The organism is Granulicella sp. dw_53, from assembly GCF_018449545.1.
Lineage (GTDB): Bacteria > Acidobacteriota > Terriglobia > Terriglobales > Acidobacteriaceae > Edaphobacter.
The window spans coordinates 288,358-519,043 of sequence record NZ_JAAVUR010000003.1; the positions used below are offsets into that span (position 1 = coordinate 288,358).

The 230,686-nt window shown below is 58.8% G+C and carries 195 protein-coding genes (2 of these 195 running past the window's edge); 98 read left to right on the plus strand and 97 right to left on the minus strand.

Annotation, left to right across the window (positions count from 1 at the left end; translation table 11 throughout):
• From zwf to HB393_RS06450, 7 genes are all read right to left on the minus strand, one after another.
• Window positions 1-473, minus strand: the start of a protein-coding gene (zwf, locus tag HB393_RS06420) for a glucose-6-phosphate dehydrogenase (protein WP_213804329.1). It extends 1,078 nt beyond the left edge of the window; 473 of the gene's 1,551 nt are visible here — the first part of the coding sequence; its start codon is at window positions 471-473; its stop codon lies off the left edge, out of view.
• Window positions 474-563: 90 nt separating this feature from the next.
• Window positions 564-1,469, minus strand: coding sequence for a phosphogluconate dehydrogenase (NAD(+)-dependent, decarboxylating) (gene gnd, locus HB393_RS06425; RefSeq protein ID WP_213804330.1), 906 nt, complete (start codon window positions 1,467-1,469; stop codon window positions 564-566).
• Between the two features lie 51 nt (window positions 1,470-1,520).
• A complete protein-coding gene (locus tag HB393_RS06430; protein WP_213804331.1) occupies window positions 1,521-2,159 on the minus strand; it encodes an HAD-IA family hydrolase in 639 nt (212 codons plus the stop codon).
• A complete protein-coding gene (locus tag HB393_RS06435) occupies window positions 2,156-3,031 on the minus strand; it encodes an oxidoreductase (protein ID WP_213804332.1) in 876 nt (291 codons plus the stop codon). Before HB393_RS06435 ends, HB393_RS06430 begins: the two co-directional genes overlap by 4 nt.
• A 79-nt stretch (window positions 3,032-3,110) precedes the next feature.
• Window positions 3,111-3,788: a ribose-5-phosphate isomerase RpiA gene (gene rpiA, locus HB393_RS06440; RefSeq protein ID WP_213804333.1), complete on the minus strand. Its 678-nt coding sequence runs from the start codon at window positions 3,786-3,788 to the stop codon at window positions 3,111-3,113.
• A gap of 30 nt (window positions 3,789-3,818) precedes the next feature.
• The gene (tkt, locus tag HB393_RS06445; protein WP_213804334.1) at window positions 3,819-5,822 is read right to left on the minus strand and encodes a transketolase; all 2,004 of its coding nucleotides are present in this window, start codon (window positions 5,820-5,822) and stop codon (window positions 3,819-3,821) included.
• A gap of 135 nt (window positions 5,823-5,957) precedes the next feature.
• Complete coding sequence (locus HB393_RS06450; RefSeq protein ID WP_213804335.1) at window positions 5,958-8,381, minus strand: glycoside hydrolase family 15 protein; 2,424 nt, start codon at window positions 8,379-8,381, stop codon at window positions 5,958-5,960.
• Window positions 8,382-8,600: 219 nt separating this feature from the next.
• Here HB393_RS06450 and HB393_RS06455 point away from each other — a divergent pair, with 219 nt between their 5' ends.
• The gene (locus tag HB393_RS06455; RefSeq protein ID WP_213804336.1) at window positions 8,601-9,215 is read left to right on the plus strand and encodes a superoxide dismutase; all 615 of its coding nucleotides are present in this window, start codon (window positions 8,601-8,603) and stop codon (window positions 9,213-9,215) included.
• Window positions 9,216-9,430: 215 nt separating this feature from the next.
• Here the strand turns inward: HB393_RS06455 and HB393_RS06460 are convergent, their stop codons facing one another.
• The 6 genes from HB393_RS06460 to rpmI form a co-directional block, all read right to left on the minus strand.
• The gene (locus HB393_RS06460; RefSeq protein WP_213804337.1) at window positions 9,431-9,874 is read right to left on the minus strand and encodes a VOC family protein; all 444 of its coding nucleotides are present in this window, start codon (window positions 9,872-9,874) and stop codon (window positions 9,431-9,433) included.
• Between the two features lie 223 nt (window positions 9,875-10,097).
• Window positions 10,098-13,448, minus strand: coding sequence for a carboxypeptidase regulatory-like domain-containing protein (locus tag HB393_RS06465; protein ID WP_213804338.1), 3,351 nt, complete (start codon window positions 13,446-13,448; stop codon window positions 10,098-10,100).
• A 260-nt stretch (window positions 13,449-13,708) separates the two neighbouring features.
• A complete protein-coding gene (locus HB393_RS06470) occupies window positions 13,709-14,482 on the minus strand; it encodes an SDR family oxidoreductase (RefSeq protein ID WP_213804339.1) in 774 nt (257 codons plus the stop codon).
• Entirely contained in the window at window positions 14,479-15,843 is a 1,365-nt protein-coding gene (locus HB393_RS06475; RefSeq protein WP_213804340.1) for an FAD-binding oxidoreductase, read from the minus strand. The genes HB393_RS06470 and HB393_RS06475 overlap by 4 nt, the downstream gene beginning before the upstream one ends.
• A 96-nt stretch (window positions 15,844-15,939) precedes the next feature.
• Window positions 15,940-16,329, minus strand: a complete 390-nt coding sequence (rplT, locus tag HB393_RS06480; RefSeq protein ID WP_213804341.1) for a 50S ribosomal protein L20 — start codon at window positions 16,327-16,329, stop codon at window positions 15,940-15,942.
• A gap of 205 nt (window positions 16,330-16,534) precedes the next feature.
• Complete coding sequence (gene rpmI / locus HB393_RS06485) at window positions 16,535-16,732, minus strand: 50S ribosomal protein L35 (protein ID WP_213804342.1); 198 nt, start codon at window positions 16,730-16,732, stop codon at window positions 16,535-16,537.
• A 303-nt stretch (window positions 16,733-17,035) separates the two neighbouring features.
• On the opposite strand from rpmI, the gene gyrB reads away from it, so the two are divergent.
• Entirely contained in the window at window positions 17,036-19,678 is a 2,643-nt protein-coding gene (gene gyrB, locus HB393_RS06490) for a DNA topoisomerase (ATP-hydrolyzing) subunit B (RefSeq protein WP_213804343.1), read from the plus strand.
• Window positions 19,679-19,915: 237 nt separating this feature from the next.
• Here the strand turns inward: gyrB and HB393_RS06495 are convergent, their stop codons facing one another.
• Window positions 19,916-20,296 (minus strand): helix-turn-helix domain-containing protein, encoded by a 381-nt coding sequence (locus tag HB393_RS06495; RefSeq protein WP_213804344.1) that lies wholly within the window; start codon window positions 20,294-20,296, stop codon window positions 19,916-19,918.
• Between the two features lie 155 nt (window positions 20,297-20,451).
• Here HB393_RS06495 and HB393_RS25130 point away from each other — a divergent pair, with 155 nt between their 5' ends.
• The 5 genes from HB393_RS25130 to HB393_RS06515 all read left to right on the plus strand — a co-directional run bounded on the left by HB393_RS25130 (window position 20,452) and on the right by HB393_RS06515 (window position 25,771).
• Window positions 20,452-20,808: a hypothetical protein gene (locus HB393_RS25130; RefSeq protein WP_255550889.1), complete on the plus strand. Its 357-nt coding sequence runs from the start codon at window positions 20,452-20,454 to the stop codon at window positions 20,806-20,808.
• Between the two features lie 5 nt (window positions 20,809-20,813).
• Window positions 20,814-21,542, plus strand: coding sequence for an alkene reductase (locus HB393_RS25135; RefSeq protein WP_255550858.1), 729 nt, complete (start codon window positions 20,814-20,816; stop codon window positions 21,540-21,542).
• Between the two features lie 184 nt (window positions 21,543-21,726).
• Complete coding sequence (locus HB393_RS06505; protein WP_213804345.1) at window positions 21,727-24,207, plus strand: glycogen/starch/alpha-glucan phosphorylase; 2,481 nt, start codon at window positions 21,727-21,729, stop codon at window positions 24,205-24,207.
• A 6-nt stretch (window positions 24,208-24,213) separates the two neighbouring features.
• Entirely contained in the window at window positions 24,214-25,416 is a 1,203-nt protein-coding gene (locus HB393_RS25635; protein ID WP_213804346.1) for a SpoIIE family protein phosphatase, read from the plus strand.
• A 19-nt stretch (window positions 25,417-25,435) separates the two neighbouring features.
• Window positions 25,436-25,771 (plus strand): STAS domain-containing protein, encoded by a 336-nt coding sequence (locus HB393_RS06515; RefSeq protein WP_213804347.1) that lies wholly within the window; start codon window positions 25,436-25,438, stop codon window positions 25,769-25,771.
• A 40-nt stretch (window positions 25,772-25,811) separates the two neighbouring features.
• On the opposite strand, the gene HB393_RS06520 is transcribed toward HB393_RS06515, so the two are convergent.
• Complete coding sequence (locus HB393_RS06520; protein ID WP_213804348.1) at window positions 25,812-26,552, minus strand: SDR family oxidoreductase; 741 nt, start codon at window positions 26,550-26,552, stop codon at window positions 25,812-25,814.
• A gap of 70 nt (window positions 26,553-26,622) precedes the next feature.
• Here HB393_RS06520 and HB393_RS06525 point away from each other — a divergent pair, with 70 nt between their 5' ends.
• The 4 genes from HB393_RS06525 to HB393_RS06540 are packed head-to-tail and all read left to right on the plus strand — an operon-like array spanning window position 26,623 to window position 29,519.
• Complete coding sequence (locus HB393_RS06525; RefSeq protein ID WP_213804523.1) at window positions 26,623-27,396, plus strand: ATP-binding cassette domain-containing protein; 774 nt, start codon at window positions 26,623-26,625, stop codon at window positions 27,394-27,396.
• A 38-nt stretch (window positions 27,397-27,434) separates the two neighbouring features.
• Window positions 27,435-28,214 (plus strand): sulfite exporter TauE/SafE family protein, encoded by a 780-nt coding sequence (locus tag HB393_RS06530; RefSeq protein ID WP_213804349.1) that lies wholly within the window; start codon window positions 27,435-27,437, stop codon window positions 28,212-28,214.
• A gap of 43 nt (window positions 28,215-28,257) precedes the next feature.
• Window positions 28,258-28,701, plus strand: coding sequence for a DUF971 domain-containing protein (locus tag HB393_RS06535; RefSeq protein WP_213804350.1), 444 nt, complete (start codon window positions 28,258-28,260; stop codon window positions 28,699-28,701).
• The gene (locus HB393_RS06540) at window positions 28,698-29,519 is read left to right on the plus strand and encodes a DUF3050 domain-containing protein (protein ID WP_255550859.1); all 822 of its coding nucleotides are present in this window, start codon (window positions 28,698-28,700) and stop codon (window positions 29,517-29,519) included. The genes HB393_RS06535 and HB393_RS06540 overlap by 4 nt, the downstream gene beginning before the upstream one ends.
• A 591-nt stretch (window positions 29,520-30,110) precedes the next feature.
• On the opposite strand, the gene HB393_RS06545 is transcribed toward HB393_RS06540, so the two are convergent.
• A complete protein-coding gene (locus tag HB393_RS06545; protein WP_213804351.1) occupies window positions 30,111-30,680 on the minus strand; it encodes a TIGR00730 family Rossman fold protein in 570 nt (189 codons plus the stop codon).
• A 191-nt stretch (window positions 30,681-30,871) separates the two neighbouring features.
• Between HB393_RS06545 and HB393_RS06550 the strand changes: the two genes are divergently transcribed.
• A complete protein-coding gene (locus HB393_RS06550) occupies window positions 30,872-31,978 on the plus strand; it encodes a Fic family protein (RefSeq protein ID WP_213804352.1) in 1,107 nt (368 codons plus the stop codon).
• A 104-nt stretch (window positions 31,979-32,082) separates the two neighbouring features.
• Here HB393_RS06550 and HB393_RS06555 read toward each other — a convergent pair whose 3' ends face one another.
• Window positions 32,083-32,427: a hypothetical protein gene (locus tag HB393_RS06555; RefSeq protein ID WP_213804353.1), complete on the minus strand. Its 345-nt coding sequence runs from the start codon at window positions 32,425-32,427 to the stop codon at window positions 32,083-32,085.
• Window positions 32,428-32,634: 207 nt separating this feature from the next.
• On the opposite strand from HB393_RS06555, the gene HB393_RS06560 reads away from it, so the two are divergent.
• The 7 genes from HB393_RS06560 to HB393_RS06590 all read left to right on the plus strand — a co-directional run bounded on the left by HB393_RS06560 (window position 32,635) and on the right by HB393_RS06590 (window position 42,115).
• The gene (locus tag HB393_RS06560; RefSeq protein WP_255550860.1) at window positions 32,635-35,433 is read left to right on the plus strand and encodes a UvrD-helicase domain-containing protein; all 2,799 of its coding nucleotides are present in this window, start codon (window positions 32,635-32,637) and stop codon (window positions 35,431-35,433) included.
• A 45-nt stretch (window positions 35,434-35,478) separates the two neighbouring features.
• Complete coding sequence (locus tag HB393_RS06565; RefSeq protein WP_213804354.1) at window positions 35,479-35,634, plus strand: hypothetical protein; 156 nt, start codon at window positions 35,479-35,481, stop codon at window positions 35,632-35,634.
• A gap of 187 nt (window positions 35,635-35,821) precedes the next feature.
• Window positions 35,822-37,351: an amino acid permease gene (locus HB393_RS06570; RefSeq protein WP_255550891.1), complete on the plus strand. Its 1,530-nt coding sequence runs from the start codon at window positions 35,822-35,824 to the stop codon at window positions 37,349-37,351.
• Between the two features lie 9 nt (window positions 37,352-37,360).
• A complete protein-coding gene (gene add, locus HB393_RS06575; RefSeq protein ID WP_213804355.1) occupies window positions 37,361-38,398 on the plus strand; it encodes an adenosine deaminase in 1,038 nt (345 codons plus the stop codon).
• 216 nt (window positions 38,399-38,614) lie between these two features.
• Window positions 38,615-39,379 (plus strand): ABC transporter ATP-binding protein, encoded by a 765-nt coding sequence (locus tag HB393_RS06580; RefSeq protein WP_213804356.1) that lies wholly within the window; start codon window positions 38,615-38,617, stop codon window positions 39,377-39,379.
• A complete protein-coding gene (locus tag HB393_RS06585) occupies window positions 39,372-41,048 on the plus strand; it encodes a hypothetical protein (protein WP_213804357.1) in 1,677 nt (558 codons plus the stop codon). Before HB393_RS06580 ends, HB393_RS06585 begins: the two co-directional genes overlap by 8 nt.
• 281 nt (window positions 41,049-41,329) lie before the next feature.
• The gene (locus HB393_RS06590; protein WP_213804358.1) at window positions 41,330-42,115 is read left to right on the plus strand and encodes a peptidoglycan-binding protein; all 786 of its coding nucleotides are present in this window, start codon (window positions 41,330-41,332) and stop codon (window positions 42,113-42,115) included.
• 39 nt (window positions 42,116-42,154) lie between these two features.
• Here HB393_RS06590 and HB393_RS06595 read toward each other — a convergent pair whose 3' ends face one another.
• Window positions 42,155-44,431, minus strand: coding sequence for a GH92 family glycosyl hydrolase (locus HB393_RS06595; RefSeq protein WP_213804359.1), 2,277 nt, complete (start codon window positions 44,429-44,431; stop codon window positions 42,155-42,157).
• A gap of 132 nt (window positions 44,432-44,563) precedes the next feature.
• Entirely contained in the window at window positions 44,564-45,940 is a 1,377-nt protein-coding gene (locus tag HB393_RS06600; RefSeq protein WP_255550861.1) for an alkaline phosphatase family protein, read from the minus strand.
• Between the two features lie 372 nt (window positions 45,941-46,312).
• Between HB393_RS06600 and HB393_RS06605 the strand changes: the two genes are divergently transcribed.
• Window positions 46,313-47,713, plus strand: a complete 1,401-nt coding sequence (locus HB393_RS06605) for a hypothetical protein (protein WP_213804361.1) — start codon at window positions 46,313-46,315, stop codon at window positions 47,711-47,713.
• Between the two features lie 154 nt (window positions 47,714-47,867).
• Here HB393_RS06605 and HB393_RS06610 read toward each other — a convergent pair whose 3' ends face one another.
• Window positions 47,868-48,059 (minus strand): hypothetical protein, encoded by a 192-nt coding sequence (locus HB393_RS06610; protein ID WP_213804362.1) that lies wholly within the window; start codon window positions 48,057-48,059, stop codon window positions 47,868-47,870.
• A 234-nt stretch (window positions 48,060-48,293) separates the two neighbouring features.
• Here HB393_RS06610 and HB393_RS06615 point away from each other — a divergent pair, with 234 nt between their 5' ends.
• Both HB393_RS06615 and HB393_RS06620 read left to right on the plus strand, forming a co-directional pair.
• On the plus strand, window positions 48,294-48,434 hold the full coding sequence (locus HB393_RS06615) for a hypothetical protein (RefSeq protein ID WP_213804363.1): 141 nt from the start codon (window positions 48,294-48,296) through the stop codon (window positions 48,432-48,434).
• A gap of 339 nt (window positions 48,435-48,773) precedes the next feature.
• On the plus strand, window positions 48,774-49,109 hold the full coding sequence (locus HB393_RS06620) for a VirK family protein (protein ID WP_255550892.1): 336 nt from the start codon (window positions 48,774-48,776) through the stop codon (window positions 49,107-49,109).
• Window positions 49,110-49,123: 14 nt separating this feature from the next.
• On the opposite strand, the gene HB393_RS06625 is transcribed toward HB393_RS06620, so the two are convergent.
• Together HB393_RS06625 and HB393_RS06630 are read right to left on the minus strand one after the other, a co-directional pair.
• The gene (locus HB393_RS06625; protein ID WP_213804364.1) at window positions 49,124-50,035 is read right to left on the minus strand and encodes a hypothetical protein; all 912 of its coding nucleotides are present in this window, start codon (window positions 50,033-50,035) and stop codon (window positions 49,124-49,126) included.
• A 55-nt stretch (window positions 50,036-50,090) separates the two neighbouring features.
• Window positions 50,091-51,128, minus strand: a complete 1,038-nt coding sequence (locus tag HB393_RS06630; protein WP_213804365.1) for a CsgG/HfaB family protein — start codon at window positions 51,126-51,128, stop codon at window positions 50,091-50,093.
• Window positions 51,129-51,569: 441 nt separating this feature from the next.
• On the opposite strand from HB393_RS06630, the gene HB393_RS06635 reads away from it, so the two are divergent.
• Together HB393_RS06635 and HB393_RS06640 are read left to right on the plus strand one after the other, a co-directional pair.
• Window positions 51,570-52,826, plus strand: a complete 1,257-nt coding sequence (locus HB393_RS06635) for a nucleotide disphospho-sugar-binding domain-containing protein (protein ID WP_213804366.1) — start codon at window positions 51,570-51,572, stop codon at window positions 52,824-52,826.
• Between the two features lie 488 nt (window positions 52,827-53,314).
• The gene (locus HB393_RS06640; RefSeq protein WP_213804367.1) at window positions 53,315-54,577 is read left to right on the plus strand and encodes an AAA family ATPase; all 1,263 of its coding nucleotides are present in this window, start codon (window positions 53,315-53,317) and stop codon (window positions 54,575-54,577) included.
• 662 nt (window positions 54,578-55,239) lie between these two features.
• Here HB393_RS06640 and HB393_RS06650 read toward each other — a convergent pair.
• Both HB393_RS06650 and HB393_RS06655 read right to left on the minus strand, forming a co-directional pair.
• Window positions 55,240-58,560 (minus strand): vitamin B12-dependent ribonucleotide reductase, encoded by a 3,321-nt coding sequence (locus HB393_RS06650; protein WP_213804369.1) that lies wholly within the window; start codon window positions 58,558-58,560, stop codon window positions 55,240-55,242.
• Window positions 58,561-59,611: 1,051 nt separating this feature from the next.
• On the minus strand, window positions 59,612-62,392 hold the full coding sequence (locus tag HB393_RS06655) for a hypothetical protein (protein ID WP_213804370.1): 2,781 nt from the start codon (window positions 62,390-62,392) through the stop codon (window positions 59,612-59,614).
• A 255-nt stretch (window positions 62,393-62,647) separates the two neighbouring features.
• Here HB393_RS06655 and HB393_RS06660 point away from each other — a divergent pair, with 255 nt between their 5' ends.
• Window positions 62,648-63,301 (plus strand): Crp/Fnr family transcriptional regulator, encoded by a 654-nt coding sequence (locus tag HB393_RS06660; protein ID WP_213804371.1) that lies wholly within the window; start codon window positions 62,648-62,650, stop codon window positions 63,299-63,301.
• 850 nt (window positions 63,302-64,151) lie between these two features.
• Here HB393_RS06660 and HB393_RS06665 read toward each other — a convergent pair.
• The 4 genes from HB393_RS06665 to HB393_RS06680 all read right to left on the minus strand — a co-directional run bounded on the left by HB393_RS06665 (window position 64,152) and on the right by HB393_RS06680 (window position 69,675).
• On the minus strand, window positions 64,152-65,819 hold the full coding sequence (locus HB393_RS06665) for a cbb3-type cytochrome c oxidase subunit I (RefSeq protein WP_213804372.1): 1,668 nt from the start codon (window positions 65,817-65,819) through the stop codon (window positions 64,152-64,154).
• Window positions 65,816-65,989, minus strand: coding sequence for a hypothetical protein (locus tag HB393_RS06670; protein WP_213804373.1), 174 nt, complete (start codon window positions 65,987-65,989; stop codon window positions 65,816-65,818). The genes HB393_RS06665 and HB393_RS06670 overlap by 4 nt, the downstream gene beginning before the upstream one ends.
• 75 nt (window positions 65,990-66,064) lie before the next feature.
• Complete coding sequence (locus HB393_RS06675; RefSeq protein WP_213804374.1) at window positions 66,065-68,332, minus strand: penicillin acylase family protein; 2,268 nt, start codon at window positions 68,330-68,332, stop codon at window positions 66,065-66,067.
• Between the two features lie 62 nt (window positions 68,333-68,394).
• Entirely contained in the window at window positions 68,395-69,675 is a 1,281-nt protein-coding gene (locus HB393_RS06680; protein WP_213804375.1) for an arsenic transporter, read from the minus strand.
• 316 nt (window positions 69,676-69,991) lie between these two features.
• On the opposite strand from HB393_RS06680, the gene HB393_RS06685 reads away from it, so the two are divergent.
• Entirely contained in the window at window positions 69,992-71,872 is a 1,881-nt protein-coding gene (locus HB393_RS06685) for a S8 family serine peptidase (protein WP_213804376.1), read from the plus strand.
• Window positions 71,873-71,935: 63 nt separating this feature from the next.
• Window positions 71,936-72,568: a PEP-CTERM sorting domain-containing protein gene (locus HB393_RS06690; protein WP_213804377.1), complete on the plus strand. Its 633-nt coding sequence runs from the start codon at window positions 71,936-71,938 to the stop codon at window positions 72,566-72,568.
• Between the two features lie 114 nt (window positions 72,569-72,682).
• Here the strand turns inward: HB393_RS06690 and HB393_RS06695 are convergent, their stop codons facing one another.
• Together HB393_RS06695 and HB393_RS06700 are read right to left on the minus strand one after the other, a co-directional pair.
• Complete coding sequence (locus HB393_RS06695) at window positions 72,683-73,189, minus strand: HNH endonuclease signature motif containing protein (protein ID WP_213804378.1); 507 nt, start codon at window positions 73,187-73,189, stop codon at window positions 72,683-72,685.
• A gap of 73 nt (window positions 73,190-73,262) precedes the next feature.
• Window positions 73,263-73,550, minus strand: a complete 288-nt coding sequence (locus HB393_RS06700; RefSeq protein WP_213804379.1) for a Dabb family protein — start codon at window positions 73,548-73,550, stop codon at window positions 73,263-73,265.
• Between the two features lie 75 nt (window positions 73,551-73,625).
• Here HB393_RS06700 and HB393_RS06705 point away from each other — a divergent pair, with 75 nt between their 5' ends.
• The 3 genes from HB393_RS06705 (at window position 73,626) to HB393_RS06715 (ending at window position 75,912) form a co-directional block, all read left to right on the plus strand.
• Window positions 73,626-74,267 (plus strand): thioredoxin family protein, encoded by a 642-nt coding sequence (locus HB393_RS06705; protein WP_213804380.1) that lies wholly within the window; start codon window positions 73,626-73,628, stop codon window positions 74,265-74,267.
• Between the two features lie 68 nt (window positions 74,268-74,335).
• Window positions 74,336-74,986, plus strand: a complete 651-nt coding sequence (locus tag HB393_RS06710; RefSeq protein ID WP_213804381.1) for a carbonic anhydrase — start codon at window positions 74,336-74,338, stop codon at window positions 74,984-74,986.
• Complete coding sequence (locus HB393_RS06715) at window positions 74,983-75,912, plus strand: bestrophin family ion channel (RefSeq protein WP_213804382.1); 930 nt, start codon at window positions 74,983-74,985, stop codon at window positions 75,910-75,912. Before HB393_RS06710 ends, HB393_RS06715 begins: the two co-directional genes overlap by 4 nt.
• A gap of 63 nt (window positions 75,913-75,975) precedes the next feature.
• Here the strand turns inward: HB393_RS06715 and HB393_RS06720 are convergent, their stop codons facing one another.
• The gene (locus HB393_RS06720; protein WP_213804383.1) at window positions 75,976-76,260 is read right to left on the minus strand and encodes a hypothetical protein; all 285 of its coding nucleotides are present in this window, start codon (window positions 76,258-76,260) and stop codon (window positions 75,976-75,978) included.
• 201 nt (window positions 76,261-76,461) lie between these two features.
• Here HB393_RS06720 and HB393_RS06725 point away from each other — a divergent pair, with 201 nt between their 5' ends.
• From HB393_RS06725 to HB393_RS06740, 4 genes are all read left to right on the plus strand, one after another.
• On the plus strand, window positions 76,462-78,438 hold the full coding sequence (locus HB393_RS06725) for a M1 family metallopeptidase (protein WP_213804384.1): 1,977 nt from the start codon (window positions 76,462-76,464) through the stop codon (window positions 78,436-78,438).
• Window positions 78,439-78,987: 549 nt separating this feature from the next.
• A complete protein-coding gene (locus HB393_RS06730; RefSeq protein WP_213804385.1) occupies window positions 78,988-79,419 on the plus strand; it encodes an energy transducer TonB in 432 nt (143 codons plus the stop codon).
• 266 nt (window positions 79,420-79,685) lie between these two features.
• On the plus strand, window positions 79,686-80,108 hold the full coding sequence (locus tag HB393_RS06735) for an energy transducer TonB (RefSeq protein ID WP_213804386.1): 423 nt from the start codon (window positions 79,686-79,688) through the stop codon (window positions 80,106-80,108).
• Window positions 80,109-80,150: 42 nt separating this feature from the next.
• Window positions 80,151-81,308, plus strand: coding sequence for an AAA family ATPase (locus HB393_RS06740; protein ID WP_255550862.1), 1,158 nt, complete (start codon window positions 80,151-80,153; stop codon window positions 81,306-81,308).
• Between the two features lie 4 nt (window positions 81,309-81,312).
• Here the strand turns inward: HB393_RS06740 and HB393_RS06745 are convergent, their stop codons facing one another.
• Window positions 81,313-82,017, minus strand: a complete 705-nt coding sequence (locus HB393_RS06745) for an ABC transporter ATP-binding protein (protein WP_213804388.1) — start codon at window positions 82,015-82,017, stop codon at window positions 81,313-81,315.
• Window positions 82,018-82,054: 37 nt separating this feature from the next.
• On the opposite strand from HB393_RS06745, the gene HB393_RS06750 reads away from it, so the two are divergent.
• Entirely contained in the window at window positions 82,055-82,663 is a 609-nt protein-coding gene (locus HB393_RS06750; RefSeq protein ID WP_213804389.1) for a hypothetical protein, read from the plus strand.
• Between the two features lie 6 nt (window positions 82,664-82,669).
• On the opposite strand, the gene HB393_RS06755 is transcribed toward HB393_RS06750, so the two are convergent.
• Window positions 82,670-83,035 carry a hypothetical protein gene (locus tag HB393_RS06755; protein WP_213804528.1) on the minus strand — a complete coding sequence of 122 codons (366 nt, stop codon included), beginning with the start codon at window positions 83,033-83,035 and terminating at the stop codon, window positions 82,670-82,672.
• Window positions 83,036-83,183: 148 nt separating this feature from the next.
• On the opposite strand from HB393_RS06755, the gene HB393_RS06760 reads away from it, so the two are divergent.
• From HB393_RS06760 to HB393_RS06785, 6 genes are all read left to right on the plus strand, one after another.
• Complete coding sequence (locus tag HB393_RS06760) at window positions 83,184-83,561, plus strand: holo-ACP synthase (protein ID WP_213804390.1); 378 nt, start codon at window positions 83,184-83,186, stop codon at window positions 83,559-83,561.
• Window positions 83,562-83,791: 230 nt separating this feature from the next.
• On the plus strand, window positions 83,792-84,877 hold the full coding sequence (locus HB393_RS06765) for an MlaD family protein (RefSeq protein WP_213804391.1): 1,086 nt from the start codon (window positions 83,792-83,794) through the stop codon (window positions 84,875-84,877).
• Window positions 84,878-84,913: 36 nt separating this feature from the next.
• Window positions 84,914-87,088 (plus strand): M13 family metallopeptidase, encoded by a 2,175-nt coding sequence (locus tag HB393_RS06770; protein WP_345945061.1) that lies wholly within the window; start codon window positions 84,914-84,916, stop codon window positions 87,086-87,088.
• Between the two features lie 248 nt (window positions 87,089-87,336).
• Window positions 87,337-88,545, plus strand: a complete 1,209-nt coding sequence (locus tag HB393_RS06775; protein WP_213804392.1) for a beta-propeller fold lactonase family protein — start codon at window positions 87,337-87,339, stop codon at window positions 88,543-88,545.
• A gap of 127 nt (window positions 88,546-88,672) precedes the next feature.
• Window positions 88,673-89,869, plus strand: a complete 1,197-nt coding sequence (locus HB393_RS06780; RefSeq protein WP_213804393.1) for a beta-propeller fold lactonase family protein — start codon at window positions 88,673-88,675, stop codon at window positions 89,867-89,869.
• A gap of 73 nt (window positions 89,870-89,942) precedes the next feature.
• Entirely contained in the window at window positions 89,943-91,145 is a 1,203-nt protein-coding gene (locus HB393_RS06785) for a beta-propeller fold lactonase family protein (protein WP_213804394.1), read from the plus strand.
• Between the two features lie 190 nt (window positions 91,146-91,335).
• Here HB393_RS06785 and HB393_RS06790 read toward each other — a convergent pair whose 3' ends face one another.
• From HB393_RS06790 to HB393_RS06805, 4 genes are all read right to left on the minus strand, one after another.
• The gene (locus HB393_RS06790) at window positions 91,336-92,538 is read right to left on the minus strand and encodes an acyltransferase (protein ID WP_213804395.1); all 1,203 of its coding nucleotides are present in this window, start codon (window positions 92,536-92,538) and stop codon (window positions 91,336-91,338) included.
• Window positions 92,539-92,741: 203 nt separating this feature from the next.
• Window positions 92,742-93,446, minus strand: a complete 705-nt coding sequence (gene pyrH, locus HB393_RS06795) for a UMP kinase (protein ID WP_213804396.1) — start codon at window positions 93,444-93,446, stop codon at window positions 92,742-92,744.
• 142 nt (window positions 93,447-93,588) lie between these two features.
• A complete protein-coding gene (locus tag HB393_RS06800) occupies window positions 93,589-95,058 on the minus strand; it encodes a GH1 family beta-glucosidase (protein WP_213804397.1) in 1,470 nt (489 codons plus the stop codon).
• Between the two features lie 267 nt (window positions 95,059-95,325).
• Complete coding sequence (locus HB393_RS06805) at window positions 95,326-98,778, minus strand: TonB-dependent receptor (RefSeq protein ID WP_213804398.1); 3,453 nt, start codon at window positions 98,776-98,778, stop codon at window positions 95,326-95,328.
• A 235-nt stretch (window positions 98,779-99,013) separates the two neighbouring features.
• On the opposite strand from HB393_RS06805, the gene HB393_RS06810 reads away from it, so the two are divergent.
• Complete coding sequence (locus HB393_RS06810; protein WP_255550863.1) at window positions 99,014-100,375, plus strand: hypothetical protein; 1,362 nt, start codon at window positions 99,014-99,016, stop codon at window positions 100,373-100,375.
• A gap of 37 nt (window positions 100,376-100,412) precedes the next feature.
• Here the strand turns inward: HB393_RS06810 and HB393_RS06815 are convergent, their stop codons facing one another.
• Window positions 100,413-101,939 (minus strand): hypothetical protein, encoded by a 1,527-nt coding sequence (locus HB393_RS06815; protein ID WP_213804399.1) that lies wholly within the window; start codon window positions 101,937-101,939, stop codon window positions 100,413-100,415.
• Window positions 101,936-102,241 carry a helix-turn-helix transcriptional regulator gene (locus HB393_RS06820; protein ID WP_255550864.1) on the minus strand — a complete coding sequence of 102 codons (306 nt, stop codon included), beginning with the start codon at window positions 102,239-102,241 and terminating at the stop codon, window positions 101,936-101,938. The genes HB393_RS06815 and HB393_RS06820 overlap by 4 nt, the downstream gene beginning before the upstream one ends.
• Before the next feature lie 90 nt (window positions 102,242-102,331).
• Between HB393_RS06820 and HB393_RS06825 the strand changes: the two genes are divergently transcribed.
• Both HB393_RS06825 and HB393_RS06830 read left to right on the plus strand, forming a co-directional pair.
• On the plus strand, window positions 102,332-103,105 hold the full coding sequence (locus tag HB393_RS06825; protein WP_213804400.1) for an ABC transporter ATP-binding protein: 774 nt from the start codon (window positions 102,332-102,334) through the stop codon (window positions 103,103-103,105).
• Entirely contained in the window at window positions 103,098-104,888 is a 1,791-nt protein-coding gene (locus tag HB393_RS06830) for a hypothetical protein (RefSeq protein WP_213804401.1), read from the plus strand. The genes HB393_RS06825 and HB393_RS06830 overlap by 8 nt, the downstream gene beginning before the upstream one ends.
• A 52-nt stretch (window positions 104,889-104,940) precedes the next feature.
• Here the strand turns inward: HB393_RS06830 and HB393_RS06835 are convergent, their stop codons facing one another.
• From HB393_RS06835 to HB393_RS06860, 6 genes are all read right to left on the minus strand, one after another.
• Complete coding sequence (locus HB393_RS06835) at window positions 104,941-107,055, minus strand: VWA domain-containing protein (RefSeq protein WP_255550865.1); 2,115 nt, start codon at window positions 107,053-107,055, stop codon at window positions 104,941-104,943.
• Window positions 107,056-110,172, minus strand: coding sequence for a TonB-dependent receptor (locus tag HB393_RS06840; RefSeq protein WP_213804402.1), 3,117 nt, complete (start codon window positions 110,170-110,172; stop codon window positions 107,056-107,058). It abuts the gene before it with no gap.
• 18 nt (window positions 110,173-110,190) lie between these two features.
• Window positions 110,191-112,281, minus strand: a complete 2,091-nt coding sequence (locus tag HB393_RS06845; protein ID WP_213804403.1) for a M56 family metallopeptidase — start codon at window positions 112,279-112,281, stop codon at window positions 110,191-110,193.
• On the minus strand, window positions 112,278-112,661 hold the full coding sequence (locus HB393_RS06850; protein ID WP_213804404.1) for a BlaI/MecI/CopY family transcriptional regulator: 384 nt from the start codon (window positions 112,659-112,661) through the stop codon (window positions 112,278-112,280). The genes HB393_RS06845 and HB393_RS06850 overlap by 4 nt, the downstream gene beginning before the upstream one ends.
• A gap of 435 nt (window positions 112,662-113,096) precedes the next feature.
• A complete protein-coding gene (locus HB393_RS06855; RefSeq protein ID WP_345945063.1) occupies window positions 113,097-114,551 on the minus strand; it encodes a sulfatase-like hydrolase/transferase in 1,455 nt (484 codons plus the stop codon).
• A 30-nt stretch (window positions 114,552-114,581) separates the two neighbouring features.
• Complete coding sequence (locus HB393_RS06860) at window positions 114,582-118,175, minus strand: carboxypeptidase-like regulatory domain-containing protein (RefSeq protein ID WP_255550866.1); 3,594 nt, start codon at window positions 118,173-118,175, stop codon at window positions 114,582-114,584.
• Window positions 118,176-118,198: 23 nt separating this feature from the next.
• Here HB393_RS06860 and HB393_RS06865 point away from each other — a divergent pair, with 23 nt between their 5' ends.
• Together HB393_RS06865 and HB393_RS06870 are read left to right on the plus strand one after the other, a co-directional pair.
• Complete coding sequence (locus tag HB393_RS06865) at window positions 118,199-118,447, plus strand: hypothetical protein (protein WP_213804544.1); 249 nt, start codon at window positions 118,199-118,201, stop codon at window positions 118,445-118,447.
• Window positions 118,448-118,613: 166 nt separating this feature from the next.
• Window positions 118,614-120,374, plus strand: a complete 1,761-nt coding sequence (locus HB393_RS06870) for a uroporphyrinogen-III synthase (protein ID WP_255550867.1) — start codon at window positions 118,614-118,616, stop codon at window positions 120,372-120,374.
• Window positions 120,375-120,459: 85 nt separating this feature from the next.
• Here HB393_RS06870 and HB393_RS06875 read toward each other — a convergent pair whose 3' ends face one another.
• Entirely contained in the window at window positions 120,460-121,737 is a 1,278-nt protein-coding gene (locus HB393_RS06875; RefSeq protein ID WP_213804406.1) for an ROK family protein, read from the minus strand.
• A 483-nt stretch (window positions 121,738-122,220) separates the two neighbouring features.
• On the opposite strand from HB393_RS06875, the gene HB393_RS06880 reads away from it, so the two are divergent.
• From HB393_RS06880 to HB393_RS06905, 6 genes are all read left to right on the plus strand, one after another.
• The gene (locus HB393_RS06880) at window positions 122,221-123,480 is read left to right on the plus strand and encodes a hypothetical protein (protein ID WP_213804407.1); all 1,260 of its coding nucleotides are present in this window, start codon (window positions 122,221-122,223) and stop codon (window positions 123,478-123,480) included.
• Window positions 123,481-123,604: 124 nt separating this feature from the next.
• Window positions 123,605-123,826, plus strand: a complete 222-nt coding sequence (gene yacG, locus HB393_RS06885) for a DNA gyrase inhibitor YacG (RefSeq protein WP_213804408.1) — start codon at window positions 123,605-123,607, stop codon at window positions 123,824-123,826.
• A gap of 195 nt (window positions 123,827-124,021) precedes the next feature.
• Complete coding sequence (locus tag HB393_RS06890; RefSeq protein WP_213804409.1) at window positions 124,022-124,531, plus strand: phosphatidylglycerophosphatase A; 510 nt, start codon at window positions 124,022-124,024, stop codon at window positions 124,529-124,531.
• Window positions 124,532-124,582: 51 nt separating this feature from the next.
• Entirely contained in the window at window positions 124,583-125,764 is a 1,182-nt protein-coding gene (locus HB393_RS06895) for a gluconolaconase (RefSeq protein WP_213804410.1), read from the plus strand.
• A 97-nt stretch (window positions 125,765-125,861) separates the two neighbouring features.
• The gene (locus HB393_RS06900; protein ID WP_213804411.1) at window positions 125,862-127,202 is read left to right on the plus strand and encodes a Gfo/Idh/MocA family oxidoreductase; all 1,341 of its coding nucleotides are present in this window, start codon (window positions 125,862-125,864) and stop codon (window positions 127,200-127,202) included.
• Between the two features lie 83 nt (window positions 127,203-127,285).
• A complete protein-coding gene (locus HB393_RS06905; protein WP_213804412.1) occupies window positions 127,286-127,864 on the plus strand; it encodes a DNA-3-methyladenine glycosylase I in 579 nt (192 codons plus the stop codon).
• A 602-nt stretch (window positions 127,865-128,466) separates the two neighbouring features.
• Here HB393_RS06905 and HB393_RS06910 read toward each other — a convergent pair.
• Entirely contained in the window at window positions 128,467-129,084 is a 618-nt protein-coding gene (locus HB393_RS06910) for a TetR/AcrR family transcriptional regulator (RefSeq protein ID WP_213804413.1), read from the minus strand.
• 127 nt (window positions 129,085-129,211) lie between these two features.
• Between HB393_RS06910 and HB393_RS06915 the strand changes: the two genes are divergently transcribed.
• From HB393_RS06915 to HB393_RS06930, 4 genes are all read left to right on the plus strand, one after another.
• Complete coding sequence (locus HB393_RS06915; protein WP_213804414.1) at window positions 129,212-129,832, plus strand: NAD(P)H-dependent oxidoreductase; 621 nt, start codon at window positions 129,212-129,214, stop codon at window positions 129,830-129,832.
• 56 nt (window positions 129,833-129,888) lie between these two features.
• On the plus strand, window positions 129,889-130,278 hold the full coding sequence (locus tag HB393_RS06920) for a DoxX family membrane protein (protein WP_213804415.1): 390 nt from the start codon (window positions 129,889-129,891) through the stop codon (window positions 130,276-130,278).
• A gap of 175 nt (window positions 130,279-130,453) precedes the next feature.
• Window positions 130,454-130,879: a cupin domain-containing protein gene (locus HB393_RS06925; protein ID WP_213804416.1), complete on the plus strand. Its 426-nt coding sequence runs from the start codon at window positions 130,454-130,456 to the stop codon at window positions 130,877-130,879.
• A 195-nt stretch (window positions 130,880-131,074) separates the two neighbouring features.
• Window positions 131,075-132,346 carry a competence/damage-inducible protein A gene (locus tag HB393_RS06930; RefSeq protein WP_213804417.1) on the plus strand — a complete coding sequence of 424 codons (1,272 nt, stop codon included), beginning with the start codon at window positions 131,075-131,077 and terminating at the stop codon, window positions 132,344-132,346.
• A gap of 15 nt (window positions 132,347-132,361) precedes the next feature.
• Here HB393_RS06930 and coaA read toward each other — a convergent pair whose 3' ends face one another.
• The 4 genes from coaA to HB393_RS06950 all read right to left on the minus strand — a co-directional run bounded on the left by coaA (window position 132,362) and on the right by HB393_RS06950 (window position 134,659).
• Window positions 132,362-133,294 carry a type I pantothenate kinase gene (coaA, locus tag HB393_RS06935; RefSeq protein ID WP_213804418.1) on the minus strand — a complete coding sequence of 311 codons (933 nt, stop codon included), beginning with the start codon at window positions 133,292-133,294 and terminating at the stop codon, window positions 132,362-132,364.
• 72 nt (window positions 133,295-133,366) lie between these two features.
• Entirely contained in the window at window positions 133,367-133,777 is a 411-nt protein-coding gene (locus tag HB393_RS06940) for a VOC family protein (protein WP_213804419.1), read from the minus strand.
• Between the two features lie 61 nt (window positions 133,778-133,838).
• Window positions 133,839-134,285, minus strand: a complete 447-nt coding sequence (locus tag HB393_RS06945) for a YciI family protein (protein ID WP_255550870.1) — start codon at window positions 134,283-134,285, stop codon at window positions 133,839-133,841.
• An 11-nt stretch (window positions 134,286-134,296) separates the two neighbouring features.
• Window positions 134,297-134,659, minus strand: coding sequence for a YciI family protein (locus HB393_RS06950; protein ID WP_213804420.1), 363 nt, complete (start codon window positions 134,657-134,659; stop codon window positions 134,297-134,299).
• 76 nt (window positions 134,660-134,735) lie between these two features.
• Here HB393_RS06950 and HB393_RS06955 point away from each other — a divergent pair, with 76 nt between their 5' ends.
• The 3 genes from HB393_RS06955 to HB393_RS06965 all read left to right on the plus strand — a co-directional run bounded on the left by HB393_RS06955 (window position 134,736) and on the right by HB393_RS06965 (window position 137,974).
• Entirely contained in the window at window positions 134,736-136,007 is a 1,272-nt protein-coding gene (locus tag HB393_RS06955) for a sigma-70 family RNA polymerase sigma factor (protein ID WP_213804421.1), read from the plus strand.
• A 366-nt stretch (window positions 136,008-136,373) separates the two neighbouring features.
• On the plus strand, window positions 136,374-136,985 hold the full coding sequence (gene plsY, locus HB393_RS06960; protein WP_213804422.1) for a glycerol-3-phosphate 1-O-acyltransferase PlsY: 612 nt from the start codon (window positions 136,374-136,376) through the stop codon (window positions 136,983-136,985).
• Window positions 136,982-137,974, plus strand: a complete 993-nt coding sequence (locus HB393_RS06965) for an NAD(P)H-dependent glycerol-3-phosphate dehydrogenase (RefSeq protein ID WP_213804423.1) — start codon at window positions 136,982-136,984, stop codon at window positions 137,972-137,974. The genes plsY and HB393_RS06965 overlap by 4 nt, the downstream gene beginning before the upstream one ends.
• Window positions 137,975-137,988: 14 nt before the next feature.
• Here HB393_RS06965 and HB393_RS06970 read toward each other — a convergent pair whose 3' ends face one another.
• Window positions 137,989-138,537 (minus strand): Uma2 family endonuclease, encoded by a 549-nt coding sequence (locus tag HB393_RS06970; RefSeq protein ID WP_213804424.1) that lies wholly within the window; start codon window positions 138,535-138,537, stop codon window positions 137,989-137,991.
• A 58-nt stretch (window positions 138,538-138,595) separates the two neighbouring features.
• On the opposite strand from HB393_RS06970, the gene ftsY reads away from it, so the two are divergent.
• Window positions 138,596-139,588, plus strand: a complete 993-nt coding sequence (gene ftsY / locus HB393_RS06975) for a signal recognition particle-docking protein FtsY (protein WP_213804425.1) — start codon at window positions 138,596-138,598, stop codon at window positions 139,586-139,588.
• Between the two features lie 21 nt (window positions 139,589-139,609).
• On the opposite strand, the gene HB393_RS06980 is transcribed toward ftsY, so the two are convergent.
• The 6 genes from HB393_RS06980 to HB393_RS07005 all read right to left on the minus strand — a co-directional run bounded on the left by HB393_RS06980 (window position 139,610) and on the right by HB393_RS07005 (window position 145,580).
• Entirely contained in the window at window positions 139,610-140,935 is a 1,326-nt protein-coding gene (locus tag HB393_RS06980) for an enolase C-terminal domain-like protein (RefSeq protein WP_255550871.1), read from the minus strand.
• 164 nt (window positions 140,936-141,099) lie between these two features.
• The gene (locus tag HB393_RS06985) at window positions 141,100-142,308 is read right to left on the minus strand and encodes an acetamidase/formamidase family protein (protein ID WP_213804426.1); all 1,209 of its coding nucleotides are present in this window, start codon (window positions 142,306-142,308) and stop codon (window positions 141,100-141,102) included.
• A complete protein-coding gene (gene bla / locus HB393_RS06990) occupies window positions 142,305-143,216 on the minus strand; it encodes a subclass B3 metallo-beta-lactamase (RefSeq protein WP_213804427.1) in 912 nt (303 codons plus the stop codon). Before bla ends, HB393_RS06985 begins: the two co-directional genes overlap by 4 nt.
• A 103-nt stretch (window positions 143,217-143,319) precedes the next feature.
• Complete coding sequence (locus HB393_RS06995) at window positions 143,320-143,907, minus strand: TetR/AcrR family transcriptional regulator (protein WP_213804428.1); 588 nt, start codon at window positions 143,905-143,907, stop codon at window positions 143,320-143,322.
• Between the two features lie 27 nt (window positions 143,908-143,934).
• On the minus strand, window positions 143,935-144,765 hold the full coding sequence (locus HB393_RS07000) for an SDR family oxidoreductase (protein ID WP_213804429.1): 831 nt from the start codon (window positions 144,763-144,765) through the stop codon (window positions 143,935-143,937).
• A gap of 74 nt (window positions 144,766-144,839) precedes the next feature.
• On the minus strand, window positions 144,840-145,580 hold the full coding sequence (locus HB393_RS07005) for a DUF4386 domain-containing protein (protein WP_213804430.1): 741 nt from the start codon (window positions 145,578-145,580) through the stop codon (window positions 144,840-144,842).
• A gap of 323 nt (window positions 145,581-145,903) precedes the next feature.
• On the opposite strand from HB393_RS07005, the gene HB393_RS07010 reads away from it, so the two are divergent.
• Complete coding sequence (locus HB393_RS07010) at window positions 145,904-146,482, plus strand: VOC family protein (RefSeq protein WP_213804431.1); 579 nt, start codon at window positions 145,904-145,906, stop codon at window positions 146,480-146,482.
• Window positions 146,483-146,911: 429 nt separating this feature from the next.
• Window positions 146,912-148,063, plus strand: coding sequence for a bifunctional diaminohydroxyphosphoribosylaminopyrimidine deaminase/5-amino-6-(5-phosphoribosylamino)uracil reductase RibD (gene ribD, locus HB393_RS07015; RefSeq protein WP_213804432.1), 1,152 nt, complete (start codon window positions 146,912-146,914; stop codon window positions 148,061-148,063).
• A gap of 8 nt (window positions 148,064-148,071) precedes the next feature.
• Here ribD and HB393_RS07020 read toward each other — a convergent pair whose 3' ends face one another.
• From HB393_RS07020 to HB393_RS07035, 4 genes are all read right to left on the minus strand, one after another.
• Window positions 148,072-148,734: a riboflavin synthase gene (locus tag HB393_RS07020; RefSeq protein ID WP_213804433.1), complete on the minus strand. Its 663-nt coding sequence runs from the start codon at window positions 148,732-148,734 to the stop codon at window positions 148,072-148,074.
• Between the two features lie 73 nt (window positions 148,735-148,807).
• Window positions 148,808-150,058, minus strand: coding sequence for a transcription termination factor Rho (gene rho / locus HB393_RS07025; protein WP_020712094.1), 1,251 nt, complete (start codon window positions 150,056-150,058; stop codon window positions 148,808-148,810).
• A gap of 163 nt (window positions 150,059-150,221) precedes the next feature.
• Entirely contained in the window at window positions 150,222-150,443 is a 222-nt protein-coding gene (locus tag HB393_RS07030; RefSeq protein ID WP_213804434.1) for a DNA-directed RNA polymerase subunit omega, read from the minus strand.
• A 483-nt stretch (window positions 150,444-150,926) separates the two neighbouring features.
• The gene (locus HB393_RS07035; RefSeq protein WP_213804435.1) at window positions 150,927-152,519 is read right to left on the minus strand and encodes a YifB family Mg chelatase-like AAA ATPase; all 1,593 of its coding nucleotides are present in this window, start codon (window positions 152,517-152,519) and stop codon (window positions 150,927-150,929) included.
• A 104-nt stretch (window positions 152,520-152,623) separates the two neighbouring features.
• On the opposite strand from HB393_RS07035, the gene HB393_RS07040 reads away from it, so the two are divergent.
• Entirely contained in the window at window positions 152,624-153,667 is a 1,044-nt protein-coding gene (locus tag HB393_RS07040) for a HEAT repeat domain-containing protein (RefSeq protein WP_213804436.1), read from the plus strand.
• Between the two features lie 36 nt (window positions 153,668-153,703).
• Here HB393_RS07040 and HB393_RS07045 read toward each other — a convergent pair whose 3' ends face one another.
• Genes HB393_RS07045 through HB393_RS07055 form a run of 3 tightly spaced genes read right to left on the minus strand, consistent with a single transcriptional unit; the run spans window position 153,704 to window position 155,393 of the window.
• A complete protein-coding gene (locus HB393_RS07045; protein ID WP_213804437.1) occupies window positions 153,704-154,294 on the minus strand; it encodes a periplasmic heavy metal sensor in 591 nt (196 codons plus the stop codon).
• Window positions 154,291-154,824 carry a hypothetical protein gene (locus HB393_RS07050; protein ID WP_213804438.1) on the minus strand — a complete coding sequence of 178 codons (534 nt, stop codon included), beginning with the start codon at window positions 154,822-154,824 and terminating at the stop codon, window positions 154,291-154,293. Before HB393_RS07050 ends, HB393_RS07045 begins: the two co-directional genes overlap by 4 nt.
• Window positions 154,821-155,393 carry an RNA polymerase sigma factor gene (locus HB393_RS07055; protein ID WP_255550872.1) on the minus strand — a complete coding sequence of 191 codons (573 nt, stop codon included), beginning with the start codon at window positions 155,391-155,393 and terminating at the stop codon, window positions 154,821-154,823. Before HB393_RS07055 ends, HB393_RS07050 begins: the two co-directional genes overlap by 4 nt.
• Window positions 155,394-155,573: 180 nt before the next feature.
• Here HB393_RS07055 and HB393_RS07060 point away from each other — a divergent pair, with 180 nt between their 5' ends.
• Window positions 155,574-156,875: a VCBS repeat-containing protein gene (locus HB393_RS07060; protein ID WP_213804440.1), complete on the plus strand. Its 1,302-nt coding sequence runs from the start codon at window positions 155,574-155,576 to the stop codon at window positions 156,873-156,875.
• A 13-nt stretch (window positions 156,876-156,888) separates the two neighbouring features.
• Here the strand turns inward: HB393_RS07060 and HB393_RS07065 are convergent, their stop codons facing one another.
• From HB393_RS07065 to HB393_RS07110, 10 genes are all read right to left on the minus strand, one after another.
• Window positions 156,889-157,545, minus strand: a complete 657-nt coding sequence (locus HB393_RS07065; RefSeq protein WP_213804441.1) for a response regulator — start codon at window positions 157,543-157,545, stop codon at window positions 156,889-156,891.
• A 132-nt stretch (window positions 157,546-157,677) separates the two neighbouring features.
• Window positions 157,678-158,385, minus strand: coding sequence for a Crp/Fnr family transcriptional regulator (locus tag HB393_RS07070; RefSeq protein WP_213804442.1), 708 nt, complete (start codon window positions 158,383-158,385; stop codon window positions 157,678-157,680).
• 230 nt (window positions 158,386-158,615) lie between these two features.
• Complete coding sequence (locus tag HB393_RS07075; protein WP_255550873.1) at window positions 158,616-159,920, minus strand: putative glycoside hydrolase; 1,305 nt, start codon at window positions 159,918-159,920, stop codon at window positions 158,616-158,618.
• Window positions 159,921-160,185: 265 nt separating this feature from the next.
• Window positions 160,186-160,851, minus strand: a complete 666-nt coding sequence (locus HB393_RS07080) for a translation elongation factor Ts (protein WP_213804444.1) — start codon at window positions 160,849-160,851, stop codon at window positions 160,186-160,188.
• Window positions 160,852-160,985: 134 nt separating this feature from the next.
• On the minus strand, window positions 160,986-161,933 hold the full coding sequence (rpsB, locus tag HB393_RS07085; RefSeq protein ID WP_213804445.1) for a 30S ribosomal protein S2: 948 nt from the start codon (window positions 161,931-161,933) through the stop codon (window positions 160,986-160,988).
• 194 nt (window positions 161,934-162,127) lie between these two features.
• Window positions 162,128-162,523 (minus strand): 30S ribosomal protein S9, encoded by a 396-nt coding sequence (gene rpsI / locus HB393_RS07090; RefSeq protein WP_213804446.1) that lies wholly within the window; start codon window positions 162,521-162,523, stop codon window positions 162,128-162,130.
• 139 nt (window positions 162,524-162,662) lie between these two features.
• Window positions 162,663-163,127 carry a 50S ribosomal protein L13 gene (rplM, locus tag HB393_RS07095; protein WP_213804447.1) on the minus strand — a complete coding sequence of 155 codons (465 nt, stop codon included), beginning with the start codon at window positions 163,125-163,127 and terminating at the stop codon, window positions 162,663-162,665.
• Window positions 163,128-163,682: 555 nt separating this feature from the next.
• A complete protein-coding gene (locus tag HB393_RS07100; RefSeq protein ID WP_213804448.1) occupies window positions 163,683-163,889 on the minus strand; it encodes a hypothetical protein in 207 nt (68 codons plus the stop codon).
• 86 nt (window positions 163,890-163,975) lie between these two features.
• Window positions 163,976-165,688 carry a hypothetical protein gene (locus HB393_RS07105; protein ID WP_255550875.1) on the minus strand — a complete coding sequence of 571 codons (1,713 nt, stop codon included), beginning with the start codon at window positions 165,686-165,688 and terminating at the stop codon, window positions 163,976-163,978.
• 104 nt (window positions 165,689-165,792) lie between these two features.
• Complete coding sequence (locus tag HB393_RS07110; RefSeq protein ID WP_213804449.1) at window positions 165,793-166,884, minus strand: ABC transporter permease; 1,092 nt, start codon at window positions 166,882-166,884, stop codon at window positions 165,793-165,795.
• Window positions 166,885-167,090: 206 nt separating this feature from the next.
• Between HB393_RS07110 and HB393_RS07115 the strand changes: the two genes are divergently transcribed.
• The 8 genes from HB393_RS07115 to ahcY all read left to right on the plus strand — a co-directional run bounded on the left by HB393_RS07115 (window position 167,091) and on the right by ahcY (window position 178,459).
• Window positions 167,091-167,600 (plus strand): helix-turn-helix domain-containing protein, encoded by a 510-nt coding sequence (locus HB393_RS07115; RefSeq protein ID WP_213804450.1) that lies wholly within the window; start codon window positions 167,091-167,093, stop codon window positions 167,598-167,600.
• A gap of 267 nt (window positions 167,601-167,867) precedes the next feature.
• On the plus strand, window positions 167,868-171,503 hold the full coding sequence (locus tag HB393_RS07120; protein ID WP_213804451.1) for a carboxypeptidase-like regulatory domain-containing protein: 3,636 nt from the start codon (window positions 167,868-167,870) through the stop codon (window positions 171,501-171,503).
• 161 nt (window positions 171,504-171,664) lie between these two features.
• Window positions 171,665-172,837, plus strand: coding sequence for a methionine adenosyltransferase (gene metK, locus HB393_RS07125; RefSeq protein ID WP_213804452.1), 1,173 nt, complete (start codon window positions 171,665-171,667; stop codon window positions 172,835-172,837).
• Window positions 172,838-173,060: 223 nt separating this feature from the next.
• Window positions 173,061-173,960, plus strand: coding sequence for a transglutaminase family protein (locus tag HB393_RS07130; protein ID WP_213804453.1), 900 nt, complete (start codon window positions 173,061-173,063; stop codon window positions 173,958-173,960).
• Window positions 173,961-174,029: 69 nt separating this feature from the next.
• Complete coding sequence (locus HB393_RS07135; RefSeq protein ID WP_275951536.1) at window positions 174,030-175,235, plus strand: methylated-DNA--[protein]-cysteine S-methyltransferase; 1,206 nt, start codon at window positions 174,030-174,032, stop codon at window positions 175,233-175,235.
• Window positions 175,236-175,237: 2 nt separating this feature from the next.
• Window positions 175,238-175,552, plus strand: coding sequence for a hypothetical protein (locus HB393_RS07140; RefSeq protein ID WP_213804454.1), 315 nt, complete (start codon window positions 175,238-175,240; stop codon window positions 175,550-175,552).
• 25 nt (window positions 175,553-175,577) lie between these two features.
• A complete protein-coding gene (locus tag HB393_RS07145; protein WP_213804455.1) occupies window positions 175,578-176,888 on the plus strand; it encodes an MFS transporter in 1,311 nt (436 codons plus the stop codon).
• A gap of 107 nt (window positions 176,889-176,995) precedes the next feature.
• Entirely contained in the window at window positions 176,996-178,459 is a 1,464-nt protein-coding gene (ahcY, locus tag HB393_RS07150; protein ID WP_213804456.1) for an adenosylhomocysteinase, read from the plus strand.
• A gap of 564 nt (window positions 178,460-179,023) precedes the next feature.
• Here ahcY and HB393_RS07155 read toward each other — a convergent pair.
• Window positions 179,024-179,800: a DUF4397 domain-containing protein gene (locus HB393_RS07155; RefSeq protein WP_213804457.1), complete on the minus strand. Its 777-nt coding sequence runs from the start codon at window positions 179,798-179,800 to the stop codon at window positions 179,024-179,026.
• A 90-nt stretch (window positions 179,801-179,890) separates the two neighbouring features.
• On the opposite strand from HB393_RS07155, the gene HB393_RS07160 reads away from it, so the two are divergent.
• Window positions 179,891-181,060, plus strand: a complete 1,170-nt coding sequence (locus HB393_RS07160) for an LssY C-terminal domain-containing protein (RefSeq protein ID WP_213804458.1) — start codon at window positions 179,891-179,893, stop codon at window positions 181,058-181,060.
• Between the two features lie 19 nt (window positions 181,061-181,079).
• On the opposite strand, the gene HB393_RS07165 is transcribed toward HB393_RS07160, so the two are convergent.
• Window positions 181,080-182,663, minus strand: a complete 1,584-nt coding sequence (locus HB393_RS07165; RefSeq protein ID WP_213804459.1) for an alpha-L-fucosidase — start codon at window positions 182,661-182,663, stop codon at window positions 181,080-181,082.
• Between the two features lie 73 nt (window positions 182,664-182,736).
• Complete coding sequence (locus tag HB393_RS07170) at window positions 182,737-183,057, minus strand: helix-hairpin-helix domain-containing protein (RefSeq protein WP_255550876.1); 321 nt, start codon at window positions 183,055-183,057, stop codon at window positions 182,737-182,739.
• A 285-nt stretch (window positions 183,058-183,342) separates the two neighbouring features.
• Here HB393_RS07170 and hisI point away from each other — a divergent pair, with 285 nt between their 5' ends.
• The 7 genes from hisI to hisF are packed head-to-tail and all read left to right on the plus strand — an operon-like array spanning window position 183,343 to window position 188,980.
• Window positions 183,343-183,696: a phosphoribosyl-AMP cyclohydrolase gene (hisI, locus tag HB393_RS07175; protein WP_213804460.1), complete on the plus strand. Its 354-nt coding sequence runs from the start codon at window positions 183,343-183,345 to the stop codon at window positions 183,694-183,696.
• Window positions 183,696-184,577 (plus strand): ATP phosphoribosyltransferase, encoded by an 882-nt coding sequence (gene hisG / locus HB393_RS07180; protein ID WP_213804461.1) that lies wholly within the window; start codon window positions 183,696-183,698, stop codon window positions 184,575-184,577. Before hisI ends, hisG begins: the two co-directional genes overlap by 1 nt.
• 21 nt (window positions 184,578-184,598) lie before the next feature.
• Window positions 184,599-185,867 carry a histidinol dehydrogenase gene (hisD, locus tag HB393_RS07185; RefSeq protein WP_213804462.1) on the plus strand — a complete coding sequence of 423 codons (1,269 nt, stop codon included), beginning with the start codon at window positions 184,599-184,601 and terminating at the stop codon, window positions 185,865-185,867.
• Window positions 185,864-186,964: a histidinol-phosphate transaminase gene (gene hisC / locus HB393_RS07190; RefSeq protein ID WP_213804463.1), complete on the plus strand. Its 1,101-nt coding sequence runs from the start codon at window positions 185,864-185,866 to the stop codon at window positions 186,962-186,964. The genes hisD and hisC overlap by 4 nt, the downstream gene beginning before the upstream one ends.
• The gene (gene hisB / locus HB393_RS07195; RefSeq protein WP_255550877.1) at window positions 186,964-187,566 is read left to right on the plus strand and encodes an imidazoleglycerol-phosphate dehydratase HisB; all 603 of its coding nucleotides are present in this window, start codon (window positions 186,964-186,966) and stop codon (window positions 187,564-187,566) included. The genes hisC and hisB overlap by 1 nt, the downstream gene beginning before the upstream one ends.
• 24 nt (window positions 187,567-187,590) lie before the next feature.
• Window positions 187,591-188,199 carry an imidazole glycerol phosphate synthase subunit HisH gene (gene hisH, locus HB393_RS07200; protein ID WP_213804465.1) on the plus strand — a complete coding sequence of 203 codons (609 nt, stop codon included), beginning with the start codon at window positions 187,591-187,593 and terminating at the stop codon, window positions 188,197-188,199.
• Between the two features lies 1 nt (window position 188,200).
• A complete protein-coding gene (hisF, locus tag HB393_RS07205; protein ID WP_213804466.1) occupies window positions 188,201-188,980 on the plus strand; it encodes an imidazole glycerol phosphate synthase subunit HisF in 780 nt (259 codons plus the stop codon).
• A gap of 12 nt (window positions 188,981-188,992) precedes the next feature.
• On the opposite strand, the gene HB393_RS07210 is transcribed toward hisF, so the two are convergent.
• The 3 genes from HB393_RS07210 to HB393_RS07220 all read right to left on the minus strand — a co-directional run bounded on the left by HB393_RS07210 (window position 188,993) and on the right by HB393_RS07220 (window position 191,925).
• On the minus strand, window positions 188,993-190,204 hold the full coding sequence (locus tag HB393_RS07210) for a trypsin-like peptidase domain-containing protein (protein ID WP_213804540.1): 1,212 nt from the start codon (window positions 190,202-190,204) through the stop codon (window positions 188,993-188,995).
• Between the two features lie 108 nt (window positions 190,205-190,312).
• A complete protein-coding gene (gene coaE, locus HB393_RS07215; RefSeq protein WP_213804467.1) occupies window positions 190,313-190,972 on the minus strand; it encodes a dephospho-CoA kinase in 660 nt (219 codons plus the stop codon).
• Window positions 190,973-190,974: 2 nt separating this feature from the next.
• Window positions 190,975-191,925: a bifunctional 5,10-methylenetetrahydrofolate dehydrogenase/5,10-methenyltetrahydrofolate cyclohydrolase gene (locus tag HB393_RS07220; RefSeq protein WP_213804468.1), complete on the minus strand. Its 951-nt coding sequence runs from the start codon at window positions 191,923-191,925 to the stop codon at window positions 190,975-190,977.
• A 62-nt stretch (window positions 191,926-191,987) separates the two neighbouring features.
• Between HB393_RS07220 and HB393_RS07225 the strand changes: the two genes are divergently transcribed.
• The 4 genes from HB393_RS07225 to HB393_RS07240 all read left to right on the plus strand — a co-directional run bounded on the left by HB393_RS07225 (window position 191,988) and on the right by HB393_RS07240 (window position 195,733).
• On the plus strand, window positions 191,988-192,170 hold the full coding sequence (locus HB393_RS07225) for a Trm112 family protein (RefSeq protein ID WP_213804469.1): 183 nt from the start codon (window positions 191,988-191,990) through the stop codon (window positions 192,168-192,170).
• A gap of 221 nt (window positions 192,171-192,391) precedes the next feature.
• Entirely contained in the window at window positions 192,392-192,634 is a 243-nt protein-coding gene (locus tag HB393_RS07230; RefSeq protein ID WP_213804470.1) for a hypothetical protein, read from the plus strand.
• Window positions 192,635-192,725: 91 nt separating this feature from the next.
• Window positions 192,726-195,221 carry a patatin-like phospholipase family protein gene (locus tag HB393_RS07235; protein ID WP_213804471.1) on the plus strand — a complete coding sequence of 832 codons (2,496 nt, stop codon included), beginning with the start codon at window positions 192,726-192,728 and terminating at the stop codon, window positions 195,219-195,221.
• 29 nt (window positions 195,222-195,250) lie between these two features.
• Window positions 195,251-195,733, plus strand: a complete 483-nt coding sequence (locus HB393_RS07240) for a nuclear transport factor 2 family protein (protein WP_213804472.1) — start codon at window positions 195,251-195,253, stop codon at window positions 195,731-195,733.
• 195 nt (window positions 195,734-195,928) lie between these two features.
• On the opposite strand, the gene HB393_RS07245 is transcribed toward HB393_RS07240, so the two are convergent.
• Window positions 195,929-196,267, minus strand: a complete 339-nt coding sequence (locus tag HB393_RS07245; protein ID WP_213804473.1) for a hypothetical protein — start codon at window positions 196,265-196,267, stop codon at window positions 195,929-195,931.
• A 675-nt stretch (window positions 196,268-196,942) separates the two neighbouring features.
• Between HB393_RS07245 and HB393_RS07250 the strand changes: the two genes are divergently transcribed.
• From HB393_RS07250 to HB393_RS07270, 5 genes are all read left to right on the plus strand, one after another.
• Complete coding sequence (locus HB393_RS07250) at window positions 196,943-199,825, plus strand: phosphoenolpyruvate carboxylase (RefSeq protein WP_213804474.1); 2,883 nt, start codon at window positions 196,943-196,945, stop codon at window positions 199,823-199,825.
• Between the two features lie 126 nt (window positions 199,826-199,951).
• A complete protein-coding gene (locus HB393_RS07255; RefSeq protein ID WP_213804475.1) occupies window positions 199,952-200,365 on the plus strand; it encodes a hypothetical protein in 414 nt (137 codons plus the stop codon).
• Window positions 200,366-200,562: 197 nt separating this feature from the next.
• On the plus strand, window positions 200,563-201,240 hold the full coding sequence (locus HB393_RS07260; protein ID WP_213804476.1) for a carbonic anhydrase: 678 nt from the start codon (window positions 200,563-200,565) through the stop codon (window positions 201,238-201,240).
• A 12-nt stretch (window positions 201,241-201,252) separates the two neighbouring features.
• Window positions 201,253-202,782, plus strand: a complete 1,530-nt coding sequence (locus HB393_RS07265) for a SulP family inorganic anion transporter (RefSeq protein ID WP_213804477.1) — start codon at window positions 201,253-201,255, stop codon at window positions 202,780-202,782.
• A gap of 471 nt (window positions 202,783-203,253) precedes the next feature.
• Entirely contained in the window at window positions 203,254-203,958 is a 705-nt protein-coding gene (locus HB393_RS07270; RefSeq protein WP_213804478.1) for a Crp/Fnr family transcriptional regulator, read from the plus strand.
• 35 nt (window positions 203,959-203,993) lie between these two features.
• Here the strand turns inward: HB393_RS07270 and HB393_RS07275 are convergent, their stop codons facing one another.
• The 5 genes from HB393_RS07275 to HB393_RS07295 form a co-directional block, all read right to left on the minus strand.
• Window positions 203,994-204,734 (minus strand): hypothetical protein, encoded by a 741-nt coding sequence (locus HB393_RS07275; protein WP_213804479.1) that lies wholly within the window; start codon window positions 204,732-204,734, stop codon window positions 203,994-203,996.
• Window positions 204,735-204,775: 41 nt separating this feature from the next.
• Window positions 204,776-206,125, minus strand: a complete 1,350-nt coding sequence (locus HB393_RS07280) for an MFS transporter (RefSeq protein WP_213804480.1) — start codon at window positions 206,123-206,125, stop codon at window positions 204,776-204,778.
• A gap of 170 nt (window positions 206,126-206,295) precedes the next feature.
• Window positions 206,296-207,375 (minus strand): glycosyltransferase family 1 protein, encoded by a 1,080-nt coding sequence (locus HB393_RS07285; protein ID WP_213804481.1) that lies wholly within the window; start codon window positions 207,373-207,375, stop codon window positions 206,296-206,298.
• Window positions 207,376-207,502: 127 nt separating this feature from the next.
• On the minus strand, window positions 207,503-208,459 hold the full coding sequence (locus HB393_RS07290) for a GDP-mannose 4,6-dehydratase (protein WP_213804482.1): 957 nt from the start codon (window positions 208,457-208,459) through the stop codon (window positions 207,503-207,505).
• A 158-nt stretch (window positions 208,460-208,617) separates the two neighbouring features.
• Entirely contained in the window at window positions 208,618-210,024 is a 1,407-nt protein-coding gene (locus HB393_RS07295) for a TolC family protein (RefSeq protein WP_255550878.1), read from the minus strand.
• Window positions 210,025-210,249: 225 nt separating this feature from the next.
• On the opposite strand from HB393_RS07295, the gene HB393_RS07300 reads away from it, so the two are divergent.
• Complete coding sequence (locus HB393_RS07300; protein ID WP_255550879.1) at window positions 210,250-210,942, plus strand: thioredoxin domain-containing protein; 693 nt, start codon at window positions 210,250-210,252, stop codon at window positions 210,940-210,942.
• 101 nt (window positions 210,943-211,043) lie between these two features.
• Here HB393_RS07300 and HB393_RS07305 read toward each other — a convergent pair whose 3' ends face one another.
• The 4 genes from HB393_RS07305 to HB393_RS07320 all read right to left on the minus strand — a co-directional run bounded on the left by HB393_RS07305 (window position 211,044) and on the right by HB393_RS07320 (window position 215,183).
• Window positions 211,044-212,117: a radical SAM protein gene (locus HB393_RS07305; protein ID WP_213804484.1), complete on the minus strand. Its 1,074-nt coding sequence runs from the start codon at window positions 212,115-212,117 to the stop codon at window positions 211,044-211,046.
• Window positions 212,118-212,178: 61 nt separating this feature from the next.
• The gene (locus HB393_RS07310; protein ID WP_213804485.1) at window positions 212,179-213,201 is read right to left on the minus strand and encodes a PDZ domain-containing protein; all 1,023 of its coding nucleotides are present in this window, start codon (window positions 213,199-213,201) and stop codon (window positions 212,179-212,181) included.
• Between the two features lie 61 nt (window positions 213,202-213,262).
• Complete coding sequence (locus HB393_RS07315; RefSeq protein ID WP_213804486.1) at window positions 213,263-214,225, minus strand: HEAT repeat domain-containing protein; 963 nt, start codon at window positions 214,223-214,225, stop codon at window positions 213,263-213,265.
• 127 nt (window positions 214,226-214,352) lie between these two features.
• Complete coding sequence (locus HB393_RS07320) at window positions 214,353-215,183, minus strand: sigma-70 family RNA polymerase sigma factor (protein WP_255550880.1); 831 nt, start codon at window positions 215,181-215,183, stop codon at window positions 214,353-214,355.
• Between the two features lie 84 nt (window positions 215,184-215,267).
• Between HB393_RS07320 and HB393_RS07325 the strand changes: the two genes are divergently transcribed.
• Window positions 215,268-215,999, plus strand: a complete 732-nt coding sequence (locus HB393_RS07325; RefSeq protein WP_213804487.1) for a ribonuclease HI family protein — start codon at window positions 215,268-215,270, stop codon at window positions 215,997-215,999.
• A 96-nt stretch (window positions 216,000-216,095) separates the two neighbouring features.
• Here HB393_RS07325 and HB393_RS07330 read toward each other — a convergent pair whose 3' ends face one another.
• A complete protein-coding gene (locus tag HB393_RS07330; RefSeq protein WP_255550881.1) occupies window positions 216,096-217,703 on the minus strand; it encodes an AsmA-like C-terminal region-containing protein in 1,608 nt (535 codons plus the stop codon).
• Window positions 217,704-217,925: 222 nt separating this feature from the next.
• Between HB393_RS07330 and HB393_RS07335 the strand changes: the two genes are divergently transcribed.
• Together HB393_RS07335 and ligD are read left to right on the plus strand one after the other, a co-directional pair.
• Window positions 217,926-218,858: a Ku protein gene (locus HB393_RS07335; RefSeq protein WP_213804489.1), complete on the plus strand. Its 933-nt coding sequence runs from the start codon at window positions 217,926-217,928 to the stop codon at window positions 218,856-218,858.
• Between the two features lie 6 nt (window positions 218,859-218,864).
• A complete protein-coding gene (gene ligD, locus HB393_RS07340; protein ID WP_213804490.1) occupies window positions 218,865-221,696 on the plus strand; it encodes a DNA ligase D in 2,832 nt (943 codons plus the stop codon).
• A 15-nt stretch (window positions 221,697-221,711) separates the two neighbouring features.
• On the opposite strand, the gene HB393_RS07345 is transcribed toward ligD, so the two are convergent.
• A complete protein-coding gene (locus tag HB393_RS07345; RefSeq protein WP_213804491.1) occupies window positions 221,712-222,188 on the minus strand; it encodes a GatB/YqeY domain-containing protein in 477 nt (158 codons plus the stop codon).
• A 177-nt stretch (window positions 222,189-222,365) separates the two neighbouring features.
• Between HB393_RS07345 and HB393_RS07350 the strand changes: the two genes are divergently transcribed.
• Together HB393_RS07350 and HB393_RS07355 are read left to right on the plus strand one after the other, a co-directional pair.
• A complete protein-coding gene (locus tag HB393_RS07350; protein ID WP_213804492.1) occupies window positions 222,366-223,547 on the plus strand; it encodes an alanine--glyoxylate aminotransferase family protein in 1,182 nt (393 codons plus the stop codon).
• 198 nt (window positions 223,548-223,745) lie between these two features.
• Window positions 223,746-224,519: a glutaminyl-peptide cyclotransferase gene (locus HB393_RS07355; RefSeq protein ID WP_213804493.1), complete on the plus strand. Its 774-nt coding sequence runs from the start codon at window positions 223,746-223,748 to the stop codon at window positions 224,517-224,519.
• A gap of 38 nt (window positions 224,520-224,557) precedes the next feature.
• On the opposite strand, the gene ligA is transcribed toward HB393_RS07355, so the two are convergent.
• Both ligA and HB393_RS07365 read right to left on the minus strand, forming a co-directional pair.
• Entirely contained in the window at window positions 224,558-226,735 is a 2,178-nt protein-coding gene (ligA, locus tag HB393_RS07360) for an NAD-dependent DNA ligase LigA (RefSeq protein WP_213804494.1), read from the minus strand.
• Between the two features lie 30 nt (window positions 226,736-226,765).
• On the minus strand, window positions 226,766-227,275 hold the full coding sequence (locus tag HB393_RS07365) for a hypothetical protein (protein WP_213804495.1): 510 nt from the start codon (window positions 227,273-227,275) through the stop codon (window positions 226,766-226,768).
• A gap of 57 nt (window positions 227,276-227,332) precedes the next feature.
• On the opposite strand from HB393_RS07365, the gene HB393_RS07370 reads away from it, so the two are divergent.
• Entirely contained in the window at window positions 227,333-228,403 is a 1,071-nt protein-coding gene (locus tag HB393_RS07370; protein WP_213804496.1) for a metal-dependent hydrolase, read from the plus strand.
• A gap of 124 nt (window positions 228,404-228,527) precedes the next feature.
• Entirely contained in the window at window positions 228,528-229,106 is a 579-nt protein-coding gene (locus tag HB393_RS07375) for a DUF6580 family putative transport protein (RefSeq protein ID WP_213804497.1), read from the plus strand.
• A 54-nt stretch (window positions 229,107-229,160) separates the two neighbouring features.
• On the opposite strand, the gene HB393_RS07380 is transcribed toward HB393_RS07375, so the two are convergent.
• On the minus strand, window positions 229,161-229,823 hold the full coding sequence (locus tag HB393_RS07380) for a VTT domain-containing protein (protein ID WP_213804498.1): 663 nt from the start codon (window positions 229,821-229,823) through the stop codon (window positions 229,161-229,163).
• A 4-nt stretch (window positions 229,824-229,827) separates the two neighbouring features.
• Window positions 229,828-230,391, minus strand: coding sequence for a molybdenum cofactor synthesis domain-containing protein (locus tag HB393_RS07385; RefSeq protein ID WP_213804499.1), 564 nt, complete (start codon window positions 230,389-230,391; stop codon window positions 229,828-229,830).
• A gap of 156 nt (window positions 230,392-230,547) precedes the next feature.
• Here HB393_RS07385 and HB393_RS07390 point away from each other — a divergent pair, with 156 nt between their 5' ends.
• Window positions 230,548-230,686, plus strand: partial view of a TonB C-terminal domain-containing protein gene (locus HB393_RS07390; RefSeq protein WP_213804500.1) — the beginning only. The gene runs 920 nt beyond the window's last position; the window shows 139 of its 1,059 coding nt (coding positions 1-139); the start codon lies at window positions 230,548-230,550; its stop codon lies beyond the right edge, outside the window.

A 230,686-nucleotide genomic window follows, 5' to 3' on the forward strand; every position in this document is an offset into this window, starting at 1 on the left:
TTGGCGGGCTTGGCCATGCCGTGCTCGCCGAGATACTTGATGATGTCGGAGAAGTATTCGGGGGCGGTGGCGAGGTAGAAGAGACGGTTGCCGCAGGTGCCGTTATCTTTGTCGATCTGGGCGAGCTTAGTCTTGAGTGCCTCGTAGCCGGAGGCGTCGTCGAAGTTCATGGCGTGGTACTGGATCTTGGCGACGAAGGGGTCCAGCTTGGGGTCGGACTCTTCGACTCCGCCGCCGGCGATGATGCCTTCCTTCATGTCGGGAGCGAATGTCTTCTCGAGCGGACGGCGGGCGACGCCGACGACGGAGATCTTCTCTGGCAAGAGACCGGCCTGCTCAAGATGGTAGAGCGCTGGGAGAAGCTTGCGCTTGGTGAGGTCGCCGGAGGCGCCGAAGATGACGACGACGCAGGGGTCGGGAGTGCGCTCGGCCTGGGTTGCTGCTGCGGCGGATTTGGTTTGGATGCTTGGCATATCGAATTTCCTCGGACTGTGGTTAGGGTAGCTGATGGCTGGGGCCGGGGGGCCGGATTCTTTTTTTGAGGGCGGGTTGCCGCGAGGCGACTAGCTCTTTTTGACGTCGTGACCGCCGAAGGCTCCGCGCATAATGGAGATCATACGATCGGTGAAGTTGTTCTCTTCGCGGGAGCGGAGGCGGCGGATGAGGGACTCGGTGATGACGGGAGCCGAGATGTTGAGGTCGATGGCTTCGGTGACGGTCCAGCGGCCTTCGCCGGAGTCGGGTACGAAGGCCTCGAGGCCGTCGAGGGTGGGGTTCTTGTCCAGGGCGTCGGCGGTGAGATCGAGCAGCCAGGAGCGAACGACGGAGCCCTTCTGCCAGATGTGGGAGATCTGGGTGAGGTCGAGGTTGAGTGGGACTTTGGCCTTCATGATGGAGAAGCCCTCGGCGTAGGCCTGCATGAGGCCGTACTCGATGCCGTTGTGGACCATCTTGACGAAGTGGCCGGCGCCGGAGGGTCCGACGTGTCCCCAGCCTTCGGTGGGCGAGGGCGCGAGGGCCTGGAAGATGGGGTTGAGGCGGGTGACAGGCTCCTTATCGCCGCCGATCATGAGGGAGTAGCCCTCTTTGAGGCCCCAGACGCCGCCGGAGGTTCCGCAGTCGACGAAGTGGAAGCCCTTGGCGGCGGCTTCGGCGTGGCGGCGCTGCGTGTCCTTGTAGTTGGAGTTGCCGCCGTCGATGAAGGTGTCACCCTTCTGCATGAGAGGCTCGAGTTTGGCGACGGTCTGATCGACGGGATCGCCGGCGGGCACCATGATCCAGATGGCGCGGGGGGCGGAGAGATTCTTGACGAGGTCTTCCAACGAGTTGACGCCGAGCGAGCCGGTAGTGGTGAGGCGGGCGGTGGCATCCTTGTTGAAGTCGAATCCTACGACTTTATGACCGGCGAGACGGAGACGCTCTGCCATGTTGAAGCCCATCTTGCCGAGACCAATGATTCCAAGTTCCATGTCGTACTCCTTAGTGGTTAGTGAGGCTGAAATTTACAATTTGCTGATTTTCTAAATCCCGAGTTGGGCAAATTCGTGGATGAGCTGCTCCGGGGATTGAAAGTGAATGGCGTTCATGCCAAGCGCGGTGGCGGCGCGGCAGTTATCGAGCTTGTCATCGATAAAGAGTGCGGTCTGGGGCGGGAGACCGGAGATTTCGATGGCGGCGCGATAGATGTCGGGGTGGGGCTTCATCTCGTGGACGTAGCCGCTGCAGATGAAGTAGTCGAAGTGGCGACGAAGATCGAAGGTGTCCAGACGGTACTGGTTGAGTTCCCTGCTCTCGTTGTTGAGGGTAGCGATCTTGTACTTGCCGGCGGCGCTCAAGGAGGCGAGGATCTCAAATGCACCGGAGTGGAGCACCTTGCTCTCAGCACAGACGAGGGGCCAGATGTCTTCGAAGCTGAAGTCTCGGCTGGGCTGGTCGGCGTTGAAGAGCGTCTTGTTGAAGAACTCGAGGGCGGTGGAGAGGCCGCGCTCCCAAAAGAAGTTGGCGGCCTCGTAGCGGGATTCAAAGTCGGGCAGGTCGACGCCGAGAGGAGTGAGGGTGTGGGCGCGCTGATTGCGGTCCCAACCGTTGGTAAGCAGAACGCCGCCGATATCCCAGAAGATGGTTCTGATTTCGGAGCGGGTCGCAAGGACTGAACTCACTCGCCCTCCGCGAAGTCTGCGCCTACGGTGATGGGCTCCCAGGTGGCGATTTCCTTTTGCCAGGAGTCGAGCTTGTTGCGAAGACGCTGGAGGGCCACTGAGCCGAGCAGGAGGCGGAGAGGTGGGTTGGGCGAATCGACGACGGACATGATGGCGTGGACGGCGAGAAGGGGGTTCCCCTTTTGCTTGCCGTTTTGGGTGTCGTAGTAGCGACGCTGTGCGCCGCCGGTTGCGTCGTAGTCGGGAAGGATGAGAGCGGCGCGTTTGCCGGAGCGTCCGAGGAAGTCGGTGCGGAAGGGTGCGGGCTCGATGATGGTGACGTGAATCCCGAGGGGAGCGAGCTCTCCGGCGAGGGCTTCGGAGAGACCTTCGACCGCAAACTTCGTGGCGTTGTACATGCCTCCACCCGGGGTGGCTACCACGCCGCCGATGGAGGAGAGGTTGAGGATATGGCCGCTGCGGCGGGCACGAAAGTGGGGCAGGAGTGCCTGGGTGACGCGGATCAAGCCGAAGACGTTGGTCTCGAAGATGGGCCTGAACTCGTCTTCGGCGGTCTCTTCGATGGCTCCTGCCATACCGTAGCCGGCGTTGTTGACGAGGACGTCAATGGGGCCGTAGGAGGCGGTGGACTGAGCGACGACCGAGGCGATCTGCGGGTAGTCGGTGACGTCCAAGGCGAAGGTCTTTGCCTGATCGGGGTACTTCTGCTCGAGGTCGATGATCTGATCCTGGTTGCGGGCGGTGGCTATGACCTTGCCACCAGCCTTAAGAACCTCTTCAGCGAGAAGCCGACCGAAGCCGGTGGAGGTCCCGGTGATGAACCAGGTGCGATCCGTGCGGGCGGGTGTGGCAATGGACGAGGTTGTTGTCATGGTTATAGGACGCGTGCGAGAGAGCCAACGATGCAGGGCCCACAGTCAGAGCAGGTTAAAAGCTCACGACTGGAACGCATTAAGGACGCACCTCACGGACGCCGCCTTCGCCGCCAATGAGCGCGAGGGACGCCATGTTCAGAAATAGGCCATGCTCTACGACGCCGACGATGGCGCGGATCTCTGCCGCGGTCTTCGCGGGGTCGGAGATGGAGCCGGAGGCGCAGTCGAGGATGACGTTGTTCTCGTCCGTGATGTAGAGGGAGCCGTCCGGATGATGGCGGAGGTGGGGGTTCAAGCCGAGGGCTTCGAGCCTTCGCGTGACGATGGGCAGCGCCATCTGGACGACTTCGACGGGGAGCGGGAAGCGGCCGAGTGTCTCGACGAGCTTGGTGGAGTCTGCCACGACGATGAAGCGGCGAGCGGCGCTCTCGACGATCTTCTCGCGCAGAAGTGCGCCGCCTCCGCCCTTAATGAGGGCCAGACCCGGACCGATTTCATCAGCACCGTCGATGGCGAGATCCAGTACGGGGCAGTCTTCAAAGTTGGTGATTGGAATGTTGAGGGACTCGGCGAGCTTCTGGCTGAAGATGGAGGTCGCGATGCCGCGCACCCGCAGCCCTTGCTTTACTCGCTCGCCGAGTTCCTCGATGAAGATCGCGGAGGTGGTGCCGGAGCCGAGGCCGAGAGACATGCCATCCTCAACAAACTCCAGGGCGCGCCGGGCCGCCATCCGCTTTGCTTCATTTTGCGTCATTGTTTTGTCCTGTTGACGTTCAATAACTGCTTACTTCTTTACCAGTTTCTTTGCGTGTTCGACGACGTTCGCGACGCTGATTCCCAGCTTCTCGAGCGCAATAGGACCGGGGGCCGAGGCACCGAAGCGATCGATACCGATGACCACGCCGTTGTGGCCGACGTACTTGTACCAGCCCATGGTCGCACCAGCTTCGATGGCGATCTTGGGAGTGGCTTCGGGAAGCAGGCTCGCCTTGTACTCATCGGACTGCTCGTCGTAGATCTTGAAGCTGGGCATGGAGACGACGGAGGCGTTGATGCCCGCAGCCTTCAACTCTTCAGCAGCTTTCAGGATCAGCGATACCTCGGAGCCGGTGGCGATGAGAATGATGTCCTTGCCAGAGGCGTCGAGGGCGTAAGCACCGTGGTTGCAGCCGTCCTGAACTTTGAACTTCTCGTTGTCGATGACAGGAAGATCCTGACGGGAGAGGGCCATGAAGCTGGCCGACTTGCGCTCCAGGGCGAGGCGCCAGCAAGCGGCGGTCTCGTTGGCGTCCGCAGGACGGAAGTCGGTGAGCTGCGGGATCGCGCGCAAGGCCATGAGGTGCTCGATGGGCTGGTGGGTAGGACCATCCTCGCCGAGGCCGACAGAGTCGTGGGTGAAGATGTAGAGCGAGTGGCTGGACTGCAGCGCGCCCATGCGAAGCGCGGAGCGGCAGTAGTCGGAGAAGGTGAAGAAGGTAGAGCCGAAGGGGATGAGCCCACCGTGCGCCGCGATGCCGTTGACGGCTGCCATCATGCCGAACTCACGAACTCCGAAGAAGACGTTGCGGCCCTTGGGGTCGACGTGGAAGCTGGGCGAGTCCTTGAAGATGGTCTTGGTGGAGCTGGTGAGGTCGGCTGCGCCGCCGAAGAGCTCGGGAATGACGCCAGCTACGGCGTTCATAACGACCTGACCGGCGTTGCGGGTGGCAACAGGCTTGTCGGCCGGGAAGACAGGGAGCTTCGACTCCCAACCCTTCGCAAGCTTCATTGCCGTGGTGCGGTCGTACTGCTCTCCCAGCTCGGGATAGGCCTTCTTGTAGTCTTCGAACTTCGTCTGCCACTCGGCGTGGGCCTTCTTGCCACGCTCCTTGATGAGATTCCAGTTCTTACGGGCTTCGTCGGGAACGTAGAAGCTCTTGTCTTCGGGCCAGCCGAGGTTCTTCTTGGTGGCCTTGGTGGCTTCTGCGCCGAGCGCCTCGCCGTGGACGGCCTTGGTACCGGCCTTGGGGCTGCCGTAGCCGATGACGGTACGAACGCGGATGAGCGAAGGACGGGTCGTCTCCGCCTGGGCGGCGCGGATGGCGGCCTCGATTGCGACGAGATCGTTGCCGTCGGCGACCGACTGGACGTGCCAGTGATACGCCTCGAAGCGGCGGGTCACATCCTCCGTGAAGGAGAGCTCCGTCGGTCCGTCGAGGGAGATGAGGTTGTCGTCGTAGAGGACGATGAGTTTGCCCAGGCCCAGAGTGCCGGCGAGGGAGGCGGACTCGTGAGAGATGCCTTCCATCAGGTCGCCGTCGCCACAGAGCACGTAGGTATGGTGGTCGACCGGGGTGTGGTTCTCGTGGTTGTAGATCGCGGCGAGGTGCTTTTCGGCGATGGAGAGACCGACCGCCATTGCGAAGCCCTGACCGAGGGGTCCGGTGGTGACTTCGACGCCTGGGGTCTCGCCGTACTCCGGATGGCCGGGGGTATGCGAACCCCACTGGCGGAACTGCTCGAGCTGCTCCATGGGCAGATCGTAGCCGGAGAGGTGCAGCGCGCCGTAGAGGAGAGCAGAGGCATGGCCGTTGGAGAGAATGAAGCGATCGCGATCGGACCACTTGGGATCGGAGGGATCGTGCTTCATAAGCTTGTGATAGAGCAGGTAGGCGATCGGTGCACAGCCTAGCGGAGCGCCGGGGTGGCCGGATTTGGCCTTTTCAACGGCATCGACGGCTAGGAAGCGGAGGGCGTTGATGGAGAGCTGATCTAGCTCGTTTTGAGAGTCCTGCTGCTGAGCGCTCATTCTTTTCCTTTTTGGTGAAGCGGGGCGCGCTGGGCGGCTGCTTCCGATGTAAATGATGTTTAGCGTATCCCTCACAGTGTACTAGCGTGGACGGGGGAACGCATCTTCAGCTGTTCGTTATGTCAATTGCTTGTTTTACCCAACCTCAATTGCTATGTTTTTACCCAACCAGCGGTCCTCTGCCTGCCAATACAAGGTGAAGACGATTGAGCCGGTCTGATCGGGGGTCGTTGCAATGTCGGCATAGGAGCCCGGGTAGCCGACGACGTGGGAATCAGTGTGAATGGTGGACGCCCAATCGTCCATGGTCCAGACGACACGGAAGGGTTTGGGATCCAGAATGCGCAAGGTTAAACCGCCGGGAATGTTCGTAATGGGACGTCCGGTCTGGAAGAACTCGATCCGGCTGGAGAAGGTACGCTCCGACGCGGAGACTGCGTAGCGCTCTGCGACGGCGGAGATGCGGTCGAAGACCTGGCCGTCGACGGTAGAACGGAGCAGCTTGATGTACTCCGAGTGAGCCCAGACGAGGGGTTGGGCCGAGCCGGCGGAGCGGCCGAGGTACATGCCCTCGGAGGGTAGGTCGGCGTAGTCCCAGATCTGCTCGGGCATCATGCCACCAATTGAGCTGAAGCGCTCCAACGCGGTGATGTAGCTGCTGATGTCGTTGCCTGCGGCGAGCTCGTAGTGGGCCCGCTCGCCGGTGAGGATGGGCCAGGCGCGGCCTTGTCCCCAACCCTCGTAGGGGCCTCCGTCCTTGCGCTGGCCATAGCCGTCATGGTTGTATCGGCGCCAGCAGACACCGTAGGGCGTCTCGATCTTGAGGCAGTGGTCGACGACCTTGAGGGAGTCGATGATGAGCGGATCGTCGGCGCGGCGGATTCCGTAGCGGACGAGCTCGAGGAAGCCAGCGTCGATGACCTCGCGGGCCTCGAAGTCGTACTTCTCGTCGGGAGCCCGGTTCGCGATGTGGATGTAGCCGGGGGCGATGGAGTCGTTGTGGAAGGGCTCGCCGACGGCTGGCGGACGGATACGCATGTAGTGGTACTTGATATCCGGATGGAGGACTCCTTCGCGGGTGGTGGTCCACTCGTCGAGGTGAGATTCGATCCAGTCGGCGTAGCTCTCCAGGAAGCTGGCGAGTTCGAAGGCCTGATGGCCGCGAGCCATGTCGGCGGCGCAGATGAGGCCGGCGATCACTGCGGCCAGGGTCGAGGGAGAGTAGCCGGAGTTCTCCTCCCAGCGCTCCTGCTGGGTGACCGGAGCGTAGCGGACGAGAAAGGCGGCGGCGCGCTCCACGAAGGGGAAGACGTCGAAGCTGCCGAGACCGCCGACCTTCCAGAGACGCCAGGAGAGGATGATGGGGAAGGCGACCTCGTCGAGCTGGATGCCGGTCCAGTAGGGCGTTCCGTCGATCCAAAAGTTCTGGGCGAAGCTGCCGTCCGGGCGCTGCGTACAGGCCAGGTAGACGAGGGCGCGGAGAGCGGTGTCGGTGCGTCCGCAGGCGAGGATCGCGGTGGCGGACTGAACCATGTCGCGGGTCCAGACGAGATGGTATCCGCCGAGGTCGTCGTCGCCTTTGGAGGCTCCCCAGGGGATGGAGGCGGAGGCGATGAAGGCTCCGGAGTAGGTCTTGTCCTCGTGGGTGAGGATGACGTTGTGGCTGATGCGCATGAGCCGGCCGCCATCGGTGGAGGCGGGAGCGAGGGACTCGGGCGAGTTGGCGCGGAGCCATTGGGCTACGAAGCGCTTGGAGTGCAGATCGTAGGGCGTGGCGAGCGTCTGCATCATGCCGGCGAGCGCGGCGTGATGACCGTCGCCGAGAGCGAGGGCGATGGTGAACTCGCGGTGCATGGAGACGTCGATCTCGCCCATGACGGCGATGTTGCCGTTGAGGGCCTGGCCGAACTGCCAGTCCATCTTCATATCGGAGGCGAGGTCCTGGAAGCCGTCGCTGGCACCGACGTAGCCGCAGGAGGTGCGGGTGAAGCCGCAGTCGACCCCCATGGCGAGCGAGGTGTTGTTCTTCCAGGCGAGGATGGCGCGTTGCCCTGCGATCTCGATGGAGCGGGCTGAGTTCCCTGCTCCGCCGCCGTCGAGGTGAGGCGCGAGGAGCGCGTAGCACTTCAGACGGGATAAGACGGCCTCTTCGCCGGAGATCTTGACGTTCATCAGGACGACTGGATGATGCGGGTCGCTGATGAACTCCTTCGCTACCGTGTAGCGGCCTTGTAGGTCATTAGCGACGACGCGGACCGCAAGGGCCTTGGGATCGACGTAGTGGAAGTCGTACTCGAAGTCGCGCTTCTCTTCGTGGAAGAAAGTCTCGCCATCCGTGAAGAGCAGCTCCATGTCGCGGATCTGTGGGCGGTCGATGGTTGGGTAGTAGATTTCGTTGAGAGTGCCGTGGGAGATGGTGAACCATACGCGGCTGGATGCGGCGTAAGCAGTAGAGACGGCATCTTTGCGACTGGATGTCCAGCGCGGTTCCAGGCCCGGAGCACCAAATGCGGGGCCATTGTCGTCGAGCCAGCGGTATGCAGCAGCGAGAACATTCATTGGGCTTTATTAGAACCTAAATGAGCGAGAAACGGGAGACCCCTCGATGAAGGGGCGGTGAATGGGAGGATGAGTTATGATTCGGGAGTTGCGCGGATCATGCAGTGTGCATCGCGGCGTATCTGGACGGCATCGAAGGATACTGGACCGCCAAACTGACGCTTCGAGACGACAAGCTTCCGTCCCGACCTCAACCCAACCGAATACAGGAGACTGAACGTGGCCTACGAACTTCCCCCATTGCCCTACGATTATGCGGCGCTTGAACCACACATCGACGAAGCGACGATGAAATTGCACCACGACAAGCATCACCAGACCTACGTGACAAACCTGAACGGCGCGGTGGAGAAGCATGCCGAACTCGGCGCGAAGTCTCCCGAAGAGCTGATCAAAGACCTGGCGAGCATCCCTGAAGATGTGCGCAAGGTCGTCCAGAACAACGGCGGCGGACACGTAAACCACACCATGTTCTGGCAGATCATGAAGCCCCATGGCGGCGGCGAGCCTTCGGGCAACATCGGAGACCAGATCAAGACGGATTTCGGGTCGTTCGAGGAGTTCAAGAAACTGTTCAACGAGACGACCGCCAAGCAGTTCGGCGCGGGCTGGGGTTGGCTGATCTTCGAGGGCGGCAAGCTGAAGATCGTGACCACCGCGAATCAGGATAATCCGCTTTCGCAGGGTCATTACCCGATTCTGGGCAACGATGTCTGGGAGCATGCCTACTACTTGAAGTATCAGAACAAGCGTCCTGACTACCTCGCTGCCTGGTGGAACGTGGTGAATTGGGACGAGGTGAACAAGCGGTTCGAGACGGCGAAGAAGAAGTAGTTGCTTACTTCTGAGGACGCCAGGTATCGGCGCTAAGTGGCGCTGGATCACCGTTTACTGGCTTCAATCCCATCTAAGCCGTGATTTAGAGGGTTGTGGCCAGATTATTTAGCCAGCTTGGTTTACTTGCTGGTGCTCTTAAATTGAAAAGCCCCATGCCTTTTGGCTGGGGCTTTTCTTAGCTGGAGTTTGGGAGAACAGAACCAGATCCGTTGTTATTTGGCATTCTCCAGTTGGAGTATCTCAATGACATTGCCCCACGGGTCTGCGATGAAAGAGCCTCTTTCGACGCCGCTGCCAGCTACGCCGGTCATGCCGTCGACAAGGACGTTGACGCCACGGCTCTTGAGATGGGCTGTGACCTGATCGACGTCGTCGACTTGAAAGCAAAGGTGGTGTAGCCCAGATTGACCAACGCTACCTAAGACGACCTCCCGCGGAGGCTCGGATTCCAGTCTCTTATCGCCGATTAACTCGATGACAGGAACTTTGCTTTCAGCGGTACAAAGAAAAGCAAACTCCATGCCGTTGAACGGAAATTCGCGTTCGACGCGGAGGTCGAGCATGTCTACGTACCAATTTTTGCCGGCTGTGAAGTCCGCAACACGTAAAGCGATGTGGTGGATCTTCATACCGACGAATGGGGCACTCTGCGTCATAAATTACTCCTGATGTGTGTGGGGGGAGGGTGGAGCGCCAAGGTCGAGCATGAGACGATCCCGGGGCAAGAGGGAGACTGGCGGTCCGATAAAGCAGTCCGATAAGAAACTGTCCGATGAAGAAGGAAGGTTGTGGGACTTCCCGCCAGTATCGTTAAATGATACAGAGCCATGGCAAAGGGCATCCCGCTGGGATACCTTTTGGCGGAGAGCATGTTGAGTTTTAGAAGACGAACTTTGCCCAGAGTCGGATGTGACGATAGTAGTAGGCGTCGCGTGCATTGCTGGTGTTGAGGAAGGTGGACTGTCCTACCTGTCCGATGTTCATGGCGCTGCTGGAAACGCTGAAGGCGGTCACGTTGTCGTGATTTGCAATGTCCTGTGCTTCAGCACGAAAGATCAACCGGCTCCCTTCCAGATGGGCAAAGTCCGTGGGAACTGCCTTCTCCAAGGCGACGTCCCAGGTTGCGAGGCCGGGGTTTTCGAAGGAGTTGCGGCCGATCTCCCGAGGAAGGAGAGCAGGTCCGTTCGTAGAGTTCGGAATGATGAAGTGGGCGGCGCCGCTGTTGATGGGAGTGCGAACGGGGGCGGATGCAGGGGATGCGTTGTAGGCAGCCTGATCGTAGTATGTGCCGGTGACGCCACCGATGTAGCTTCCATCGACGGCGACGGAGGTCAGCGGCGCATTGGGGTTGGACAGGACGGGGCGATCGTTGGTCGTGCTGCCATCTCCGTTAGTGTCTTTTCCGCTCAGGTTGAAGCTGGAGTATGGACCGGACTGCAGGGTCGTCTGGCCCGAGACAGTGATATGACGGGTGAAGGCGCTATAGATCAGGTTGAGCGCGAGATTGTCGGAGTGAAAGCCCGCCGGAGTGTAGGAGTAGGCGAAGGACGCTAGGTGGCGGCGATCGTATGCGGAGGGGCCGTAGTCCTGGTAGAGCCCGTTGCCGGCCAGGTTTGCGGAGTAGGAGGTGGGAGCGGTGAAGAGAGTCGATACCTCCGAGGAGTTGTCGAGGTTCTTCGAGTAGGTATAAGCGACGCGGAAGTAGAGGCCGTGCCGGAATGATCTGTCGAGCTGGAGCTGGCCAGCGTTGTAGTTGGAGCTGGCGCGGTTGTCGCGGATGTTGATTGCGCCGCGTGTTGGATTGATGCGCGCGCCGTTGATGAAGTAGTTGAGCTGACGGTTGGAGAAGAGCTTGAGCCCGCGAGAGCCGACGTAGTTGACGGTTAGTTTAAGCGCGGCGGGAAGCTCCCGCTCCACGCCGAGGTTGTACTGATACGTCTGCGGATTGACCAGGTTGCTAGCGCTGCTCTGCACGGAAGAGTTCGCGGTGAAGGCTGGGGTAATGGTGGCGAGAAGACCGCTTGCGTTGGTAAGGCCGCCGACTGCAACGGAAGTGAGCGTGCCGGTCGGCGCAACGGGAGAAGACGCCGCTGCATCGGCGAGGATGCTGGTAAAGAAGGGGTCGTAGAAGATACCGAAGCCAGCGTGTATGACGGTCTTTCCGTCGGAGAAGATCCCGCTATGAGGCGCGTAGGCCAAGCCGATGCGAGGAGCGATGTTGTTCTTATCTGCCTTAACCGGGACGTAGGTGTTGATCGCCTGGAAGGGATTGTTGACGTCTACCCCTGGAAAGGAGAGTGAGTTGAGCGGCTGAGTGAGGTAGTCATAACGAATACCGACGTTGACGGTGATGTCCGAGGACAGCTTGATGTCATCCTGGATGAAGCCGGCGATCTTCCAGATGTGTGGATCGACCCGGGTGGGTCCGAAGGTCTTGGTTGCAGATCCTGAGGTGCCGAGCCGGTTGTTGAGGAAGTTGTCCAGGGAAGAGAGACCTCCACCGGCGGCAAAACTCAGCGCGCCAAGGGCTCTCTGGGGAACGAGATCGGTCTCCAACAGACGCCCAACGTCCGCACCGGTGCGAATGGATTGCCTGCGGTAGGTGTAGCCAACGGTGTCCTGGAACTGATAGAGCTCTTCGGACCGGCCTTGCGGGATGCTCTGAGAGACGCCAAGGGTTGGAATGCCGGTTCCTAAGAAGGTGATGTTGTTTAGCTTGGCGATGGGGTTAGCATTGGTCTCGGCAGTGGCGAAGAACTGGGAGTTGATGCGGGTCTCCGAGGCGCGAAACTCGTTGAGCAGGTTGGGAGTGAAGATGTGGATCCAGCTTCCGGTTCCAAGCTCGGAGGGACCGCCGACCTGTGTATCAAATCCTGGCAGAGTGGTTGGATTCAGACCAAAGTATGGAGTGTAGGTGTTTCGATCGTGAAGGTAGCGAACGTAGAAGGTGTCCGAAGTCCGGGGGATGAAGTCGATACGATACATCCACTGGGTGTCAGGAGACTGAAGCGGAGTGGCGTTGCGCTGAAAGCTAGCGGTGGTGATACTGCAGCCGCCGACGCATCCAGGCCGGGAGCTAACGGCGATCGACTCAAGGGGGGTGTTGACGCCGCGAGCGACATTGGGGATAGCGCGGAAGTTTGCGGGGTCGAGATAGGAGCCGTTGTTGAGGTATCCCTGCAACAGAGTAGCCTGGGGGCCTCCGATGGCGGTGAGGCGGGCGTATCCGTTTGCATCGGGAAGCTCGACGGGAGCGATCCCAGGGGAATTGCCGTAAAGGCGGACGAACGTCGCTCCGCCAAAGGCGAAGAGCTTGTTCTTCCAGAGGGGGCCACCAGCGGTGAAGCCGTACTGATGCTGGTCGTAGCGGGCCTTTGGATTTGGAGTGCCGGGAGCGAGCGGCTTGAGCCGGCGCGTCTGTCCGTCGAGCGCATCGAGGCCTGATCCGGAGTAGATCTCGTGCACGGTACCGTGGAATTTGTTGGTGCCGCTCTGGGTGACCTGGTTAATGACGGCGCCGCCCGAACGGCCAAATTCAGCCGAAGAGGAGTTGAGAAGGCCGGTGACGCTGGAGTACATGTCGGGCAGAATCGGCTGGAAGGCTTCGCCACCGATGGAGACGTCGTTAACGTCCTGGCTGTCCACCATGAAGTAGTTGGTACGTGGCCGGGCGCCGTTCACCGCGAGTTGTACGGTTCCGTTTCCGCCGGTCGCACCGAAGCCCAAAGAGACTGTGAGCTGCTGCACGCCGGGGAGAGTGGTAAGGAGGGATGCGGGGTTGAGGGGAAAGTTGGGCAGGGTATCGAGCTCCTGCCTGCCGATGGTCCCGGAGAGCTGGCCGTTTTCGGTGTTGATGTTGTTGCCGGCAGATTGCACGTCGACGACGTTGGAGGTGGCGCCTACGTGGAGGACGGCGTCGTAGGTGGTGGTTACAGAGGGATTGACCCTGATTCCCTTCACGTTGACGGAGGAGAATCCGGCGCTTTCGATATGGATGCTGTAGACGCCCTCACCGATGGAGTCGGCACGGTAGACGCCTTCGGAGGAGGTGGTGAGGGTACGGGTCTCGCCGGTGCCCTGGTTGAGAACTTCGACCTGGGCGTGCTCGATGGTGGCACCAGTTACATCACGTACTACTCCACTGAGAATTCCTTTGCTGGTCTGCGCGAAGCCTGGGAGAAGGCCACCACAAAAAAGCATTGTCGCCAATAACAATCCTGGAAATTTCATGTGCTTTCCTCGCTGATTTATATGGACTTATTTCACGTTGAGGACCAACTGCAGAATATGCTGGGTATTCAGTCTTTGCCGGTTCATTTTTCTGCCTAACGATGAATTCTTACCGTGCCAGAGATTATTTGTCACTTGAATTCGAGGTTAGGAGAAGTTTTTCCTGGAGAAGATCTTGCGTGAAGCAGCGTCTGCGATGCCTGGGAGAAGGTGTTTCATAGAGACAATAAGGCGTTAATTGGCCGGGTCGATCCGTTGAGTTAGAGGTTGAGTTTTTTGAAGATGCGTTCGGGAATGTTGCGGATGATGAACATGATGGGCTGCCAGATGAAGGGGACGTAGATCTGGTCCTTCTCGGCGGCGATGGCTGCGGCGATAGATTTGGCGACCTTATCGGGGTCGGCGTACTTGGCGCTCTTGGGATTGGCGGCGGTCATGGCGGTGCGGGTGGGGCCGGGCTTGATGGTGAGGACAGTGACGCCCTCGCGGTCGATGCGGTTGCGGAGGCCGCTTACGAAGGCGGAGAGGCCAGCCTTGGAGGAGCCGTAGACGTAGTTGGATTTGCGGCCTCGGTCTCCGGCGACGGAGGAGAGGATGGCGAGGGTGCCGGTGTGGCGTGGGACACAGTAGTTGCTGAGCCAGGTGAGAAGCGAGACCGGGGCAGTGAGGTTGGTGTGGAGGATCTGGGCGGCGGTGTTGAAGTCCTGCTCGGCGGCGGGTTGGTCGCCGAGGATGCCGTGGGCAAGGTAGGCGACATCCATGCCGGCGAGAGAGTTGACGGCGTGGGTGAGGAGGGCGTGGTGGCTGTCCGTGTCGTCGAGGTCGGCGACGGCGGTGTCGACGAAGGCTGCGCCGCGGGTGCGGAGGTCTGAGGCTACGGCGGCGAGCTTCTCCGCATTGCGGGCGACGAGGAAGAGGTGTGCGCCTTCCGCGGCCCAGATGCGGCAGGTGGCTTCGGCGATGCCGGAGGTGGCTCCGAGGACGAGGATCTTGCGTGGGTTTGAGGTGCGGGGTGGGACGGCTGTCGTGCTCATAGGGGTAGTCTGTCTCCGGTGACGCGCTCCCAGAAGCTGGAGGTGAGGAGTGGGTCGCGGTAGCGGGCGAACTGCTCCCACTGGGGGTAGAAGGCCTGGAACTGGGAGGCGGTCATGGCAGCGTCTTTGGCGGGGTAGAGGCGGCCGCCAAACTCGCGGGTCATGTCGGCCAGACGCTCGAAGAGGGGGAAGCTCTTGTCGGGCTTGATGGGGAAGTCGAGGGCGAGAGTGATGCCCGGCAGCGGGAAGCTCATCATGCCGGGGGATGGGACGTCGCCGAAGGCCTTGAGGACGGCGAGGAAGCTGGCGAGGCCGGATTTGGCGACCTCTTTCATGACGGCGACGGTGGCTTCGCGGGCGTGCTCCCAGGGGATGGCGTACTGGAACTGGAGCAGGCCGCCCTTGCCGTACATGCGGTTCCAGTGGAGAACCTTGTCGAGGGGATAGAAGAAGGGCTCGTAGTCCTGGAGGGCGACGACGCGCTTGTGAATCTGCTTGTGGAAGAAGGCGGTGTTGAAAAGGCTGACGGTGGCGTGGTTAAGGGCGAAGCCGGGGGCTTCGAAGGGGAAGACGAGTTTGGGCTCCGGTGAGGGTTTGAGCTCGGCGGGCAAGGGGGAGTGGTCGCCTTGCATGAAGATACCGCGGAGGAAGTTCTTACCAGTGGAGGTGACGTCGACCCAGCTCACGGTGTACTCGAGGTTGCGGGCCTGCTCGGTGAGCGAGAGGAACTCGTCGATGCCGTGGAACTGGATGCCCTCGTAATCGATCATGCGGGAGACGATGGGCTTCATGCGCAGGGTGGCCCAGGAGATGAAGCCGGTGAGGCCGAGACCTCCGATGGTGGCGGTGAACCAGTCGGGGTTCTGGTCGGGGGTACAAAGGCGGCGGGTGCCATCGGAGCGAAGGAGTTCGAACTGGACGATGTGGCAGCCGAAGGTGCCGGCGGAGTGGTGGTTCTTGCCGTGGATGTCGTTGGCGATGGCGCCGCCGAGAGTCACGTACTTGGTGCCGGGGGAGACGGGCAGGAAGAAGCCGCGGGGGACGCAGAAGTCGAGGATCTGGGCGAGGGTGATGCCAGCCTCGGCGGTGAGCAGGCCGGTGGCGGGATCGAAGGAGATGAGGCGGTTCATGCCGGTGGTGACGAAGAGATTGCCGTCCTTGAGGAGGCAGGAGTCTCCGTAGCTGCGGCCCATGCCCACGGCGAGGGCTCCTCCGTTGTGGAGGCCGGCGGAGGCGGAGGCGAAGTCACTTTGCCAATGGAGGGGGACGGTATGGGCGGGGTAAGTCGGGTAGCGGCCCCAGGATTCGAAGGGAGCCGAGGGGATTTGGGAGGCATCCTTCAAGCGATAAGGGTCGGACATGGACATAGGATACTTGGTTGGACGGTAGTTGCATGCACAAAACAAACGGGCACAGCGAAGAGCCGTGCCCGTTGCGATGCGGAGTAGAGATGCTGCTTAGGCTGCTGCCTTCTCGCGGGTGGCCTTCGCTTCGGCCAGGGCAGACTTTGCCTGGATGGCGAGGGTGGCGAAGCCAGCGGCGTCGTTGACGGCGATGTCGGCGAGGATCTTGCGATCGAGGCCGTTGCCAGCGAGCTTGAGGCCGTTGATGAAGGTGGAGTAGCTCATGCCGTTAATGCGGCAGGCAGCGTTGATACGCACGATCCAGAGGGCGCGGTACTGGCGCTTCTTCTGCTTACGGCCGGTGTAGGCGAACATGAGTCCGCGCTCGACGGCCTCCTGGGCTGCCTGATAGAGCTTGGATTTCGTGAGGAAGTAACCACTCGCGCGCTTGAGGATCTTCTTGCGGCGGTCGTTACGTTTTGTACTCCGTTTTACACGGGGCATCGTACTTCTCCTTTTGCGAACTGCGGTTAAGCGGCTGGAGGAAAGGTGTCCTCTTCACGCGCTATGCAACTTCAAGTCTCGGTGGATGGCTGACGCTCATCCAGGGGCCGTGAACGCTTTGACTGACCCTTTGCTTTGTTAAGCGGCTCGACTTGAAGACTTGTCCCTACCTGAAGGCTAAAAGACTTTGCAGTCCTTCGTTACTTCACGCGTACGGGATCATGCGGGCGACAACCTTGTGATCCGCATCCGAGATGAGCGCCGAACCGCCAAGCTTACGCTTGGTTTTGGTCGCCTTCGAGGTGAGGATATGGCGCATCTTGGACTGGCCACGCTTGAACTTGCCGGTGCCGGTCTTATGAAAGCGCTTGGCTGCGCCGCTGTGGGTCTTCAACTTTGGCATTGGTGATCCTGACGGTGCGTGTTTCTGACAACTTATCGATTATATACGAGGATTTGAGAGGGGGCAGGATTTTTGGGTGACGGGGCCGAAAGACAGAGGAGAAGGCTTCTTAAGGCCCTTGCGGGATTGGGTTCCCTGCCGGTCCTAAAGGGTGCAAGCGGGCTGCGGAGATGGTATACTTAGAACACTGAGACTGGTATCCGAAACGCGCGAAATTGCTTGATTGACGCGGCTTTTGCGCTTTCGGACGGACCCACCCAGATCCCGAATCCAAGCAATTCAGCTACGGCTGCATGGAGATACATGGCATCGTCTGCAATCCCCGCCGAGACCGACCTTTTGAACCCGGAGACAGCAACCGCAAGCGCCACCCCGAAGAAAGAGGGCGGCGGGTACTCCGCTGAAAACATTACGGTACTGGAGGGTCTAGCGGCCGTACGGCTGCGGCCGGCGATGTATATCGGTTCCACCGGCGAGCAGGGGCTGCACCACCTGGTGTACGAGGTCGTCGATAACTCGGTGGATGAGGCGCTGGGCGGGCACGCTTCGAAGATCGAAGTGACGATCCATGTCGACAACTCGATCACCGTGGTCGACGACGGACGTGGCATTCCGGTCGACGACAAGGTCATCAATGGCGAGAAGATGCCGGCTGTCCAGGTCGTCCTGACGATGCTGCACGCGGGCGGTAAGTTCGACGCCTCGAACTATAAGGTGTCGGGCGGACTGCACGGCGTCGGTGTGAGCTGCGTGAACGCGCTAAGCGAAGAGTTCGATGTAGAGATCTGGCGCGACGACTTTGCCTGGGAGCAGGACTATAGCAAGGGTGCGCCGATCTCGAAGCTGCGGAAGATGGGACCGTCGAAGCGCAAGGGGACGAAGGTTCACTTCCTCCCGGACAAGAGCATCTTTACCGTCACGGAGTTCAACTACGACACGCTGGCCCAGCGCTTGCGCGAGCTGGCCTTCCTGAACAAGGGCCTCGAGATTCATCTGACCGACGAGCGCACCACAGACGCCAAGACGGGCGACAGCAAGCACCAGGAGTTCAAGTACGCAGGCGGTATTGCGGAGTTCATCAAGCACATCAACAAGGGCAAGGCTGTGCTGCACGAGAAGCCGATCTACATGGAGGCCGAGCGCGACAACGTGGCCATGGAGATTGCGCTGCAATATAACGACGCCTACTCCGAGACGGTGTTTACGTTTGCGAACAACATCAATACGGTGGACGGCGGAACGCATCTTTCGGGCTTCAAGACGGCTCTGACACGGACGATCAATGCGGCTGGACAGTCGCTGGGTCTCTTCAAAGATGTGAAGGAGAACCTGAGCGGCGACGACGTGCGCGAAGGCTTGGTGGTCGTGATCTCAGTGAAGCTCTCGCAGCCGCAGTTTGAAGGGCAGACGAAGGGTAAGCTGAACTCGGATATCGCCGGGACGGTGCAGGCGTTCGTGAACGAGCGGCTGGGCGGCTTCCTGGAGCAGAATCCGCAGGTGGCGAAGAAGATCATCAACAAGGCGATCGACGCGGCGCGGGCGCGTGAAGCAGCGCGTAAAGCGCGAGACCTGACACGGCGCAAGGGCGCTCTGGATGGCGGCGGCTTGCCGGGCAAGCTCGCCGACTGCTCTGAGCGGCAGCCAGACCGCTGCGAGCTTTACCTCGTCGAGGGTGAGTCGGCCGGTGGAACGGCCAAGCAGGGCCGCGACCGTCGGTTCCAGGCGATTCTGCCGCTGAAGGGCAAGATCCTCAACGTAGAGAAGGCTCGCTACGACAAGATGCTGGGCCACGAAGAAATTCGCGCCATGATTACGGCGCTGGGCTGCGGAATCGGCAAGGACGACTTCGATGCGACCAAGCTGCGATACGGCAAGCTGATCTTGATGACCGATGCCGACGTCGACGGATCGCACATCCGTACGCTACTGCTGACCTTCTTCTTCCGGCATATGACCGAGCTGATCAAACGTGGCCATGTGTATATCGCGCAGCCGCCGCTGTACCGGATCAAGAAGGGCAAGTTCGAGCAGTACATCAAGGACGACCGCGAGTATGTGTCGGTGATGGTGAAGCGCGCCTCGGACGGGATGATTCTGACCTACGGCGAGGCGAAGACGCAGGTCGAGGGCGCAGAGCTGACGAAGTTCATGGGCCAGTTGAACGAGTACCTGGGCTTCTTCGAGAAGGTGGACAAACGGCTGCGGAACGAGCATGTGACGCGGGACTTCATCGAGCTGTTCGCGCATGAAGGAGCGGCTCCGGCCAAGAAAGAGGACTTCCAGACGCCGGCCAAGCTGAAGGAGATGCAGTCGCGGTTGAAGGCGATCCTGAAGGAGTACCAGTTCCGTGCGGTTGGCGATCCGGTGCTGGATGAAGAGCACCAGACATGGTCGGTGAGCTTTACGGATTCGCAGGGCGCGGAGCGAAAGATCGACTGGGCGCTGGCGAATGCCGCCGAGAGCCGCCAACTCCTGGGCAAGTACGCGCAGATCCAGGACAAGCTGCAGGGACCGTTCACGATCGAGTATGCGGCAAAGACTCCGAAGCAGGTCGCTGCGGAAGAGGCTGAAGAGGTCGCCACGGAAGAAGGAGTCGCCGATATCGCGGCTGCACCGGGCACTGCGGAAGAGGCGAAGCCTGGCAAGAGGGTTCGTGCGGTACAGGATCCGGTCGAGAAAAAGACAGCGCGAGAGGTGTTCGAGTATGTGATCGAACAAGGCCGCAAAGAGTACCAGGTACAGCGGTATAAGGGTCTGGGCGAGATGACGGCTCCGCAGCTTTGGGATACGACGATGGACCCGGAACGGCGAACACTACTGCAGGTGAAGCTCGAAGACATCGCGGCGTGCGAAGAGATCTTTACGACGCTGATGGGCGAGGATGTCGAGAGCCGCAGGAAGTTCATCGAAGAGAATGCACTCGATGTGAAGAACCTGGATATCTAGGCTTTGTAGCATCGCCTTGGATTTCGAGTATTGATATGCAACTGAATCTCCCGGTAGCCCCATTCAATTGGGGTTGCCGGGAGATTTTTAGTTTGGTTTGAGCCGATATCTTTAGACTACTTAGAATTCTTTCTATAACAGGTCGATTTAATAAGTAGTTACCTCTTAGTCCGCGAAGAAGAGTAGTTATATCTCAGATCGGGTCGATGTCAGGACTTGCTCACAGAGCTAATTGGGTTACTTTTTAGTTGTACTGCGAACAACTGCTTCACACGGAAGGATCTTCTCTGCCTCTTGAAGCTCCTCGGCGTGATGCTGTCCCCATTCATAGAGAAGCGATAAGAGCGGATTCAGGCTCATCCCTAGTGGGCTTAGGCTATAGTCGACGCGTTGCGGCTCCTCGGGAAAACTCTGTCGAGTGACCAGACCGTGCTCTTCAAGCACCCTAAGTTGCTCGATCAGGACTTTCTGCGATATGCCGGCTATCTGGTTTTCTAGTTCGCAGATTCGCTTAGGGCCACTTAGCAAGACATAGATAATGATGGCCTTCCAGCGACCTGAGATAACACCCAACGCCCGCTCGATAGGCAGGCCCGATAGTTCTTTTGTGATCTTCATCTTACAAACCAATTCGTGTGTAGATTAATCAATCTACAGGGCCTAGTCTACCGCTTATCGGGGAGTACTTACTTCCTGGATAAGGAGTATCAATGCCCGCATTATTCGAAACCCATGCACTTGGAGATGGATTCGTCCTCAAAAATCGCGTCGTAATGGCGCCTATGACTAGAACGCGGACCTCTGCCTGCGACGTTCCAAATGCTTTGATGGCAACTTACTATGGCCAACGAGCCAGCGCAGGACTGATCGTGACCGAATCGACCGATGTATCGGTGCATAGCAAAGGATATGGGGGAACGCCCGGTATCTATACGAGTGCGCAGGTCGATGGATGGCGATTGGTAACAGACGAGGTCCATCGAAACGGAGGCAGAATCTTTCTGCAGATATGGCACGTCGGGAGGATGGCGCATACTTCCCTGATGCCGAACGGAGAGGCGCCGTGGGGAGTTACTACGAACAAGCGAGTACGTCCGATGTATTCACGCACAACTCCGATGGCAGGTTGAGATACATGCGCGCGAGCCGTCCTCGACAGATCAGAACGGAGGAGATCTCCGGTCTGGTAGATGAATTTGCACTGGCTTTCCGAAACGCTAAGCTGGCGGGCTTCGACGGCGTGGAGATCCATGCCGCCAATGGCTATCTGTTCGACCAGTTCATGAATTCAACATTGAACACGCGCGGCGATAGCTACGGTGGACAGACACCACAGACTCGAACACGCTTGCTTCTTGATGTGGTTGACGCGGCGATACTGGAGTGGGGCGCCGACAGGATTGGCGTGCGGCTCTCCCCGTTTGGAAGATACAACAGTATGCCGAGCGATCCGCATGCCGAAGAGACCTTGCTGTATTTGTGCACTCAGTTGAGCCACCGCAAGCTTGGCTATGTGCATATGCTGTATCAACTGATGCCTTCAGGGAATATGGAGGACAGCGAGTTCAACGAGATACACCTCAGCGATGCTCTTGTGCGAAAGGTGCGCGAGGCCTTTCGCGGGACAGTGATCTGGTGCGGCGGATTTACCAAGAACACTGCTCAGGCGGCACTGGATACAGGCTGGGTGGATCTGATCGCTTTCGCGAGGCCCTTCGTCGCGAATCCGGATCTCGTGGCACGCTTCAAGAACGATTGGCCGGTGGCCGATGCCGAGCGGTCCGCCTTCTACACCAGGGATGGCGAGAAGGGATATACCGACTTCTCGAACTTCGTCGCTCCTCTGCTATCACCTGGTAGATGAGCTGATGGGCCAGTTGCTATCGGAAGGCGCGGCCCTTCGGTGGTGATGCTTTGCAGCCCTGGAACAAAGTTTAAAAGCGCTGAACCGCGTGAGCTAAAGTTCACTGCGAGGAGTATACTCGCACCACTTTGGACAACAGAATCAGTCTGCTGCGATCTGTGATTCACCGGCGAGGCTATTTCAGATGAACGTTCCCAGCGCAGGTCTAGTTCCCTCTCCAACTGCCAGTTCAACTCAATGGGCCGCTTCCATTGAGCAGATGCTTCGATACCAGTTCGCTAAGGGCATAAGCAACGTTACGCCCGACGAGCTCTTTCGAGCGACCGCTGGAACACTTCGTCCGCTTATCATCGACCGAATGCTGGAGACCGCGGCTCGATTCCGCTCCGTAAACGCGAAGTCGGTCTACTACCTTTCCATGGAGTTCTTGCTGGGGCGTTCGCTGCGTAATAACCTGCAGAACCTCGGCCTCTATAGCGTGATGGAAGACGCTTTAGATGAGCTTGGCCTACGTCTCTCCGATGTGCTGGAAGTAGAGCAAGACGCTGCGCTTGGCAATGGAGGCTTAGGGCGATTGGCCGCGTGCTTTCTGGATTCACTTGCCTCGTTGCATATGCCGGGCTTCGGATACGGCATCAACTATGAGTTTGGGCTCTTTCGCCAGGAGTTCGAAGACGGACGGCAGAGGGAGAGGCCCGACTTTTGGGCCAGTGAGCAATCGCCGTGGCTCATAGAGCATCAAGATCAGGCTCTCACTATTCCTATCTACGGACGCATTGAATATGTCCAGGATCGGCTGGGGAGCTTTATTCCAGTGTGGATGGACTGGAAGATACTCATCGGCGTCCCCCATGACTTCCCCATCGTAGGTCATGGAGGACGCACCGTGAATACTCTCAGGCTATTCTCCGCAAGAGCGTCTGATGAGTTTGATATTCGCATCTTCAACGAAGGCGACTACCTGAGAGCGGTTGAGCAAAAGATACAGTCTGAGACGGTGAGTAAGGTTTTGTACCCGTCCGATGCTGTGGCATCCGGTAGAGATCTGCGGTTTACCCAGGAGTATTTTCTTGTCGCGTGTTCGATGCGGGATATCTTCCGCCGCTTCTTATCGAGATACTCCCACCCTCGTGAGTTCGCGGGCCAGGTCGCTATCCAGATGAACGATACTCATCCAGCGCTCACCGTGACAGAGTTGATGCGAACGCTTCTCGACGAGTACGAAATGGGCTGGGAAGAGGCCTGGGAGATTACCCAGGCGACCTGTGGCTATACCAACCACACCCTGATGCCGGAGGCCCTGGAACGATGGCCAGTGGAGATGTTCGAACGCATCCTTCCACGCCATCTGCAGATTCTTTATGAGATCAATCACCGCTTTCTTGGACAGGTGGCTGAGCGATGGCCGGGAGATCGGGGACGTCTGCAACGAATGTCGATTATCGAAGAAGGAGACACGAAGTTGGTGCGGATGGCCAACCTCGCGATCATCGGCAGCCACGCCGTTAACGGAGTGGCGGAGTTGCACTCTGAGTTACTTCGCTCGGAGTTAGTTCCGGACTTCAACGAATTCTATCCGGGCCGCTTCGGCAACAAGACGAATGGCGTTACTCCCCGCCGCTGGCTGATGCATGCGAACCCGGCGCTGTGTATGTGGATTGATGAACGGATTGGTGATGGATGGCGTGAGGATCTGAACCGTCTGCGCGAGTTGGAACGGTTCAACCACGATCCGATCTCGCAGCGCGGATTTCTTGCAGTCAAATACGCCAACAAAGAGAAGCTCGCCCGCACCATTCAAGACTGCACCGGTGTGCGTGTGGATTCGCGAGCCATGTTCGACGTGCAGGTAAAGCGGATTCATGAGTACAAGAGGCAACTACTACACGCTCTCTGCATCATCGACGAGTACTTTCGCATTGTGGAGGACGGCATCTCTCCTGTCGTTCCACGGGTTCACATATTTGGCGGTAAAGCTGCGCCCGGATACTTCAAAGCCAAACTGATTATTAACCTGATTAATAATATTGCGGCTGTAGTGAATCGCGATCCAAGGGTGGGTGATGCCCTGAAGGTCGTCTTCTTACCGGACTACAAGGTCTCACTCGCAGAAATTATCATCCCAGCCGCTGATTTGAGCGAGCAGATTTCGACTGCGGGAATGGAAGCTTCCGGCACCAGCAATATGAAGTTCGCTCTGAACGGTGCGCTTACGATCGGAACGCTCGATGGAGCGAACGTCGAGATGCTGCAAGAGGTTGAAGCAGACAACATCTTTATCTTTGGCTTACATGCCGATGAGGTACGGCACTCCCTGTCGAACGGCTACGACCCATGGCGCCACTACCATGCAGATCCGCGAGTAAAGCGCATCTTAGATAGTCTTACCTCCGATATCTTTTGTCCTGGGGAGCCAGGAATCTTTGAACCGATCCGGAGAGCTCTGCTCGACGAGGGCGATCGCTATCTGCATCTAGCCGACTTCGGTTCGTACCTTGCCGCACAGGAAGCGGTATCGAACACTTTTTTGGATCCTGCAGACTGGAGCTCCAAGGCCATTCTGAACGTAGCACGGATGAGTAAGTTCTCAAGCGACAGAACGATACGCGAGTATGCGCGCGATATCTGGAAGATTCAACCCGTCCTTCCTAGTGGAAGGCTGTAACACAAGGTGAAGATCCTTCTCGTGGATGACGACCCGTCGGTCCGTAGCGTCCTCTGCTTACTCTTGCAGCAACAGGGCCACGAGGTTCTGGAGGCAGATGACGGCGAGTTGGCGTGGCAGATGGTGAAAGAGAAGCACATCAGCCTTGTGATCAGTGATTGGATGATGCCGAATCTAGCGGGCGTCGATCTCTGTCGTCGAATTCGCGGCGCGAACTTCGAGCGCTATGTCTACGTCATCATCTGTACCGCGAAGGGTGCAAAGTCCGATTTAATTGAGGGGATGGATGCCGGAGCCGACGACTTCCTCGTCAAGCCGATTGGCTTTGAGGAGCTACGAGTCAAAGTTCGGGCAGGGGAACGGGTCCTGAGTCTTCAGCAAGGACTCTCCGACAAGAATCACGAGCTTGCAGGGATCAATCACCGCCTCCAGTCTGCCCACAAGCTCATCGAAGATGATCTAAAAGCCGCAGCATGGATGCAAGAGAGGTTGTTGCCTTCACCAGCCCTACAGGCCCACGGGATCCGATGCGAGTGGCGTCTGGAGCCCTGCGGATATGTGGCGGGAGACATCTTCAACTTCTTTGCAATGGATGAACGGCAGGTCGGCTTTTATCTGCTGGATGTCGCCGGGCATGGTGTTCCTGCGGCGATGCTTTCCGTATCGCTCAGCATGATGCTGACTCCGGATGCGACGCATGGAAGTCCATTGAAAAGTTATGACCGGGAGACCGATGCATTTCAAGTCTCGTCTCCGGGCGAGACCTTTCGCGAACTCAACCGGCGGTTTCAGTTGAGAGATGACCGGTACTTCACGATGATCTACGGATTGTTCGATATCGAGTCCTCGATCTTGCGTGTGGCGCAGGCCGGTCATCCTGGGCCTATCCTGATCAGGAAAGACGGAGATCTACAGATTCTAGGGACGGGCGGCATGCCGTTGGGACTGTGGCCGGATATCGAGTTCGATTGTTTCGATACGCCTATCGATCATGGGGATCGGCTCCTGCTCTACTCCGATGGTGTAACTGAATGTAAGAGCGCCCATGGAGAGCTCTTCGGAGAGGATCGGCTGATCGCATACCTGAAACAGGGCGCGTCGCAATCTTTAGATGGACTACTCGGAGGGTTGCTGGCCGAGATCAAGACATGGTGTGGAGACACGGAGTTTGAAGATGATCTATCGCTGCTGGCAATCGAGATGACCTGAGATACGAATGGAGGAGTCAATGAGATTCGAAGAGAGCAAGGTTGGAGATGTACTCATCGTGAAGGTGCTTGAGAGCCGCATCGCTGCGGATGTTTCCTCTCGTCTCAAACAGGATCTTATCGAGTATGGAACAAAAGGCTATCGAACGGTCGTTCTCGATCTGAGCGACGTCACCTTCATCGATTCGAGCGGTCTCGGAGCCCTGATCGGCAGCCTGAAGGCGATGGGAGACGATGGAGAACTGGCGCTCTGTGGGGCTCGCGATGCGGTCGTCGGCATTTTAAAATTGACGCGAATGAACAAGATATTTCGCATGTTTTCAAGCCGGGAAGAAGCCCTGTCGGCGCTCGCCTAGTCCGGAATGCTTCTCCCGGTTCGATAAAACCGCGTTCCAACTAGCCCATGTGACGGACGGTCATTTGGGAGATGCGGGTGTTAGGGGGCTGGAGGCAGGCGAAGACGATGGCTTCGGCTACATCATCTGGGTTCATCATGTGGGACTTCTGGATCAAGTCTTCGGTGCGCCCTTTGCCGAGGGCGAACTCTGTCTTGGTGCCACCGGGACAGATGGCTCCGACGTTGATACCGTGCTTACGCAGTTCGGCGTCGAGGGCCTGGGCGAAGCCGACCTGGGCAAACTTGCTGGCGCAGTAGACGGACTCACCCGCAGCTCCCTGCAGACCTGCGATCGAGGAGATGAAGAGGATGAGGCCGCTCTTCTGCTCGATCAGCGAAGGGGTCGCGTAACGACTGAAGAGGAAGCTGGACTTCATATTGGCGTTCATGAGTTGGTCGTACTCCTCAACGGAGGTGTCGATGAGGTTCTTGTAGTTGCCGGCTCCAGCGTTGTTGATCAGGATGTCGAGGTGTCCGAAAGTGGAGAGGGCAAGAGCGACCGCTTGCTGCGCGGTGGACTCCTGCGAGGCATCTCCAGCGAAGAAGACGGCTTTGCCGCCGAGAGATTCGATTTTGGCGCAAAGGGCTTCTAGGCGGTCCTTGCGGCGGGCGGTGACAAGAACCGAAGCGCCGCAGCGGACGAGCGCCAGAGCAGTGGCGCGGCCGATTCCGGCGCTGGCTCCGGTGACGATCGCTACTTTGCCGGCGAGCGGGCCTGTGGGGACGAGGGGAGTGCTCATGAGTATCTGATCCTGGTTGGGTGAGGTTGCGGTGGTGTGGCTGCCTGACTTTGGATGCTACCATCCGGCTATGTTGAAGGATGCGGGAGTGTTGCTGGAAGCGAGAGGGTTGGTGAAGGAGTACACCGGCGCTGGCGGGCAGGTGCGCGTGGTGGACGATGTGTCGTTCTCAATACGGCGGGGCGAGACGCTGGGGCTGGTGGGCGAGTCAGGCAGCGGTAAGAGCACGGTTGCGCGGATGCTGCTGCGGCTGGTGGAGCCGACAGCCGGCGAGGTGACGTATGACGGGATCAATCTGCTCGCAGCTAGTGCGGGAGAGATGCGGGCTATGCGAAGGCGGATTCAGGTCGTCTTCCAGGATCCTTATGCGGCTTTGAATCCCAAAATGCGCGTGCGGGAGATACTGGCTGAGCCGTTCGCAATTCATGGGGTTTCGGGCAGGCCGATGGGAGAGATGCTGCGCGAGGTCGGGTTGGACGAGAGTGCACTTGGGCGATTTCCGCACGAGTTCAGCGGAGGACAAAGGCAGAGGATCAATATTGCCCGAGCCTTGGCGCTGCGGCCCGAGTTTGTGGTGCTGGATGAACCGGTGAGCGCGCTGGACGTGAGCGTCGGAGCGCAGGTGGTGAATCTGCTGCGCGAGTTACAGCGGACGCATGGGCTAACCTACCTGTTTATCTCGCATTCGATGCCGCTGGTGCGTTATTTATGCGACCGAGTGGCGGTCATGCAGCGGGGCAGGCTGGTGGAACTGGGAGACGCTCTGTCAGTGTGCGAGAGCCCACAGGAGGAGTATACGAAGGCTCTGATTGCGGCTACGCCGGAGATGCCTGGGCTGGCTTAGCTGCGGTTCGCCGCTGGCGTAGCTACAATGAAGAGAGAATGCTCTTAAGCTTAAGTTCGCACTGGCACTTTATCTGGTTGGTTGTAGCGTCATTTATAGCCGGTGTAATGAATGCAATGGCGGGTGGGGGCTCGTTTATCTCGTTTCCGGCGATGTTGTCGATTGGGGTGCCTCCGATCCAGGCGAATGCGACGAATACGGTGGCTCTGTGGCCCGGACAGTTGACCAGCGTTGCGGCGCTGCGAAAGGATCTGCGGCTGGATCTACTGCCGGTGGTGCTGGGCGCGTCGGTCGTGGGCGGCGTAAGCGGAGCTATCGTGCTGCTGCGCACGAAGCAGGTGACGTTCCTGCACATGGTTCCTTGGCTCCTGCTGGTCGCTTCCCTGCTCTTCGGGATCAGCGGACCGGTTTCGCGCTGGTTGAAGCAGCGGTCGAGCGACGCACACGAAGATAAGCCTCTGCCGCTGATTCCATTGGCGCTGACGTTGCTCCCGGTGTGCTTCTACATCGGGTACTTTGGAGCAGGCGCTGGATTCCTGATCATGACCGCTCTGGCGCTCTTTGGCCTGGAGAAGATGCATGAGCTGAATGCGTTGAAGGTGACTGCGGCTTGTGTCTCCAACCTTTCCGCGGTGTTTACCTTCATCTTCAGCGGAGCCATCATCTGGCACTATTGCTTGATCTCTATGGTGTTTGCCGGGGTCGGAGGCTACGTTGGAGCCCAGTATGCGCGGAAGATGAGTGCCGAAGTCCTGCGGACGATTGTGGTGGTAACAGGATGCTTGATGGCCGCGTACTTCTTCTGGAGGAATGGATGATTCCATTGAGCTGTGACCGCCGCGGGATGAGGGAGATACAACGATGAGCCACGAAGGGATCAGGATCGTAAGCGCTGAAGAGGCGCAGAGAGAAGCAGGCCAGGAGCAGGAGAGGCTGCCCGTGGAGGCGGTGACTCCGGCGAAGATTCGCGTGATGAAGACGGAAGGCACGGGAGTCGAGATCGACTGGAAGGACGGGCATCGGAGCGTGTGGAACTTCGCGTGGCTGAGGAACGCCTGTCCTTGTGCGACCTGCCATGAGGAGCGCGAGAAGACAGGCAGACGAGTAGGAGAGGCCAGGCCGAAGCCACAGTCGTTGTTGACGATGTACGAGGCGCCTCCGCGTCCCGTAGAGGTGACTCCGGTGGGCAAGTATGCGTTGAAGTTCAAATGGAACGACGGGCACGAGGCGGGCATCTATAGCTGGGATTATCTGCGGCGAGTGTGCCATTGCGACGAGTGCCTGGCGAAGGGGAGAGTGCTTTGAGTGGGACGATGATGCAGGTTGGGCTATCTGAGGAGCTGGTCGAGTTGGCGGAGCGGCTGCGGCCGCTGTATGCGCGATTAGCGGAGCACCGGTTGTACGCCACATTTGAGACGGTGGACGATCTGCGGTTGTTTATGGAGTCGCACGTCTTTGCGGTGTGGGACTTCATGTCGCTGCTGAAGGTCCTGCAACGCGGGCTGACCTGCGTCGAGGTGCCCTGGGTGCCGAGCCGGTTTCCGGAGAGCCGGAGGCTGGTGAACGAGATCGTGCTCGGGGAAGAGAGCGATATCTATAAGGGAATGGCGATGAGCCACTTCGAGCTGTACCGGCGGGCGATGCAGCAGTGCGGAGCAGACCTGTTTGCCATCGACAATCTTCTGCGGGAGCTCGAAGGTGGAGCGGATTGGGCTGCGGCTTTGGCGAGGAGCGGGGCTTCGCGGGCGGCGCAGAGCTTTGTACGGAGCACCTTCGAGTGCATCGGGATGGGCAAGCTGCATGTGACCGCGGCGGCGTTTACTTTTGGGCGCGAAGATCTGATTCCGGATATGTTTCGCGGGTTTATACGGGACCAGGACGAGCGTCTGTCGGGGCGGCTGTCGACCTTCCGCTGGTATCTGGACCGGCATATCGAGGTGGATGGCGAGGAGCATGGGCCGATGGCGCTGCGGATGATCGCCGAGTTGTGCGGGCACGATGCGGCGAAGTGGCAGGAGGCCGGAGTGGCGGCAGAGCAGGCGCTGCAGGCCCGGTTGGCGCTCTGGGATGGGATCGCGGATGCGATCGAGGCCAGCCGTGGGGTGCAGGCTCTTCAGCACTAGACGGCGTTGCTGGGCTTGGTCCGGGCGCGGTGGTGTGGACCGCGCCCTCGCATTTGGCATCATCAATCCCAATACCACTTACAGATCCCATCCACTAAATCCCCAGCAAAACACCTTGTCAAGCCCCTAAATACCCTAACCTATACCGAATCAGAGAGATGCGAGTGGCACTTAAGTTATGTTCCACTCAGTAAAATAGAAGGTAGAGATAAAAAAGCTTCAAACCTAACCGCAGTACGGAAAGGGAGCATTCGTTCTTTAACAAAAGAACCTCGCGGAGAACAAGAACTCCCTCTAACCGACATTCAAAGGGAACAAGCGAGGTCTAGGCATAACCCTCCTCACAGGAAGACTTTGTCCAATTAACCCGGGGGAGGGGGGTCCACCCGGACGGTCAGGGCGGGGTGAGAGAACAAACCTTGACGGTGTTGGTAAGGGGGAAGGAAAGCGGTCGTGCTGCGCACGATACCCCACCCTATTCGACGATGAGACTGTCGAAAAGGGTGGGGCACCCGTTTTTGGGGCCAAATGATCGTTTGGGTGGGGTAAGGAGAACGATTGCGGTTTGGTGAGGTGTTGGTTTCTACCGGTCTATAGAACGGTAGAGAGGGCTTCGAGGGCGCTCTCTACAGAGGTGGCAACGAGAAGGTTAGCGCGGTTTTTCTGCTTGAGGATGCCTTGGGTCACGGCGTGATCGAGGAAGGCGAGGAGAAGGTCGTAGAAGCCGTCGATATTGAGCAGGACGGTGGGTTTGGAGTGCAGTTTGAGGGTCTGCCAGGCGAGGACCTCGAACATCTCTTCGAGGGTGCCGAAGCCGCCCGGGAGGATGAGGAAGGCGTCGGCCTTCTGACCCATGAGAGCCTTGCGGGTGTGCATGGTATCGACGACGTGAAGCTCCGAGATGCCACGGTGGGCGACCTCAAGATCGACGAGAACATGCGGAATGACGCCGGTGACGTGACCGCCGGCGGCGAGGCAGGCCTCCGCGACGGCTCGCATGAGACCGACCTTGGCGCCGCCGTAGATCAGGCCGATCTCGCGGTTGGCCAAGGTTGTCCCTAACTCTTCGGCGATCTGACGGTAGAGGGGCTGCGCTCCGTCTACGGAGGCACAAAAGACGGCAATATTTCGGGTGGGGGGAGAGGTGAGGGATAAGCGCATAACGAAGTTTGATTATCTCTCATTTCGACAAGGAGTGAGGGGCCTAGGTCGCGCCGTGTGGGATCTCTATCTGGATACTCTATGGAGGATGTAAAGGAAGTTTACGAGGAGGCGTGGCACCTGGTTATCAGCCGTTTATCGGTATAATAAAGACATAATAACGGCTGTTTATCCGCACTGGAGAAGGCAATATGGCGACGAAAAAGAGTGGATTTCGGCCAGCCTTCAGGATTACTCCAACGATTGCCCGCGACCTGATGCGGATTGAGGCGATGAAGCATGCCATCGAGGCGTTGCCCATTACGCCAAGGATGCTTGCAAATCTGCGGGAGACGGCGAGGCTGTTTTCGACTCACTACTCGACGATGATCGAGGGCAATCTGCTGACTCAGGAGGAGGTGACTCAGGTCATCGCCGAAGACCATCACTTTCCGGGCCGCGAGCGGGATGAGCGGGAGGTGCGGGGATACTACGCGGCCCTGGATGAGGTGGAACGTCTTGCGCAGAGACCGTCGGAGTTTACGGAGAAGAGCGCCCAAAGCCTGCATGCATTGGTGATGGGTGGAGGAAAGACTCGAAGTAGGCCGACACCCTATCGCGATGGCCAGAACGTGATCAAAGACAGCAAGACGAGGAGCATCGTCTACATGCCGCCGGAGGCAAAAGATGTTCCGGCGTTGATGGCGGAGTTGATCGCGTGGATCAACGTGGAGGATGATTTGCCTGTCCCTTTGAAGGCGGCCATCGCACATTACCAGTACGCTACCGTTCATCCATACTATGACGGAAACGGGCGCACGGCGCGGCTGTTGACCACTCTTATTCTCCACATGGGGGGGTATGGCCTCAAGGGACTCTATGCTTTGGAGGAGTACTACGCACGCGATCTGAAGGCCTATTATGGCGCGCTGACTGTGGGGCCTTCGCACAACTACTATATGGGTCGAGCGATAGCCGATATCACTGGTTGGATTGCGTATTTTATCGAGGGCATGGCGACTTCGTTTGAGCACGTCCAGACACAGGCGAGCCGTGAGGCGCAGGCGGGCGCGGGTGACAGATCTCAACTGTTACGGAGATTAGACGCAAGGCAGCGAAGAGTGCTCGTCCTTTTTCAGCGATCGCGTGAGGTGACGGCCAAAGAGATTGCTGAGCTGTTTGGATTTCATCCACGGACGGCGGCGGCGCTGTGCCAACGTTGGGTTGCGGAACGATTCCTGATTGTGAGCGACGCTTCAAGGAAGGCGCGACGATATCGCCCGGTGGATGAGATTGAGGCTCATATTGGGGATTTATAATATTTGTGACATTTTATGGAGCATATTTTTCAATGTGTTTTGAGGCGTCGAGTGCTTTAAAAAAGGCCGGACGGAAAGGTCCCCGTCCGGTTTTCGAGAGAGAGCTAGCTGATTGCGATGGTGGCACCGCTAAGGGTGGGCGTTACCTCGACGAGCAGATCTCCAGCCGCATGGGTCTTGGTGGCTGTGTTGGTCGAGATGCGGGTTCCGGCCGGAAGGGAGACGTTCAAGGTCTTGCCGGCTTCGAGTTGCATTACAGAGTCTCCGGCACGAAGCTCAAGAGTGGTGCCGCTGTCGTTGCGCAGGCTGAGCTTTACGGTCTTATCCTTGCCGAAGAATGCGTTGACCGGATGGAAGACGTTCACGGTGGAGGCGTGGGCAACCGAAGAAGAAAGGGTGCAGACGGCGACTATGGACGCGACGGCGAGCGAGCGACGGATCATGTTCATTTGGAGTGCTCCTATTGTTGCTTCCGCAGGCGGGGAACTCTGCCATGGTTCAGAGCGCCTTACCTTGCACAGATGATTACGCTGGCCGTTCAAAGAAGTTCAATGGAATTTGTGAATTTATTTTTACCTGCCTAATTGTTGGAGATTCATGCAGATTAGGGGCTAGGGGCGGGAGAGCTTAAAATGATCTCTGGAGCGCGTTAAATTTTGAGTCAATTGATACAGAACATGAATCCGCAGCAGCAGGAGGGTGTGCTGGCGGTGGATGGGCCGGTATTGTTGCTGGCGGGAGCGGGCAGCGGTAAGACGCGAGTGATTACGCATCGCATCGCCTATCTGATCCAGGAGCGGGGTGTGCCCGCGGACCAGATCCTTGCGGTGACGTTTACGAACAAAGCCGCGAAGGAGATGGCGGAGCGGGTTGACAAGATCCTTGGCCATAGCTCTTTGGCGAAGCCTACGCTAGCGACGTTCCATAGTTTTTGCGTGCGGGTGTTGCGGCGGGATATCGAGGCGATGCGGGTGAACGGCGTTGGGTTGACGCGGACGTTCGCGATCTATGACGAGACGGATCAGCAGGCGGTGGTGAAGTCCGCACTGAAGCGGCTGGGCATCGACGACAAACAGCTAAAGCCGCGTGTGGCGCTGGGGCGGATCAGTTGGGCGAAGAACCACATGATCGATCCGCAGGAGTATTTTCTGGCGAGCACGAATCCACTGGAGGAGAAGATCGCGCATATCTTCGAGATCTATCGCAAGGAGCTGATGAAGGCGAACGCGATGGACTTCGACGATCTGCTGCTGGAGACGGTGCGTCTGCTGAAGGGATATGGCGACGTCAAAGAAAGATACAACCGTCGTTACAGATACGTGATGATCGACGAGTACCAGGACACGAACCGTCCGCAGTACGAGCTGATGAAGCTGCTGGCAGGGCCGCAGGCGAATATCTGCGTGGTGGGCGATGAGGATCAGTCGATCTATAGCTGGCGCGGCGCGGATATCAAGAACATTCTCGACTTCGAGAAGGACTTTCCGGAGACGCGGACGATTCGGCTGGAGCAGAACTACCGGTCGACGCAGATCATTCTGGAGGGCGCCAGCGCGGTGGTGGCGCAGAATACGCAGCGCAAGGGCAAGAACCTGTTTACGACTCGCGAGGGCGGGAGTCTGATCGGGTTCTATGAGGCTCCGGATGGGGAGAACGAGGCGCTGTTTATCGCGGACCGGATTCAACGCTATCTGCGCGAGGCGGGCGGGCAGGAGGATGCTCCGCGATGCGCGGTGCTGTACCGGACGAACTCACAGTCACGGCTGGTGGAAGAGGCGCTGCGACGGTATCAGATTCAGTACCACATGGTGGGCGGCTTCAGCTTTTATGACCGGGCTGAGGTGAAGGACATTTTGAGTTACATGAAGCTGGTGTCCAATCCGCATGACTCGATTGCGTTGTCGAGGAGTGTCAACTCGCCGCCACGAGGGATTGGCAAGACGACGATGGAGACGCTGGAGCGGATGGCGCTCTCGTCGGGGATGAGTACGTGGGATGCGATTGGCAAGGCGATTGAAGACAAGCTGCTCCCTGCGCGGGCGCTGGCGGCACTGGATGGGTTTCGGCGGCTGATCGAAGATGCACGGGCGATGCTGGGGCCTGACTTTGCAGAGAAGCTGGCCGGGGATGTGGGTTTGAGCGATGCGGCTGAGGATGCTTCGTTCGATACGGGTGAGTTTGGTTTGGCCGCTTCAGGTGACGAGGATACGAGCTTCGATGTGGGGGTTGAGACGGGCGCGGATGTGGTGGCGGGTACTTCGTTCGATACGAGCTTCAACTTTGGGTTCGATTTTGGGCCGAGCGAGGAGACCTCTACCATTGCCGCGGAGAACTCCAACGATTCGGATGCCGCGCATGGGATCGATGCGGCTAGCTTCAATCCGTTCGCCCCGGTGGTGTTGAAGAGCGGGGCCAGGATGACGATGGAGCGGGCTGCCGAGATCAAGATGGCGGATGAGAAGCCCGCGTTTCGAAAGCCGGGCGATCCGGCTACTTTGCCGGAGCTGATCAAGTTTCTGAACGACCGCAGTGGGTATATACGGGTTCTGGAGGAGGAGGCTACGCCGGAGGCCTTCTCGCGCATCGAGAACTTGAAGGAACTAGCGAACGCTGCGCAGGACGCGCAGGAGCGGGGCGAGACGCTGCACGAGTTTCTGGACCATGCGGCGCTGGTGAGCGATGCGGATAGCTACTCGGAGGAGGCTCGGGTGACTCTGATGACGCTACATGCGGCGAAGGGGCTGGAGTTTCCGCTGGTGTTTCTGACGGGCATGGAAGAAGGGCTGTTTCCGCACTCGCGGACGTTTACCGATCCTACGGGGCTGGAGGAGGAGCGGCGGCTCTGCTACGTCGGCATGACGCGGGCGATGGATACACTGGTCCTGACCAGGGCGCGGTATCGCCGGCGCTATGGGAGCGACATGCCGGAGGCTTCGATTCCGTCGCGATTTCTGGAGGAGGTTCCTTCGCGGCTGGTGGAGGATCTGGGGAGCCCCCCGGCCCGGCCGCAGTTTGGGGGGTCGGAGTATGGCTCGGGAAGAGGGCTTTATGCGACGGCTTATCCTCGTGCGGGGCAACGTGGAGGTCCGGCTGAGGGCGTGGAGCGGCATTACAGCTATGAGGATGAGGATCAGAGCGCCTCGGGTGGAGGGGGAGCGGCTCCGCGTGGTGCTGGCGGTTCGGGGTCCGGATCGATGGACAATATTGCCAACTTTTTTGCCGCTCGGGGGCAAAAGGGGCCTGCGCAGAAGTTTTCCAGGCCAAAACTGGCGGTTCCGGAGCCTACGGGAAAGACGGGTTTACGGCAGGGATCGCGGGTTCGGCACCCAAAGTATGGAGAAGGAACTGTGTTTCGTCGCGAAGGAGATGGGGACGACGCGAAGATTACAGTACAATTTCAACAGCACGGCGTGAAGAAGCTGGTGGAGAAGTTTGCCCAGTTGGAACGCCTGTAAAAGTTCCGCAAAATCAGCATTTAAAGAAAGATTGGCAAACGAATCATGGCAAATACCAAGAGCATCACGGACGTTCAGGAGCGCAAGAAGGTAAAGCGCGCAGCACGCAAAGCCGCACCGGCGAAGGGTCCTCGCGCAGGCGCCCGTGGCGAGAACAAGGCAAAGATCAAGAAGGCAAGCCGCGGTAAGAGCAAGCGGTAGGCCGACGACTCGGCGGGGCCGATGCGAGATGTATCGGCCCCCGGAGATCGAAAGTCCCAGCAATTTATGTTGTGGACATCCGGTCTGTAGGCGATAGTACGCAGTAGGACTTCCCCGAACCAATCGAACTGTTTGAGGAGTAAGCGCGCTGGCCAGGCAGATCTTTCGCACAAAATCCATCGATAAGCTGATCCACGAATCGGAGCGGCCGGAGCACGCGTTGCAGAAGACGCTGGGTCCGGTGAGCCTGACTGCGTTGGGCGTCGGCGCGGTCATCGGGTCGGGCATCTTTACGGTGATCGGCACGGCGATTGGCGGCAACGCCACGACTGTGGCCGGCTGGTCGGACTCGCCGGTGGTCGATCTGCTGCTGGGGGCTCTGCGGCATTCGGGGCACACGGTGACTGGACGGCCCGGCGCTGGGCCTGCGCTGGCGATCTCGCTGGTGCTGGTGGCGATTGTGTGCGCGCTGACAGGGCTCTGCTATGCGGAGCTGGCAAGCATGATCCCGATTGCGGGGTCGGCCTATACGTATACCTATGCGACGCTGGGCGAGCTGGTGGCCTGGATCATCGGCTGGGATTTGATCCTGGAGTATGCGTTCAGCAACATGAGCGTCAGCGTGGGCTTTGCGGCGCATGTGGTCGATCTGCTGGATTGGATGGGGCTGCATCTGTCACCCAAGTGGCTTAGTCCGGCTTATCTTCCGCTGGGGCTGCAGGATCTGCAAGGGCATGACATCTATGGGACGGGCTGGCATGCCGGGTTCAATATTCCGGCGTTCCTGATCGTGCTGCTATTGACTGTAGTTCTAGTGCGCGGGATTCGCGAGTCGGCACGGACTAACAACATCATGGTGCTGGTGAAGATTGCGGCGATCCTGGTCTTCATCTTCTTCGGGATCAGCTTTATTCATCCGGGCAACTATGTTCCCTTCTCTCCCAATGGATGGTCGGGAGTGTTGGCGGGTGGATCGATCATCTTCTTTACGTATATTGGGTTCGATTCGGTCTCGACTGCGAGTGAGGAGTGCCGGAATCCGCAGCGGGATGTGCCGATCGGGATTCTGGCTACGCTGGTGGTTTGTACGATTTTGTACATCGGCGTTGCGATGGTACTTACCGGCATGGTGCCTTGGAATACGGTGGCCGGTGATGGCGCTCCTGTCGTAAATGCGCTGAAGCGGGTGAGTCTGATGCCGGGAGGGCATAGCCTGCATTGGGTTCGGTTGGCGGTGCTGTTGGGAGCCATTATTGGGATGGTGTCTTCGATCCTGGTGTTCCAGCTTGGTCAGGCTCGGGTGTGGTTCGCGATGAGCCGAGACCGATTGTTGCCTACGGCGTTCAGCAGGGTGCATCCGAAGTTCCGGACTCCGGCGTTTGCTACATGGGTTGCTGGAGTGTTGGTAGCGATTCCGGCGGGATTGTTTGACGTTGGCACATTTGCGGAGATGTCGAACATTGGGACGTTGTTTGCATTTGTGCTGGTATCGATTGGGGTGATCGTGCTGCGGATGCGGCAGCCGGAGCGTGGGCGCGGGTTTCGGGTTCCCTTTGGGTTCGTGGTTCCGGTGCTTTCGGTGGTGTTTTGTTTGCTGCTGATGGCTGGTCTGCCGGCGAAGACCTGGATTCGGTTCTTCGTGTGGCTGGCGATTGGGCTGGTCGTGTACTTCTGCTATTCACGCAAGCGGAGTGAGTTTTACGAGCCACAGGCCTAAGATAGGTAGATGGCTAGAAGGGCTTTGAAGAAGGACGAAGTTGATGTGGTGCAGTGGCTCCGAGAGTTGCCGAAGGTCGAGTTGCATCTGCACCTGGAGGGCACCATTCTGCCCGATACGCTGCTGGAGTTAAGCCAGCGGCATGATGCTGAACCGCTAACGGCAGAGGCGGCTCGCGAGCTCTATGTGTACGAAAACTTTCTTGGGTTCATGGACTCTTTCAAGGCGGTGTCTTCGCGTCTGAAGGGACCCGAGGACTATGAGCTGATTACTTACAACATGGTGCGGGAGCTCGCGGCGCAAGGGATCGTGCATGCCGAGGTATATATCTCTTTCGGCATCATCTACTACTGGAAGCGTTCCGAGGTGGAGCCGTATGTCGAGGCCATCGAACGCGGACGAGTCCGTGCAGAGAAGGAGTTCGGGACTACGATCTTCTGGCTGATCGATGCGGTGCGGCACTTCGGCGCGGAGGAAGGATCGAAGGTCTTTCGCAAGGCGGCGGAGCTGCGTAAGAAGTATCCGAGCATTGTTGGCATCGGGATCGGCGGAGATGAGGCGCGCGGTAGTGCCGACCTGTTCCGTGATGCATATGCAGAGGCCAAGGAGGCTGGGCTGCGGCTTACAGCGCACGCTGGTGAGACGCTGGGGCCCGACAGCATATGGGCAGCGATCAACATCGGTGCGGAGCGGCTGGGCCATGCGCTCTCGGCGCAGCACGATGGAGAGCTGATCGATGTGCTCGCCAAGAAGCAGATCCCGCTGGAGCTAAATGTAACCAGCAACATTCGTACAGGATGTTGTAAGAGCTTCGAGGAGCATCCCGTGAAGCAATACTTCGACTCGGGGTTGATGGTGACGATCAACTCGGACGATCCGCCGATGTTTGGGAGCAACCTGCTGGAGGAGTACGTGCTGGTGCAGAAGCAGTACGGCTTCACGCTGGACCAGATGCGAGAGCTGGCTGCGAATGCTGTAGAGGCCAGCTTCCTGCAGCCTGAACGAAAGGTTGCTCTGCTGCAGCGGGTGGAGCAGTACGGCTGGTAGTCTTCCAAAATATTGATCCAGTTCGAATTGTGACTTCCTTTTCAGATTTAAATATGAAAGCCCGGCTTTTTTGAGCTGGGCTTTTCTCTTCTAGTCCTCTTTTACGAGATCGACCAAACCTAACATCCACTTTCGAAAATCTTTGTGGATCGGCGGGCGGGATCAAATTCATTTGACAAGATATAGATAGATTGCTACATAGGGGTGAGGGCTTTCATGCTCGAACTTCGTAATGTGCACAAGCGCTACTCCAGCATTCCCGCCGTAGAGGCTGTGAGCTTTGTCGCGCGAGCGGGAGAGATCACTGGTTATCTGGGCGCAAACGGCTCCGGCAAGTCGACGACGATGAAGATGGTGACGGGCTTGATCGAACCGAGTTCGGGTCAGGTGCTGTTCGATGGGCGACCCATCACGGACGACCTGATGGCCTTTCGGCAGCGGATGGGATATGTGCCGGAGGAGCCGCATCTTTACACGCATCTGAGCGGGCTGGAGTATCTGGTGATGGTCGCGCAACTGCGAGATATGGACCGTCGATGCTACGAGGAGCGTATTCACGGTCTGCTGCGTCTCTTCGGGCTTCACGGCGACCGCGATGTTTCGCTCTCCTCCTACTCGAAGGGGATACGCCAGAAGATACTGTTATCGGCGGCGCTGATGCATAACCCGGATCTGATTCTGCTGGATGAGCCGTTCTCGGGGCTCGATGTAGGTTCTTCGCTAATCCTGCGCAGCTTGATCGAGGAGTTGGCACGGCGTGGAAAGGTGGTGCTGTTCAGCTCGCATGAGCTGGAGACGGTGGAGCGGATCTGTTCTCACATCGTGGTCCTGCACCGCGGCAAAGTGGTTGCTGACGATTCCATCGAACATTTGAGAGTCTTGATGGCGTTGCCGACGCTGGAAGGAATCTTTTCGCAACTGGCTGTCGAACAGGATTCTGTTGCAATTTCACGAGAGATCGCGGACCTCATCCATGCCTAATGACTGGGTTGTAAGGAAGCTACAGTTTCGTGTGCTTTACCGGGTGTTTTTTATGCGGGTGATCGATCTGGAACTGCTGTCTATGGACGCCGATCCAACCAAGTTGATTGGACAGTTTGCAACCATCTTCGCAAGCATTAGCTTCTTCCTTACTCTGCCAGCGCTGCTAACTGGCTTCCGTCGCCTGTCGATCCCAGGTTCCTGGATGTTTGAACACTTCCTGATTGAGACGACGATGACGATAGCGGGCCTGATTGCGGTGCTTAGCTGGGACTCCGCGTTTCCGGATCAGCGCGACGTGCTTGTGTTGGCTCCGCTGCCGGTGCGAACGAGTACGTTGTTTGTGTCAAAGATCTCCGCCCTGTTCGCCGCTCCGGCCTTAGGGACGATCGCTTTCAATTTCTTTTCGGGTGTTGCGTGGCCTTTGAGCTTCATCTCCAGTAGCTATGGATTTTTAGGGGCGTTGAGATCGTGGCCGACCTATTGGATGACGATCTTTCTGGGAGGAGCGTTCTTCGTCTTCACCGTTCTCGCCATCCAGGGACTGGCGGCTAACTTGTTACCGCGACAGATCTTTTTGCGTCTGTCTGCATTTTTGCAAGCTGGCGCCATGTGCCTTCTGCTGAGTGTGTACTTCTTAGAGCCGTCGCTAAGATCGCCTGCGGATTTTACTGCTCTAGAGAATCAGCGCATGCTGGCGTGGCTTCCGTCCTATTGGTTCTTAGGACTCTTTCAACAGCTCAACGGGTCGATGCATCCGGCACTCGCTCCGCTTGCGAGGCGCGCATGGATCGGGCTGGCGATCTCTTTCCTTGGTACGGTGGCCGCCCTGCTGCTCTCGTACTTCCGCATGATGCCGAAGGTTGTCGAACAACCGGATATCCTTCCAAGGGCGCGTACCGTGTTGTGGTCGCCGCGCTTCGGCAGCTCCCTCAAGAGTGCAGTTACTTTATTTAGTCTTCGTACTTTGCTCAGAAGCCGCCAGCATCGCATGATCGTCAGTTTTTATCTGGGGATTGGGCTTGCTATCGTTGTGGGTTATATCAAGGGACCGTTCGGTGGGCTGGCATCTACAGCGGCGGGAATCAGCTTGCCGTTCCTGCTGGTGAGCATCCTGATGATGATCCTCATTCTTATGTCTATACGCGTTGTTGCTTCTATCCCAATTTCGCTGCGTGCAAATTGGATTATCCGCGTGACCCAAGTGCGCCCAGCCCACCAATACCAGAGGGCGGTTCGGTTTTCGTGGATGGTGTTAGGCGTCGCGCCTGTACTGCTTGTCCTTGCGGGATCGTTCGCTGGTTCCTATCCCTGGCAACAGGTGCTTGGGCATCTGGTTACTATGCTTTTCCTGGGGATAGTGCTTGTAGAGCTCTGCCTGTATACCTTCCAGAAGATTCCTTTCACCTGCTCCTATCTTCCGGGGAAGGCAAATATTCACTTTGTATTCTGGGCCTGCTTGATGCTCTTCCTGCGTCTGCTGAAGGAAGGAGCGATCTTTGAAGGCCGCATGTTGCATTCATTTCTAGGGTGGATTCTTATGGTTGTCTTGCTGGCCGCTGCAGCGTTGGCTGCGCGATGGCTTACCGAGGCTCGTGCAGGGCCTGTCGATGAGGTTTTGTTTGAAGAGGAATATCCTGTCGAGATTATCTCCCTGAAGTTGAATTGAAGGAGCGCAATCGCCGCGCTTCGGCTCCTCCACCGTGGCTCATCTGGTGATGTGCCACAAGATAGATGCGATGGTGCGTTCTTCCGGGCTTCTTATTTAGAAGCGGCACTCAGACGGAACTTACTTTCCCAATCTTTGTGTAGGTTTTGCGTATATTATGCAGCTACTATTTTTGGGTTCCTAGCTCCTGCTCCGGAGATGCGGGCAGAGGTGAATACGATTACGACATGTTTTTCGGGCTCGCGTCTTGATAGTGATGTTTGGACGGAAAGGACGAAGCTATGTTGAAGTTAGGAAGCAATGGACCAGATGTAGTGGCTTTGCAGCAGGCGCTGCTGGCGGCGGGATTCAACCCGGGTGCGGCGGATGGGGATTTTGGCGCGGGGACACAGGCGGCGGTGCTGGCGTTTCAGCGGAGCGAGCATCTGGTCGCCGATGGCGTGGTGGGACCAGCGACTGGTACGGCGCTCGGTCTGGCTGAGGTACCTGAGATCCCGTCCGCGATTCCAGAGGTTACGCCACAGATTGTGTCTAAGATATTTCCGTTTACACCTTTGGGAAATATCAAGGCCAACCTGCCTGTGGTGCTAGGCGCTATGGATGCCGCGGAACTCGCCGATAAGGAGATGGTGCTGATGGCGCTGGCTACGATCCGGGCTGAGACGGAGTCCTTCGAGCCTATTAGCGAAGGTGTCTCGCGCTTCAATACTTCGCCGCAGGGCACGCCTTTCGATCTCTACAACAATCGTAAGGATCTCGGAAACGTTGGGCCGCCGGATGGCGCGAACTTCTGCGGGCGAGGCTTTGTCCAACTCACAGGGCGATTCAACTACACGAAGTTTGGCAAGGAGATTGGACGGGACCTGGTGGGCGATCCAGCACTGGCGAACGATCCGAAGGTCGCCGCGGAGTTGCTGGCGCGTTTTCTGAGCGACAAGGAGAGCGCTATCCGGCAGGCGCTGGCGGATAAGGATCTGCGAACGGCTCGGAAGCTGGTAAACGGCGGAAGCAATGGGTTGGATCGATTTGAAAATGCCTTCGCGATTGGGAGTGCTGTCATTGCCTGATTGTCTATGTAACTTTTTTAGCTACAAGTATGTTTAGTTTCAATTGCCTGAAGGTTGCGCTGCAGAGCAGAGAGGCGAGACGGCATCGCTCATCGAGGGTGGGGGGACCTTTGTTCCCCAGACGGACGGGGCAGAGCCCATGGTGAGAACGAGGGTCGCGCCGTCTTTAATTTGAGCGTGGCGGAACCAGGATGTCGTGAGTTCGACGCCATTCAGCGTGGCGGATTGGACGTAGCGGTTCAGCCCGTCATGATCCAGATTCTTGGCTATGATGCGCAGCTTTTTCCCATTGCCCAAAGCAAGGGATGCGTCGGGGATGCGGGGTGTGCTGATGAGATAGACGTCCTGCCCAGCCACCGGAAAGAGGCCGAGGGTGGAGAAGATGAGCCAGCTCGACATTGCTCCCGAGTCGTCGTTGCCGGGGATGCCGGCGCGATTGTCGGTGAAGGCCTTCTCGAGGATCATGTGGACGATGTCGGCTGTCTTGTCGGGACGGCCAGCGTAGTTATAGAGGACGGGGATCAGAAAGCCGGGTTCGTTGGTGACGTCGAAGTGGCGGCGAAGGAAGATCCAATCGAGGCGGCGGATGAACATCTCGTTGCCGCCGGCCATCTCGATAAGGCGTCGCATGTCCTGTGGGGCATAGATGGAGTAGGTCCAGATGTCACCTTCGTAGAAGAAGTCGGGCCAGGTGCCGCGAACGACGAGATAGGGAGGCGCCCAGGTGCCGTCGGGGTTGCGTGGCCGCAGGAAGCCCTTGAAGCCTTCGGCGGTCATGTCCTTGTCCCAGAGGTGCTCGAAGTTGTGAGTACGGCTTGCGTAGAGCGCGGCCTCCTTCGGTTTGCCGAGGCCGCATGCGACCTCGGAGATGGCGAAGTCGTCGTAGCTGTACTCGGCGATGCGTGAGCCGGAGCGCTCGTCGGCGAGGGTGATGTAGCCTTTTTCGTTGTAGTCCTTCAGGCCTCCGCGACCTTCTTTCTGTGGATCGGCCGGGGGGACTTCGGCGTCGTGGACCATGGCAGCGAAGGCGGTCTCGTAGTCGATGCCCTTGAGACCTTTGACGAAGGCGTCGGCTACGACGACGTTCGCGTTCGAGCCGCCCTGAGTGCGGCCGTTGTCGTTGCCACTGCGCGCGTCGGGCATGTAGCCTGCGTGACGATAGATATCGATGAGCGAGCGGATGATGTCGCGCTGACGGTCAGGGGAGATCAAGGTAAGCAGCGGGCTGGAGCTGCGATACGTGTCCCATATGGCGTAGTAGTCGTCGTAGTACGGCTCGGAGGACTTCCAGTTGGGGTTCTCGCCGGTGCGGTCGGTCGGCATCAGCATGATGTGGTACATCGCGGTGTAGAGTTGGCGGCGCTGCGAATCGCTTGCGCCAACAAGGTTCAACTTCGACAACTCAGCGTTCCATAAGGCAGTGGCGGCGGCGTGGATGGCGGCGAAGTTCCATGCGGGGATCTCCTGCGCTACGTTTTGCTTTGCCTGGTCTGCGCTGAGGAACGAGATGCCGACCTTCGCCTGGATGACTTGATTGGCTTTGGTGGTGAAATCGAATGAGGCGCCGATGGGGGTATTTGCTTCGACTGTCGCATCTTTAGCCGCGGTCAGGGTCTTCCCTGTCCAGGTCTGCACCGCATCGGCGGGCGTGTCGAGCGTCATGTAGTAGTAGACCTTGTACTCGCCGCCTCTGTTCCAGCCGCCGGTGAAGCGTGCTACTCCTTGAGCCTCGTGGTTTGAGGTGAGGTGGATCTCTGCTCCGAGGAACTTCTGGGCCTGCCAGTCGGTTCCCAGACCAAACGCCGATGCCAGGTTAATGGTGATGTGCGACTGACGGGAGGCAGGAAAGGTATAGCGATGGAAGCCGACGCGACGGCTGCTGGTGAGTTCAGCTTTGACTTGGTAGCGGGTGAGGTTCGCGGCGTAGTAGCCGACCTTATTGACCTCATCGGTACGCGGAGTCTTGATGTCGTTCAGATCGAGCGGGCCAGTGACAGGGGCGACGAGGATGTTGCCGTACTTGCCCTGCGCTCCGCTGAGGTGCAGATGCGAGAAGCCGAGGATCGTCCCGCTGCTCGAGTAACCGAAGCCGGAGCGGCGTCCGTCGAAGGTCTCCATGTCGGGTCCGAGCTTGACCATGCCGTAGGGAATAGCCGAACCGACAAAGACATTTCCGCCCCAATCTACTCCCAGGAACGGATAGACCTCATGGGTATAGTCCTTCTGGGATGGCGTGTCGGCAGCGGACGATCCAGTTACAAGGCAAAGCCAGGAAAGGCAAGCGATAGCAAGCTTTCGTGCGAAGGGTGCGGACATAGAATCTTCTCCATTGCTAACGTACTTGATCTTCGGGTGGATCTTTTTGAGAGCGGTACTTATTCCCTGCCTAGTCTAGGCTAGACGGAGTAGCCGAGACTCGGCCTTGCTCTTGAGGCGGTATTGCGTCTTCTAAACTCGCTTGCGGCTGCCTTTTTCCTGTTTTGGCTGCTGCTGATCCGCACCTGGGAACGTCGGGCTGGGTAGATTGTTGAGCTCGTACTTCGACAAGTGGAGGTGACCGGTGGTGTCGGGCAGGACAGGCGGCTTTGCGGGCGCATGATCGAAACGGAATGCGGACGATAGATCGCCGAAGGTCTGCCTTCGCCAGTCGGTGATGTTTGGTTCTCGAACGCCGGTGAACTTCTCCAGGAACTGAAGTACGGACGTGTGGTCGAAGGGCTGGCTGCACACCCAGCCGCCGGCGGTCCATGGCGAGATGAGGATGCAAGGGACACGAAAGCCTCCGCCGATGGGAAGGCCGTTGATGAACTCTTTGGGAGTTCCGGGTGGAGGGACCGGCGGAGGAACATGGTCGAAGAGGCCGTCGTTCTCGTCGTAGTTAAGGATAAAGACGGTCTTCGCCCACACGTCTGGGTTGGCCGCGATAGCATCGAGTTTGCTGGCGATAAAGGCTGCTCCGTCGGCGGGTGTGTAGTCGGGATGTTCCGATTGCAGTGCGGTTGGAAGTATCCATGAGACGGCGGGAAGCTGATCGTGGATCGCGTCGTATTCGAATTGGCCTTCGGAGGCGATCAGCATCCCTTTGGTGTGCAGCGGCGATCCAATGGGCGCCTGCATGAAGTTCCTGAAGGCGAGCAGCCTGTTATAGACGTGGCCCGGCTGATGCTGGTACGCCTTCCACGATATGCCAGCCTCTTCGAGTCGCTCTGCATATGTGGTCCAGGTATATCCGTCTTTGGGCCAGTCGTTGTGGGTCATCGGACCGCCGTGGAGTCCTTCGGGGTCGATGGTGCCGGTCATCCAATACATTCGGTTTGGGCCCGTCGGACCCATCACGGAGCAGTGGTATGCGTCGCAGATCGTGAAGGCATCCGCTAAGGCAAAGTGGAATGGGATGTCTTCTCGCTTGTAGTAGCCCATGACGTAGGGGCCATGCTCTCCGTCGGCTTTACGATGCGCGGGAAGCCACTGATCCATCTTTCCGCCGTTCCATGCTTCGTGTTGGACCGACCACGCGTGACTGGTGGAGGGAATCTTCTGGGCGCTGCTAGCACGAGTGTCCAGGTGAAACGGCAGAAGGTATCCGTTCGGATGTTCGAGGTCGGGTTGATGGAAGACAGATCGACCTCCGCTCAACGTCATCGCGCTTGGATCGCTGAATCCACGAACACCGGACAGCGTTCCGAAGTAGTGATCGAAGGAGCGGTTCTCCTGCATCAGCATTACGACGTGCTTGATGTCACGCAGCGAACTATTTCTCGGTTTGCCTTGTGCGAGAACGCGCTGTACGTTCGGAGGCATAAGCGTCTCGGCCGCGGTTGCCATCGCAAGACCCACTGCGTTTTTCAGCAGTCGGCGACGCGTGAAGCTTGCCGCAGACTGAGACGATCCAGAGAAAATATTCGTTTTCATAGAAAGACGTTTTTTTTGAGATTACGGAATCAGTGAATTCATGAGATGTTGTGTTGCTGGGATTCTGATCCCGAGTATGCTCAGCAAAATGACTGTAGCGGTAGGGGTTATTGCTGTGTAAAGGTGTTCGCGCTACGTGGATACTTTATCTCGCGTGAAATCAGCAGACTGAAGTATGTGACTTCGCTTGCGAACACGGGTGTACGGTCGGACGCTCCGGCGGAATTCACAGAGCATTCATCCAAGCAACCTAGACTTTGCTCAAGAAGTAAAGCTAAAGACATCATGCAAATCCTGGAACCATCGCCGAAGACAGTGGGAGGATTCGCTTCAGAGTTGCGGAGTGGAGAGGTAATCGCCCAACGCGACCATGGCGAGGATCCTCGGTGGAAGCTTGCCCAGCGGATTGCGGCCAGCGGTATTCTTGGACGCTCGCGTTTGCTGGCAGACTTCCTGCTCTATATTGTCGATCGCTCTATCTGCGATCGAACCGACGAGATTACGGAGCAGCAGATTGGGGTTTTAGTCTTCGGTCGAACTGAAGGCTATGACTCCAATGATGACAATATCGTCCGAAGTTATGCGCGGAATCTGCGCAAGCGAATCGATGAGTACTTCGCAACAGAGGGCAAAGAGGAGACGCTCTGCCTGGAGATTCCTCGCGGAGGATATGCGCCGATCTTCACCCCCAGAGTGCTAGAGGTTGAAACTTCTATCGGTGAAGCGGCTGATCCAGATGCTGAGTCTTCGCCAGTCAGTCTCGGTTCCGAGGATTCGAGCGTGGAAGTTGAGGCTGACAATCTGTGGTCTCGGCAGAACTCTAAAAGAGTTCTGGGGCGATATGGGGTGGGCCTGGCTCTTTGTCTCGGGATTGTTTTGGGAGTGGGTGGTTCGCTCTTGAGATCTGCGAGGGGGCCGGCGTTTTCTTCGGAGGAGGGTTCGGAGGCACTCTGGCGGCAGATATTCAATGGAGAGCGGGATACGTTCATCGTCCCTTCGGACGATGGGTTGGTCATCATGCAGGAGATCTCGGAGCGCCCTGTCCCGCTCGCCTCCTATGTGAGTGGAAGTTATCGCACGAACGTGAAGACCGATGACGTGCCTGCGAGTCGTGAGATTTTGAAGTTGGGTGGCCGGCGCTACACCAGTGTGGCTGATCTGGACTTCGTCGCGCACCTGGCGCGGCTGAAGGAGGTCGTTCCTGGGCGCATGATGATCCGGTATGCGCGGGACCTGCGCATGGACGACCTGCATACCGGGAATGCGGTGCTGATCGGCTCGGATGAGGCCAACCCCTGGATCGAGCTCTTCGAGCCGCAGTTGAACTTCCGGTTCCGCTTCAATCCTGGGGTCGACAAACAGCCGGTGATCGCCAACCTGCATCCGCGCCCCGGGGAGAGTGCTGTGTACTCCCACATTGGCGAGGAGAATACATACGGGCTCATCGCTTACCGGCCAAATCTGGATTCGACCGGGCATGTGCTGCTGATCGGCGGGTTGAACATGGCTGGAACTCAGGCGGCGGGCGCGCTGGTGCTGAATCCTGCCTTGATGGCTCCGGTGCTCGAACGGGCGAGGGGGGCGAATGGGAGTCTTCAGCCGTTCGAGCTGCTGATTGGGGCCAGCAATGTTGCCGCGAATGCTTCAACTCCGCACATCGTGCTGGAGCGGATTGGGCTACCCTAGGGTTGTCTCCTAGGTGTTTTGGGGATAACCGTTTGAGTTTCTTCGAGTTAGTTCCCTTCCTTGTTAAATGCGAAAGCCCGGCCATTTTCGGCTGGGCTTTCTCTTCTATTGGATTGTCGAAAGTGCCACTTTTATAAGTTGATCCGTTGATAGATCAATGGTTGCCGGAGTTTGGGGAGGATTCGCGGCTGGACAGCCTATGTTCCTTGTTGCGAGGGAGCCAGTCTTCTTCCGCTTCAAGGAGGAAGACTGCGCGGGCTACGACCTCAGCCGCATCGCTGTAGGAGCCGAGGTCGATGAGGCGCTGAATGCGCTTTTCGGTGGCGGGATCGAGGGCGAGGTTCATAGGGATAGTATAGCGGCGATGGTGGGCTGGTTGGGTGTTCCGGGGTGGGTCGTGTGGTCCTGGCGAAAGGTCCTATCCTGGGGGCTTTTGGGGTTGAGGGCGATGAAAGATGAGAGGCTGGCCTTTCGGCTTGGATGGTGGTGTGGTTTTCTGTTTTGTCCTGCGGACAGGATGGGGTGGGGAGGAGTATCGTGTTTTGCCACGGGGGTATGACCCCTTAATGGAGGTATCACCATGGATAAGAAGATGCAGGATGCAGCGAAGCAGAAGAAGACCAAATCGTCGTCCAAGCCCGCTGCTGGAATGCAGACGAAGTCGCACGAGTCGTCAACGGCCTCACAGAGCAAGCCGTCCATGATGAAAGGGATGAAGTAAGGTCGATTCCGATAATCAGATGAAGGACCCGATGTGAGGGCTGCGGCTGTGTGCCGTGGCCCTTTTCTATTTTAGTAAAGGTCTATCTAGTAGACAGCTATACGGAGGGCGAGGTTTGCGCAGGTGTAGGGCTAGGCGATAGAAGGTCTGTGGAGTGGTGGAGATTGTATCCCTCTGGAGTGGGATATCGTGTTAATGCTGGAGAGTTTATGAAGAGAAACGCTGTATTGTCGATCGAATCCATTTTCTATCTTTTTTGTTGGGCTTGTTCTTGCTCTTAACGCTCGCTCCTATGGCCGAACCTCTGAACCCGCTCGGAAGCCGGATAGCTATCAGAAGCTGCAAGATGCTGTCCTTAGCGGAAAGACGATTTCTGTAAAGACGGATCTGGCGGCTTGCAAGGTTCATGGCACGGATCAGCCGGGACCGTCGGTGGTTGGAATTCAACACTTCGAAAACTTTATGGTTAGGCCGGGCGAGAGTATTGCATTCGCGACGACACATTTCACGGTAAAACCCGATGACACTGCGGTGAACGAGTTTCTCTCGCTTAAGGTCTCTGCTGATGGGAAGGTCGAGATCCGCAATCGATTCTTAGACGCTTCGACGAATAAGGTCTATCGCAAGGCGGAATTCGACTGTGATCTGTCGAAGGGCGTGGTGATTCATTGGTGATGAAGAGGCTCCAGCTAATGCTGGATTCTCAGTTGTGCCAAGTGATCGTTTAGAGCATCTACGCAGGGCGTAAGGGAGGCGGCGTCGAATGCTTGCTTCGCCCTCTCGCAGCGCTGGGCCGCCGACTCCGCTGCGAAGAGTTGGGAGCTGATCTCTGGCCGTAGGGAGGTGCCTGCGGGCATGTGCTGCTTTACGCCCTCCCAGTAGCCCTTCTCGCCGGTGAGCCGCCCTTCAGCCTCTTCAAGCCGGCCGACGAGCTCTGCCTCCAAGGGGGCGTGGGCGGGTGGTGCTGGTGGAGCCGTGATGTTTTCGTGCGGAGCGGGCAACGATACCTGCTTGTTCACGCGTGACGGGAGTTGAGGATAGTTCGGCGTTTGAGCTGTGGAGTCGCCCTTGGTGACGTTCACTTCGGTCTGCACCGTGGCGTCGTTGTAAGTGGCGATGATCGAGACCGGAGAAGAGTACGTTGGCACATCGACGGCTTCGGAGTATCCGGTGCCCATGGTCCTTCCGGCGGGAACGGTGGCGACACCATCCACGGTTAGAATCGCCGGATCGCTCGAGGTTAGAACGACGGAGACGCCTCCGTGTGGTGCCGGGCCGTCCAGCTGAACGGTCAATGTGACCCTGCCTCCCTTTTTCACGAAGTTGGGCTTGGCGATGACGCTTTGCAGGATAGGCGGACTCGCCTTGGCGGCGGATTCGGTGTCGTGCGAACTCCACCTCCAGAAGAGGAAGATTGCTACGCCGATCAGGACGGATGTTGCCCGTATGGAGTAGACCTTCCTGGCTGCTGGCTTTTCGTCGGCGGCCTGGTTGGTGAGCGTCCACTGTCCCAGGAGGTTAAGAATCAGGGAAGAGAATCCCGAGATGACGACTTGCTTGACGATGTCGGTTACAAATGATTCTGTTGCTACTGCATTCAAGATCGATCATCCCCTCTCTCACGAAAGTTCCACACCATCTTCAGTTGCAGTGAAGCTACTTTGGCTCGATGATGATTTCGTCTCCGGGATGGGGCACGCCGTCCTGTCCGTGTGCGGTTGGCTCGGGAACACACTTGCCGGCGGCGGAGCCTTCTTCGACGACGGAGACCAACAAGGTGCAGACGGCCTTGTGGCGCAGGATGGCCTCTCCTCCGCTATTTTTCAGGCCTGTGTTGACGCTGCGCCGGACTGCGATCTTCTGTCCCACCTTCACGCCTGCCGCCGATCCCTTATCGATGTAGGCGAGACCATCACTTATGCCGACGAAGTCGGCTCGGGCTCCGGCGAGGGAAGGGTGCGACTCTGGCTTCGGCGCGGGGGGTGGAGGGGGCGTGGTGATGACCTGGACGGTTGCGGCTGCTTGTGCGACCTGCGTGGCTAACTGCTTGGTGACTTCGTCTGCGGCTTCGTCTACAAGTTTGCGGAGAGCCTGGTCGGTGTTGTTCGTCGCATGTTGCTGGTTGATGTCTAAGCCGTCCTTACTGCCTGGTAGATGTTTGGTGATCAAGGGAGCGACCGTGTCGGCCTTTGCGAGGACGCCCTTTTGCTCGGCGTTGGCGGAGGGCGCCATGATGATCGAGCCTCGCTCCACGCTGATGAGCCGCGCAGTCACCTTTAGGACGACTGCTCCATCCGTCTCTACTCGCTTGGTCACGAATTTGCCTGATACTACTTGAGTGGCATTCGCGTTGAAGGCGTCGATCTGCCCGGAGACGACCATGTCCACGGTTCCCATGAGGCCGCTCTTCGCTGCTACCGCGGAGTCGTAGTTCGGATCGTACTTGCGGTCTTTTTCGGCGAGAAGGCGGTCTACGTACTGCCGGTCGTAGACGGCGAACGCTCCATTGGTGGTGAGTTTCGCGATCAGAAGGTCGGCGACCTTCGTGCCGATGTTCATATCTTTGTTGGAGGTCGTTCTGTCGTCGAAGGGGAAGACTGCGATCCGCGGCTTTGCCTGGGCGAGGCCCGTGCAAGTAAGAAAGAATAAAGCGACGATGTAACAGATATGGGTAGCGAAAGATGTAGATCTCATACTCACCTCTTTCCAGGCCCGGTGCTCTTCAGCGCCCACAAGAGTACCACGCGTCTCTCGTCATAAGGCTTGAAACATCAAGTTTGGCGCGGCAGCGAGAGCATATCGGTCTTGTATTCTCTGCTTGTCTTCTAGTTCCTTTCTTGTGTGTGCAACTTAGTGCAACTAAATGTAACCGCAGTTAGAAAAATATAAGATGGGACTTACTTTATAAGTCGGCTTGTATCTCGACTTAGTTCTGGTTTTCTCTTTGGGTGAAGAAGTAGTATCACCATGCAAGCGAATGCGCGTGTCGATTCCCATTTCAGGAATCGTCATCGTTGTACTTTTTCGAGGCCTTGTCGGGGTGCACGACTTCCTCCGGCGGGAATAAAAATGTGTCAGGCGTGTCTGTATCTGGAGTAAATCGCGTCAAGGCCAGGTTTTGAACAAGTACAAACTATGAAAATTGCATTCACCTGTCTCCCAGCCCCAGGGCATGTCAATCCCATGACGACGTTGGCACGAGGACTTCAGTCCCGTGGCCACGATGTCACTTTTATCGCTTTTCCTTTTGCGGTGGCGGCTATTCGAGCTGCGGGTCTTCCCTGCATCCCCTATTGCGAAAAGGAACTGCCAATTGAACGGGTTGCGGCCCTCCATAAGGGGCTTAGCCAACTTGAGGGGGAGGAGGCTGTTGAGTTCAGCTTCATTGCGCTTGCAGAGCTGCTTCGAGCAGCGCTGGATCAGTTGCCAGCGGCAATCGCGGCGGCTGGCATCGATGCGCTGGTCATGGATGTGACGCATTACTTTCTCGGACTGGTGCCGATGCATCTGGGGATTCCTTATGTCCATGTGGCTCCGGGCCTTCCGTTGGATCTCTCGGGAGCGACGCCGCCTCGGTTCTTTGGCTGGCCGTTTGAGACGACTCCCGCGGCGCTGGAGAGAAATCGTGCGGGAGTAAGACGCATCCGAGAGTTGATGAAGCCCTGCACCGATGCTGCCAAGAAGTTCTCAAAGAAGATGGGGATGAGTGTCGATTGGAGCGAGCCCGATCCTACGATCTCCAAGCTGGCCTGGATCACGCAGATGCCGCAGGAGTTCGACTTTCCGAGCGATCATTGGCCGCCTCAGTTTCGCTATACGGGGCCTATTCATGGTGAGGTCGGACGCGCCGAAGCGCCCTTTCCGTGGGAGAGACTTACGGGCGAGCCTCTGATCTATGCGTCCATGGGTACCTTGCAGAATGGGCAGACTGAGGTCTTTCAAACCATCGTCGAGGCTGCCGAGAGGTTATCCGGATTTCAACTGGCGCTTGCGATTGGAAACAATCTCGGCGTAGACCAGATCAAGACTTCGCTCTCCAAGACCATCGTGGTCAATCATGCTCCGCAGCTTAAACTTCTGAAGCGGGCCGCGCTTTGCGTCACTCATGCCGGAATGAATACCGCGCTTGAGGCTCTCACCCAGGGAGTGCCCATGGTCGCTATCCCTGTCACCAACGATCAGCCAGCGGTCGCGGCGAGGATCGTTCACCATCATGTGGGAGAGTCGCTTCCGATCAAGGAATTAACTCCTACCTTGCTCCATGCGGCTATGAGCGAGGTGGTCGGAGATGCGTCGTATCAGCGGCAGTCGCAGTATTTCAAAGAGGCGATCGCGCGAGTAAATGGGCTCGATGAGGCGGCGAAGGTGATTGAGAGAGCGTTTGGTCTTTGATCTCTGTATTGGATCTAGTAGCAAGTAGCGTCGCGTAAGACCTTGAAGATGCGGCGGCAGTTTTAGCAGATGGTGGTGAAGAAATGCTTACGTGGCGTTTCTTTGCGAGATAGCCGCCCCAGCAGTTTATGGATGTGGTTGACGCCATTGAAAGAGAGAGGCGAGCCATCGGCAGAGCAGTACCACTTTCTGCGAGGCTGTTTCCGGCATGCATGAAGCGTGCTCTTCCAGGATGGATATCTGTCGAGTAGTGGAGTCGGCGGTAGCGGTTCGCTTCGCAAATGCCCACTCGTGCGGCGAGAACGCATGAATGGAGCGCCCCCAAATATGTATTTCCTCATGTTTGTCCACCCGCACCCAAACATGAGTGTATGGTTATGCATGGGAATCCGGCATCGATACCAAGACTCACACAAGTCTCTAACGTGGCCCGCGGTCCCAGATGGAATACACGGGATCGATATTGCTGCGATTGAAAATGGAGTTATATGGCTCAGACACGCTTGGCAAAATTAGTGCTACAGAATTTCAAGAGCGTCCCTTTTGCTTCTATCGACTTCTCGGAGATGAACTTTTGGGTAGGTCGCAACGGTTCCGGCAAGAGCAATATTGCAGACGCATTTGCATTTCTCTCAGAGGCGATGGAACAACCGTTGCAGTCGGTTATTAATCGGCGCGGAGGAGCCCATAATGTGGCCCATCGACGTCCCATCCACGCTCCTAACGCAGGGCCGAATCGTATAGATAAAGAGGTAATTCCTCTGGGTTTCGCCGTGGAATTCTCCAGTCTTCCCTTCTATCAGCGAGACTCCGATCGTGTTGTCAGAGCAAGGTACGCAGTCGAAATCTCAACCAGTCGACGAGGTTTTTCTGTATCCAAAGAACAGTGCTTTGTACAAACTCAGGACGGTAAAATTGCGTGGTTTGAACGTAATAGTTTTGGAATTCGAACAAATATCGAATATCTAAAAGGCATGCCCGCCAATTTCATCTCTGAAGATTCTTTGATGATGCAAATCTTCGGAGGCATTATAGATTTTGCCTTCCTAAAACAAGCCATTATTTCAATGGCCGTTTACTCCATCGAGCCTTCTACCCTGCGTGAATTTCAAGATCACGATCCGGGAACCCGATTGCTTCCTGATGGAAGTAACTCAGCTAGCGTGCTAGATAGATTGTCTAAAGCAAGTCCAGCACAGTTCAAACGATTATTAGAAATAATGGCCAGCATTATTCCAGACTTGGAAGAGGTAAGGTCCGTTGCGGTTGGACGTAAGCAGTCACTACGTTTTTATCAGGGCTGGTATTCAAAGGAATTCGGTAGGGAACGGCTATTTTTCGATGCTTTTAATATGTCTGATGGAACTTTACGCAGTTTTGGTATATTGCTTGCTATTTTCCAAAATCCTAGACCGTCACTAATTTTAATCGAAGAGCCTGAGACATCAATTCATCCTGGCGCAACAAGCGCATTATTAGAGTTATTAAGAAGCGTGAGTGCTGATAGCCAAGTTGTAGTAACCACCCATAGCCCAGAAGTATTGGATCACGCCATATCAGAAGATGTTATACGTGTAGTAAGTTGGCATCGCGGGAGCACACGTGTAGATGGCATCTATGGTGCGGCTAAAGAGGCATTGCGAAAAGACTTATGCGGCGCAGGTGAGCTTTTCAGAATGCGAATTTTGGACGCACCTTCAATCTTTGACACTGAAGTAATTCGCGCGCCTCTTTTCGAGGTTCTGGAATGATCATTCAACCGATCGTAGAGGGGCCGGGGGACGAGAAGGCGGTACCTGTCTTAATTCGAAGAATTTTCTCCGAATTGATAGGCTGTGAAAGCCCCAAAATTTTGAGACCTTACAAACTAAATCGCGGTCAGATGGTTCAAGAACACCGATGCAGAAAGCACCTGGGTATCTCACAGCTCGACACATCGGTAGATCACGTCATTCTTTTTTTGGATGCGGACGATGAGTGCTGCAGAGATCTGCATAAACTAATTACGTCTTGGAGCGCGACAGCCATATACCGAACCTCCTTTGACGTCATCTGCATTGAAAAGGAATTTGAGTGTTGGCTATTAGCGGGAATAGAATCCTTGCGAGGAATAGGAGGTATTGCAGCAAATGCAAGAACACCATCGAACGTTAATTTGATTAGAGGCGCTAAAGCTCGAATCAATGAATTACTGCCAAATGGAATTTCGTACTCTGAAACTACGGATCAAGCGGCCTTCACCGCAAGAGTTAACTTGGACCAAATAATAGAGAAATGCCCGTCATTTAATCGGCTATTGGTCAAACTAAATGCGGCTCATGATAGCCGATGCGAATGCAAATTGTATTCGGCATGAGTCTGCTGTTTTGATAGCTAGTCAAAACAGCAGACTTAGTCACCAAATTAATTAGCTTTAGCTGCAACCACTCGTGCTTCCACACGACATGCAGCGGTAGCAGCTACCGCTTCTTGTCATGATGGCTCCGCAGGTGGCGCAGGAGGGGGCGTCGCCCATGTCGTACATGGACTTCATGGCGTCGGAGGCGTGGTAGATGCCTCGATCCTCGAGCGACGAGGGGTCAGGCCCCAGGGTCCAGGGCTCGGTTGGGGTCAGGCCGTTGCTGGCGGCGAGGTCCGGGGCGATTCCCTGCTTGGGTGGGGTGCGGTCGAAGTGGCTCTCGTGCTCTCCGGTTAAGGGGTGGGCAGAGCTGGAAGCAGATCCCTCCGCTTCAGTTCGGGAGGACAAAAGGGCTTCGTTGTGGAAGGACGACGAGCCGTTATCCATATTGCCCGCGTTGTCGACCACGGTGTTGCCGGGGCCGCTGACGGTACCGGTGACCGGGACGCTGGCGGCTGCCTGCAGGCCGGCGAAGAGGTCGAGCTGGTGTCCGGAGAGGAAGCGAATCTGGATCCAGCGGAAGATGTAATCCATGATGGACTTGGCGTAGCCGATGTCGGGGTTGCCGGTCCAGCCGGAGGGCTCGAAGCGGGTGTGGGCGAACTTCTCGCAGAGGACGCGGAGCGGAACGCCGTGCTGCAGCGCGAGGGAGATCGCCGTGGCGAAGGAGTCCATCAGCCCGGAGACGGTGGAGCCTTCCTTGGCCATGCGGATGAAGATCTCTCCCGGCTGGCCGTTGGGGTAGAGGCCGACGGTGATGTAGCCTTCGTGTCCGGAGAGGCCGAACTTGTGGGTGACGCTGGCTCGCTCGGCGGGCAGGCGATGCCGGACGGCGCGGGGCGGGGCCTGGGCGTCGGCGGAGTCGCTGTTCTGGAGAGCGGCAGCGGTGATGGCCTGGAGCTGGGTCTCGAGGGCGGTGATGCGGGCCGCGGCGGCGGCCTTGGCGGCGATCACAGCCTCCTCGATCTCGATGGAGCCCGCGGCTACGGCGGAGATGTCCTTCTTGCCTTCCTTCTGCGCCTTGCCGTCGCTGCCGGAGACGTTGAGCGGCTGAGAGCCCTTGGAGTTATCGCGGTAGATGGCTACGGCCTTGAGGCCCTGACGCCAGGCTTCGAGGTAAGCTTCGGCGATGTCGTCGACGGAGCAGTCCTGCGGAAGATTGACGGTCTTGGAGATGGCGCCGGAGAGGAAGGGCTGGGCGGCGGCCATCATCTTGATGTGGCCCATGTAGTGGATGGAGCGGGTGCCCTTGGAGGGCTTGAAGGAGCAGTCGAATACGGCGAGGTGCTCGGGCCGGATGGCGGGCGCGCCTTCGATGGTGCCAGTGGCGTCGATGTAGCTGACGATGGCGTTGACCTCATCGTTGCTGTAGCCAAGCTTGAAGAGCGCCGAGGGGACAGTGTTGTTGACGATCTTGATCATGCCGCCGCCGACGAGCTTCTTGTACTTGACCAGGGCGAGATCGGGCTCGATGCCGGTGGTGTCGCAGTCCATCATGAAGCCGATGGTGCCGGTGGGGGCGAGGACGGTGACCTGGGAGTTGCGGAAGCCGTGGCGCTCGCCGTGGGCGAGAGCTCCGTCCCAGGCGTTGGTGGCGGCGCCGATGAGCTCGTCGAGCTGCGGCGCGACGAAGGGCTCGGCCGAGTTACGCGAGGAGCCGATGTTGTTGACCTCGGCGCGGTGCATGCGAATGACGTCGAGGAAGGGCTCGCGGTTGACGTAGAAGCCAGGGCAGGCTCCGCCGGAGACGCCGTTCTGCTGGGTGAGCGGGGTGGCGGCTCCGAGGGCGGGAGAGCGCTCGGCGATGCGGGCGGACTGCCAGTAGGCATCGCCGCAGAGGATCGCAGTGAGGGTAGCGGCGAAGTCACGGCCGGCATCGGAGTCGTAGGGGAGACCGAAGGCCATCAGGAGAGCACCGAGGTTCGCGTAACCGAGCCCGAGGGGGCGGTAGTCGTGCGAGTTCTTGGCGATCATCTCGGTGGGGTAGCCGGCGGCGTCGACGATGATCTCCATGGCGGTGGTGACGATGGCAATGGCGTGACGGTAGCCGGCGGTGTCAAAGGCTCCGCCGGGGGTGAGGAACTTGAGCAGATTGAAGGAGGCAAGGTTGCAGGCGGAGTCGTCCAGGAACATGTACTCCGAGCAAGGGTTGGAGGCGTTGATGCGGGCCGTGTTCTTGGAGGTGTGCCAGCGGTTGATGGTGGTGTCGTACTGCATGCCGGGATCGCCACACTGCCAGGTGGCTTCGGCGATGCGGTGCATGATGTCGCGGGCACGGAATTCTTTAACCGGCTTGCGGTCCTTGACGGTGCGGGTGAAGAAGGAGCTGTCGGAGTCGACGGCGGCCATGAACTCGTCGGTGACGCGGACGGAGTTGTTGGCGTTCTGGAAGAAGATGGAGCTGTAGGCCTCGGAGTCAGGACCCGAGCCGTCGTAGCCAGCCTGGACGAGGGTGTAGGCCTTGGCCTCTTCCTTTACCTTGCACTCGATGAAGTCGATGATGTCGGGGTGCTCGACGTTCAGGATGACCATCTTGGCGGCGCGGCGGGTCTTGCCGCCGGACTTGATGACACCTGCAAAAGCGTCGAAGCCACGCATGAAGGAGAGCGGGCCGGAGGCGGTGCCGCCGCCGGAGAGGGTCTCCATGGAGCCACGGATGCTGCTGAGGTTCGAACCGGCTCCCGAGCCCCACTTGAAGAGCATGCCCTCGGTCTTGGCGAGGGTGAGGATGGAGTCGAGCGAGTCCTGCACGGAGTTGATGAAGCAGGCGGAGCACTGCGGCTTGGTGTAACCGGTAACGGAGAACTCGACCTTGCCGGAGGTGGCGTTCCAGTGCCAGTTCTGGGCGTCGGAGTTGGGCTCGAGGCGGTCGCAGCCGACGTTGAACCAGACAGGGGAGTTGAAGGCGACCTTCTGGTTGAGGAGAAGGTGGGCGAGCTCGGCGTAGAAGGTGTCGGCGTCGGCCTGGGTGGCGAAGTAGCCGTCGCGCATGCCCCAGTCGCGGATGGACTCGGCGACGCGGGTGATGAGGGCGCGGACGCCGGACTCACGCTCCTGGGTGCCGTTGAGGCCGTGGAGGTACTTGGAGGCGACGATGTTGGTCGCGGTCATCGACCAGTCAGCGGGAACTTCGACGTTCTTCTGCTCGAAGATGGTCTTGCCCTTGAAGTCCTGGATGATGGCGTCGCGGAGCTCCCAGATGACCTCGTCGTAGGGGGAGACACCAGCGCGGGTAAAGTGGCGCGAAAAGGAGAGCCCGGGAGCGTTGGAGGTCTGCTGGGAGGAGGAAGACTGGGCGCCGGTGTTGATGCCGGTCTGATTGGGAATCGTGGCCATGGGAAAATTACTCCTTCAAAAACTCTAAAAAGTGTGATGTTGAAACTGATTCTGGGGCCTCAGGCGTTCGGGATCTGAGGTCTAAAACGGCATCAAGCGCTGGTAAGGGAGCCAGGCGAGCACTCCGGGGGTCTTGCAAGCCGAAATTTAGTTTGATAAACCGAACGTCCTCGGGGTGTTGCAGTCGTGAAAGTACCGCCCCCTATAGGGTCTGTCAAGTATAAAGCACAACATGTTGTGTTGTCTCTACGAATACCCCTGTTAACAGGAGGTTAATGCGAGAAGGCGCGAAAAGTCTAGAGATTCGCTGTGGAAGTCTCATTTTCGACGCAATTCGGGCGGGGATATGAGGGGGTCTACAGACGCAGTTTTGAGGCTATGCGCGGAGGGGGTGAGGCGCAAGGTGCAGGAGTGGTGCAAGTGCGGTGGAGGGAGGTGGAAAAGTAGGAAAAGAGGACGTCCGGGAGGCGGACGTCCTTGGGTTGCTTGGGAGGGGTCTAATTTATGGTGTCGGCGTGTTTGGCTCCAGCTGAATCAACTTCTGGGCTTCGTAAGGAAGGCGTATCTCCGGAATGACGACTTCATACCGGATTCGATCGACGAGAGAGTATTCGGTGAAGCTGATTGGGGTACCGGGGCATAGAAATTGGTGGCCGGAATAATTCTGCGTGAAAGGAAACCGGTTGCTAAAGCTCAGCGGGGAGGACGTGACAGAGGCGATTCCAGGCGTTCTGGGAGAGTCATCGAGGTTCCCGATCCATCCTGAAGCTGAAGCCCTTGTGTTTTCAGGCGATTGCAGCCGCGAACAAGGCAGATGGGACCAAGTGGAGGAGAAGAAGGCGAAACGGGGCAGGTGCACGGCAAATCTACAGAAGACAGAAGAGGAGAGTTCGTTATTTTGAAGCGAGCACAATCCGCCATTGGGAAGAGCGAATGCATCATTCTCGACGGTGACCTGCCGGGTGACTCCGGCGCGTAGGCGGGAGCTAGCCCAGGAGAGCCGAACGCGCACTGGAAGGTCTTTGAACTTTTGCAGGAACTCAGCCGGACGTTAGCGTTTCGTCTCGAACTGTTGAGGATGGACCCGGACGTAGGCGATGTGGCAGGCTTCGCTGTCGTCGGAGGGGACGGCAGGACGAGGCTGGCCGGGGGGTGCGCGGTTGAGGATGGTGCGGACCCAGTCACGGGCTTGGTCGATGGCGGCGGTGGTCTCGGGACTGACAGCCTGCTCGTGGATGTCCTGGCGCTGGCCGGCGGTGAGGTGCCAGTTGAGCGGCTGAATGACGTCGCGGGTGTTCTTCTGGTCGGGGCGGCTGGAGGCGGGATCGAAATTGAAGATGATGTGGTGGATGACCATGTTGCCAACGTTGGCGCTCTCCAGGAGACAGAGTCCCAGACGGTTGCGGCGGGTGACGCTGACATGTCCCGCCTGCCAGAGGGCGTTGGCGGGTGCAGTGAGCTGGGAGATGGCGTTCCAGTTGTGCTTGTCTTTGGGGTGGGTCTGGAAGTCGTAGTCGTCCTCGTTGTTCATGGGATCGAGGTCATCGCCGTTGCGGATTTCGATGAGCAGAATGGCGAGGGGCGGACGAGGGGAGGCTGGCTGGGCTGTCTGCAGGGCGGAGGAGTTGGATGGGGATGGAGCGGCGGTCGGAGCGGCGACGTTGAGGCAGGGATCCTGTCCGATGGGAGTCTGAGGCGCTTTGGCCGAGGCGAGGGCGGCGTTGACGAACTCAATGACTGAGGCGGTGCCGTCGTTGTCGTAGTATCCGCCGTCGACGAAGTGGTAGGCGTGGTCGGCGTAGAGAGCCGGGACGCGGGAGGCGGAGGAGACGAGGGGAAAGGTCGCGGAGAGACGCGCCGCGGTGGCGATGGGCAGATCGGCGTAGGGACGATGGTGATCGCTCTCGCAGGGCTCTCCGTAGGCGTGAAGGAAGGATTCGGCGGGGAGAAGATCGTTGCCAGGGATGAAGTTCTTGGGAATCTGGTAGTTGGAGAGGAGGAAGCGGCCTCCGGTCTCGACGGCGGTGGTGTTGAGGACGAAGGCGGGAAGCTTGTTGGCTTCAAGCAGATCCGCGGCTTTGCCAAGAGTGAGTTGATTGGCGTTGGAGGTGAGCGGTTGGAGGCCGGGAAGATCCTTTGCAGAGGTATGGCAGAGAGGATGGTTGAGGTTGCGGTTGAAGGCCTCGGTGAGAGCCCAGTTGCGGTCGGGCGGCTGGATTCCGGGGCGGGAGAGCCAGAAGTTGGTCAGGAGGCGGACGAGGTCGTAGTACTCCAGACCCCAGGCGACGTCCTCGATGCTGGAGCATGCGGCGGCGTTGTTCATGCGCGCCGTGGGCGGATGCTGTGGATCAAAGGGCTGCTGCGCAGTGAACTCCAGCAGATAGGACATGAGACCGACGCTGCCGCCGGAGACTCCGCTGGCGAGCAGGACGTGGTCGTGGAAGTTATAGGGCTTCGCGGTAGGAGAGGGCGCGTGGAGCGAGGGATCGTTGGAGAAGCTCTCTTCCAGGCGGCCAAGAATCTCTGTCGTCCAGACAGCGGCGTGGATGCCTCCTCCGGTCGCGGAGACGATGATAAGAGGGTCGTTGGGATCCTGGGTGCGGAGGGCGAGGGCCTGCGCGGGCGAGGGCGGAGGAGCGCTGGAGCGGGTGACGGCGGAGTAGTAGTGCTCGCCCTGCGTCCAGTGGAAGACCTTGGGGATGAAGATGAGGAAGAGCAGGGTGGTGAGGACGGGGATGCGGTAGCGGTCGAGGAGGAACGCAACTCCGCTGACGGCCCAGAGGATGAAGGAACAGATGACGAGGATGGTCGCGAGGACGGGCAATGCACGTTCCGCGGGAGAGCCGTGAATAAACTGGTGAGCGCTGAAGATGAAGATGGCGACGACGGATATGGCCAGAGCGATGAAGAAGTACTTGATGGGCCCGACCCATTTACTGAATTGCGTGGGGGTGCGGACGATTCCGGCGATGAAGAGCGCCGCGAGGATGCAGGCGACGGAGGCTCCAAGGTGGAGATCCGCACCACGCGGGACCGGAGCGGTGAGCGGATAGAGAAAGATGTAAAGCAGGAAGAAGCCGATGAGCGAGACGAAGGAGAGGAAGTGGAGCTCCCAGAGCGGACCTTTGCGGCTGGGCGCGAAGCCCGCGTGGGTGAAGAAGAGGAGCTTCATGAGCGGCCACTCCAGCCAACGAGCCAAGATGGGACGCGGAGCCAAGTGAAGATCGCCGAAGAGGGGCTCGGGGAAGATGAGGGGCTTGGCCGCGGGCGGGCTTCCTGACGGATCGGTGTAAGTCCAGTAGTAGAAGAGCGAGACGACGTACCAGAAGATGCCACCGAGGAGGACGCCCGCTGCGAGGTAGAGCCAGACGAGCTGGCGAGCGTGGAAGTGGAACAGGGGCAGGGGGAAGTTGTGCTCCCGCTCACTCATCGCGGTGCAGCCCAGGTAGATGAGGGTGATCAGGGTTGGAATGTGCGCCAGGAAGAGGGCCCACCAGACGGGCTTCGGTGCTGGGCTGCAGAAGAGCCAGCGGAGGAGGTATGGAGGCTGGGTTCCGAAGCGGTCGAGGCCGTTCATGCAGAAGTTGCGGGTGGTGATCAGGACGATCATGCCCAGCGCGACGACGAAGAAGGCGTCCTGAGTGGCTTGCCAGGGGCTATTGGGCGCCATGAAGGCGCGGGTGATGGACGTGGTGTAGCCCAGATAGTCCAGCAGAATCATCATCGGCAGGAAGAACCAGAAGATGATGCTGAAGCGGAGGAAATACAGATACTGGGACCAAGCCGAGATCTTCTGGCGGGCCGACTGTGCGGTTTCTTCTTTCGCAGACATCCACTGACACCAATCCGGGGAACGGACCTTTTCTAAAGAATAAATACAGTGTGGGGGCCGTTGGAAGGTTTTGCCGTAGCGCCGACATTAGCGAGAATCCCTGCCGATTGCAAGATTTTTCTTGTGGCGGCAGACTGGACGCAGGCCATTGCGGAGTAGCCGGATCTCGCGGCGGGGGTAGGATGGGGTATGGCATTGCGGCGGAGTTGCGTGGAGTGCACGGTGCGAGGAGCACACTGTTTCTGCAGCTTGAACATGGACGCCTTGCGGGAGCTCGACCGGCTGGGTGAGCAGGTGACCTATGTGGAGGGCGACCGGGTGGTGGAGGAAGGGGCCGCGGCGGAGCGGGTGTGCGTGGTCTGCAAGGGGACTCTGAAGCTGACGACCTCTTCGCGGGATGGGCGGCTGTTGCTGCTGCGGATCGCGGGACCGGGGGATGTGTTGGGTTTGGCTTCGGCGCTTAAGGGGACGATCTACGAGTCGACGGCGGAGGCCCTGGAGGAGTGCGAGGTTCGGGTGATGGACCGGGAGGACTTTCTGCGGTTTATGGAGGAGTTTCGCGGGGTGGGGCTGAACTCGGCGGAGACCGTGGCGCGGGAGTATGGAACGGCGGTGACGAGCGCGCGGCGGTTGGCGCTGTCGGGGTCGGCGGCGGGACGGCTGGCGAGTGTCCTGCTGGACTGGGGACGGACGCGGGCCGGACGAGCTGCAGCCGAGGCGGGCGATGTCGAAGGGCCGCTGCGATTTCGGATGCCTTTGACGCACGAAGAGCTTGGGCATATGGCGGGAATCTCACGGGAGACGGCGACTCGGGCGCTCACGAAGATGAAGGCCGAGGGCTTAATCGAGATCGAAGGAGAGCGGATCGTGCTGCCTTCGCCGGAGAAGCTGGAGCGGTTGTACTGTTAGCACTTCCCTAAGCGCTTTGGATATCCGCCCTCTCCGGGTGAAGTTGGTCGTGATGTACGGCGACAAGAGGCTTAGCAGACGTCTTCAATCCTGGCTCGACAGGCTGAAGGCAGAGCGTTCGTAGTGTCGCCCGCCCTACTGTGCCGTAGCGTGGTCTGTCAGACCCCCTCCCCCCGCTTTTTGGGACAAAGTCTTCGTTTAAGACGGTTTATCCCTGGACTTTTTCCTCTACCCCGGCGGGGTGCTTCGCACAAACTTCTCCAAGATTTCAAGGACCTGACAACACTGTCCGCACTGAGCGGTCTTGATGCATTTCGTGCTGTCTCTTGCTTCTAACTTTTGTTTCTATTCCTACTTCTATTTTATCGAGCCAACCATAACTCCAGTGCCACTTGGATCTTCATGATTCGACATACGTTCGTTGAGTTTGGGGCTTGACAACGTGTTTTGCTGGCGATTTTACAGATTCAATACGTAAGGATCTGTGGGGGTTGAATTTAGCGTGAGTCATCCACGCGCGTCGGAGATGGATATCTCATGGCGCACTGCGTCGTATGCTCATGGACCGCATGGAATAGAAGCCGCAGTTTATGAGCATACGAATGCAGACAGGTTAGAAGCTGGAGACTGATGGCATCGAACGGTCTTCCAACTGGTAACAGTTCGGGCTGGGGGGAAAGAGGTGGTTTGAGGGTTTGACCTTCAAACTAGTTTTGGTGCTTGCTACAGGTTTTCTTCCAGGATTGACGGTGTTGGAGGTTGACGCATTCTTCAGGCCCGGTTGAACGGACGACGGGGGAGTAGTTGCATGTTTTCTGTCTGGCATGGGGAGGACCTCGCACGGACCCAACTAGGGTGCCACAGTGGATGCAGGATTGTCGATAGAGGCGTAGTCATAAGCCTCGTGAGTGACGATTGGAGTTTCAAAAAAGTTCTCGGTGGGTGGAGGTGAGGTGGTCTGCCACTCGAGACCGTAGGCGCGCCAGGGGTTCGAGGAGGCAATGGGTCCGGCGTACAAGGACCAGATGAGATAGATGGAGACCATCATGTATCCGAGTCCCATGACGGTGGCTCCCGCGGTGGAGAAGACGTTGAGGACCTGCCACTCCGCGGGATAGGAGGCGTAGCGGCGGGGCATGCCGAGGTAGCCGAGGATGAACTGCGGACCGAAGGTAAAGAAGAAGCCCACAAAGATGACTACGGCGGCGACCTTGGCGGGGCCTTCGGGGTACATGCGGCCGGTGATCTTGGGCCACCAGAAGTGGAGTCCGCCGAGATAGGCCATGATGACGGCTCCGACCATGACGAAGTGGAAGTGGGCGACGATGAAGTAGGTCTCGGTGAGGTGGACATCCATGCCGAGAGAGCCGAGGAAGACGCCGGTGCATCCACCGATGAGGAAGAGGCCCATGAAGCACAAGGCGTAGACCATCGGGGCTTGAAAGGTGATGGAGCCTTGAGAGAGCGTGAGGGTCCAGTTGAAGACCTTGATGGCGGAGGGTACGGCGACCAGCATGGTGAGCAGCGAGAAGACCAGCGCGGAGTACTGGCTGACACCCATGATGAACATGTGGTGCTCCCAGACGAAGAAGCCGAAGACGGCGATGGCGACTGAAGAGAAGGCTACGGCGGTGTAGCCAAAGATGCGCTTGCGGGAGAAGCAGGCGATGATCTCGGAGATGACGGCCATGCCGGGCAGCAGCATCACGTAGACGGCGGGGTGCGAGTAGAACCAGAAGAGATGTTGGAAGAGGAGCGGGTCGCCGCCCTTGGTGGGGTCGAAGAAGCCGAATCCGAAGAGGCGTTCGACCGCGACCAGAACGATAGTGACGGCGACGACGGGCGTTCCGAGGATCATGATGACCGACGCGGCGTAGTGCGACCAGACGAAGAGCGGGAGGCGGAACCAGGTGAGGCCGGGCGCGCGCATGCGGTGGATGGTGACGATGAAGTTGAGGCCAGTAAGGATGGAGGAGAAGCCTGCGACGAAGGCCGCGAGTCCGGCGGAGATGACGTTGGTGTTGACGAAGTGCGTGCTGAGGGGAGTGGTGAAGGTCCAGCCGGTGTCGACGCCGCCGTTGATGACGGTGTAGAGCAACAGAAGCGATGCGATGACGTAGCAGTACCAACTGAGGAGGTTGATGCGCGGGAAGGCGAGGTCGCGGGCGCCGAGCATCAAGGGCAGGACGAAGTTGCCCAGGATGGCGGGAATGGCAGGGATGAGGACGAAGAAGACCATGACGATGCCGTGCATGGTGAAGACCTTGTTGTAGCTGTCCGAGGACATGAGGTCCGACGCGGGCGTGAGAAGCTCCATGCGGATGGCCATGGCGAGGAGGCCGCCGACCAGGAAGAAGAAGCTCACGCTGATGAAGTAGAGGATCGCGATGCGCTTGTGGTCGCTGGTGAGGAGCCAGCTCTTGAGGCCGTACTCGTTGTTTAGGTAGTTGCGCGGCCTCGCGGGGGCTGGATCGGCGGCGATGCTTTGATCGGTCAGAGCGGGAAGCAGAACGCTCATCGTGAGGCTCCGATGACACAGGGCAAGACCGCGATGGGGGTCGCCAGCGCGAGCACGGCCAGGACGATGAGGGGCGGGCAGGAGTTGCTGGTCTTATAGCCGGTGCAGACGCAGGTGCCGGTGCAGGACTTATCAGAGTGAGAGCAGCGGGTGAAGGTGGGTGTTTGCATGGGTGCCTCCGATATGAGGATGAAGGCACCTGAAGAAAGCGTCTGTGATGGCCATCACAAGCGGACGGAAGCCAACTAGAAGGTCTCCCTGGAGGAGAGGTTCGCTTCTACGGCTTTGCGGGTGAGCCAGGCTTCGCGCATCTGTTTGGATTGGAGCAGCGGGATCTGGTTGGTGTGGAAGGACGAGTTGGGCTGGGAGGAGTTGCCGTAGGAGAGGGAGAGTTTAGCGTGGACGGGAGTGGTGAACTCGATGGCCGCTACGTAGCCGTCGCCGTGGATGGGGGTGCGGGTCTTGTTCTGGAGAGGGCCGAAGGTGATGACGCGGAAGACGCCGGTGTTGCCGTAGCCTCCGTTGGCGGGGATGTCGACGCCGTCGATGGGGGCGGTTCGGACGACGGAGGTGCCGGTGACCTGTCCGTTGGATTGGTTGTTGATCTGGAAGCGCATGACGTCTCCCCAGGGTATGTCTAAGCTTCCAAAGTCGTGCATGGTTTCGGAGGCGGCAGCGTCGAGTTGCTGGGCGGCTTTGGCTGGGTCTTTGAGTCCGGCTGGCGTGGTCATGGGAGAGGCTAACGCGTACGGGGTGGCGAAGCCTGCCTGACTGGCGAGGGTCGGTCCCATGAACTGGCGGGCCCAGGCGTAGAAGAGGACCGCACCGCGGCTGTTGGCTTCGGTGAGGCGGTCCCATTTGGCGAGGACTGCGGCTGCTTGCCTGGCTTGCGGGGTGCCGTACTTCTCGGCGGCGGCGAGGAGGTCGGGGAGGATGCGGTCGGCGAGCTCAACGCGGGTGGAGAACTTCCTCTCGATCATCTGGTCGAAGCTGATGGGTTTGTTGCCGGCGTCGAGGTTGGAGAGCATGTGGAGCGAGCGCTCCGTGCGGAAGGAGACGAAGGTGGGAGCCACGTAGGGCGGGTAGGCCTTGGGGTCGAGGTTGTTGGGCCAGGCTGCGTCCCAGGGTGGCTCGTTGGTGTTCTGGACGTAGCCGTTGAGTGGGTCGATGACCTTGGGGAGCTCGGCGTAGGTGAGGTAGTCGTGCCAGAGGGTCTCGGAGGTATCGCCAGGCACGATGCCGGCCCAGAAGGCGACGTCGCCTTTGCTGCGGCGGGGGACGTCGCCGCCGAAGAGGTACTCGATGTGGCCGTCGCGGTCGGCGTAGAGGATGTTGTACATGGGAGCCTGGAGGCGCTTGATGGCGGTCTCAAAGTGGGCGAAGTCGTGGGCGGTGGACATCTGCCAGTACTGTTCGAGCATGAAGGGCTTGTCGAGTCCGGCGACGCGGAGGGCGATGGGATCGCCTGCGTCTTCCTTGATGATGGGGCCGTGGACGGTGCGGCGGATGGCGAGAGTTTCGGCGGTGAAGGAGCCGTCGGGTTGGCGGATCTTGAGGGTGTGGGAGTCCTTCTCGAAGGGCAGGACTTTACCGTCGAAGAGGTAGCCTTCGCCGCTGGTCTTGATACGGTAGAGGTCGGCGGCGTCGATGGTGTTGACGGTGTGGGTGTAGCCGAGGAAATCGTTGAAGGCGAAGCGGAGGACGGGCAGGCCGACCTGGGTGGCTCCGTAGATGTGGATGCCGGGGGCGTTGAACTCTGCCTCGAAGTAGGTGGTGGATCCGGCCCAGGCTAGATGCGGGTTGGAGAGGAGCATCGACTTGCCGGAGGCGGAGTGCGAGGGAGCGATGGCCCAGCCGTTGGAGCCTCCGTCGGAGTCTGCTGGTACGCCGGGAATTTCGTCGAGGGGGCCGGGTTCGAGGGAGGCTTCGGTGCTGACAGCGGCACGGCGTGTGGGTTCTGCGAGACGGGAGCTGGCGACGAAGGTGAAGTGGATGAAGTGCTGCGAGCGCACGATGGGGTCGAGGGCGGTGACGGGAAGGACGCGCTTCGACTCTTCGGAGATGGCTTCAGGGTGCTTGGCGGCGTAGGCGTTGATGCCGGCGGCGAAGGCTTCGAGGTAGGAACGGAACTCGGGGGTTTGTTGCTTGAGCCAGCCTTCGGAGCGCTGCGGGATGGAGTTGGTCCAGACCCAGGTGTCGGACTTGATGGCAGAGGAGGTCTCGGCCTTGGCCTCGGGGGTATTGGGCGAGCCGAAGTACTCGGCGGAGCGGCCGCGGGCCTCTCCGTAAAGATGGAGGAGTAGGTTGCCGTGAGCTTCGGCCTGCGCGTAGCCGTAACAGAAGAAGAGGTCCGGGGTTGACTTGGCGTAGATGTGGGGAATGCCGTACTTGTCCCAGAGGATGTCGGTGCCTTTGGCGGGGCGATAGGCAGGGGCCGCGTGAAGCGATGGAACGATGAGGCTGGAGAAGGCGACGGTTGCAAAGACGGCTGAGGCGATGAGGCGAAGACGCACGGCTGCTCTCCTGCTGCTTTGGAATGTAAGTGGAGGTTGCAGTATTACACGCTCGTGGCGGATTACAAGCGGTGAAACAGAAGCTGCATGAGGATGGCTCCGCCTAGAGACAAGAGCAGTGCGGAGGGCATGGCGACGATGCCTACTTTGAGGAACGCGGAGAAGCTTACGTCCAGCTTTTCCTTGCGCAGGGCGAGCAGCCAGAGGATGGTTGCGAGCGAGCCGGTGATGGAGAGGTTGGGGCCGAGGTCTACGCCGATAAGGACGGCGTTGGCGAGGAGGCCGTGGATGTGTGCGGCTTGCAGCGTTCCGCCTGCGATGAGGCCGAGAGGAAGATTGTTGACGAGGTTGTTGGCGATGCCGACGGTGAAGCCGGTGATGAGGGCTCCGGCGGCGGGTGTGAGGGATTGCGCCCAGTGCAGCCAGCGTTGGGTGAGTTGGAGCGCTCCGATGCTTTCGACGGCATCGACCATGATGAAGAGACCGGCGACGAGGATGAGGGTTCCCCAACTGATCTCGCGGGCGAGCTGGGTGGGATTGCTGCGAGCCTTGATCGAGACCACCGCGGTGATCGCCAGCGCGGCGAGGCAGGTGGGGAGGCCGAGGTCTTTGTCCAGCGATGATGCGGTGAGCAGAACCGCGATCATAAGGGCGAGGCCGCCGAGGACGAGTTTGCCGTTCGTGCCGAGGGGATGGGATGGGACTTCGTGGTCGATAGTCGCGCGGAGTTGCTGGCGGAAGATGACGCGCATGACGAGGTAGGTGGTCGCGATCGAGAGCACGGAAGGAATGCCGAAGGCGAAGAGCCACTCTCCCAGAGGCGGCATGCCGGTGTGGAAGACAACAAGGTTCGCGGGGTTCGAGATAGGCAGGACGAACGATGCAGCGTTGGCGATGAGCGCGCAGACGAAGAGGTAAGGGAGCGGCTCTACCTTTGCCTTGCGGACGGCAGTGAGGATCGCGGGCGTGAGGACGACGGCGGTGGCGTCGTTGGACATGAAGATGGTGACGAGGGTTCCGATGGCATAGACCAGGGTGAACAGGCGGACACACGATCCGTTGGCGCTGCGGACGGCGAGGGAGGAGAGCCAGTCGAAGACTCCGTGCTCGCGGGCCAGCTCGGAGAGAAGCATCATGCCGATGAGGAAGAGGTAGACATCGGATCCTTCCATTACGGCACGGCCGGCGAGGCGCAACGGCACCAGACGGAGAGCGAGGAGCAGCAGAGCGCCTGCCCCGATCCAATAGACCTCGGGGATGCCGCGAGGCCGAAGCAGCATCAGCAGAATGCTGAGCGCGACGATGAATAACAGAAGAACGTGGGTAAGTTGTGGGCCGGACATCTGTTACTACTCTCTCATTTCGCTGCGGGATAAGAGAACGAGCTGCTTTTGTCTCCCAGGCTCGATGTGGTTCTCCCAGAGTAACGCGGCTTGTGTAAGGAAGAGTACCAAGGGCTTGGCAAGGTGAATGATTTTCCATTTCGCCACGCAATACTCTGCACGGCGAGTTGGTGTAATCTCGCTTTTCTCTCAGGGTTACTGCCGCAATCGGAATCGTTGGCTGGCGATCAATGTGCGCACGCAAGCACAAATGCCAGATAGGCCTATTGAATTTCAATGCTGCTTCGGTTCGTCGAAGGCAAACCAGGAGATGAAGATGCCATCTGAGTTCCCAAAATCCACAACATTTCTACGTAGTTTATCCGGCGGATTAAAGGCTTTCGCGCTCATTGCTTTCGCGGCCTTGGTCTGCACGCCCTCACAAGGACAGATCAGCGAGTCTGCCAGCAAGCAGATCGCCGAGGTCCTGGCCTTCAAGAAGACCTTTAGCCCGGCAGAGCAGAAGATGTCCTCCAACCTCGTGCTTGCCTCGCGCAGTGCCCGGCATATTCCCCTCGGCAATCTCGCACGCTTTCTGGATACGGCGCGTCTGACGGACTCCGCAGGCAGACTGCAGGTGGAGATTCATGGAAACCTCTCCCCTGCGTTGATGTCGAGCGCTGTGATGACTGACGTAGTAAGAGCCGGTGGAGGCGATGTCCCGCAGAGCGCCTATGCACAGAGGCATCTGCATGCTCATGTGCAGGCTTCGCAGCTCCTGGAACTGGCGGCGAATCCGGATGTGATGTCGATCCAGGAAGCTGCCCAGGCAAGGACGAACGTAGGCTCGGTGACGTCGCAGGGCTACGTGTCGCATACAGCGAACAAGGCAGTCGCATTGGGCTACACAGGTGCGGGCGTGACGGTGGGTGTGCTCTCCGACAGCGCCTCTCCAGCGCGGGTTGCGGCGTTGGTTGCGAGTGGCGATCTTCCTGGCACCGTGCAGGTGGTGCCAGGGCAGGCAGGCTCCGGAGAAGATGAAGGCACGGCGATGATGGAGATCGTGCACGACATCGCACCGGGAGCGAACCTGGTGTTTGCTTCGGCGTTCAACTCGGAGGCTAGCTTCGCTGCGAATATCCAGACGCTGCGGTTTACCTACCACTGCGACATCATTGTGGACGATGTGTCGTACTTCGATGAAGGCGCGTTCCAGGACGGACCTGTTGCGCGGGCGGTGAATGCAGTCGTCGCGGATGGCGCGTTGTACTTCTCGGCGGCGGCAAACTCCGGCAACCTTACCTCGGGCACCTCGGGCACATGGGAGGGCGACTTCCGGAATGGCGGGGCCGTTACCGGTCCGCTTGCATCCGCCGGAGAGACAGGAAACGTTCACAACTTCGGAACTGCGGGAAGCCCCCAGAACTACGACATCCTGACGGCTGCTTCGTCGGCGATCAGCCTGAAGTGGTCCGATCCATTGGGTGCATCCGGCAACGACTACGACCTGTTCGCGCTGAACTCGGCCGGAACGACGTTGAAGGGCTTCTCCGCCGCATCTCAGACGGGAACGCAAGATCCCTACGAGATCATGGGCGGGTCGAACTGCGGTACGGCATCGGCGTCCGGCTACTGCGGCGCTGCAGGAGATCGTCTGGTGGTGGTGTTGTTCTCGGGAAGTGCGCGTGCCCTGCGGGTCGATACGAACCGCGGTACGCTCTCCATCGCGACAACGGGATCGACCTACGGCCACAACGCAGGCCTGAATACGATCTCTACCGCTGCTACCTACTGGAACAGCGCGAAGACCGGCACCAAGGCCTTTACCGGCGCAGCCAATCCGATCGAGACGTTCAGCTCGGACGGGCCGCGCAAGATCTTCTACAACCCCGATGGCTCGCAGATTACTCCCGGGAATTTGCTCTTCTCGACCAATGGCGGGACGACGCTGCAGAAGCCAGACATCACGGCTGCTGATGGAGGCTATACTGCAACACCGGGCTTCCTTCCCTTCTTCGGAACCTCAGCAGCGGCTCCTCATGCGGCAGGTGTAGCAGCACTGGTGAAGGGGGCCAGACCCAGCCTGACGAATGCGCAGATCAAAGCGATCCTGACCAGTACGACAGTCGACAACATGGCGGCGGGAGTCGATCGGGATTCGGGCTATGGCATCGTGATGGCTCTACCCGCAGTGCAAGCGGCTTTGGCGCTTCCGTAGTCCCTTCGCTAAAGCCATCGAAAGCGGAACAACAACCCAATCTGCGTTTCTCAGGAGAGCATTATGAAATTACGCAATCTATTTTTATCTGCAGTCTGCATCGTGGCAGCACTCGAGTTTACGGCTAACGCCTCTGCCGAAGTGATCGATTCTTTCTCGGGCACCATCGGCACGGGCACGTCGCAGACAGGACGCTTGAGCCGTGACGGAATCATATCGGACTGGTCCAGTTCCAAGACCTTCCCGGGAGAGATCAACACCAGCACAACCTACTACTACTCAACCTATAGCTACACCTCAACCGATCTCTTGTCTGCTTCTTACATCCAGATCGACATGGACAGCACCTCTGCCAACACCTTTATCTCTGCTTATCTGAACAGCTACGATCCGACCAACAAATCCCTGAATTATCTGGGTGATGAGGGTCAGAGCGGCAATTTCTTCGGAGTCGACACAGTGTCGTTCCAGATCGTGGTTCCGGCAAACGGAACCCTGGTTCTGGTGCTTAACACAACCGCTGGGGGAACGACAGGGTCCGCCGATCCGTTCACCATTACAGTCGAGGCGTTTGCCAATACGGATTTCGACGATCCGGCCCCTACTTCCGTTCCTGAACCCGCCACCTTTGTCCTGCTGGGCAGCGGTCTGGTCGGAATGGCCGGTGCTGTACGAAGGAGAATGTCGAAGACCTAGACGCTCGTCCTCTGAGGTTGGACTCCATCGACTGCCTCGGCTCTGCGAACGAAAGTTCTCGGGCTGGGGCAGTTTGTTTTGCGAAGACGAAGTACCGATTCGAAGCGTTGTCAGCTACCGCACTGGAGGGGGTTGAGCCACCAACGTTGAGCCCGCAGGCAGTTTGAGGCGGAGCCGAAGCTGCGCAGTGACCTCACGATGACAGGGGAGGCAGAGGGTCCGGAGGTTATCGAGATCGCACTGGCCTCCTCCTTCAGCGACGGGCCGGATATGGTCTGCGTCCCATAACGAGCGACGGCTGGTGATGGTCTTCATTCCATAGAGGGAGAGGCCAGCGATGCGCGCATTGCCTCGGGCGCGCTTCAAGGCGTTGTAGATAGCCACGGTATCGGCTTCGCACAATGCGCAGATGCCGCGGTCGCGGGCGAAGACCTGGTCGCGAAGGTAGCCTGGATCGGTGCGAAGACGCCACTGGTGAACGCAGTAATCGGAACAGAAGGTTCGGCGTCGGCGGGCGAGGATCTCAAGGTCACACCAGCGGCAGAGGGCGAGGCCGTTCGGCCCTCTGGGCAGTTCGTGCGCCTGGGTGCGGCCGCCGGGAAGAGTGCGGGTTGGATGCATCGCTCGATACGATTTTATGGATATTGCGGAGTTCGCGGGAGTCGCGAGAGATGTTCCCGTCGTGTGGGGCAGTTCAGACCTCGAAGTCTACCTCGATGGGGTCAATGAGCGGTAGAAGCCAGCTAAGAAGCTGCTGGTGGACGGGGTGCTCGTTGTACGCCTCGAAGGTCGCGCGGTCGGGAAACTTCATGACACCACCAAACTCGTACCCCTGGGCGCGGGGAGAGGTGTTGAAGCCGACGACGGTCTCCAAAACTCCGGGAATCTGGCTCTCCAGTGCACGTATGTCGCCAATCATGCGGAGCCTTTGTTCCTCGGTAACGGTAGTTTTCCAGCGAAACGCAAATGTATGGATGAACATGGGGATAGTGTAAACACGGGGCCTTAGAATGGGGAGGGCTGCATAAGTTCATACAGATTCGGGAGGCTGGACAAAATGTCGAAGACGCAGTCGGCGATGGTGGAGTTGGGCACGGTGGCGCCGGCGTTTGAGCTGGTCGATGTGGTATCGGGTAAGGCGATGGGATGCGACGACGTCTTCGCGCTGAGCTGGGACGACGACCGCTCCGATGCTGCCAACAAGATGCCCGGCGGCGGAGCCTCGAAGACCGGCCGGCATGGGCTGCTGGTGATGTTTATCTGCGTCCATTGCCCGTACGTCAAGCATGTGGAGCAGGAGCTGGCGCGGATCGGCGTGGACTACGAGGGCAGGATCGCGATCGCCGCGATCAGCTCGAACGACGTGGTGGCCTATCCGCAGGACGGCCCGGAGGATATGAAGAAGCAGGCGGAGAGGCTGGGATTCCGCTTCCCTTACCTGTTCGACGAGACGCAGGAGGTGGCGCGATCCTATGACGCAGCCTGCACCCCGGACCTCTTCCTCTTCGACGCGGAGATGAAGCTGGTCTACCGCGGCCAGTTGGATGACAGCCGTCCGAAGCGTCCCAGCGGCGGCGGGAACGATATCCCCGTAACGGGCAGGGATCTGCGCGAGGCCATGGACGACGTGATCGCAGGCCGCCGGCCCGATACCAATCAGCGATCGAGCCTTGGCTGCAATATCAAGTGGAAGAGCTGAAGGTTCAGGAAACGAAAGCATCTACAGGTTCAGGAACCATCTACGATGTGAACCGGAAAGAAGGCATTATGTTGGAGACTTTGGAGAAGTTGAAGTCTGGGATTAGGCGCTTCCGGACAGAGGTATATCCGGCGCAGTCCGAGACCTACATCAAGGCAGCAAGCACACCGCAGCAGCCGAAGGCGCTGATCATCGCATGCGCGGACTCGCGAATCGATGTGGAGACCATTACGCAGAGTGGTCCAGGCGAGCTGTTTGTGACACGAAACATCGGCAACCTGGTTCCGGCGTATGGCGAGATGCTAGGAGGCGTGAGCGCGGTGGTGGAGTACGCGGTGTCGGCGCTAAGAGTGAATCATATCGTGGTGTGCGGGCACTCCGACTGCGGCGCCATGAAGGGGCTGCTTGATCCGGAGGGCGTGGCGGCCATGCCCACAGTGGAGAACTGGTTGAAGAACGCGCATACAGCTCTGAGCGTCGCGAAGGCGCTGGCGCGAAAGGATGAGCGTCCCAGCGAGTTGAGGGAACGGGTGACGGAGCAGAATGTGCTGCTGCAGATGCAGCATCTCCGGACACATCCCTCCGTCGCCGGGGCTATGGCGCGGGAGGAGCTGACTATCTCTGGATGGATCTACGACATCGCCAGTGGTCAGGTGAGCATCTGCAAAGAGGGCGGCAAGGTCTTCGTGCCGGTGGAGCTTGAAGGAGCGAAGGCGTGATCGTTCCGAAGACTCCTCAACTGAGGCGAATGCTGCAGTATGTGGGTCTTCCTCTGCTGCTGCTGGCAGGCTTCGACCTGGCAGTGGTGGTGGCGTATAACGGCTTCCACCTGGAGTGGGTGGCGCTGCCGAATATTCCGCTGGCGTTATACGGGTCGGCGATCGGCATCATCCTCGGCTTTCGCAACAACTCGGCGTACTCGCGCTGGTGGGAGGCGCGAACGCTGTGGGGAACGGTGGTCAACAACTCACGCAGCCTGGGACGGCAGGTGACGACGGGCATGCGCGCCAACGGAGCCGCAGAGGCAGCGGAGCTGAAGGAGGTGCAGCGGTGCATGGTGTATCACCAGATCGCGTTCGTGCACGCTCTGCGCCAGCATCTGCGCGGGCTGGAGCCGTGGTGGGAGCTGAAGCCGCTGCTGGAGTCCGCCGGATGCTCCGTCGATGAGATGAAGGGGTTGAGCGAGCAGAAGAACCTCCCGCTGGCCCTGCAGCAGCGCATGGGCAGGATGCTCGACGACTGCCTGGAGCGCGGATGGATGGATCCCATGCAGTGGCGGGCAATGGATGAGAGCCTGAACGATCTGGTCGACGCGCAGGGCGGCGCGGAGCGGATCAAGAACACTCCGATGCCGAAGCAGTACGATTACTTCCCGCAGTTCTTCGTGCAGATCTACTGCGTGCTGCTGCCGTTGGCCTTGGTGACGAGCATGGGTTGGTTTACGCCGTTGGGATCGACGCTGGTAGGGTTCATGTTCCTGGCGCTCGATAAGATCGGACGCGATCTCGAAGATCCCTTCGACAACACGATCTACGACATTCCCATGACCGCGATCTCGAAGACCATCGAGACGAATCTGCGGCAGATGCTGGGTGAGACGGAGCTGCCCGAGCCGGAGAAGCCGGTAGCCGGAGTGCTCTGGTAGGAGCTTTGCAATGAGAGAGCCCCGGTCTCGGCCGGGGCTCTCTTATGTCCGCTCCGTCTTAGGCTACTCGTGTTGCGAGGCGAGAGTTGGGTTGACGGTGGTTGCGTCGGAACCATGCTGCTTCACGATCTTGTTGTAGAGGCCGAGGATCAGGAAGGGAGCGACCCACTGGCCGACGAACAACGCTGCGTGGTCTCTCTTGGCGATCTTGAAGGTTACCGAAGCGGCGATGGAGGCAATGGCCGCGCCGAGGTAGATGCTGGAAGGAACCTTGGAGGTGTAGCTCTCGATGGCGGCGGTGACTTGATCTTCCTGGGCATCGCCAGGCTGTACGCGGTAGTCGGTCATAGGGAATCTCCTTGGGGCGGTTGGACCGCCTTCAAGGGGTGGGATGCCATCTGGAACGAGGTGCGCGAAGCAAATCCTCCATCCAGATGTGAATTATTGATCCGGTGGACGGAAACGGGAATTTTTATGACCCAGGAGTGGACGGTTATAGTTGGAACAGTTCCCCAACATTCAGTGGCGTAAGAAAGAGAGACCTGTTTCATGCAGATTTTCCGCTGTTCACGCTTTCCCTTGTTCGGCTTCCTTGGCTCGGCTCTGCTGGTTGCGTCCGGAGTGGCGCAGGCTCCAGCCGCGAAGGCGGTCTTCGACCCGCGTGAGACCTTCGCTCCGCTGACGCTGCCGACAGGGGTGAACTCCTACCGGTCGAGCGATGGTTCTCCCGGGCCGCTTTACTGGCAGAACGAGGCGAGTTACGAACTGCACGCCGCGCTGGACACATCGGCCAAGCAGTTGAGCACGACCGAAGTTATTACCTATACCAACAACAGTCCGGATGTGCTGCCCAGCCTGTGGGTGCTGATGGAGCAGAACATCTACAGGAAGGACTCGCGCTCGCGAAACGTGGGTGGCGGCGGACGCGGACGGCGCGGAGGCGATCCGAATGCCGAGGTTCCTTCGACGGAGGGCTTCGTGCTGGAGTCGGTGGAGATTGAGTCCGGCAAGACCTCAGCCAAGGCCGACTATGTGGTGAGTGATACACGGATGCAGATTCGGCTCGCGACTCCTCTGGCCTCGAAGGGGCAGGTGAAGATTCACATCAAGTACCACTACGCCATTCCCGGCGTCTGGGGCGGGCGCACGTCGTGGGGCATGAGCGAGAAGGGCGAGATATACGACATGGCGCAGTGGTATCCGCGGATGTGCGTCTATGACGATCTGCGCGGCTGGGACACGCTGCCCTACATCGGCGCGGAGTTCTACCTGGAGTACGGTCACTTCGACTACTACGTGACAGCGCCTTCGGAGATGATCATCGCTGGTTCGGGCGAGTTGATGAACCCGAAGGATGTGCTGACCAGGACTGAGATCGATCGTCTGGAGCAGGCGAAGAACAGCGACGCTACGGTCTACATCCGCAGGCCTTCGGAGATCAACGATCCGGCCAGCCGGCCCAAGCAGGGCGGGACGTTGACGTGGCACTTCCACATGGACCACACCCGCGATGTGGTCTGGACCGCGAGCCCGGTCTTCGTCTGGGACGCTGCGAAGATCAATCTGCCGGACGGAAAGAAGTCGCTGGCCATGAGCGTCTATCCTCCGGAGAGCGTCGGTCCGGACGCGTGGGATAAGTCGACCGAGTACGTCAAGGACTCGATCGAGCACTTCTCCAAGCAGTGGTTCCCGTACCAGTGGCCGGTTGCGGTCAGCGTCGCGGGCTTCTCCACCGGGATGGAGTATCCGGGCGTGGTCTTCGACGGCATCAAGGACAACGGGTCGTTCCTGTTCTGGGTGACGGCGCACGAGATCGGCCACGACTGGTTCCCCATGATCGTCGGATCGAACGAGCGGCGCAGCGCCTTTATGGATGAGGGCTTCAACACCTTCATCGATATCGACGAGTCGGCAACTTACGCGGGTGGCAAGTATGGACCGAAGCGCGACAGCGAGTACTCGGCCGGCGGCGAGCCACCGGACACGATCCTGAAGGTGCTGGACAATCCCGCGGCTCCGGTAGTGATGATGCCGGCGGACGCTTATCCGGGCCAGTTGGGCCATCCGGTGAGCTACTTCAAGGGCGCGTACGGGATGGTGCTGCTGCGCGAGCAGATCCTGGGGCCGGAGCGGTTCGACTGGGCCTTCCGCAAGTACATCAAGGACTGGTCATACAAGCATCCCGCTCCGTCGGACTTCTTCCGCGCGATGGAGAGCGAGGGCGGCGAAGACCTGAGCTGGTTCTGGCGCGGCTGGTACCTGAACAACTGGAAGTACGATGTTGCGGTCGACAAGATCGACGGAGCGACGGTGACGGTCAGCAACCTCGGCCAGTTGGTGCTGCCTACTCCGGTGGAGATCGTCCTAAAGGACGGCACCAAGCTGCGGGTAAAGATTCCCGTCGAGGCCTGGCTGTCCAAGGGAACGTGGATGTGGACGGCTCCGGGCGGCAAGGCTGTCGGCTCGGTGGTAGTCGATCCGGATCACATGCTTCCGGACGACGACCGTAGCAACAACTCCAAGTAGCCGGCGACCGCGGAATCTCGCGGAGAGCCGGAGGAAGGCGTAACGGTGATCCTTGGGATAAAGGCTGATAAGAGCTCCCAGGCTTGAGAGGCTGGTGGCTATTGGCTGCCAGCCTTTTTCTTCTCTAGGAGTGCTTTCATTGCATATCAGGATCTATATGGCCCCCCTCCCCCCCGCCATTGGGGGGTAAATTAGTCACTTTGGGAGGGTTAGCTTTTGACTTTGTGTGCCGTTATTGCCTCACTGGCTTACACCTAAGTATCAAATGAGTTAGGGGCCAGTTTTTAGCTCGGCTCTATCGATGATGGCAAGGATCCTTGGTTGTGCCCGCACTGACCGGCTTCGGGAGCTTATGATTCTGTCTTGTTTAAGCTTCTACTTCTATTTTAGCGATTGGACCATAACTAAAGTGCCACACGGATCTTGCTGATTTAGGAAGAGTTACCTCAATTTTGGGCTTGACACGATGTTTTGCGGGAATATTTGGGTAAAGATTCTGTAACTCTTTGTTCAGAGTGATTTATGTGGCTTCGGGGAGGAGGAGTTCCGATGCGAGTTCGAGCCGTTTTGTTTTCGGTGTTGGCGGGATTGGTGTGGGTAGGGCGTCTTGGGGCTGTGGGGCAGACGACCGGCGGCAAAGACGCGATGCAGGAGGCCAGCAAAGGGCCGGTCGGAAGTGAGAGCAATCCGGTGCGGGTTTCAAGCGGAGCGATGTCGGGATCTGTTTTGCATCAGGTGAACCCAACGTTCCCCCCGTTTCCCGAGGGCACTCAGTTGAGCGGTGGCGGTACGACGATAATGGCCGCCACCATTGATAAGGCGGGGAAGATTGTGAAGCTGGAGGTGATCTCTGGTCGGGAGGCGACGCGGGACGGAATACTTAAGGCGGTGCGGCAGTGGACTTTTAAGCCTTATCTGCTCAATGGGGAACCAGTCTATGTGCGGACCACGATTGTTCTGGAAATTCTATTCGGAAGGTAAGGAAGAAGAGGATAACCGCAGATCGTGCGGCTTCGCCGCCGCAACCGATTAGACACGACGCATGGGTTGGGGTTTCCAGCTGACAACCGTCCTCTGCCAGACTCTCTTTTTCTGGGAGGACCGCGGCGATCGCGCCCTTTGCCTTCGTTCCCGGATCGGGAGACGGCGAACACTGGATTCGAAAGCTCTATAGAATGTTCAGATCCCAACAATGAAGATCAGTCGGGGCATCAACGTAGTCTGGAACCAAGAATGGAAGACACTCGATGAAGATGCCTAGCGTTCTAGTAGTCATGGTGGGGCTGATGATAGCTGGGTCTGCGGTGGCGCAGGAGGGTGGGAACGGGTCGGTGCTGAGGCACGACGATGCTCCGGCGACCACCACGGAGAGTGATGCGAACTCGGTGCGGGTCTCGGCGGCGGTGATGGCGGGGTTGAATACCTTCAAGGCAGACCCTCCCTATCCGGAACAGGCCAGGCAGGCGCGTGTGAGCGGAACGGTCGTTCTGTCCGTCGTGGTCAATCGTGAAGGCAAGGTTACAAGGGTGGCTGCGATCTCTGGACCTGTGCTGTTGCGGGATGCGGCGCGGGAGTCGGTGCAGAAGTGGACGTACAATCCATATTTACTGAACGGTAAAGCGGTCTCGGTACAGACGACAGTTATGGTGGATTTTTATCAAGGGAAGTAAATCGCGTTTCAGTGGTTAATCCTTTAGTCCATGATTGAAACGTTGGCAATCTCTGGTTACCGCTCTCTTCGCGATCTTGTTCTTCCACTCGGCCGCATCAGTCTTGTTACAGGAGCAAATGGCAGCGGAAAGTCCAGCCTGTACAAGGCTCTCCGGCTACTCGGCGATGCGGCGCTCAACTCCGTTGTGGCCTCGCTCGCCCGTGAAGGCGGTCTGCCTTCTGCGTTATGGGCAGGTCCCGAGACCATCGCACGCTCCGTCCGCCAAGGAGACCACGATGTGGAAGGAACAGCATCCGGCAGACCCGCGAGTCTGAAGCTCGGCATCGCATCCGATGTCTACGGATACAGCATCGAGCTTGGCTATCCTCCTCCAGCCTGGGCGACCGCCTTCAGCCTCGATCCAGCGATCAAACGAGAGTGCATCTGGCACGGAGGGCTCTACCGGAAGGCCTCCACCCTGGTTGACCGGCACAACAACTTTGTTCATCTGCCTGGAAAGCGCACCCGGGAAGATGTGACCCTGACCCAGAATCTGAGCGCAGCGGATAGCATGCTTGCGAGCATCGCCGATCCGCAACGCGCTCCAGAGATGCTCGCAGTCAGGGAGTCCATCCGGAGATGGCGTTTCTACGACGGCTTTCGTGCGGACATAGCATCTCCAGTTCGGACCCCGCAGATTGGGACCTTCACTCCCGTACTAAGCAACGATGGAACGGATCTGCCTGCGGCACTTCAGACGATCTTAGAGATCGGCGATAAGGAGGCTCTGGCGCGGACGGTCAACGATGCCTTCCCAGGCAGCCGAATCCAGATCGAGGTGCAGGCTGGCCGCTTCGAGGTGAAGCTGCGGCAGCACGGTCTGCTGCGAGGACTCTCCGCGGCAGAGCTGTCGGACGGAACGCTGCGGTTTTTACTGTGGACCGCGGCCTTGCTCACTCCGCGGCCACCGGAGCTGATGGTGTTGAACGAGCCGGAGACGAGCCTTCATCCGGATCTGATTCCGGCCCTTGGGCGGCTGATCCAGGCGGCGTCCGAGCGAAGTCAGATCATCGTCGTCTCGCATGCGCAGTCGCTCATCGAAGATCTCAGTGGAGCCGCAAGCTGCAAACGACTCCATCTCGAGAAGTCCTTTGGAGAGACGACCCTCGCGGGAGCCGATCTCTTCAATACTCCGCTGTGGCATTGGCCGTCCCGCTAGCTGATTAACGTTTGACGGTCTCGATGCTGGTGATCTCGCCGTCGCGCATGTGGAGGATGCGGTCGGCGATCTGCGCGGCCTCTGGGTTGTGGGTGATCATGAGGACGGTCTGGTTCAGCTCGCGGCTGGAGGTGCGGAGCATAGCCAGAACAGCGTCGGAGTTCTTGGTGTCGAGGTTGCCGGTGGGCTCGTCGGCGAGGACGATGGAAGGGTGCGTGATGAGGGCGCGGGCGATGGCGACACGCTGCTGTTCGCCGCCGGAGAGCTCGTTGGGACGGTGATCGAGACGGCCGCCGATGCCGAGGAGCGCGGTGAGGTGATCGAGCAGGGTCTTGTCCAGGGGGCGTTTGGGGGAGGCGCCGAGGTTGGCGATGTCGTGGGCGATCTCGATGTTCCCCATCGCCGAGAGCGTGGGAAGCAGATTGAAGCGCTGGAAGATGAAGCCGATGCGGGCGCGACGCATCTTGGTACGGTCGGCGTCGGAGAGGCTGGAGAAGTCGGTGCCGTCGATGGTGACGGAGCCCGAGGTGGCCGGAGTAAGGCCGCCTAGGATATGGAAGAGGGTGGACTTTCCCGAGCCCGAGGGTCCGACGATGGCGACGAACTCGCCGGGCTCGACGGAGAAGCTGACGTTGCGAAGGGCGGGGACTTCGAGCTTGCCGGAGCGGTAGGTCTTGCCTAGGTTCTGGGCGATGATGATCGGTGGCATGTCTAGATAAAGTCTATCTTGATTCAAAGGGGATGCGATGAACGTGCGAGAGCTTTTGCTGGGCGGGCTGGCCGGCTGGACAGGAATCGGGCTGGCTGGAGTGGTGATTTCTCTGGCGCGGCAGGAGCGGGAGAGGGTTCGGAAGGGCCTGATGTGGCTGGTGGCAGTCTGGGTGGTATACCTGACGGTCGTGGTGGGAGTCTCGATCGCGCAGCCACAGCGGGTGGTGGCGTTGGGGCAGAGTCAGTGCTTCGGAGTGATGTGTTTTGCGGTGACCGGGGCGGAGGAGGTGCCGCAGTTTGTGGGGAAGAACGCGGTAAAAGACGGGAGCCGTCTGGTGCGGGTGACCGTTCGGGTGAGAAATACGTCGCGGAAGACCTCCGAACGCGAGAGGCGGATTCGGGCTTATCTGCTGGACGGGCAGGGCAGGAGATGGGCAGAGTCAAGCGGAGTCAGCGGAAATCCGTTGAACCGGCAGGTGGCGGCCGGGCAGGAGATGATCAGCGAGCCCATGTTCAAGGTGCCGGCGGATGCGACGGAGTTACGGCTGCAGCTCACGCGTGGGCGATGGCAGCCGGGGGCTCTGGTGATCGGCGATGCGGACGCTCCCTGGCATCGTCCGACGGTGGTGATGCTGGGCCGGTGAGGGGAATCAGGAGGGTGGAGGGTTGGAGTTGAGGAAGGAGTGGAGCGTGACGTCCTCCAGAAAACTGACCTCGATGCGGAGGAGGACGATCTGGCCGAGGTCCGCGGGAGTGGACATGTGCTGCCGACAGGTACAGAGGTAAGTGAGCGCGATGTGGGCGGAGCGAGTGAGTTCGACGCCGGCTGAGAGGATCGCCGCGTAGAGATCGAGGATGGAGCGAAGCTGGATCTCGACGTGGAACTCCAGGGTGGCAGGAGAGATGATCCTGCGGTCCAGGATCCAGCCGCCGCAGTCCGCAAAGGTCTCATTGAGGAGGGGCAGGACGGAGGCGCGCTCGTCGTAACTGAAGCTTTGAATGGCGAGTGGCTGCATAGTCGGCAATTGGTTCGTACTTCCCTTCCTGGTGTTCATCGGAGCATGAGGCTCAGAGAATGAGGAGGAATGAAAACCGTAGTCACGTTGACTAATAGGTAAACTGGAGCCGGTTCAGGATGGGGATACCATGGGGTGGAGGTGCGGCATGGTGATTGGGTTGGGAACGGATCTGATGGAGATCGAACGGATCCAGGAGAGCATCGAGCGGTATGGGAATCGATTTCTGGAGCGGGTGTTTACTCCGGGGGAGATCGAGTTCTGTATGCGAAAGAAAGCCTCCGCGGAGAGCTTTGCGGCGCGGTTTGCGGCGAAAGAGGCCGGAGCCAAGGCGCTGGGAACGGGAATCAGTAGGGGAGTGAACTGGAAGGAGATCGAGGTGCGACGGCAGCCGGGAGAGAAGCCCACGCTGCATTGGAGCGGAAGGGCGGCGGAGAGGGCGAGGATGATGGGTATAGTGAGAACAGAGTTAAGCCTGACGCATAGCCGGTCCGTGGCGATGGCGGTTGTGGTGGTGGAGAGCTAACCGGGGACTATAGATTGAAACCTTGGACTCAATTTCGGCATCCATATATGACATAAAGCTTTATAAAACGTAGAACGGGAATCGGTGGCAAAATCTCTTCCGATCTTCCGCGCAGTTTGTTTGAGTCCATCGCAGAGAGCGGTAAGGTATTCTTTTGCTATCTGTTGAGTGAACGCTCCCGGATCGGTTTGGTTTGGTGGGTGTGCGGGACCAGTCTTTGAGGGAGTGTTATGCCGAGTCAGCAGGAAGTCCGTTGGTCGCAGCTAAAGGTTGGGGTAATCGTACTCGTAGCGGCGGTAATCCTGACGACGTTGCTGTTCCTGATGACGAGTGCGTCAGGTATGGGAATTCTGTCGCACAAGCTGACGATTACAACGTACTTTGAGAACTCCGCTGGCCTGAAAGAGGGCGCCGCGGTCAACCTGCAGGGCGTCACGATCGGAACGGTGAAGACGGTGACGGTGGTGACCGATCCGGCGCGCAAGCTGACTCCGGTGAAGGTTGTGATGAAGCTGAACGAGAAGTTCTCTTCGAGCCTGAAGAAGGATTCGAAGGCTGCGCTGACCACAGTGGGAGTGCTGGGCGACACGGTGGTCGACGTGAACAGCCAGTTTGCCGCAGGGCCGCTGTTGCAGGACGGCGACGAACTGAAGACTCTGGAGACTCCCAGCCTTACGGACGTGGTGAAGGCCAGCCAGGGCACGATCGAGAGCCTGAATGTAATTTTGGCGAAGATGAACGTGGTCGTCGACAATCTTCAGTCGGGCAAGGGATCGATCGGGATGCTGATCAACAACCCCGATCTGTACAACAAGGCCAATGCAACAGTCGACGAACTCCTGAAGCTGGAGAAGAATCTGAACAACGGCCGCGGCTCCATCGGCAAGCTGATGACCGACGATACGCTGTACAACCGGCTGAACGATACAGCCGGCAAGCTGCAGAACATCGCCGCCTCTCTGGATAAGGGCAAGGGTACGGCGGGAATGCTGCTGAAGGACGACTCGATGTACAAGAACCTGAACTCGACGCTGGCGCACGCGAATTCCCTGCTGGCGGATGCGGACGCGGGTAAGGGCGGTCTCGGCCTGTTGACCAAGGATCCGAAGTTTCGCCAGGATCTGAGCAATACGCTGACGCAGGTGAATACATTGATCTCAGGCGTGAACGAGGGCAAGGGAACGCTGGGCAAGCTGACTCAGGACGAAGCGGTGTACACCAACCTGAACAAGCTGCTAACCGAGAGCACGACGTTGGTTACGACGATTCGACAAGACCCGAAGAAGTACCTGACGATCCACCTCAAGATCTTCTAAGCATTCGAAAGTTCAAAACGGAGACGCCGAGCCATCATGGCTCGGCGTTTCTGCTTTGACGTGGAAGAGGGGTTTGGTATTGTTGCGTACCGCTCCGTCTATAAGTTCTACGTCCGCGAAACTGAGCCCCAACGCGAAAGGAAGTCTATGCTTTTGAAGTCACTCGCCACCCTTGTTGTCGTCTCCACTGGCCTTGCCGTGGGACAGACGCCATCCTCACCCGCAACGGCCAGCGCTCCGAAGGCTGAACCGAAGAAGCCGGTGAGCTTCGATCTCTCGGCGATCGACAAGACTGTCGATCCTTGTACGGACTTTTACGCCTATGTGTGCGGCAACTGGAAGAAGAACAATCCGATTCCCGACGACCAGGTGCGATGGGGCCAGTTCAACGCGCTGGCGGAGCGGAACAACTACCTGCTGTACGCCGACCTGAAGGCCGCGGCAGACGCGCCAAAGACGCCCTTGCAGACGCAGTATGGCAACTACTTTGCCGCGTGCATGAATGAAGATCTGGCGAACAAGCTGGGGACCAAGCCGATCGATCCTGCGCTGAAGGCGATTGCAGCCTGGAACGACAAGAAGACGCTGGCAGCGCTGGTAGTCTCGATGGAGGAGAAGTATTCGACGAACCTCTTTCTAAGGTTCGGGTCGGATCAGGATCAGAAGGACTCGACGAAGCAGATCGGGGACCTCGACCAGGGAGGACTGAGCCTGCCGGACCGGGACTACTACCTGAACGACGACGAACGCTCGAAGACGCTGCGCACGCAGTATCTGGAGCATTTGACGAAGATGTTCGTCCTGCTGGGGGATACGCCGGATGCCGCGGCCGTCGAGGCGAAGAATGTGATGACGGTGGAGACGGCGCTCGCCGAAGGGTCACTCGCGCGGGTCGACCGGCGGACGCCAGCGAATGTCTACCATGTGATGACGATCGATGAGTTGCAGACCATGACGCCGGAGTTCAACTGGCGGGTTTATCTCGCCGGAAAGAAGGAGAGCGGGCTGAAGACCATCAATGTAGCGACTCCTGGGTTCTTCAAGGCGATGAACCAGGAGGTTGGATCAGCAGATCTGGCGACGCTGAAGAGCTATCTTCGCTGGCATACGCTGCACCAGCGCGCGGCGAACCTGAGTGAACCTTTTGTGAAGGAGAACTTCAACTTCTTCTCCGCCACGATGGCTGGGCAGAAGGAGATGACGCCGCGTTGGAAGCGATGCACGATGGGGACTGACCGGGCTCTAGGCGAGGCCGTAGGACAGGATTGGGTGGCGAAGAACTTTCCTCCGGCGGCCAAGGACAATATGGAGAAGCTGGTGAAGGCCCTGGAGGCCGCGCTGGACGAAGACATCAAGCATCTCGACTGGATGAGCGACGCCACCAAGCTGGAGGCGAAGAAGAAGCTGGACGCCTTCCGCGACAAGGTTGGGTATCCGGAGAAGTGGCGGGACTACTCGAAGCTGGTGATAAAGCGGGACGATTATGTCGGAAATCTGCAGCGGGTCGATGCGTTCGACGATCGGCGCGATCTGGACAAGATCGGCAAGCCGGTGGATGAGAAGGAGTGGGGGATGACGCCGCCCACGGTGAATGCGTACTACAACCCTTCGATGAACGACATCAACTTCCCTGCTGGAATCCTGCAGCCTCCCTTCTACGACTTCAAGATGGATCCGGCGGTGAACTTCGGCGGAATCGGAGTTGTGATCGGCCATGAGATGACGCACGGCTTCGACGACCAGGGCAGTCAGTTCGATGCAACCGGAAATGTGCGGTCGTGGTGGACTCCCGAGGACCGCAAGGAGTTCGACAAGCGGACGAACTGTGAAGTCGAGGAGTACAGCGGGTTCGAGGTGGCTCCCGGGCAGAAACTGAACGGCAAGCTGACGCTGGGAGAGAATACGGCGGATAACGGCGGCCTGCATATCGCCTATGCGGCGTTGATGAACGTGCTGGCGAAGGAGGGTGCGTCCGCGACGGCTCCGATCGACGATTTCACTCCCGCGCAGCGATACTTCATCGGCTTTGGCCAGGTGTGGTGCGAAAACACGCGGGAACAGACTGCGCGGATACGGGCGAAGACCGATCCGCACTCGAGCGGACAGTGGCGGGTGAACGGCTCTGTACAGAACTTCGATGAATTCGGCAAGGCGTTTGGCTGCAAGGTAGGCCAGCCGATGATGCCGGCAAATAGCTGCCGAGTCTGGTAAGAGCAGGCACAAAAGTAGAGCGGACCCGGGTCTTCCACCGGGCCCGTTTTGCTGCCATCCGGTGACTGGACTTGATATCGTCCGAGGGAGCCTCGGGGACGGCTGGAGGCAAGAAGATGGCTCCGGGTTGTCTGCAAAGTGGCACAAAGTCGTCGTAGCTTCTACAATAACGACAGGATTCGTACCCCACAGAGTTGCTCGCAATCAAAGTGGTTAGAGATAACCGCTGGCGAGGATTAAGGAAACGCATGAAGTTGAGCAAGATCGGCCGGATCTCAATGGCCTTCGTAGTATCCGTAGCGATGGGTCTGGGCATGACGTCGTGTGGTGGTGGCACGGTCGGTTTTATGTGGGCCCTTGGCACACAATTTAACCAGATCAGTGGCTTTAAAATCGATAACTTCACGGGCAATCTGACGAACATCGTCGGGACCCCCTTTTCTTCAGGCGGGACAAATCCGGTTTCCATCGTGGTTCGTACAGGTGGGCGCTACGTCTACGTCGTGAACAAGGGCGCGGGCACCTCGGCTGGCAATGTCGCTGAGTTCAGCGTGGGCGGCGACGGCGTCCTGACGTTCCAAGGAACTTTTACCACACAGGGAAAGACCCCGGTGTGGGCTGCCATGGACACTTCCGGCAACTTCCTGTATGTCCTGGACCAGCTCTCGCCGGACGGCGTGAACGGGGATATCACGGTATTCTCGATCGCTGCCGACACCGGACGGCTTTCCCTGGTGCCGAACAATTCCTTTAAGAACCCGGATGGCACACAGCTCACGTACTTCCCAGTGGGTTCGAAGCCCATCATGACGCGGATGACCGGTGCCTGCCTGTTCACGGTGGATTCGGGAGACAACACTGTCTTCGCATACGGCACCAACAGCAGCACGGGACAGCTTACGACGACGACCAACTCCACGATCACGACGCAGGCGACGAGGCTGACCTCGATCAACGCGGGCTCGACCTATGTCTACCTGACGGATGCGGGTGCAACTCCTGACAGTTCGGGCGGCTTCATCCTTCCTTATACGGTCGGCACCAACTGCTCTCTGCAGACGCTGACCGGCGGATCGGTACCGAATCTGCCGCTTACGTCCAACCCGTCGTACTCGTTTACTGACCTTCGCAACCGTTACCTTTATGTCTTGAACCAGTCGACGACGAACACGATGAACGCCAGCAGCACGATCTCGGCGTTCACGATCGACCAGACGAACGGCAAGCTGCAGCCGATTGCGGACTCGAACAATCCGTACCCCATCGGCGCGGGGCCGATGTGCATGGTGGAGGATCCGACGTTCCAGTACGTGTATACGTCGAATAACGTCTCCAACACGGTGACTGGCAAGATCATCAACCAGAACACGGGCCAGCTTTCGGATCTGAGGCGAGGATCTTCCTTCCCGTCGACGGGCCAGCCTACGTGCCTTGTTATAAGTGGCAGCGTCAACTAAGACGACTAGATGACGAAATTGAGGATGGCAGGGTCTCACTATCAGGGCCCTGCCCCGACGGAATATTTTTCTACAGCAGCACAAGATATGGCGGGCGGAAACGATTTGCCCCGGAGCAAAGAAGTACATGGCTTTGAATAGGATTGGCCGCGGAGCAATGGCCGCAAGTTTGTCTGTTGCGATTGGACTGGGGCTTACGGCTTGCAGCCGCACCTATACCGTGGCCTATGTCTACATGACAACGGCCAAGGCCGATCCTGGCCTGATAAACGGTTACAAGGTGGACTACCAATCGGGCGATCTAACCCCGCTTGAGGATTCTCCTATCCCTACTGGCGGTAGGAACCCCGTTACCGTGGTAGCCGCGCCGAACAGCAAGCATATTTACGTAGTCAATCACGACGACTCTACCGTGGTGTGGTTCGCAATCGGAACAGACGGCAAACTTTACCCGCAGAAGACCTACAACACGACGGGAAGCTTTCCAACAGCCGCAGCGATCGACCCTGCAGGTAAGTTCCTGTATGTGACGTTCACTTTTCAGTCGGGGTTTACGACAGCGCTGCCAGGAGCGGGCGGGATTGCCGTATTCCCTATCGCTGCCGACAACTCGCTGGGGACTCCGCTAACGCAGTCCGCAAATACGGGCCTGAACCCGATGGGAATCGTAGCCAGCGGTCAGTTTGTCTACGTGATCGATCAAGACCCGGCTACGACACTGAACCTGCTTGGCTACTCGGTTAATTCGACGACGGGTTCTCTGACGCCGCTGCCGGGCGTGACGATCAATCCCGGCAATACTACTTCAACCGGATTCCAGATAGGGGCAACGCCCGCTGGCATACTGGAAGACGCATCGCTGAAGCATCTCTATGTTACGGACCAGCTAGGGAACCGGGTGGTTGGTTACTCCATCGCGGCTAACGGAGTTCCCACGCAGATATCGAACGGCATCGCCACGACAGACGCAGGGCCCGCTGGGCTGACCATCGAAGCCAGCGGCAAGTTTATGTACATTGCGAACGTCACGGCTGGCACCATCAGCGGATACACCTTTGGAACGAACGGCGAGCCGATCCGTTCGACGGTCGCTGGAAGCGTCCAGTCTGGTACCGGAACGAACTGCGTCACGACAATTGGCGCACCGAGCAGCCAGGACCCAAGTCATGCGCTTTATCTGTACGCATCGAATAACCTTACCAGCAACGTGACTGGTGAGCAGGTGAGTACAGTAGACGGCAGCTTGAAACAGATTCAGGGCACTCCCTTCGGCGGAAGCGCACTGCCGACCTGCGTTGTTAGCGTTCCGTCTTTCCCGCACTAAGCGGCAACATTCGGATGCGACTTAAGACTATTTGTTATTCGGTCGGCGAAAGCCGCCGGGATGAAGGAACCAGATGAAATTCACTAGACTAAGCCGCGGAACCCTGGCTTCAATGATGACTTTGGCAACGCTGCTGGGCCTCTCTGCCTGCGCGCGGGATTACACGGTTGCTTACCTTTACATGACGGGCTCGAACCAAGGTGCAGCCGGCGCACTCACGGCCTATGCGATTGATTTCCAGCAAGGGTCGCTGGTGCGGATCGGAAGCCCAGTCCCCACCGGAACCACTCCGATCAGCATTGTTACCTCGCCGAACGGGCTGTTCTTGTATGTCGTGAACCAAGGCGACTCGAGCGTGCAGGAGTTTGCCGTCCAGGGTGATGGAACGGCCGTCTCCAAGAACACCTATAAGACAACAGGCTCGCTTCCGACTGCAGCGGCTATCGACCATAGCGGCAAGTTCCTCTATGTGACATACACCTACCAGACAGGCTTTTCGGCAGCTACGCCAGGGCCCGGTGGAATCTCGATCTTCCCAATCAATGCGGATAACTCTTTGGGAACTCCCTCCAATGTCAACGTGGGCAACAAGCCAGTCGCTATAACGGCCAGCAACTTAAGCAATTTCGTCTATGTAGTCGACCAAGAGGTCTCGCCGAATGCCGTGGTTCTGGGCTTCGCAGAGAATGCCACCAGCGGCGCACTGACTCCCCTATCCGGCACTGTGATTACAACGGTTGCCGGTAAGACGGTGGCGACGGGGTATGCGGTCGGTACGACGCCAAGCGCGATCGCGGAGGATCCGACTTCACGGTTTGTCTATATCACCGACCAGGCAACCAACCAACTCTACGGCAAGGTCGTCCAGGCTGATGGTTCGTTGCTCTCCATGGTGAACGGACCTTTCCCGACGGGACTCTTTCCTCTGGGGATCACGATCGACCCACGCGGGAAGTTCCTGTACGTCTCAAATTTCAATGCTGGCACGGTGGGCGCCTACGCGATCGACCAGGCGACTGGCACACCGGCTAACTCAAACGGTTCTACTGCGGTCCCAGTGAAGTTTGGCCCGACGTGCCTGACTATCGAGCCTGCACTTGGTATTTACCTCTTCGTATCCAACCAACTGGACGGAACGGTCTCGGGATTGAAGCTTGATCCGCACAATGGCGGATTGACCACGATTCAGAACAGCCCCTTCCCGGGCTCGGGTACTCCGACCTGTGTTGCCTCGGCCCCGAATGGATCGCATGCTACTCAGATCGTTCAACCCTAGATATCGGGATGGATGATTGCTAAAAAGCCCCGCTCTCGCGGGGCTTTTTGCTGCTTGCCATACCTAAGCCGATGGAAGATCCGCGCTCCCAGTGGAGATGAGCTAGTAGGTGATTATCGATGGACAGAGGGAGCGCGATACTTCTCTTCGAGCCTGGATGAGAGTGATTGCATTCACCGCAAGCCCAAGCCTATACGGGCGTGACAGCCGGTTTAGGTTTGCGGGAGAAGCGGCGGATGATCGCTTTGCGGGAGGGGTTCTCCACCAAACGAAAGGCGGCGTAAGCCAGTATCAGGAGCGCTACGTAGGAGAGCCAGGGATCCCAGGCGGCGAGATGGAGACGCTCTGGCAGGTGATAGGCATGGATGAGGATGAAGACGTTGAAGTGGAGGAGGTAAAGGGCGAAGGTAGCTTCCCCCAGAAGCACGAGGGGACGAGCGGAAAAGATCGAGGAGATGAGGTTCGGTCCGGCTAGTCCCAGGGTGAGGAGGCTAAAGAGAGGCACGAGTAAGCCGCCGTGCATCATGAGGTAGGGTACGTGCTTCACGGCTCCCGTATAGAAGAAGAGGCCGAGCAGCGTCAGAGCCAGGATCGCGACGCCGAGGCGTTGGCGGGGATTAAACGGAAGCAACGGGTGGAGCTTCGCCAGGGTGACTCCAGCGAGGAAGGTACAGACGTACGGCGGCGGGGTGTATTTGAGGAACCGCAGAAGATGGGTAGAGCTATAGCGGTCGGCCGGGGCGGCGAGGTGGTCAGGGTTGAGGAGGATATAGAAGATGTGGGGCAGAATCCCGAAGACCCAAAGCACGAAGAACAGCGCGATGAGGCGCGTGCGCGTGTTGAGCCAGTGCATCCTGGTGGCCCAGGCGTACAGGAGAAAGGGGAAGGCGAAGTAGAACATCACCTCGCAGGAGAGGGTCCAGGCGACAGTGTTGCCGAAGGTGGCGAGGTTGGGGCTCCACCCCTGGAGGAGGAAGGGGGTGAGGAGGACGCCGCGCCAGAACTCAGCGTGGGAGCGCGAGGCCCACTCGTCCCTCAGCATGTGGACAGAGATGAGCAGGACGAGGAGGTAGATGGGGTAGAGACGGGAGAAACGGGCCAGCCAGAACTCGCGCTTGCTGAGGGTAAGGGCGCGGTCGGAGTAGTTGTAGGTGAGGATGAAGCCGGAGAGTAGAAAGAAGAAGCCGACGAAGACGTAGGCGCTATCGATGATGGGATAGAGGACGCCTAGATGAGGCGGGGTAAAGTGGAACAGAATGATGAAGATAGCGAGAAGGGTTCGGATTCCCGTGAGAGCGGGGAGCGAAGGCTTCCTGGCAGACGCAGGGACCGAAGGGTGCGGTTGTTCTGAGCGAAGATGTTGCGGTTCCTGTACCAAAATGCCTGCTGTCATCAAGGAGTCCCAGGTGGATTAGCCCTGCCCCTCAATTGGATGCAAAGCTCTTGGTAATTAGTCAGACACTCTTTGGACGGGTTTTATGTGTCCGATGGCGACGCTGGAGCACTTTTCGCTTAGATAAGCTCCCGGAAGATTATCCCGAGTGCCTTAAAGAGCAAATTCTCCTCGTCGATGGACGGGCTAGTTTGAGGCCGGGCTTACGCAGTTACGAGTGAGCCTAGCTGCTCTCCGCTGACCACGCGAACGATATTTCCCTCTTCACGCATGCTGAAGACCATCATCGGCATGTTGTTGTCTTTACACAGGGAGACGGCGGTCTGGTCCATAACGCGAAGATTGAGGCGCTGGATATCGGAGTAGGTGATCGTGGGGAGCTTGGTCGCGGTGGGATCTGTCTTGGGGTCGGCAGTGTAGATACCGTCGACGGACGTCGCCTTGAGGAGGATGTCAGCCTTAATCTCCATGGCGCGCAGGCTTGCCGCAGTATCGGTGGAGAAGTAGGGGTTTCCAGTACCAGCGGCGAAGATGACGATGCGGCCCTTTTCAAGATGGCGCATGGCGCGGCGGCGGATGTAAGGCTCGGCGACCTCATGCATCTCGATGGCGGACATCACGCGGCAGAAGAGGCCCAGCTTTTCGATGGCGTCCTGAAGCGCGATGGCGTTAATGACCGTGGAGAGCATCCCCATGTGGTCCGCGGCGACACGATCCATGTCGATGGCCTGCTGGGCGACGCCACGGAAGAAGTTTCCTCCTCCAACGACGATGCCGATCTCGCAGCCGAGCGCGTGAACAGCGGCAATTTCAGCGGCTACTTTGTGGATGAAGATGGCATCGATACCGAAACCGCGGCCTGCGGCCAGGGCTTCTCCGGAGAGCTTGAGGAGGACTCTTTTGTACATGTCAGGTTTAAGTATCGCATGGGGTGGCGAAGGTTCGTGTTGAGAGGATTTCACGTAGACGAATGGCCCCACTTTTATGACCGGATATGGTGCTGGCGATGGTCTCCTCTCTTCGTCACAATATCCCTATTTATAGGGTTCTTTAGACGACTGCGTTTTGACGGATGACCTGTTTGTAAAAGTCCGCGCTGAGTTTGGGGGTTCGTTTCTGGGTCGCGAAGTCGACGTAGATGATACCGAATCTCTTGTCGTAGCCGTCGGCCCATTCAAAGTTATCCAGGAGACTCCAGAGAAAGTAGCCTTTGACCGGAACGCCCTCGGCGACTGCGCGCTGTAGCTGGGTGAGGTAGTTCCGCAGGAACATCACCCGATCCGTATCGTAGATATGGCCGTCGGGCATGATCTTGTCGCTGGAAGATGCACCATTCTCAGTGATATAGATCTCCTTTACCTTCCAAAGTTCGGCTACGAGCTTTGGCGCCCAGTACAGTCCTTCCGGACCGACCTTCAACCATGGGCTGAACATGTGGGGATAGGACTCAGGCGATGGAACGATCGTGTAGCCCTGCTCAGAGCTGTCGGCACGGACGTAGGCGGGCTGGTAGATGTTGATGCCGGTGAAGTCCATTGGGCTGCGGATGATGTTCATCTCCTCCGCGGTAAACTTTGGAGCGTCTCCGCCCAATCGCTTGAGGTAGAGGTCCGTGTAGCGGCCCTCCTGGACGACGGTCAGGAACATGGCGTTCTCTTCTCGCATAGCTTTGCGAGCCGCCGCTATGTGTTCTGTCGACTCGAAGACGGGTGTCGCGGCTGTCAGGTTGTCGGCGATGCCCACCTTTGTTCCGGGCCGAGCCTGGTGACGGATGGCCTGTACGGCCATGCCATGAGCGAGTACGACGTGATGGGAGAGTTGCGCGACACGCTTTGCATCGAGCTTGAGGCCAGGTGCGTGAACTCCGTCACGATAGCCGAGCTCGACGAAGGTCCGCATCTCGTTCATCGTCATGAAGTGGCGCACACGGTCGGAGATCTTCCCAGCGGTGTAGCCGGCATAGTCGGCGAAAGCCTTGACGGTGTCACGGTTCTCCCAGCCACCCTTGTCCTGAAGGGTCTGCGGCAGATCCCAGTGATAGAGCGTGCAGAAGGGCTGAACTCCGGCGGCGAGGAGCTGATCGATCATCCGGTTGTAGAAATCCAGGCCCACGAGGTTGGGCGCTCCCGTGCCGTTGGGGAAGATGCGTGACCATGCAATGGAGAACCGGCAGGTCTTCAGGCCGAGGTCCTTCATGAGCTGGATATCCTGCTTGTAGCGATGGAAGTAGTCGTCGGCAACATCGCCGGTATCGCCGTTGTAGGTCTTGCCTGCAGTGTGGGAGAAGGTGTCCCAGATCGAGGTCCCTCTTCCTCCCTCGTGAACTGCGCCTTCTACCTGATAGGAGGCAGTCGCGGAGCCCCAGAGGAAGCCCTTCGGAAACTCGCGGCCTGCTTGCTGCGATGAGGCTGTCCCTTGCTCAATCTCCGGGGCTGCATTGGCGATTCCAGGAAGGTAAAGTGCCGCGGAAGAGGCGCCGAGCGCACGGACGAGAGTTCGCCTCGAAAACTTAGTCGACATGGAGATTCCTTATTCTGCAGGCCTATGGAAGCAGGTGGGGGTTTCAAGGGAGCAAGACGAAGCTTGCTCTCTGTCACGGGAGCGGTGAGCGCGACTAATTAATTGTAGCGGGGCAAGAACGGATTGCAGAGGCGCAAGGAGCTTCGAGCGCAGGATGATGTTTATTCGAGTTGTAAATCAAAGCACTATCAACGACGGGCAATGTACCCAATGTGCCGATGCGAGTTGGATCTCTGCATTCGCTCCGGCACATTGGATGTCATTGGGTTAGAACTGCAGCTTGAGAGCAAACTGCAGTTGACGTGGGACGTAATTCGGATCGGTCTGTGCAACCGTTCCGAAGGCAGAGTTGCCTAGTTGTGTGCTGCTGTTACCACCGTTGTTGTTGATGTAGAAGTTCGGCGTATTCGAGAGATCGAATGCCTCTGCCCGGAACTGTACCCTGAAGCGTTCCGTAATGGGGAACGTCTTGAAGAGAGACAGGTCGATATGACGGAAGTGAGGACCGGTAAGCGAGTTCCGATGAGTACTGCCAACCGTTCCCAAGGTCTGGGGCGCGAAGGCGGTGATATCAAAGAACTCATCGTTCGTCTTATGGCTGAGTGACGTACCGTGAATCTGGTTTGGCCGATCGGAGCCTCCATTGAAGATCGGACTTGCACGATTGCTGAAGCCTCCAGCATTGCTGCTGTTAATGATCGTGAAAGGTTTGCCGCCCTGCCAGACCGCGATGGTATTTGCCTGCCATCCAGCCAGAGCGAATCCTTTGACACCGGTAAAGTTCTTTCCGTACTGAAGTTCATAGTTCAATGAAAGCGCAAAGCGGCTACCGATGTTGTTTTCAGCGATGCCATACTCGGTCTGCCGGATACGGGTAGGATCAGCATTGCTCCAACCCTGCTGCCCCTCTTCAGAGAAACCAGTGACGTCGCTCATTGCCTTGGCCCATGTGTAGTTAGCATCGAAGGCCAGCCCCTTGGTAAAGCGACGCTGGAAGGAGGTCTGCAATCCGTTGTAATTGGATATACCCCCGCTGTTTAACCAGGATACCTGGCCGAGGTTGCTAAGACCGGCGCTGAGTGGACGAGGGGCAGTGGTCGGTGTCACTGCATTCAGCCCAGCGAAGACCGCTGCCGGCGTGGGAACGTTGATATCGTTGATCTCCTCCGGAAGATGTTGACCGATGTTTCCGACATAGCCGATGGTCAAAACATTAGCCCCGAACTGTTGCTCCACTTGCAGATTGAACTGTTGAATCAAAGCGGACCGGAAGTTGGGATTTTCAGCTACGAACGAGAGAGCATTGCTATTGATGGTTTGAGCTGCTGGAAGCGGTAGCCCCTGCGAGAACGCGGTGGCAGCTCCAGGTATCGTGGCGCAATCGGGATTGACGGTGCTGGGCTTGTTCTGTGTAGCCGGCGAGGTTTGAATTTGGTACGCGATGCTCGACTGGCAGTTGGGCGAGTATACGGAGACAAATGGAGCATTCTTCAGGTTGGCGTTAGAGGTGTAGTTACCGGGGAAGAAGCTTAGGCCATAGCCGCCACGGAGGACGATCGTAGGCGTCAGTGAGGCTGCGAATCCCAGGCGTGGAGCAACGTTCGAATAGTCAGTCTTGATCCCAGCGGTTGAAGATACGCCGTTCGCGCCTGCAACCTTCAAAGCCGAAGCTATCGTTGACGAATTCAAGCCAGTCGCCTGGTTGAAGTCGAAGTTCGAGATTCGATTGTGCGCCTCTGTGAAGGGCGTAAAGACGTCATAGCGTACGCCGAAGAGCAACGTCAGTCTTCTCGTGGCCTTCCAGCTATCTTGCGCGAACCCACTCGGCTCATACGTTCTATAGTCTGGCGGAAACAGATCGTAGTTGCGGCTCGCCGCGGAGAAGGCTCCCACTAGACTCGAGGCAAGATTGTTATCCTGCGTCTTTTTCTTATCAGCGTCGTTGTCGCTGGACAGACCGAAGGTATACTGACCAGCTGCGAAGGAGCTCTGCACGTTACGAGACTGGCGGCGAATGAAGCTCGCGCCAGCTTTGATGTTATGGTTACCGATTGTGTAACTTACTGTGCCGAGATATTGGAAGGTATTGTCGATATCCTGCAAAGGAACGTAGGCACCGTCGCCGATATCGCTAAAGGGACCAAATTGGATTGGCGTAAGAAATGAGGAGAGTGCATTGAAGTTCATATTCGACCCGAAGCCAAGGGTCGTATCCGGATTTTTACCGTAATTGAGCGGCAGCGATAAGTTGTTGACGCGCGTAAACGCAGCCTTCAGATCGACCAGAAGGTTCTGATTGAAGATATGCGTGTAATTGAATGCATATTGCTGACCGCTGTCGGTCGCAGGGCCGGCGAAGATGTATCTGCCGCCACTAATATCCAGACCGTTCGGCGCGATCCCAAGGGCCGACGGGGTGTTCGTGTCTACCTTGTTGTAGGAGTAGCGTGCAAAGAAGAGATTGCGATCGTTGAACCTGTGATCTACCCGGACATCGAAGAGATTGCTGTATTGCGTTCTGTTGGGGCTGATGACAAAGTTATTAGCGAGACCTGGGGCGTTCGGAGCCGGAAAGAGCTTCAGGTAGGCGAGCGCGATGGGGTCGATGGCATAACCTGCAGTGCCATTGCCCGCGGCTACCAAGGCTGCGGGAGAGCCAGTACCGATACTATTGATGTTGTTATATTCGTCGATCGTCGGAACGGTGCTGCGATAGGTTGTGCCGCTGACCTGCCGGTAACCTTCGTAGTCGCCAAAGAAAAAAGTACGATTTTTGAAGATCGGGCCACCGATGCTACCGCCGTACTGATTTTGGCGCAGCTCCGGTTTCCGGCCAGTCGTCTGGTAGACGTTGCGAGCATCGAAGATGTCGTTACGGAAGAACTCGTATGCGGTGCCGTGGAACGTGTTCGTACCGGACTTCGTGACAAGGTTCACCACACCGCCGGCGGTTCGTCCCGCCTCGGCTGCATAGCTGTTTGTCTGGACCGAAATCTCCTGAATTCCTTCAACGGAGGGCTTTACCCCAATTGTTCCGATGATGCGCTCGTTGTTGTCGAGGCCGTCGATGACGTAGTTATTGAGTGTATCGTCCTGGCCGTTTACCGAGAATCCGCTGGTTGAGCGGCGATCGTCGGGACGGCCGCCGCTGGTTAGACCGTTGCCTGGTCCTTCATTGGCTCCCGGAACAAGCTGGACGAGCTGGACGAAGTTGCGTCCATTCAAGGGAAGATCCTGAACGGCTTTAGCGGTAACTGTGGAGCTCACCGTGGCATTATCTGCCTGGAGCAACGGTGTCTGAGCCTCTACCGTGACCGTCTCTGTCTGTCCGCCGGTCTGCATCTGAACATCGGCCCGGGCGCGGTCGCCCGACTCTACTGCCAGGTCGGATGTCGTGGAGGTCTTGAAACCACTGAACTTCACCGACAAAACATAGTGCCCGCTGTGAAGCTGTGTGAACTGGTAATCTCCGCTGGAGTTGGTGACGGCGACGCGCTGGTCGTGGGTCTCCGTATTCTGTAGTTGGACCTGCGCTCCGGCGATTACGGCACCGCTACCGTCGGTCACTGTTCCGACGATATCAGCGGTGGTGAGCTGTGCACGTCCTGAGAGCACCGCCGCGAAGATGAAGATGAAGAATGCGAGCAGCGCTCGCCCGTTTCTGATGTGGTGCTCACACTGGCCTGTGCGAACTTGCTGATGCTGCATTTTTTCAATCATGGTTTTATTCCCCATTTTTAGTTAAAGCTGCTGATTCGGTTACATGTCGACGAGTCTCCAGGGGAGGGATTCGCAACACCGGAAACGGCTCTTGCACGTTCGGCACGGATCATAGGCACTCAAAGGAGAAAGTGTGCAGGGTCTTTCTGGTATCTCACCTAGAGGTAAAGACGGATAAGCCAATGGAATCCGGAACTTGGTAGAGGAGGTAAAGCGGCAGTAAAGAGGTTGTCTTATGAGCCCGTATGACCTATTCTGGTCGGCGCTGAACGAGGGGCCAGATATGCGTAGCGTGATTGATGAGACCGTCCCATGGACGCCGTCCACAGAGGAAGAAAAGGATAGCGTCCGAAGGCAGATGCAACGTCTGCTGGACACGAGTCACTTCAAGAACAGCCGGCGTTATCCTGCGCTCTTGCGCTTCATCGTCGAGGAGACCCTGGAAGGCCGCGGGGAGTTCCTAAAAGAGAGGTTGCTTGGCATCCGGGTCTTCGATCGACCAGCAGACTATGACACCGCCGCCGATCCCATCGTCCGGGTGACAATCGCGGAGATACGAAAACGGATCGCACAGTACTATCACGAAGAGGCCCACGACTCGGAGATGCGCATCGAGCTGCCGTCGGGCCGGTACGAGCCAGAGTTTCGCCCGCGTAGAGAGTTTGGGTCAGACCGTCGCTCTATGGAGACCATCAGCGCGGCCGAAGTCGATACTCCCCTCCTCGCGATGCCGCTTCCCATCGAACCAACGCCCTTACCCACGGCAAGTTGGTTGTCGGGGCGCCGAAGATGGGCGCTCTTGGCTGTCCCATTGGTTCTGCTGCTGATTGTGAGCTTTGGCTGGCGATGGCTTCATCCATCCGCACTGGATGAACTTTGGGAGCCGCTTTTGTCTTCCCATCGAACGATTCTGATGTGCCTACCTGCCGGAGCCGGCGACCAGAACGGAGCAAATCCCGGAAGATTTCAAAATGGATTGGCCAACACCACCGATTCGACAGCTCCAGCCCCTGCCCGTCGCGTGCCAACTTTTCTCGACCATGAATCTCTCGGAGAAAATGTGGTCTTCTCGGACATGCTCGCAACGCTCAAGATCGCGGATCTGATGGCAGTGCATCAGAACGAATACCGTCTCCGGCTCAACGTTTTAACTACCCTCGACGATCTAAGGCAGGGGCCAGCCGTATTGATCGGCGGCCTCGACAACCAGTGGACGATGCGGGCGCTTGCTCCACTTCGCTTTCACTTCGTCGGCAGTGACGCGGAGGAGTATTGGATCTCCGATACAGAAAACCCCCAAAAGAGAGACTGGGCGCTCGATCTGAAGACCCAATACGCTGCGGTCAATCACGACTTCGCACTGATCGCTCGTGTCCACAACGAACAGACAGGCGAACTTGAGGTGATCGTGGCCGGCATCGGTATGAGCGGCACCGCCGCGGCGGGAGAGTTCCTGGTCGATCCTCACCGAGTGGAAGAGCTTCGGCGCAGAGTAGGCGCGGGATTCCGAAACCGTGACTTCGAGGCAGTCCTCAGCACCGACGTGGTAAACGGTATCGCCGGCTCGCCGAAGATTCTGGCGGTAGCGGTCTGGTAGCTGCGAAACCTCACACGAGTTGTAAGATACCGTTGCCTCAACCATAGTCGACGACAGAGGCTAGTCCCGATTCGGTAAACAAGACATCCCACGACGGATCCAGATACAGCCAACGTTGTGTACCGAACCAGCTTGTCTGGATCTCCGGCACATGCAGCAGGCCGTGCCCTCCGACGCAGATCAACTCCATCCCGTTCCACCCAAGAAAGTTTCTCGAGGGCTCTCCAACGCGTGCCGGATGGGTGAGCTTCCCCAGGCAGACGGGGCATCGCTGCCTCTGATCCCGGAGCATCCAGCGCAATCCGAAGAGGCAGATGGAGAACGACACCACCATCTGAATGTAGTCGGACGAGACCGGACTAAACGTGACGCGGAGGTACGCCAGATCCAGTGACACAAAATAGACCACAGGAAGTAACAGAGCAAGCTTGCAGCCAAGGAAGGCCCATCGCCGCAGCCGCGTGGACCATGGAAGTCGGTGCGAATGCACTCGGTACTCGCCCAGCGGCAGAGAGGTCGTCGCCGGGAGTGACAGGCAAGCCAGAAAAATTGTGAACAGGAATATGCCCCACGACCGGTGCGTCCGCTCTGCCAGCGAAACACACAAGAAGTCTTGCGCTCCACTGTGGGGCGTCAGGGAGGACATACGCCATCGTTCCCCCCAACGATCGTGCTCAGCCGAGGGCTTTAGATGCGCTACTACAAATCCCAGCCCAACCGGCGGAGCCTCCGTCTCTGGCTCGAGGACCCAGGCATCCACCTTGCCCGGTAGTCTCCATACGCCGCTCGGGGCCACTCCAATGACCATCGCCTCGCGGAGGCCGTCCCGGACTACGGCTCCGGCGATATGCGGATCTTGACCAAACCTATTCTTCCAAACCTCATCGCTCAAGATGATCTGCAGTAGCCCACGCGATCTGTCCTCCGGGTTAGCGAACCGGGCATCCAGACCTAACAGGTCGAACAGGTTCGAGCTACCGTGCGCTACCGTCAGGGTCATTGGCAGATGCGAGGGCCAAGATACAGCCTCCCGCTCCACCCGATAAAACGCAAATCCATCGAACAGTTTTTGTCGCTGACTCTTCCATGCTCCAAATTGCTCTGTACTGATGGACGGAATCGCATCGTCCGTATTCTGTGCGTCCTGGATCAGCATCAGGTTTTTGGTATCCCGATACGGCGAGCTTTGCAGCTCCCTCTGCACGCCGGGCAGCAACAGGCCGAGTCCGTAGCTTACTGCGATGAGACCGATGAGGAAGAGCACACACTGCATCGCCGATCCCATCGTCGTCGCGAGCGGCACCGCCTTTGGCCGATGCTGCTGCCGCAGACAGAGCGCATCCTGAAACGCCCCCAGACAGAACGCAGCAACCTCCTGCTCTCCCTGCCACGAGACACTCCACCAGACTCCGTGCTCCGGTGTTCGTGCTTGCCTCACATGCCAAACCTCCGACTGCCATTCCTTCCACCACTCCTCGCGTTGCCTGCGCGGCACCAACAGCGAGGCGCAACGCAGCAATGCCAGATGCGAGCCTTGGAAGAAGAGAGCTGGACGGAGGCTCATGCTGGCTTTACCTCTTCGGATGAGATCAACTTCGCCAGGAGCGGATAACGCTTCCTTGACGCCTCAAGCGTCGCCTTCCCCGCCTTAGTGAGCTTGTAGTACTTCCGCGGAGGCCTCTGCTCGGCATCGGCAATCGACTGCTGCTCCCAACTGGATCGGATCAGCTCGTCCCGCTCCAGACGCCGCATGGCCGGATACACCGTTCCACTCGGCAGGCCGGTCATCTCCATCACGCTGAAGCCATAGACATACCCGGCGTTAACCGCCTGGAGAATCATGGCCGCGGTATGCGAGAGTTTCATCTCGACTGTCATGGAAGAACTATACCTATGTAGCACACTACTTGACTAGATCCTATTACGAATGCTACATAGGGTGAGCGAGGTTCTTCCATGCTCCAGGTCAAAGCCCTCTCCAAGCACTATCGTGGCCTTCCGGCCATCGACGACGTCAACTTCCGAGTTCGCCCCGGTGAGATCGTCGGCTATGTCGGCCCAAATGGTTCCGGCAAGTCCACCACCGTCAAGATCGTTACCGGTCTACTGGAGCCAAATAGCGGCCAGATCCTCTTCGAGGGTCAGAGCATCCGCGACAACCTCCCCAGATACCGTGCCGCCTTCGGCTATGTCCCTGAGGAGGCCCACGTCTACACCCATCTCTCCGGTCTCGAGTACCTGCAACTCGTCGGCCGTCTGCGCAACATGCCTGAAGCGCTCATCGACCTCAAGGCCAATCGGCTCCTCTCCCTCCTTGGCCTCGAATCGTGGCGTCATTCGGCCATTTCGCTGTACTCCAAGGGCATGAAGCAACGCGTTCTGATCGCTGCTGCTCTGTTGCACGATCCACGACTGCTCATCTTCGACGAGCCACTCTCTGGTCTGGACGTCGTCTCTGCCCGTCTCTTCAAAGACCTGTTGCAACAACTTGCTGCCCAGGGCAAGGCAATTCTCTACATCTCGCACGTTCTTGAGGTTGTGGAGCTCGTCTGCAATCGTGTGATCGTCATTGCGAAGGGAAAGATTCTTGCTGACGCGCCTCCTCTCGAGCTGAAGACCTCGCTCCAACTGGCTAATCTTGAGGGTGTCTTCGCCCAACTCGTTCAGCAGCAAAATACGCAGGACATAGCGCGTGAACTCGTGAGTGTTATGGCGGTCCATCATGTCTAACTGGTTCGGACCACTCGCCCCACCGAAACACCCTGTGCTCTCTCTGGGGGCACAGGCACAAGCTGCAACTCAGGCCCGTGAGCAGAGTCAGTTCGAGGTCCTCGTCCGGCACCTTCTCCACCGCTTCTTTCACAATGAGCTGCTCGCCTCCGACGATGAGACGAAGCGTGTGATGCAGATCAGCTATACCGTTGCGCTTCCCGGTCTGCTGGTCGCAATGTTCCTCTTCCCTGCTTACCATGCGTTTCCGCCCTACCCATTTCCTCGTCCCTTCTGGCCACAAGTGGGAGATCACTACTTCTATGTCATGTACTCCCTCGTCCTCATGGGCGCAGCCACCGTCTACGAGTGGGATCTCCTCTTTCCAGACCTCCTCGATGTCTTTGTCTTATCCATTCTCCCCATCGCTAATCGTCGTCTCTTCTTCGCCAGAGTCCTGGCGCTCGCCATCTTCCTTGCACTGGTGCTCTTCGGTACCAGCATTCTAGGCACACTCTTCCTACCGCTCGTCGCAGGACTACAAAATCCCATGCGGCATCTCTTCGCCCATGCGATCGCAGTCACCATGAGCGGTGCCTTCGCCGCCACCACCTTCCTCGCCCTGCAAGGCATACTCCTCAGCACGGTGGGCGAACGGTTCTTTCGGCGCATTACGCCCCTCCTGCAGGGAGGGTCCCTGATGCTGCTCCTCGCCGTGTTGCTTCTCTATCCCACACTCGCGCCGTCTCTGCAAACGCTGCTTCTCTCCGGCAGTCCCATCGTGCACTCCTTTCCGCCCTTCTGGTTTCTGGGCGTCTATGAGTACCTCCTATACGGTCCTTCTATCCCTCCGATCTTCGGCGAACTAGCACAGACGGCTTGCTACGCCCTGCTGCTGATGCTCGCGGCCGCCCTGCTGACCTATCCGCTCGCCTACCGCCGCCGCGTTCGTCAACTGATCGAAGGAGCAAGCGCCACCGCGTCCACAAACCGTGGAATCGCACCCCTCCATCGACTGCTACACGCTACCATCTTGCGCGCGCCTGCCAACCGGGCCATGTTCCACTTCATCAGCCAGACCATTCTGCGATCGCAGCGCCATCGCGTCATGCTGGCGATGTACGCGGGTCTCGGCGTGGCCCTTACGCTTGCGAACATGGTCGTCCTGCGACTAAACGGAAGTCACGTCCGCCCGGCTCTGTTGAGTCGCGGCATACGCACCGCCGTTCCGATTATGGTCTTCTGGACCGTCATCGGTCTCCGCGGAATTGCGTCTGCTCCGATGGATCGGCGCGGCTCCTGGCTCTTTCGTGTTCTTATCGGTCGCCCCAAAGCCGGCCATCTCACCGGCGTTCGCCTCTGGATCACCCTTTGGGCAGCCTCTATCGGCACCGGAACGGTTTTAATCCTCCATACACTTTCACCTGCGGATCTCCAAAGACCGCTCGTCACCGCAGGTCAGTTTCTCGTAGCCATCGGCCTCTCGATCCTGCTCGCCGACCTCCTTCTCTTAAACGCCCGCACCTTCCCCTTCACTCATCTGCGCAAGAGCTCCATCACGGACTTCCCTCTGATGATCTTCCGCTACTTCATTCTCTTTCCTCTCTTCGTCACGACTGTCGTTCACTTCGAGCCAAAGATCGAGGCCAACGTCGCTCATCTAGCCGGAGCTCTTCTGGTACTGATCGGAGCACATATTCTTCTGATGCACGTTCATGCCAGATCCCTCCAGCAAGTTACCGTCGACCCCACGCAAGACGAAGCAGACGAGTTTCCCCAGCGCCTTGGATTGAGAGATACCTAGAACGTCTCAAGACCTCGTCCACCAGCGACTTTGGTTAATGGGAAGAATTAGATTACTGCACAAGCATTATCGGCGCCTGCCAAAACACAGCCTTCTGCGTAGCAGGATTGAGTATCGTCACCTGGCAGTTGTACTCGCCTATGGGAAGCTGCGCGAGTGCCATGCTGAAGTTGAGGGGCACCGATCCCACTCCGCTCACCGAACCCGGAGTTACAGTCATCGGTTGGGTCTCGAACACCTTGGCCTGGGCACGATACAGACTTACAAACGCGACGAGCGGCTGGGAGGTCGCAACGCCGGGCTCATAGGCCTGAAGGTAGATATACATATCCCGGCTCTTACTGAAGACACGCGTAACGCTGGGAATTAGCTTCTTGCCGTTCTGTACCAACGGATTAGCTGCCGCGTCCTTGGCTTGATCCTTCGCCTTCGTCGCGTCATACAAAGCATCTTTGAGATCGACGCGCTGGCTGCTGAGCACCACAGAGCTGGTCGGGATTCGCTTCTCCTCTTTATTCAAATTGGGGATGACGAAGGTGTTCTCATACGTCCCAATTCTTCCCGTCTCGTCGTCGCGAGCGAGAAATTTGATCCGGTATCGTCCGGGAAGGAGCGTAAAGCCGGTGTCATATTCAATGGGCCGCTTGGACAACTCACTGGCCGTTGCATCGCTCAGCTTGATATTCACATTGTCCCGTACGTTGCTGACGGTCGTGCCCCCGATAAGGTCCTTGATCTCACAGACGAAGTCGATCAAGGTTCGATCTGCTCCGCCACGTTTCGCAAGGGCAAGTTCGCGCCCTGGAATCTTCACCACGATCGGTACGAAGTACTCCGCCCTGTTTAATTGGAAGTAGTTGATCTCCATCGCGATGGTTAGCTCCGTCACCGGATCGCCCAGCATCAAGGCATCCTCGAGTTGCCGCTCCTTATCGACCGAGGTGAACTTACTAAACTCCTTGTTGGCGTAGTAGCCCTCGCGGTAACTCAGATTGGCGGCAGAATCCGTATTCAACGAAATCTTCACCCGCCTGAACTTTCCATTTTGAGCGGTGTTGGTCGTGTAATAGCCAAGGATGTAGTAGTTCGAAACTGCCTGCTGCGCCTGCACGATTCCCTTGGTCAGATCGTTGTAGTCGAGCAGAGCCTTACCGCCTGTATCCGCGGCGAGTGCATATAGCGTGTCCTGTGATTGCTGAAAACTATTCGTCACCGCTTGAGCCGCTGTGCCGGAGTACATGCCCACGTTACCCGGAGATCCCTGAGTCGCATCTCCAAGAGGAGCTTGCGCAACCAATCCACGCGCATCGATCGGCCAGAACGATACCCCGGCACGGATAGCAGCATCGACCGTGGCATGGAGCTGGGCCTGGTTATTGATGCCGTTCAACCGCAGCCCACTGGCAAAGTAGATCAGAGATTTCTTCTCATTCAACTGTCCCAGCATCTTGGCGGCGGTCTGCAAAGCGGAGAGCTGACGATCTGTATTGAAGATATTGAACTCACTGTCGTCCTGCCCGAAGGCTGCTCCGGTGTCAGCGCTGCTGGCGTCATCCACGGACTCGACGGACCCCTGACCTTCCCCGACGATCAGGGTCTGGATGATACTCAACAGGCGGTTGCGGTCCTGTGTGAAGTCCTGCAAGATATCGACAGATCCACCCGAATATCTCAAAACCGAGACCAGATCCGCCGATGTCATCTGGGTTCGGATGAACTTCTGTGCGGCGGACAACGCTCGCAGCTGGTCGTCCGGACGCATGGCCGTCATGTCGAAGTACAGCGACAAGAGACGGCGATCCTTGTACCGCACATTCCCCGGGCTCTCGGACGAGAGCTGGGTCCGCGTAAGCCGCTTGTAGATCTTTATCTCTTCCTCTTCGGCTGAAGTTGCGGGAAGAACAGCAGGGGTGGTCGGCAACTCCTGATACTCACAGAAGCGAATCGTCTGGTTTACACCGTCCTCAGTCAGCGCAAAATCTTTCGCTGTAAGTCCGTTGATCGGGTTCCCTTTTTTATCTTTGACGACCACCGTCTCCACCACCAACTGCGTCTTGACCGACAGGGTGTAGGTCTGGTCACTTCCAGGCGTCTTATTTTGCCCGATCTGCTGGGCAGAGGCGCCGATGGTCGCGAGAAGAAGAGTTGTAAGCAACAATCGCATCATTCAGAACCTCAGCCGCATGGTGGTCTGCAAGCTGCGCATTGCGCTGGCCGCGGTCGGCAGCCCAAATTGGGCGCTGTTGATGGTCGAATTCCAACTCGTAAAGACGACGTGGTTGAGGAGGTTCGTGGAATCGACACGCAGATCGAGGCTGAAGCGGTCCTTCAATCGAAAGGTGCGCGCCAGAGAGGCATTGAGGTTGAACTGACCAGGACCGGTGATCGATCCCTTTCCCGCAGTTCCCCATTGGCCGGGTAACGGTGCTGCATACGCCGCCGAGTTCAAAGCAAAGCCCGGAGAGGCCTTGTACAGAGGTGCGCCCGTAAGGTTCGGGCGAATGCTACCGGTTACGCCGGTGCCAGGCACCGATGCGAAATAGATCGGGGTCTCCGCCAGGCCGCTGCCAGTGGTGATCTGGCTCAAAACGGTCCACTCCTTCAACAGCGTTCCCGTCCAGCCGCTCGCCAGCGTTCGGCCGCCCAATCCCATCCCCGTCGTGTACTGAAGCTGTAGGTTCAGCAGATGGCGTTGGTCAAAGGTCGAGAGCCCGCGTTCCGCCTTTAGGTCGAGCCAGTTCTGCGCCACCACAGAGGTCATCGGAGTCGGCGGAGCTTGAGTTTGAGTTTGGCTTTGGTTTTGGCCTGTTCCACTCGTGGCGACCGGGCCTTGGCCTCCTAGCGTGGAATCGTTGTCGATCGACTTCGAGAACGTATATTGCAGCGACGCAGTAAAGCCGCTACGCAACCTTCGCCTCAACTGAACCTGTCCCGCCTCGCGGGTCGAGTTGCCGTTCGAGGTACGGAAGATAAAGCCGGCAGGACAAGCCGGGCATGGATTTGCAGCCCCGATGGGATAGGTATTGGGCAGATACTCCTGCACTCCCCGCGTACCCTTGATGCCAAGATAGGTTGCCGTCCCAACCAACGCCCCAGGAAGATCTCGTTGCACCGCCAATTGCCACGTCTGCGCATAACCGACTCTGAAGTTGGGGTCGATCGCAAATGTATTGGCGGTAGTCGTGGAACAGCTCTTGAATCCGTCGGCGAGAGTGAGCGGGCATGCGGAGCTGTTCTGCACACTCAGACTCTTTGAGAGCGGCGACTGCTGTGCCAATTGCAGCGCCGTCGCCTGATAGACCGAGGTGTCATAGTAGATGCCATAGCCAGCACGTACCACCATCGACGATCCCGCCAGCGGCCGCCACGATAGTCCGAGCCGCGGTTGAACCCCGCGCCTGTCGGGCCGAATAAGCGAGTCCGGATAGCGCACCTTCGTCAGCGGACCAAGCGGACTGCTTCCCAGCACAGGCGCGACCGCTGAAAACCCAGAGGCGACATCCAGATTGACCAGCCGTCCCTTAAGCTCCGTGATCGGTGCGCCATACTCCCAGCGAACGCCTACGTTCAAAGTAAGGTCCGGACGAACCCGCCAGTCGTCCGTAATGTAGGCATCGTAGGCAGACTGTCGCAGATACTTATCGGCGTTGCCGAAGGCGATCGAACTGGTATCTGGGACGCCCATAAGAAAGTCCGCGAAGTCAGACCCGCCGTTAGCGGTGCCATTCGTGTTGCCTTGGGTGGCCGCTCCAGTAAAAGTGAAATGTCCCCTTGGATCTTGCTGCGAGAGATAGTTGAACTCCTGCCTGCGAAAGTCCCCTCCAAAGGTCACATTGTGGTGAGCGTGATTCCACGACATCGAAGAAGACAAGGCATCCGTGCGATTGCGATTGAAGGAACTCTGCACGTCGGAGAGACCCGAGATCCCGCTGGAAAAAGCGAGAGTCGGAGGTCCCCAGTTCGACGGATCGCGATCATTGCCGGAGATTCCGGCAGCTAAAGAGACATCCTCGCGGCCTTGAAAGTAAGGCGTCACGCGCGATCTCAGACGGCTGAACCGGTACCCGGCATTGAGGAGAAGTCCATGGTTGAACCGATGAGTCCAGTTGATATTGGTATTGATCCCCAAGGTCTCAGTCTTGTCGACAAATCCGAACAAATTGGAGTTACTGCTGCGCGTATTTTGAAAGGCGAATCCGCCATAGATCTGGTTCTTGCGATTGATTGTCTTATCCAGTCGCGATTGCAACGCGTCCTGATGCGTACTGGTGAGGATCGGAATCTGATAGTTATACCTTGAATTCCCAGCGACGTTGGGCAGCGGATAAAACTTCAATAGAGCTTGTGCCTGCGCATTAATGGGAATGTCTCCGCTGAGCGGCGCTCCGGTCGCAGGATTGAAGATCTGGACCGGCTGTCCCAGCGCATCGAGCACCGCGGAGAAGTCGCCGTTCCGTTCCGCCATGGTCGGCACCAACCCGGACTGCGTGGTAGCAATACGATCTCGCGTCCACTGATACGCAAAAAAGAAATTAGGCCCATGAGGCAGCAGATGAGGAATCCGCAGCGGTCCACCCAAGGTAAAGATGCCAGTCACATGGTTGTAGGAGGGCTTAGGCGTATCCAACCCGCTTAGCGAAAAAGGCCGCGCATCCAACGCCGAGTTATCCAGGATCAGCGCGAGTCCGCCAGTGTACAGGCCCTTTATCCCACTGCGGCGATTTCCAAACGCCGGGGCAAGCGTGAACTGTGAGGTAGCCGCATTGTTGACACTGCCGTTGATGAGAAAGCCATCCGCGGAGCGCTCCGCAGCCTCATCTGGCGGCTTCGGCATCTCAGGAAGGCTGCCATCATTGGGCTTCACCACCACACCCTTTCCCTCCGAAGCCTTCGTAGCAGTGCTAAGTACAGGCGCCGTCTCCGCCTTGACTGCCTGAGCCTGGGCCGCGATATCAGCCAACGAAAGCAGCTTTAAATCCCACTTAGCGGCAGGAGTATTGGGTGCAACTATCACCTCCTGGCTGATCGTCGAGAAGCAGAGCATCTCGACCTCAACCTTCCAGGTTCCGTCCGCCAGATCAGGAAAAAAGTAGCTTCCCTGCTGATCCGTAATGGTGACGGATCTATGGCCCCCCTGCACCGCCGTGACGGTCGCACCAGGAACCGGCAAGCCACCGAAGGTGACTTGCCCGTGGTGCTCCGAGGCCGCCGAAACCCGTGGAAGACCCGCCCACGCAATCGCACCCACAAGACAGAAATATCTTCCCAATCGCTGCCAGGACATCGCGCACACCGCCCGGTGTTAGTTTTCGGAAGGCTTCTCTACGTGATCGATGACGAGTACCGCAACCGGAGCCTTGGTGGGCTCTAATTTTAGACCCATCTGCTCCTGGATAGCGGTAAACAGATTCGGCGGAGCATCAGCGTTCTCGCTCGGAAGTGGCACTTTGGCACCCAGGCCACCGAATTGAGATTCGTCCGGGGTCCACTTCAAGATGAAATCAAACCTCCCCTGGAGCCCCGTCTGATCGACTACGGGACGATCGAGAACGGCCGACTGCATTACGCCTGCAAAATCCTCCATCGTCGCGTTTCTCCCAGGCAATATGCCAAGGCCCCGGAAGAACAGCGAGGGAAGGCCATTCGGATCACCTTCGCTCTTCTTGAGCAAGGATCCATTCTTTCCAAGAGCAAGCGCGTACACCGAAAGCTCCTTCTTGTCGCGATGAAATGTGAGCTTGAAACGTTCTGCAAGCAACTTCTGAATCATCACTTTCCACTGCTTATCATTTGGCTGGCCTTCTCCATCGGGCTGCGCAGAGAGATCGTATTTGTCTGCTCCCATCCATGCAGGTCCGCCTACGATCTGCTTGTCATGAAGTCCATAAGCAAACGTGATCAAATCATTCAATGACGTATTCATCGTGGAGAAGTGGCGCCCTTGCACCCGGAAGCCCTTGCCCTGCGTCTCCGGCTTGCTTGGCTTAATCGTGGCGACCTCAAACGAAGGATTCGCATCCGCGGCCATGGGTGGCAGTTTAGGCGGAGGCTCCGGAATGGTCCACGCCGTTTCAGGAGTCGCCCGCGTAAGATTCAGCGGGTGGGATCCTGGCCCTTGGGTCCACGTTCCTGCAATGGAGTTGCCGTCCGCGCTCAGCTTACCCTCGTAGCGGCCATCGATGGCCTCAACTGAAAGTTTGACGTTGGATCCCTGGAGGGTAGTCGCGCTGACTGGAATAGACTGACCTCCCTGGTCAATGCTGTAGAACACAGCCTTCCATCCACCGCTCTCTGCCTTCGTGATCTTCACGACAACCCGAAGCTCCTTAGCGAGCGGCAGCGTTCCTTGCCAGGTCCCCACAATGCCTTGCGCCGCATTATCCGCCACCGCCTGCGCCCGAACCTGCGTCGAATGCACCAGACCGAAGACAATCGGCAACGCGATAGCCAGAACTCCAGCCGCACTCAACAAAAGCTTTTTACTAAGATTCAGTCTCCGCGCAACCTGCTCGCTCATGATGCGTACGATCCTCTTCTTTAGATCCGATCCGGTTACACCAGAGACGCAAGCCAGAGGCGATTCAATATAGAACTTGCATACGTTGAGAATTCCCTCCGCATAGACATGCGCCTTGCTGCCCGATTGCAGCACGGCTTCATCACAGGCCCGTTCCCGTTCCTCCACCAGGCGCGTTCGAATCCACCATACGAAAGGGTGAAACCAGAAGACCACTTCAACCGCCATGTGGATAGCAGCAGTAAGATTGTCACGCCTCCGGACGTGGCATATCTCGTGGGCGATGATGGCGCTCAACTGGGGTGTATTGAGACGTCCGGTGATACCTTGCGGCAGCATAAGAACGGGACGAAGCACCCCGAAGACTCCCGGTTCAAGCAGCGACGGCGAGGACAAGACAGGGACATCTCCAACAACCGCCAGGTACGATGCAGCATGCACGGCAGCCCGAACCCTCCTCCATTTACGCCACCAGGAGAAGGCGACAAGAAACGAGCCGCCCAACCATAGACCTAAAAGAACGACCGGAACCACACTGCCGTTGTGCGGCAGAAACACCGATGAACTAACATCGGGCTCCACGTTTGCAAAAGCTTGGGCCTGAGAAAACGGCTGCGCAATCTCCTCCATCACTGCCGAGAGAGAGGGCTGACTCACGGGCTTGGCCATTGCGGACTGAAGATACCCACCCGCAGCGATCAACACCGAAAAGGGGATCAAAAACTTTGCGGACGCCAGCATCCAAAGACCGTGACGGACTCGAGCCTGATTGTTGCGCAGCGCAAGCACCATGAACCCGGTTGCCACCGTGAACGCCGTCGATTGCCACAGATGGTTTACAAGCGGGACGGTCCAGGATACCGGGATCGTTATCATTGCTTCTCCTCCGCCGAGAGCCTTCTTAGCGTCTTCTCCGCTTCTTTTACATCTTCGAGGGACAACTTACCCGACTCGACAAGATGCGCCATAACCGGCTGACCTCGACCGCCAAACAGTGAGATTAGGTCGTCGACCAACCTTCGTTGTGCCGCTTCGCGAGACACTACGGCCGCAAAGATGTGAAAGTTCCCCACCTTCTTCACCCTTCGGACGACACCCTTTACCTCCAGCCTGTAGACCGTAGTCTGAATCGTCGTATAGGCAGACCGGCGCTTCTCTGGGAATGCCTCGTGGATCTCGCGAATGGAGGATTCGCCTTTGGCCCACAGCACTTCCATAATCTGGAATTCGAGCTTCGCAAGTCTCGGTCCTGCCATTGCGGTCTACTACCTCTATTCTTTTTCCTACTACCGGAGTATGCGAAGAATAGTATTACGGCTTTTTTGTGAACGCAAGATAAAGATGAGATCTGCTCCAGACAGCCGCCGTACCTATCCATGCCCGCAACCAAGAACAAACACGCCGAGGTCAACCTCGTTGACCCATCATCATCTCTGGTCTCTGGCATCGATTTTTACACGGCGGAAGAGGCTAAATATGACCGTCACTTTAAGCCGGAAACAATTCCATCCCATTTCGGGCGAACGTCGTCTGCAATCGAAATTTGCGGATGCAGTTATCGCTTACGGTTCACTCAAGAGACCAAAAAACAAAACGACCGAACGGAAGAGATCTTAGATCGCTTCCGTTCGGTCGTTTCCTGTGCGGTCCACACCAGCGCACGAAAGTCCGCTGGACATAGCCAGCGTCCTCTACGGATACAAAGTAGCAGGCTTGATCTCCGGAGAACCCTCCCCTGCATACTCCAGCAACGCCTGAAGCTCTTTACGAAGTTCAGCCGACTTCTCCAGATACTCCTTCCTCCCCGCAAGGTTCACCAACTCATGCGGATCGTTGCGCTGATCATAGAGCTGGTACTCCTGATAGGACGGGCTGGCAGCCTTCTTCGCGCCCGTAATGTCCGCCACGCAGTACGTCCAATCCGGCGTGCGGACAGCACGCGCAGTCATGGACTCGCTGATCTGAATAAGCTCCTTGTTGGGCCACTGCTCACGCGCCGCCGTATCCTTGAGTAGCGGCAGGGTGCTGCGTCCCTTGAACGACGCAGGTGGAGTAAGACCCGCCGCCTCCAAAAGAGTAGGCGCAATGTTGATGATGCCGGTAAGCTCCGGAATCTGTTGTGCTCCATTGAAGCCAGGCCCCTCGATGATCAGCGGAATGCGCACCGAACTATTGTGCGTCGAGCGCTTGTACTCTTGGTTGCGCGTCATAAAGTGGCAGCCATGATCGCTGATGAAGACGAAAATAGTGTTATCCGCCAGATGCTCTTCCTGCAGGATCTTGCGGATACGCCCCACCGAGGCATCGATGCTCTCGCACGCGCCGTAGTAATCAGGAAGCTGCTGATGCCAGTCGCCCGGTAGAGCGCGAAGATCCGCTGGAACGTGGGCGTTGATGAATCGCTCCGCCGAACCCTTCGGTCCCACCATGCGGTTCAAGTCGTTCTGCTGATGCGGTTCGAGCTGCGACACGAAGAGAAAGAACGGCTTCTCGTGCTTCTGGCGCAGGAACCGTTCCGTCCGGTCGGTCAGAAAGTCAACGCGATACTGGTCTTTGAACGTGATCTCCTTTCCATCCTGATCGAACAAGCTGCCTTCATAGGGATGCGAGGTATGCTCAAGCGCATTTGCACCCTCCCACAAATCGAGAAAGCCGCCGCGATGTTCAGGCGGCACATACCCCGGCCCTCCGCCCTTCGCTACCGCACCTGGCGAAAGATGCCACTTGCCGATGAGGTTTGAGGTATAGCCCGCCTTGCGCAACTCGCCCGCCAGAGTAGGCAGCGACTGATCCAGAGCCTCCCCGTTGTGCCACACGCCCGTCTCCGTGGCATATCGGCTGGTCATCAACACAGACCGTGCAGGAGCGCAGACCGGTTGATTCGTCACCGCGTGGGTAAAGTTCTTGCCGCGGCGAGCCATCGCATCGAGGTTCGGTGTGCGCGTAGAGCTGTTAGCTCCATTAGCGCCCACGAAGTCCCAGCGAAATTGGTCGGAGAGGTAGAGAATGATGTTCGGCCGCTTCGCAGGCACAGCCGGCTTCGCGGCGGAGTGCTTCTGCTGCGCGGAGACCGCGGCCGCTCCCACGGCGGCTTGTCCTGCCGCGGCTGCCGTGCTGAGAATAAAATTACGTCGGTTGATACTCACGTCCACTCTCCTTGTACCGTCTGTTTCATCTTAGAAGTAATACTTGAGGCTGCCTTGTATCTGGCGCGGGTCGTTCGGATTGTCGCGCGTCGCGTTGATCGGCGCGAACGTCGACGGCGAGGTAAAGTTCAGCGAACTACTCAGCGGCTGAGCAAAGTTCGGCGTATTGGTTAGATTGAAGCTCTCGGCGCGAAACTCGAAGTAGTTCGTCTCGCTGAAACGGAACCGCCGGAAGACAGAAAAATCGAGCCTGCGAAAAGGTGGTCCCGTGACCTGCGTAGGAGGTCCGCCCAGACTACCCACAACAGGATTGGCAAAGGCAGCAGGATTCAGAAACTGCTGTGCATTATGGCTTCCAGCATAAGGACTCTGTCCCGCAACCTTCAGTGCGAAGCATCCCAGCCCAGCCGCGGTCGTCGTCGTGCAAGGCACGGAGAAAGGCTGCCCATCCTGCGCCGTGAAGATCCAATTCGCAGACCAACCACCGGCGAGCAAAGCACCGACTCCCGAGTGGACGAACCGTTTATCCTTGCCGAAGGGAAGTTCATAACTTCCGCTCGTATGAACGATGCGGCGAACATCGATGTCGCATAGCGCATAGTCCGCATTAATCCCAAAGCCCGGAAGATAAGGAGCACGATAGCCGCCGATCCCGTTATCCAGCAGATCGCGTGCATCGCCAAGGCACTTGGAGTAAGTCACATTGGCGATGATGCTGAGGCCGTGACGAAAACGATGCTCGAATCCAGCCTGCAGCGAGTTGTAATTCGTCTGCCCCGCTCGCGCTACAAACGTACCGCCAGTCGCAAAGTCCTTGAAGAAGGAGTTGGCCTTCGTGTTTGCCGTTGGCGGCAGAATACTGCTTACAGCATTCGCGCCTATGGCAGTCTGAAGATGTCGCGAGTTACTTCCGACGTATCCCACAAAAGCCACCGTGCCGGAGGTCACCTGGTATTGCACCTGCAAATTGTAACCCTGGCTGTAAGACGTCTTAGGATTGCGCGCTTCGCCAAAGAGCGAGATGGAGTTGATCGCCGCCGTGGCCGCGGTAAGCGGCACGTTCAGCAGACCGTTCGAGATAGGGCCAACCGAGTTATCCGTCGTCACCGGCGCAACCGAGCTTCCCGCGGTATAGCTGGTCGAGATCTGGAAGGGATAGTTAACCCAAGGGCTAATGCTGAGACCATGATTTTCATTCGCCTGGAAGAAGATGCCATAGCCACCACGAACCACCAGCCGAGGCTTCGCCTGCAGCGAGAACCCCACACGCGGCGCAAAGTTCGTCTTCTGCGCAATACCGAGGGTGTTCCCCGGAGTCGGTGTGAAGACGATGCCATCCGCTGCAAGCTGCGTCCGGAAGGCAGCCGGAACATTCCCCGCCTGAGACTGCGGAATATAGAAACGCGAGATGCCGTCCGAGGTCGTTCCCGTCTGCGCAGGCACTACGTTGGCAAAGCGCCCGCTGGTCTCCGTCGGAATCCCCAGGAACTCCCAACGCACGCCGAAGTTCAACGTCAAATTCGACGCCGCCTTCCAACTATCCTGCACATAGGCCCCCAGGTACTGGCGCACCAGATGATAGACCGGAGAGAAGCTGGAAGCGGAGACCGCATTCGACCCTCCCAACCCGCTCAACGTGCCAGGTGCAGCCGGTAAAGGGTTGAGGACAAACTGTGCACGATCCGTCGATCCATCCGTGTTTGCCACAATCGACGTATAAAGTCCATTGTTCGTAAAGTCCCCTCGCGACGCGGTCGGCGTCAGAGTAGGAAACGCGACGTGCTGATACTCTACGCCGGTACGCACCTGGTGGCGATTGAGATCGATGCTGAGGTTCTCAGTAACCTGCGCAATATCGCTGGCCTTATCGCTGGGCAGCGTGCCCGGCGTACCAAGGTTAGACAGCAGGCCGAACTCAAACAGCGGCAGCCCCCCATTCGACGGAAGTTGCGGAATGCCAGGAATGCCGAATTGCGCAGGAATACCAAGCGTCTCCGCCCCGACCTGCCGGCGCGTATCCGCGACACGGCTATAGCCGACACGAGCCTCGTTGACCAGTCGTGGCGTAAAGATGTGCGTCTCGCTCAACGCAATGTTCTGACTCTGAGTATTTCCATTTCCCGGCCGAGATGCCGAACCATCGGCCACCCCGGCAAACGGACTCGGGACCACCTGCGTCGTGTTCAGGAAGCTATACCGCACGAACAGCGAATCACGCTCGTTGAAGGTCTCGTCGAACCGCGTGTCAAAGCTATCGGTCGTCGTCCGATTGATCGGGCTGACAACGTAATTATTCTGCAGCGCGGAGCCCGTCGGCGAAGGAAACAGCCGAAGCAGAGCGACCGCGTTCGCATTGAGGCGTCCAGCAGGAAGCTGGTTCAGCAGAGCTCTGTTCGAGCCAGAGGTAAAGTTCGTAGTGCCCAGTAGCGAGCCCGCATAGAAGGGGTCACGAACGAATCCACCCGGAGTGCCCGTAAGCCCCGTGACACTATCGAAGCCGTTTGCCGACAGCGGACGCGTCGTAGAAGGATCGAACACAGTGCCCACAGGAAAGATACGTCCCAGCGCATCGGTTCTCGTTCCGGATTGGAGCGCGATCAGATCCTGCAGATTCGTAAACCCGCTATTCCGCTCAGAGAGCGTGGGCACGTTCTTCGTATACGTCTTGCCTTGTGCAGTGCGCGTCCCCTGATAGTCCACGAAGAAAAACGTATGGTTGCGCCCGTTATAGACATGAGGGATGATCACCGGACCACCGATCGTTCCGCCAAATTGGTTCTGCCGGAAGCTGGGTTTGCGCTGCGTCGGCAGCACGAAGTAGTCCCTCGCATCCAGCGCGTCGTTGCGGATGTACTCCCACACATTTCCGTGAAAGCCATTCGTACCCGACTTCGTACTCACGTTCAACACCGCTCCCGCCGAGTGTCCAAACTCCGCGGAGTAGTTGCTCGTCTGCACCGTAAACTCGCGCAGCGCATCGGGCGGAGGCATAATGACAAACTGCCCCTGGTTCACCAGGTCGGCGATCGCCGCATTATCGTCCATCCCATCCAGCAGATAGTTATTCTGTGTTCGACGCGATCCATTGGCGGTAAACGATCCACTGGCCTGCAGGTTCCGGCTATCGTTCTGCGCGAAGGTCACACCCGGAGAGAGCTGCGCCAGAAACGAAGGATTGCGCCCGTTCAATGGCAGATCGTTGATCGCCCTCTCCGTTACAAGTTGCTGAATCGCAGAGGAACGAGTCTCAAGCAGTCCGCTGTCAGCGGAGACCTGAACCGTATCCGAGATAGTGCCGATCTCGAGCTTCGGATTGATCTCTAAATGCGACTGAATCGTAACCTCGATGTGCTGCCGAACGCTCTGTTTATAACCATCCCGCGAGATTGTAAGCGTATAAGTTCCAAGTTTGACTGGACTGAAATTGAAGCTGCCATTCTCACCGGACTGAGCTTTGATCGTCACTCCCGTCTTCTCTTCCAGAAGGACCACCTCGGCCCCCGGCACAACCGCCCCGGAAGAGTCCGTCACCGAACCGGCAATGGCTCCCGTATCGACCTGGGCCTGAACCTGGCTTGCGAACCCCAGAACGGCGAACACGCAGACCTTGCGGATAGAAAACAAAATAGAAGCTAAACTGAGCCGGCTTGAAGCCCATCTACGTGGGCCTGCAAGGGAGCGAAGTTGCACAAACATTTCAAATCTCCTGGGAAAAGCCTGAACATGCACGCCTGCCACAAAGGGCAAACGGCTATCGATCAAACGAAAGAAAATCTCTAGGGGGAAGGGAAGCTAAAGAGCAAAAACACTCAAGCTATCGTCGGACGAACAGAGTCATCGACAACAACAGCGCGAGAAGCATTCTTTTTCGAACGGCGAAGTTTGTGCCGGAATAGATTGCATGAACGGGATCATACACGACAGTGCCCACTCGATCCAAACTGCAGCCCCTCGCCGACACGCCACTTTCTTCGAATCGAACAACAATCACAGCCACTTAGAGCACAGCCCTGCATCGGGTTCGCGCCTCCCCAGTCCGCGTCTATGATTAGAAGACGATCTTTGACGCAACGCCTCACCGGGGCTGCTCTCGATAAAGTACAGGCAAACAAGAGCGCCGGCGGCCAAAACAAGATCGAAGCAGGAGGAAGTGTGGCGCACGCAAGCTTCAATGGACTTCGCGTACTTTCGCTGGAGTCTCGCCGAGCAAAAGAGGTCGAGAAGCTCATCCGCACCTATGGCGGTGAGCCGACCGTGGTTCCTGCCATGCGCGAGGTTGGGCTCGAATCCAACCAGCACGTCCTCGACTTTGCGGCAAAGTTGCTAGAGGGCAAGTACGATCTCGCAATCTTCATGACCGGCGTCGGCGTCCGCACTATGCTTGAGATCGTCCAGACCAAATACGATCGCGAGGAGTTTCTCGCCGCGCTGCGCAAGATAAAGATCGTCGCCCGCGGAGCAAAGCCCAATTCCGCACTGCGCGAGTTGAAGATCATGGCCGACGTCACCGCCGAGGAGCCCAGCACCTGGCACGAGTTATTGGAGGCAATCGACACCGCCTACGGACCCTCGCTCGCCGAGATGCACGTCGTAGTCCAGGAGTACGGCGCATCCAACCCCGAACTGCTCGCAGAGCTAAGCACACGCAGCCGCGAACTAACCAAGGTGCCGGTCTACCAATGGGCCTTGCCCGAGGATCTGCAGCCCTTACGAGACTGCATTCTAGGCCTGCTAAACGGCATCTTCGATGTCACACTCTTTATGACGGCAGTGCAGGTCATTCATCTCTTTCGAATCGCGGAACAAATGGGAAAGAAAGAGGAGCTTCGCGAGGCCCTGCGAAAGACGGTCGTCCTGTCGATCGGCCCGACCACCTCCGAAGAACTCACCCACTATGAGATCGAACCTGACTTCGAGCCGTCGCGCCCCAAGATGGGCTTTCTGGTGAACGAAGCGGCACAGTACGCGAACCGTCTACTAGAGAAGAAACGCAACGGAGAGATCGAGGCAGTCGCAGTCGGCCCCTCCTCAGAAGATGCAACTCCCCAAAAAACCTCGCGTGTCCGAAGAGTAGCCCCATCTACTCCAACTATGGCTGGATTCCGCGATGGCCTGGCAGAGCGCGAGGGCCTCGCAGAGATAGACTTTCTCCACGAGATCGGCAGCCGTATGGCCGCAGCCGATCCCCTTCATCTCGTCCTGGATCGCATCGTCGCCTTTATTACAGAGGTGATTCCCTGCGACTCCTGCTTCCTCTACGTACTAGAGGGCGAAAACCTTGTACTACGCGCATCGAAGAACCCTCACGCCGACCTCGTCGATCACATCGACGTCCCAGTCGGACAAGGCATCACCGGCTGGGTCGCAAAACATCGCCAGGCGGTTGCGATCGCCTCCGAAGCATCCAACGACCCTCGCTTCAAGGCCTTCAAAAATATCCCTGAAGATCACTTCGAGGCGATGCTCTGCACACCCATCCTGTGCGCCGGCCGCGTCGTGGGAGTAATCAACCTACAGCATCGTATGTCGTACCGACACACCGCCGAACAAGTACGCCTGCTATCGACCCTTGGCTTCTTGGTAGGAGCCGAGATCGAGCGGGCCAGGCTGGAATCGGAGAACGTCCAACTCGCCGGAAAACTCGAGACTCGCAAGGTCGTAGACCGCGCGAAGAGCATAGTCCAGCGGGATCTTTCGTTAAGCGAAGAAGAAGCGTACCAAAGAATGCAGCGCGAGAGTCGCCAGCGTCATAAGTCCATGCGCGAAATCGCAGACGCGATCCTACTCGCCGAAGACCTGCGCCGAACACGATCCACAAGCTGAGCTAAAGAACCAGCTACCTGGATAACTGGACTTAGAAATAAGACGATAACTACTTGCAGCGAAGCTCCTAGAAACTAAGCGGCAATCAACCCGCCAGCCGCGCCGAAGAAGCAGGTAATCCCCTGCCCTTCTGTGACGCATGCGTCGACCGGTGATAGCTGGCATGCCGCTGCATCAGCATGGCAGCGCTTCCGCTCAGCCGCGCAAGCTCCGCATCTCCGGAGATCCGCAGCCGAGGAGCGGGCCCCACCAGCATGGAATCCTCCAGCTCCTTCTGCACAATCGGACCAAACCGCTCCCAAGAAGCAGTAATATCGCCCGTGATCAAGATAAGCTCCGGAGAGAGAGCCGCTGTAATAAGTCGCAGGCCGCGGCCCAGCGCTCGAGCCTGCCGCGATACAGCCTCCACCGCGGCCGCATCCTCCTCCTCCGCGAGACTGAGAAGTTGATAGATATTTCTCATCGAAGACTTAGGCACAAGCTCGCGATAGAAGTGAAGCGCCGCACGCGACGAAGCAGACATCTCCCAACAGCCTCTCTGCCCGCAGCCGCACAACGGCCCGGAAGGGTCCATAGAGATATGCCCAAACTCACCCGCCAGCCCGTTATATCCGGAGTGCAACTGCCCATCCGCCAAAATCGACGTGCCAATACCCTCCGCGATCGCGACCAGCACAGCATTCCGCACCCCCTCCAGACGGCCATACCAGAGCTCGGACAGCAGACAAGCATTGGCATCGTTATCGATCTCGACCTGCAGCTTCGACTCCTTCTCCAACGCCCCCTTCAAATCGAATCCATGCCATTTAAGATTCGGCGCCAGCAAAAGTCGTTGCGTCGCGGGGTGCACTCGTCCCGGCACACTTACTCCAATCCCTTCAAACGACTTATCCGCATGCTGATCGCGAAGCAGACCGATCCGGGTTACGATATGGGCGACCGTTCGGTCGGGATTCGAGTAAGTCATCACCGTCTCCCGCGAGAGAAAGCGTCCGCTCAGATCGACCACCGCCAGAATCGCACGGTCCGGACGAAGATCCAGGGCCAGCGTAACGATATCCGGATTAACCGACAGCATCGTGGAAGGACGCCCGCGGGAAGCCTTCACCACCGCCCCCTCCGTCACCCAGTTCTCCTCAATCAATTGCTCGACAATGGCGGAGATCGTACTAGGACGAAGCCCCGACAGACGCGACAGACTCGCCCGCGCAACAGGCTGACGAAACCGGATAAGCTCCAGGATGATGTCGCGGTTGATATCCCGCGCACTCTCGCTCGTGGCAAGCTGTGCGGAAGACAGATCAATCCGTCTAACCCCATGCACCCTCCCCACCGAATGCGTGTCCCGGCTAAGCTTAGTCATTTCTCCCTTTGTTCATCGTACAGACATACTACGACAGGCAAACAATTCCTCCGCGGCATACCGGCTGTAGAAACAGGGTTAAAGGATCAACTCCGACCCGCGGTGATATCATAAAAGGGTGGATTATCGCACCTCCTGCCTGATCAAGCTCAGCTTAAAAGTTGTATGAAGTTGGCGTTTATCGGCCAAAAAATAGGATTAGTACGGTCTGAAACCGTTCGGTTTCCACCTCCCCGTTTAAATTCATAATGAGAGCTACGACTAAGTAACTTTAGGCATCCAACCCCGGATTGACAAGGGGTTGGCGCTTCAAATGAAGGCAAAAATATTGCTTAAAACTTATCTGTATTTCAACTCCCCTCTTAGGGGATGGAAGGACTGCGTGCTCTGCGCAAGACATTGCAACGGCCGAAAGTATCGAGTAGGGGAAGGTCATTGGCAATGTCTCTAGGCAGCCTTCTCACAAAAATTCGGTCTGATGCAATGAGCCGTCGGTTCCGAATAGTAGTTATCTATTTAACAGGCCAAGGACTCACCCAACTACTAAATCTCTTAGTAGGTTTCGCGCTGCTCCGCTGGCTTAACCTCGACAACTACGCTCAATTCAGCGTTGCATTTGGCTTTCAGGTAACACTCAGCCTTCTTACCGATCTTGGTTTCTCCGGAACGATCGTAGCTTTGGTCGGCACCAGGGGAAACGAAGCCGATATCCTCGGAGCGTATATCCGCTCGGGCCGCCGCTTTCGTAACATCATGCTGCTTTGCCTGACCCCCATAGCCTCCATCTTCTATATCGGCATCGCTCGTCAGCATCACTGGAGCACAACCACCAGTATCCTCCTCTTCCTCTCCGTCATATCCTCGATCTACTTCACCGGGATGGGTTCGTACTACGCAGCGCCCCTGCTGATCCACGGAAGACTGAGGACTTACTACCGCATTCAAACCTACTCCGCGCTCTTCCGTATCTTAAGCAGCGCACTACTCTATCTCTGCGGCGGATTGAACGCTTGGACCGCGAGTTGGAGCAATACGATTACCTTCTCTTTAATCGGATTCCTCAATCTCAGAGCCTCGAGAGATCTCGTCAGAGTTCCCCGGGAACCCGACCCAATTTACACCAAGCGCATGGTGCGTTTCGTCGCGCCTAACTTGCCCGGCATTATCTTCTATTCCTTCCAGGGACAGATCTCCCTCTTTCTCATATCCTTCTTCGGCCACACGCAGAACATCGCAGAGGTAAGTGCGCTCGGACGGCTCGGACAAGTCTTTCTCGTCTTCTCCGGATTCAATACAGCCGTCATAGAGCCATACATGGCAAGGCTGCCCGAAAATAAAGTGGCCAAGAACTTCGTCAGGATTTTTGCAATTGCATCGTTCCTCTGCTGCCTCGTCTGCCTGGCGGCCTTCATCGCGCCGAAGATTTTCTTGTTACTCCTGGGCGCGAAATACAAGTCCCTCTACCGTGAGACCGGATGGCTCGTACTTGGAAGCTCCCTCTCCTACCTCACAGGCGTCGCCTACACCATGGGTGGAGCGAGACGGTGGGTCTACTGGCTGACCAGTTGGCTCACAATCGGCCTCATCCTCGTTACCCAGTTGGTCTTCCTGTTGCTCTTCAAGATCAACGACACAATTCATGTAATTTACTTTGGAGTAGCCGCAGGCGCCGCTCATCTCCTATCAATTCTCATCAATAGTGTCTACGGCTATATAAAGGGACCCAGCGTAGAGATAGAGTGATCGGCGCGCGCCTTCAAGACCTGCAGACGCCCCGATGAAGCGCACGATCCTCGAAAGACATCTAATCTCCCGATCGTTTGATTTTGTCGCGCCACAGCGGCAGTATTGAAGGAAGACCAAGTCCATGACCGCGCCCAAAGCTCTCTTTTGCCCTACCTGCCGCAAAGTCGTCCTCGCCACCGGCGAAGACTTCCCCTTCTGCTCGGACCGCTGCCGTCTCCTCGATCTAGGCAAGTGGGCCAGCGGCGACTACAAAATCTCCACCCCCATCCAGGACCCCGACCTCCTCGAAGAGCTGGCCCGCTCCAAGTCCAACCGCCACCCCAACTCCAGCGACGAAGACTAGAAGAAGATTAGAAGAGCCCCCAAAAACACGACTACACCACAATTGAATCCCGCAAAGCCTCACCGACAGACAAGGCCACCGAACTCCTCATAACCCTCCCCAAATGAGGACCTTCAATAAATCAAGCGATCACCCTCCAAACAGCTTCCCTGTAAACTCGAAGCACGCCGTCAGGCGGCGGAAAATTAGAATTTAATGGCCAACTCCAAGACCCAGCTCCACCCACCCTCCGCAACCAAAACCCTCTGGGCCTGGCTGATCGGAACCTTCTTCGGAGCAGGCCTTCTCAAACCCGGTCCAGGAACCTACGGCTCTGTAGCCGCGCTCCTCCTCTGGTTCGGGGCCGCGCACGCACTCCAGCCCACCACTCTCGTTCTCGGAGCATGCACAGCCGTAGCGGCCCTCATCGCGACCCTCATCGGCATCCCCGCCGCCACCATCGTCGCCCGCGAGTCCGGCCGCGAAGACCCCGGCCACGTTGTCATCGACGAAGTAGCCGGCCAGCTCATCGCCCTCATCGCCATCCCCGCTGACTGGAAACACGCTCTCCTCTCCCTCCTCCTGTTCCGCCTCTTCGACATCCTCAAGCCGCCCCCCATCCGTCAGCTCGAACGCCTCCCCGCCGGCACCGGCATCATGCTCGACGACGTAGCCGCCGGCCTCCTCGCCCTCGCCTGCGCCCAGCTCGCCCACCTCTTCTTCTAGACACCCTCCACCTTGCACTCCCCATCCGCCCGCTCTACTCTAAGCACAGCCATGAACCCGCTCCTGTCGCTCCTCAAATCCGATAAACCCGAGAAGCCGGACGCTCCCCAAAAGGCTGCCACTCCCCCTTCGACCACTCCTCACCTCGACCGCATCGCGCCACCCGCCGCGATGCCTGGCGGCGAAGTGGAAGTCCACGGCTCGAACCTCGGGCCCACCTCGCCCGCGCTTCCCCGCGCAACCATCGGCGACATCGACTCCCCCATCGTCCTCAGCCGCCCCTCCCGAGCCACCCTCCGCGTCCCCGAGGGCACCATCGCCGGTGACGTCGTCATCTATCGCGACGGCGACTCCTCCAATCCCCTGCCCCTCCGCGTCGCCGTCCCCATGGCCGAGAACCTCCACCCCGTCTCCAACCCAGCCGTCGACGCCACCGGACAGGTCTTCGCCACCGTCTCCGGCTCCCGCGGCCAGCAGGTCCCCGTCTCCATCTTTTGCATCCAGCGCGATCTCCAGATCCGCCCCTTCGTACGCGAACTGCTCAACCCCACCGGCCTCGCCTTCGGCCCCGACGGCTTCCTCTACTGCAGCTCCCGCGCCGAAGGAACCATCTACCGCATCTCCCCCGCCGGCACCGTCGCCACCTACGCCGAAGGCCTCGGCATCGCCACCGGCATCGCCTTTGACTCCCAGGGCAACCTCTTCGTCGGCGACCGCACCGGCACCATCTTCAAGATCGCCCCACCCAAAAACACCTCCGCAACCACCCCACTCTTCAGCGGAGCCCCCGAAGAAGCGCCAGATCTCGACCGCGCCCCCAGCATCTTCGTCCACGCCACCCTCGAGCCATCCATGGCCGCCTACCACCTCGCCTTCAACGGAGCCGGAACCCTCTTCGTCACCGGACCCACCACCTCCTCCAACCAATGCATCCACGCCATCGACCCCGACGGCACCACCCGCATCTTCTATCAGGGTCTGGGCCGCGCCCAGGGCATGGCCTTCGACGTCGATGACAACCTCTACGTCGCCGCCTCTCTCCACGGTCGCCGCGGCATCGTTCGCATCACCCCCGGCAACCCGGAAAAGTCACTCGCCCCCGAAGCCTCCCTCATCCTCTCCGGCCAGAACCTCGTCGGCCTGGCCTTCCTGGAAGATGGCTGCGCCGCCCTCGCCACCCGCGAAGCCCTCTACCACGTAGACCTCGGCATCGAAGGCCGCCCCCTCATCTAAATCCAGGGCAACAGATCAACCCGCTCCTCACGCCCTCCCGAGTCGTACCTATGCTGTTGTAAAGTTATTCGGCAAGCGTAAAGCCCTCAGGAGCGTCATGATCTCTCGCCGCGAGTTTCTTTCCACCGCTGTCACCGCTACCACCGCCGCCGCCCTGGCCCCTACCGCCCGCAGCTACGCCCAGATCCTCGGCGCCAACGAGCGCGTCAACTTCGCCGTCATCGGACTCAACGGCCGCGCCTACGCCCACCTCTCCTCCCTCGAGTACAACGAAAAGTCCGCCCGCATCGCCTACGTCTGCGACGTCGACGCTACCATCCTCCAGAAGTACGCCGCGGCCACCGAGAAAGAGTGCGGCTACGCCCCCGCCACCGAAAAAGACTTCCGCAAGCTCCTCGCCCTCAAGGACGTCGACGCCATCACCATCGCCACCCCTGAGCACTGGCACGCTCCCATGGCCATCGCCGGACTCCAGGCCGACAAGCACGTCTACGTCGAAAAGCCCTGCAGCCACAACCCCCGCGAGGGCGAGATGCTCGTCGCCGCGCAGCAGAAGTACGGCAAGCAGGTCCAGATGGGCAGCCAGCAGCGCTCCTCCCCCCACACCATCGAGATCGTCGGTAAGATCCACGCCGGCCTCATCGGACGCACCTACTTCGGCAAAGCCTGGTACGTAAACACCCGCAAGTCCATCGGCGTCGGCAAGGTCGTCCCCGTCCCCGCCACCCTCGACTGGGAGCTCTGGCAGGGCCCCGCCCCCCGCACCGCCTACAAGGACAACGTCCACCCCTACAACTGGCATTGGCTGCATCGCTACGGCACCGGAGAAACCCTCAACAACGGCACCCACGAGGTCGACGTCTGCCGCTGGGCCCTGCAGGTCGACTACCCCAACCGCATCACCGCCTCTGGCGGCCGCTACCAGTTCAAGGACGACTGGGAGTTCTACGACACCCTCGACACCGCCTTCACCTACGAAGCGACCCCATCCTCCGAGGCCAAACTCATCACCTGGGAGGGCAAGAGCTGCCAGGGCATGAAAGTCTACGACCGCGACCGCGGCGCCGTCATCATGGGCACCACCGGCTCCGTCCTCATCGACCGCGACGGCTACGAGGTCTACAACGCCACCGGAAAGAAAGTCGACGAGTTCAAGACCAGCCACAACCGCACCGCCTCCGCCGACCTCACCGGTAAAGACTCCATGACCGATCTCCACTTCGAGAACTTCATCGCCGCCATCCGCACCGGCGAAAAGCTCCACGCCCCCATCCAGACCGGCAACACCTCCGTCACCATGCTGCAGCTCTCCAACATCGCCTGGGAGACCAAGCGCGAGCTTCAGCTCGACCCCAAGACCGCCCACATCCAGGGCGATCCCGAGGCCATGAAGCTCTGGGGCCGCACCTACGAAAAGGGCTGGGAGCCAAAGGTCTAACCCAGCTACCTCCCAACACCAGGCGCGTCAGGACCGCAAAGTCCTGGCGTCCGCTACACCAGAACTCCCGTACTCTAGGCACAATGACCCCACCGACAAAATCCCTCTCCAAGCAGCGCTGCTCCTGGGCCGAGAGCGACCCCATGCTCCGCGAATATCACGACACCGAGTGGGGCGTACCCGAGTACGACAGCCGCGCCCTCTGGGAGACGCTCATGCTGGAAGGCTTCCAGGCCGGCCTCTCTTGGAGCATCATCCTGCGCAAACGCGAAACCTTCCGTAAAGCATTCAAGCAGTTCGATCCAAAGAAGGTCGCAAAATTTACCGAAATCGATGTCGAGCGCCTCATGCAGGACGCCGGCATCATCCGCTCTCGCGCCAAGATCGAGGCCACCATCGCAGGCGCCAAAATCTACATCGCCATGCAGGCCGCCGGAGAGGACTTCTCAACCTTCGCCTGGAACCTGGCCGGCGGAAAGCCCATCCAGAACACCGGACCCGTACCCGCCAGCACACCCCTCTCCGAAGAGATCTCCAAGACCCTCAAAAAACGCGGCTTCAAATTCGTAGGCCCCGTCATCGTCTACGCCTGGATGCAAGCCGTAGGCATAGTCAACGACCATGCCCCCACCTGCTTCCGCCGCAAGACCTCAAAACCCTAAAACGAAGCAGCACAACTCCGGGTGCCCCATCCTTTTTGCAGCTTCATCGCAAATAGGGTGGGGTATCGGGCGAAAGCCCGACCGCCTTCCTCCCCCAACCCCAATCCCAAAGCAGGGCCAGTCTCCTCACACCACCCCAACAGCCCGGGTGCCCCATCCTTCGCGCCGTTGTCTCTCGCGAAGGGTGGGATCGAAAACCTTTCCCCAGCCCAAAACGGAGCAGCACAAATCCGGGTGCCCCACCCCTTTTGCAGCTTCTTCGCAAATAGGGTGGGTTATCGGGCGAAAGCCCGACCGCACTCCTTTCCCAGCCCACAAAGCTGTCAAGCCCTAAAAAACCACCCAAATCCTCTAACCCCCTCAAACCAATAAAGATAATAAAAGACAAAAAGTGGCACGTTAGTTATAGGCCACTTGATAAAATAGAACCAGAAACAAAGAAAGCCCCGGCTCATCCCGGGGCTTCGATCTTTAACAATCGAAATAACTCCTTAGCCTGCACATATTTGGACGCAAGCCTCGTATTAAGAGGAATTTAGCACGGGCCAACCCACGTATCTCGCCGCAAATAAAGCGGTTATCCGCAGCAATGGGGGTGGGGGTCAAGAAGAGAGAGCAACAGCGGAGCTCCCCACACGGGCGCTCAGCACCGGAAGCACCAGCTCCAGCACCATCTCCACCATCTCCTCCGCGGGAACCCGGTTCACGCTGCCGAACCACTCCTTCACCGCCCCATAGATCGCCCAGCTCGCCGCAGCCGCGATTATCTTTCCATCGGGCTTCCCCTTCAACCCGTCCTCAGACCCCGCAAATCCGTCCGATAACACCCGCCCGATGGCGCGTGTAATCGCCGCATCCACCAGCGGTTGGAAGGCGCTCTGCCTCTGGCAGGTCCCATCCCCGGTCTCCATCTGGGTCAGATAGTCGCAGGTCGCAAGAATCACCGCGCTCGCCGCCGAAGGGCAACTCCCGTCGAATCGCACCGCCCGCTCGTGCAGCAACTTGTGGAATCCGCCCCCCACCATGGCATCGAGCAGCGCGAACTTATCCGTGTAGTGATCGTAGAAAGTGGCGCGGTTCACCGTCGCCGCCTCCGTAATGTCCTGAACTGAGACCTCGTCGAAGCCCTTCTTCTCCATGAGCTGCTTAAGAGCGCCCTGGAGAAGCTGTCGTGTTCGCCGGATCCGTGGATCCCGGACGTCGCAATCGGAGATTGGCATAGTCCCTCACCTATTAGAGCAAATTTAGAGAAAAAGAATCCATAAACGACATTCGTCGTCTATATGATTAACAACACTCGTTGCTTAAACTTCTTCCGTTGTTTAGGCAATTATTTCGGAGATTCTTATGCCTACGCTTCTACGTATCGATTCCAGCCCCCTCGCCTCCTCCATCAGCCGCGAACTCACCAACGAATTCGTCGCCACCTGGACCGCTGCTCACCCCAATGGAGTCGTTCTGACCCGCGACCTCGCCGCCAGCGCTCCCGCCCCCATCGATGCCCCCTGGATCGGTGCCAGCTTTACCCCTGTGGACTCCCGCACCGCCGAGCAGACCGCGCTCCTCGCCCTCTCCGAGCAGCTCATCTCCGAACTCCAGCAGGCTGACGAGTACGTCTTCGGCGTCGCGATGCACAACTTCTCCATCCCCTCGACCCTCAAGCTCTGGATCGACCAGGTCGTCCGCGCCGGACGCACCTTCTCCTACGGAGCAGGCGGACCCCAGGGCCTGCTCACAGGCAAGAAAGCCACCATCCTCATCGCCAGTGGCGGCGTATACACAGCCGGAACCCCGGCCGGCGGCATGGACTTCGTCGAACCCTACCTGAAGGCCATGCTCGGATTCGTCGGCATCACCAACATCGAGTTCATCACCGCTGGCGGAGCGTCGCAGCTCATGTCCGGCAAACTCGATCGCGCCGACTTCCTCAAGACCCCCATCGAGCGCGTCCGCTCCGTCGCGATCTAACGCGCGGCTTATAGAAGCCGCTTCCATCCTCAACATTCCAGTACGAGAGACAAACTATGAAGATCGCCGCACTCATCGCACGCATTCTCTTAGGCCTGATATTCCTCATCTTCGGCCTCAACAAGTTCCTCAACTTTCTACCCCAACCTCCGCTTCCTCCCTTGGGAGGACAGTTCGCAGGAGCCCTCTACGTCTCTCACGAACTGCTCATCGTAGCCGCCATTGAGGTCGTCACCGCGGTCCTCCTTCTCGCCAACCGTTTCGTCCCGCTGGCGCTCACGCTTCTCGGGCCAGTGATCGTCAACGTCTTCCTCTTCCATGCCTTCATGGCGCCCACAGGTCTGCCGACAGCACTCTTCATCGTCATCCTCTGGTCTGCCGTCTTCTACTCGGTCCGCGATGCCTTCTCAAGCATCTTCGTTCAGAAAATCCCTCAAAGAGCATAAGACTCCTAACCCGCCGCCACCCAACTCTCCCAGAGAGCAGAGTGGCGGCGGCCCTGTCTTCGCTACTCTTCATAAGAAGAGCAACCTCGTCGAAGCCTGTTCAACTAGCGCTTCTACACGTCAACAAGCCCGTCTCTGCATCCAAAGCGCTCTCCGCTGAATCTTTATAATCAATATGTCCGATCAAACGACATCCACTACCGCCGTCTTCGACATCGACGCCATCGTGCGCGCCTTTCCCACCACCGCAGCCACGATGCTGATCGACACCCGCCTCACCGACGAGGCTGCCGCCAGCGCCCGTGTCTTCCGCGTCTACACGCCCGTCCCCGCCCACTACCACGCCACCTGCGACGAATACCTCCTCGTCCTCTCCGGCCGCGCCCGCATGTTCCTAGGCGAAGCCGAACCCTTCGAGATAGGCCCCGGCAAACTGATCTTCTTCAAACGCGCCACCATCCACGGCATGCCCGAGATCCTCGAAGAGCCCTTCGTCGTCCTCGCCGTAGACACTCCCCGCCGCGACCCCAGCGACGTAATCTTCGTCAACCCCAAAGACGGCACCCCCGACACCTTCATCCAAAGCCAGATCCTCTACTAAGGTCGCTGCCCATCGGTTCAATATCGCCAAAACGGAGGCGTAGAGACTGAGGACAACCGCTGCCAGCTAATCCATCATCAGTTCTGATGAAAGCGTGCTTCAATAGAACAGAATTTCGGCGAGCACCCACGCGATCCCACGCGGAGGTGTTCAGCCAACCTCTTGACCCTGGAAGCGGAGACGGAATCAACATACATGATCGCTGAAATCATCGCAGCCGGCTCCGAGATGCTCACGCCCTACCGGCAAGACACTAACTCCCTCTACCTCACCGAAGCTCTCAACTCCCTCGGCGTCCAGGTGGCCTTCAAGACCATCGTCGGGGACAACATCGACCACCTCACCGATGCCGCCCGCATCGCCCTCGCCCGCGCCGACATCGTCCTCTTCTCCGGCGGCCTCGGCCCCACCGAGGATGACCTCACCCGCGAAGCAGTTGCTGCCGCCCTCGGCATCGGACTCCGACGCGACCCACTCGTCTTGGAAGCCCTCGCCAAGCGCTTCCTCGCCCGTCAGATCCCGATGCCGCCCAACAACGCCAAGCAGGCCGACATCCTGCAAGGCGCAACCATCCTCCACAACCAGAACGGCAGCGCGCCGGGCCAGTACCTCGATACCACCCTCTTCCGCTCCGACGGCCCCAGCCTCCGCAAGATCGTCATCCTGCTTCCCGGCCCCCCGAAGGAGCTCAAGCCTCTCTTCGCCGACCTCGTCCAGCCGCTCCTCGCCGCGACTCTTCCGCCGCGCTTCCTCGCTCGCCGCATCCTCCGCATGGCCCTCGTCCCCGAGTCCACCGTCGACGCCCGCACCGCGCCTATCTACAAGCTCTACCCCGATGTCGAGACCACCATCCTCGCCCACTCCGGCGAGATCCAGCTCCACTTCCTCGCCGCCGCCGGCACCCTTGCCGATGCGCAGGCCCACGTCGACGAGCTTACCGAAAAGATTGAGCAAGAGATGGACGACGCCATCTTCTCCTCTCACGGCGAGAGCCTTGAAGAGATCGTCCTGCTGAACCTCGGCATGCGCAACCTCACCATCACCGCGGCCGAGTCCTGCACCGGCGGTCTCTTCGCCCAGCGCCTCACCGCAATCCCCAACAGCTCCCGCACCTTCCTCGGCGGAGCCGTCGTCTACACTCCCGAGCTCAAAACCCTCTTCGCCGACGTCCCCAAAGAGACCATCGACACGAATGGCTCCGTAAGCCCGGAGGTCGCCCGAGCCCTCGCCGAAGGCATTCGCCGCCGCACCGGCTCCTCCCTCGGCCTCGGCATCACCGGACTCGCCGGACCCAGCGGAGGAGCGCCCGGGCCCGACGAAGCCCGCCCCATCGGCCTCGTCTACCTGGCCCTCGCCAGCGCCACATCCACCGAAGTCCGCGAGATCAACATCCCGGGCGACCGGGATCGAGTCCGCTGGTGGGCCACCCAGCACGCCCTCGAGCTCATCCGCCGCACCGTCATCTGACGCGGCAGCGAAGCCCTAGCCCATCCCGATCCTTCGCAGCCAGACCGAGTCCATCGAGTGGTCGAACGCTTTATGAAAGATCAGGTCGGCTCTGGCGCGGGTCGGCTCGATGTTCTCGCGTAGATTCACAAGATTGATCTCCTGCCAGATCTTGCTCGCGACTCGCACCGCCTCCTCATCCGAAAGATCCTTGTACCGTTGAAAGTACGACTGCGGATTCTGGAAGGCCGTAGCCTTCAAACGCAGAAACCGCGTCAGAAACCAGTTCCGGATATCGCTCTCCTCCGCGTCCACGTAGATCGAGAAGTCGAAGAAGTCCGAGACCACCGTCGACGAAGACGAGGTCTGCAGCACATTCAGTCCTTCGAAGATCAGCACATCGATCGAGGAATCCAGCCTGCGCATCTCGTCGGTGATGTCATAAGCGAGATGCGAGTAGAGCGGAACCTCGATGCTCGTCTGTCCGCACTTGATGCCGTGAAGGAAGTCCACCATCCGGCTCAGGTCGTAGCTCTCGGGAAATCCCTTCCTCCCCATCAGGCCACGCTCCGCCAGCACCGCGTTGGGATAAAGAAAACCATCCGTGGTTACAATCTCCACCTTGGGACTTCCCGGCCCAAGCGCCAGCAAAGCCTCCAGCACGCGAGCGAACGTACTCTTCCCTACCGCCACGCTTCCGGCGACGCCGATCACATACGGACCCAGCCGCGAGGGCTTCCCAAGAAATCCATCCCGAGCTCGACTCGCAGCCTCCGCTGCCGCCCTTGAAATACTCAGGAGACGACACATCGGACCGTAAGCCTCCGTCACCTCGTCCAGCGTAATCGGCTGGTACGGACTCGCCAGCGTCGTAAGGTCAACCCCGGCGAGAGGCACAGAGACGTCCGAGCGGAGCGCCGTCCATTCCTCGCGACGGAACTCTTGGAACAGTCGTGGATTCGCAATCATCCACTCCATTATCCTTCGTCGCCGCTGCTTTGACGCAGCCCTCGCGACAGGCTGCGTCAAAGCAGCCGACTACTACATCGGCTTAGGACAATTAACCATCCACGGAATACCGAACTGGTCGGTCAGTATACCGAAGCTCGCCGCCCAGAACGTCTCCTGCATCGGCATCGCGACATTTCCGCCCTCCGCCAACCCAGCGAAGACCCGCTCAGCCTCAGCCTTGTCCTCAATGTGGACCGAGACATGCATCCCCTTCGGGACGACGTAGTCAGCCGCACAGGCATCCGAGCCCATCAAGGTCTGTCCCTTGACCTTCATCATGGCGTGAAGGATCTTGCCCTCCAGATCCGGTGGCGCCTTCTCCCCGGCAGGAAGATCCTGGTGCTTCAGCATCGCCTCGATCTTGCCTCCGAAGCAGCGCTCGTACAGCTTGAACGCAGCCTCGCACTCTCCGTTAAACGTCAGGTACGGATTGATCTGCATAGTGTCCTCTCGCTTTCTAAAATAGTTTGACAATCCCAGTTTTTCGTATCTTTCAGAGTCCTTAGTCGGTCTTCCCCATCTTCTTGCCCAACTCGCGATGCTTCTCGATCGCCTCGCTCGGCTCAAAGTCCTCCAGCCCGAAGAACGGCCGAACCTCCAGCTCCGAATCGGTTCCCGGTCCATGCAGCGCCGGAACCTTCTTCGCCCAGTCGATCGCCTCTTCCCTGGACTTCACATCAATGATCCAGAATCCCGCGATCTGCTCCTTCGCCTCCGCAAACGGCCCGTCGATCACACTCTGCTTTCCGCCCGAGTATCGAATCCGCACGGCCTTGGAGGTAGGTTGCAGACCAGCAAGATCCACCAACACCCCGGCCTTATGCAACTCTTCGTTATAAGTACCCATTGCAGCGAGCAACTCTTCGCTCGGCATGACTCCCGCCTCGGAGTCCTTGTTCGCCTTCACAATCATCATGAACTTCATCGTCTTCTCCTCTCGATTTGCCATAGTTAAACCTTCTAAACCTGTTGCTCCGGCAGTCCTCTCAACTCCACAACCGGACGAATCTCTACCGTCCCAAACCGTGCCGCCGGAATCTGCGCCGCAATTCGGATCGCCTCATCGAGGTCCTTCGCGTCGATAAGAAAGTAACCTCCAAGCTGCTCTCTTGTCTCGGCAAACGGCCCATCTATAAGCAGCGGCTTGCCATCCCGAACCCGAACACTCGTCGCAGTCGAGACAGACTGCAACGGATTCGCCGCCACATAGCTTCCGTCCTGCCGGAGCCGATGCGCCAACTGCGTCGAGTCCGCATAGCATTGCTGCCGCTCGGCCTCGCTGAGAACCTGCTCATCCTGATAAATCAGCAACATGTATCTCATCTGCATCCCTCCGTCAGTAAAACGAACGGCAATCGCCTAAATCGACAGTCTCGGAAAAAAATATTTAGAATTGTGCGTGCCGCAGGACCCCCTACTCACCGCACCTCCCCTCGAAGCACTCGACTCCCTCTACCGCTCCGACTGGGGCCGCATCGTCGCCACCCTCATCGGCCTCCTCGGCGACTTCGAGCTCGCCGAAGACTGTGCCCAGGAAGCCTTCGCCACCGCTGTCGAACAGTGGCGCGAATCCGGCCCGCCCGAGTTCCCTCGCGCCTGGATCATCCAGACAGCCCGCAACAAAGCCATCGACCGCCTCCGCCGCAAGACCCTCTTCGACCGAAAGGTCGAAGACCACGCCGACTCACCCCTCCTCCGCAGCCAGGTTGAGCCCACGCTCCCCGAATCCCTTACCGGTGAGATCCCCGACGACCGCCTCCGCCTCATCTTCACCTGCTGCCACCCAGCCCTTGCACCTGAGTCTCAAGTCGCGCTCACCCTCCGCACCCTTTGCGGGCTCGAGACCGACGAGATCGCCCGCGCCTTCCTCATCCCTCCCGCCACCATGGCGCAGCGTCTCGTCCGCGCCAAACGCAAGATCCGCGACGCCGGCATCCCCTACTCCGTCCCCGACACGCGCGATCTGCGCCCGCGCATCGACGCCGTCCTCACCGTCATCTACCTCGTCTTCAACGAGGGCTACCTCGCTACTCGCGGCGAGTCCATGCTCCGCGCCGATCTCTGCGCCGAAGCCATCCGCCTTGCCCGCCTCGTACGCGAGCTCCTCTACCCACAGCCTCCCGCCGAATGCACCGCCCTCCTAGCCCTCTTACTGCTCCACGACGCTCGCCGCGAAGCCCGCCTCGATCCGGCCGGCGAACTCGTCATCCTCGAAGAGCAGGATCGTACCCTCTGGAACCACGCGCAGATCGCCCAGGCCCTGCCTCTGGTCAAAGAGTCCCTCCGCAACGGAGCCGGACCCTACGCCATCCAGGCCGGAATAGCCGCCTTGCACTGCGTCGCAGCCCGCCCGAAAGACACCGACTGGCGCCAGATCGTCGAACTCTACCAGGTCCTCGAACACCTCCAGCCTTCACCCATCGTTACCTTGAACCGCACAGTCGCCGTAGCCATGGCCGACGGCCCCCAATCCGGCCTCGCCCTCCACGATACCCTCGCCTCCACCGGCGACCTCGACGACTACCACCTCATGCACGCCGTCCGAGCCGATCTCCTCCGCCGCCTGGGCCTGCTCCAGGAGGCCGCCACCAGCTACAAGCGCGCCCTCGCCCTCGTCACCAACGAGAGCGAACGCCGCTTCCTCCAAAGACGCCTGCAAGAGGTAGAGTAGACCGCTATGATGGATGGCTTGGGAGAGAGAAATCGCCGTAAACCCTCTATCTGCAGAATCTATGGGGTTAAGTTGGTCGGATTCGACGCAGGAAGAAAGCCGGGCGACACAGAGAAGCTCCCCGTGCATCTAATAGCTCTTCGCGGGGTTGAACAGAGAAGTAATCACCCGAACTGAATCGCCATACACACTGGAATTCCTCATAACGGAACGCCTGCGACCCGCATCCAAGGAGGCAGATAGGAAAGTCATCTCAAATGGTCGGCACAGGAAACTGAAGCGAAATGTATCGAATAGCCCCTGCCCTGCTCCCCAGGCTTCCTAATCTAATCCTCAAGCTCGTCCACTAAACTCATAGAAACACACATGAATCCCTGGCTCATCTCCATCCCGCTCGCCTACCTCCTGGGCTCCATCCCCTTCGGATACGTGCTCGTCCGTCTGTTCCGAAAAGAGGACATTCGGGCCACCGGCAGCGGCAACATCGGCGCGACCAACGTCGCCCGCTCTGGAGCCAAGGGCCTCGGCATCGCGACCCTCCTCCTCGACCTTGGCAAAGCCTTCCTCGCCGTCAAAATCGCCCAGCATCTGGCCCCCGGCAACTACGACCTGGCAGTCGTCGCCGCAGTAGCAGCCATCCTGGGACACGTCTTTCCCGTCTGGCTGGGCTTCCGCGGGGGCAAAGGCGTCGCCAGCGGCCTCGGCGTCTTCCTCGCTCTTACCTGGCCCAGCGCCCTCTGCATCCTGGCCGTCTTCGCGTTGATCTTCCTTCTGACCCGTTATGTCTCGTTGGCCTCCATCATCGGCGCAGCCGCTTTTCCCTTTTTCGGGTTTTACTTCGTCTCACTTAGGACACCGATTGTCCTGGCCGGATTTCTCTTTATCCCGCTTCTCATCATCGTCAAGCACCACCAAAACATCCGCCGCCTGCTGTCTGGCACAGAGAGCCGCTTCGGAACCCGAAAGGTGGTCGTATGAGCCGCATCACCGTCCTTGGCGCGGGCGCCTGGGGCACAGCCTTGGCCCTCTCTCTCGCCCGCCGCAACGGACACGACCTCGTCCTCTGGTGTCATTCGACCTCGCTGGCTGAACAACTCAACGACCACGGGGAGAACCTCCCTTACCTCCCCGGCTTCACCCTTCCGGCTGACATCATCGTCACCTCCGACCTCCCTGCGGCCATCTTCGAAGCCGACATCATCCTCTGCGTCGTCCCCTCCCAGCACCTGCGCTCGGTCATCACCCACATCGCTCCTCTGCTCACCCGGAATCAGGTCATCCTCAGCGCCAGCAAGGGCATCGAAGAGGGCTCCTTCCTTCGCATGTCCCAGGTCGTCACCGCGCTCACCGATAACCCCATCGCCGTCCTCTCCGGCCCTTCCTTCGCGCAGGAGGTGGCCGCCGCCTGCCCCACCGCCCTGGTCGTCGCCTCGCAGGACACAGCCCTGGCCCTCGCCATTCAGCGTGACTTCTCCTCTCCCACCCTCCGCGTCTATACCAACGACGACGTCCCGGGTGTGGAACTAGGCGGAGCCCTCAAAAATGTAATCGCATTAGCCTCAGGCGTCGTCCACGGCCTCAATCTCGGCCACAACTCCGCCGCCGCCCTCATCACCCGCGGCATCGTAGAGATCACCCGCCTGGCCATAGCCTGCGGAGGCCACCGCCAGACCCTCGCTGGACTCTCCGGCGTCGGAGATCTGGTCCTCACCTGCACCGGCTCCCTCTCCCGCAATCGTGCCGTAGGGATCGAGCTAGGCCGCGGCCGCCAGCTTCCCGATATCCTGGAAGGCCTCCACGGCAAGGTCGCCGAAGGTATCAGTAGCACCACCGCAGCCCTGGGCCTCGCCGCCCGCTACGGTGTGGAGATGCCCATCACCGAACAGGTGAACGCCATCCTCCACCACGATAAAAATCCCAAGGAAGCCATCCGCGAACTCATGGCCCGACCCGGCCGCGACGAGTAGAGACGGCAAGCAGATTATCGTGCAGGATCTGGCGTTGTGCCCCGTTGCGCGTCCAACTCCGCAAAAACCTCAGCAACCCGGATCTTGATCGGCGTTCCCGGCACATTGAGCTCGTCGGTCACTGGTTGCAGCAAGCCGCCTAGTCCAGCCATGAAGGCTCTCCGCTTCTTCGGGTCGATCACCCACACCGCCTCGATCCCCATGCCAAAATAGTCGTCCAGCCGGTCCTGTATATCCGCCAGCCGGTCCTCTGGAGACAGAATTTCGACACACAACAACGGCGCAATCGTAATGATCTCTTCATGGGGATCGCTCGCCCGCGAAAGGCAGATATCCGGAATGCGATAGTGCGTCGCTGAAGTCTGTATTCTCTGCTCGGAACGAACCCGAATCTTCCATTCGGCGAGCCGCTCTCGAAAGTACCAAACGAAAAACACCTGTAGGATTGCGTGCGAACCCTCACCCATATTCCGCTCTCTCACCTCGCCATCAATCCAGTCCCGATCCGGCCGGTAAGATGTCTTCAGATACTCGCTCAGAGGAACCAGCGTCGAAGTAGCCATGGCGATTCACCTCGCTCATCCCATACTAATCCACCCAATCCGCTAAACTAGACCCAGAATGGCCTTCAACCTCTTCGGTAAGCGCGACAAACCCGACCCGCCCGACACTCCCGACCAGCCTCCCGCGCCCCCGCAAAAAGTCGGTCTCTTCGACCGCATGAAGCAGGCGGTCACCCGCACCCGCGAGTCCTTCGCCGAGTCCATCAGCTCCGTCATCGCCCTCACCCGCGAGGTGGACGAGTCCACCCTCATCGGCCTCGAGCCCATCCTTCTCGCCGCCGACCTCGGCGCTCCCACCACCGCTTTGGTCCTCGAAAACCTCCGCCAGCGCGCCCTTCGCACTGGCATCGAAGGCGGCCCCGAGCTCCAGCGGCTCCTCAAGGCCGAGCTCAAAGCCATCCTCGACAGCGTACAAAGGCCCGTCACCCATCCCGCCACTCCCCCCGAAGTCATCATGATGGTCGGCGTCAACGGCACCGGAAAGACCACCACCACCGGCAAGCTCGCCCAGCATTTCACCTCGCAGGGCCGAACCGTCCTCCTCTGCGCCGCCGATACCTTCCGTGCCGCCGCCATCGAGCAGCTCGAGGTCTGGGCCACCCGCTCCAACACCCCCATCATCAAGACCAAGCAAGGCGGAGACCCCTCAGCCGCCCTCTACGACGCCTGCGCCGCCGCCAAATCCCGCGGCTCCCAGGTCCTCATCGTCGATACCGCCGGCCGCCTCCACACCAAGACTGACCTCATGAAGGAGCTCGACAAGATGCGCCGCACCGCGGAGAAGCTCATCCCCGGCGCGCCCCACCAGACCTTGCTCGTCATGGACGCCACCACGGGCCAGAACGGCCTCACCCAGGCCCGCCTCTTCACCGAAGCAGCCCACGTCACCGGCATCGTCCTCACAAAGCTTGACGGCACCGCCAAAGGCGGCATCGTCCTCGCCATTGCCACCGAGCTCAAGCTCCCTGTCGTCTACGCCGGCATCGGCGAGAAGATCGACGACCTCATCCCCTTCGACAGCTCCGCCTTCATCGACTCCCTGCTCGACTAAGCAAAGGCTTCAGGCCGCAGCTCAATCCCAGGCCAGCACCTTCTGTGAGTCGATCTTCGCCGGGTCCAGCTCGATATTGAACCCCGGCCCCGTAGGCAGCGCAAAGTGCGCATGCTCCGGGAACGGAGCCTTCTGCTCGAAGTGATAGAAGTGCCGCATCTTGTTGATCAGGTACTCTCCCAGCGGAAACGTCATCGGCGACTGGCTCGCAATCACATGCACCGCCGCATGAATGCAATGCCCATGCGGAATCACCGGCACATCATGCAGCGACGCCACCGTCCCAATCTTCAGCAGCTCTGAGATCCCACCACACCACTCCGGGTCCGCCTGCACCACCGACAACCCACCCGCCTCCAGATAACGCTCCACCTCCCACCGCCCATAGAAGTGCTCTCCTGAAGCAATCGGGATCGACGTGCTCCGATGCAGCGTAGCGAAGCTCTCTATCTTCTCCGGATGCGACACCTCCTCCATCCAGCGCGGATGATACTGCTCCACCTGGTGCGCCCACTCCAGCGCATACGTCAGATCCCAGCCGCTGAAGGCATCGAACATCAGCTCCGTATCGTCCCCCAGCGTCTCGCGAAGGATCTTCACCAGCTCGACGTTCTTTCTCATCCCCTCCGCACCCGACCCCGGGCCATACCCCATGAACCACTTCTGATTGCGATAGCCCTCCTTCTTCAGGCTCAGACAGCGCGTCCGTACCGCCTCCGGCTCCAGCGAAAACCCCAAACAGCTCGCATACACCTCCACCGACTCCCGCGTAGCCCCACCCAGCAGCCGATACACAGGCACCCCGTAGTACCGTCCCCGCAGATCCCACAGCGCATTGTCCACCGCGCTGATCGCCATGATAAAAAAACCAGCCCGCGAGTGCCTGTTCGAGCGATACATCTCGTCCCACAGCGCCTCCCCCGCCAATGCATCCTTGCCGATCAAGAACGGTCGCAGATCCTCCCTCACCACAATCGCCGCATCCCGCTCAATCGGACCATAGAGCCCATCCAATCCCCCCGCCGTCCGTATCCGCAGATAGATCGCTTTGGTCGTCACCCGCTTCGTCCCACCCGGCTTGTCCTTGTAGACCGCCGGTCGCAGCGCATCGTAGATATCCAGCGGATTGACCTGCTGCTGACCATTCACTCCCGCCTCGGTCTCGTAGTGCCCCTGCAACTCGATCAGTTCCAGATCCGAGATCTTCAAAGGCCCATTGCAGTCCGTCCGCCCACCACACACCGCCGCAAATGAAAACGCACCGGAAGAGGCCACAGCCCCCGCCATCATGCCGAACATCACCTGCCGCCGGCTCATCCCCGCACCCTTCACTGACCCAAACCTCATCGGACACTCTTCCTCGCAGATCGAGCTCGGCATAGGTCAGCATGCATCCCCTCCAAACACACTCAGGATGAAGCTCCCTCCACCGGCATTTAATTTGCGTCCAGAATAATATCCGATCCGAAGCACCGCAGACTCCAACAAAATTCCGTGCCCCAAATCTCGCCCTACTTCGCGCCCCGCCCCACGAAGTCCCGCTTCCGGATCAACCCATGCACGCCCTTCACCCGGTCCACCACCTGCGACACCTCAAAGTCCGTAGCCGCGCTCAGATACGCCATGGCAGCCGCCCGATCCATCCCCTGATTCTCCGCCAGGTAGTCGATCGCGCTCCGCACCGCCTTCTTCATCGCCTCATTCAGATCCACGTCCAGCCCAATCGGAATCCAGTACTCCGGCGTCTCCGCGAACGGCCCAGTCAACGCCCGCTTCGTCGGATACCCCGCCTCCCCCACCTTCAACACCGTCAGCCGCATCGTCGCACGCACCGACCCCTCCACCGCCGTCAGCGCCACCTCTCCATTCCCTTGCGCAAAGTGCGGATCCGAGACAAACAGCTTCGCCCCCGCAACCTGCACCGGCAGATACAGCGTGCTTCCAGCCACCAAATAATGAATGTCGATATTCCCCCCAAAACTCCCCGGCGGAATCGAATTCGTCCTCCCATCCCCCGCCGGAGTCACCCCCACCGTCCCTAGAAACGGAGCCACCGGAAACTCCACCGTTCCACCTTTACCCGTCTCCATCACCCCAACCAGCTTGCCACCCTGCGTCTTCAACCGCACCAGCTTCGAGACATTATGAAACGCCTCCGGCGAAGCAGCACCAGCCCCCGCACCCGCCTCAGGGCTCTCCGGAAACTCCCCCGGCAACGCCCCCTTCCCATGCCGATTGCTCACCACGCCATACGGCACCCGCGGCGTAAACGCCAGAAACTCGATCTTCAGCAGATCCCCCGGCGCAGCCCCCTGCACCTCTACCGGCCCCATCACGATGTGCGGACCATCCTTCAAAAAATCATGCGCCAGCCCCGACCCCGTAATTGCCTCCGCATCCCGCAGCACCTCACCCGCAGGAACCCCCAGCCCGGTGAAGTACCGCTTCGCATCCCGCCCCTGGTCCTCCAGCAATCCCTCATGGCTCAGCGTATCGAACGTCACCACCGACCCCGACGGCACACGCAGCACCGGCTTCGCGTCCGCCTCCGGCAGATACCCCCACCGAATCGTCTCCGGAGTCACCGGCACATAAAACCCAGCCCCCGTCCCCAAACCCGCCGGAGCCTTCCCCGCGACATTCGTCAGCGGCTGCAAGACCGGAACCTGAGCCCCAGCCCACGCAGTTAAACCCAGCACTAAAGCCAGCCGAAGCATCATTGCCCCTTCCCCTGCTCCTCCACAATCGCGTGGAACATCGCCTCCTCCACCGCGATCTCCCGCTTGCACGTCGCCTTGTCGATAAAGGGATTCGGCCCGCCCGCCTTCAGCTTCGCGTACTTCTCTTCCATGCCATACTGCGCCGGATGATCCCCCAACTGCACATCGCACGGCAGCGCATGCACCACCTCGAACGAGTGTTTGAACTCCGCCGCAATCGCCGGCGTAATCACCCCCGGAGCCCGCAGGCTGCACCCAAACACAACGTTGTAGCTCTTGCCCTTCTCCTTCACCACCGTCGTATACGTCGTGCATCCTCGCGTATGCCCCGCCGTCAGATGAGCCACCAGCGTCACCCCACCTAGCACCACCGTATCCCCATCATGAATCACCCGGTCCACTGGATGCTCCTTCCCACCCGGCTTCATCGCACGTAGCGCCGGAAGATCCTCCTCCATCGCCACCACCTGCGCGCCGGTCACCATCTTCACCAGAGCATCGCCCTCTTGATGGTCACCATGCGCATGGTTCCCCAACAGGATCTTCGTATCCGAAAACTTAAATCCAAGCTGCTCCACCGACTTCAAGATCACCGGAACGTTCCGCTCATACGTACTGTCCAGCAGAATATTTCCCTCCGGCGTCACGATCAGATACGAACTCAACGTCCGAGTCCCTACGTAGTAGATATTCCCAATCACCTTATGCGGCGGAAACTGCCCCGTCTGATCGACCTCCGTTCCCATGTTCCGCGTCACAATCGAAAGCGGCGTATACCGCTCCCCTTCCACAGAGACCGCCGGATGATCGGCCGGCTTCTGTTGCGCATGAACAGACGCCGCAAGAAAGCCGATACAAAGCTCGGCACAGAAAAACAGTGATAGATTCAGGCGAAGTTTCTTCGTCAAAGAGATCTCCTGGGTTGCTGCGCAGTAGAAACGGATGTCAGGGATGGATGTCCTCGCAGAGTAACACGCCCGTCTTCCGCAGAGAAATCTAGCTGAAAGGTCCCTACTCCGGGCTCGTCAAACTGCGCATGGCAAACAGAGCAATGCCCTTCAGAGTCTTCTTCGCAGCGCCAGCCTTCGCGGCCACCTTCAAGCCAGAGAGCGTAGCCATAAGAAAGTCCGTAGCCGCGCGTACCTCCACGCTCTTGCCGATCTCACCCTTCGCCTTCGCCGCACGCAGCGCCTGTTCAAACGCGGCGACCAGCTTGCTGCCCTCTGCCCCACCCAGCCCATTCACCTCCGCATCGGAGACGCCAAACTCACAGATCGCATTCACCCCCATGCAGCCCGTCGCCCACTCCCCGTCCGGCTTCATCGACAACGCCAGCAGCACACCCTCGATCCCCGCAAGCGGCGAAGAAGCTTTCTCCAGAAGCTCGATCTGCTCTCCGACGCTCTCCTTTACGTAGCGGCGAAACGCCTCCAGGTAAAGCTGCCGCTTCCCTCCAAAGGTGTCATACATACTCTGCCGGCTGATGCCCATCACCCGCATCAACTCATCCGTAGCAGTCGCGGCATACCCTCGCTGACAAAAGAGCCGCACAGCCTGCCGAAGCGCTTCGTCCTGATCGAACTCCTTCGGTCGAGCCATGCCCCTCCTCACTCTCCATTAACCACTCTACCCAAACTGCGCAGCGATCGTCTCCAGATACTGCTCAATCGGCATCTTGCTCCGAAGCGCCATCAGGCCCTTCCCTGCATCGCCCACCAACGTTCTGAACTGTCTGTTCTTCCCTGTAGCGACTGCATAGATCTCATCCACAATATCCTGCGGATCATCCAGACGGCTCTGATCTGCAGCGGCAGCCTTGAAGAGGGATCTTACTTTTTCAGTAAGAGCGTCATAGTCTTTCACCTCTTCGTTCGCGTTCCAGACCACGCTACTTGTAAAGTTATTCCCTTTAGAACCTCCCTGCTCGATCAGCCGAAGCTCGATATTCAGTGGCTTCAACTCGTAGTACAAACCCTCCGTCAACCCCTCCAGCGCGAACTTCGACATGTTATAAAGCGAACCAGTAGGAACCGCGGTTGTAACTCCCATAAACGAGCTGATATTCACAAACATCCCGCCCTTGTTAGCTCTAAAGTGGGGCAGGAAGGCGCGAATAACATGGATAGGCCCGCGAACGTTGACCTCGAACTGATGGTCGATCGTACCCTCTGCGGCAAACTCCAACGGTCCGTACGAACCGATGCCCGCATTATTTACGACCACGTCGATCCTATGGAACGCAGCAATAGCCTGCGCCGCCGCGGTCTTAACCTGCTCAGGATCAGTAACGTCTAGCTTGAAGATCTGAATATTCTTGTAAGCAGTTAGCTCCGTCTCTCGCTCAGGACTACGCATGGTAGCCGCGACGTTCCAACCCTGCTTTGCAAAATGGATGGCCGTCAACTTACCGAGTCCGCTGCTGGTTCCAGTAATAAAGATCGTCTTATTCGTTTCCATAAACGCAACTTTATCCATTCTGGATAATATTGTCCAGAACTAAAATTGCGCTGCTTTCAAAGTTGAGTCCAGCCTCACTCCCCGATAGAGATAGCGCTGCGCTGGGCCTGCTCTCTCCATCGTTCAACGTTCACACCTCTCACCAGAAGCCATCCACAAAGCAATACCTCCGCCAAGCCGAAGACCATCAAGTAAGAGAAGAAACGAGCTGCAAACGCTGGAGCCACAAAGTTCGCAAAACTATTGATCAGGTAACACACGCCTTCGAGCGCAAGCAGCACACCGATCACTCGGGGAAAGAAAGTAGACCTGAAGATTAGGTATCCGAAGAGCAGACAGTAGAAGCCAAAAAATACCAGTGCAATGGCGAAGCCACGTTCGAACAACTGGAGAGACACATACGACAAAGACTGTAACTGCTCTGCTGTAAATCCATTCAAAGAATGGCCGCCTCCTAACAAAAGTAAGGGCGCAAAATGGCCGAGCAGACTGACACTCTCAATGGCAGTGCCCACCAGGCTGAAGAACACCACCAGCACCGCGACACTCCTGTTCACCACCTTGAACAGATCATAAAAGAGAAGCACCAGCGGCACATTGCACGCGCAATAAAAGATCTCGACCGCAAAGCCCAGCCGGTACAGCAGCTCATGCGTCATGATGTTGTGCGCCGTAGCCGCCGCATCCCCATGCACCACGAGTTGCCCGCGAACAAAGAGCTCAGCGAATATGCCACCGGCGATGACGATCAGATACAGCAAGCCGGCAACTCTGGCCTTGAGCCGCGGTGACATCCCTTCAATGCGTTCGATCATCCGATCGCCTCATTCTCGTTACAGACGACACAGCGCCCCGCCGTTCTAACCCTGACTGTTCTAGCACCAGCCATTCTCAAGCTGACAATCACTCTTAAATACGAGGAGCGGAGTCCGGCAGTTCCTCTTCCCTGCAGATAAACCACGCAAAGGATGGAATAACTTGTAACCCGTTGTGTCCTCTTTATTACATGCAAGTCCCGACCAAGCGCGCAAAGGATGGTCTCAAACGAAGTGCATCGCAGCCCTTTAAATCAGGCATCCCTGACTGCAGGGACGTCTGCATCTCTATTCGAACGAAGCAATAGGAAAGAGGTTATTTTATGCAACAAGTCGAACCGCTAACAGCTCCTCCGTCCCAGGAAGTATCGGACGCATTTGAATCGAGCACGCTCCCCATCTCGTCCATTGCCAACGGTTACACCCATACGGGCATTCAGCACGTCGGCTTGCATGCAAAAGATCTCGCTGCGACTGCGGAGTTTTACCGGGACCTCTTTGGCATGCAGATCGTCGGAGGCAGCACATCGGAGAATGAGCCGTTGGGCGCTACCGTGTTTCTCAGTAGCCGCCCCGGACAGGAGTCCCATGAGATCGCCCTCTTCGCGAAAGAGGAGTACAAGCACAGCGCCTTCAAGATGTCGTCCTTGGCAGATCTCCAGTCGTTTCATCGCCGCTGCTCTGAATTAGAACTCCCCATCAGGGTAACCGCGAACCATGGAGTATCCTTCGCCTTGTATCTCGAAGACCCGAGTGGAAACCTGATCGAGGTCTACTGGCCTACCGGAGTCGAGCTGAAACAACCTCTTATGATCCCAGTCGATCTGACCTTGACCGAAAAAGAGCTCATGGCAAAGCTCGATGAACTCTCCGCATCAGTGCCATCTGAATCCGCGTCGTAACCAAAACCTCGGTCCGAATTGGATACGACGCTAGCCCTGGAAACCCTGCAAATTGAGATACTCCTAGATAAAAGATGCGAATCTCCCAGCAAAACAGCATGTCAAGCTCCTTAAGCTGCTAAACCCAGAAGATCCAACCACTTCCATGTGGCACTTTAGTTTTCGACGCCTGACTATAATTGAAGTAGAAGAGAAAACCCAACGGCTGCACAGGCGGAAGCCTTGCAGCCGTTGCATTTAACCGAACTATCGAAAGGAGGCCCTAACCCACGCTGGCTGACGTATTTGGACATAAGCCATTTGCAATCAACGAGCTAGCGACACTCGCGTCCTCTAACTCGATAGAACTAAACCACTTACGCCCAAATACCCCCAAGGGGGGTGGGGGGTGGTAGAGAATAAACTCGAGAGCGGAAGGGTTAATACCAAATGGTCGACGCAGCACAAGACGAACGCTTCATGCAGCGAGCCCTGACCCTGGCCCAAAAGAGCATCGGTCTAGCCTCCCCGAACCCGCAGGTAGGTTGTGTCCTCACCGCCGGCGGGACAATCATCGGCGAAGGCGCTCACATCTACGACAACCGCGACCACGCCGAGATCGCCGCCCTCAAGCAAGCCGCCAGCCGCGGCATCAGCGTAGTAGGCGCAACCGCCTACGTCACCTTGGAACCGTGCTCCCACCAGGGCCGAACCGGCCCCTGCGCCGACGCCCTCATCGCCGCCCGCATCGGCCGCTGCGTCGTCGCTACCCGCGACCCCAACCCTCTGGTCAGCGGCCGCGGCATCTCCAAGCTCCGCGACGCAGGCATCGAAGTCACCGTCGGAGTCCTCCAGCAGCAGGCTCGCGACCTCGACGATCCCTTCGCCCACTTCATCCAGCACCATCGCCCCTTCGTCACCCTCAAAGCTGCCCTCTCCGTCGACGGCTACCTCGCTCCACCGCCCACCAACCGCCTCCCCGACCAGCCCCACTGGATCACCGGCTCCGCAGCCCGTCACGAGGTCCAACGCCTCCGCCACGCCTCCGACGCCATCCTCACCGGAATCGGCACCGTCCTAGCCGACGACCCAGCTCTCACCGACCGCTCCACACTCCCCCGCCGGCGCCCCCTCCTCCGCGTCATCCTCGACTCCCAACTCCGCACCCCACTCACCGCGAAGCTCCTCCACCCAGCCAGCCAGGACCTCCTCATCCTCCACGCCGCCTCAGCACCCACCCAAAAGATCGAAGCACTGCAATCCGCCGGAGCCGAACTCAGCGCAATCGAAACCGAAAACGGCCACCTCAGCCTCCCCGCCGTCCTCGCCGCCTTGGCCGAGCGCAACATCCTTAGCCTCCTCCTCGAAGCCGGATCTCACCTCAACGGAGCCTTCCTCACCCAGAACCTGGTCGACAAAGTCGTTCTCTTCTACGGCGAGACCGAACTAGGCGCAGGAGCAATCCCCTTCGCCCAAGGCATAGACTCACCCTTCCTCTTCCAGCAAACCCTCCACCGCCAAACCCAAACACCCTTCGGCCCAGACGCCCAGATCACCGGCTACATCCATGATCCCTGGCCAAACGAGCCTGCCAAACCCTGAATCCCGTCTCAGTACCCATTGGCGAGCAGATAATGCTCAGTCAAGGTAAACTCCGCGGACTTTTGCTGACGCTCTGCATACCGAGCCAGAACATCGGTCTCTATATTCAGTAGAGCGCCCGGAGCAAGCGTGTGAAGAGACGTCGAAGCGTAGGTGTGGGGAATGATGGCGATCTCCACAATGTTGCCGTGAAGAGACGCCACGGTGAGAGAGATGCCCTCCACAGTAATGGAACCTTGGGAGACGACGTACTGAGCGAGAGTATCGGGAAGCTGGAGCCGAAGCCGCCAGTCGGTGGTCTCAGGAGCCTCCGGAGTGATGGGTTCGAGAGCAAGTAGCGTCGCGGTACCGTCGACATGACCCTGAACAACGTGGCCGCCAAGAGGCGAGCCCGCCGGAGTCGGGAGCTCCAGGTTGACGGTAGTGTCCTTGCGGAGCTTGGCCAGAGTGGTGCGGGAGATGGTCTCAGCGGCGAGATCGGCGGAGAAGCGCGGCGGGAAGGCATGAGGCTCGATGGACAGAGCCGTGAGGCAGACTCCGTTGACCGCGATGCTATCGCCAGTCGAAAGGCGCGCAGTAAGGGTCGGCGCGGCGATGGTGATGCGGGTCGCGCCATTGGTCGGAGTGATGTCGATGATGCTGCCGGTGGTTTCGATGAGTCCGGTGAACATAGAAACAGGGTACTACGACAGAAAGGCGCAGCCTTGAGGGCTGCGCCTTTCAAAATTATCCTCACGCAATAAGCTAAATCGAGCTCATATTGTGTAGAAACTCCTGGTTGTTCCTGGTCTTTGCCAGCTTGTCCGTAAGCAGCTCCATCGCCTCAACTGGAGACAGTGGATTCAGTACCTTGCGCAGAATCCAGGTCCGTTGCAGGTCTTCCTTCGGAATCAGCAGCTCTTCCTTACGCGTACCGGAACGCTGGATATCGATCGCTGGGAACACACGCTTATCCACCAGCTTGCGATCCAGAATCACTTCCATGTTGCCAGTTCCCTTGAACTCCTCGAAGATGACTTCGTCCATCCGCGAACCTGTATCGACCAGCGCAGTCGCAATGATCGTGAGCGAACCGCCCTCCTCGATATTGCGCGCCGCACCGAAGAACCGCTTCGGACGCTGCAGCGCGTTCGAGTCCACACCGCCTGAGAGCACCTTGCCCGAAGGCGGAACGATCGTGTTGTAAGCCCGCGCCAGACGCGTGATCGAGTCCAGCAGAATCACCACATCGCGCTTGTGCTCCACCAACCGCTTGGCCTTTTCGATCACCATCTCGGCGACCTGTACGTGGCGCGCAGCCGGCTCGTCGAAGGTCGAGGAGATCACCTCACCCTTGACCGAACGCTGCATATCCGTAACTTCTTCCGGACGTTCGTCGATCAGCAGGACGATCAGCACCACCTCTGGATGATTCGCCGTGATGCTATTGGCAATCGACTGCAGCAGCATCGTCTTACCGGTCCGCGGCGGAGCCACGATCAACCCGCGCTGTCCCTTGCCCACTGGTGTCAGAAGATCCATCACACGGCCGGAGATGTGCTCACGAACCGTCTCCATCTTGACCCGCTCCTGAGCATACAGAGGAGTCAGATTGTCGAAGAGGATCTTGTTGCGCGTCTCTTCGGGCGACTCAAAGTTGATCGCCTCAATCTTCACCAGCGCAAAATACTTTTCACCCTCATGCGGCGGCCGGACATTACCGCTGATCGTGTCGCCCGTCTTCAGGTCGAACTTGCGTATCTGCGACGGCGAGACGTAAATATCGTCCGGACCCGGCAGATAGTTATAGTCCGGCGACCGCAGGAACCCGTAGCCGTCGGGCAGGATCTCCAGGACACCTTCCGCGAAGATGTGTCCTTCCTTCTCGCTCTGCGCTTGCAGAATCTTGAAGATGAGGTCCTGTTTTCGGAGACCGCTCGTCCCGGCGATGTCGAGACCGCGTGCGAGCTTGCTCAGCTCCGCAATGTTATGTTCTTTCAGCTCAGAAATAGTCATGTTGTACCTAACGGTTGTCTTTGGGGGATAGGAAGCAAAGGCGGGATTCTGCGTGACGAGGGGGTCTTGCGGAAGGCCAGAATGTAGGGGGAAAGTGAAGTGCGGGGATATACCAGTTGCTACATATTACGTGTTTGACTCTAAAAAAGGAAACTGCCGCGCATTAAGCTGCGCGGCGTTCTGCCACCTGAACTTTTTCGACCACGGCTTCGCCAGGCTCATCCATCGGAATGGTGTCCTTGAAGCGATCTAGAACCTCATTCGTCGTATCCTGCAAACGAGTGTTCGGCTTGTGCAACTTCCGAGTCGCCTTCGAGGCGAGTTGACACAGCTCATAACGGTTGTTCACGTGCGTAAGAGCTCCAAAAATAAGATCTGAGCGCATAAATCTCCTTTCAACTTTTTGATCGGGCCTGAAGCGCTATGCTCTTAGCCTTTAAATATTTAGGTAAACGAGTCGCTTTACCCATGTCCTTACGGTGTAGCTCTTCAGGTACGTGATGACATAGACATTAGACGTCTGAAAAGCATAGAACGACCCCACTAAAGTACAAAAAAATGGAATCATCCATTATTCAGATTGATCGCGTCCGGCTGCGAACATACATGACCATTCGCTCTAACGCCGTCGCAGCTGGCGATATCCGCTAATAGAAATGAATATTCTTCCTGGAATGAATAAGATAGAGAAACTCGAATTCAACCAGCTTCTATTGGTTTTAGCGTGTGCTTCAACATACTGATCTTCGGCACTCATGCAAAGTAAATGGTCCGAAGCCCAAAGGTCAATCCTTTTTATGGGAACTAGTAAAAATTATATCCCAGAAATGGAATTCTCGCCGGCAGATTCCCTCCTAGTTTTACCTCATCAGGACCAATAGCTGCGGTCGAGCGTTCGGTACTGAATCGCCTCCGCAATATGCTTCACTGAGATGTCTCGTTCTGCTCCAAGATCGGCAATCGTCCGTGCCACCTTTAATATCCGGTCATGGGCCCGGGCGCTCAAACCCTGCTGCTGCATCGCCCTCTCTAACAATCGATCCGCATCGCTGGACAACTCGCAATACATACGAATCTGCTGTGTGCTCATCTGTGAGTTCGAAAATATGGGCCGCGCCGCTGCCCTCGCCGTTCCCTTCGTCCTCTCTCCCTCTACCGTGAACCGCTCATACTGGCGCTCCCGGGCCCCCAGGACCCGCGCCCGAATCTCCGCCGATCCCTCGGCAGCCGTTCCGCCCCGTAACTCCTTGTACTGCACCGCCGGAACCTCGAGGTGAATGTCGATCCGATCGAGCAGCGGCCCGCTCACCTTGCTCACATACCTTTGAATCATCGGCGGAGTGCACATACACTCCCGGCTCTTGTCATTGAAGTATCCGCACGGACAGGGGTTCATCGCCGCCGCCAGCATAAATCGCGCCGGAAAGCTCAGGCTCATCGCCGCTCGGGCAATCGTCACCGTCCCGTCCTCCAGAGGCTGCCGCAGCACCTCCAGCACATTTCGCGGAAACTCCGGCAGCTCGTCCAAAAAGAGCAGGCCGTTATGAGCCAGACTTACCTCTCCCGGCCTCGGAATCATTCCTCCACCGATCAATCCGGCGTCCGAGATCGTGTGATGAGGCGAACGAAAGGGACGATGCGTCACCAGCCCCAACTCCGCATCCAGCACCCCTGCGACAGAGTGGATCTTCGTCGTCTCCAACGCCTCCTCAAATCGCAGCGGAGCAAGAATGGACGGCAGCCGCTTCGCCAGCATCGTCTTGCCGGAGCCCGGAGGCCCAATCATAAGTACGTTGTGACCGCCAGCCGCTGCGACCTCCAAGGCACGCTTCGCCACATGTTGGCCGCGCACATCCTTGAAGTCATGCTGGAAGTGCTGCATCTCGTCCAGCAGATCGGTTGTATTCACCGCCAGCGGCTTTGCCGCCAGCGTCCCGAAAGAGGCCGAGTTCAGAAGCTCCCGCACCTCCAGGAGCGTCTGCACTGGATAGACATTGACTCCCTCCACCACCGCCGCCTCGCGAGCATTGCTCGCCGGGATGATGAGGTTCCGTATCCCCTTGGCTCGTGCTGCAACCGCAATCGGCAACATCCCCTGCAGCGCCCGCAGGCTCCCATCGAGCCCGAGCTCCCCCACCAACAGGTAATCGCTCAGATCCTTGGCATGCAGCGCCCCATACGCCCCTAAGATCCCGATTGCGATGGGAAGATCGAAGCCCGACCCTTCTTTCTTCAGGTCAGCCGGAGCAAGATTAATTGTGATCCGCGTGGTTGGTATATCGAAACCGGAGTTCTTAATCGCAGATCGCACCCGGTCGCGACTCTCACGCACCGCCGCATCTGGAAGTCCCACCGTACTGAAGATCTCTTTTTCCAGCCGAACGCCGGAGTAGTCGATCTCAACATCAATAATGTGCGCGTCGATCCCGTAGACCGCCGCGCTTCGAGCCTTGAAAAGCATAGTGAGCCTGTTGCAACCTTGAGGCAGAAAGATTTCGGCGAGTATAGCATTCCATCCGCTATAACTCAGGAAGTACATCTCGCAGGCCCGGAGCACCTCTAGCAATGTCTAAATACAGCACGCCGTTTCGCACGACCCGCATCAACTCCCTTCTTCCTGTCCTTGTCACTTGCCTGCTGCTTGCCCAGATCACGCTCCCAGCTTCGGCCCTCGCTCAAACTCCTGCTTCTACGCAGATCCCAAACCCTCCCGCCAAGGATCCCGACGGCCAGATCGTCACCTCAGGCTCCTCCGCCACTCCATCCGCTACAAGCGATGACGTCCCCGCTCCACCCCACAACCCCGATGCCACCCCCGCCCAGAAGGCCGACGAAGCCTGGTCGATCCTCAATAGCGCCGCCACCGACCCCAAGCATCCCGATCTGCGTATCCAGGCCCTCGCCGCCCTCGGCACGATGGGAACCGATCCTCGCAGCACTAAACGCATCTCAGCCGCCATGGACGACAAAGAGCTCGACGTCCGCACCGCAGCCATCCTCGCAGCTGGCGAGACCAAGAACCGAAATCTCACCACCGATATACGCACCATGCTCGACGATAAGGAGCCTCAAGTCGCCTTCGCCGCCGCCGTCACCCTCTGGAAGATGAACGACCGCTCCGGCGAAGATATCCTCCTCGCGGTCGTCGAAGGCGACCGCAGCGCCAACCCTACTCTGGTCAACGGTGCGCGCCATAGCATGAGCCGCAGCCTCCGCCACCCCACCGATATCGCCCGCCTGGGAGCTCTCCAAGGGGCGTCCATGCTCCTGGGCCCCTTCGGCTTCGGCATCACCGCCTACGAGTACATGCGCAAGAACGGTGGCGACACCTCCCGCGTCACCGCCATCGAACAGGTCTCGCAGGAGAAGACCGGTCCCATCCGCCAGGAACTTATCGCCGCCCTCGGCGACAAGGACCTCGCCGTCCGCGCCGCTGCCGCTAAGGCTCTCGGCACCTACCACGACCGCACCGTCGGCGACGACCTCTTCAACCTCTTCATCGACCCGAAGCCCCCGGTCAGGTTTACCGCCGCCGCCGCTTACCTCAACTCCATGCAGGCCGGTCCTCCAAGCCGAAAGGCATCTCCAACCGCGACCAAACGTAATTAGCCGAGATGGGTTCCCTCCGGCGAATCGGTTCCAAACTTATTCGTCGGGGGGCTGCTCGCGAAACTTCTCCATACGTGCAATCTGATCGGCGTCCATCTCCTGCCGAACCTGCAGAAGCATATGAGCATTTGCCTTCTCCAGTGACGCCCGGGCCTGCGCCACCGCTTCGATACCAGCAAAGATCCGCGCCTCATCGGGCTTCGGCTGCTTGGTCAGCGTCTCCAGCCGCGATTCCTCCTTCTGGAGAGCCTTGTAGCTCTCCAGAATGGAGCCCTTGCTCATGTTGAATACAGCATCCATCTTCTTCTGCTGATCTTTACGCAACCCCAGGCTCTTGGCGAAGCTTTTGTTGTCCCACCATCTTCCAGGAGGCCCCAGTTGCAGACCACCCCGCATGGTGCTGTTCGTCCCATTTGCCCCTGAGTTGGGACCAGGCAGCCCGCCTCGCCCATTCTGCGACGGCTCACCCGGAAAGCCTAGGTGCGGTTGTCCCAGCGAAGGCCCACCTCCCATCGGATGCCCCATCCCACCCCCACCGCCGGGTCCCCTTCCTTGCGCAAGCGCAGCCACCCCTGTCAACGTCAGACAGGAGCAGAGCAGCATTGCGGGAAGTGGGCATGTCTTCATGGATTCCTCGACTCCCCTTGTGGTCTGGATGGATCGGACGCATCCGACACCAAGCCGTACTCCTCAACAGGAGAGCGGCCATAGTCCCGGATCGCGAGATCGACCTCCGTCAAAAGTTTATTGTCCTGCGCAATCTGCGCCTCGGAGTCCTCTTGCAAGGCAACCGCCGCTGTAAGAGTTGCCGCAGCATCACTGCGATCCCGGTGCGAGTAGAAAGCTAATCCGCATACCAGCATAAGACAGGCCGCCAACGCCCACGAGGCCACTGCAAACAGACGGCGATCGCTTCGAGCAGGCAGTCCACCGCTCCCCTCCACCAAGTTCATCCACGCGCGAGACTCCCCCCACGCCAGCGTTACGGCATTGAAGCTGCCGACCGCGGCCCCGAATCGCTCCAGCTCTTCCTTGCAGATCGAGCAGTGCGATAGATGAACAGAGACCTTTGCGCTGGATTGAGCGCCCATCAGGCACTCCGTCATCTGCTCCTCACTGAGATGGCTGCGAACGTCGATGGCTTGGACTGGATTCATCGGATACCTCCTGATTGCGTTCCACCCAGTCGGGAGCGGATCGCGGTAATAGCCCTGCGCAGATGGGTCTTGACGGTATTAATGGGCATCCCCAAGCTCTGGGAGATCTCGTCCAGATCCATCTCCTCCGAGAACTTTAATAAAAATATCCGGCGCTGGTTGACGGAAAGATCCTCCAACGCCTTCTTCACCTGCTGCGTTCGCTCCTTCACCAGAAGCGTGTTCTCGGGAGAGGACGCCCCGCTGGGCAGAAAGGACGCAAGCTCGGTAATTTCGACGGTGCGTGTATGCGCCTTCCGCCAGAACTGGAACTTCTTCGTCCGCAGTTGATCTCGAATCAGGTTGTTCGCAATACTGAACAGCCAGGTGCTGACGGAGCAATCCCCACGAAACGAGGAGCGTCCCGCATACGCCTTCATGAAACAGTCCTGCGTGATCGTCTCTGCCAGATCTTGATCTCCAAGGGAAAAGGCGACGTAGCGCAGGAGTCTCGGTTCGTAGAGACGGACCAGCGTGTCGATATCTTCCAGTTCAGAGATGAAGTTCACCTGGCGTCTCAGGTGAATCATAGATGCGTCCAGAGCGGCTTGCATACACCGTCAGAGACGCGATTTCTCTGCATTTTGGTTACGCATCCCACTCCAAGCCATAAATTACTGGGCCAAAAACGGGAAAGATCCGCGTCGGAGCCTGGCCAGCCCTCAGGAAGCGCCTCTTCCGCTAGACTTCCCCGGAGGAGATTCTGACCCATGCGCTGGTGGCCAACGACTTCGTTCCTGACACGTACCGCTCTGGTCGCAGTCCCCTTGTTGACCGCCGCATATGCAGCCAGCCGTCCGGCGGATATCGCCTTCCGCGTGCAAATGATCGATCCTGGCTACAGCGAGACCGCCGCAGTCGCGGACCTGAACAACGACGGCAAGCCCGATATCATCTCCGGCGAGAGCTGGTACGAAGCCCCCAACTGGACCAAACATCCCCTTCGCTCGATCGACTACAGCCAGAACTACATCGACAACTTCAGCGACCTGCCCATCGATGTCGACGGCGACGGTTGGGTAGACATCGTGCAATGCAGCTACTTCGCGCACAACATTGTTTGGCTGAAGAATCCCGGCCATAGGAATTCAAAAGAGCCAGACGCTACCTGGAAGGTCACGGAGATCGACGCCAGCGGTCCCACCGAGTTCGCCTTCCTCGTCGACCTCAACAACGATGGCAAGGCCCAGGAGCTGCTCCCTGAATTCGACCGCCCCAACGTACCCCTCGCGTGGTTCGAGTTGCAAAAGAGCCAATGGATCAAGCACGTCATCGCACCCCACGGCTACGGACACGGAATCGGCGTCGGCGACGTAAACGGAGACGGCAGAAACGACATACTCACCCCCAAGGGCTGGTTCGAAGCTCCCCCCGACATCCGAGCCTCAGGCGATTGGGTCTTCCACGCCACCGACTGGGATCAGCACCCCATCCCGGCTGCTGGCACAGTACGCAACTCAGAATCTCCCGCCTCACCACCGGCACGCGGCGCACAGTTCGGCTACATGCATCTGCTCGACATCAACGGAGACGGCCGCAAAGATCTGCTCACCGGCATGGCCCACGACTACGGCCTCGCCTGGTACGAGCAGACCGCCGACGGAAGATGGATACAACACGTCATCGATAGCTCATGGTCCCAGGCGCACGCCTCTGTCCTGGTCGACCTCAACGGCGACGGTCAGCTCGATCTCGTCACCGGAAAGCGCTACTTCGCCCACAACGGCTCTGATCCCGGCGAGCGCGAGCCCATCGGCCTCTACTGGTACGAGTACCGGAAGACAGCCCCGACACCCGCGACTGCTCGCGGCCCCGGCAACGGAGGCGTCGAGTGGATCCGCCACATCGTCGACTACGGAGGGCGCATGGGAGGAGGAATGCAGATCGTTGCAACCGACATCGATGGTGACGGCGACATCGACATCGTCAGCGGGGGCAAGGCAGGCCTCTTCCTCGCCGAAAATCTAACCCACCCTTCGAAGTCTCAAGCCAACCCCAGAAATCGCCGCTGAGTAGCCCGTGAGCTTATTCCACGCTGGGAACGCCGACAGAGTCAGCAACCACCGGCACGGAGGTCTGTCGATACGCGAGCGGCAGACGCGGATCGATCGACTGCACGATCGCATAGTGGATGCGATTATGGCAGAAGACGCAATCGGTCTCGTGAACCACCAGCAACTTCGCGCTCAACGTCTGAGGGAAGGTTCGCAGACAGTCCGGACAACCGATCGTGACATACGCATCCCCAGAGACGGGATCGCTATTCTTCGGAATCCAGATGGGAGCGTGAATCGTCGATCGCTTCGCAATCTCCGACTCGGTCAACGCCGCAGCCGCCATAATCCCAAACAGAGTCCGAAGCCCCGTCGCCTTCTCGTAGAAAGCATCGGCCACGATGCCCAGGGGTACAGACTCTCCGGAGAATGCCCCGCTGGTAGCGATCACATAGATTGCCGGCAGGCGGCGGCGGATCACAGACAACAGTTCAAAACCGGACATCCCCGGCATGTTCAGGTCAGAGAGAATGATGTCAGGCGTAAACTCCCGGATCATCTCTAGCGCAGAGAACCCATCCTCCGCGCAGCGTACATTGTGGCCTAATTCCGTAAAGATCTGTGAGAGCAGCTTTCGGGTTGCCGGTTCATCGTCTACGATCAGAAGTTTTCGCGTTGGGCTGGACATCGTTCTCTCCCCCCAGTGCATCCCACTAAGTTACTGCTTTTAGTATCCTTTCTTCCAAAACCCTATTCTGCTCACTTTTGCACACTAACTGCTTTTTATTGCACCATTTTGGGCAATATCGCGTACTTGCCTTTAGCTAGCCTTGCTCACAACGACCGGCGTCTGAGAGTTAGGCTCTGGCCACTGATCGTGCAGCACCACATTTAATAGCGACTTGTGAACTCGGATTCGCCCGTTGTAATCAATAAAACCCAGCTTCCGGAAGCGGTTCATGAAGAAGCTCACGCGTGAGCGGGTCGTGCCGATCATCTCCGCAAGGGTCTCCTGAGTAATCTTGGGAATTAGCGTCTCCGGCTCCCCTGGCTTGCCGAACTCCGCCATCAATAAAAGAATGCGCGCCAGCCGCTTCTCGCTCGAATTGAAGAGCTGATCGACCAGATCCGCCTGCGTTCGCATACTGCGCGCTAGCAGAAACTTCAAAAACAGATCCGAGAAAGCATGCTCCTCGTGCAAAACCCGGAGCATCTCTTCCCTTTCAATCTTGAGGGCCGTACAAGCGGTCATCGCCTTCGCGGAAGCCATCCGCAGACCCACCACTCCTGCAATCGACTCCTCACCGATGAAGTCGCCAACCGAGAGCAGCGTAATCGTCGCCTCTTTGCCGTTCGTCGACACCACCGTAAGCTTCGCCCGTCCGGACTGAAGATAAAAGACACAGTCGGCAGGACTACCTTGCGTAAAGAAGGCATGCTTGGCCTTCAGGTGAACGATCCTCCGCCCCAATCCTGCATTGGCCAGGAACGTAGCTGGGTCGAATGCAATCCTCTTTTTTGTGGGCATCCGAATCGCCTCTTCCTATCCATCCAGCAATACAGATATCTACTGCGTCAGTAGTCCTTCAAGGACCTATGTAACTTAGGTAACATGCGAAGGCTAAAGCATCGCACCGTTCCCAACTCAGAACTGTGCAAAATTGCTCATAATGCATGTTTAATGTGTCTCAAACGACATATTTCGGAACTAGCTTCATTCGAAGCGGCTCTCGACCAAAGTAGGTCGAAGCAGGAAGACTAAGGAACGACTTGAGCAGCGGCTTTAATAACCGCATTCGAGGTCGCCGCCTTCGTGAGACCTACATCCGTATAGCGATTATGCGGATTCCACAAGATCCACCCATCGGTCTTCGCATCATCGGCGCCACGGATCTGGTCGCTCACCTCGACAGGCCCGAAGATCTTTCCCCCAAAGGCATAGTCGCGAAACGCCTGCAGCCACGGCCGGAACTTCTTAGGGTTCGCCTGGGTCCGCTTGATGCTGTTCTCGAGCGTAAGGTGAATGGTCCTGTAAATATCGTCACTGGTAGCCATGGGATTCTTATGCCCTGGAATGCCAAGCTTGAATCCCGAGGGATACAGCATGGGACAGAGATAATCGACCACGTTGATAACACTTTCGAGCTGTTGGCCAATACCCGTATCGTTCGTGTTCCAACCCACATACCCGAAGATGTCGGCAGCTAAAAACACGTTATAAGGCACAAGCGCCGTCCGAGCCTGCATCAGGAAATTGGTGATGCCTTTGACACGCCCGGCCTCATCCGTCGGCCCGCTGAAGGCAAGCTTGGTGTTCGCATCCGGGAAACGAACGTAGTCGAACTGAACCTCGTCGAACCCAGCCTTCGCCGCCTCGATGGCGATCGCGATGTTGTAGGCACGGACCTCTGCCTGCCACGGATCGGTCCACGTAAGCCCCTCCCTATCGTGGAAGAGAGTTCCATCCGGAAGACGAACTGCAAGGTCCGGACGCGCAACTCCCAGGGCAGCATCCTTGAAGACCACGATGCGGGCGATCATATAAATACCCTGTCCATGCCCATTGTTCACAAGATCGGAGAGCGAGTGCGTCAGCGTAAGCTTCCGCGCGCCGATCGTCTTGGCCAAAGGAATATCAGAGGGATAAGTAAGCAAGCCCCTGTCGCTCTTGATATCGACCACCAGGGCATTGGCTCCGCCGTGCTGGATAATACCGAGCGCCGCCTCTCGAATCGGCTTTGATGCAACGCCGTAAACAGAGAGATAGAGCGCATGCGGAGTAAACGGCGTAAGGGCAAGCGGACTCTTCGCAACATCGCCCGCCGTAAAGCTACCCGCACGATACCCAGGAGCCCGGGCCAGAACTTTTAGCCCGGGATTCTCACCCCCGGCGATCTGGAACCGCCCCAAAGCATCCCCTTTGACAACCGTAGTCCCCACCGTAACCAAAGCATCGAGAACAGGCTTTCCCGTAGCAGTATCGACGACGTGTCCATCCAAACCCGACGCAAACACAGTAGAACTCGCGCACAAAAGAGCGGCAGCAAGCAGAGACGTCTTCATGGGGGAACTAGCACTTTCTACGGCGACATTCGGGGCCGATGAAACCTTCGTTGATGGAAGACCGCGCATCCGCAAGCAGCAACGATTGCGGTGGATCGAGGCGAAGCATGAACTCCAGGAGAAATACCACCGTACTCCCCCGCTCCTGACACACGCAAGACTGTTCTGCTCACAAGGTAATTTGTATCTAACTTGGGTACCTTTAAAGTAAGAGCCCAGGCAATCGCCCGGGCTCAGTGAGACAGACTTCAGTGAGTAAGGAGTGCTAAGCCTGCGGCTCTTCCGCTGCCAGCTTGGTCTGGGCTACGGTCCAGTCCGGTGCTCCGACCTTGAAGCGAGCGAAGCGGCGAACGCTGATGTTCTCGCCGAGCTTGCCAACCTTGGTCGCGATGATCTGGGCGATGGACTGGGTCTGCTCCTTGATGAAGGGCTGCTCCAGAAGGCAGACCTCCTCGTAGAACTTGCTCAGCTTGCCTTCGAGCATCTTCTCGATGATGTTGGCAGGCTTGCCGGTCGCTGCTGCCTGCGCGCGATAGACGTCCTTCTCGCGGGCGAGGTCCTCTTCCGTGACGTCCTCCTTGCGGACGTAGCGGGGATCGGTGGCAGCGATGTGCATGGCGATATCGCGGAGGAGCTCCTGGAACTCAGGCGTGCGGGCCACGAAGTCCGACTCGCAGTTGAGCTCGACGAGTACGCCGATCTTTCCGCCAGCGTGAATGTAAGTTCCAACCGCGCCCTCGTTGGTGGTGCGGGTAGCTTTCTTAGCGGCCGACGCCATGCCGCGCTTGCGCAGGACGACGAAAGCGCCTTCCATATCGCCCTTGGTCTCCTGCAGGGCCTTGAGGCAGTCGCCCATGGGCGCGCCGGATTTATCGCGGAGTTCCTTGACGAGCTTGGCGTCTACTTTGTGAGTCTCGGTAGCGGTGGTCATGTTGGGTTCCTTATCCTGATCTTCTTCTAGATAATGCAGGCCTCGTGTGAATGAGGCGTTGACGCAGAAAGAGCGTGGTGCCGATTCGCTCTCGCGGGCAGCCACGCTCCTCTGGATGAGTGTTCGTGAGCTGCTTACGCGCCAGCGTGAGCGGAAATAGGCTCAGACTCCGGCTCCGGTTCAGAGGAGGCAGCCGGTGCCTTGCGGATATTGCCGCCAAGAACAGCCTCGAGGTCGACAGTCTCATCGTCCTCGACAGACGCTTCAGCGATGCCAGCCGATTCGTGAACCTCGGCGGTTGCGGCGTCGAGAGCAATCTCACCCTCTTCGCCGATGTGCTCGGGAGAGACCTCAAGCTGCTGAACGTCGGCGGCTTCGGTCGCGAATGCCTTCTCGGAGACCATCTGTACGCCTTCGGCGGCAGAATCCGCGATCTTCGTGGTGAAGAGGCGGATGGCGCGAAGAGCATCGTCGTTGCCCGGGATCACGTAGTCGACCACGGTAGGATCGCAGTTCGTGTCAACGACCGCGACGACCGGGATGCCCAGCTTGCGGGCCTCGGCGACGGCGATGGCTTCGTTGTTGGAGTCAACCACGAAGATGGCGTCGGGAAGACGCTTCATGCTCTTGATACCGGAGAGGTTGGTCGAAAGATGCTTGCGCTCGCGCTCCAGCTTGATGACTTCCTTCTTGGTCAGCAGCTCGTAGCGGCCATCGGTCGACATGTCGTCGAGCTCCTGGAGGCGCTTGACGGACTTCTGTACGGTCACCCAGTTGGTCAGCAAACCACCCAGCCAGCGGCTGTTGATGTAGGGCATGCCGGCGCGGTTCGCCTCTTCGGCGATTGCATCCTGCGCCTGGCGCTTGGTGCCGACGAACAGGATGAGCTTACCGGTGGAGGTAAGGTCGGTGACGAACTTGGACGCTTCCTTGAAGAGCTTCAGGGTCTTCTGGAGGTCGATGATGTAAATGCCGTTGCGCTCGCCGAAGATGTACTCCTTCATCTTGGGGTTCCAGCGCTTGGTCTGATGCCCGAAGTGAACGCCAGCTTCGAGCAGTTCTTTCATAGTGATATTTGCCAATGTAGCTCCTTGGTGAAGACAGCCGGGTAAAACCGCCGGTGCCTGGATTGATCCCGCGTACGGGAGATTTGACTCCTGACCTCATGCGATCCGGCCTGCATGAGGGTGATGCGATGGGTACCGGCCCAATGCTCCGGCACCCATTCGTACTGCTTGCAGCCAAAAGAAGCGGGCAGCTCGCAGCGCTCCGGAGATTACCTCTTGGAGAACTGGAAGCGAGCGCGGGCGCCCTTCTGACCGTACTTCTTGCGCTCCTTACCACGCGAATCGCGGGTCACAAGTCCCTCGGACTTCAGGGCCTTGCGGAGCTCAGGGTTGAAGATCATCAGCGCGCGGGCGATACCGAGCTTGACGGCGTCGGCCTGACCCATGACACCGCCACCCTTAACCGTGGTGATGACGTCGAAGGTCTCTTCGATGCCGGCGATGCCGAGAGAGCGCTTCGCGGCGGCGCGCTGCTGGGCGGTGACGAAGTACACGTCAAACTCCTTCTTGTTGACCGTGAACTTGCCGCTGCCTGGACGCAGGAAGACGCGGGCGATAGAGGACTTGCGCCGGCCTGTTCCGTAGTATTGAACTAAATCTGCCATGGTGCTCCTTGAACTTTTGTAAGGCTCCGGGGTTAAAACCCCAGAGTGCCCTTGCTATTTCAGCGGGCTAAAGCCCACTGTTTCATCCCAGAAAACCTTCGACTCAGCGAACCAAAGTCCGCTACATCCTGAACTAGGCCTAGGCCTTGGCCTTGGGCGCGTTGCTCGCGTGGAACTCCAGCGGCTGTGGCTGCTGGGCGAGGTGCGGGTGCTGGCTGCCCTTGTAAACCTTGAGCTTGGTGGCCATCTGGCGCCCGAGCTTGGACTTGGGGAGCATCCCTTTGACGGCCTGCTCGACGATAGCCTCAGGACGGCGGGCCAGGAGCTTGACGAAGGACTCTTCGCGAAGACCACCAGGAAAGCCGGTGTAGCGGCGATAGAGCTTACTGTCAGCCTTGAGGCCGGTGAGGACGATCTTCTCGGCGTTGATGATGACGACGTGGTCGCCCATATCAATGTAAGGAGTGTAGAGGGGGTTGAGCTTGCCGGCGAGGACGGAGGCGGCGGTGGTAGCCAGGCGGCCGAGGGTCTTGCCGGAGGCGTCGACGACAAACCACTTGCGTTTGATGTCTTTGCCGCTCGGGATCGTGGTGCTGTTGTTCATGAAGTACTCCCTGGTTCTGCCGTCTTCATTGTTCGGCGTAGTTCTGAAGAATATGGTCGAACGATTTTTAATGCCTGATTCTGCTGCTTCTTACGTAATGCAAACTACAAATTTCAACGACTCGGGCAGACAACCGAACAGCAGGCCGTCTACCGGAACTCTAAGGATTGCCGGGCGGAATGCCTGAATCGGACAAGAGCAAGCTCTTGAACGTAAAGAGGCTGGACCGCTTGGATTTCGCACAAAGCCTGACCGAATGGCCTGAAGAGTGGGTGCTTGGGAGGCGGCTGATGTTGCAAGCTGCCCCGCTTGGGGTCCACACAATGTCCTGTCGGGCTGAGGCGTCTGAAGATGGTTCACCCAGACGCACAGATGCGGGACTGCGCGAGATTCAAGAATATCCGAAGGGTTGGGTGGAGTCAACGAAGGAGTTACGGCGGACAGAATTTATCCGGGCTTTCCCTGAACGAGACAGAGCTCCGCTTAAGACCGATTTCCACCGGTTATGTCCTTTGAAGATGGTTTGGTGCTTTGCCCCTCGAAAACTTCTTTGATTCAGAGAAGGCGCGCCTGGCGCAGAGTCTCGTGACTGGATCTGCGACAGAGAAGCATGGCCGTCGATACAGCCTCAGGCGTCTTCGCGGCACGTTTGGAGCGCCGTAACCCTGCATAGGCAAAGCCCACAACCCCGGTGACGATATACAGAATGGAAGCGGGTTCGGCGGCAAGGACAAGCGGGAGGATCGAGCTCAACGGGGACATGGTATCTCTCTTCGGCTTTAAACAGGGTATCCATGAGTTCCGTCGGGCGATGTACCACGAAGGTGGTATTCCGGGCTTTGCGGCTGTTAGTGCACAAGCTGCGTAGTGCTAGGCTGCTGGCCGATCTTGGTCTGCAGCAGACGCGGAATCGGTTTACGTCGGCGTGGCTTGGGAGGCGTAGGCTCTGCAGCATCAAGGCGGTAAAGAATCAATAGATTGCGCTCCGGATCATCCATCACCGGAAAAGAGGCCACCCGGTCCAGACGATAGAGAGGAGTCAGCGCATCCATCTTGTCGTCGTCCACCTGGTTCCACGTAACGAACCAGCCCGGCCGATAGGTCGCCACCCGGGTCGGTAGCTCCATGGTGCCAAAGTCATCGCAGATCGAAGGCAAGCCGGTCATCAGCGAAAGATTGGAGCCCGAGATGGAGAGAACCAGGGGATTATGCGAAGGGTCCTTGCGTCGGTCGGCGGCGATGATCTGCTGAATCTGTGCGGCGGCCCGGGCAAAGGTGTACTCGGGAGTCCTCACATAATGCAGCGTCTGCCGGGCATCCATGACTACAGTAGCGGCCAGGGCAACAATCAGCGCAGCAGCCGCAAGAGGATGCGCCTGCGCTTGCGTCTGGGAATGAGCCAGGGCTGGAGCCCGCCACAGGCTCTCGAAGACGATCGGCACCAGCAGCGTAAGCGGAACCGCGATCACCAGGTAGTACCGGGGCTGAAGATTGTTGTGGTACGCCAGGAAGGCGGTATAGCCCGCCGCCCAGAACAGCAGCGCCGGAACGAGCGGGTTCCGCAGCGTCAGCCGCAGGTTGAGCGTGGCGATCAAAATAGCCAGAAGCGCCAGCGGAAACACCAGATGACCGATCCAAAAACCATCGGCGATAGTGCTGGCAAAGATCGAAACCGCAGTCGAAGCAGTAATACCGGTATAGGCGTTAGCGCTAAAAAGATACTGGTAGTCGAGCAGAAAGTGGGGATGGACGACAACGAAGTAATAAGCGAGCCACGTAACAACGGCCACCCCACCCGGCAACAAGCAAAGACGCAGAAAGGGGCGGAAGCGGAATCCCGCCCGAGCCCAAAGCAGCCACCCGATCGCCGGAAGCAGAAAGACCGCCGTGGTCTTGGTGAGCACCATGAGGGTCACAAGAAGCCCTAACAGCGCCGGAAGTAGCAGGCGCTTAAGAAAAGAAGCACCTCCCTCCCCCAGAGGACAAACATAACTCGCCACAAGCAAAGCCAGCAGAGTCAATAAGATAAGTAGCGGCTCCAAAATCGCCAGCCGCGTGAAGACATAGCAGAAGGGGCTCACCGCAAGCAGAAGAACCCCAATCGCCGGAGCCAGAGAAGGAGATTCAGCCCGCCTCCCCGCAGCCGAAAGGCGGGCCCACCGGCGAATGAGCAGGTACGAAGCAACCAGAATCAAGCCAAAGACCACGACAGTAAGCGCCCGAGCAGCCGCAACATTCACCCCGGCAAAACGAAAGACCGCCGATTCAAGCAGCGGCCAGACTGGAAGCGCAGCCGCAGGGTTGAAGTCCCCCGGCACATACCAGTGACCACGCTGGAAGTGACGAATCGCGGCATCCCCATACCAGCCCTCGTCCGTGTACTTCGACCAGTCCATCCACGGCGAATAATTGGGGAAATCAGCATTCAAATGAAGAGCGTGAAGCGCCAGAAAGATGCCAGAGACGACAAGCATCAGGGCATGCACAGCCCGTCGGACTGTACCGCCAACATTGCTCCCAACCGCCGCAGGAGTCTCCGGTAATAGAAGATTCGAGGTCATAGCTCAAGCACTGAGACGCAGTTTTTGGAGGGCTCGTACCCAGAAGTATGACAGAACAGGAGTTACGAGCCCAAGCACGCAAAAAATAGTCGCCCGGTACCGGCCTACTCGTAAGAGAGAGCCTCGATAGGATCTTTAGCCGCTGCCTTGGCCGCCGGGTACAACGCACCCAGCATCGACCCGAAGAAGGCGATCAAGACAGCCTTCCAGACATAAGGAACATTGATGACGAAATCGAGCGTCGGGAAGCGGTTCTCCAGAATGCCACTAAGCACATAGCTGGAGGCCACCCCAACGACGATACCCGCGATGGCCAGAACCCCCGTCTCGCGGAGCACTACCCCCACGATGTAAACCCGGCTGGCCCCCAGCGACTTCAGAATGCCAATCTCTCGCGTACGCTCCATAACCGCCGTGTACATGGACTGAAAGATCACCAGAAACCCAATCACCACAGCAATCCCGATAACCACCTCAAGCCCAATATTGAAGCCCGGGAGACGGTCCGGCGAGATCGAAGAAAGATACTCCTCCGCCGTCGCAACACTGTAGGTACTCATCCCGTCGGTGGCAAGAACGGCCTTCCGCACCTCCTCCTGGTACTTCGGAGGGTCTTCGGTCCGCAGATAAAACATAGTGGCCTTGCCCTCGGTACCGGTCAGCGACCCCATCGTCTCAATCGGGACAAACTTCCGCCCCCCTTTGCCGTGGGCGACGATACCGCAGATGCGGAAGGTGTGATTCAGAATATTCACCGTCTCCCCGACCTTCTTGCCCGGATAGGCAAGATCATCGATCAGCACGTCGTCCGGCCCCTGAAACGGCGTCCCAGCCAGGAACTTAAAGGGCAGAAGACCGTCATAAGACTTGAAATCAATGCCATAGATATTGTCGAGAGTGCCTGTGATCTGGATATTGACGGGCGCGACGACCACGACGTGCGGAATCTTGGCCAGCACGGCGCCCACCTTGATGGACGCTCCGGCAGGACTCATTCCAATGAGGTTACTGGCAGTATTAGGGCGGACGAACATGTCCATGCCGATACCGTTCTGCCGGTCCTTGAAGCCATTCAGCTTGCCCATCAAAATGGCGGAGATGGACAGAATCATGATGACTTCGATGGCGATCGCAAAGACGCTGATCAGCGAGCGCAGAGGACGGTGGACGAGGTTGCCGGCTACAAGTTTGTTCATGCTGTTAACAGTGTATGGGACGCAACCGTCTCATTGAGAACTCAGTAACAGGGCAGGTTCCTCAGGCCATTAACCTCTGCCATCTCAGGCAACCCCTTTGACTTGCCCGTAAGTCAAGGATAATCTCTGACCAATCGGGTCTCCACCAGGCAGATCTCCGAGGAGAAGGCGCGCTCATTGCGCGCTGCCATAGCTGAGCAGGTTGAATGGAACGATTCTGCGAAGATTTGCGATTGGAGCGGGAGCAGCGCAACGTCTCGATTGAGACCATCTGCGCTGTAACCAAGGTCTCGCCTCGCTATGTGGAGGCACTCGAATCGGGTGAGTTCGGCGAGTTACCTGGCGGAGTATTCCGCAAGGGAATCCTGCGCAGCTACCTCAAGGTACTAGGCCTGGACGAAGCCTTCTGGGTGCAGCGGTTCGAGGCCAGCCTCGCCGCCAGCGGCCACCCTACCGGAAGCTCCGGCGAATCTGCCGAGGATTGGGCAGAGTTCGCCGAAAATGTCCGTCGTACAAGGGTCAGAACCCGTCCCGCGACCGGAATGCGCTGGCTGGGCATCGCCGGAATGTTCACCTTGCTGGCCCTCGCCGGATGGCTCGTCTGGACGCTGGCCCTGCACCATCGCCTGGAGATCGCACAGCCCACCCGAAACATCACCGGAGCGCACGGCCCCTCGGCGAGCACCGCAAGTCCAAACACCGCAGCGCCCCGCTAGCCGGCCCATAGCCTTCAGGCTAACCCGCACTCCGCAGGGACTTAGCGACAATCCGCACGCTCCATTGACACGCCTGAGCCCCTTTCATTTACCTTTTATTCATATTTCCAAAGTCAGCGCTATCTGAAATGCCGCAGTTGAGCTTCAAGCCATTTCTGTATTTGCAGATCATGCACCGCTTCGCAGGGCGGGAAGCACACCATAGAAACGCCGTCTCGGATTCTCATGAGACAGCGCGGAGCAGCGGCACAAATTCAGGAGGCGGTAATGAAAGTTTCTCGATCCATCGCACAGCGGAAGATCGTTTCGATCTGGTTGTTTCTCGGAGCGCTCCTCCTGGCAACAGCTTCCATCCCCACCTCAGCGCAAGAAGTAACGGGCAGCGTCAGCGGAACCGTCACCGACATAAGCGGCGCGACCATCAAGGGCGCCGAAGTGACCCTGACCAACACTGACCGTGGACAAGTCGCTCGCACCCTCACCACCAACAGCGCGGGCTTCTACACCGCCACCTCTCTCCCGCTCGGAACCTACACCGTCAAGGTCACGTTGAGCGGATTCAAAACCGACTCGGTAACCGGCCTTGTGCTGCATGCAAACGACGCCTTAACCGTGAACCGGAAGCTCGAGGTAGGCGGCTCCGATCAGCAGGTCACGGTAGTAGCCGACGCAATCCAGTTGAACCTCGAAAACGGCATGAGCCAGGGCCTGATCAACGGAACCCAGGTACGCGAACTCGTCCTCAACAATCGCAACTACGAGCAGCTCCTCCAGCTCCAACCCGGCGTAGCCTACGGCGGAGCCAACGATCAGCTCTACATCGGCGTCTCCCTTCCCTCAGGCACCTCCAATCAGGTCGCCTTCTCCGTCAACGGTCAACGCGCAACGGCAAACAACTGGACCATCGACGGCGCAGACAACGTCGACCGCGGAGCGAACCTGACCCTCCTGGCCTTCCCCAGCGTGGACGCCATCTCCGAGTTCAAAACCCTCCGTGGAACCTACACCGCGGAGTTTGGCCGCAGCGCCAGCAGCCAGGTCAACGTCGTAACCCGCTCCGGCACCAACGACTTTCACGGCAGCGCATACGAGTTCTTCCGCAACGACGTCTTCAACGCCAACAACTATTTCAACAAACTGACCGCCGTCGTCGCACGGCCCAAGCTGCGCTACAACGACTTCGGCTATACCTTCGGCGGCCCGGTACGCATCCCTCACCTCTACGATGGCCGCAACAAAACCTTCTTCTTCTTCTCGCAGGAGTTTCGGCGGGTCGTGAACTACTCCACCTCCACCGTCCTGGTGCCGACCGCGGCAGAACGCGCAGGCGACTTCACCAACAGCTATCTCACCTCGTCGAACGGTACCTACACCGGCGCAACCGGCCCAGCCGCAGTATGCGGCACATTCTCGGCCACAGGCGCGTGCACCAGCTACACCACCAGGATCGCCAGGATCTCTCCTGTCGCCCAGCAGTACCTCAAGGACATCTACGCCAATACACCCTTGCCGCCCAGCGCCGCCGATCTCGCCGCCGGGCTCGATCCGCATAGCTACATCTACAACCAACGCAACGTCTTCAACGACACGCAGGAGTTCGTTCGCGTCGACCAGGCAATCGGCTCGAAGATGAACATCTTCTACCGTTATCTCCACGACAGTCTGCCCTCGGAAGAGGCCGGCGGCCTCTTCGTTGGAGGCGGACTTCCCGGCGTTCAAAACACCACCACCCGCGCTCCCGGAACCCAGCACCTCGGCCACATCACCTACGTCTTCACGCCCACAATGCTCATGGACGCCGGATACGCCTACTCCTCTGGCGCCGTCATCAGCATTCCAACGGGTCTGGCGGCAAGCGCAAACTCCCCGGACGTCAAGCCGGCCCTGCCCTACGCCGGAACCCAGCTCGGTATCGTCCCCAACCTAACGATTACCAACGTAGCCGGCGTAACCAGCGCCGGAATCTATAACGACTTCAACCGGAATCACAACGTCTTCGGCAACATCACCAAGACCATCCACACCCACACCTTCAAGGCCGGCATCACCTACAACCACTACCAGAAGACCGAGAACGTAACCGGAAATGCCTCTCCCTTTCCGCAAGGCAGCTTCGGCATCACAGTCGCCGCCACCCCCACCGCAGCCCAACAGGCCACGGCAGGCGGCGTAGCGCCTAGCCCCTTCGACTCAGCCTTCAGCAACTTCCTCATCGGCAACGCCAACAACGGCTTCACCCAGGGATCGATCGCCGCAACCCCCAACATCATGGAAAACCTCTACGAGGCTTACCTCCAGGACGATTGGAAGGCAACGCCCCGCCTGACACTCAATCTTGGCGTCCGCTATAGCTACTTCGGTCAGCCCTATGACGCCAACAACCAGCTCAGCAACTTCGACCCTGCCACCTACGTAGCCGCCAACGCCCCCACCGTAGACAGCAACGGCGCAGTCTGCCGCACCGCGCCCTGCGTCAATGCGAACGGTCTCAACTCCGGCACCCCGAACCCCAACGCCGATCTCCTGAACGGCCTCATCCTTGGCACGCCCGGCACCTTCGGACACGCCTCTCCCTTCGGATCTCAGATCGCGAGCACCGACAACAAGAACTTCGCTCCAAGGTTCGGCTTCGCCTTCGACGTCTTCGGAGACGGCAAGACCTCCTTCCGCGGCGGATACGGAATCGCCTACGACGAATCCTCCGTCAACCCGTACGAGAGCAACATCTTCAACAACATTCCCTACGTCAACATCGCGACCTTCTCGACCGCGACCCTCGACAACCCCTCCACCGGAGCGGCTGCCTTCCAGGCCGCACCGACCCTCGTCTCCTCCCCCGTCAACTACCACACCCCCTACGCTCAGCAGTACTCCCTCGACATCCAGCAGCAGATCACCTCCAGCCTCCTACTGGACGTCGGATACTTCGGCGACCGTGGAACTCACCTCCTCGGCAAAGTGGACCTGAATCAGCTTCGTCCCGGCGCCTTCCTCACCAGCGGAATAGCCGTCCCTGCCGGTGGCTTCACCAACCAGACGACCGAACGGCCCTTGAGCCAGATCCGTCCGTTCCGTGGCTATACCTCGATCAACGCAACCCAGAACATCTTCAACTCGAACTACAACAGCCTGCAGGTATCCGTACAGAAGAAGTTCAGCGGCAAGAGCTACATCGACGCAAATTACACCTGGAGCCGCGCTCTGACCAACGCCCAGACGGATGGCACTGCACCTCAGGACCACTTCAACATCGCCCAAGAGTATGGCCGCAGCCAGTACGACCGCACCAATATCATCACCATCAACGGCGTCTGGGACCTCCCTTGGTACCGCGATCAAAACGGCCTAGTTGGCCGTCTCGTCGGTGGCTGGGAGGTATCGGGAATCTATGCCATCAACTCCGGCTTGCCCCTCACTGCCACCATGTCCAGCGGCGGAACGGTCTTCTACGGCAGTCAAGCCAGCGCCTCCAGTGGAGCAAACGGTGGCGTCGCGACCGACGCTGCTGGTCTAGGCATCCTCGGGCCTAGCACACAGGGCCTGCGACCTGACATGGTCGGAAACCCGAACTCCGGCAACGGCCTGTTTCAGGTGCACAACCGTCTCAACTGGTTCAACCGCACCGCATTCGCGGCTTCCGGACCGAACAGCGGCAGGGTAGGAAATGAGAGGCGCGGCGTCATCGAGGGTCCCGGCTTCAATCGTCTGGACGTCGGCCTCTTCCGCAACTTCAAACTCTACGAGCGCCTGGTATTCCAACTGAGAGGAGAAGCTTACAACGTGGCCAATCACACCAACTGGCAGACCGTCGGCGTCACTGCGACGACGGCTTCCACCTTCGGGCAGGTGACAGCCACCCGCGATCCACGAATCCTTCAGGTTGCGGGCAAGCTTACCTTCTAACGTTCACAACGAGATAGGGCCGGCGCTCGGACTCCGGCGCCGGCCTTTTCCCGTTAAAGGCTTTGCCGTGAGCCTTGAACGGCAGGTAGAATGGTTAGGTTGCAGACTGGCTTGGCTAAGTGTCAGGTTGAATGTCTCGATGAGTGACCAAAGGAGAAATTTTGGCGAAACGCGACCGTTTTCTATTTACGAGTGAATCTGTTACCGAAGGCCATCCCGACAAGATTGCCGACCAAATCTCCGACGCGATCCTCGATGCGTGCCTGGAGCAGGACCCCTACAGCCGTGTAGCGTGTGAGACCTTGACCTGCACCGGTCTCGTCGTCATCGCCGGCGAGATCACCACCAAAGCTTATGTGGACTTCCAGAGCCTCGTGCGCGGAACAGTCGCTGCCATCGGCTACGACAACGCCCTCTACGGATTCGACTCCAACACCTGCGCGGTGATCTCCACGATCAACAAGCAGTCCGGCGACATCGCCATGGGTGTGGACACCGGCGGCGCGGGCGATCAGGGCATGATGTTCGGCTACGCCACCAACGAGACCCCGGAGTTGATGCCAACCCCCATCTCGCTGGCTCACCGTCTGGCTCAGAAGCTGAGCGAAGTTCGCAAGAGCGGCCTCATGGCGTACCTCCGTCCCGACGGCAAGAGCCAGGTAACGGTCGAGTACGACCAGAACAACAAGCCCACTCGCGTTGACGCAGTCGTCATCTCCACCCAGCACGCCGAGACCGTCGGCAACGAAGAGCTTCGCGCTGACATTCTCAAGAACGTCATCCAGGCCGTCATTCCCGCCGCGCTCCTCGACGCGGACACCAAGTACCACATCAATCCGACCGGACGCTTCGTCGTCGGCGGACCGATGGGCGACACCGGCCTCACCGGACGCAAGATCATCGTCGACACCTACGGCGGCATGGGCCGTCACGGCGGTGGAGCCTTCAGCGGCAAGGACGCGACCAAGGTCGACCGTTCCGCTGCCTACATGGCCCGCTACGTAGCCAAGAACATCGTCGCTGCTGGCCTCGCAGACCGCTGCGAAGTGCAGCTCGCCTATGCAATCGGCGTAGCCGAACCCGTCAGCGTGCTGGTCGAGACCTTCGGAACCGGCAAGGTAGACGAGAGCAAGCTCGAAGATCTCGTCCGCAAGAACTTCTCCCTGACCCCCAAAGGCATCATCGAGAGCCTCAACCTCCGCCGGCCGATCTTCAAGGCCACCGCAGCCTACGGCCACTTCGGCCGCGAAGGCGCGGGCTTTACCTGGGAGGCGACCGACAAGGCCGCAGCCCTGGCAGAGCAGGCAGGCGTCAAAACCCTCGCTGCAAAGTAAATTCGCCGTAAGCACTTGTAGGGAAAGGGCAGGCCGCCGAGCCTGCCCTTTCTCTTTGCCAGCAGCGTTCCGCGGGGTACACTCTCGGATCAGGAACTTTTCCTCTGCCAGTTTGCATCCTAAGAAGAGCCGTAGAAGACCAATTGCATCCAGAAAAGAGCCTTACAAGGGCCAATCGCTTCACCGGTGCTTCCAGCTTTACCAAAGTGAGCCGAGGATTTTTATGCTGATACGTTCCGAATTCGATATTCAATTCCATCTTCCTCAAACCCTGCCCATCGTAGCCATGCTGCGCCTGCACCCCTCTCTGGACCCCCTCGTCCGCGCGCCCGAAGAACTCAAGATCGAGCACATCGACCGCGACTCCGCCACCGTCATCGAGACCGAGGAGTATCTCGACAGCTTCGGCAACCGCTGCTCCCGCTTCGTCGCTCCCCAGGGAGCCATCCGCGTCAGCGGACGCAGCCTCGTCGAGAACGACGAGCAGCCCGACCTCATCTGCACCGAAGCCCTCCAGCACCCCGTCGAAGAGCTACCCTCCGAAGTCCTCCAATTCCTCCTCAGCAGCCGCTACTGCCAGGTCGACCAGATGTCACAGGTCGCCGGCGACATGTTCGGCCACACCTCGCCCGGCTGGGCCCGCGCCGTATGGATTCGGGACTGGGTCCACAACCACGTTCGCTTCGACTACAAGACCGCACGCCCCACCAAGACCGCCCTCGACGTCTTCACCGAGCGGGTCGGCGTATGCCGCGACTATCAGCACCTCGCCATCACCATGACCCGCGCCATGAACATCCCCGCCCGCTACGTCACCGGCTACCTCGGCGACATCCGCATCCCCTACAGCGGAGCCGGAGACTTCAGCGCCTGGTACGAGGTCTTCCTCGACGGCCGCTGGTGGACCATGGACGCCCGCCACAACGATCCCCGCATCGGCCGGGTCCTCATGGCCACTGGCCGCGACGCCACCGACGTAGCCATCACCACAAGCTTTGGCGTCGCCGACGTCACTAACTTCTACGTCGAAAGCTACGAGGTCGACGAGAAGGGCGAGACCGTCCCCCTCGTCGGCGGCGGAGTCCGCAACACCCGCTGGGTGCCCACCACCGAAAGCCGCTAAAAAGCACCCTCAAGTTTGCCCGCACGAAGCGGAGTGTGGCACACAACGGGTGGGAGGAAGATACTGGGTATGGACACCCAGACGCTAACACTCCCAGCCTCCTTCCCCATGACGATGACCAGCAACTCCAAGACGGCAGTTCCCTCCTACTTCCCCGGCCGCCAGTGGCAGCAGGTCCTCGAGCGCGATCCCAGCGCCGACGGCCAGTTCTTCTACGCGGTCAAATCCACCAAGATCTACTGCAAACCGAGCTGCGCCAGCCGCAAACCAGCCCGCAAGCAGGTAAGCTTCTTCCCCACCGCCGCCGCAGCCGAGGCCGCGGGCTTCCGCGCCTGCAAGCGCTGCGAGCCCGACCGCGTCGCCCCCAAGGCCGATCCGCAGGCCCAGGCCATCACCGCCGTCACCGACTACCTCACTACCCACGCCGACGAGCGCACCCGCCTCGCCGACGTCGCCAAAGCCACCGGCGTAGGCCGCCTCACTATCCTGCGCGGCTTCAAGCGGGTCCTCGGCGTCAGCCCCGGCGAGTTCGCCAAGGCACAGCGCCTGGAGAAGTTCAAAGACAAGGTCCGCGTTCCCCGCACCAACGTCCCCAACGCTCCCCTCGCAAAGTCCGAAGCCACCAAGTCGACCGCCAAACCCACCCCAAAGCCCGTAAAGATCACCGACGCCATCTACGAGTCCGGCTTCGGCTCCAGCAGCCGTCTCTACGAAAAGAGCAACGCCTCCCTCGGCATGACGCCTCGCGTCATGCGCGCCGGAGGAGCCGGCCTGCTCATCCGCTACACCATCGCCCCCAGCCCCCTCGGACGAATGCTCGTAGCCACCACCGACGTCGGCATCTGCTCCATCGCCTTCGGCAAGGACGACGCCGAGCTCGTCGCCAACCTCCGCGAGCTCTTCAACAAGGCGCAGCTCGTCCCCGCCAAGGGCAACACCGGCTGGCTCGCCGAGGCAGTCGCCTACGTCGTCAGCAACCTCAGCGAGCACCCCATCGCCGCCAAGTTCCCGCTCGACGTCCGGGCTACCGCCTTCCAGCAGCGCGTATGGAAGGCCCTCCAACAGATCCCCCGCGGCGAGACCCGAAGCTACGGCGACCTCGCCTTGGAACTGGGAGTTCCCAAGGCAGCCCGGGCCGTAGGCGCGGCAATAGGCGCGAACCCCGTGGCAGTCATCGTTCCCTGCCATCGCGTCATCGGCAAGGACGGGACACTGACAGGCTATCGTTGGGGCGTTGACCGCAAGCGCAAGCTGCTCGACGCAGAGAGGCGATAGACGTGGCCAACGAAGAAAGCCCAGCGTTGAAGGCCCTGCCCATCAAACCCTCCAACAAGATCCTCTCCGACGGGTTGAAGTGGTGCCTCATCGCCAGCGTCATCATCCTGCTTGGCTCGCTCGCCATGTTCGTCACAAACGTCGTCGCCGGCTTCGCTTACTTCAACGAGCGGACCGCTCCGCTGTGGGTCACCGTCCTGGGCGTCGTCTCGATCATCGGAATCGCATTGGGATTTGGTGGTCTGTTTCTGGTATTCCTTCTTGCGGCGGCAAAATCGCGCCGCGACGGCAGCGCAAAGGCAGTAGCCGCCGAATAAGAGAAGCCGGAAGGAAACAGACAGGATGATCGAGGCTGGAGCGTTACCCACCGAAGCCGTGGACGCCAGGGCGCTGTACCGCCGCATCACCCGGCGGCTCATCCCCTACCTGTTTCTGCTCTACATCGTCGCCTATCTGGACCGCGTGAACGTCGGCTTCGCCGCCATGGACATGAAGCGCCAGCTTCACTTCAGCGACACCGTCTACGGAACCGGCGCAGGCATGTTCTTCCTCGGCTACGCCCTCTTCGACCTCCCCAGCAGCCTGATGCTCCGCGTCGTCGGCACACGCCTCTGGATCGCCCGCATCATGATCACCTGGGGCATCATCGCCGCCTGCATGATGTTCGTCGGCTCTCCCCTCTCGTTCTACGTCATGCGATTTCTCCTCGGTGTAGCCGAGGCCGGATTCGTCCCCGGAATGCTCCTCTACCTCACCTTCTGGTTCCCGTCGCACGAGCGCGCCCGCGCCGTCGCCAAGTTCATGACTGCAACCTCCCTCGCCGGAGCAGTCGGAGGCCCGCTCTCCAGCGCTCTGCTCAAGCTCGACGGTCTGGGTGGACTGGCCGGATGGCAATGGCTCTTCGTAGCCGAGGGCATTCCTACCGTCCTCATCGGCATCTCCGTCCTCTTCATCCTCAACGACGGCCCGGACAAGGCCAAATGGCTCGCACCCAGCGAAAAGCTCTGGCTCAAAGATGAGTTGGAGCAGGACCGCAAACGGTACGGGGCGGCCGAACACCACTCCCTTATCGACGCCTTCAAGCTCCCCGCGGTCTGGCTCCTCGCCGGCGTCTACATCGTCATCCAGATCGGCGTCTACGTCGTCAATCTCTGGATGCCGCTCATGCTGGGCAGCTTCGCCAGCGGCGGAAGCGGCGACGCCAGCCTCATCGCGCGTTACTCCACCGTGCCCTACCTCCTGGCCGCTGTCTTTACCGTCCTCGTCGGTTGGAGCTCCGATAGGTGGAACGAGCGCCAGGGCCATCTCGCCGCCTGCATGGCCTTAGCAGCGGCAGGATTCTGCTGGGCGGCTCTGGCCCATAGCGTCGTCGTAGCCTTGTTTGCCTTTTGCCTTGCGGCGATGGGCCTGTGGAGCACCATGGGACCCTTCTGGGCCTTGACCACACGCAAGCTCGAAGGTGCCGCGGCAGCCGGAGGAGTCGCCATGATCACCATGATCGGAGGCTTTGGCGGCTTCCTCGGACCTTATCTTACGGGCAGGTTGAAGGATGCGACCCACAGCTACGCCGGAGGCCTCTACGGAGTCGCCGCTTTGGCCTTAGCCGCCGCGATCCTGGCGATCTCCATGCGTACGGAGCAACTTAGGAGCTAAAGTCTCGATGTCTTCAACAAAAGGCGGTTTCCAGCGAGAAAACGCCCTGGGACTGATATTCTCTAAGGGAACAGCTTGAACTAGAAAATCTGAATTGAGGTGTAGAGATGGCGACAGCAACGATCGATAAGGCAGCATTGGATGGAGTAGCGAAAGAGTACAAGGTTGCGGATATCAGCCTGGCTGAGTTTGGCCGCCGCGAGATCGACATCGCCGAGCAGGAGATGCCGGGCCTGATGTCCATCCGCAACAAGTACGCCGCGGGCAAGCCGCTGGCCGGTGTGCGCGTCACAGGCTCGCTCCACATGACCATCCAGACCGCCGTGTTGATCGAGACCATGGTCGCCCTGGGCGCCGACGTCCGCTGGGCAAGCTGCAACATCTTCTCCACCCAGGATCACGCCGCAGCGGCCATCGCCGCAGCCGGCGTCCCCGTCTTCGCCTGGAAGGGCGAGACCCTCGAAGAGTTCTGGTGGTGCACCAACCAGTCGCTGAACTTCCCTGATGGCAAGGGCGGCCTGCTCGGACCCCAGCTCGTCATCGACGACGGTGGCGACGTCACCCTCCTCATTCACAAGGGCGTCGAGATGGAGAAGGGCGACAACTGGGTCAACTCTCCCTCCAGCTCCACCGAAGAGGACGTCATCAAGTCCCTCCTCAAGAAGGTTCACGCCGACTTCCCCACCCGCTGGCAGGATGTCGCCAAGGGCTGGCGCGGCGTCTCCGAGGAGACCACCACCGGCGTCCATCGCCTCTACAAGATGCTGGAGAAGGGCACCCTGCTCGTCCCCGCCATCAACGTCAACGACTCCGTCACCAAGTCCAAGTTCGATAACCTCTACGGCTGCCGCGAGTCGCTCGTCGACGGCATCAAGCGCGCCACCGATGTCATGATCGCCGGCAAGGTCGCCGTCGTATGCGGCTACGGCGATGTAGGCAAGGGCTCTGCGGCTTCGCTCCGCGGCCTCGGCGCTCGCGTCATCGTCACCGAGATCGATCCCATCAACGCCCTGCAGGCCTCGATGGAAGGCTACGAAGTCACGACCCTCGAAGAGACTCTGGGCCGCGGCGATATCTACGTCACCTGCACCGGCAACGTGGACATCATCACCGTCGAGCACATGAAGCTGATGAAGGATCAGGCCATCGTCTGCAACATCGGTCACTTCGACAACGAGATCCAGATGGAGCCGTTGAACGCCCTGGTCGGCAAGGACGTCACCAAGCTCAACATCAAGCCCCAGGTCGACAAGTACACCTTCAAGACCGGCAACAGCATCTTCGTCCTGGCGGAAGGACGCCTGGTCAACCTCGGCTGCGCGACCGGCCACCCCAGCTTCGTGATGTCGAACAGCTTCTCCAACCAGACGCTGGCGCAGCTCGACCTCTGGGCCAACAAGGACAAGTACGAGATCGGCATCTACATCCTGCCCAAGAAACTGGATGAAGAGGTCGCCCGCCTGCACCTCGAGAAGATCGGCGTAAAGCTGACCACCCTCTCCACCAAGCAGGCCAACTACCTGAGCGTCCCGGTCGAAGGCCCCTACAAGGCCGAGCACTACCGCTACTAAGACCTCATCCAAATACAGAAAAGGGCCGCCGGGACACTCCCAGCGGCCCTTTTTCTTTCCCTCCAACCAAACACTCCCAACCAGCCACCGCTCCCCTCCCAATACTCGAACCCGCCACAAAAGCGGGTGCCCCATCCTTTTTGCAGTCTCATCGCAATAGGGCGGGGTATCGGGCGAAGCCCGACCGCTCTCCTCCTCCAGCCTCTCAACCAGCCAATCCCACGCTCTACCCGGCCCTAACTTTTTCTTCGCAAAAACCTCAGCAAAATCGCGTGTCAAGCCCCCAAACCACCTAACTCCTTGATAAGGATAGATATACATGTGGCACGTTAGTTTTGGTCAATCCCTTAAAATAGAAACTAGAGAGAAAGACAACAGGTCAGTCTTACCATGTGTCAGCTAAGTCCATAGCTGACACATATTTGGACGCAACTCCAATAGTTGCAATATTTTGGCAATGGAGCCCGTGGCTATTCGACTGAAAAAACTACGGTTATGCCCAGGCAAGGGGGCACCCCCCCAACAGGGATGCAGGGGAGCTAAGTGAACGGAGGAGCCGAAGTGCTAGCTGGTCGCGGTAGGAGAGTCGTAGTCCGCCGCAGTGATCACCTGCAGGCCCGGCGTGTTCACCAGCTGCTGGTCGATCAGCACGATCGTACGGGCGCAGCCAGCCGAGTAGGTAACCTGAGCCCCGGTATACGTCGCGACGGTCGTAGAGTTGGGAACGGTTCCAGTAGGCACCAGAACCAGGGTGTAAGCGCCGGTAGGAACATTCAGGTAGCCGGTATTGCCGGAGAAGTTGAAGTTGGTAATCAGCGGCGTCACCGCCGTAATCTTCTGCCCCGCAGGCACAAGATAGATATCGAGCCCGCCGACCCGTGTCGCCTCGCCGATAAACCGCAACGCGACCTGGCCGGAGGGCGCTGCCTGGCTCTGATCCTTGAGAATCGTCTCCGTGAGGCTGGCCGAGACATTGCCCACCAGAACGGTGTACTGGGCCGAAGAGACGAAGGTTCCCTTGGCGCTGCTCATCACCTGGGCGGTTCCAGCCGACTTGGCGAAGACCGTATAGATCCCTGCGTCGAGCGGGACATACGAGGTGATGGTGCCGAAGCCGAGGTTGTATACCAGCGGAGCCGCATTCAGATACATGTCTAATCCCGGCGCGTCCGGTGAGGTGACGATAACTCGAGCCTGCGACATCACAGGACTGCTCACGATGCCCTGGCAACCCAACATGGCCCCGAGAGACACGGTCGCCGACGCGACCCGCAGCATCCGATGGACGAGAGGACGCGTGCTAACCGGATCGAAGGGCCAGCGCGTCTTAGAAAGAGGCATCCATTGGGATGTGGGTTCCACTAAGAGCTACTCTACCCGATCCAAGGCATGAGGCGAACAACGAATATGTCACCAATTTGTTGCAGATTGATGGGAGTAATCCTGCTTGCAACTGCTGTAAGTGCCCCAATAAGCGGCCAGACAAGCTCAGGCTCCCAGCAATCTCAGGCTCCCATCGCGCATCCGCCCGTAGAACCGATCGTCAGCATGCGCGACCGAAACACGACAGCTTCCACCCAGCCGCAGCGCAAACGAAGCTATAGTTTGAGCCTCACCGGCACCGACTGGACCGACACCGGAGTCACAGTCGTCGCCGGCGAAACCGCCGACTTCACCTCCACCGGAAGCTACGCCCTCGGAGATGGAAGGTCCTCAAGCCCGGATGGCCTGGATCGCGGATGGAGGGACATGCTGCGCGTCTTTCCTTTGAACTCCGCGAAGGTCGGCGAGGTCGTAGGCCGCGTAAGCGACGTCGGAGCCTCGGTTCCCTTCTCCGTTGGAGCGAAGAATCAGGTCACCTTTCCGACCAGCGGAAGACTCTTTCTGCGAGTCAACCTCAGCAGCGACCTCTCCGGAAACGGAACCTACAAGGTGCAGGTGAAGTTCGCCGCAGCCAGCAAGACGCCGCAGACGACTCCCCAGGCTGCATCCGCGCCAGTCAGCGGAGTCGTCTCACCCGAGACCTTCGCCGACATCCCTCGCCGCGTCGTCGACCAGACCCACCACGAAGGCGACATGGTGAACTACGCCCTGCTCGGCTCCGAGGAGCAGGTTCGTGCCGCCTTCAAGGCTGCAGGTTGGGTCGCAGTGGACAAGACCGTGGAAGACGCGGTCCTGCACGGTCTGCTCTCGACCCTGAACCACGAGGCCTACACCGAGATGCCCATGAGCACGTTGTACCTCTTCGGGCGCCCTCAGGACCTCTCCTTCGCCCGCGGCGATCCGCTGATGGTCGCGGCGGAGCGGCATCACCTCCGCGTCTGGCAGACCGATAAGAGCGTCGGTGGTCTCCCGTTGTGGGTAGGTTCCGCGACCCACGACATAGGCTTCGAGAAGGACCAACGCAACGGCAACGTCACCCACAAGATCGACCCGAAGATCGACGACGAGCGCGACTACCTGCTGCAAAGCTTCGACGCCACCGGAGGATTCTCCAGCGCAGCCTACGTCACTCCAGCCGATCCGCTGACCACGGCAAGAACAGCGACCGGCGGATCTTTCTACTCCGACGGACGGATTCTGGTGATGGAGCTGAAGTGAGGTTTGCGAGTGGTTAGCGCTACACGGCTCCAAGCGGATGCGAGCCTTCGATCCGCAGGCCGTACGGAGCATCCGAGGGATTGGAGTTGGCAGGGAGCGAGACCTGGAGCGCGCCTGCAGACTGCGTAAACCTTAGTTGTCTTGGCTGGGGGCCGAGCAACGTGACACGCTCGACCTTCGCTGCCGTACTGCCAAGCGACCGAATGCTCGCCTGACCGGCAGGATATTTGTAACCGAAGGCGTACAGCATGTTGTTCGCCGTGGTGAAGCGAAAGTCCGCCTCGGTCATAGGGCCAGAGGACTTGCGCTTGAGCGGCGGACCAGGACGATCGGTCGAGCCACCCTTCCAGTCTCCCGGAGCCGCTGAAGGCACACCTGGGCCTTCCCCGGGATGCGTCCAGGGCCGACTGCCGTAGATACCCTCACCGTTGCTCCGCAGCCAGTCGCCGACGCCGAGCAGGGCCGACTGCTGCGCCTCGGGGATGCTGCCATCGCCCATGGGAGAGATGTTGAGCAGCAGGTTGCCGCCAAGGCTGGCGAGCTCGACCAACTCGGTTACGATCGACGCCGAAGACCGGTAGGTCATGCCTTCGGTGTAGCCCCAGGTGCTGCCGAGCGAGTCGTCACACTGCCATCCACCTGAATAGATCCATTTGGGGGCGCGTTGCTGCTTCTCGAAGTCCTGTACGGAGCCGAAGAGGTATGCGATGTCCTTGGTAGCCAAAGTCACCTGCTCGCCCCACTTGGCGGCACGGTTGTAGTAGTAGGCGGCGGCGCGGAGCTTGACGTCATCGTACTCGCGGGGATTGACGCCGTTGTCGAAGTAGATCATCTGGGGCTCGTACTTATCGACGAGCTCCTGCACGCGAGCGAGCCAGTCCTCCTGGAAGGCGGCGGAGGCGTTGTGGTTGTTGAACTCTCCCTGAATCGGCGAACCATAGAAGCCTGCATACTTCGGATCGAACTCATCATTGGGCACACCTGCCGCTGGATAGGCGAAGGCGTCGTGCTCCATGCGATGGCTGGAGAGGCCAAAGATCAGGTTCTGCTTGCGTACGGCCTTGGCGAGCTCGCCGATGAGGTCGCGTTTGGGGCCCATCTTGCCGGCGCACCAGGGGGTGAGGTCGGAGTCGTACATAGCAAAGCCGTCGTGGTGCTCGGCTACAGGAACCACGTACTTTGCGCCGGACTTCTGAAAGAGCTGGGCCCAGTCATCAGGGCGGTAGTTGGGAGTCTTGAAGAGGGGGATGAAGTCCTTGTAGCCGAACTTGTCGGGCGAACCGTAGTGCTCGGTGTGCCACTTTGAGTCGCTGGTGTACATATGCCGCTCGTACCACTCGTTGAGCCGCGCGGGCACGGAGTAGAGTCCCCAATGGATGAAGATGCCGAACTTAGCCTGATTGAACCAGGTGGGCAGGGTGTAGTTGTCGCGGATGGACTCCCAGGTGGGCTCGAAGGGTCCGGCGGCCAGGGGCTTGGCCTTGGCGTAGGCGTCGGGAGCGCCGGCTGGGGCTCCGGTCTGGGCGAAGAGGGATGTTTTGGGGAGAAGCGACGCGGCGGCGGCGAGGGAGGACTGCGCGAGGAAGGAACGGCGAGAGGGCATGGTGGGAAGGCTACGCTATTGCTAGAAACTATTTCAAGGAGGAAATAGGTATGCTGCGGTCTCGTCGCGGCTCTTATTTTTCTTTCTTCGGTCTCGTCGCGATGATCTGGTCTTTGATCTGTTCGTATGTACCTGCAGGGATGACGCCCCGGGAGACGAGTTGGCCCTTGTTGGCGTAGGGCCTTCCCTCGATGATGCGTTTGGCGTACTCCGCTCCCATGCTGGGGAAGGTCTGCAGCTGGTTGGCGGTGGCGGTATTGATATCGACTTTGTCGGCCACGATCTTCGCCACCGCCGGCTTGGAAGTAGAGATTCCCTGAGCACAGGAGACGACGGGAGAGGCGAGGAGAAGGAACGCCATTGCATGAAAGACGCGAGAGGGTTTTTTGAACATAGTGGCAGTCTCCGAGTAAGAATAAACTGCCGAGCGCAGAGCGGCGAATTGACAAGCGATGGCTCCCCAGCTACTTTTAATAGGAATGAGCGTCTGCCAGCACCATCACGGCCTGCACCATCATCATGCGACGAGCGTGTTGGCGGCTGTGTCCGGTGTGGCGAAGTAAAGAACGCTACCTCAAGGATTCAAAAAAGGCCCGCTAACGCGCTTACCGCGAGCGGGCCTTTTGCTGCGCGGCATACGACGAAAGCGAGCCTGAAACAGAGCGATTGGAGAAGAGAGATGGACGCACCAAAGATTGATTTTGCGAAGATGGAAGGTCTGGTTCCGGGCATCGTGCAGGACGCCAAGACCGGTGAGATGCTGATGCTCGGTTTCCTCAACGAGGTCAGCTACGCCAAGACCCTGGAGACCGGGTTCGTAACCTTCTGGAGCCGCACGCGCCAGAAGCTGTGGATGAAGGGCGAGACCAGCGGCAATCGGTTGCGCGTCATCGAGGCCGCTACGGACTGCGACAACGATGCTCTGCTGTTCAAGGTAGAGGTCGAAGGAGACGGCCTGGTCTGCCACGAGGGCACTGTAAGCTGCTTCACGAAGAGTATTGAGACCAGCAAGATCGAAATGGAGAGAGCGTAATGTCGGGAACGAAGAAGTTGAAGCTGGGAATCCCCAAGGGCAGCCTGCAGGATGCCACGATTGCACTGTTCGAGCGCGCTGGATGGCGGATCTTCGCCAATGGACGAAGCTACTTCCCCTCCATCGATGACACTGAGATCGAGTGCATGTTGGTTCGGGCACAGGAGATGGCACGCTACGTCGAGCACGGAGCGCTCGATGCCGGCCTCACCGGCAACGACTGGGTGTTGGAGAACCAGACCGACGTCGAGTACGTCACCAGCCTTACCTACAGCAAACAGAGCCGCCAGAAGGTGAAGTGGGTGCTCGCCGTTCCCGAGGACTCGCCGTTTCAAAAGCCAGAGGATCTCGCTGGAAAGATCATCGCCACCGAGCTGGTTGAGTTCACCAAGCGCTACTTCGCCGGCAAGAACATTCCCGTTACGGTGGAGTTTAGCTGGGGCGCTACCGAGGTAAAGCCGCCTACACTCGCAGATGCCATCGTCGAGGTCACGGAGACCGGCTCCTCTCTGCGCGCGAACCGTCTGCGCATCATCGAGACCTTGATGGAGAGTGAGACTCAGCTCATCGCCAACAAGACCGCCTATGCCGACGACTGGAAGCGGGAGAAGATCAACAACATCTCCCTGATGCTGAACGCCGCCATCGCAGCGCAGGGACGAGTCGGTCTGATGCTTAACGCTCGCAAGGTGGATCTCGATGCTGTGATCGGAGTTCTGCCCGCGTTGAACTCGCCGACGGTGTCGCAGCTTAGCGATACTACCTGGGTCGCGCTGAACACGATCCTCGATGAGCGCGAGGTGCGCGAAGTTATCCCGAAGCTCAAGGCCGTCGGAGCTACGGGAATCGTCGAGTATCCCCTTAGCAAGGTTGTCCTCTAACAGGCCGTCTGGAGCAGATTGATGAAGTTGGTGCGTACATTTGGCCGCGGGGCGAAGGCTGCAGAGGCGTTGATCACCACACTCGAGCAACGCGGCGCACTGAACATGGGCCGGGTCGAACCGGTGGTGCGCGAGATCCTCTCCGACGTGCGTCTGCGCGGAGAGGAAGCTCTTCGCGAATACGCGGCGAAGTTCGATTCTCTTGGAGCGAACGATGCACTGCTCGTCTCCCGCGAAGAGATGAAGGCGGCGTGGGAGGCGACCTCGCCGCACCTGCAGGAGGCGATGCAGGTGGCTCAGGCCAACATACGAGCCTTCGCCGAGGCCCAGAAGCCACAGGAGTGGATGATCGCTCCGGCAGACGGTGTCGAGACGGGTCAGATCGTTCGTCCGCTGGGAAGCGTCGGATGCTATGTTCCGGGTGGACGGTATCCGCTGCCCTCCACCTTGCTGATGACGGCTACGCCGGCACAGGTGGCGGGCGTCGAGCGCATCGTCGTCTGCTCTCCCAAACCTGCTCGCGAGACCCTGGCGGCTGCGTGGCTGGCGGGGATTACGGAGTTCTACAGGGTGGGGGGAGCACAGGCGATTGCGGCTCTCGCCTATGGCACGGCTGCGATTGCACGAGTGGATAAGATCGTTGGTCCAGGCAATCTATTTGTAACTGCGGCGAAGGCATTTGTCTCTGGCGAGTGTGGGATCGACATGCCGGCGGGTCCGACTGAGATCGGAGTGACCAGCGAGACGGGCGATCCGGCTGGAATCGCCGCGGACCTGGTGGCGCAGGCTGAGCATGATCCTGAGGCGTTGGCCGTGCTGATCACCAGCAACGCGGAGTTGGCCGAACAGGTTGAAGCGGAGGTCAAGCAGCAGGCGAAGAGTAATACCCTTGCCAAGCAGTCGCTGGCTAAGCAAGGTTGTATCTTTGTAACCAGTACCGTTACAGAGGCGCAGGAGTTGACCAACCGGCTGGCGCTGGAGCATCTTACGGTCGACTCGGCCGCAGATGTAAAGTGGGTCAAGAATGCTGGTAGTGTGTTTGTCGGCGCTTACTCGCCGCAGTCCATGGGAGACTACGTCTCCGGCCCGAACCATGTGTTACCCACCGGGCGCAATGGGCGTGTGAGAGGTGGCTTGAGCGTAATGGACTTCGTCAAGGTAATTACGGTGCAGCAGTACACAATGAAAGGTCTCAGCCAGCTTGGCCCACACGCCATCGCACTGGCCGAGGCCGAGGGCCTCGTAGGTCATGCGGAGAGCGTGCGTGTGAAGATGAGAGGACCAAAATGACCCTTGCTACCGAGTTGGTTACAGAACGAAAGACCGTACGGCCGCGTCAGGCGGTCCTCGACATGCCGGAGTATCACCCGCCCCTCGCCGGACGCGAGGCGCTACGGCTGGACTTCAACGAAAACACTTTCGCCCCCAGCCCGCGCGTCATGAAGCGCCTGCAGGCGGTGACGGCAGAGCAACTGACGAAGTATCCCGAACGCCAGACGGTGGAGCGGATTGCCGCTTCGCACTTCGGTCTCGCGCCGGAGCAGGTGCTGCTTACCAACGGAGTCGACGAGGCGATCCACCTGCTGTGCGCGGCGTTTCTGGAGCCCGAGGACGAGGCGCTGATTGCAACGCCAACCTTCTTCATGTACGACGTGAGTGTTCGAATGATGACGCCACATCTGGTCAAGGTGCAGGCGGACGAGTCGCTCGAGTTTCCTTTCGAGCGCTTTATGGCCGCGATCACCGAACGCACCAAGTTGATCATGGTAGCCTCGCCAAATAATCCGACCGGCGCTGTCGTGAGCCGCGAGCATCTGCTGGCAATCGCCGCCGCTGCTCCGCAAGCTGTACTGATGGTCGACGAGGCTTACTTCCACTTCGACGGCGATACGACACTGGGCGACATCTCCACGGTACCTAACCTGATGATCGCCCGCACCTTCTCGAAGGCGTATGGCCTCGCCAGTTTGAGGATCGGGATGCTCGCCGGAGATGCCAAGTTGTTGAACTACGTCCGCAAGGTCAGTTCGCCTTACAACGTCAACGGCATCGCGTTGGAATGCCTGCCTGCGGCACTCGCCGACGAGGCGTATCTGACTTGGTATGTTACGCAGGTCCACGCAGGCCGTGAGCGGGTGATCGCCGGCCTGGCGGAGCTGGGTGTTCCCTTCTTCCCAAGTCATGCGAATTTTGTGCTGATGAGGATCGGTCCGAAGCACGGCGAGCTGGTGAAGGCCATGCGAGCGCGTGGTGTGCTGTTGCGCGACCGCTCCGCCGATCCGGGTTGCGACGGATTTGTTCGGATCACCATCGGCGTTGAAGATCACGTTACCCAAGGATTAGCAGCATTGAAGGCATCTCTCGAAGAGATTGGATGGAGCAAGTAATGGCAAGCAGCAAGATACGAACAGGTTCAGTAAAACGCGACACTACCGAGACGCAGATTGCGTTGAAGCTGGTGATTGATGGGCAGGGCGTCTACAAGGTCTCGACGGGCATACGCTTCTTCGACCACATGCTGGAGCTCTTCACGCGGCATGGCGGCTTCGATTTGACGTTGAGCTGCAAGGGTGATCTGGACGTGGACCAGCATCATACCGTCGAGGATGTTGGCATCGCATTGGGAGAGGCCTTCAACAAGGCCTTGGGCGACAAGAAGGGCATCATGCGCGCCGGATATTTCGTGATGGCGATGGATGAGACGCTCGCTGTAGCCGCTGTGGATCTTAGCGGACGTGTCGCCTATATCGTCGACGACAAGGTAAAGGTCCGGCTGGTCGGCGACTTCCAGAGTGAGCTTCTTGCAGACTTCTTCGATGGTTTCGCGCGTGGCGCGAAGGCGAACGTTCACGTCAAGACGATGTATGGGCGCAGCAACCACCACAAGATCGAGGCGATCTTCAAGGCCTTTGCCCGCGCGCTGCGTGGCGCCTGCAGCCGCGATGAGCGCATGCGCGAGATGTTACCCAGCACGAAAGGTCTGCTGTAACCAGCAACAGACGAGGCGAATTGCATGATTGCGGTGATCGATTATAAGGCCGGAAACCTGACCAGCGTCGTGAAGGCACTGAGGTATCTCGGGGCCGAGACCCAGGTCACGCAGGATCCTGAGATCGTACGCCAGGCTGCAAAGGTCGTACTGCCTGGCGTGGGGCACTTTCAATCCACCCAACTCCTGACCGATCTCGGCATCACGGAGGCGGTTCGCGAAGGGGTAGCGAAGGGCGTATGGTTCCTGGGCGTCTGCGTGGGGTTGCAATGGTTGTTCGAAGGCTCTACCGAGGCTCCTGGCACTGCGGGCCTTGGACACTTCGCTGGTGTATGTGAGCGGTTCCCAGCCGAATATGAGTCCGCGGAGTTAAAGTCGCCTCATGTTGGCTGGAACTCTTTGGAGCAGATTCGTTCCGACTCCAAACTGTTGCAGGGTGTAGAACCGGGCGGCTTTGTCTACTACACCCACTCCTGGCGAGCTCCTCTGGTGTCGGCAACTGCTTCGGTTACGAATTATGGCGGTGCGTTTACGGGCGTGGTGGAACGAGAGAACGTGATGGGTGTCCAGTTCCATCCCGAAAAATCGAGCGCTGTTGGACTGCGTGTCTTAAAGAACTTTGTGGAGCTGTAACGTGCTGACGAAGAGAATTATCGCGTGTCTGGATGTGCGGGACGGCCGTGTTGTGAAGGGTATCCAGTTTGTGGACATCATCGACGCCGGCGATCCGGCTGAACTCGCTCATCGCCACGCTGCGGCGGGCGCGGACGAGATCGTCCTGCTTGACATCACCGCCACTCACGAAGGCCGTGGAACTCTGATCGACACGGTGAAACGCACGGCCTCCGAGCTGTTTGTGCCCTTTACGGTCGGGGGGGGAATTCGTTCCGCTAAGGATGCGGCGCTGGTCTTCGACGCCGGAGCGGATAAAGTCAGCATCAACTCCAGTGCCATTGCACGGCCTGAGCTGATTGGCGAGATCGGCGGCAGCTTTGGAGCCCAGGCCGTCATAGTCGCCATCGATGCCCGTCGCGCGGCAGGCGCAGCCGATCCTGTCGGCGAGGCTGAGGTCTTCGTCAGCGGAGGCCGCAAAGCCACCGGTCTGCGCGTCATAGAGTGGGCTCGTGAGGCTGAGCAGCGCGGCGCCGGTGAGATTCTGCTGACCAGCATGGATACGGATGGGATGCGCAACGGCTTCGACTGTGAACTCACCGCCCGAGTCAGCGCCGCGGTGCAGATTCCCGTCATCGCCTCCGGTGGAGCGGGAAGCGCAGCGCACTTTGCCGAGGTCTTCGGACGAGGCCGAGCCGATGCAGCTCTCGCGGCCAGCATCTTCCACTTTGGAGTGACGGACTCGCGCGAGCTTAAGGCGGAGCTTCAACGGGCAGGCATTCCGGTGCGCCTGCCCTGTTAGGAAGCGATTTTTCTAGGTCAGTTGGCCGGGTGTCTGCTGGTCCTTCGCGTCGCCCAGTTTTACCTTGAAGTCCATCTTTTTGCGGCCACGGAATACCGTCACTGTCACCTCATCACCAGCGCGATGCGAGTTCATCGCCGCCGAGAGATCTTGTGGACTCCCAACTTCCTGACCATCCATCGCGATGATCAGGTCGCCGCCCAGCATCACAGGTGTATTTCCCTGGTACGCCCGCTGCGTGCCGCCCTTTAGCCCAGCCTTCTCGGCAGCGCCACCTGGCAACACACGCTCGATCAGGATGCCGTAGTCCGCTGGCAGGCCGATCTGCTCCGCGATATCCGGTCCGATCGGCAGCGTCACGATATCCAGCGTCGGCCTCCGCACACGGCCGTATTTGGCAAAGTCGTCCAACACGGCCTTCGCCGTATTCACAGGGATTGCAAAGCCGATACCGGAGCTCTGATCTGCGCCGTTGTTGGCGATCAAGGTGGTAATCCCAATGACCTCGCCCTTTGAGTTGAGCAGCGGACCGCCCGAGTTGCCGGGGTTTACTGCCGCATCGGTCTGGATGGCGTCCTCGATCGGATTGCCCTGTGGGCCGCGAATCGAGCGTATCGCAGAGATGATTCCGCGCGTCATCGTTCCTTGCAGGCCGAAGGGATTTCCGATCGCGTAGACACGCTGTCCTACCACCAGCCCTTGCGACTCAGCCAATGTTGCCGGAATCAGATTCGGGGCGCTGATCTTCAGCAGAGCGAGGTCATGATTCGGATCCACACCTATAACCTGCGCCTTATAGGTGTGCTTATCGGATAGCTTCACCTCGATCTTCTGGCCGTCGCTGATTACGTGGTTATTCGTCAGGATGAGCCCATCCTTATCCAGGATGAAGCCTGAGCCCTGTCCCTGCTGGGGCACTGGACCGTAGAAGAAGTCGAACCGCACCTGCGTCGAGGTGATGTTGACCACGCTCGGCAGAGCTTTCTTGTACACCGCTATGTTCTGTAGCTCCTCGTTGTCGTACGCCGGAGCCGCCGCGGCTTCGGTGAGGTCGAAGCTGCCTAACGCACCCCCACCCTTCTTTACGTGGGCGGCGGGCTCAGTGGCTGGAACCAGTGCGCGATGTAGCCAGGGAGCGAGCGCTCCCGTTGACGCCACATGCGTCGTTACATAATAAAAACCCGAAAGCAAAAGAATGACCAGCAGAACAGGACGCAGCTTCATCTTCATTGAGGACCTTCTCTATCAGTAGACGGTGGCCTTCACCGCCGCATCTCATTGTAGCGAGAGTACTCGGATTCGGTCTCGCCGATGGCTACAATCGCTTTGCTTTCATGCGGTTCTGGCTTGAGCCTTCAGGATCGGCCAAAGCTGATCCACCTGCCACTCCAATTCCATCGCGGACCCGTCGTTCGTGAGGACGTAGTCGCTCAGAGAGGCCTTTTTCTCGTCCGAGATCTGCTGCGCGAGCCGGCGGTGAGCCTCCAACTCCAGGGCCTCCCGCTCAACCTCGCTCAAGGCTGCTCCCTTCGTTGCCCGCTGCACAAACCGCGCTACCTTCACGGCCTCGGGCGCGGTCACCAGGACCACCTTGTCGAAGCGGCTCGACCACCCAGACTCGCCCGCATACCTGGTCTCGAAGACCAATGCCGACTCCACGATCACAACCGCATTCGGATCTTCAGCGGCAATCGTGCTCACGATCTCCGCCTGCCGCTCAATCACGGCGGGATGCACGATGCTGTTCAGCTCCTCGACCCGACCTTCGGCGAAGGCTATCTTCCCCAGGGCTGCGCGGTCCAGATTTCCATCGGCCTGGACCACTTCGGGGCCGAAGAACTCTGCAATCGCCCGATAGACAGCCTGTCCCGGCTGCATCATCTCGCGTCCCATCTCGTCGGACGAGAGTACATGTGCGCCCAGCGCCTTGAACATGCGGCCTGCAGTGGACTTCCCTGCACCCAGTCCACCGGTCAGCGCAACTCTCAACATCTCTACGCCCCAGCCGCTGTCGTGCCGCGTCGCGCCTTCGCTGCCGTCACTGTGTTCTGCATCAGCATCGCAATCGTGAGTGCTCCCACACCTCCCGGAACAGGGGTATATGCACCCGAGACCGCGAAGGCTGCCGGTTCTATATCTCCGACTACCGTTGAGCCTCGCTTCGCAAATCCCGCGGCTCGACTGGCATCTCCGGGAAAGAATCGTTCGACTTCTGCCGCGTCAGTGACACGATTGATTCCAACGTCGATTAAAGTTGCTCCGGGCCTGACCATCTCTGCCGTAATGAAACCCGGCCGGCCAATCGCCGCGACCAGAATCTCCGCCTCACGCGTGAACTTCGACAGATCCACCGTCCGGCTGTGGCATACGGTCACTGTAGCCGAGGCATTCAACAGCATCATCGCCGCAGGCTTGCCAACGATGTCGGATCGCCCCACAACAACTGCATTCTTGCCAGCGATCGCGATGCCACTCCGCTTTAATATTTCGATGATGCCAGCCGGAGTACATGGCGCCAATGCCGGCTGTCCGCTCTGCAGCCGTCCTGCATTTACGGGATGGAATCCATCCACATCCTTCGCCGGAGAGACTGCTTCCAGCAACCGCTTCGTATCTACGTGGGCCGGCAGGGGTAGTTGGATTAGGATTCCGTCGATTGTGTCGCGTGCGTTCAGCTCTGCTACCAGATCCAGCATCTCATCCGTGGTGATGGTCTCTGGCGGCGTCAGCATCTCGCTGTAGATCCCGAGCTCGGCGCAGGTTTTCACCTTGCTGCGCACATAAATCTGCGAGGCCGGAACCTCACCCACCAGGATCACGGCCAGCCCCGGCGTAATGCCTTGTTCCTTCAGCCGCGCAACCTCTAAACCAACCTCTGCCTTAATCTCTGCTGCGATGGCGATGCCATCCAGCACACGGGGAAGCGATGTCTCATTCGTTTTCATATGCATTTCGATGGTATCGCGCCGAGCACCCATCGTGCAGGCCGGAACCGATAGAATGCATCATGCAGCCAAATCCGGGCCTTCCAGTGCGACGACTTACCCAGCAAGATCTTCTGCATCTCGCCTGCCCGGTGTGTCATGCGTCGCTCCAGCTAGAAGGAAGTGCGATCCTCTGCACCGGCTGCTCTCGCCGTTATCCTGTCGTCGACGGTCTGCCCGTGTTGCTCTCGGGGAGTGCCCACTAGGGTCTGCGCAAACCCGATCTCATCGAGTCTCCAGAAAGCCCAAGGGTGGGAAAAACTTTTGTTGGCACAAATACATCTGAGGAACATGTCGCTCAATTCCTACCGATCGCCAGTTTGATCAGAATAGCTCACATAAAAACAATCTCGAACTTCATGCACGAAATTTGCGTCTAAAGAGATAGGCCAAAACAAAAAAGTGACACGAGAGCGGGGAATGTGCCATGACAGATGCAATCAAGTACGAAAAATTTCCCCTTGCGGATCTATCCGGCCTCCGCGAAGAACTCATGCAATCGGGCTTAGATTCTTGGCAGGCTGCTGACCTCATCAGCGTCTTTCTGTCCGGCCGCGGCTATGGCGTCTCCAATCAGGACGCGCGCGGCGCCGCTTCGCGCATCGAGTCGGTTGGCTGTTCCATCAAATGCATGCAGGAAGAGTTCGAAAAGCTTGCCCTGGTGATGTAGTCGGCGGCTGTTGAGTAGGGTTCCTCAGATGCAACACCTTATCAATGGATGCAACTGGCACAAAGTCAGCTCTCTGGGTACCCTTGTTTGTATGCACATCTTTCTGGGCAAGCGACTCCGCGACGCCTCGGTTTTCTTGTTTTTCCTTGCCTCATCCCTCTTCTTCTCCGCTTCCGCTCAACAGCCGCCCGCTACCTCCGATAGCGCGGCACAATCGGCTGCGCAGGCTGCGGCTCAGGCTACACAGACCGGTAAAGGGTCCAAAGACTCCAACAAGAACAGTTCCAAAGCTGGACCAGACTCACAGAAGGCGGCAGGTTCTTCTGTCAACTCTGATTCACAGGCAGACAACACCACCGCCAGCGGGACTCCACTTGACATTCCCTCCACCGCGCCGGCACCGCCTCCACCTGGACCAACGGACCGCCCCCGCATCGGCCTCGCCCTGGGAGGAGGAGGCGCTCTGGCTCTTAGCGAGATCGGAGCACTTCAGTGGTTCGAGGAGCACCACATTCCTGTAGACGTGATCGCTGGTACCAGCATGGGGTGCATGGTGAGCGCGCTTTACTCTACGGGGAAGACCGTGGACCAACTCAAGATTGTTATGAATGACTCGGTCTTCAACCAGGTCTTCAGCTTCAACTCCTCTTACGTCAGCCGGAGCTTTCGCCGCCGTGAAGATAGTCGAGCCTTACCCAATGGATTCACCATTGGGCTCAAACATGGCGTGTCTTTCCGTAACTCCGTTCTCACCGACCAAGGATTGAACTCCTTCCTTGACCGCCAGTTTTTGCGATATGACGATCGCACTGAATTTAATGACCTTCCCATTCCGCTGCGTTGTCTCTCCACGGATCTCAACGCTGCCCAAACCGTCACTTTCACACGCGGCTCCATTCCTAATGCGGTCCGGGCGTCTGTCTCCATCCCGGGGGCTTATCGTCCCTTTGAACTCAACGGACATCAGTTCGTCGACGGAGCTGTTCTCGCGAACCTCCCTACGAAGACGGTTCGTGACATGAAGGCCGATGTAGTCCTGGCGTTCAGCCTTCCAATCGCACCGGTTGGCAAGGGCGACCTCAACTCCCTCCTCGGAGTTCTGCAACGCAGCTTCGGTGTCGCAATCGAGGGCAATGAGCGCCTCTCACGGCAGCTTGCGGATGTTGTCATGATCCCCGATCTGGATGGCTTTACCCAGACCGACTACCTCAAGGGACCTGATCTGGCTAAAAGAGGCTACGACGTAGCCGAAAGACATAAGGAAGAGTTGCTGAAGTACGCTATCTCCGATAGTCAGTGGCAGACTTACCTCGCCCAGCGCGCCTCTCGCCGCCGCGGCCCTGCAGGGAACCTCCTTCGTGTCCGTATCAAGGCTCCAAACGACAGCATCACCCGGGCCGTTCAACGTAAGTTTGCAGATTTCGTCGACAAGCCCGTCAATACCGGAGCCATTGAATCTGTCCTGGGGGAGATTCGCAGTGACGGCCGTTACGACGCCGACTACACCGTCGGCTACGACGACCCAACCACCGGTGGCGATACCAGCAGCAGTGCTACACCCAACCCTGACACAGACCGGCCCACCATTCTTGTCACCGTCTCGGACAAGAGTACGGGTCCGCCCTTCCTTCTCGTCGGCGCGAACGTCGAGGCCCAGACCGCCGGGGTAACGCGCGCTACGCTTGAATCTATCTTTCTCTGGCAAGACTTCGGGGGTTATGGCTCTGAGATCCGCGGCAACATCAAGATCGGCTTTCTGACCCAACTCGACGCCGAGTATTACCGACGCCTTTACTCCACTGGCAAACACGGCGGCTTCTTCGTAGCTCCGCATGGCGGCCTGCTTCGCAATCCGTTCTATATCTATGAAGATCAGAGGCGTATCTCCGAGCGCCTGTTGCAGCGCTCCGGTGGCGGCGCCGACATCGGCTGGTCCGATTCCCGCACCCAGGAGCTTCGTGTCGGCTGGGAGGCAAACGCCATCCGCTGGCAGACTCAGGTCGGCTCCGATACCACCGCGCAGGAAGACCTCAGTGGCTCCATGCAGCGGGCCCGCATCCGCTATGTTTACGACACCCAGGACCGCGCCCTCATCTCTCAATACGGGCTCCGGGCCACAACGGAGTTCTCTTACCTCTACAACGCTGTCTCGAGTCCTAACGCACCCCAATTCACCAGTCAGATCACCTACGCCCATCAGATCAGTAAAAATCTCTTCATCTTCGCCACGGAAGGCGGCACTACGTTCAACCGCAACGTAGCACAGCCTTTTCGCTTCACCTTGGGCGGTCCTCTGCGGCTTACCGCCAGCTCGATTGATGAATTCCGCGGCACAGACTACTTCCTGGTCGAACCTGCCTTCCTTCGCCGCATCGCCAAGCTTCCCAATCCACTCGGTCAAAGCATCTATATTGGAGCGGCCTACGAGGCTGGCCAGATGCGCGCGCCCGATGCACGCACCATCACTCGCCAGGACGTCTACTTCGGCATCGTTGCTGAGACTCCCCTCGGTGTCATTACCTTAGCCCCCGCCATCGGTGATGATGGACATCGCAAGTTCGTCTTCACTCTCGGCAAACTTTTCTGATCGTCTATCCTTCTTCCAGGAGAGAGCATATGACAGCTACCACCCAAACACCCCAGCCTCTAGTCCCACCCTTCAACCGCGAGACTGCAATTCTCAAGGTACGCGCCGCCGAGGACGGTTGGAATACACGCGACCCGCAACGCGTCTCGCTCGCCTATACCATCGATAGCAAATGGCGTAACCGCTCCGAGTTCGTTACCGGGCGGGAGAAGATCGTAGAGTTCCTTACTCGCAAATGGGCACGCGAGCTCGACTATCGCCTCATCAAAGAACTCTGGGCCTTCACAGGCGATCGCATTGCGGTGCGCTTCGCATACGAGTGCCACGACGCGAACGGACAGTGGTATCGGTCTTACGGCAATGAAAATTGGGAGTTCAATGAGCAGGGAGTGATGAAACACCGCCACGCCAGCATCAACGATCTTCCTATCGAAGAGTCCCAGCGCTTATTTCATTGGCCCATCGGCCGACGGCCGGATGAGCATCCAGGCCTCAGTGATTTAGGTCTGTAGTGATCTAGACCTATCGCGCAGCAAATTCGACGCTGGCAATGGACCAAAGAAATCCCGGTCCATTGCCAGCGTCGAGTTTACAAAATATTTATGAGAGTTCGCGGCGAGTACGTGTGCCAATATTGCGGAACAATCAGGCTGAGTTGTAGACCAGAGGCAACCGCCCACATCGAAGTGCGAGCGGTCGCGGGCGGGCTACTTGATATGTACGATCGCGCCACTCAAAACATTTGAAGTTACAACAATCACGTCGCCTACCTGGTGATACTGATTCGCAGTCTTCGAAACGACTGGCGTGCCGATAGGAAGGCTTACAGGAATCGACTTGCCGGCCTCTAGCTTGATTAGGTCGTCTCCGGAACTAAGTTCCATCGGCATGTCGGAGTCATTTTTAATTGTGAATTTAATAAGCTTCGTCTTGGCATACATTGCGTTAACAGGAACGTTCACACTCCCGAATACGTGTGGTAGCACAGGCGATGCAAAACTTGAAAGAAGGACAAACGCGGTGGCGACAATTTTATTCGGTTTCATGAGATTCTCCATTTAAGCCTGAGGCGAGATCGCAGAGATTCATTGAAGAAAACCTCTAGATTCGATCCGAACTCCCCTTAGGACTTCGACAGTAAGAAACACGCTTACTGGAGATTCATTCCCGAATGCGCCTGGTAGCGGCTAAAGAAGAGATATTAATCTTCGCCATCGAATCGAGAGCGAGAATAAACGGCTCAGTGTGCGCACCATTCGCCTTATTTAGCTGCATGTTAGGAGATTCTTTAAAAGGTGAGCCTGTTACTTGAAAAAATGTGTATTTGAAATAACAGTTCCTACTTAACTGGAGTGGAATATCTAGCGTCATTTTGTGTAGTGCGTCGTCAAATATTAGCTGCAAATTATTGCTACTTTGATCGACCTCTATCGACACAATCTCCTTGCTACCGCCTCTTCAAGCGTCCTTCACTAACGTAACCCTCCGAACATTTCGGACAGGCATAGATGAAGATCGAAAGTTAGTGAACCGAGTTACGATCCTTCGTTTGGGATTTTCCATGGCTTGCCTTTCACGACTCCATCCGGCGCTCATAGCGCCACGCTGCTGATTCCAATTCCGCCTCTCAAAGGAAGACAAGAACGCAACCTTCTCGCCCCGGCAACGACGAAGGCCATCCGCTCAAGCAGCCATTCCCCATCACAAGGCATAATCTATCTATGCCTTCCCTTTGGTCTCCCACCAATTGGTCCGATCGTCTCGCTGAGCTCCAGGCGAGCACCCCAGACCTCAAAGAAGCACCTCTCCGCCGCGACGTCCGCTCTCTTGGCATCCTGCTGGGCAACGTTCTGCGCGAGCAGGCTGGCGAACCCCTATTCGAGGCGGTTGAGGCGCTTCGCCGCACCGCCATTGCGCGCCGCGAGGCCGATGGCAGCACCTCCGCGCCAGATGCCGCCCACCTGCAGCAAGCTATCGCCCGCGTGACCGCCTTCGACTTAACGACCGCATACCGACTGGCGCGCGCCTTTGGCTTCTACTTCGAGCTCATCAATCTCGCCGAGACGAACCACCGCAAACGACGCCGCCTCTCCACGGCTCTCGATACGCCTGCCGTCCCAAACCAGACGGCTCCGGACAAGATCCAACGCGGTAGCCTTCGAGGGACGCTGCGCCGTCTCCGTGAAGCCGGCGTCACCGCCCCCCAGGCGCAGGCGCTACTCCGTGAGGTCTGCATTACCCCTGTCTTTACTGCGCATCCTACCGAGGTCGCACGGCGCAGCGTCATGTTCAAACGCCGCCGCATCTCCGATCTTCTCGAGCAACTCGACCGTATCCCTGTCCCCAATCCTGAGCTCGATACCCTGGAACGCGACCTCACGGGGGAGATCACCGCGCTGTGGCAGACCGACGACACACGCACCGCCCGCCCCACCGTCCGCGATGAGATCCGCATGGCGCTCGACTACTACGAATCAAGCCTCTTCGACACCCTCCCTGTTCTCTACGCAGAAGTCGCCAGCGCGCTCGCAGCCGAATTTCCTGCTGCCTCTCCCGGCTGTCTTGCCGACCTTCCGCAGTTGATCAGCTTTGGTTCCTGGATCGGCGGGGATCGCGACGGCAACCCCTTTGTCACCCCTGACGCCACCCGCGAAGCCCTTTCCATGGCGCACTCCCTCCTGTTGATTCATTACCGCCGCCGTCTACAGAACATCTTCGACCAACTGGGGAGCTCCACCCAGCAGGTGCCCGTCTCAAAAGAGGTCGCCGAGCTCATCGAGCAGTACACGGCGAAGCTCCGCTCCGCTGGCCAAAATGCACTCGCCGAACGCTTCCCCCAGGAGAGCGTCCGCCTTCTGATCGCCTGCGTCATGATGCGGCTCGGGGCCACCCCGCAATCCTCCGTCCCACTGCCATCCCGTCCCGCACTTGCGCCGTATACCCGTGCCGCCGATCTCCTCTCCGACCTGACCACCCTGCGTGACTCCCTCGTTCAGAACCAGGGCCACCGCTTGTCGCAGATGCTGATCGACCCGCTCCTGCTGGAGGTCCGCACCTACGGTCTTCATCTTCAAACCCTCGACATCCGCCAGCATGCCAAGGTACACGCTGCCGCCATCGCTGAGCTTTCGGCTGCGACGGAACCTGGCTCTCTCCACTTCCCCCCTGCCTTGACACCACAGACCGCCGAGGTCCTCGACACCTTCCGTACCATCGCTGAACTCAAACAGACGTACGCCCCCGAAGCGATCCGTCAATACGTCATCAGCGGAGCCACTTCGGCTGAGGACATCCTCCATGTACTCCGTCTTGCCCGCCTGGGAGGAGTCAAAGTCGAGGCATCGGACGATCCCAATAACTCCGACCCCGGCCTGCAGCCCGTCCCTCTCTTCGAGAGCATCGAAGACCTCCAGAATGCACCGGCTATCATGAGCGAGCTTTGGACCAGCGAAGCCTACCAGCCGCTGCTCCAGTCGTGGAAGCACCGTCAGGAGGTCATGCTCGGCTACTCCGACTCCAACAAAGATGGCGGCATGATCACCAGCACATGGGAGATCTACAAGGCCCACCGCGCCCTGCACCAGGTCGCCCGAGACTGCGGCGTCAACCTCCGCCTCTTCCACGGCCGTGGAGGCACTGTAGGGCGCGGCGGCGGCCCCACCCACCGCGCTATCTTCGCGCAACCAGAGAACTCGTTCACCGGCGAGCTACGTCTGACCGAGCAGGGCGAGGTGCTCAACTGGAAGTACTCTGACGTCATCCTCGCCGAGCGCAATCTCGAACTGATGATCGCCGCCTCGCTCGACGCCCTCGCCCGCCCCGACGCTATTCTGCAGGCAGGAGCCACCGTACCTCACCTTACCGGAGAGATCCTTCCCGCCTGGGAGGCCGCTCTCGATCAGCTCTCGACTCTCTCCTTCGCTTTCTATAAGAAGCACATCGTCGACAATCCCGACACCTTCACCTACTTCGAACAGGCCACCCCGGTGGCCGAACTCGAGCATGCTCGCCTCGGATCCCGTCCTGCCAAACGTTCCGGCAAGAAGTCCATGGCCGATCTGCGCGCCATTCCCTGGGTCTTTGGCTGGATGCAGTCTCGCCAACTGGTGCCCGCCTTCTTTGGAGTCGGCCATGCTCTTCACCAGTTCATCGAGACCCACCCCAACGGAGCCTCCGCGGGGCTTGCCCAGCTGCAGACCATGGTTCGGGACTTCCCACTCTTCCTCGATATCATCCGCAACGTCGAAATGGCTCTCGCCAAAGCCGACTTTGGCATCGCTCGGCTCTACGCCTCGCTTGTAGAAGATGAGGCCCTCCGTACTCGCGTCTTCACCACTCTCGAGGTCGAGTTCAATCTCACCCGCGAGATGGTGCTCGCCATTACGCAGCAGAGTGCGCTCCTTGAGACCAATCCCGTCCTCGAGCGCTCCATCCGCCTCCGCAATCCATATGTCGACCCTATGAGCCTCATCCAGGTGGAACTTATTCGCCGCAAACGCGCCCTGCCTGCCGAGGCGCAGGACTCTGCCGAGGCCGCCGAACTCAACCGCGCCATCTCCGCGACCATCAATGGAATCAGCGCCGGGCTCCGCAATACCGGCTGATCTTGCCTGTCGTATTTCTGTAACACTCGTCGGATCCTTGGCCTTCTTGCCAACTCGTTCCGGAAATGATGTATCGTATATCTCATGGACAGGCATCATCATCCAGTAGCGAAGCACCGTCTCCAAGTGAGCACGATACTTCTGTTTCTATTGGGTCTCTGCTCCATCGCGTCTCCGCACGATCTCAAAAAGGCGACGGTCCATCATCGAGCGCCGGTGCATTCTTCACGCACTTCGCGCGACCTGAGCCGTTCCCGCACCAGCAGCAGTCGCACCTCGGCTGAAGCTGAGGTCGAGCCCGAGATTCCGTTCGACCGCCCCACCATTGCACTTAACTCCTCCTACACGTTTGAGTCGGCACCAGTCGACACAGTAGTCAACCATCACACTCTCACGTTGGTGGCGCTGCTCCCACAGCCGCCTCCTGCACTCGATGCACCCCGGATGGTCTGCATCTCCTGCTCCTCGCAGGACGATCCTTCCATCGTCTCGACCCTGTCCTTCCGTCCGGACCTTGGCCGCGCTCCTCCGCTGGCCTAACCCCACCCCAGTACATCCCGGTAAAACTTTGACCTTCCCGAAATTAAGGGGAGAGCACTATACGCATTGAGCTGAGCCTGTCTCTCGCGGTTTGCCTTGTCTAAACACATGGCCAATCTTGAGGCATATTCCAGCCATATGTTGCCGGGACTGACCAGGAACGCACCACCAGTTACCAAAGATCCGAGGATCATCCTATGCAACAGCTCCTTGATGGATACCAGCGCTTTCGCGCCGACGTCTTCCCCAAACGCGCCAACCTCTTCGAAAAGCTGGCAGAGCACCAGAAACCCTCCACTCTTTTCATCACCTGCGCCGACTCTCGCGTCGTGCCAGACATGATCCTCCAGACCAACCCTGGCGATCTGTTTATCTGCCGCAATGCAGGGAATATCGTCCCTCCCTACGGCGAGACCCATGGCGGCGTCTCGGCAACTATCGAGTACGCCGTAATGGCCGTCAACGTCCAGAACATCATCCTCTGCGGGCACTCCGACTGCGGTGCGATGAAGGCTGTCCTGAGCGAGAAGAAGCACGACAGCATGCCCACGGTCGACTCTTGGCTACAACACTCTCACTCTGCTTTACAGCTCCTCAAGAGCGAGGCTTCTCAACATCAGAAATGGACCAATAAAGAGATGCTGCGCGCCCTTACCCGCGCCAATGTGGTCAGCCAGATCCAAAACCTTCGCACACATCCCTCGGTTGCCGCCGGCCTTACCAAGGGCACGCTCAATATCTATGGCTGGGTCTACGAGATTCATTCGGGCGAGATCCAGAACTTCAACAGCCAGCAAGGCCGCTTCCTTTCTATCGACGGCAACACCACTCCGGTCCCCGTCGTCCAACCGCGCCTTCAACTGATGGCCTCCTAAGGAACAGCACCCATGAAGCTCAGCCCTAATTACGTCAAAGACATCTCCGCATCGCTCGTCGTGTTCCTCGTTGCACTTCCGCTGTGCATGGGGATCGCTCTCGCCTCTGGCGCGTCACCTGCCAAAGGCATTCTTACCGGCATTATTGGTGGAATCGTCGTGGGCTGCTTCTCCGGCTCTCCCCTCCAGGTCAGCGGTCCTGCCGCTGGCCTGGCGGTCATCGTCTTCGAGATCATCCGAGACCACGGCATCACCGCCCTGGGCCCCATCCTCATACTCGCCGGCATCGTCCAGATCGTCGCTGGAGTCCTGAAGGCGGGTCGCTGGTTTCGTGCCATCTCCCCTGCCGTCATTCACGGCATGCTCGCTGGGATTGGCCTGCTTATCGTGCTCCAGCAGTTCCACGTCATGCTGGATCACAAGCCCAAGGGGACCGGCCTGGCCAATCTCAAGGCCATGGGACCGGCTATCTTCCAGGATCTCTTCCCCATCGACGGCAGCGCTGAAGAACGCGCCATCCTACTCGCCCTGTTGGTCATCGCTATCATGACGCTGTGGCAGCGCTTTCGCCCGGAGAAGCTCAAACTTATCCCCGGCGCTCTGCTCGGCATCGTCGCGGCGAGTACCGTCGCTCAGCTCATGCACTTGCAGTTGAACTACGTGCAGGTGCCGGGCAACCTCCTCGACGTCATCTCGCTCCCCACTCTGACTAGCCTGACCCACCTTGACCGCGGAATCATCGGCTCAGCGTTGGCCATCGCCTTCATCGCCAGCGCGGAGACCCTCCTCTCCGCTGCTGCCGTCGATAAGATGCAGGCGAGCTTCGCCTCTCCGATCAAGACCAACTACGATCGTGAGCTCATCGCCCAAGGCATCGGCAACACTCTCTGCGGATTCGTCGGCTCTATCCCTATGACCGGCGTGATCGTTCGCAGCTCAGCCAATGTTCAGGCAGGAGCGACCAGCCGTCTCTCGGCGATTCTGCATGGCGTCTGGATTCTCGCCATCGTCGCCCTCTTCCCTGGACTGCTGCGTCTGGTCCCGATCTGCAGTCTCGCCGGGGTGCTCGTCTTCACCGGCTTCAACCTGATCAAGGTGAAAGACATTCGTCACCTGGCCCGGTTCGGCAAGATCCCAGTACTTATCTACCTGGCGACGCTCGTCACCATTGTTACAACCGACCTGCTCACTGGAGTCCTTGTCGGAGTCACCCTCTCCGTGCTGAAGCTCCTCTATAAGGCCACCCACCTCAAGATCTACACCGAGCCTTACGCGGTTGAGGGTCACCTCAACCTGCATCTGCAGGGTTCGGCCACCTTTGTCCGTATCCCACTCATCACCGCCGTACTCGACAGCATCCCTGCCGGGTCAACCGTCCATCTCCGCACCGAGCAGCTCAACTACATCGATCACTCTTGCCTCGATCTTATGCAGGAGTGGATCTCGAACAGCCAGAACCAAAACATGCAGATTGTGATGGAGCAACACGCTCTCGAACATAAGTACTGGTCTCCAGCTTCTGTACCCAAGCAAGCTGCCTGATCAGCACTCCCCAGATACGAAGGCCCGGAATGGACATCATTTGTCCACTCCGGGCTTTCCTAACTTTCCACCAAAATGTTAACTCTAGCCCCACCATGTTGGCTAAAAAATAGATGGTTGTAGGTCAATTGGGCCTTACAGGCTTCAAACTCGCTCTTCGGGACAAAAGAGAAGATCCGCAGACGTGCTTTTTGTCGGCCTCAGTAAGGTCGGACTCGTGTTTCGCAGTTGCAATCGTCGCGAAACAGGTAAGGCAAACGGATTCGAACATCCCATCGGGTTTGCGTCGATGCGGATAAGAGGGTGCAGGTTCGAGAGCCATAGAGAGGACCTCCTTCGACCGTAAACCCTAAAGTTAGAAGATTCGGGCCATCGGTGTCTGTAGTTTGGCCGACATGAACGCGTCATTCTACGTCGCCTAACGTACACAAAGGGTCAGAACCTGCTACAGTCCTCGCTAAGGGGGACGACATGAACCCGCCCATCTTCAAGAACAAGATTCTCTGCTCTCTCGAGCCTGAAATTATTGAACGTCTTCAACTCAGGTCCCTCCAGCTACCCTCCGGGCGCGAGGTCGAGAACCCCGGCGAGCCCATTGATAACCTTATCTTTATCGAAGAGGGCATTGGCTCGATGACCACCACCTTCGGCGACGGTTTTCAGGTTGAGGTTGGCCTCTTCGGGTACGAATCTGTGATGGGCGCCTCCGCTCTCATCGGAACCCGCCGCAGCCTCAACAAGGTCTACATGCAGATGGCAGGCTACGGCTTCGCCTGCCGTATGGATTACGGTATCGCGGAGTTCGGGCGTTTCGAGCGCTTTCACGATCTTGTGCTCCGCTACGTTCAGGCGCTGCTCATTCAAGCCTGTCAGTCCGCAGGATGCAATACGCATCACAACATCTCGCAACGTCTCGCCCGCTGGCTGTTGCTCTGCGGCGACCGCTCCGAGTCCCACATTCTTCCTCTCACCCATGAATATCTGGCCGACATGCTGGGGAGCAATCGCTCTACCGTCAGCGTCGCCGCAGAACATCTCCAGAACGCAGGTCTGATCCAATACAGTCGCGGAAAGGTCATTATTCTGGATCGGCTCGGTCTCGAAAAGCGCGCTTGCGAGTGCTATCGCGTGGTCAAAGACCACCTCGACAACTACCTCGAAGTCGACCAGGACTAAACTGTTCTCGCCACAGGTAGCCTAAAGATAGGCTATCAATAGCCTTGATCCTCCCGCACCGCGGTCGCCTTGTTCTTCACAAACGTGACCGCCATCGGTTTGCCCAAATTCGCGAACACCACCATGCGGTTCCCATATTCTTTGCTATTGCTCTTGCTGACCTGCCCCAGCGAGAGCTGTACTTGCCGCTCGTTCATCCCCAGGATCACGCGATGTTCATCCACCGCCTTCCAGATCTCCGGGCCCCAATGCTTGTACAGCTCATGAGGATCGTCGTAAAAGAAGATCTCGTCCGTATAAAACGTGTACTGTCCATCCTGTCGATACCCTACCGGAGCCGCATACTCCTTCGTGGCATCGGCAGCGGCGGGAAGTGTGAACAGGAGGAGTACCTGCTTATCTCCTCCTGGAATTCGGAACGTAGCCGTCTTTGGAGCTACCTGTTCCACCGCTCCTTTGATCTTCATCTCTTGCGCTCCCAGCAGCGTCCCGGCGCTCTTCGCATACTGAACCACCTTCCCAGCCACCGGATAGTACTCCAGTTGCCCACCCGCCGAGATCCATACGGTGGCCCCGAACAGATCCTTCATATCCGCCATCGATGCCGGCCGCTTCTGTTTCAGAAACACCAGATCGTCATCCGCGATTCGCTCCCTCACCGGAGCTTTGACGACGGCAGGCGCATTCCTCTCCCGGTAGATCAGCCCCACACGGATCCCTACCGCGAGCACCAACACCACGCTGGCCCCGATTGCTGCCTTCTTCCCGCTCTCCATAACAGCCTCCTCGACCTAATTTTGCCTGATAACCGTGAACTCTAGTTCACCGGCTCCGAACCGCTCAACTCCCGCTCCGAGGCCATCAGCTCATCGGCCGTCAGCTCATCGGCCTTCCTCAGTTGCGGAAATACCCCCGCCGCGCTGGCCGTAACGACCATCGAAGCGATACCACCGATCACCACGGCCCGGACCGCTCCCCACCACTGCGCCGTCAAGCCGCTCTCGAACTCCCCAAACTCGTTCGAGGCGCCAATAAACAGCCAGTTCACCGCGCTGACTCTCCCGCGCATCTCCGGCGGAGTCGCCAGTTGCAGAATGCTGGAACGCACAACCACGCTCACCATATCGCTCGCTCCCACCACTACCAGCGCCGCCCCGCTGAGCCAAATGCTCTTCGAGAGCCCGAATACGACCGTCGCCGCCCCAAAGATGCCCACGCATGTCATCATCGTGACGCCCGCGCGGCGCTTGATCGGCCGCACCAGCATCGTCAGACTCACCCCCAACGCTCCCAGGCTCGGCATGGCCCTGAGCAGCCCCAAGCCCTGTGGACCTGCGTGCAGGATATCCGTCGCAAAGATCGGTAGCAGCGCCACCGCGCCTCCAAGCAGCACCGCAAACAGATCCAGCGAGATCGACCCCAACAGGAGCTTGGTCTTCCAGACATACTCCAGACCCGCCAGCACCGTCCGTATGCTGAAAGCCTTCTGCTCTTTGCTCACCAACGGCGTCCGAATCATCCCCACCAGCACGATGAAGGCAAGCAGCGTAAACAGCGTAAAGGCATAGACCACCGGAGCCCCACGCCAGTCCACCAGAACCCCTGCCAGCGGCACCGTAAAGAGCAGCCCACCCACAGCCGGCCCTGCCATATTTGCAATCTGATATACCGTGGCGCCCCATGTCACGGCATTTACGAAGTGTTCCTTCTTTACCAGGCTGGGGAGCATCGCACTCGACGCTGGCCCGCTGAACGCCCTGCCCAACCCAATCCCGATGAGTACCGCGTAGATAGGCCACACCCGTCCTGCCGCTAGCATTGCCGGGCTTAGCGACAGCCACAGGAGTAGCAGCGTACATATCGCCTGCAATCCGTAACATCCCAGGATGATGCGGCGCCGGTCATATCGGTCCGCGGCATGCCCCGCAGGTAATACACAGAAGATGCCAGGCAAAAACAACGCCAACCCCGTATATCCGAGGTCCAACGCTGAATGCGTCATCGCATACACCTGCCACGCCACCGCTACCGATTGCGCTTCGGCCCCCAGAATCACCATCAGCCGCGCCGCCTGATACAGACGAAAATCCCTGGAACTGAACGCGGCCCTGAATGAAGTACCCGTCGTCAGCGGAGTGGTACGACGAACCGCTTTGAGATCGCCCATGGATTGAAATTTGTTACAAGATCTCCGTTCGAAAGACCTGTTTTTTCTCCCCGATTTTGCATTCCCAATAATACACACGCATTCTTAGGAATCCTTCGCGCGGTGCCTGTACCAAGTGCAAGTTACTTTGAACTGCGATTAAAAAAATGCTTTCGTTGCTTGGACGAATCTTAATGCCTCTTCGTATCGACCGCCCGCTGATAGGCCTTCTCATAGCCCTGAATCATCTGGTCGACACTGAACTCAAGTACATTGGCGAGGCCTCTCTGTCTGATCGAATCCTTATCCTGCAAGGCGGTGGCGATGATCTCTGCGGCGCGCGCCGTGTCGCTCGGATCGAAATAGACCGCTCCTGCTCCTCCGACCTCGTTCATAGGTGGCTTATCCGTCGTAAAGACGGGGCATCCACAAGCCTGGGCCTCGAGTACAGGCCACCCAAAGCCCTCCTGCAGGGACGGAAATATCAGGCCCTCTGCCAGCGAATACGCCGCCCTCAGATCCTCGTTCGAGAGATTCGACAGCTTCACAATAGAACTCTGCAAATCATTTTCGGTAATGAACTCTTCGATTGGTGCTGGAAGCGCTTTACCCACCAAGAGCAGACGAGATTTATCGGGCGCTAACAACTGCGTCAAATGACGAAAGATTTGAAGAACGCCAAGCTTGTTTTTATACCAGGACGACTGTCCAACATGAATGAAGAACGGTGCTCGACCGTCGAAACCAAGCTTGTCGAGTCTTGCCAGAGCTTCGCCTCGCTCCATCGGAAGGTACGGGTAGTTCAGACTGAGATAGACCGTCGATGCCGAACTCGGATCGCGTTGAGTCACCCTCAAGAGATCCAGACGCGTACACTCCGAATCGCATACGAAAAGTTGCGCGATCTTCAATCCCGCCAGGATCAGCGCTTGAAATTTTCGTCCTGTCGCAGAGACAACGTTCTGCGGAACCTCGCCCAAAGCGCTCTTGATCGCGAGCACGTCATGACAGGTCACGATGTGCGGAACATCCAGAATATGCTTTGTATACATCGCGTTGGAGTGGTCGAGGATATGAACCACATCGAAGTTCTTCTTTATAGCTTTCAGCTTGCGCGGGAAGATCAGAAATTTGTCGACATACCCTAACCACTTCGCCGCACCGCTTCCCAAACTCTGGATTCTTCCCAGATAGGACTCTGGGGGCAGCAGTCTTACAGTATGGCCGCGAGAGACTAACTCTTTCTCCATAAGAACAGCAAAACGTAGCATGCTTTCTTGCTTATCGAGGGCATAATTCCCGATTAGTAAAATTTGCAAGGTGCTTATTCCTTGGGAGGGAGGATTAGAGAGCGGAACGATGGCACTTCGACCTTATCGATGGATCCAGCACCTACGTCTAATTCGACTCATCTTCGGCGGCAAGCATGAGTTCTACAACATCCGCCATCTTGTTCTTAGCGGTCCAGCCTAGCAAGCGCGCAGCTTTGGAGACGTCGGCATAACTGCACATAATCTCGGACGGCCGAATCATCTGCGCATCCTCTTCCAGATACAACGAGATATCCTTACCCACCGATTTAAACGCGGCTTCTACAAAGTCGTGGAGTGTGTGGCTCTCGCCTGTTGCAATGACAAAATCTTCCGGAGTGGGATGTTGCAGCATGCGCCACATCGCTTGTACATACTCGGGAGCCCATCCCCAATCCCGCAAAATATTGGTATTTCCAAGCCGTAGCTTTTCGCTGCTTCCATTCTTGATTGCAGAGACTGCCGCGATTACCTTCCGCGTAACAAATCGTGCAGGCCGCAACGGGGATTCGTGATTGAAGAGAATTCCATTGCACGCGAAGATTCCATAAGACTCACGGTAGTTCACGACCTGCCAATGAGCGGCCGCCTTCGCTACTCCGTATGGGCTCTTCGGACGAAACGGCGTCTCCTCGTTAGCGACCGAGCGTCCCACATCACCGAAGCATTCGCTTGAACTCGCGTTATAGAACTTACTGTTTGCTCCGCGATATCGAATGCATTCAAGTAAGTTGAGTGTGCCGAAGGAGACGCTATGCATCGTCTCGACTGGCTCTTCAAAAGAGAGGGAGACCGAGCTCTGTCCCGCTAAGTTGTAGATCTCGTCTGGCGCTGCGGTATCCAGCGACGTCAAGACACTCCTAAAGTCGGTTAGCGTAGTAGATAGAAGTTTTACGTCACCCAAGATTCCCAGGCGCCGAAGATTTTCTCTCTTCCCCTGGTGAGCGTCTCGAGAAGCTCCCCATACCTCGTAACCTTGTTCTAGAAGAAATTGAGCTAGATAAGCTCCGTCCTGTCCCGAAATTCCGTAGATAAGAGCTCTCATATACCGTAAATCGAAGGTACGCGATTAAGAAGGGAATCACAAGTTCCCTATAAAGCAAGATATTGTAATAGTTTATCGTTCTACGCTAAGCCGCGAACTACAAATGGAAAGCACTTACTATGTGATGCAAACCACCGATCTTCCTTTGGCGCGCAATCCTATCGCCCTAGATAAACCTTGTACTGCGTCTCGACCACACCGGTATTCCGCGCTAGTTGCAACTTCGCCTGATTGTATTGATAGAGCGTCTGCACCAGCCGGCTCTGTGCATCCGCCAGCGTCGCTTGTGCCTGTACCACAGGGAGATTATCGTCCACCCCTGCCGCGAAACGGTCGGTCGCATCCTGCAAAGCTTCGGTCGCTAGGTCTACGTTACTCCGCGCCACCTTCACTAACTCGTTCGAAGACTGAACATCCAGCATCGCAGCCCGAATTTGCTGCTCGATCGTCACCTTGAGGCTTGCCACCTGCTGCCGCAGCGCCATCAACTGCGCCACCGCAACCTCGCTCTCGCCCCGGATCTGCCCCTCTTGAAAGATCGGCACCTTCAGCGTTCCCTGCGCTACAAACGATCCGTGGTACATCCCATGCGTCTCACCCACGACGCCGTAGTACCCACCAAACGACAGTACCGGATAACGCTCCGCTTTAACAGCCTTCCGAGTCTGATCTGCAATATCGATCTGAGACTGTAAATTCAGTAGGTCCTTCCGCCGCTCATACGCTAGCGTCAATGCATCTGCCAGCGGCAGCGTCGCGTACTCCGCATACGGAGCCGTATCCGTCAGTTGAATCTCCTGGTCTGCTGGAAGTCCAATCAGCCGGTTCAGCGCAATCTTGTCCTTCGCCCATGTGTTCTCGGCGTTGATCAGGGCCTGCTGTTGCGTTTGCAGTTGAACCCTCGCTCGCAGCACATCGAGATTTGTCCCCACTCCCGCGTCGTGCGATTCTGTGGCTTGGTGGAGCACCACCTCATCGGCCTTCTCCAGGGCCCGCGCATTCTCAATCTGGGAGGCATCCGCCAGCGCCCGCAGGTAATACGTCCCCACCCCTAGAACCAACTGGCCCCGTGCATTCAAGGTGGTCAGTTCTGCGCCACGCTCTGCTTTCTGGGCCGCACGAAAGAGATAGTAGGCCTGCGCGTTGAAGAGTGCCTGGTCCATCGTCAATTCGATTGTGGTCGTATCTACCTTCACGATAGAGGGAAAGTTTCCTACAAACCCGAACTCTGCCAGCGTGGCTGGCTTAAAGCCCATCGCCTCAAGATTGATCTGTGTCGTCTGGGTTCTGGCCACAGCGTTCAGATTGGGCAGCAACGCATTGCCTGCCGAAAGAAACCCACCGTGGACGGCGAGCTGATTCTGCTTCGCCAATAGAATCTGAAGGTTATGCTGGAAACCCCGTTCCACCGCGTCATCCAGACTCAGTGGCAGCGGACCCGCCGTCGCCGCCACTGGTGCATAGGGCAGGGTCTTCAAACTCGCCGACGGCGTTGGCGCCGACGGCAAAGTCGCCGTATCCTGAGCGTTAACCGTCCCCACAGCGAGAAAAACCGCGAGTCCCAAAGGCCACACTCTTGCCGCAGCCCGCAATCGATCCAATCTATCCGTCATATAGTCACTACGTTAGAGTGCCACGCGCAACCCTCGGTTGCGAAATCTATTCCCCACGCGATAAGAAATATCGATAATGGCCCTAAAGCACCTGGCCATCCATAAATCCCGATCCGGACCGTCCTTCTACTAAGACGCGTCCCGGCCAGCCACCGTAACGTACTAAAATACAGCTCTATGCGTCTCACATCTATGCCCCTGCCTGTCCTCTCCCGCGTTCTCGCTACCGCCCTTCTGTTCGCCACCCCTGCCTTCGCACAATCTTCCGCTCCGCCTAACACGGGCAACAACTTCAAAGACACCTCCGTGATCAAACCTCCTGCCGGAGCACGAGTCGCCATCTTTGAGTTTGAAGACCTCGAGTGCCCGGCCTGCGCCCATGCCGCACCCATCGTTCACGCCGCAATCGATAAGTACAAAATCCCGTTGGTTCGCCACGATTTCCCCCTCAAGATGCACATCTGGAGCCGTGACGCCGCCATCACGGCCCGTTACATCCAGGACAAGATCTCTCCCCAGCTCGCCGACGACTATCGCCGCTCCGTCTTCGCCGCCCAGACTTCGATCGGTTCCAAGGATGACCTCCAGCGCTTTACCCAGAAGTACTTCCAGGCGCACGGTCATGTCATGCCCTTTGTAATCGACCCCAATGGCCTCTTCGCCGCCGAGGTTCAGGCAGATACCACCCTCGGCGAGCGCGTCGGCCTCAGCCAGACTCCCACCATCTTCGTAGTCAGCCAGAAAAACTGGGTCCAGGTCACGGACGTCAACTACCTCTACTCGACGATCGACACCATGCTGGCGCAGACCCCAGCTTCGACCCCGGCACCCAACTCCAAACTTAAAAAGCCATTAAGCCCACAAAAGTAACAAGCTAAAGCAGATACGCGATGGCGGCACTGTGAGGTGCCGCCATCGCGATCAGCCTGAAGAGCATAGCATCGGCTCCAAAATTGAAGGCAATCCTAGTTCTATCGAATCTGCACCAACTGCTCCGCCCCAGCAGTGCCATGTGAAGCTCCCGGAGTCGTGAACGTCTTCTGCGGAGCCCGCCAATGGTCGATGTAGCTCACCTGGTGCACGCAGCTAATCGTGCAGTTCGGGGCACAGCTCTTCTCGGTCAGGAACTCCCGTTTCACATCCGCCGTCATATACCCCGACAACGGAACGCCCGGGTAGCCTCGCTGCTGGGAGCAGTAATGCACCAAGCCTAGCTCACAGATATACAGGTACCGTCCACCCGCCCGGCAACGCCAGTCGTTCGTCTTGCCGTTAGCGATCGCCTCCTGGAAGTGGTTGAATCGAGAGTAGCTTCGCCTGGTGAGGTTCCTCACCTGATCCCACACCCCACGCTCCCGCTCACCCAAAGGCTTCAACTGCCCGCTACCGTCGTGGATAATTCCAATCGTCGAGCTGAACCCCAGCCCAAGCGCCCGTTCGCTCACTACTCGCGCATCATCAGGATTCGCAATTCCACCGCCCACCACCGAGTTGATGTTCACATGGAAATCAGCATGTTCCGCCAACATCCTCAGCTTCGCGTCCAACACCTTCAAACTCTTCTTCGAGACCGCATCCGGCATCACATTGTCGATCGAGATCTGCATGTGATCCAGTCCGGCTGCATTCAACCGCTTAATTCGGTCTGGCATCAGGAGATAGCCGTTCGTGATCATGCCGGCTATCGCGCCCGTCTTGCGAATCCTCGCAATAATCTGGTCGAGCTCCGGATGGAGCAGGGGTTCCCCACCCGAGATGGTGATCACTGAAGTTCCCAGCCGTCCCAGATCGTCGATCCGGCGCAGCATCTCATCCAGCGGCACGGGATCCGAGACGTCATCAAACTCATTGCAGTAGGTGCAGGCGAGATTGCATCGCCGCATCGGCACAATATGCGCCATATACGGGTGTCCGGTCGATGCAAGCGCAGATCCGATCGACGCCAGCTCTCGCACCTTTCGCGTCACAGCCCTTAAACGCCGCTTCAAGGGCATCGGACGGCTGATTGTAGTCGTAGTAGGAGAGATCTGAGCGGCCTGCGTCATCCCTCTAAGTATAAATCCTCACAGCAAAACGGGCACGCCTGCCCGACCGTAACGACTCAAACTACCGAAATGAAAATCCCAGCCGCGAAGCCGCTGCGATTGCGCTGGCCTTCCCATCTTCGTCTCGCTGCGGCTCCACGCTTGACCGCTTCTTGCTGTCCGGAACGAGGGTCAAGGTCTGCTCTTTCTTGTCCCGGAGAACTACCACCTGGACTGGCTTGCCTCGATTCTCCCGAACGATCTTCATCCACTCCCCGCTGGTGGTCAACGTCACGGCGTTTGCCCGTATTACCACATCGCCCGCCCGCAGCCCCGCATTCGCCGCCGGAGAGTTGGCGTCCACACTATGGACCAGCACCCCAACCCCAGGCGTGCCGAAGAACTCAGCCAGTTGTGGCCCCATCGTCTCAACCATCGCGCCCGTATACGCCGATCCCAAACTCAGGGCGCCAATCAGGTTGTGTCCGCCCCGAGCCGCCGCCCCAGGAGAGAAGAAGCTTTGTCCCTTCGTCCCCGCACTGTTACCAGAGGCGTTACTGTTCCCCGAGCCCACAGCCGGAGGAGTCACCGAAGCGCCAGAACCGGCTCCCTCCTCCGAAGGCACCGGTACCCGCCACCTCTGCTCCCAAGCCTGTCGCTCTACCTCCAGACGATTAGCAAGCTGCGTCGTGATGATCAACTGCACCCCGTCACGGCTCAGGATCAACGTCACAGTCCTCCCCGCTGGGGTCTCCCGAAGAATCCGCCTGAACTGGTCTTCGCCTTCGATCACCTGTCCATTGACCTGCAGGATGACATCATGCTCACGAAGACCCGCCTTACCCGCAGGCCCGTCATGGTCCACATGGATCACCTCTGCTCCACGCGACTCTTTCAACTTCAAGGCTGCAATCTGCTCATCCCCCACATCCCGGATGTCCACCCCTAAATATCCTTGCGAACGCGACGACATCCCAGCCCCTGCCAGCGCCTGGAACCCCACTCCCAGCGGAGGAGCAGCAAAGGCTCGAGTCGACCCACCCGGCCCCAGACCCAACCCCACCGCTATGGTTCCCACCGCTGTAATCCGCATCATCGACCGCATAACATGCCGCCTCACCCTGTACTGTCACCTGTCCCACTCGCCGCCTTGGCCGACTTTGAAACTACTGAATATCCCCGGCACCTTGCAAGGCCTGGTAAGAAGCCGTTCGGATGAAAGGGTTCTCATCTTGCGTCGAAACCGTACGCAGGACCTGCCTTACACTTGAGTCCGACTGTACCGGCTCCAACAAGGCGATCGCCGCCGTCCGTACCTGCGCGTCCTGGTCATGCATCAGAGCTTCCAGGATCGCATCCCGCACCCTGTGATCCTGTCCTACAAACCGCTGTAATCCTTCCAGTGCCTTCAACCGCACACCCGCATCTTTGTCGTAACGCAACGACACCAGTAGCTGCGACCGAATTCCCTTCCCATCCGGCTGTACGGCGCAGTTGTGCTCCACCTTGCACTCGCTCGAGAGCAGAGCCACAGAGTCCGCCCGCACTCCGCTAGTCGCCGCCGGCTTCATCCCCATCATCAGAAGCTCGCGAATTCGCGGCTCGTCCAGCGAGCCCTCCACAGTCTCCGGAACGATGCGGTTGTAGTTCACCTGCACCAGTTCGGAGTTAGGCGTCTGCACGATCCCCGTCACGTTTGCAATGACGCCATCCGCGGGACGGCTATAGGTGGTCGGAACCGCAGGCCGTGGCTGATGCGCTACTTGATACCGGTAGGTAAAGTTCCCCCCCAGGAAACCCACTCCCAGCAGCAGCGTGGCCAGGGCCGGGGCGCTCTGCAGATGCCCCACCCAGGCATAAAAGTTCACACGAAGCCGTGTAAGGAATCCGTGTGCCGGGATCAAGTCCAGCTCGTCATCCAGCCGCATTCGGCTCTGCGCCAGCAGATTGGGAGAAGGTTCCAGCACTGGAAGCAGCTCCAGATACTCTTCCATCGCCTTCAGAGCATTCAGCTCACGGCGGCAGGACTCGCATCCTGCCAGATGCTGTTCCAGCCCATCAGCCAGCTCGTCCGGCAGCTCGCCATATCCCAACAATACGATTTGGTCCTGCGCGACATCACACTTCATTGCTCTGCCTCTTCCAGCCTCGAATAAATCCATACCCTGCAACTTCTTTTGCCCTTTGGTATCGGCGCTGCGGGTCTGTACGACTGCCCGGCTAACGCCGCGAAATTTCCTGCTGCCTGCCGTACTCCTAGCGAACCCCGGCCAGATTGCTCCGCAACTTCCGTGTTGCGCGGAACAACGTGTTCTTGGCCGTCTCCTCCGTCGTACTCAACATCTCTCCGATCGTCCTCAACTTCAGCCCCTGGTAGTGCTTCAGCTCAAAGACGGTGCGTTCGCGCGGCGTCAACTTGTCCAACGCCTCGCTGATCTGCTGGCTCATCACCTTCCGGTCCAGCTCCCGGCCCGGATTCGCCATCGCCCGGTCATCGGTCACATTCGCCATCAGATCCATCTCGTCGCCACTTGCGTCCAGTACCGTGGCCGGATCTTCTCTGCGGCTCTTGCGCCGGCGCATCTGATCGAGACATAAATTCGTCACGATCCGGTACAGCCAGGTATAAAACGAGCACTCAAATCGAAAGTTTCCCAGGTGCCGGTACGCCTTGATAAAGGCCTCCTGGTGCACATCCTGAGCATCCTGCTCATTTCCCAGCATATGGAGCGCCAGCCTCAACACGCTTTGGTCATACCTCCGCACGAGCGCATCGAAGGCTGTCCGCTGGCCACGTTGCGCCTCTCGGATCAGCTCGTCGTCTTCGCTCCGCTGTTGTGCGCGCGCCTCGATCTGCGCTGGCGTCAGCTTGCCGTTCCTGGTGCCGGTCTGGGTCGCAACCTTAGGCATCGTTGGTAACGATTCTACCGCCACCGCATCAGCCTTCGCCTGCAAACCAAGGGCGAACGGACTCGGTCGACGCCCACGCGTACCGGCGTTCCCGGAAGTCGCCTTCCGCTCAATAGTTAGCCCATTCGTACCCAGTCCGTCGACCAGGTTCATTCCCGCTGCATCTGCATTCATCATTCCGACTCCGGAGTCAGAAAATCTGTTCACTCCAATAGACCGGAGCCCCCCAAAAAGGTGAGCAACCTCCAGTAAACTTGAGCCATGCCTCCACGCCCCACCCCTACCGGCCTCTTCTCCGCATCCCAAACAGCACCCACCCCCACTGGCGCCGGCTGGATCACCGCCCACTGCGACGGCGGAGCCCGCGGCAATCCCGGCCCCGCCGGCTACGGCGCCGAAGTCACAGACGCCCAAGGCAATGTCGTGGCGGAGCTCTCCGAGTTTCTCGGCATCCGCACCAACAACTACGCGGAATACTCCGGCCTCCTCGCCAGCCTCCAATTCGCCCTCGACAACCACTTCCCCCGCCTCAAGGTCATCTCCGACTCCGAGCTCATGGTCAAGCAGATCCAGGGCAAGTACAAAGTCAACTCCCCGGACCTCAAACCCCTCTGGCAGGAGGCGAAAAGCCGCATCGCCCGCCTCGAAGGCTTCGAGATTACCCATGCCCTTCGCCATAAGAACAAGGCCGCCGACGCCCTCGCCAACCAGGCCATGGACCGCGGAATGCGCCGGGGTCCCGCACCCACGTCGCCTAGCCCCCAATCCCGCGCGACACCCAGCGCAGCTCCAACCCAGCCCGCACAACCCATCATCCAAAGAGCTAATCCCTACCCGGCCAAGTCCGAAGCCCCGCCCGACCCCTACCCGTCCGCAGCCCCCGCGTCCAAAGCCGACGCGATGCTCCGCGGATTCACCCGCGACGGCGTCGTCCACATCCTCGGGGGAGCCACGCTCCCCGACGGAATCTTCGTCAAAATCATCCGCGAATAGCTCTGAGTTGAAAGGGACCATCCCGAAGGAATGGTCTCTTTTGAACTTCACGTAGAGAAGAACGCGCCAAACCTGGCTGCCCTTCCCTGCAAACCCTTACTTTCCTTTGTTCGCCTCATCCTTATGGTGCAGGTCCAGTCCGAACTTAGGCTCAGACTTCGTCCCCGTAATCTTCACCGGAATCTCCGATCCGCCTTGCCCATCTTTCCCCTTGAAGAACGGGTCCACCGGCTTCAGCAACCAGGACTTCCACCTCGAAGCCACCATCTGCGAGACCTTCGCGTCCGTCCGCACCTTCCCATGGAAATCGAACTCGTTCCCATCCAGCGAGTACACCCCCGCCAGTTGAACCTTCGCTCCAGGCAATGTGTACCCCAGGTTCGAGAACGTCAGCCGCCCCGCATTCATCGTGAACTGCCCCTTCATCTCCGACTGCACGTCCTCCGCACCCGGTTTGGCCTCTTTCGGGTCCCCCTGGGCTCGCAGGCTCAACATATCCACCTTGTCCTGCACCTTTTCATTGGTGAAGTGAATCTGCCGCATCGTGAACGCGCCCTTCAGCGCCATCTTTTGCGACACGCTGACCTTCCCCGGGGGGATATAAAGCCGGGTCTTCGTGCTGAAGCCGCCCGTCACCAGCACTGGCTGGGTCTTGACCGCCAGCAGCAGAAAGTCCTGAATCCTTCCATGCGGCACATCCACAGTGATATCGATGATGTGCCCTTTGCCCTTCACGTTGACAACCATTCCTTTGGCCGACATGTCCGACCCGCCCAGCCGCGCATCCACTTGGTTTAGGTAGGTATCCCCCGTCAAGCCGTCCACCACCGCGTCGAACTTCGTATGCAGCGACATCGGATGGTTGGCTGTATCGATCGAAAAGTTCGGGATGTCCGTCGTCCCGTTGACTCCGATGCGGTTCAGTTGCCCCGTAAATTCACCCACCGACGACATCATTCCGCCGATGCCCTTGATCGTATTCATATCCGCGTTGTCGAACGTATAGTGACCGGTTACAGCCGAATCGCCCGGACTCTCCGTCACCCACGGCCCAAACGTCCCCTTGGCGTGAATGTCACCCTTCGGAATCGCATTCACCAGTGTCGCCTCGTACCGCCACGGCTCCGACGGACCCACGTTGTGCAGCTCAATTCTCTGTAACTCGAAGTCCTTGGGATCCTTCCCCGGCTTCAGAGTCCCGATGATCAGCCGCGAGTCGTCCACCACGATCTCATCCACCTGAATCTTTATCTTCCCCGCATGACGCTCCCGCTTCGCCCCCGCCTGGCGCTGCTCCTTCGGAGGAATGTTGATCGCCAGCCCCGAAACATGCACCGTCCCCACATGCATCGGCTTCAGGAACAGCCCTCGCAGCCCGGAATGGAACTCGAAGCTTCCAACCCCGATCAGCGGCTTATTCGCCCCCGCCGCCACCACGTCATCCGGCGGATAGATCCTCAACCCCTTCCCAGTCACCTCCAGGCCCCGCCCCAGCGCCACCTGAAAGTCGTCCAGCTCAACCTTGCTTTGAAACCGGGTGCTCAAAGTCTCGATCACACGGCCCTTCATAATAGGATCGGCCCTCTTGACCATGATCGTTCCCACCAGAGCCAGAACTGCCACTGCGATCAGCGCTGTAAACCCTGTCCACCACCAGAATCCGCGCCTCTTGCTCTCATGCGTCGGTACATTTTCGTTCGCCAAAATTTTCTCCCCAAATTTTGATGCACTACACATAAGAAAGATCAATCATCACAAGAAAGTACCTTGCAATGTCGTCTGTCGCTCACAACCGTGGGATGTTCGTAACTCATCAGTAAACTTTTCCCTAAAAGACCGATCGACAGTTGCGAAAACCATAAAACGCCGCTATGAATGGGCATCCCTGCTCTACCCATGCGCCTCCTATAGATTGGAGAAACTCCCATGCCACGTCCCTTCTGGTCCGGTCACATTCAGATCTCTCTCGTCTCCTTTGGAGTCAAACTCTTCCCCGCCACCGAGGCCAAGAGCGAGATTCGTTTCCACCAGCTCAGCCGCAAGACCGGTGAACGCATTCACCACCAGAAGGTCTCCGGCGACCAGGGCCCCATCGAGAAGGACGAGATCGTCAAAGGCTACGAGTACCGCAAGGGCGAATACGTCACCATCGAGCCCGGCGAGATCGAGAACCTCCGCATCCCATCCCGCCATACCCTCGAAGTCACCCAGTTCGTCGACCTCGAAGAACTCGACCCCGAGCTCTTCGAGAAGCCCTACTTCGTCGTCCCCGACGGCGACCAGCAGACCGAAGCCTTCACCGTGGTCCGCAAAGCACTCCAGTCTACCCACAAGGCAGCCCTCGGCAAGATCGCCTTCGGCGGTCGCGAACACCTCGTCGCCATCTCCGCCCCACCCGAGGCCAAGGAAGACACCGTCGAGACCCGCGGCATGATGGCCTACACTCTCCGCTACGCAGAAGAGCTTCGCAAGCCCTCCGACTACTTCTCCGAGATCAAAAAGACCACCGTCGACGACGACCAGCTCTCCCTCGCCAAAGAGCTCATCAAGCGCAAAGCCTCCAAATTCAACCCCGAGAAGTTTAAGGACGAGTACGAGGCCGCCCTCAAGGCGATGGTCGAAGCTAAGGTCAACAACGCCCCCATCCCCACCGACGAGCCCGCTCCCCGCTCCGCCAAGGTCATCAACCTTATGGACGCCCTCCGCAAGAGCGTTCAGCCCGAAGCCGCCTCCAAAAAGGAAGAAGCTACGGCAAAGAAGAAGGCTCCGACAAAGGCCACCGAAGCCCAGAAGGGCCTCAGCCTCGTCAAGACCGCCAAATCTGCCGCCAAATCTCCTCGCCCCCGCAAGTCGGCATAAATATCTATGGCCACCGCGAAAAAAGTCCCTACCACAACGGCGAAGAAGACTTCAACCAAAAAGATCGCCCCCGCGAAGAAAGCCTCTCCAGCCAAAAAGTCCGCCGCCAAAAAGCAATCCAACAGCGCCTCGGACGCCATCGACGAACAACTAGCGCGCTACCGCTCCATGCGCGACTTCGACATCACCGCCGAGCCCAGCGGCAAGTCCTCCGCTTCAAAGTCCTCCGGTCAGCAACTTCCCTTCGTCATCCAGAAACATGCCGCCTCGCACCTCCACTACGACTTCCGCCTCGGCTGGAACGGCGTCCTCAAGAGCTGGGCCGTCACCAAGGGCCCCAGCTACTTCCCCGGAGACCGCCGCCTCGCCGTCCAGGTCGAAGATCACCCTATGGAGTACGGCGGCTTCGAAGGCATCATCCCCGCCGGCCAGTACGGCGGCGGCACCGTCATGCTCTGGGACAACGGCACCTGGGAGCCCCAGCCCGGCCACACCGACGTCGACGCCGGTCTCCGCTCCGGCTCCCTCAAGTTCACCATGCACGGCACCAAGATGAAGGGCAACTGGACCCTCGTCCGCATGGGCGGCAAAGCCGCCAACGAGAAGAAGCCCAACTGGCTCCTCATCAAAGAGCACGACGGCTTTGAGCGCGGCAAGGACGACCCCGCCATCACCGACGAGGCTCCCAACTCCGTCGTCACCGACCGCACCCTCGACCAGATCGCCGCCAACGAAGACCACGTCTGGAACTCCAAAGAGACCGCCAACCCCAAGGGCAGCGCCTGGTTCCGCCAGGACACCAAACAACCAGCAGCCGAAGCGCAAAAAACCGCCCAAGCCAAGCCCCCAAAAAACTTCACCCCCAACCTCAGCAAAGCCCCCAAAGAACCCCTCCCCAAGTTCATCGCCCCCCAGCTAGCCACGCAAGCCACCACCCCACCCGCCACCTCCGGCTGGCTCCACGAACTCAAACTCGACGGCTACCGCATCCAGGCGCACCTCAACAAAGGAAAGGTCGAGCTCCTCACCCGCACTGGCCTCGACTGGACCCACCGCATGAAGACCATCGCCGCCCAGGTCGCCGCTCTGCCAGCCGAGTCCGCAATCCTCGACGGCGAGGTCGTCGTCCTCTCCGAAGACGGCACCACCAGCTTCGCCGACCTCCAGGCCGCCTTCCAGGAGGGCGTCAAAAAGCCCCTCACCTACTTCCTCTTCGACATCCTTCACCTCAACGGCCACAACCTCCGCAACCTCCCCCTCATCGATCGCAAAGCCATCCTCGCCGGCCTCCTCGCCAACCCCGGCGAGTACGTCCAACTCTCCGAGCACCTCGAAACCTCTGGCGAAGTCATGTTCCGCAAAGCCTGCGAGCTCCACGCCGAGGGCATCATCTCCAAACGCGCCGACGCCCGCTATACCTCCGGCCGCACCTCCGACTGGCTCAAGCTCAAATGCATCCACGAGCAGGAGTTCGTCATCGGCGGCTTCACCCTTCCAGCGAAAGGCCACGCCGGCCTCCACGCGATTGGCTCGCTTTTACTCGGCTACTATGACGCCGCCGGAAAGCTCATCTACGCTGGCCGCACCGGCACTGGCTTCACCTCCAAGACCCACAGCATCATCCGCACCCAGCTCGAAAAGATTCGCCAACCCGCGAATCCCTTCCACAACCCACCCGCCGAAGCTCGCCGCGGAGCCATCTGGGTCACTCCGAAGCTCGTAGCCCAGGTCAACTTCGCCACCTGGACCGCCGACAACCTCGTCCGCCAGGCATCCTTCAAGGGCCTCCGCGAAGACAAGCCCGCAGCCGAGGTCCGCCGCGAAGAGCCCAACCCCCAACCCCGCGGCGTCAAACACCCCGCCGCCAAACATGCCTCCCACGCCACCAACCCAGCCATCGCCGCCAAAGCAGCGACCAAAGACGCTCTTAAATCCACCGCTCCAGCCAACATCCGCCTCACCCACCCCGACAAGATCCTCGACGAAGAATCCCGCCTCACCAAGCAGCAGCTAGCCGACTATTACTGGGCCATCGCGCCGCACATGCTGCCCCACATCACCGGCCGCCCGCTCTCCCTCGTCCGCTGCCCCGAAGGCTCCACCCAGCCCTGCTTCTTCCAGAAGCACGTCAACGCCATGCTCCCTCCCGGCATCGAGTCCGTCGACGTCCCCGACAAAAAGACCGGCAAGCTTGAGCCCTACATCACCCTCTCCACCGCCGAAGCCCTCACCGGCCTCGCCCAGATGGGCGTCCTCGAAGTCCATCCCTGGGGCTCCCGCAATGAAGATCTCGAACACCCCGACCACATCATCATCGATCTCGACCCCGACGCCTCCATCCCCTGGAGCACCCTCGCCGACGCCGCCTCCGAGGTCCGCAAGGCCCTCAAAAAACTCGGCCTCGAGACCTTCCTTAAATCCACTGGCGGCAAAGGCCTCCACGTCGTCGCCCCCATCCAGCCCGAGTACGCCTGGCCCACCGTCAAGGACTTCGCCCACGCCGTCGTCCTCCAGCTTGAAAAGGCCCACCCCAGCCTCTATCTCACCAAGATGTCCAAGGCCGCCCGCAAGGACCGTATCTACCTCGACTACCTCCGCAACGAGCGCGGCGCCACTGCCGTCGCGGCCTTCTCTCCCCGCGCCCGCGCCGGAGCCCCCGTCTCCCTGCCCCTAAGCTGGAACGACCTCAAACTCGAAGACCGCCCCCTCTTCCACGTAGCCGACTACCCCGCCTGGAAGCCCCGCCTCTCAAAGGATCCCTGGAAACAACTCCCCCAAACCAACCAGAGCCTCACCCCCGAAACCCTCGCTCAGTACAAAATCACAGACACCAAATAGCCTGAGCTTCTGAGCCTAATCCCTGGAGAGCTCCGCCTTCACCAACTCACTCACCAGCTTCCCATCTGCTCTCAACCCATTCGACAGAATCCTCTGCTGAACGACCTTCATCGCCGCGCCCATATCCTTCGGTCCCGGCTTCGCCCCGCCATTCGCCGTCGCCAGATGCGCCACCGCCGCGACCACAATCGCACGAATCTCATCTTCTCCAGCGGCCTGCGGCAGATACCCCTCGATCATCCCTATCTCTACCCGCTCCTTCTCCGCCAGCTCCGGCCTGTCGCCCTTCGTAAACGACTCCACCGACTCCCTCCGCTGCTTGATCAGCGTCGTCAAAATCTGGCTCTCCTCAGCATCCGTCAGCGCCTCGCGCTTATCGATCTCCTTGTTCTTCAGCGCCGACTTCACCATCCGCAACGTCGTCAACCGATGCTCATCCTTCGCCTTCATCGCCGTAATAATGTCCGCCTGAATCTTCGTTCCAATACTCATCGCCACTCTCTCTTTCTTACTCTGAAACACCCATTATAGAAAACACCATAAGCCCACTCTTCGCGAACCACCCACCCCGCAACCCCTACCGTCTTCACGAGACAAACAAAAAATCGGTGTCATCGGCGTTTATCGGTGTTAAGCCTTCCCCCACCTCACCCCATTACAATAATCAATATGATTCGCAAAACCCGCCTCTTCACACCCGGTCCGACCCCACTGCTCCCAGCAGCCCAGTTCGCAATGGCTGCCGCAGACATCCATCACCGCACCGCCGAGTTCCGCGCCCTCTTCACCCGCGTCCTCTCGCAGTTGAAGGACTTCGTCGGCACCAAGAACGACGTCCTCGTCCTCTCCAGCTCCGGCACCGGAGCCATGGAAGCCGCCGTCTCCAACCTCACCAGCCCCGGAGACCGCGTCCTCGTCCTCACCGCCGGCAAGTTCGGCGAGCGCTGGTCCGGCATCACCAAGGCCTTCGGCTGCGAGGTCGACGTCGTCTCCGCCCCCTACGGCAGTACCTTCACCCTCGAGGCCGTCAAGGCCGGACTCAAGCTCGAGACCCGCGCCGTCTTCGTCCAGGCCACTGAGTCCTCTACCGGCGTCCGCCACGACATCGAAGGCATCGCCAAGCTCCTCAAGAGCGAGCACTCCGAAGCCCTCCTCATCGTCGACGCCATCACCGGCCTCGGCACCACACCCCTCGACATGGACGGTTGGGGCGTGGACGTCTTCATCGGCGGCTCCCAGAAGGCCGTCATGATTCCCCCAGGCCTCTCTTACCTTGCTGTCAGCCAGCGCGCCTGGGACCGCATGGAAGCCACCTACAACCCGCGCTACTACTTCGACCTCCGCAAGGAGCGCAAGAACGCCGCAAAGGGTGAGTCCGCCTACACCCCCTCCGTCGCTCTCATCGCCGCCCTCGGTGCAGCCCTCGACTACATCGCAGGACAGGCCGAAGGCGACCTCGTCGAAGGCCGCAAGAAGCTCGTCGACAACGCGGAGACCTGCGCCGCCATGACCCGCGCCGCAGCGACCGCCCTGGGCCTCAAGCTCTTCGCGCCCGTCGGCTTCGAAGCAGCAGCCGCCACAGCCATCGTCCCGCCGACCGGCGTCGACTCCGGCATCATCGTCAAGGGACTACGCTCCAAGTTCGCCGCCATCGTCACCGACGGCCAGGGCGAGATGAAGGGCTCCCTCTTCCGCATCGCCCACATCGGCTTCTTCGACTACATGGACACCATCGCCATCATCGGCGCACTGGAACAGGTAGCCATCGCCGCCAACCTGCCCCTCCCCAACCTCGCCTTCGGCACCGGCCTCATCGCCGCCCAGAAGGTCTACGCCGAACGCAACAAGTAAGTAATAAACCAACCAAACCGAATAAAGCCGGGTGCCCCACCTTCGCGACAGTCTCATCGTCGCGAAGGTGGGCATCGAGCGAAGCTCGACCGTTTTCCTTCCCTAGCCACAAATCCCGCAGTCCGTCCTTTACCCGTCACCGCCCAGACAGTGCCACACAGAAACAACCAACCTTCCAGGTAAACCAGGTAAAGTTCGATGCCCCTGCCCAGACTCTTCCGCACCAAGCTCGCCCTCCTCCTAACCCTCACCCTCCCCTGCCTCGCCGCCCCCGTCGAACACTACAAGATCATCCACAAATACCCTCACTCCACCGACAGCTACACCGAAGGCTTCTTCTACCTCAACGGCCTCTTCTACGAGGGCACCGGCCTCACCGGCCACTCCGCCATCCTCGTCACTCAGCCCGAGACCGGTAAGCCCGTCCAGCAGCTCGAACTCTCCCCCCAATACTTCGGCGAAGGCATCGTCGACTGGGGTCCTAACCTCATCGAATGGACCTGGCAGACCCACATAGGCTTCGTTTACGACCGCTTCTCCCTGCGCCAGATCGCTCAGTTCCACTACCAGGGCGAGGGCTGGGGCATGACCCGCACCGCCAAAGAACTCATCACCAGCGACGGGACGGATACTCTTCGCTTTCGCAACCCGACAACCTTTGCCGAGACACGCCACATCGTCGTCAAAGACGGCGGTCGCTCCGTAGACCAGCTCAATGAGCTCGAATACATTCACGGCGAGATCTACGCCAACGTCTGGCACTCCGACCGCATCGCCCGCATCTCCCCCCTCGACGGCCACGTCATAGCCTGGATCGACCTCACCGGCATCCTCCCCGACGACCAGCGCGTCAACGCCGAATCCGTCCTCAACGGCATCGCCTACGACCCCAAAGGCGACCGCATCTTCGTCACCGGGAAACAGTGGCCGACCATCTTCGAGATCAAAGTCCTTCCCACCTCAAAGCCCTAACCCCACTAGCCCAATCCCAAGTATTCCGCAGACGAGAGTCAGGTGGTGATGCCATCTTTTAGCAAGGCGAGGAAGGCGGCTTCGTCCAGCACAGGGACGCCTAAAGAATTGGCCTTGTCCAGCTTGGAGCCGGCCTCTTCCCCCGCTAAGACGTAGCTGGTCTTCTTCGAGACAGAGCCGGAGACCTTGCCTCCAGCAGCTTCGATCTTCTCTTTGGCGACCTCGCGGGTGAGGGTAGGCAAAGTGCCCGTAAGGACAAAGGTGAGGCCGGCAAAGGTAGTCCCGCGCTCGCGACGCTCTGAGGTGAAGGTGAGACCGGCTTTGCGGAGGCGCTCGATGAGGGCGAGGTTGGTCTTGTTGGAGAAGAAGTCGCGGATGGCTTCCGCGACCTTTGGGCCAACGTCGTTGATGCGAGTGAGAGGGTCGTCTGCCCCTTCGGCGGGCGCTTCCGTCGCGGCGATGAGGGTATCGAGAGAGCCGAACTCATCGGCGAGGGTCTGGGCGGTGCGCTCACCGACGTGGCGGATACCGAGGCCAAGCAGGACGCGGTTAAGAGGGGCGGACTTGGAGCGCTCGATCTGAGCCAGGAGAGAGTCGGCCGATTTTTCGCCGATGCGTTCCAAGGTCAACAGCTGGGCTTTGGTGAGATCGTAGATGTCCGCGATGGAGTGGACCAGAGCGTCCCGGGTGGGGGTCTCTGCTTCCGTAGGTTCGTCGGGCGAGACGGTGGTGGTGCTGTCGATGGCGTGGCTGGCAGTCTGTTCCTGCTCGGCCAGGGTGTGGCCAAGCAGTTGAGCGATGAGAGCTTCGCCGAGACCCTCGATGTTCATGACGCCACGCGAGGCAAAGTGGCGAAGCTCTTCTTCGAGGCGAGCCGGGCAGCTTACGTTGACGCAGCGGAGATCGACCTCGCCCTCTTCGCGGACCAGGGCGGTCTTGCAGCGGGGACAGTTTGTGGGAAAGACGATGGCTTCAGAGCCGCGCGGATGAGCCTTGTCTTCGACGACCTCGACGATCTTGGGGATCACATCGCCGCCGCGCTCGACGGAGACGAAGTCGCCGATGCGAACCCCGAGCCGGGCGATCTCATCGGGGTTGTGGAGGGTGGCGCGGGTGACGGTGGTACCGCCGATGGAGACGGGCTGGAGCTCGGCGACGGGAGTGATCTTGCCGGTGCGGCCGGTCTGGAAGGCGACGCCGAGGAGCTGGGTGATGCCGGCGCGGGCAGCGAACTTGTAGGCGATGGCCCAGCGAGGGGCTTTGCCGGTGAAGCCGAGCCGGCGCTGCTGGGCGATAGAGTCGGCCTTGATGACGACGCCGTCGATCTCGTAGCCGAGGGTGTCGCGGAGCGGTTCGGCGTCGTGGATGAACTTGAGCACGGCGTCGATGTCGTCGACGGCGCGAGCGTATTTGTTGACCCGGAAGCCAGCAGTACGAAGGGCCTCGAGAGTGGTGGACTGTTGAGGAAGAAGGGTCTCGCCGTCGCGCAGCAAGAAGTAGGCGTACATGTCGAGACGGCGCTGGGCGACGATGTTGGGTTCGAGTGTGCGGATGGTTCCGGCAGCGGCGTTGCGGGGATTGGCGGCGGGTGCGAGACCCTGGGTCTCGCGTTCCTGGTTGAGCTTAAGGAAAGCTGCCTCAGGCAGCACAACCTCGCCACGGACCTCGAAGGTCAGGGGAAGGCCAGCGGCGGCTAGCTTTGCTGCGTCGATGCTAAGCGGGACGGAGCGGATGGTGCGGACGTTGGAGGTGACGTCTTCGCCGATCGTCCCGTCCCCGCGAGTGATGCCGCGTTCGAGATGAGCGGAGCCCTTAGGCCCAGGCGCATAGTGAAGCGCAAGAGAAAGACCGTCGAGCTTGAGCTCGCAGACGTACCGGACGGTCTCGGTACTGGGGAGAGCGTCGCGGAGGCGCTGGTCCCAGGCGCGCAGCTCGGCCTCGTTATAGGCATTGTCGAGCGAGAGCATGGGCCGTGAGTGAGGGGTCTTGATGAAGCCCTCTTTAGGCTTGCCGCCGACGCGCTGCGTAGGCGAGTCGGGAGTAATGAGGTCGGGGTGCTCGGCTTCCAGCGCCTTAAGCTCGTTCATCAGAGCGTCGTACTGTGCGTCAGTCAGGACGGGCGCGTCATCGACATAGTAGAGATACTCGTGGTGGGCGATCTCGTCGCGCAGGGTGTGGATGCGCTGTTCGGGAGATTGAGCCTTGGTTTGCGGCATGGCTATGAGTATATGAGGGCAGGCTGTGCGTTAGGGAAGAGGCTGAAGGGTGGGCGGAGTCCAGGTACGGCGTGCCTCGATGGAGGCGACGACGTCGAAGTCGTAGAAGCGGCGTAGAAGATCCCGCTGCGAGGCGAAGTGCTGGACAGCCATGGTGGAGAAGGCGACACGATTTAGAGACGGATGTTCGCGCAAGAAGGCCGCGAGCAGTTTGATCCAGAGGACGGTGACGGTCTCGTGATAGCCGCTAGTGGGAGTGTTCTGGCCGCCAACAGCGAGGTTATAGGCGCTGACCCTGGAGCGCATCCGGTCAATAGCGGCAGACTCACCCAGGACGTGGACATAGCAAGCGCCAGTGAGGATATGGGCGGCATGCGTCCAGCGTTGCTTGGGCAGCGTGCCATCCTCGAAGGCAGCAAGGAAGATGCTGAGTGCCGGCTCGGATTCGGGCAGAGATTCGGGTAGGCGGTCGGGCATGACGGAGTGAGAACAAAAGAGCGGTGTGCTTTGCACAATACCCACCCGTGGCAAAAAGCGCAAAGAACGACATCCGCATCTGTGACGAATGGAAGAGAGAGCTACGGGTATGCTGGTGCCATGGATCCAATCACGCACTTGATGACGGGGGCCTGTCTGGCGCGGGTGGGCTTCAACCGCAAGGCCGCGTATGCGACGGTGGCGATGACCGTGGCGGCGGAGCTGCCGGACATCGATACGCTGTGGGGAATCGCCGGACCTATCGCCAAATTTCAGCATCATCGGGGTTGGACCCATACGTTTTTGGGGCTTCCTGTGGAAGCAGCCGCAGTGGTGGGGGTGGCCTGGCTCTGGCATCGATGGCGAAGTGGCCGCACGAAGCAAGAGAGCCCTATCTCCAAGAGGAGTTCTGACGCGCCGGTCCACTGGGGATTATTGTTCGGATTTACGCTGATCGCACTGTTAAGTCATCTCCTGCTGGACTGGGCGAATGCTTATGGACTGCGGCCGTTCTTTCCGTTCAATCTGCGCTGGTACGCCGGATCGGTCTTCTATGTTGTTGAGCCGGTATTGCTTACCCTGCTGCTGGTGGCGCTGATTGCTCCTTCCCTCTTTGGCCTGGTCGGGAGCGAGGTAGGGGCTAAGCAGTCCCATTTTCGAGGACGTGGTTGGGCGATCGCCGCACTGCTTGGAATGGTCGCATTGGCGGGCTGGCGGACGATCGAAAAGGAAAAAGCCCTGCAACTGACGGAGGCGGAGGACTTTGGAGAAGGAGTCGCCAGGGTCTGGGTGAGTCCCTATCCGATCAACCCTTACCAATGGCATGCCGTCGTGGAGATGCCGGAAAAGTATCAGTTGGCAGTAGTAGATACGCTCCACGGAACGGTCACGAAGAGTCCCGGAGACATCTTTTACAAGCCGCCCACCACGATTGCCACATTGATCGCAAAGCGAAGCTGGTTGGGTGAGGTCTATCTGGACTGGTCGAAGTTTCCGCTGGTCTCGGAGACGGCCCAGTCGCCCGATCCCGAGGATCAGGGCCTGACTCAGGTTACGCTTCGGGATCTGCGAGTCATGGTCGACACTCCCTTCATAAAAGGACGGTCGGGGGAGTCGCTGGCAGGATCGGTTCTGATCGACGGGGACCGCAAGGTGGTGAAGATGGAATTTGAGGGGAAGGTACAGCGGTAGCGCGCGAACCCACTCCTGAATCGGTTGACCCAGAGGGCCAGAAAGACAGAGAATCAAGGTTGACGCAGTTTGATATGCGAGATTTGGACTCTGTTCCGACTTGCGCTCGTCTTTCGAGGTTCCCATGGCCGCCTATCTTGTACTTCTACTCGCTGTCCTGAGCCGCATCCTTCCCCATTCCTTTGGCACAACCAGCGTGGGCTTTACCGCGGTTGGCGGAAGTCTGCTGTTCTTTGGCGCACGGCGCAGCCGCTGGCAGGCCGCAATCGCGGTCCTGGCGATGATGGCGACAGACTACTATCTGACGGTGTTCGCCTACCACTATCCGTTCCATGTGAGCGCGTATGGGGTGACCTGGCTTTGGTATGCAGCGGTTTGCCTGGTAGGACACCAGATGTTGGCGAACAAACAAACGGACGGCAAGACGGCTGGCCCCTCGATGCTGCGGGTTGCAGGCGCGGTGATGGTCTCGTCGACCTCGTTCTTCCTTCTGAGCAACTTCATGGTGTGGGCGGGAAGCGCAATGTACCCGCACAGCGCCGCTGGACTGGCGGCCTGCTATGTCGCCGCCATCCCCTTCTACGCAAACGATGTAATTTCGACAGCAGTGACGGCAGGCGCGTTGTTTGGCCTGCCCGCGCTGGCCAGAAGCATCTCCGACAGCGTGCACGAAGCGCAGGCGAATCGGTTACCGCTGGCCTAGACCGCTTCGAAAGAATGAAATGATTCGAAGGGCCGCGAGGGATCGCAGCCCTTCCTATTTGGGGAGGAGATTGTCTTCTTCGGCTGGGAAGGCCGTGCCACGGCGGCGGTCGAAGAGCTTCCGGAGAACATAGACCACGATCAGCGCGACGGCAGCCCCAGTCAGGCTGAGCACCATCGTGAGGTGGTGATGAAGCGTATTGGTGATGGTACGGATAATCGCCGGCCCGTAGAGGATGATAAGAATCGACCACAACATGAAGCGGACGAACTTCCCCATGGCGATCGCACAGAAGAACCAGAGAGGCTTCATCTCGAAGACACCAGCGGCGATCTCCACGAGCTTGACGGGCATCGGTGGGGGCATCATCGCGGGGATCATGATGGCGAGAAACTCCTGCTTTTCGAAGCGGTCGCGAAGCTGCTCGTAACGCTGCCGATTAATGCGCTTCAGAAGGAAGAGCTCGCCGCCCGCACGGCCGATGTAGTACGGGACGAGACTGCCGATAGCGGAGCCCACCGCTGCCATGAGGCAGTACAGGATGAACTTGGAGTGGTCCTGGATGACGTAGTCGATGACAAAAGCGTCGATAGGGACAGGGATAGACGAAGAATCGATGATGGCAAGTGCGCCGATGCCCCAGATGCCCAGCGGTTTGAGCAGGGTGAGCATGCCAAGGTTCAGCTTGTGAAAGAGCGCGATCGGATGAAGTTTCACTGGGTTAATCCGATTTTACCTTCGACACGGCATGGCCGTGTGAATAGTCCGATGTGGCTGGCTGGTCGCCCGCATGGTGGGTAGTACGTCCAGCCAGAAGGTCCAGGGCATGCGGCAGCAGCGGGAGGACCGCGGCAAGAGAGGTCCGCGCTCCGGAGGGGCTGCCGGGAAGATTGAGGATGAGGGTGCTGCCTGTAGCTCCACAGACAGCGCGGCTGAGGGCAGCGAGAGGAGTCTCCAGAAGCCCCACCGCTCGCATACGCTCGGAGAGGCCGTCGATGAGACGGTCGCAGACGAGACGGGTGGCCTCGGGAGTAACGTCGCGGGGGGCGAGGCCGGTACCGCCGGTGGTGATAACCAGGTTATGGGTAGCAGCGTTGGTGCGCAGAGCGGCGACGATCTGGTCCAACTCGTCAGGGAGGATGAGCGTATCCAGGGCGAGAACACCCCTCTCGCGCAGAAGCTGAACGACCGCGGGGCCGGAGAGATCGGTCTGCTGTCCCTGGAAGCAGCGGTCGCTGATGGTAAGGACGACGGCACGAATATCCGCTGAGAGGCTTTGAGTCACCCGGCTAGTTTACTGGAGTAAAAGCCAAGGTGAAGGTATCTGTATCGGGTGCAATGGAATAGTGAGAAAATAGGGACAACAAGCTGCTTTGGCCACCAGGGCCGAATCTAAATTTTATAACCTCCGCCAAGTTCGGGAGTCAGAAGAACATAGCCGATGCCATCTCTCGAGACTCCGCCCAGCTCTACGCCTCCCAGCCCGCCCGTCAAGGTGCGAACCGGACGATTTGGCGAGCTCGAAGAACATGAACTGATTCACCTGCTCGACTCGCTGGACGATGAGCGAGCCAAAGCGC

Coding starts and splice junctions, on each gene's coding strand:
- HB393_RS07120 (WP_213804451.1), top strand. CDS start 167,868: ATGAAAGTTTCTCGATCCATCGCACAGCGGAAGATCGTTTCGATCTGG.
- HB393_RS25130 (WP_255550889.1), top strand. CDS start 20,452: ATGGCGCCTATGACTAGAACGCGGACCTCTGCCTGCGACGTTCCAAAT.
- add (WP_213804355.1), top strand. CDS start 37,361: ATGGCTAGAAGGGCTTTGAAGAAGGACGAAGTTGATGTGGTGCAGTGG.
- coaE (WP_213804467.1), bottom strand. CDS start 190,972: ATGTTGAGAGTTGCGCTGACCGGTGGACTGGGTGCAGGGAAGTCCACT.
- pyrH (WP_213804396.1), bottom strand. CDS start 93,446: ATGTACAAAAGAGTCCTCCTCAAGCTCTCCGGAGAAGCCCTGGCCGCA.
- hisB (WP_255550877.1), top strand. CDS start 186,964: ATGGCAAGCAGCAAGATACGAACAGGTTCAGTAAAACGCGACACTACC.
- HB393_RS07130 (WP_213804453.1), top strand. CDS start 173,061: ATGCTGATACGTTCCGAATTCGATATTCAATTCCATCTTCCTCAAACC.
- rpmI (WP_213804342.1), bottom strand. CDS start 16,732: ATGCCAAAGTTGAAGACCCACAGCGGCGCAGCCAAGCGCTTTCATAAG.
- HB393_RS06605 (WP_213804361.1), top strand. CDS start 46,313: ATGCAAATCCTGGAACCATCGCCGAAGACAGTGGGAGGATTCGCTTCA.
- HB393_RS06610 (WP_213804362.1), bottom strand. CDS start 48,059: ATGAACCTCGCCCTCGATCCCGCCACCGAAAAGCGCATTCAGCGCCTC.
- HB393_RS07275 (WP_213804479.1), bottom strand. CDS start 204,734: ATGGAGAGCGGGAAGAAGGCAGCAATCGGGGCCAGCGTGGTGTTGGTG.
- tkt (WP_213804334.1), bottom strand. CDS start 5,822: ATGAGCGCTCAGCAGCAGGACTCTCAAAACGAGCTAGATCAGCTCTCC.
- rpsI (WP_213804446.1), bottom strand. CDS start 162,523: ATGGCAGATTTAGTTCAATACTACGGAACAGGCCGGCGCAAGTCCTCT.
- coaA (WP_213804418.1), bottom strand. CDS start 133,294: ATGATTGCGAATCCACGACTGTTCCAAGAGTTCCGTCGCGAGGAATGG.
- HB393_RS06565 (WP_213804354.1), top strand. CDS start 35,479: ATGGCAAATACCAAGAGCATCACGGACGTTCAGGAGCGCAAGAAGGTA.
- HB393_RS07000 (WP_213804429.1), bottom strand. CDS start 144,765: ATGGAAACGAATAAGACGATCTTTATTACTGGAACCAGCAGCGGACTC.
- HB393_RS06815 (WP_213804399.1), bottom strand. CDS start 101,939: ATGAGCCTCCGTCCAGCTCTCTTCTTCCAAGGCTCGCATCTGGCATTG.
- HB393_RS06615 (WP_213804363.1), top strand. CDS start 48,294: ATGGATAAGAAGATGCAGGATGCAGCGAAGCAGAAGAAGACCAAATCG.
- HB393_RS06790 (WP_213804395.1), bottom strand. CDS start 92,538: ATGACAGCAGGCATTTTGGTACAGGAACCGCAACATCTTCGCTCAGAA.
- HB393_RS06965 (WP_213804423.1), top strand. CDS start 136,982: ATGAGCCGCATCACCGTCCTTGGCGCGGGCGCCTGGGGCACAGCCTTG.
- HB393_RS06915 (WP_213804414.1), top strand. CDS start 129,212: ATGCCTACGCTTCTACGTATCGATTCCAGCCCCCTCGCCTCCTCCATC.
- HB393_RS07145 (WP_213804455.1), top strand. CDS start 175,578: ATGATCGAGGCTGGAGCGTTACCCACCGAAGCCGTGGACGCCAGGGCG.
- HB393_RS06655 (WP_213804370.1), bottom strand. CDS start 62,392: ATGTCTGCGAAAGAAGAAACCGCACAGTCGGCCCGCCAGAAGATCTCG.
- HB393_RS06685 (WP_213804376.1), top strand. CDS start 69,992: ATGCCATCTGAGTTCCCAAAATCCACAACATTTCTACGTAGTTTATCC.
- HB393_RS07075 (WP_255550873.1), bottom strand. CDS start 159,920: ATGAAGACGTCTCTGCTTGCTGCCGCTCTTTTGTGCGCGAGTTCTACT.
- hisG (WP_213804461.1), top strand. CDS start 183,696: ATGTCGGGAACGAAGAAGTTGAAGCTGGGAATCCCCAAGGGCAGCCTG.
- hisI (WP_213804460.1), top strand. CDS start 183,343: ATGGACGCACCAAAGATTGATTTTGCGAAGATGGAAGGTCTGGTTCCG.
- HB393_RS06580 (WP_213804356.1), top strand. CDS start 38,615: ATGCTCGAACTTCGTAATGTGCACAAGCGCTACTCCAGCATTCCCGCC.
- HB393_RS06635 (WP_213804366.1), top strand. CDS start 51,570: ATGAAAATTGCATTCACCTGTCTCCCAGCCCCAGGGCATGTCAATCCC.
- HB393_RS07225 (WP_213804469.1), top strand. CDS start 191,988: ATGCAGCCAAATCCGGGCCTTCCAGTGCGACGACTTACCCAGCAAGAT.
- plsY (WP_213804422.1), top strand. CDS start 136,374: ATGAATCCCTGGCTCATCTCCATCCCGCTCGCCTACCTCCTGGGCTCC.
- HB393_RS06775 (WP_213804392.1), top strand. CDS start 87,337: ATGAAGTTGAGCAAGATCGGCCGGATCTCAATGGCCTTCGTAGTATCC.
- HB393_RS06545 (WP_213804351.1), bottom strand. CDS start 30,680: ATGCGCTTATCCCTCACCTCTCCCCCCACCCGAAATATTGCCGTCTTT.
- HB393_RS06910 (WP_213804413.1), bottom strand. CDS start 129,084: ATGCCAATCTCCGATTGCGACGTCCGGGATCCACGGATCCGGCGAACA.
- HB393_RS07240 (WP_213804472.1), top strand. CDS start 195,251: ATGACAGCTACCACCCAAACACCCCAGCCTCTAGTCCCACCCTTCAAC.
- hisH (WP_213804465.1), top strand. CDS start 187,591: ATGATTGCGGTGATCGATTATAAGGCCGGAAACCTGACCAGCGTCGTG.
- HB393_RS06765 (WP_213804391.1), top strand. CDS start 83,792: ATGCCGAGTCAGCAGGAAGTCCGTTGGTCGCAGCTAAAGGTTGGGGTA.
- HB393_RS06890 (WP_213804409.1), top strand. CDS start 124,022: ATGGCCAACTCCAAGACCCAGCTCCACCCACCCTCCGCAACCAAAACC.
- rplT (WP_213804341.1), bottom strand. CDS start 16,329: ATGCCCCGTGTAAAACGGAGTACAAAACGTAACGACCGCCGCAAGAAG.
- HB393_RS06435 (WP_213804332.1), bottom strand. CDS start 3,031: ATGACAACAACCTCGTCCATTGCCACACCCGCCCGCACGGATCGCACC.
- HB393_RS07165 (WP_213804459.1), bottom strand. CDS start 182,663: ATGCCCTCTCGCCGTTCCTTCCTCGCGCAGTCCTCCCTCGCCGCCGCC.
- HB393_RS06680 (WP_213804375.1), bottom strand. CDS start 69,675: ATGTCCGGCCCACAACTTACCCACGTTCTTCTGTTATTCATCGTCGCG.
- HB393_RS06880 (WP_213804407.1), top strand. CDS start 122,221: ATGAGCCGTCGGTTCCGAATAGTAGTTATCTATTTAACAGGCCAAGGA.
- HB393_RS06845 (WP_213804403.1), bottom strand. CDS start 112,281: ATGATAACGATCCCGGTATCCTGGACCGTCCCGCTTGTAAACCATCTG.
- rho (WP_020712094.1), bottom strand. CDS start 150,058: ATGACTATTTCTGAGCTGAAAGAACATAACATTGCGGAGCTGAGCAAG.
- HB393_RS06710 (WP_213804381.1), top strand. CDS start 74,336: ATGTTGGAGACTTTGGAGAAGTTGAAGTCTGGGATTAGGCGCTTCCGG.
- HB393_RS07155 (WP_213804457.1), bottom strand. CDS start 179,800: ATGCCTCTTTCTAAGACGCGCTGGCCCTTCGATCCGGTTAGCACGCGT.
- HB393_RS06830 (WP_213804401.1), top strand. CDS start 103,098: ATGTCTAACTGGTTCGGACCACTCGCCCCACCGAAACACCCTGTGCTC.
- HB393_RS07315 (WP_213804486.1), bottom strand. CDS start 214,225: ATGAAGTGTGATGTCGCGCAGGACCAAATCGTATTGTTGGGATATGGC.
- HB393_RS07285 (WP_213804481.1), bottom strand. CDS start 207,375: ATGCTACGTTTTGCTGTTCTTATGGAGAAAGAGTTAGTCTCTCGCGGC.
- HB393_RS07300 (WP_255550879.1), top strand. CDS start 210,250: ATGCGTCTCACATCTATGCCCCTGCCTGTCCTCTCCCGCGTTCTCGCT.
- HB393_RS06460 (WP_213804337.1), bottom strand. CDS start 9,874: ATGACGCAGAGTGCCCCATTCGTCGGTATGAAGATCCACCACATCGCT.
- HB393_RS07270 (WP_213804478.1), top strand. CDS start 203,254: ATGAACCCGCCCATCTTCAAGAACAAGATTCTCTGCTCTCTCGAGCCT.
- HB393_RS07105 (WP_255550875.1), bottom strand. CDS start 165,688: ATGACCTCGAATCTTCTATTACCGGAGACTCCTGCGGCGGTTGGGAGC.
- HB393_RS06705 (WP_213804380.1), top strand. CDS start 73,626: ATGTCGAAGACGCAGTCGGCGATGGTGGAGTTGGGCACGGTGGCGCCG.
- HB393_RS06985 (WP_213804426.1), bottom strand. CDS start 142,308: ATGATGCTTCGGCTGGCTTTAGTGCTGGGTTTAACTGCGTGGGCTGGG.
- HB393_RS06520 (WP_213804348.1), bottom strand. CDS start 26,552: ATGAGCACTCCCCTCGTCCCCACAGGCCCGCTCGCCGGCAAAGTAGCG.
- HB393_RS07220 (WP_213804468.1), bottom strand. CDS start 191,925: ATGAAAACGAATGAGACATCGCTTCCCCGTGTGCTGGATGGCATCGCC.
- HB393_RS06750 (WP_213804389.1), top strand. CDS start 82,055: ATGAACGTGCGAGAGCTTTTGCTGGGCGGGCTGGCCGGCTGGACAGGA.
- HB393_RS07060 (WP_213804440.1), top strand. CDS start 155,574: ATGCGCTGGTGGCCAACGACTTCGTTCCTGACACGTACCGCTCTGGTC.
- hisD (WP_213804462.1), top strand. CDS start 184,599: ATGAAGTTGGTGCGTACATTTGGCCGCGGGGCGAAGGCTGCAGAGGCG.
- HB393_RS06925 (WP_213804416.1), top strand. CDS start 130,454: ATGTCCGATCAAACGACATCCACTACCGCCGTCTTCGACATCGACGCC.
- HB393_RS25135 (WP_255550858.1), top strand. CDS start 20,814: ATGCGCGCGAGCCGTCCTCGACAGATCAGAACGGAGGAGATCTCCGGT.
- HB393_RS06535 (WP_213804350.1), top strand. CDS start 28,258: ATGAGCCACGAAGGGATCAGGATCGTAAGCGCTGAAGAGGCGCAGAGA.
- rpiA (WP_213804333.1), bottom strand. CDS start 3,788: ATGACGCAAAATGAAGCAAAGCGGATGGCGGCCCGGCGCGCCCTGGAG.
- HB393_RS07265 (WP_213804477.1), top strand. CDS start 201,253: ATGAAGCTCAGCCCTAATTACGTCAAAGACATCTCCGCATCGCTCGTC.
- HB393_RS06970 (WP_213804424.1), bottom strand. CDS start 138,537: ATGGCTACTTCGACGCTGGTTCCTCTGAGCGAGTATCTGAAGACATCT.
- HB393_RS06950 (WP_213804420.1), bottom strand. CDS start 134,659: ATGAGATACATGTTGCTGATTTATCAGGATGAGCAGGTTCTCAGCGAG.
- HB393_RS07230 (WP_213804470.1), top strand. CDS start 192,392: ATGACAGATGCAATCAAGTACGAAAAATTTCCCCTTGCGGATCTATCC.
- HB393_RS06450 (WP_213804335.1), bottom strand. CDS start 8,381: ATGAATGTTCTCGCTGCTGCATACCGCTGGCTCGACGACAATGGCCCC.
- HB393_RS06840 (WP_213804402.1), bottom strand. CDS start 110,172: ATGTCCTGGCAGCGATTGGGAAGATATTTCTGTCTTGTGGGTGCGATT.
- HB393_RS07350 (WP_213804492.1), top strand. CDS start 222,366: ATGATTCGCAAAACCCGCCTCTTCACACCCGGTCCGACCCCACTGCTC.
- HB393_RS07250 (WP_213804474.1), top strand. CDS start 196,943: ATGCCTTCCCTTTGGTCTCCCACCAATTGGTCCGATCGTCTCGCTGAG.
- HB393_RS06780 (WP_213804393.1), top strand. CDS start 88,673: ATGGCTTTGAATAGGATTGGCCGCGGAGCAATGGCCGCAAGTTTGTCT.
- HB393_RS06470 (WP_213804339.1), bottom strand. CDS start 14,482: ATGAGCACGACAGCCGTCCCACCCCGCACCTCAAACCCACGCAAGATC.
- HB393_RS07135 (WP_275951536.1), top strand. CDS start 174,030: ATGGACACCCAGACGCTAACACTCCCAGCCTCCTTCCCCATGACGATG.
- HB393_RS07055 (WP_255550872.1), bottom strand. CDS start 155,393: ATGATTCACCTGAGACGCCAGGTGAACTTCATCTCTGAACTGGAAGAT.
- ribD (WP_213804432.1), top strand. CDS start 146,912: ATGGTCGACGCAGCACAAGACGAACGCTTCATGCAGCGAGCCCTGACC.
- HB393_RS07160 (WP_213804458.1), top strand. CDS start 179,891: ATGGGAGTAATCCTGCTTGCAACTGCTGTAAGTGCCCCAATAAGCGGC.
- HB393_RS06940 (WP_213804419.1), bottom strand. CDS start 133,777: ATGCAGATCAATCCGTACCTGACGTTTAACGGAGAGTGCGAGGCTGCG.
- HB393_RS06895 (WP_213804410.1), top strand. CDS start 124,583: ATGAACCCGCTCCTGTCGCTCCTCAAATCCGATAAACCCGAGAAGCCG.
- HB393_RS06730 (WP_213804385.1), top strand. CDS start 78,988: ATGCGAGTTCGAGCCGTTTTGTTTTCGGTGTTGGCGGGATTGGTGTGG.
- HB393_RS07210 (WP_213804540.1), bottom strand. CDS start 190,204: ATGAAGCTGCGTCCTGTTCTGCTGGTCATTCTTTTGCTTTCGGGTTTT.
- HB393_RS07280 (WP_213804480.1), bottom strand. CDS start 206,125: ATGGGCGATCTCAAAGCGGTTCGTCGTACCACTCCGCTGACGACGGGT.
- HB393_RS07235 (WP_213804471.1), top strand. CDS start 192,726: ATGCACATCTTTCTGGGCAAGCGACTCCGCGACGCCTCGGTTTTCTTG.
- HB393_RS06665 (WP_213804372.1), bottom strand. CDS start 65,819: ATGAGCGTTCTGCTTCCCGCTCTGACCGATCAAAGCATCGCCGCCGAT.
- HB393_RS06820 (WP_255550864.1), bottom strand. CDS start 102,241: ATGAAACTCTCGCATACCGCGGCCATGATTCTCCAGGCGGTTAACGCC.
- HB393_RS07310 (WP_213804485.1), bottom strand. CDS start 213,201: ATGCGGTCGATGATGCGGATTACAGCGGTGGGAACCATAGCGGTGGGG.
- HB393_RS07035 (WP_213804435.1), bottom strand. CDS start 152,519: ATGCTTTTCAAGGCTCGAAGCGCGGCGGTCTACGGGATCGACGCGCAC.
- HB393_RS06720 (WP_213804383.1), bottom strand. CDS start 76,260: ATGACCGACTACCGCGTACAGCCTGGCGATGCCCAGGAAGATCAAGTC.
- HB393_RS07080 (WP_213804444.1), bottom strand. CDS start 160,851: ATGACCACCGCTACCGAGACTCACAAAGTAGACGCCAAGCTCGTCAAG.
- HB393_RS06930 (WP_213804417.1), top strand. CDS start 131,075: ATGATCGCTGAAATCATCGCAGCCGGCTCCGAGATGCTCACGCCCTAC.
- HB393_RS06515 (WP_213804347.1), top strand. CDS start 25,436: ATGAGATTCGAAGAGAGCAAGGTTGGAGATGTACTCATCGTGAAGGTG.
- HB393_RS06835 (WP_255550865.1), bottom strand. CDS start 107,055: ATGATGCGATTGTTGCTTACAACTCTTCTTCTCGCGACCATCGGCGCC.
- HB393_RS06770 (WP_345945061.1), top strand. CDS start 84,914: ATGGCTCGGCGTTTCTGCTTTGACGTGGAAGAGGGGTTTGGTATTGTT.
- HB393_RS07020 (WP_213804433.1), bottom strand. CDS start 148,734: ATGTTCACCGGACTCATCGAAACCACCGGCAGCATCATCGACATCACT.
- HB393_RS06595 (WP_213804359.1), bottom strand. CDS start 44,431: ATGTCCGCACCCTTCGCACGAAAGCTTGCTATCGCTTGCCTTTCCTGG.
- ahcY (WP_213804456.1), top strand. CDS start 176,996: ATGGCGACAGCAACGATCGATAAGGCAGCATTGGATGGAGTAGCGAAA.
- gnd (WP_213804330.1), bottom strand. CDS start 1,469: ATGGAACTTGGAATCATTGGTCTCGGCAAGATGGGCTTCAACATGGCA.
- ftsY (WP_213804425.1), top strand. CDS start 138,596: ATGGCCTTCAACCTCTTCGGTAAGCGCGACAAACCCGACCCGCCCGAC.
- yacG (WP_213804408.1), top strand. CDS start 123,605: ATGACCGCGCCCAAAGCTCTCTTTTGCCCTACCTGCCGCAAAGTCGTC.
- HB393_RS06900 (WP_213804411.1), top strand. CDS start 125,862: ATGATCTCTCGCCGCGAGTTTCTTTCCACCGCTGTCACCGCTACCACC.
- gyrB (WP_213804343.1), top strand. CDS start 17,036: ATGGCATCGTCTGCAATCCCCGCCGAGACCGACCTTTTGAACCCGGAG.
- HB393_RS06550 (WP_213804352.1), top strand. CDS start 30,872: ATGGCGACGAAAAAGAGTGGATTTCGGCCAGCCTTCAGGATTACTCCA.
- HB393_RS06805 (WP_213804398.1), bottom strand. CDS start 98,778: ATGATTGAAAAAATGCAGCATCAGCAAGTTCGCACAGGCCAGTGTGAG.
- HB393_RS06670 (WP_213804373.1), bottom strand. CDS start 65,989: ATGCAAACACCCACCTTCACCCGCTGCTCTCACTCTGATAAGTCCTGC.
- HB393_RS07115 (WP_213804450.1), top strand. CDS start 167,091: ATGGAACGATTCTGCGAAGATTTGCGATTGGAGCGGGAGCAGCGCAAC.
- HB393_RS07010 (WP_213804431.1), top strand. CDS start 145,904: ATGCAACAAGTCGAACCGCTAACAGCTCCTCCGTCCCAGGAAGTATCG.
- HB393_RS06755 (WP_213804528.1), bottom strand. CDS start 83,035: ATGCAGCCACTCGCCATTCAAAGCTTCAGTTACGACGAGCGCGCCTCC.
- HB393_RS06995 (WP_213804428.1), bottom strand. CDS start 143,907: ATGGCTCGACCGAAGGAGTTCGATCAGGACGAAGCGCTTCGGCAGGCT.
- HB393_RS06590 (WP_213804358.1), top strand. CDS start 41,330: ATGTTGAAGTTAGGAAGCAATGGACCAGATGTAGTGGCTTTGCAGCAG.
- HB393_RS07245 (WP_213804473.1), bottom strand. CDS start 196,267: ATGAAACCGAATAAAATTGTCGCCACCGCGTTTGTCCTTCTTTCAAGT.
- HB393_RS06650 (WP_213804369.1), bottom strand. CDS start 58,560: ATGGCCACGATTCCCAATCAGACCGGCATCAACACCGGCGCCCAGTCT.
- HB393_RS07100 (WP_213804448.1), bottom strand. CDS start 163,889: ATGTCCCCGTTGAGCTCGATCCTCCCGCTTGTCCTTGCCGCCGAACCC.
- HB393_RS06825 (WP_213804400.1), top strand. CDS start 102,332: ATGCTCCAGGTCAAAGCCCTCTCCAAGCACTATCGTGGCCTTCCGGCC.
- HB393_RS06555 (WP_213804353.1), bottom strand. CDS start 32,427: ATGAACATGATCCGTCGCTCGCTCGCCGTCGCGTCCATAGTCGCCGTC.
- HB393_RS07065 (WP_213804441.1), bottom strand. CDS start 157,545: ATGTCCAGCCCAACGCGAAAACTTCTGATCGTAGACGATGAACCGGCA.
- HB393_RS06690 (WP_213804377.1), top strand. CDS start 71,936: ATGAAATTACGCAATCTATTTTTATCTGCAGTCTGCATCGTGGCAGCA.
- hisC (WP_213804463.1), top strand. CDS start 185,864: ATGACCCTTGCTACCGAGTTGGTTACAGAACGAAAGACCGTACGGCCG.
- HB393_RS07040 (WP_213804436.1), top strand. CDS start 152,624: ATGTCTAAATACAGCACGCCGTTTCGCACGACCCGCATCAACTCCCTT.
- ligA (WP_213804494.1), bottom strand. CDS start 226,735: ATGCCGCAAACCAAGGCTCAATCTCCCGAACAGCGCATCCACACCCTG.
- HB393_RS07260 (WP_213804476.1), top strand. CDS start 200,563: ATGCAACAGCTCCTTGATGGATACCAGCGCTTTCGCGCCGACGTCTTC.
- HB393_RS07325 (WP_213804487.1), top strand. CDS start 215,268: ATGCCTCCACGCCCCACCCCTACCGGCCTCTTCTCCGCATCCCAAACA.
- HB393_RS06505 (WP_213804345.1), top strand. CDS start 21,727: ATGAACGTTCCCAGCGCAGGTCTAGTTCCCTCTCCAACTGCCAGTTCA.
- HB393_RS06745 (WP_213804388.1), bottom strand. CDS start 82,017: ATGCCACCGATCATCATCGCCCAGAACCTAGGCAAGACCTACCGCTCC.
- HB393_RS06700 (WP_213804379.1), bottom strand. CDS start 73,550: ATGTTCATCCATACATTTGCGTTTCGCTGGAAAACTACCGTTACCGAG.
- HB393_RS06495 (WP_213804344.1), bottom strand. CDS start 20,296: ATGAAGATCACAAAAGAACTATCGGGCCTGCCTATCGAGCGGGCGTTG.
- HB393_RS07070 (WP_213804442.1), bottom strand. CDS start 158,385: ATGCCCACAAAAAAGAGGATTGCATTCGACCCAGCTACGTTCCTGGCC.
- HB393_RS06850 (WP_213804404.1), bottom strand. CDS start 112,661: ATGGCAGGACCGAGACTTGCGAAGCTCGAATTCCAGATTATGGAAGTG.
- HB393_RS07045 (WP_213804437.1), bottom strand. CDS start 154,294: ATGAAGACATGCCCACTTCCCGCAATGCTGCTCTGCTCCTGTCTGACG.
- HB393_RS07355 (WP_213804493.1), top strand. CDS start 223,746: ATGCCCCTGCCCAGACTCTTCCGCACCAAGCTCGCCCTCCTCCTAACC.
- HB393_RS06525 (WP_213804523.1), top strand. CDS start 26,623: ATGTTGAAGGATGCGGGAGTGTTGCTGGAAGCGAGAGGGTTGGTGAAG.
- HB393_RS06905 (WP_213804412.1), top strand. CDS start 127,286: ATGACCCCACCGACAAAATCCCTCTCCAAGCAGCGCTGCTCCTGGGCC.
- HB393_RS07305 (WP_213804484.1), bottom strand. CDS start 212,117: ATGACGCAGGCCGCTCAGATCTCTCCTACTACGACTACAATCAGCCGT.
- ligD (WP_213804490.1), top strand. CDS start 218,865: ATGGCCACCGCGAAAAAAGTCCCTACCACAACGGCGAAGAAGACTTCA.
- HB393_RS07170 (WP_255550876.1), bottom strand. CDS start 183,057: ATGTTCAAAAAACCCTCTCGCGTCTTTCATGCAATGGCGTTCCTTCTC.
- HB393_RS06760 (WP_213804390.1), top strand. CDS start 83,184: ATGGTGATTGGGTTGGGAACGGATCTGATGGAGATCGAACGGATCCAG.
- HB393_RS07030 (WP_213804434.1), bottom strand. CDS start 150,443: ATGCGCTCAGATCTTATTTTTGGAGCTCTTACGCACGTGAACAACCGT.
- HB393_RS06920 (WP_213804415.1), top strand. CDS start 129,889: ATGAAGATCGCCGCACTCATCGCACGCATTCTCTTAGGCCTGATATTC.
- HB393_RS06785 (WP_213804394.1), top strand. CDS start 89,943: ATGAAATTCACTAGACTAAGCCGCGGAACCCTGGCTTCAATGATGACT.
- HB393_RS07335 (WP_213804489.1), top strand. CDS start 217,926: ATGCCACGTCCCTTCTGGTCCGGTCACATTCAGATCTCTCTCGTCTCC.
- HB393_RS06600 (WP_255550861.1), bottom strand. CDS start 45,940: ATGGCAACCGCGGCCGAGACGCTTATGCCTCCGAACGTACAGCGCGTT.
- HB393_RS06660 (WP_213804371.1), top strand. CDS start 62,648: ATGGACGCCTTGCGGGAGCTCGACCGGCTGGGTGAGCAGGTGACCTAT.
- HB393_RS06875 (WP_213804406.1), bottom strand. CDS start 121,737: ATGACTAAGCTTAGCCGGGACACGCATTCGGTGGGGAGGGTGCATGGG.
- HB393_RS06640 (WP_213804367.1), top strand. CDS start 53,315: ATGGCTCAGACACGCTTGGCAAAATTAGTGCTACAGAATTTCAAGAGC.
- HB393_RS06810 (WP_255550863.1), top strand. CDS start 99,014: ATGAGCCCGTATGACCTATTCTGGTCGGCGCTGAACGAGGGGCCAGAT.
- HB393_RS07290 (WP_213804482.1), bottom strand. CDS start 208,459: ATGAGAGCTCTTATCTACGGAATTTCGGGACAGGACGGAGCTTATCTA.
- HB393_RS06475 (WP_213804340.1), bottom strand. CDS start 15,843: ATGTCCGACCCTTATCGCTTGAAGGATGCCTCCCAAATCCCCTCGGCT.
- HB393_RS06530 (WP_213804349.1), top strand. CDS start 27,435: ATGCTCTTAAGCTTAAGTTCGCACTGGCACTTTATCTGGTTGGTTGTA.
- HB393_RS07320 (WP_255550880.1), bottom strand. CDS start 215,183: ATGATGAATGCAGATGCAGCGGGAATGAACCTGGTCGACGGACTGGGT.
- rplM (WP_213804447.1), bottom strand. CDS start 163,127: ATGAACAACAGCACCACGATCCCGAGCGGCAAAGACATCAAACGCAAG.
- HB393_RS06945 (WP_255550870.1), bottom strand. CDS start 134,285: ATGGCAAATCGAGAGGAGAAGACGATGAAGTTCATGATGATTGTGAAG.
- HB393_RS07345 (WP_213804491.1), bottom strand. CDS start 222,188: ATGAGTATTGGAACGAAGATTCAGGCGGACATTATTACGGCGATGAAG.
- HB393_RS06735 (WP_213804386.1), top strand. CDS start 79,686: ATGAAGATGCCTAGCGTTCTAGTAGTCATGGTGGGGCTGATGATAGCT.
- HB393_RS06630 (WP_213804365.1), bottom strand. CDS start 51,128: ATGAGATCTACATCTTTCGCTACCCATATCTGTTACATCGTCGCTTTA.
- HB393_RS06695 (WP_213804378.1), bottom strand. CDS start 73,189: ATGCATCCAACCCGCACTCTTCCCGGCGGCCGCACCCAGGCGCACGAA.
- HB393_RS06800 (WP_213804397.1), bottom strand. CDS start 95,058: ATGTCGACTAAGTTTTCGAGGCGAACTCTCGTCCGTGCGCTCGGCGCC.
- HB393_RS07050 (WP_213804438.1), bottom strand. CDS start 154,824: ATGAATCCAGTCCAAGCCATCGACGTTCGCAGCCATCTCAGTGAGGAG.
- HB393_RS07110 (WP_213804449.1), bottom strand. CDS start 166,884: ATGAACAAACTTGTAGCCGGCAACCTCGTCCACCGTCCTCTGCGCTCG.
- HB393_RS07375 (WP_213804497.1), top strand. CDS start 228,528: ATGGCCGCCTATCTTGTACTTCTACTCGCTGTCCTGAGCCGCATCCTT.
- HB393_RS07370 (WP_213804496.1), top strand. CDS start 227,333: ATGGATCCAATCACGCACTTGATGACGGGGGCCTGTCTGGCGCGGGTG.
- HB393_RS06585 (WP_213804357.1), top strand. CDS start 39,372: ATGCCTAATGACTGGGTTGTAAGGAAGCTACAGTTTCGTGTGCTTTAC.
- HB393_RS07005 (WP_213804430.1), bottom strand. CDS start 145,580: ATGATCGAACGCATTGAAGGGATGTCACCGCGGCTCAAGGCCAGAGTT.
- HB393_RS06465 (WP_213804338.1), bottom strand. CDS start 13,448: ATGAAATTTCCAGGATTGTTATTGGCGACAATGCTTTTTTGTGGTGGC.
- HB393_RS06980 (WP_255550871.1), bottom strand. CDS start 140,935: ATGAGGTTTGGGTCAGTGAAGGGTGCGGGGATGAGCCGGCGGCAGGTG.
- HB393_RS06725 (WP_213804384.1), top strand. CDS start 76,462: ATGCAGATTTTCCGCTGTTCACGCTTTCCCTTGTTCGGCTTCCTTGGC.